At 71.0% G+C, this 227,867-nt stretch carries 202 protein-coding genes, 6 tRNA genes, 1 rRNA gene, 1 other RNA gene and 2 pseudogenes (1 of these 212 running past the window's edge); 91 read left to right on the top strand and 121 right to left on the bottom strand.

Going from position 1 to position 227,867, the window contains the following annotated elements; translation table 11 throughout:
* The 11 genes from ACIPK3_RS01060 to ACIPK3_RS01010 all read left to right on the top strand — a co-directional run.
* A protein-coding gene (locus ACIPK3_RS01060; RefSeq protein ID WP_402565435.1) for an acetyl/propionyl/methylcrotonyl-CoA carboxylase subunit alpha crosses the window boundary here: on the top strand, positions 1-742 show its final stretch. The gene continues 1,199 nt to the left of window position 1, outside the view; the window shows 742 of its 1,941 coding nt (coding positions 1,200-1,941); the start codon falls outside the window, past its left edge; its stop codon occupies positions 740-742.
* Complete coding sequence (locus ACIPK3_RS01055; protein WP_402565433.1) at positions 739-1,680, top strand: hydroxymethylglutaryl-CoA lyase; 942 nt, start codon at positions 739-741, stop codon at positions 1,678-1,680. The genes ACIPK3_RS01060 and ACIPK3_RS01055 overlap by 4 nt, the downstream gene beginning before the upstream one ends.
* A gap of 5 nt (positions 1,681-1,685) precedes the next feature.
* The gene (locus ACIPK3_RS01050) at positions 1,686-2,846 is read left to right on the top strand and encodes an acyl-CoA dehydrogenase family protein (protein WP_402565431.1); all 1,161 of its coding nucleotides are present in this window, start codon (positions 1,686-1,688) and stop codon (positions 2,844-2,846) included.
* Between the two features lie 205 nt (positions 2,847-3,051).
* Positions 3,052-3,477, top strand: a complete 426-nt coding sequence (locus tag ACIPK3_RS01045) for a hypothetical protein (protein WP_402565429.1) — start codon at positions 3,052-3,054, stop codon at positions 3,475-3,477.
* Positions 3,478-3,596: 119 nt separating this feature from the next.
* The gene (locus ACIPK3_RS01040) at positions 3,597-4,028 is read left to right on the top strand and encodes a hypothetical protein (protein WP_402565428.1); all 432 of its coding nucleotides are present in this window, start codon (positions 3,597-3,599) and stop codon (positions 4,026-4,028) included.
* A 109-nt stretch (positions 4,029-4,137) separates the two neighbouring features.
* Entirely contained in the window at positions 4,138-5,178 is a 1,041-nt protein-coding gene (locus ACIPK3_RS01035; RefSeq protein ID WP_402565427.1) for an ABC transporter substrate-binding protein, read from the top strand.
* A gap of 30 nt (positions 5,179-5,208) precedes the next feature.
* Entirely contained in the window at positions 5,209-6,066 is an 858-nt protein-coding gene (locus ACIPK3_RS01030) for a siderophore-interacting protein (protein WP_402565425.1), read from the top strand.
* Between the two features lie 136 nt (positions 6,067-6,202).
* The gene (gene desA / locus ACIPK3_RS01025) at positions 6,203-7,645 is read left to right on the top strand and encodes a lysine decarboxylase DesA (RefSeq protein WP_402565423.1); all 1,443 of its coding nucleotides are present in this window, start codon (positions 6,203-6,205) and stop codon (positions 7,643-7,645) included.
* Entirely contained in the window at positions 7,629-8,912 is a 1,284-nt protein-coding gene (locus tag ACIPK3_RS01020; protein WP_402565421.1) for a lysine N(6)-hydroxylase/L-ornithine N(5)-oxygenase family protein, read from the top strand. The genes desA and ACIPK3_RS01020 overlap by 17 nt, the downstream gene beginning before the upstream one ends.
* Positions 8,909-9,448: a GNAT family N-acetyltransferase gene (locus tag ACIPK3_RS01015; protein ID WP_402565420.1), complete on the top strand. Its 540-nt coding sequence runs from the start codon at positions 8,909-8,911 to the stop codon at positions 9,446-9,448. The genes ACIPK3_RS01020 and ACIPK3_RS01015 overlap by 4 nt, the downstream gene beginning before the upstream one ends.
* Positions 9,445-11,214: an IucA/IucC family protein gene (locus tag ACIPK3_RS01010; protein WP_402565418.1), complete on the top strand. Its 1,770-nt coding sequence runs from the start codon at positions 9,445-9,447 to the stop codon at positions 11,212-11,214. Before ACIPK3_RS01015 ends, ACIPK3_RS01010 begins: the two co-directional genes overlap by 4 nt.
* Before the next feature lie 86 nt (positions 11,215-11,300).
* On the opposite strand, the gene ACIPK3_RS01005 is transcribed toward ACIPK3_RS01010, so the two are convergent.
* Entirely contained in the window at positions 11,301-12,875 is a 1,575-nt protein-coding gene (locus tag ACIPK3_RS01005) for a purple acid phosphatase family protein (RefSeq protein ID WP_402565417.1), read from the bottom strand.
* Positions 12,876-13,062: 187 nt separating this feature from the next.
* Here ACIPK3_RS01005 and ACIPK3_RS01000 point away from each other — a divergent pair, with 187 nt between their 5' ends.
* Positions 13,063-13,320, top strand: a complete 258-nt coding sequence (locus tag ACIPK3_RS01000; RefSeq protein ID WP_402565415.1) for a hypothetical protein — start codon at positions 13,063-13,065, stop codon at positions 13,318-13,320.
* A 43-nt stretch (positions 13,321-13,363) separates the two neighbouring features.
* Positions 13,364-15,181: a glutamine--fructose-6-phosphate transaminase (isomerizing) gene (gene glmS / locus ACIPK3_RS00995; protein WP_402565413.1), complete on the top strand. Its 1,818-nt coding sequence runs from the start codon at positions 13,364-13,366 to the stop codon at positions 15,179-15,181.
* A gap of 126 nt (positions 15,182-15,307) precedes the next feature.
* Here glmS and ACIPK3_RS00990 read toward each other — a convergent pair whose 3' ends face one another.
* Together ACIPK3_RS00990 and ACIPK3_RS00985 are read right to left on the bottom strand one after the other, a co-directional pair.
* Positions 15,308-15,874 carry a GPR1/FUN34/YaaH family transporter gene (locus ACIPK3_RS00990; RefSeq protein WP_402565411.1) on the bottom strand — a complete coding sequence of 189 codons (567 nt, stop codon included), beginning with the start codon at positions 15,872-15,874 and terminating at the stop codon, positions 15,308-15,310.
* A 163-nt stretch (positions 15,875-16,037) separates the two neighbouring features.
* A complete protein-coding gene (locus ACIPK3_RS00985) occupies positions 16,038-16,565 on the bottom strand; it encodes a universal stress protein (RefSeq protein ID WP_402565409.1) in 528 nt (175 codons plus the stop codon).
* Positions 16,566-16,902: 337 nt separating this feature from the next.
* Between ACIPK3_RS00985 and ACIPK3_RS00980 the strand changes: the two genes are divergently transcribed.
* The 4 genes from ACIPK3_RS00980 to ACIPK3_RS00965 all read left to right on the top strand — a co-directional run bounded on the left by ACIPK3_RS00980 (position 16,903) and on the right by ACIPK3_RS00965 (position 19,749).
* The gene (locus tag ACIPK3_RS00980) at positions 16,903-17,157 is read left to right on the top strand and encodes a hypothetical protein (protein ID WP_402565407.1); all 255 of its coding nucleotides are present in this window, start codon (positions 16,903-16,905) and stop codon (positions 17,155-17,157) included.
* A 393-nt stretch (positions 17,158-17,550) separates the two neighbouring features.
* Positions 17,551-18,789, top strand: coding sequence for a helix-turn-helix domain-containing protein (locus ACIPK3_RS00975; RefSeq protein ID WP_402565405.1), 1,239 nt, complete (start codon positions 17,551-17,553; stop codon positions 18,787-18,789).
* Positions 18,790-18,959: 170 nt separating this feature from the next.
* Positions 18,960-19,562 (top strand): oligoribonuclease, encoded by a 603-nt coding sequence (gene orn / locus ACIPK3_RS00970; RefSeq protein ID WP_402565403.1) that lies wholly within the window; start codon positions 18,960-18,962, stop codon positions 19,560-19,562.
* Positions 19,563-19,676: 114 nt separating this feature from the next.
* Positions 19,677-19,749, top strand: a tRNA-His gene (locus ACIPK3_RS00965).
* A 300-nt stretch (positions 19,750-20,049) separates the two neighbouring features.
* Here ACIPK3_RS00965 and ACIPK3_RS00960 read toward each other — a convergent pair.
* Together ACIPK3_RS00960 and ACIPK3_RS00955 are read right to left on the bottom strand one after the other, a co-directional pair.
* On the bottom strand, positions 20,050-20,559 hold the full coding sequence (locus tag ACIPK3_RS00960) for a hypothetical protein (RefSeq protein ID WP_402565401.1): 510 nt from the start codon (positions 20,557-20,559) through the stop codon (positions 20,050-20,052).
* A gap of 226 nt (positions 20,560-20,785) precedes the next feature.
* The gene (locus tag ACIPK3_RS00955; protein ID WP_402565399.1) at positions 20,786-21,340 is read right to left on the bottom strand and encodes a flavoprotein; all 555 of its coding nucleotides are present in this window, start codon (positions 21,338-21,340) and stop codon (positions 20,786-20,788) included.
* Between the two features lie 107 nt (positions 21,341-21,447).
* Here ACIPK3_RS00955 and ACIPK3_RS00950 point away from each other — a divergent pair, with 107 nt between their 5' ends.
* Positions 21,448-22,632 (top strand): helix-turn-helix domain-containing protein, encoded by a 1,185-nt coding sequence (locus ACIPK3_RS00950; protein WP_402565397.1) that lies wholly within the window; start codon positions 21,448-21,450, stop codon positions 22,630-22,632.
* A gap of 65 nt (positions 22,633-22,697) precedes the next feature.
* Positions 22,698-23,072, top strand: a complete 375-nt coding sequence (locus ACIPK3_RS00945) for a hypothetical protein (RefSeq protein WP_402565395.1) — start codon at positions 22,698-22,700, stop codon at positions 23,070-23,072.
* Between the two features lie 233 nt (positions 23,073-23,305).
* On the opposite strand, the gene ACIPK3_RS00940 is transcribed toward ACIPK3_RS00945, so the two are convergent.
* Complete coding sequence (locus tag ACIPK3_RS00940; protein WP_402565393.1) at positions 23,306-24,361, bottom strand: LacI family DNA-binding transcriptional regulator; 1,056 nt, start codon at positions 24,359-24,361, stop codon at positions 23,306-23,308.
* Positions 24,362-24,578: 217 nt separating this feature from the next.
* Here ACIPK3_RS00940 and ACIPK3_RS00935 point away from each other — a divergent pair, with 217 nt between their 5' ends.
* Genes ACIPK3_RS00935 through ACIPK3_RS00920 form a run of 4 tightly spaced genes read left to right on the top strand, consistent with a single transcriptional unit; the run spans position 24,579 to position 29,300 of the window.
* Entirely contained in the window at positions 24,579-25,907 is a 1,329-nt protein-coding gene (locus tag ACIPK3_RS00935; RefSeq protein WP_402565391.1) for an ABC transporter substrate-binding protein, read from the top strand.
* The gene (locus tag ACIPK3_RS00930) at positions 25,904-26,866 is read left to right on the top strand and encodes a carbohydrate ABC transporter permease (RefSeq protein WP_402565389.1); all 963 of its coding nucleotides are present in this window, start codon (positions 25,904-25,906) and stop codon (positions 26,864-26,866) included. The genes ACIPK3_RS00935 and ACIPK3_RS00930 overlap by 4 nt, the downstream gene beginning before the upstream one ends.
* The gene (locus ACIPK3_RS00925; RefSeq protein ID WP_402565387.1) at positions 26,863-27,786 is read left to right on the top strand and encodes a carbohydrate ABC transporter permease; all 924 of its coding nucleotides are present in this window, start codon (positions 26,863-26,865) and stop codon (positions 27,784-27,786) included. Before ACIPK3_RS00930 ends, ACIPK3_RS00925 begins: the two co-directional genes overlap by 4 nt.
* A 59-nt stretch (positions 27,787-27,845) precedes the next feature.
* Positions 27,846-29,300, top strand: a complete 1,455-nt coding sequence (locus tag ACIPK3_RS00920; RefSeq protein ID WP_402565385.1) for a GH1 family beta-glucosidase — start codon at positions 27,846-27,848, stop codon at positions 29,298-29,300.
* Between the two features lie 54 nt (positions 29,301-29,354).
* Here ACIPK3_RS00920 and ACIPK3_RS00915 read toward each other — a convergent pair whose 3' ends face one another.
* Both ACIPK3_RS00915 and ACIPK3_RS00910 read right to left on the bottom strand, forming a co-directional pair.
* On the bottom strand, positions 29,355-30,773 hold the full coding sequence (locus ACIPK3_RS00915) for a sensor histidine kinase (RefSeq protein WP_402565383.1): 1,419 nt from the start codon (positions 30,771-30,773) through the stop codon (positions 29,355-29,357).
* Positions 30,770-31,477, bottom strand: coding sequence for a response regulator transcription factor (locus ACIPK3_RS00910; protein WP_402565381.1), 708 nt, complete (start codon positions 31,475-31,477; stop codon positions 30,770-30,772). The genes ACIPK3_RS00915 and ACIPK3_RS00910 overlap by 4 nt, the downstream gene beginning before the upstream one ends.
* A 112-nt stretch (positions 31,478-31,589) precedes the next feature.
* On the opposite strand from ACIPK3_RS00910, the gene ACIPK3_RS00905 reads away from it, so the two are divergent.
* The gene (locus ACIPK3_RS00905) at positions 31,590-32,132 is read left to right on the top strand and encodes a hypothetical protein (RefSeq protein ID WP_402565379.1); all 543 of its coding nucleotides are present in this window, start codon (positions 31,590-31,592) and stop codon (positions 32,130-32,132) included.
* An 18-nt stretch (positions 32,133-32,150) separates the two neighbouring features.
* Here ACIPK3_RS00905 and ACIPK3_RS00900 read toward each other — a convergent pair whose 3' ends face one another.
* Together ACIPK3_RS00900 and ACIPK3_RS00895 are read right to left on the bottom strand one after the other, a co-directional pair.
* Positions 32,151-33,044 carry a spermidine synthase gene (locus tag ACIPK3_RS00900; RefSeq protein ID WP_402565377.1) on the bottom strand — a complete coding sequence of 298 codons (894 nt, stop codon included), beginning with the start codon at positions 33,042-33,044 and terminating at the stop codon, positions 32,151-32,153.
* Between the two features lie 58 nt (positions 33,045-33,102).
* Entirely contained in the window at positions 33,103-33,507 is a 405-nt protein-coding gene (locus ACIPK3_RS00895) for a hypothetical protein (protein ID WP_402565376.1), read from the bottom strand.
* Between the two features lie 265 nt (positions 33,508-33,772).
* Between ACIPK3_RS00895 and ACIPK3_RS00890 the strand changes: the two genes are divergently transcribed.
* The gene (locus tag ACIPK3_RS00890) at positions 33,773-35,233 is read left to right on the top strand and encodes a hypothetical protein (RefSeq protein ID WP_402565375.1); all 1,461 of its coding nucleotides are present in this window, start codon (positions 33,773-33,775) and stop codon (positions 35,231-35,233) included.
* 113 nt (positions 35,234-35,346) lie between these two features.
* Positions 35,347-36,435: an LLM class flavin-dependent oxidoreductase gene (locus ACIPK3_RS00885; protein ID WP_402565373.1), complete on the top strand. Its 1,089-nt coding sequence runs from the start codon at positions 35,347-35,349 to the stop codon at positions 36,433-36,435.
* On the opposite strand, the gene ACIPK3_RS00880 is transcribed toward ACIPK3_RS00885, so the two are convergent.
* On the bottom strand, positions 36,414-38,255 hold the full coding sequence (locus tag ACIPK3_RS00880) for a putative bifunctional diguanylate cyclase/phosphodiesterase (RefSeq protein WP_402565371.1): 1,842 nt from the start codon (positions 38,253-38,255) through the stop codon (positions 36,414-36,416). The two genes, ACIPK3_RS00885 and ACIPK3_RS00880, sit on opposite strands and share 22 nt — an antisense overlap.
* A 348-nt stretch (positions 38,256-38,603) precedes the next feature.
* Between ACIPK3_RS00880 and ACIPK3_RS00875 the strand changes: the two genes are divergently transcribed.
* A complete protein-coding gene (locus ACIPK3_RS00875) occupies positions 38,604-39,827 on the top strand; it encodes a M6 family metalloprotease domain-containing protein (RefSeq protein WP_402566830.1) in 1,224 nt (407 codons plus the stop codon).
* 71 nt (positions 39,828-39,898) lie between these two features.
* Here ACIPK3_RS00875 and ACIPK3_RS00870 read toward each other — a convergent pair.
* From ACIPK3_RS00870 to ACIPK3_RS00840, 7 genes are all read right to left on the bottom strand, one after another.
* Positions 39,899-39,972: transfer RNA gene (locus tag ACIPK3_RS00870), tRNA-Lys, on the bottom strand.
* Complete coding sequence (locus ACIPK3_RS00865) at positions 39,963-40,625, bottom strand: bifunctional DNA primase/polymerase (protein WP_402566829.1); 663 nt, start codon at positions 40,623-40,625, stop codon at positions 39,963-39,965. The genes ACIPK3_RS00870 and ACIPK3_RS00865 overlap by 10 nt, the downstream gene beginning before the upstream one ends.
* A 52-nt stretch (positions 40,626-40,677) precedes the next feature.
* A complete protein-coding gene (locus ACIPK3_RS00860; RefSeq protein ID WP_402565369.1) occupies positions 40,678-41,049 on the bottom strand; it encodes a hypothetical protein in 372 nt (123 codons plus the stop codon).
* 224 nt (positions 41,050-41,273) lie between these two features.
* On the bottom strand, positions 41,274-42,623 hold the full coding sequence (locus ACIPK3_RS00855; protein ID WP_402565368.1) for an AAA domain-containing protein: 1,350 nt from the start codon (positions 42,621-42,623) through the stop codon (positions 41,274-41,276).
* Complete coding sequence (locus ACIPK3_RS00850) at positions 42,620-44,209, bottom strand: hypothetical protein (protein WP_402565366.1); 1,590 nt, start codon at positions 44,207-44,209, stop codon at positions 42,620-42,622. Before ACIPK3_RS00850 ends, ACIPK3_RS00855 begins: the two co-directional genes overlap by 4 nt.
* The gene (locus ACIPK3_RS00845; protein ID WP_402565364.1) at positions 44,200-45,423 is read right to left on the bottom strand and encodes a hypothetical protein; all 1,224 of its coding nucleotides are present in this window, start codon (positions 45,421-45,423) and stop codon (positions 44,200-44,202) included. Before ACIPK3_RS00845 ends, ACIPK3_RS00850 begins: the two co-directional genes overlap by 10 nt.
* Positions 45,320-46,282, bottom strand: a complete 963-nt coding sequence (locus ACIPK3_RS00840; protein ID WP_402565363.1) for a phosphatase PAP2 family protein — start codon at positions 46,280-46,282, stop codon at positions 45,320-45,322. Before ACIPK3_RS00840 ends, ACIPK3_RS00845 begins: the two co-directional genes overlap by 104 nt.
* Positions 46,283-46,463: 181 nt before the next feature.
* Between ACIPK3_RS00840 and ACIPK3_RS00835 the strand changes: the two genes are divergently transcribed.
* The gene (locus ACIPK3_RS00835) at positions 46,464-47,063 is read left to right on the top strand and encodes a histidine phosphatase family protein (protein WP_402565361.1); all 600 of its coding nucleotides are present in this window, start codon (positions 46,464-46,466) and stop codon (positions 47,061-47,063) included.
* Positions 47,064-47,078: 15 nt separating this feature from the next.
* On the opposite strand, the gene ACIPK3_RS00830 is transcribed toward ACIPK3_RS00835, so the two are convergent.
* Positions 47,079-47,780 carry a decarboxylase gene (locus ACIPK3_RS00830; RefSeq protein WP_402565359.1) on the bottom strand — a complete coding sequence of 234 codons (702 nt, stop codon included), beginning with the start codon at positions 47,778-47,780 and terminating at the stop codon, positions 47,079-47,081.
* 173 nt (positions 47,781-47,953) lie between these two features.
* On the opposite strand from ACIPK3_RS00830, the gene ACIPK3_RS00825 reads away from it, so the two are divergent.
* The 6 genes from ACIPK3_RS00825 to ACIPK3_RS00800 all read left to right on the top strand — a co-directional run bounded on the left by ACIPK3_RS00825 (position 47,954) and on the right by ACIPK3_RS00800 (position 52,259).
* Positions 47,954-48,940 carry a D-2-hydroxyacid dehydrogenase gene (locus tag ACIPK3_RS00825; protein WP_402565357.1) on the top strand — a complete coding sequence of 329 codons (987 nt, stop codon included), beginning with the start codon at positions 47,954-47,956 and terminating at the stop codon, positions 48,938-48,940.
* A 54-nt stretch (positions 48,941-48,994) separates the two neighbouring features.
* Positions 48,995-49,930: an ectoine/hydroxyectoine ABC transporter substrate-binding protein EhuB gene (ehuB, locus tag ACIPK3_RS00820; RefSeq protein ID WP_402565355.1), complete on the top strand. Its 936-nt coding sequence runs from the start codon at positions 48,995-48,997 to the stop codon at positions 49,928-49,930.
* Positions 49,927-50,673, top strand: coding sequence for an ectoine/hydroxyectoine ABC transporter permease subunit EhuC (gene ehuC, locus ACIPK3_RS00815; protein WP_402565353.1), 747 nt, complete (start codon positions 49,927-49,929; stop codon positions 50,671-50,673). Before ehuB ends, ehuC begins: the two co-directional genes overlap by 4 nt.
* Positions 50,670-51,320, top strand: a complete 651-nt coding sequence (ehuD, locus tag ACIPK3_RS00810; protein ID WP_402565352.1) for an ectoine/hydroxyectoine ABC transporter permease subunit EhuD — start codon at positions 50,670-50,672, stop codon at positions 51,318-51,320. Before ehuC ends, ehuD begins: the two co-directional genes overlap by 4 nt.
* 61 nt (positions 51,321-51,381) lie before the next feature.
* Positions 51,382-52,101, top strand: coding sequence for an ectoine/hydroxyectoine ABC transporter ATP-binding protein EhuA (gene ehuA, locus ACIPK3_RS00805; protein WP_402566828.1), 720 nt, complete (start codon positions 51,382-51,384; stop codon positions 52,099-52,101).
* Between the two features lie 84 nt (positions 52,102-52,185).
* Positions 52,186-52,259, top strand: a tRNA-Lys gene (locus tag ACIPK3_RS00800).
* On the opposite strand, the gene ACIPK3_RS00795 is transcribed toward ACIPK3_RS00800, so the two are convergent.
* From ACIPK3_RS00795 to ACIPK3_RS00780, 4 genes are all read right to left on the bottom strand, one after another.
* On the bottom strand, positions 52,225-53,916 hold the full coding sequence (locus ACIPK3_RS00795; RefSeq protein WP_402565350.1) for an AMP-binding protein: 1,692 nt from the start codon (positions 53,914-53,916) through the stop codon (positions 52,225-52,227). The genes ACIPK3_RS00800 and ACIPK3_RS00795 overlap by 35 nt on opposite strands.
* A 43-nt stretch (positions 53,917-53,959) precedes the next feature.
* Complete coding sequence (locus ACIPK3_RS00790) at positions 53,960-54,448, bottom strand: DUF3592 domain-containing protein (RefSeq protein ID WP_402565348.1); 489 nt, start codon at positions 54,446-54,448, stop codon at positions 53,960-53,962.
* A gap of 95 nt (positions 54,449-54,543) precedes the next feature.
* Entirely contained in the window at positions 54,544-55,668 is a 1,125-nt protein-coding gene (locus ACIPK3_RS00785) for an SPFH domain-containing protein (protein ID WP_402565346.1), read from the bottom strand.
* A 78-nt stretch (positions 55,669-55,746) separates the two neighbouring features.
* Positions 55,747-57,066, bottom strand: a complete 1,320-nt coding sequence (locus ACIPK3_RS00780; RefSeq protein ID WP_402565344.1) for a peptidoglycan-binding protein — start codon at positions 57,064-57,066, stop codon at positions 55,747-55,749.
* Between the two features lie 184 nt (positions 57,067-57,250).
* Here ACIPK3_RS00780 and ACIPK3_RS00775 point away from each other — a divergent pair.
* Positions 57,251-57,324 (top strand) — tRNA-Lys (locus ACIPK3_RS00775).
* Between the two features lie 63 nt (positions 57,325-57,387).
* Here the strand turns inward: ACIPK3_RS00775 and ACIPK3_RS00770 are convergent.
* The 12 genes from ACIPK3_RS00770 to ACIPK3_RS00715 form a co-directional block, all read right to left on the bottom strand.
* Positions 57,388-58,059 carry a class F sortase gene (locus ACIPK3_RS00770; RefSeq protein WP_402565342.1) on the bottom strand — a complete coding sequence of 224 codons (672 nt, stop codon included), beginning with the start codon at positions 58,057-58,059 and terminating at the stop codon, positions 57,388-57,390.
* 13 nt (positions 58,060-58,072) lie between these two features.
* Positions 58,073-58,615: a hypothetical protein gene (locus tag ACIPK3_RS00765; RefSeq protein ID WP_402565340.1), complete on the bottom strand. Its 543-nt coding sequence runs from the start codon at positions 58,613-58,615 to the stop codon at positions 58,073-58,075.
* Positions 58,616-58,742: 127 nt separating this feature from the next.
* Positions 58,743-59,522 (bottom strand): HAD-IIA family hydrolase, encoded by a 780-nt coding sequence (locus ACIPK3_RS00760; RefSeq protein ID WP_402565338.1) that lies wholly within the window; start codon positions 59,520-59,522, stop codon positions 58,743-58,745.
* 77 nt (positions 59,523-59,599) lie between these two features.
* On the bottom strand, positions 59,600-61,093 hold the full coding sequence (locus ACIPK3_RS00755; RefSeq protein ID WP_402565336.1) for an alkaline phosphatase family protein: 1,494 nt from the start codon (positions 61,091-61,093) through the stop codon (positions 59,600-59,602).
* 52 nt (positions 61,094-61,145) lie between these two features.
* On the bottom strand, positions 61,146-62,201 hold the full coding sequence (locus tag ACIPK3_RS00750; RefSeq protein WP_402565334.1) for a 2-aminoethylphosphonate ABC transporter substrate-binding protein: 1,056 nt from the start codon (positions 62,199-62,201) through the stop codon (positions 61,146-61,148).
* Positions 62,202-62,273: 72 nt separating this feature from the next.
* Complete coding sequence (locus ACIPK3_RS00745; RefSeq protein WP_402565332.1) at positions 62,274-63,071, bottom strand: ABC transporter permease; 798 nt, start codon at positions 63,069-63,071, stop codon at positions 62,274-62,276.
* Positions 63,058-63,861: a 2-aminoethylphosphonate ABC transporter permease subunit gene (locus ACIPK3_RS00740; protein WP_402565330.1), complete on the bottom strand. Its 804-nt coding sequence runs from the start codon at positions 63,859-63,861 to the stop codon at positions 63,058-63,060. The genes ACIPK3_RS00745 and ACIPK3_RS00740 overlap by 14 nt, the downstream gene beginning before the upstream one ends.
* Positions 63,851-64,909: an ABC transporter ATP-binding protein gene (locus tag ACIPK3_RS00735; RefSeq protein ID WP_402565328.1), complete on the bottom strand. Its 1,059-nt coding sequence runs from the start codon at positions 64,907-64,909 to the stop codon at positions 63,851-63,853. The genes ACIPK3_RS00740 and ACIPK3_RS00735 overlap by 11 nt, the downstream gene beginning before the upstream one ends.
* Complete coding sequence (locus ACIPK3_RS00730) at positions 64,906-65,610, bottom strand: phosphonatase-like hydrolase (RefSeq protein ID WP_402565327.1); 705 nt, start codon at positions 65,608-65,610, stop codon at positions 64,906-64,908. The genes ACIPK3_RS00735 and ACIPK3_RS00730 overlap by 4 nt, the downstream gene beginning before the upstream one ends.
* A 5-nt stretch (positions 65,611-65,615) precedes the next feature.
* Complete coding sequence (locus ACIPK3_RS00725) at positions 65,616-66,740, bottom strand: TIGR03364 family FAD-dependent oxidoreductase (protein WP_402565325.1); 1,125 nt, start codon at positions 66,738-66,740, stop codon at positions 65,616-65,618.
* Between the two features lie 159 nt (positions 66,741-66,899).
* Entirely contained in the window at positions 66,900-67,655 is a 756-nt protein-coding gene (locus tag ACIPK3_RS00720; RefSeq protein ID WP_402565323.1) for a GntR family transcriptional regulator, read from the bottom strand.
* 55 nt (positions 67,656-67,710) lie between these two features.
* Positions 67,711-68,604, bottom strand: a complete 894-nt coding sequence (locus tag ACIPK3_RS00715) for a hypothetical protein (protein WP_402565321.1) — start codon at positions 68,602-68,604, stop codon at positions 67,711-67,713.
* Between the two features lie 213 nt (positions 68,605-68,817).
* On the opposite strand from ACIPK3_RS00715, the gene ACIPK3_RS00710 reads away from it, so the two are divergent.
* Positions 68,818-69,213, top strand: coding sequence for a nuclear transport factor 2 family protein (locus ACIPK3_RS00710; protein ID WP_402565319.1), 396 nt, complete (start codon positions 68,818-68,820; stop codon positions 69,211-69,213).
* Between the two features lie 45 nt (positions 69,214-69,258).
* Here the strand turns inward: ACIPK3_RS00710 and ACIPK3_RS00705 are convergent, their stop codons facing one another.
* Positions 69,259-70,365 (bottom strand): ROK family protein, encoded by a 1,107-nt coding sequence (locus ACIPK3_RS00705; RefSeq protein WP_402565317.1) that lies wholly within the window; start codon positions 70,363-70,365, stop codon positions 69,259-69,261.
* Positions 70,366-70,421: 56 nt separating this feature from the next.
* Here ACIPK3_RS00705 and ACIPK3_RS00700 point away from each other — a divergent pair, with 56 nt between their 5' ends.
* From ACIPK3_RS00700 to ACIPK3_RS00690, 3 genes are all read left to right on the top strand, one after another.
* Entirely contained in the window at positions 70,422-71,492 is a 1,071-nt protein-coding gene (locus ACIPK3_RS00700; protein ID WP_402565316.1) for a Gfo/Idh/MocA family oxidoreductase, read from the top strand.
* On the top strand, positions 71,489-71,974 hold the full coding sequence (locus tag ACIPK3_RS00695) for a heme-degrading domain-containing protein (RefSeq protein ID WP_402565314.1): 486 nt from the start codon (positions 71,489-71,491) through the stop codon (positions 71,972-71,974). Before ACIPK3_RS00700 ends, ACIPK3_RS00695 begins: the two co-directional genes overlap by 4 nt.
* A gap of 196 nt (positions 71,975-72,170) precedes the next feature.
* A complete protein-coding gene (locus ACIPK3_RS00690) occupies positions 72,171-73,040 on the top strand; it encodes an LLM class F420-dependent oxidoreductase (RefSeq protein WP_402565312.1) in 870 nt (289 codons plus the stop codon).
* Between the two features lie 16 nt (positions 73,041-73,056).
* On the opposite strand, the gene ACIPK3_RS00685 is transcribed toward ACIPK3_RS00690, so the two are convergent.
* The 4 genes from ACIPK3_RS00685 to ACIPK3_RS00670 form a co-directional block, all read right to left on the bottom strand.
* A complete protein-coding gene (locus ACIPK3_RS00685) occupies positions 73,057-73,914 on the bottom strand; it encodes a fumarylacetoacetate hydrolase family protein (protein WP_402565311.1) in 858 nt (285 codons plus the stop codon).
* Positions 73,915-74,072: 158 nt separating this feature from the next.
* Positions 74,073-74,792 (bottom strand): YidC/Oxa1 family membrane protein insertase, encoded by a 720-nt coding sequence (locus ACIPK3_RS00680; RefSeq protein ID WP_402565309.1) that lies wholly within the window; start codon positions 74,790-74,792, stop codon positions 74,073-74,075.
* Positions 74,793-74,902: 110 nt separating this feature from the next.
* On the bottom strand, positions 74,903-75,214 hold the full coding sequence (locus tag ACIPK3_RS00675) for a DUF6412 domain-containing protein (RefSeq protein ID WP_402565307.1): 312 nt from the start codon (positions 75,212-75,214) through the stop codon (positions 74,903-74,905).
* A 62-nt stretch (positions 75,215-75,276) separates the two neighbouring features.
* Positions 75,277-75,804, bottom strand: coding sequence for a winged helix-turn-helix transcriptional regulator (locus tag ACIPK3_RS00670; protein ID WP_402565305.1), 528 nt, complete (start codon positions 75,802-75,804; stop codon positions 75,277-75,279).
* 68 nt (positions 75,805-75,872) lie between these two features.
* Between ACIPK3_RS00670 and ACIPK3_RS00665 the strand changes: the two genes are divergently transcribed.
* Positions 75,873-77,273, top strand: a complete 1,401-nt coding sequence (locus ACIPK3_RS00665) for an MFS transporter (RefSeq protein WP_402565303.1) — start codon at positions 75,873-75,875, stop codon at positions 77,271-77,273.
* Positions 77,274-77,338: 65 nt separating this feature from the next.
* Here the strand turns inward: ACIPK3_RS00665 and ACIPK3_RS00660 are convergent, their stop codons facing one another.
* Positions 77,339-78,133 carry a class E sortase gene (locus ACIPK3_RS00660; protein WP_402565301.1) on the bottom strand — a complete coding sequence of 265 codons (795 nt, stop codon included), beginning with the start codon at positions 78,131-78,133 and terminating at the stop codon, positions 77,339-77,341.
* A gap of 126 nt (positions 78,134-78,259) precedes the next feature.
* Here ACIPK3_RS00660 and ACIPK3_RS00655 point away from each other — a divergent pair, with 126 nt between their 5' ends.
* Both ACIPK3_RS00655 and ACIPK3_RS00650 read left to right on the top strand, forming a co-directional pair.
* Entirely contained in the window at positions 78,260-79,270 is a 1,011-nt protein-coding gene (locus ACIPK3_RS00655; protein ID WP_402565299.1) for an SEC-C metal-binding domain-containing protein, read from the top strand.
* A gap of 231 nt (positions 79,271-79,501) precedes the next feature.
* Positions 79,502-79,906, top strand: coding sequence for a very short patch repair endonuclease (locus ACIPK3_RS00650; RefSeq protein ID WP_402566827.1), 405 nt, complete (start codon positions 79,502-79,504; stop codon positions 79,904-79,906).
* Between the two features lie 179 nt (positions 79,907-80,085).
* Here ACIPK3_RS00650 and ACIPK3_RS00645 read toward each other — a convergent pair whose 3' ends face one another.
* Complete coding sequence (locus ACIPK3_RS00645) at positions 80,086-80,274, bottom strand: hypothetical protein (protein ID WP_402565297.1); 189 nt, start codon at positions 80,272-80,274, stop codon at positions 80,086-80,088.
* Positions 80,275-80,661: 387 nt separating this feature from the next.
* Between ACIPK3_RS00645 and ACIPK3_RS00640 the strand changes: the two genes are divergently transcribed.
* From ACIPK3_RS00640 to ACIPK3_RS00630, 3 genes are read left to right on the top strand one after another with little or no spacing between them, the layout of a single operon-like run.
* The gene (locus tag ACIPK3_RS00640) at positions 80,662-82,737 is read left to right on the top strand and encodes a helix-turn-helix domain-containing protein (protein WP_402565295.1); all 2,076 of its coding nucleotides are present in this window, start codon (positions 80,662-80,664) and stop codon (positions 82,735-82,737) included.
* A complete protein-coding gene (locus tag ACIPK3_RS00635; protein WP_402565293.1) occupies positions 82,734-83,708 on the top strand; it encodes a hypothetical protein in 975 nt (324 codons plus the stop codon). Before ACIPK3_RS00640 ends, ACIPK3_RS00635 begins: the two co-directional genes overlap by 4 nt.
* 2 nt (positions 83,709-83,710) lie before the next feature.
* On the top strand, positions 83,711-84,607 hold the full coding sequence (locus ACIPK3_RS00630) for a DUF6339 family protein (RefSeq protein WP_402566826.1): 897 nt from the start codon (positions 83,711-83,713) through the stop codon (positions 84,605-84,607).
* On the opposite strand, the gene ACIPK3_RS00625 is transcribed toward ACIPK3_RS00630, so the two are convergent.
* Positions 84,597-85,772, bottom strand: coding sequence for a DNA cytosine methyltransferase (locus ACIPK3_RS00625; RefSeq protein ID WP_402565291.1), 1,176 nt, complete (start codon positions 85,770-85,772; stop codon positions 84,597-84,599). The genes ACIPK3_RS00630 and ACIPK3_RS00625 overlap by 11 nt on opposite strands.
* A 26-nt stretch (positions 85,773-85,798) precedes the next feature.
* Entirely contained in the window at positions 85,799-86,800 is a 1,002-nt protein-coding gene (locus ACIPK3_RS00620) for a DNA cytosine methyltransferase (protein ID WP_402565289.1), read from the bottom strand.
* A 501-nt stretch (positions 86,801-87,301) separates the two neighbouring features.
* Between ACIPK3_RS00620 and ACIPK3_RS00615 the strand changes: the two genes are divergently transcribed.
* On the top strand, positions 87,302-87,604 hold the full coding sequence (locus ACIPK3_RS00615; protein WP_402565287.1) for a hypothetical protein: 303 nt from the start codon (positions 87,302-87,304) through the stop codon (positions 87,602-87,604).
* A gap of 276 nt (positions 87,605-87,880) precedes the next feature.
* On the opposite strand, the gene ACIPK3_RS00610 is transcribed toward ACIPK3_RS00615, so the two are convergent.
* Positions 87,881-88,834, bottom strand: a complete 954-nt coding sequence (locus ACIPK3_RS00610) for a GlxA family transcriptional regulator (protein ID WP_402565285.1) — start codon at positions 88,832-88,834, stop codon at positions 87,881-87,883.
* Between the two features lie 99 nt (positions 88,835-88,933).
* On the opposite strand from ACIPK3_RS00610, the gene ACIPK3_RS00605 reads away from it, so the two are divergent.
* Positions 88,934-89,395 carry a hypothetical protein gene (locus tag ACIPK3_RS00605; protein ID WP_402565283.1) on the top strand — a complete coding sequence of 154 codons (462 nt, stop codon included), beginning with the start codon at positions 88,934-88,936 and terminating at the stop codon, positions 89,393-89,395.
* 9 nt (positions 89,396-89,404) lie between these two features.
* On the opposite strand, the gene ACIPK3_RS00600 is transcribed toward ACIPK3_RS00605, so the two are convergent.
* Together ACIPK3_RS00600 and ACIPK3_RS00595 are read right to left on the bottom strand one after the other, a co-directional pair.
* Positions 89,405-90,856 carry an MFS transporter gene (locus ACIPK3_RS00600; RefSeq protein ID WP_402565281.1) on the bottom strand — a complete coding sequence of 484 codons (1,452 nt, stop codon included), beginning with the start codon at positions 90,854-90,856 and terminating at the stop codon, positions 89,405-89,407.
* 60 nt (positions 90,857-90,916) lie between these two features.
* Complete coding sequence (locus ACIPK3_RS00595) at positions 90,917-92,257, bottom strand: DUF445 domain-containing protein (RefSeq protein WP_402565279.1); 1,341 nt, start codon at positions 92,255-92,257, stop codon at positions 90,917-90,919.
* A 206-nt stretch (positions 92,258-92,463) separates the two neighbouring features.
* Here ACIPK3_RS00595 and ACIPK3_RS00590 point away from each other — a divergent pair, with 206 nt between their 5' ends.
* Positions 92,464-93,795, top strand: coding sequence for an SGNH/GDSL hydrolase family protein (locus ACIPK3_RS00590; RefSeq protein WP_402565277.1), 1,332 nt, complete (start codon positions 92,464-92,466; stop codon positions 93,793-93,795).
* A gap of 51 nt (positions 93,796-93,846) precedes the next feature.
* Here ACIPK3_RS00590 and ACIPK3_RS00585 read toward each other — a convergent pair whose 3' ends face one another.
* The 4 genes from ACIPK3_RS00585 to ACIPK3_RS00570 all read right to left on the bottom strand — a co-directional run bounded on the left by ACIPK3_RS00585 (position 93,847) and on the right by ACIPK3_RS00570 (position 97,352).
* Positions 93,847-94,653, bottom strand: coding sequence for a DUF1707 domain-containing protein (locus ACIPK3_RS00585; RefSeq protein ID WP_402565275.1), 807 nt, complete (start codon positions 94,651-94,653; stop codon positions 93,847-93,849).
* A gap of 42 nt (positions 94,654-94,695) precedes the next feature.
* Positions 94,696-95,691 (bottom strand): ATP-binding cassette domain-containing protein, encoded by a 996-nt coding sequence (locus ACIPK3_RS00580; RefSeq protein WP_402565273.1) that lies wholly within the window; start codon positions 95,689-95,691, stop codon positions 94,696-94,698.
* Positions 95,692-95,698: 7 nt separating this feature from the next.
* Positions 95,699-96,463 carry an ABC transporter permease gene (locus ACIPK3_RS00575; protein WP_402566825.1) on the bottom strand — a complete coding sequence of 255 codons (765 nt, stop codon included), beginning with the start codon at positions 96,461-96,463 and terminating at the stop codon, positions 95,699-95,701.
* A gap of 88 nt (positions 96,464-96,551) precedes the next feature.
* Positions 96,552-97,352, bottom strand: a complete 801-nt coding sequence (locus tag ACIPK3_RS00570) for an ABC transporter permease (RefSeq protein WP_402565271.1) — start codon at positions 97,350-97,352, stop codon at positions 96,552-96,554.
* A gap of 986 nt (positions 97,353-98,338) precedes the next feature.
* Here ACIPK3_RS00570 and ACIPK3_RS00565 point away from each other — a divergent pair.
* Positions 98,339-100,807 (top strand): transglycosylase domain-containing protein, encoded by a 2,469-nt coding sequence (locus ACIPK3_RS00565; RefSeq protein WP_402566824.1) that lies wholly within the window; start codon positions 98,339-98,341, stop codon positions 100,805-100,807.
* Positions 100,808-100,893: 86 nt separating this feature from the next.
* Here ACIPK3_RS00565 and ACIPK3_RS00560 read toward each other — a convergent pair whose 3' ends face one another.
* Together ACIPK3_RS00560 and ACIPK3_RS00555 are read right to left on the bottom strand one after the other, a co-directional pair.
* Positions 100,894-101,196 carry a GroES family chaperonin gene (locus ACIPK3_RS00560; RefSeq protein WP_402566823.1) on the bottom strand — a complete coding sequence of 101 codons (303 nt, stop codon included), beginning with the start codon at positions 101,194-101,196 and terminating at the stop codon, positions 100,894-100,896.
* A 95-nt stretch (positions 101,197-101,291) separates the two neighbouring features.
* Positions 101,292-101,621, bottom strand: a complete 330-nt coding sequence (locus tag ACIPK3_RS00555) for a DUF3618 domain-containing protein (RefSeq protein WP_402565270.1) — start codon at positions 101,619-101,621, stop codon at positions 101,292-101,294.
* 93 nt (positions 101,622-101,714) lie between these two features.
* Here ACIPK3_RS00555 and bcp point away from each other — a divergent pair, with 93 nt between their 5' ends.
* From bcp to ACIPK3_RS00535, 4 genes and pseudogenes are all read left to right on the top strand, one after another.
* Complete coding sequence (bcp, locus tag ACIPK3_RS00550) at positions 101,715-102,182, top strand: thioredoxin-dependent thiol peroxidase (protein WP_402565268.1); 468 nt, start codon at positions 101,715-101,717, stop codon at positions 102,180-102,182.
* 135 nt (positions 102,183-102,317) lie between these two features.
* A complete protein-coding gene (locus ACIPK3_RS00545) occupies positions 102,318-102,971 on the top strand; it encodes an HNH endonuclease signature motif containing protein (protein WP_402565267.1) in 654 nt (217 codons plus the stop codon).
* Positions 102,972-102,990: 19 nt separating this feature from the next.
* Positions 102,991-103,188, top strand: a pseudogene (locus tag ACIPK3_RS00540) (HNH endonuclease); the annotation flags it as partial.
* Positions 103,189-103,204: 16 nt separating this feature from the next.
* Positions 103,205-103,278, top strand: a tRNA-Leu gene (locus ACIPK3_RS00535).
* 59 nt (positions 103,279-103,337) lie between these two features.
* On the opposite strand, the gene rdgB is transcribed toward ACIPK3_RS00535, so the two are convergent.
* The 4 genes from rdgB to ACIPK3_RS00515 all read right to left on the bottom strand — a co-directional run bounded on the left by rdgB (position 103,338) and on the right by ACIPK3_RS00515 (position 105,577).
* Positions 103,338-103,940, bottom strand: coding sequence for an RdgB/HAM1 family non-canonical purine NTP pyrophosphatase (gene rdgB / locus ACIPK3_RS00530; protein WP_402565265.1), 603 nt, complete (start codon positions 103,938-103,940; stop codon positions 103,338-103,340).
* 44 nt (positions 103,941-103,984) lie between these two features.
* Positions 103,985-104,392, bottom strand: a complete 408-nt coding sequence (locus ACIPK3_RS00525; RefSeq protein WP_402565263.1) for a hypothetical protein — start codon at positions 104,390-104,392, stop codon at positions 103,985-103,987.
* A 135-nt stretch (positions 104,393-104,527) separates the two neighbouring features.
* Positions 104,528-105,265 (bottom strand): ribonuclease PH, encoded by a 738-nt coding sequence (rph, locus tag ACIPK3_RS00520; protein ID WP_402565261.1) that lies wholly within the window; start codon positions 105,263-105,265, stop codon positions 104,528-104,530.
* Between the two features lie 78 nt (positions 105,266-105,343).
* Entirely contained in the window at positions 105,344-105,577 is a 234-nt protein-coding gene (locus ACIPK3_RS00515; RefSeq protein ID WP_235458450.1) for a glucose PTS transporter subunit EIIB, read from the bottom strand.
* 197 nt (positions 105,578-105,774) lie between these two features.
* Here ACIPK3_RS00515 and ACIPK3_RS00510 point away from each other — a divergent pair, with 197 nt between their 5' ends.
* Positions 105,775-107,073, top strand: a complete 1,299-nt coding sequence (locus tag ACIPK3_RS00510) for a PTS transporter subunit EIIC (RefSeq protein ID WP_402566822.1) — start codon at positions 105,775-105,777, stop codon at positions 107,071-107,073.
* A 142-nt stretch (positions 107,074-107,215) separates the two neighbouring features.
* Positions 107,216-108,484: a PTS transporter subunit EIIC gene (locus tag ACIPK3_RS00505; RefSeq protein WP_402565259.1), complete on the top strand. Its 1,269-nt coding sequence runs from the start codon at positions 107,216-107,218 to the stop codon at positions 108,482-108,484.
* Positions 108,485-108,518: 34 nt separating this feature from the next.
* Here the strand turns inward: ACIPK3_RS00505 and ACIPK3_RS00500 are convergent, their stop codons facing one another.
* Positions 108,519-109,271, bottom strand: a complete 753-nt coding sequence (locus ACIPK3_RS00500; RefSeq protein WP_402565257.1) for an MBL fold metallo-hydrolase — start codon at positions 109,269-109,271, stop codon at positions 108,519-108,521.
* Between the two features lie 271 nt (positions 109,272-109,542).
* Here ACIPK3_RS00500 and ACIPK3_RS00495 point away from each other — a divergent pair, with 271 nt between their 5' ends.
* Positions 109,543-110,010 carry a type II toxin-antitoxin system PemK/MazF family toxin gene (locus tag ACIPK3_RS00495; protein WP_402565256.1) on the top strand — a complete coding sequence of 156 codons (468 nt, stop codon included), beginning with the start codon at positions 109,543-109,545 and terminating at the stop codon, positions 110,008-110,010.
* 4 nt (positions 110,011-110,014) lie between these two features.
* On the opposite strand, the gene ACIPK3_RS00490 is transcribed toward ACIPK3_RS00495, so the two are convergent.
* The 8 genes from ACIPK3_RS00490 to clpS all read right to left on the bottom strand — a co-directional run bounded on the left by ACIPK3_RS00490 (position 110,015) and on the right by clpS (position 115,410).
* The gene (locus ACIPK3_RS00490; protein ID WP_402565254.1) at positions 110,015-110,476 is read right to left on the bottom strand and encodes a hypothetical protein; all 462 of its coding nucleotides are present in this window, start codon (positions 110,474-110,476) and stop codon (positions 110,015-110,017) included.
* An 87-nt stretch (positions 110,477-110,563) separates the two neighbouring features.
* Entirely contained in the window at positions 110,564-111,514 is a 951-nt protein-coding gene (locus ACIPK3_RS00485; RefSeq protein ID WP_402565253.1) for a PLP-dependent cysteine synthase family protein, read from the bottom strand.
* 17 nt (positions 111,515-111,531) lie between these two features.
* Positions 111,532-111,810 (bottom strand): MoaD/ThiS family protein, encoded by a 279-nt coding sequence (locus ACIPK3_RS00480; RefSeq protein WP_402565252.1) that lies wholly within the window; start codon positions 111,808-111,810, stop codon positions 111,532-111,534.
* Positions 111,811-111,925: 115 nt separating this feature from the next.
* The gene (locus ACIPK3_RS00475) at positions 111,926-112,021 is read right to left on the bottom strand and encodes a putative leader peptide (protein ID WP_402565250.1); all 96 of its coding nucleotides are present in this window, start codon (positions 112,019-112,021) and stop codon (positions 111,926-111,928) included.
* 79 nt (positions 112,022-112,100) lie between these two features.
* The gene (locus tag ACIPK3_RS00470) at positions 112,101-112,523 is read right to left on the bottom strand and encodes a Mov34/MPN/PAD-1 family protein (protein ID WP_402565248.1); all 423 of its coding nucleotides are present in this window, start codon (positions 112,521-112,523) and stop codon (positions 112,101-112,103) included.
* 135 nt (positions 112,524-112,658) lie between these two features.
* A complete protein-coding gene (locus ACIPK3_RS00465; protein ID WP_402565246.1) occupies positions 112,659-114,092 on the bottom strand; it encodes an amino acid permease in 1,434 nt (477 codons plus the stop codon).
* Positions 114,093-114,474: 382 nt separating this feature from the next.
* Positions 114,475-115,080: a DUF2017 domain-containing protein gene (locus tag ACIPK3_RS00460; protein ID WP_402565244.1), complete on the bottom strand. Its 606-nt coding sequence runs from the start codon at positions 115,078-115,080 to the stop codon at positions 114,475-114,477.
* 12 nt (positions 115,081-115,092) lie between these two features.
* Positions 115,093-115,410: an ATP-dependent Clp protease adapter ClpS gene (gene clpS, locus ACIPK3_RS00455; protein ID WP_402565242.1), complete on the bottom strand. Its 318-nt coding sequence runs from the start codon at positions 115,408-115,410 to the stop codon at positions 115,093-115,095.
* Positions 115,411-115,467: 57 nt separating this feature from the next.
* Here clpS and ACIPK3_RS00450 point away from each other — a divergent pair, with 57 nt between their 5' ends.
* Positions 115,468-116,814, top strand: coding sequence for a nicotinate phosphoribosyltransferase (locus tag ACIPK3_RS00450; protein WP_402565240.1), 1,347 nt, complete (start codon positions 115,468-115,470; stop codon positions 116,812-116,814).
* Positions 116,815-116,904: 90 nt separating this feature from the next.
* Positions 116,905-117,489, top strand: a complete 585-nt coding sequence (locus ACIPK3_RS00445) for an isochorismatase family protein (RefSeq protein WP_402565239.1) — start codon at positions 116,905-116,907, stop codon at positions 117,487-117,489.
* Positions 117,490-117,511: 22 nt separating this feature from the next.
* On the opposite strand, the gene ACIPK3_RS00440 is transcribed toward ACIPK3_RS00445, so the two are convergent.
* Positions 117,512-117,850, bottom strand: coding sequence for a hypothetical protein (locus ACIPK3_RS00440; protein WP_402565237.1), 339 nt, complete (start codon positions 117,848-117,850; stop codon positions 117,512-117,514).
* Positions 117,851-117,971: 121 nt separating this feature from the next.
* The gene (locus tag ACIPK3_RS00435) at positions 117,972-120,323 is read right to left on the bottom strand and encodes an immune inhibitor A domain-containing protein (protein ID WP_402565235.1); all 2,352 of its coding nucleotides are present in this window, start codon (positions 120,321-120,323) and stop codon (positions 117,972-117,974) included.
* A gap of 402 nt (positions 120,324-120,725) precedes the next feature.
* Between ACIPK3_RS00435 and ACIPK3_RS00430 the strand changes: the two genes are divergently transcribed.
* Complete coding sequence (locus ACIPK3_RS00430) at positions 120,726-120,965, top strand: hypothetical protein (protein ID WP_402565233.1); 240 nt, start codon at positions 120,726-120,728, stop codon at positions 120,963-120,965.
* On the opposite strand, the gene ACIPK3_RS00425 is transcribed toward ACIPK3_RS00430, so the two are convergent.
* Positions 120,952-121,671 carry an RDD family protein gene (locus ACIPK3_RS00425; RefSeq protein WP_402565232.1) on the bottom strand — a complete coding sequence of 240 codons (720 nt, stop codon included), beginning with the start codon at positions 121,669-121,671 and terminating at the stop codon, positions 120,952-120,954. The genes ACIPK3_RS00430 and ACIPK3_RS00425 overlap by 14 nt on opposite strands.
* Before the next feature lie 71 nt (positions 121,672-121,742).
* The gene (locus ACIPK3_RS00420; protein WP_402566821.1) at positions 121,743-122,486 is read right to left on the bottom strand and encodes an RDD family protein; all 744 of its coding nucleotides are present in this window, start codon (positions 122,484-122,486) and stop codon (positions 121,743-121,745) included.
* Positions 122,487-122,976: 490 nt separating this feature from the next.
* Here ACIPK3_RS00420 and ACIPK3_RS00415 point away from each other — a divergent pair, with 490 nt between their 5' ends.
* Positions 122,977-123,339, top strand: coding sequence for a hypothetical protein (locus ACIPK3_RS00415; RefSeq protein ID WP_402566871.1), 363 nt, complete (start codon positions 122,977-122,979; stop codon positions 123,337-123,339).
* Here the strand turns inward: ACIPK3_RS00415 and ACIPK3_RS00410 are convergent.
* Positions 123,297-123,389 (bottom strand): annotated as a pseudogene (locus ACIPK3_RS00410) (DUF2510 domain-containing protein); the annotation flags it as partial. The gene ACIPK3_RS00415 and the pseudogene ACIPK3_RS00410 sit on opposite strands and share 43 nt — an antisense overlap.
* Before the next feature lie 279 nt (positions 123,390-123,668).
* On the opposite strand from ACIPK3_RS00410, the gene ACIPK3_RS00405 reads away from it, so the two are divergent.
* Positions 123,669-124,082, top strand: coding sequence for an SsgA family sporulation/cell division regulator (locus tag ACIPK3_RS00405; RefSeq protein WP_402565230.1), 414 nt, complete (start codon positions 123,669-123,671; stop codon positions 124,080-124,082).
* 3 nt (positions 124,083-124,085) lie between these two features.
* On the opposite strand, the gene ACIPK3_RS00400 is transcribed toward ACIPK3_RS00405, so the two are convergent.
* Positions 124,086-125,492, bottom strand: coding sequence for an FAD-binding oxidoreductase (locus ACIPK3_RS00400; protein ID WP_402565228.1), 1,407 nt, complete (start codon positions 125,490-125,492; stop codon positions 124,086-124,088).
* A gap of 92 nt (positions 125,493-125,584) precedes the next feature.
* Between ACIPK3_RS00400 and ACIPK3_RS00395 the strand changes: the two genes are divergently transcribed.
* Complete coding sequence (locus ACIPK3_RS00395; RefSeq protein WP_402565226.1) at positions 125,585-127,099, top strand: tetratricopeptide repeat protein; 1,515 nt, start codon at positions 125,585-125,587, stop codon at positions 127,097-127,099.
* A gap of 60 nt (positions 127,100-127,159) precedes the next feature.
* Here the strand turns inward: ACIPK3_RS00395 and hppD are convergent, their stop codons facing one another.
* Positions 127,160-128,305, bottom strand: a complete 1,146-nt coding sequence (gene hppD / locus ACIPK3_RS00390) for a 4-hydroxyphenylpyruvate dioxygenase (protein ID WP_402565224.1) — start codon at positions 128,303-128,305, stop codon at positions 127,160-127,162.
* Positions 128,306-128,429: 124 nt separating this feature from the next.
* On the opposite strand from hppD, the gene ACIPK3_RS00385 reads away from it, so the two are divergent.
* The 5 genes from ACIPK3_RS00385 to ACIPK3_RS00365 are packed head-to-tail and all read left to right on the top strand — an operon-like array spanning position 128,430 to position 132,462.
* Entirely contained in the window at positions 128,430-128,909 is a 480-nt protein-coding gene (locus tag ACIPK3_RS00385; RefSeq protein ID WP_402565223.1) for an Lrp/AsnC family transcriptional regulator, read from the top strand.
* Between the two features lie 20 nt (positions 128,910-128,929).
* The gene (locus ACIPK3_RS00380; RefSeq protein WP_402565221.1) at positions 128,930-129,580 is read left to right on the top strand and encodes an ABC transporter permease; all 651 of its coding nucleotides are present in this window, start codon (positions 128,930-128,932) and stop codon (positions 129,578-129,580) included.
* Positions 129,573-130,709 (top strand): ATP-binding cassette domain-containing protein, encoded by a 1,137-nt coding sequence (locus ACIPK3_RS00375; RefSeq protein WP_402565219.1) that lies wholly within the window; start codon positions 129,573-129,575, stop codon positions 130,707-130,709. The genes ACIPK3_RS00380 and ACIPK3_RS00375 overlap by 8 nt, the downstream gene beginning before the upstream one ends.
* A complete protein-coding gene (locus tag ACIPK3_RS00370) occupies positions 130,706-131,503 on the top strand; it encodes an ABC transporter permease (protein WP_402565217.1) in 798 nt (265 codons plus the stop codon). The genes ACIPK3_RS00375 and ACIPK3_RS00370 overlap by 4 nt, the downstream gene beginning before the upstream one ends.
* Positions 131,500-132,462: a glycine betaine ABC transporter substrate-binding protein gene (locus tag ACIPK3_RS00365; protein ID WP_402565215.1), complete on the top strand. Its 963-nt coding sequence runs from the start codon at positions 131,500-131,502 to the stop codon at positions 132,460-132,462. The genes ACIPK3_RS00370 and ACIPK3_RS00365 overlap by 4 nt, the downstream gene beginning before the upstream one ends.
* 19 nt (positions 132,463-132,481) lie before the next feature.
* Here the strand turns inward: ACIPK3_RS00365 and ACIPK3_RS00360 are convergent, their stop codons facing one another.
* From ACIPK3_RS00360 to ACIPK3_RS00310, 11 genes are all read right to left on the bottom strand, one after another.
* Complete coding sequence (locus tag ACIPK3_RS00360) at positions 132,482-133,273, bottom strand: S16 family serine protease (protein ID WP_402565213.1); 792 nt, start codon at positions 133,271-133,273, stop codon at positions 132,482-132,484.
* Positions 133,274-133,297: 24 nt separating this feature from the next.
* Positions 133,298-133,939 carry an IclR family transcriptional regulator gene (locus ACIPK3_RS00355; protein WP_402565211.1) on the bottom strand — a complete coding sequence of 214 codons (642 nt, stop codon included), beginning with the start codon at positions 133,937-133,939 and terminating at the stop codon, positions 133,298-133,300.
* Between the two features lie 308 nt (positions 133,940-134,247).
* Positions 134,248-136,047, bottom strand: coding sequence for a DEAD/DEAH box helicase (locus ACIPK3_RS00350; protein WP_402565210.1), 1,800 nt, complete (start codon positions 136,045-136,047; stop codon positions 134,248-134,250).
* 205 nt (positions 136,048-136,252) lie between these two features.
* Entirely contained in the window at positions 136,253-137,713 is a 1,461-nt protein-coding gene (locus ACIPK3_RS00345; RefSeq protein WP_402565208.1) for an MFS transporter, read from the bottom strand.
* Between the two features lie 89 nt (positions 137,714-137,802).
* Positions 137,803-137,877: transfer RNA gene (locus ACIPK3_RS00340), tRNA-Cys, on the bottom strand.
* Between the two features lie 151 nt (positions 137,878-138,028).
* Positions 138,029-139,201, bottom strand: a complete 1,173-nt coding sequence (locus tag ACIPK3_RS00335; RefSeq protein WP_402565206.1) for an SUKH-4 family immunity protein — start codon at positions 139,199-139,201, stop codon at positions 138,029-138,031.
* Between the two features lie 102 nt (positions 139,202-139,303).
* Entirely contained in the window at positions 139,304-141,598 is a 2,295-nt protein-coding gene (locus ACIPK3_RS00330) for a xanthine dehydrogenase family protein molybdopterin-binding subunit (RefSeq protein WP_402565204.1), read from the bottom strand.
* On the bottom strand, positions 141,595-143,256 hold the full coding sequence (locus tag ACIPK3_RS00325; protein ID WP_402565202.1) for a 2Fe-2S iron-sulfur cluster-binding protein: 1,662 nt from the start codon (positions 143,254-143,256) through the stop codon (positions 141,595-141,597). Before ACIPK3_RS00325 ends, ACIPK3_RS00330 begins: the two co-directional genes overlap by 4 nt.
* The gene (locus ACIPK3_RS00320) at positions 143,253-144,146 is read right to left on the bottom strand and encodes an FAD binding domain-containing protein (RefSeq protein ID WP_402565200.1); all 894 of its coding nucleotides are present in this window, start codon (positions 144,144-144,146) and stop codon (positions 143,253-143,255) included. The genes ACIPK3_RS00325 and ACIPK3_RS00320 overlap by 4 nt, the downstream gene beginning before the upstream one ends.
* Before the next feature lie 458 nt (positions 144,147-144,604).
* On the bottom strand, positions 144,605-144,886 hold the full coding sequence (locus ACIPK3_RS00315) for a DUF3039 domain-containing protein (RefSeq protein ID WP_402565198.1): 282 nt from the start codon (positions 144,884-144,886) through the stop codon (positions 144,605-144,607).
* Positions 144,887-144,915: 29 nt separating this feature from the next.
* The gene (locus ACIPK3_RS00310) at positions 144,916-145,485 is read right to left on the bottom strand and encodes a YqgE/AlgH family protein (protein WP_402565196.1); all 570 of its coding nucleotides are present in this window, start codon (positions 145,483-145,485) and stop codon (positions 144,916-144,918) included.
* Positions 145,486-145,736: 251 nt separating this feature from the next.
* Between ACIPK3_RS00310 and murA the strand changes: the two genes are divergently transcribed.
* On the top strand, positions 145,737-147,077 hold the full coding sequence (murA, locus tag ACIPK3_RS00305) for a UDP-N-acetylglucosamine 1-carboxyvinyltransferase (RefSeq protein WP_402565194.1): 1,341 nt from the start codon (positions 145,737-145,739) through the stop codon (positions 147,075-147,077).
* A 96-nt stretch (positions 147,078-147,173) separates the two neighbouring features.
* Here the strand turns inward: murA and ACIPK3_RS00300 are convergent, their stop codons facing one another.
* The 17 genes from ACIPK3_RS00300 to ftsE all read right to left on the bottom strand — a co-directional run bounded on the left by ACIPK3_RS00300 (position 147,174) and on the right by ftsE (position 166,151).
* Positions 147,174-147,455, bottom strand: a complete 282-nt coding sequence (locus tag ACIPK3_RS00300; RefSeq protein WP_067001509.1) for an HU family DNA-binding protein — start codon at positions 147,453-147,455, stop codon at positions 147,174-147,176.
* Positions 147,456-147,780: 325 nt separating this feature from the next.
* Positions 147,781-149,196 carry an NAD-dependent malic enzyme gene (locus ACIPK3_RS00295; protein WP_402565192.1) on the bottom strand — a complete coding sequence of 472 codons (1,416 nt, stop codon included), beginning with the start codon at positions 149,194-149,196 and terminating at the stop codon, positions 147,781-147,783.
* A gap of 334 nt (positions 149,197-149,530) precedes the next feature.
* Positions 149,531-151,852 carry a HelD family protein gene (locus ACIPK3_RS00290; RefSeq protein ID WP_402565190.1) on the bottom strand — a complete coding sequence of 774 codons (2,322 nt, stop codon included), beginning with the start codon at positions 151,850-151,852 and terminating at the stop codon, positions 149,531-149,533.
* Between the two features lie 71 nt (positions 151,853-151,923).
* A complete protein-coding gene (locus tag ACIPK3_RS00285; RefSeq protein ID WP_402565188.1) occupies positions 151,924-152,700 on the bottom strand; it encodes a zf-HC2 domain-containing protein in 777 nt (258 codons plus the stop codon).
* 50 nt (positions 152,701-152,750) lie between these two features.
* Positions 152,751-153,272, bottom strand: coding sequence for a sigma-70 family RNA polymerase sigma factor (locus ACIPK3_RS00280; RefSeq protein WP_019056398.1), 522 nt, complete (start codon positions 153,270-153,272; stop codon positions 152,751-152,753).
* 350 nt (positions 153,273-153,622) lie between these two features.
* Complete coding sequence (locus tag ACIPK3_RS00275; protein ID WP_402565186.1) at positions 153,623-154,216, bottom strand: CGNR zinc finger domain-containing protein; 594 nt, start codon at positions 154,214-154,216, stop codon at positions 153,623-153,625.
* A gap of 114 nt (positions 154,217-154,330) precedes the next feature.
* The gene (locus tag ACIPK3_RS00270; protein ID WP_402565185.1) at positions 154,331-155,152 is read right to left on the bottom strand and encodes a hypothetical protein; all 822 of its coding nucleotides are present in this window, start codon (positions 155,150-155,152) and stop codon (positions 154,331-154,333) included.
* Positions 155,153-155,191: 39 nt separating this feature from the next.
* On the bottom strand, positions 155,192-156,238 hold the full coding sequence (locus ACIPK3_RS00265; RefSeq protein WP_402565184.1) for a hypothetical protein: 1,047 nt from the start codon (positions 156,236-156,238) through the stop codon (positions 155,192-155,194).
* Positions 156,226-156,888, bottom strand: a complete 663-nt coding sequence (locus ACIPK3_RS00260; protein ID WP_402565182.1) for a hypothetical protein — start codon at positions 156,886-156,888, stop codon at positions 156,226-156,228. Before ACIPK3_RS00260 ends, ACIPK3_RS00265 begins: the two co-directional genes overlap by 13 nt.
* A 195-nt stretch (positions 156,889-157,083) precedes the next feature.
* Positions 157,084-158,406, bottom strand: a complete 1,323-nt coding sequence (locus tag ACIPK3_RS00255; protein ID WP_402565181.1) for an acyltransferase — start codon at positions 158,404-158,406, stop codon at positions 157,084-157,086.
* On the bottom strand, positions 158,403-160,601 hold the full coding sequence (locus tag ACIPK3_RS00250) for a glycosyltransferase (protein ID WP_402565179.1): 2,199 nt from the start codon (positions 160,599-160,601) through the stop codon (positions 158,403-158,405). The genes ACIPK3_RS00255 and ACIPK3_RS00250 overlap by 4 nt, the downstream gene beginning before the upstream one ends.
* The gene (locus ACIPK3_RS00245) at positions 160,601-161,554 is read right to left on the bottom strand and encodes a hypothetical protein (protein WP_402565177.1); all 954 of its coding nucleotides are present in this window, start codon (positions 161,552-161,554) and stop codon (positions 160,601-160,603) included. Before ACIPK3_RS00245 ends, ACIPK3_RS00250 begins: the two co-directional genes overlap by 1 nt.
* Before the next feature lie 585 nt (positions 161,555-162,139).
* Positions 162,140-162,537: a transfer-messenger RNA gene (ssrA, locus tag ACIPK3_RS00240) on the bottom strand.
* Between the two features lie 103 nt (positions 162,538-162,640).
* A complete protein-coding gene (gene smpB, locus ACIPK3_RS00235; protein WP_402565175.1) occupies positions 162,641-163,186 on the bottom strand; it encodes an SsrA-binding protein SmpB in 546 nt (181 codons plus the stop codon).
* Between the two features lie 58 nt (positions 163,187-163,244).
* Positions 163,245-164,426: a S41 family peptidase gene (locus tag ACIPK3_RS00230; protein ID WP_402565174.1), complete on the bottom strand. Its 1,182-nt coding sequence runs from the start codon at positions 164,424-164,426 to the stop codon at positions 163,245-163,247.
* Between the two features lie 67 nt (positions 164,427-164,493).
* The gene (gene ftsX / locus ACIPK3_RS00225) at positions 164,494-165,411 is read right to left on the bottom strand and encodes a permease-like cell division protein FtsX (RefSeq protein WP_402565173.1); all 918 of its coding nucleotides are present in this window, start codon (positions 165,409-165,411) and stop codon (positions 164,494-164,496) included.
* A gap of 50 nt (positions 165,412-165,461) precedes the next feature.
* Positions 165,462-166,151 carry a cell division ATP-binding protein FtsE gene (gene ftsE / locus ACIPK3_RS00220; RefSeq protein WP_402565171.1) on the bottom strand — a complete coding sequence of 230 codons (690 nt, stop codon included), beginning with the start codon at positions 166,149-166,151 and terminating at the stop codon, positions 165,462-165,464.
* A 235-nt stretch (positions 166,152-166,386) separates the two neighbouring features.
* Between ftsE and ACIPK3_RS00215 the strand changes: the two genes are divergently transcribed.
* Positions 166,387-166,578 (top strand): hypothetical protein, encoded by a 192-nt coding sequence (locus ACIPK3_RS00215; RefSeq protein WP_402565169.1) that lies wholly within the window; start codon positions 166,387-166,389, stop codon positions 166,576-166,578.
* 94 nt (positions 166,579-166,672) lie between these two features.
* On the opposite strand, the gene ACIPK3_RS00210 is transcribed toward ACIPK3_RS00215, so the two are convergent.
* The 4 genes from ACIPK3_RS00210 to ACIPK3_RS00195 all read right to left on the bottom strand — a co-directional run bounded on the left by ACIPK3_RS00210 (position 166,673) and on the right by ACIPK3_RS00195 (position 172,075).
* Complete coding sequence (locus tag ACIPK3_RS00210) at positions 166,673-167,527, bottom strand: hypothetical protein (protein WP_402565167.1); 855 nt, start codon at positions 167,525-167,527, stop codon at positions 166,673-166,675.
* Between the two features lie 292 nt (positions 167,528-167,819).
* Positions 167,820-168,926, bottom strand: coding sequence for a peptide chain release factor 2 (prfB, locus tag ACIPK3_RS00205; protein WP_402565165.1), 1,107 nt, complete (start codon positions 168,924-168,926; stop codon positions 167,820-167,822).
* Between the two features lie 63 nt (positions 168,927-168,989).
* Positions 168,990-170,222 (bottom strand): serine/threonine-protein kinase, encoded by a 1,233-nt coding sequence (locus tag ACIPK3_RS00200; protein ID WP_402565163.1) that lies wholly within the window; start codon positions 170,220-170,222, stop codon positions 168,990-168,992.
* Between the two features lie 149 nt (positions 170,223-170,371).
* Complete coding sequence (locus tag ACIPK3_RS00195; protein ID WP_402565162.1) at positions 170,372-172,075, bottom strand: serine/threonine-protein kinase; 1,704 nt, start codon at positions 172,073-172,075, stop codon at positions 170,372-170,374.
* Between the two features lie 361 nt (positions 172,076-172,436).
* Between ACIPK3_RS00195 and ACIPK3_RS00190 the strand changes: the two genes are divergently transcribed.
* From ACIPK3_RS00190 to ACIPK3_RS00155, 8 genes are all read left to right on the top strand, one after another.
* Positions 172,437-175,766: an FHA domain-containing protein gene (locus ACIPK3_RS00190; protein WP_402565160.1), complete on the top strand. Its 3,330-nt coding sequence runs from the start codon at positions 172,437-172,439 to the stop codon at positions 175,764-175,766.
* Between the two features lie 211 nt (positions 175,767-175,977).
* Positions 175,978-177,366, top strand: coding sequence for an ABC transporter substrate-binding protein (locus ACIPK3_RS00185; RefSeq protein WP_402565159.1), 1,389 nt, complete (start codon positions 175,978-175,980; stop codon positions 177,364-177,366).
* Between the two features lie 7 nt (positions 177,367-177,373).
* A complete protein-coding gene (locus ACIPK3_RS00180; RefSeq protein ID WP_402565157.1) occupies positions 177,374-178,717 on the top strand; it encodes a carbohydrate ABC transporter permease in 1,344 nt (447 codons plus the stop codon).
* The gene (locus ACIPK3_RS00175; protein ID WP_402565155.1) at positions 178,714-179,622 is read left to right on the top strand and encodes a carbohydrate ABC transporter permease; all 909 of its coding nucleotides are present in this window, start codon (positions 178,714-178,716) and stop codon (positions 179,620-179,622) included. The genes ACIPK3_RS00180 and ACIPK3_RS00175 overlap by 4 nt, the downstream gene beginning before the upstream one ends.
* A gap of 168 nt (positions 179,623-179,790) precedes the next feature.
* Positions 179,791-182,079: a CDP-glycerol glycerophosphotransferase family protein gene (locus tag ACIPK3_RS00170; protein WP_402565153.1), complete on the top strand. Its 2,289-nt coding sequence runs from the start codon at positions 179,791-179,793 to the stop codon at positions 182,077-182,079.
* Between the two features lie 125 nt (positions 182,080-182,204).
* Positions 182,205-184,445: a bifunctional glycosyltransferase family 2 protein/CDP-glycerol:glycerophosphate glycerophosphotransferase gene (locus ACIPK3_RS00165; RefSeq protein WP_402565151.1), complete on the top strand. Its 2,241-nt coding sequence runs from the start codon at positions 182,205-182,207 to the stop codon at positions 184,443-184,445.
* Positions 184,446-184,452: 7 nt separating this feature from the next.
* Entirely contained in the window at positions 184,453-186,669 is a 2,217-nt protein-coding gene (locus tag ACIPK3_RS00160; RefSeq protein ID WP_402565149.1) for a CDP-glycerol glycerophosphotransferase family protein, read from the top strand.
* Positions 186,666-187,940: a hypothetical protein gene (locus ACIPK3_RS00155; RefSeq protein WP_402565148.1), complete on the top strand. Its 1,275-nt coding sequence runs from the start codon at positions 186,666-186,668 to the stop codon at positions 187,938-187,940. The genes ACIPK3_RS00160 and ACIPK3_RS00155 overlap by 4 nt, the downstream gene beginning before the upstream one ends.
* Before the next feature lie 195 nt (positions 187,941-188,135).
* Here ACIPK3_RS00155 and ACIPK3_RS00150 read toward each other — a convergent pair whose 3' ends face one another.
* Positions 188,136-188,549 (bottom strand): organic hydroperoxide resistance protein, encoded by a 414-nt coding sequence (locus ACIPK3_RS00150; protein WP_402565146.1) that lies wholly within the window; start codon positions 188,547-188,549, stop codon positions 188,136-188,138.
* 131 nt (positions 188,550-188,680) lie between these two features.
* Between ACIPK3_RS00150 and ACIPK3_RS00145 the strand changes: the two genes are divergently transcribed.
* On the top strand, positions 188,681-189,196 hold the full coding sequence (locus tag ACIPK3_RS00145; protein ID WP_402565144.1) for a MarR family winged helix-turn-helix transcriptional regulator: 516 nt from the start codon (positions 188,681-188,683) through the stop codon (positions 189,194-189,196).
* On the opposite strand, the gene ACIPK3_RS00140 is transcribed toward ACIPK3_RS00145, so the two are convergent.
* Positions 189,138-190,655, bottom strand: coding sequence for a glycosyltransferase family 39 protein (locus tag ACIPK3_RS00140; protein ID WP_402566820.1), 1,518 nt, complete (start codon positions 190,653-190,655; stop codon positions 189,138-189,140). The two genes, ACIPK3_RS00145 and ACIPK3_RS00140, sit on opposite strands and share 59 nt — an antisense overlap.
* A 223-nt stretch (positions 190,656-190,878) precedes the next feature.
* Here ACIPK3_RS00140 and ACIPK3_RS00135 point away from each other — a divergent pair, with 223 nt between their 5' ends.
* The gene (locus ACIPK3_RS00135; RefSeq protein WP_402565142.1) at positions 190,879-192,141 is read left to right on the top strand and encodes a glycosyltransferase 87 family protein; all 1,263 of its coding nucleotides are present in this window, start codon (positions 190,879-190,881) and stop codon (positions 192,139-192,141) included.
* 37 nt (positions 192,142-192,178) lie between these two features.
* Here the strand turns inward: ACIPK3_RS00135 and ACIPK3_RS00130 are convergent, their stop codons facing one another.
* On the bottom strand, positions 192,179-192,805 hold the full coding sequence (locus ACIPK3_RS00130; RefSeq protein WP_402565140.1) for a TetR/AcrR family transcriptional regulator: 627 nt from the start codon (positions 192,803-192,805) through the stop codon (positions 192,179-192,181).
* A gap of 122 nt (positions 192,806-192,927) precedes the next feature.
* Between ACIPK3_RS00130 and ACIPK3_RS00125 the strand changes: the two genes are divergently transcribed.
* The 4 genes from ACIPK3_RS00125 (at position 192,928) to ACIPK3_RS00110 (ending at position 198,668) form a co-directional block, all read left to right on the top strand.
* On the top strand, positions 192,928-193,842 hold the full coding sequence (locus ACIPK3_RS00125) for an ABC transporter permease (protein ID WP_402565138.1): 915 nt from the start codon (positions 192,928-192,930) through the stop codon (positions 193,840-193,842).
* Positions 193,835-194,710 carry an ABC transporter ATP-binding protein gene (locus ACIPK3_RS00120; protein ID WP_402565136.1) on the top strand — a complete coding sequence of 292 codons (876 nt, stop codon included), beginning with the start codon at positions 193,835-193,837 and terminating at the stop codon, positions 194,708-194,710. Before ACIPK3_RS00125 ends, ACIPK3_RS00120 begins: the two co-directional genes overlap by 8 nt.
* Positions 194,711-194,802: 92 nt before the next feature.
* The gene (locus ACIPK3_RS00115) at positions 194,803-196,998 is read left to right on the top strand and encodes a CDP-glycerol glycerophosphotransferase family protein (protein WP_402565134.1); all 2,196 of its coding nucleotides are present in this window, start codon (positions 194,803-194,805) and stop codon (positions 196,996-196,998) included.
* Positions 196,995-198,668 carry a glycosyltransferase family 2 protein gene (locus ACIPK3_RS00110; protein WP_402565132.1) on the top strand — a complete coding sequence of 558 codons (1,674 nt, stop codon included), beginning with the start codon at positions 196,995-196,997 and terminating at the stop codon, positions 198,666-198,668. Before ACIPK3_RS00115 ends, ACIPK3_RS00110 begins: the two co-directional genes overlap by 4 nt.
* Before the next feature lie 19 nt (positions 198,669-198,687).
* On the opposite strand, the gene ACIPK3_RS00105 is transcribed toward ACIPK3_RS00110, so the two are convergent.
* The 4 genes from ACIPK3_RS00105 to ACIPK3_RS00090 form a co-directional block, all read right to left on the bottom strand.
* Positions 198,688-200,163: a hypothetical protein gene (locus ACIPK3_RS00105; RefSeq protein ID WP_402565130.1), complete on the bottom strand. Its 1,476-nt coding sequence runs from the start codon at positions 200,161-200,163 to the stop codon at positions 198,688-198,690.
* Positions 200,164-200,281: 118 nt separating this feature from the next.
* Entirely contained in the window at positions 200,282-205,225 is a 4,944-nt protein-coding gene (locus ACIPK3_RS00100; protein WP_402565129.1) for an NAD-glutamate dehydrogenase, read from the bottom strand.
* Positions 205,226-205,753: 528 nt separating this feature from the next.
* A complete protein-coding gene (locus ACIPK3_RS00095; RefSeq protein WP_402565127.1) occupies positions 205,754-206,422 on the bottom strand; it encodes an HAD family hydrolase in 669 nt (222 codons plus the stop codon).
* Between the two features lie 87 nt (positions 206,423-206,509).
* Positions 206,510-207,022, bottom strand: coding sequence for a DUF6912 family protein (locus tag ACIPK3_RS00090; protein ID WP_402565126.1), 513 nt, complete (start codon positions 207,020-207,022; stop codon positions 206,510-206,512).
* Positions 207,023-207,372: 350 nt separating this feature from the next.
* Between ACIPK3_RS00090 and ACIPK3_RS00085 the strand changes: the two genes are divergently transcribed.
* Positions 207,373-207,819, top strand: coding sequence for an Rv3235 family protein (locus ACIPK3_RS00085; protein WP_402565124.1), 447 nt, complete (start codon positions 207,373-207,375; stop codon positions 207,817-207,819).
* Between the two features lie 76 nt (positions 207,820-207,895).
* On the opposite strand, the gene secA is transcribed toward ACIPK3_RS00085, so the two are convergent.
* On the bottom strand, positions 207,896-210,715 hold the full coding sequence (secA, locus tag ACIPK3_RS00080; protein WP_402565122.1) for a preprotein translocase subunit SecA: 2,820 nt from the start codon (positions 210,713-210,715) through the stop codon (positions 207,896-207,898).
* Positions 210,716-211,044: 329 nt separating this feature from the next.
* Here secA and ACIPK3_RS00075 point away from each other — a divergent pair, with 329 nt between their 5' ends.
* On the top strand, positions 211,045-211,623 hold the full coding sequence (locus ACIPK3_RS00075) for a GNAT family N-acetyltransferase (protein WP_402565120.1): 579 nt from the start codon (positions 211,045-211,047) through the stop codon (positions 211,621-211,623).
* Positions 211,624-211,736: 113 nt separating this feature from the next.
* On the top strand, positions 211,737-212,939 hold the full coding sequence (locus ACIPK3_RS00070) for a winged helix-turn-helix domain-containing protein (protein ID WP_402565118.1): 1,203 nt from the start codon (positions 211,737-211,739) through the stop codon (positions 212,937-212,939).
* A gap of 9 nt (positions 212,940-212,948) precedes the next feature.
* Here the strand turns inward: ACIPK3_RS00070 and ACIPK3_RS00065 are convergent, their stop codons facing one another.
* From ACIPK3_RS00065 to mtnA, 7 genes are all read right to left on the bottom strand, one after another.
* On the bottom strand, positions 212,949-213,695 hold the full coding sequence (locus ACIPK3_RS00065; RefSeq protein ID WP_402565116.1) for a response regulator: 747 nt from the start codon (positions 213,693-213,695) through the stop codon (positions 212,949-212,951).
* 202 nt (positions 213,696-213,897) lie between these two features.
* Entirely contained in the window at positions 213,898-214,590 is a 693-nt protein-coding gene (gene hpf, locus ACIPK3_RS00060; protein ID WP_402565114.1) for a ribosome hibernation-promoting factor, HPF/YfiA family, read from the bottom strand.
* A 315-nt stretch (positions 214,591-214,905) separates the two neighbouring features.
* Entirely contained in the window at positions 214,906-215,736 is an 831-nt protein-coding gene (locus ACIPK3_RS00055; RefSeq protein WP_402565113.1) for a ComF family protein, read from the bottom strand.
* 180 nt (positions 215,737-215,916) lie between these two features.
* Entirely contained in the window at positions 215,917-217,770 is a 1,854-nt protein-coding gene (locus ACIPK3_RS00050; protein WP_402565111.1) for an LpqB family beta-propeller domain-containing protein, read from the bottom strand.
* Entirely contained in the window at positions 217,760-219,847 is a 2,088-nt protein-coding gene (mtrB, locus tag ACIPK3_RS00045) for an MtrAB system histidine kinase MtrB (protein ID WP_402565109.1), read from the bottom strand. Before mtrB ends, ACIPK3_RS00050 begins: the two co-directional genes overlap by 11 nt.
* Position 219,848: 1 nt before the next feature.
* Positions 219,849-220,538: a two-component system response regulator MtrA gene (gene mtrA, locus ACIPK3_RS00040; protein ID WP_187283109.1), complete on the bottom strand. Its 690-nt coding sequence runs from the start codon at positions 220,536-220,538 to the stop codon at positions 219,849-219,851.
* A 115-nt stretch (positions 220,539-220,653) separates the two neighbouring features.
* Positions 220,654-221,754 (bottom strand): S-methyl-5-thioribose-1-phosphate isomerase, encoded by a 1,101-nt coding sequence (gene mtnA / locus ACIPK3_RS00035; protein ID WP_402565106.1) that lies wholly within the window; start codon positions 221,752-221,754, stop codon positions 220,654-220,656.
* 140 nt (positions 221,755-221,894) lie between these two features.
* On the opposite strand from mtnA, the gene ACIPK3_RS00030 reads away from it, so the two are divergent.
* The 5 genes from ACIPK3_RS00030 to ACIPK3_RS00010 are packed head-to-tail and all read left to right on the top strand — an operon-like array spanning position 221,895 to position 227,472.
* Complete coding sequence (locus ACIPK3_RS00030) at positions 221,895-223,226, top strand: glycerophosphoryl diester phosphodiesterase membrane domain-containing protein (protein ID WP_402565105.1); 1,332 nt, start codon at positions 221,895-221,897, stop codon at positions 223,224-223,226.
* 4 nt (positions 223,227-223,230) lie between these two features.
* The gene (locus ACIPK3_RS00025) at positions 223,231-223,980 is read left to right on the top strand and encodes a DUF4129 domain-containing protein (RefSeq protein ID WP_402565103.1); all 750 of its coding nucleotides are present in this window, start codon (positions 223,231-223,233) and stop codon (positions 223,978-223,980) included.
* Entirely contained in the window at positions 223,977-225,173 is a 1,197-nt protein-coding gene (locus tag ACIPK3_RS00020) for a DUF4350 domain-containing protein (RefSeq protein WP_402565102.1), read from the top strand. Before ACIPK3_RS00025 ends, ACIPK3_RS00020 begins: the two co-directional genes overlap by 4 nt.
* Positions 225,173-226,162: an AAA family ATPase gene (locus ACIPK3_RS00015; RefSeq protein WP_402565100.1), complete on the top strand. Its 990-nt coding sequence runs from the start codon at positions 225,173-225,175 to the stop codon at positions 226,160-226,162. The genes ACIPK3_RS00020 and ACIPK3_RS00015 overlap by 1 nt, the downstream gene beginning before the upstream one ends.
* A complete protein-coding gene (locus ACIPK3_RS00010) occupies positions 226,162-227,472 on the top strand; it encodes a DUF58 domain-containing protein (RefSeq protein WP_402565098.1) in 1,311 nt (436 codons plus the stop codon). Before ACIPK3_RS00015 ends, ACIPK3_RS00010 begins: the two co-directional genes overlap by 1 nt.
* Positions 227,473-227,592: 120 nt before the next feature.
* Here the strand turns inward: ACIPK3_RS00010 and rrf are convergent.
* Positions 227,593-227,709, bottom strand: a 5S ribosomal RNA gene (gene rrf, locus ACIPK3_RS00005).
* Positions 227,710-227,867: the final 158 nt, after the last annotated feature.

The raw sequence follows: 227,867 nt of genomic DNA, 5'->3' as shown, positions 1-227,867 counted from the left end.
CGCGCTGCGCAAGCTCCGGGCGGCCCTCGCCGGGACGGTCACGCTGGGCGTGCAGACCAACGCGGGCTTCCTGCGCCGGCTGCTCGCCCATCCGGCGGTCGTGGCGGGCGAGCTGGACACCGGCCTGGTGGAGCGGGTGGTGGACGAGCTGGTTCCCACGGACGTGCCGGAGGAGGTGTACGAGGCGGCGGCGGCCGTACGGCAGGAATCCCTCAGGCCGCGGGACGGCGGCTGGACCGACCCGTTCTCGGTGCCGAGCGGCTGGCGGCTCGGCGGCACCCCGAAGCCGGTCGGCTTCCACCTGCGGGTGCAGGACCCGGTGGACTACGTCCCCCGCGGCACCCACTCCGTCTCGCCGGACTCGGTCGCGGTCACCCTCGACGGGGTCCGCCACACCTTCCACCGTGCGGCCGACTGGCTCGGCCGTGACGGCGACGCCTGGCACGTGCGCGACCACGACCCGGTGGCCGCGTCCCTGAGCCGGTCCGCGCACGCGGGCGCCGACTCCCTGACCGCGCCCATGCCCGGCACGGTGACCGTCGTGAAGGTGGCCGTCGGCGACGAGGTGACCGCCGGGCAGAGCCTGCTGGTGGTGGAGGCCATGAAGATGGAGCACGTCATCTCCGCCCCGCACGCCGGCACGGTCGCCGAACTGGACGTGAAGCCCGGCACGACGGTCGCCATGGACCAGGTGCTGGCCGTCATCGCACCGCACGACACGGAAGGGGCGGCGGCGGAGTGACCATCGACGGACTCCCCATGGCCGTACCGGCCCAGGACCTGCCCGCACGGGTGCGGATCCACGAGGTCGGCGCGCGCGACGGGCTGCAGAACGAGAAGTCGGCCGTGCCGACCGAGGTCAAGGCGGAGTTCATCCGCCGGCTGGCCGACGCCGGGCTGACCACGATCGAGGCGACCAGTTTCGTGCACCCGAAGTGGGTGCCCCAACTGGCCGACGCCGAGCAGCTGTTCCCACAGGTCTCCGGTCTGCCGGTGGAGCTGCCGGTGCTGGTGCCGAACCAGCGCGGGCTGGACCGCGCGCTGGCGCTCGGCGCCCGCCGGGTCGCCGTCTTCGCCAGCGCCACCGAGTCCTTCGCCAAGGCCAACCTCAACCGCACGGTGGACGAGTCGCTCGCGGTGTTCGACCCGGTCGTGCGGCAGGCGAAGGACGCGGACGCCCATGTCCGCGGCTATGTCTCGATGTGCTTCGGCGACCCCTGGGAGGGCCCGGTCCCGGTCCACCAGGTGGTGCGTGTCAGCAAGGCGCTGATGGACATGGGCTGCGACGAGCTGAGCCTCGGGGACACCATCGGGGTCGCGACCCCGGGCCATGTCCTCGCGCTCCTCTCGGCCCTCAACGAGGAGGGCGTGCCGACGAACGTCATCGGCGTGCACTTCCACGACACCTACGGCCAGGCGCTCGCCAACACCCACGCGGCGTTGCAGCACGGCGTCAGCACGGTCGACGCCTCGGCAGGGGGCCTCGGTGGCTGCCCTTACGCCAAGTCCGCCACCGGCAACCTCGCCACCGAAGACCTCGTATGGATGCTGCAGGGCCTCGGCATCGAGACCGGGGTCGACCTCGGCCGTCTGACCGCCACCAGTGTGTGGATGGCCGAACAGCTGGGCCGACCCAGCCCGTCCCGTACCGTCCGCGCCCTCTCCCACAAGGACCAGTGATCACCATGGACCACCGTCTCACCCCCGAGCTGGAGGAACTCCGCCGCACGGTCGAGGAGTTCGCGCACGACGTCGTCGCGCCGAAGATCGGTGACTTCTACGAGCGGCACGAGTTCCCCTACGAGATCGTCCGCGAGATGGGCCGCATGGGCCTGTTCGGGCTGCCGTTCCCGGAGGAGTACGGCGGCATGGGCGGCGACTACCTCGCCCTCGGTATCGCCCTGGAGGAACTGGCCCGCGTCGACTCGTCCGTGGCCATCACCCTGGAGGCGGGTGTCTCGCTGGGCGCGATGCCGATCCACCTCTTCGGCACGGACGAGCAGAAGCGCGAATGGCTGCCCCGGCTGTGCGCGGGCGAGATCCTGGGCGCCTTCGGGCTCACCGAGCCGGACGGCGGCAGCGACGCCGGGGCGACCCGTACGACGGCCCGTCTGGACCCGGACACCAACGAATGGGTCATCAACGGCACGAAGTGCTTCATCACCAACTCGGGCACGGACATCACCGGTCTGGTGACGGTCACCGCGGTCACCGGCCGCAAGCCGGACGGCAGGCCGCAGATCTCCGCGATCATCGTTCCGTCGGGCACCCCCGGCTTCACCGTCGCGGCGCCGTACTCGAAGGTCGGCTGGAACGCCTCCGACACGCGTGAACTGTCCTTCCAGGACGTCCGGGTGCCCGCCGCCAACCTGCTCGGCGAGGAGGGCCGCGGGTACGCCCAGTTCCTGCGCATCCTGGACGAGGGCCGCATCGCCATCGCGGCGCTCGCCACCGGCCTCGCGCAGGGCTGTGTGGACGAGTCGGTGAAGTACGCGCACGAGCGGCACGCCTTCGGCCGCCCGATCGGCGCCAACCAGGCCATCCAGTTCAAGATCGCCGACATGGAGATGAAGGCCCACACGGCCCGGCTGGCCTGGCGGGACGCGGCCTACCGGCTGGTCGCGGGCGCGCCGTTCAAGAAGGAGGCGGCGATGGCCAAGCTGTACTCCTCCACCGTCGCCGTCGACAACGCCCGCGACGCCACGCAGGTCCACGGCGGCTACGGCTTCATGAACGAGTACCCGGTGGCCCGTATGTGGCGCGACTCCAAGATCCTGGAGATCGGCGAGGGCACGAGCGAGGTGCAGCGGATGCTGATCGCGCGGGAGTTGGGACTGCCGGGCTGAGCCCCGTCCGACGGTTCACGCGGGCGCCCGGCCGGGGTCTTCCGGCCGGGCGCTTGCGCGTGGGCGACCGGGTCGGGCAGCCCTGCACGGTCGCCGTCGACAACGCCCGGGACACCGAGATCGGCGAGGCCGCTGCCGGCGTCGTGTCTTCGGCCGGCCGCGAAGCCGATCGAGTGCCAGAACGGGGGGACCGTCGGCGTGTTCGGTGTGGCGCAAGACCGTCGGCACCGGCGGACAGGGCGGCGGGATCTGGACGAACACCAACACCATGAACATCGGCAGCACGTCGACCGTCAGCGCGAACCTGGCCTCCGGGCAGTACTCCCAGGGCGGCGCCCTCTACTCGGCGGGTGGCACCGTCACCATCGACAACTCCGCCCTCACCGCCAACAAGGCCACCGGCACCGGATCGGTCTCCGGCGGCATCTACAACTCCGGCGGCAGCTACACCATCACCAACAGCACGATCACCGGAAACCGTTCCCCCACCGCACCGGCGCCGGGCGGCGTCTACACCACCGTCGCCATCAACCCCACCGTCGCCATCAACCCCACCGGCACCACCATCACCGGTAACACCCCCACCAACTGCCTCCTCAGCCCTGCCGCCGTCACCCCCTGCACCAACTAGGCCCGCACCGACCGAGCCTCAGCAGACACCCCAGTCGTACCGGCACCCGCGAACGGGCGCCGGTACGTTGGCATTTACCGTTTGATCACCTCTTACTCACACATTCGATGGAGACCCTCGTGAAGCGCATCCCCCACGTCGTCGCCGCTCTCGCCCTCGGCACCCTGCTCGCGGCCGGCACCGCCGCCTGCACCGAGAGCACCGCGAAGGCGGACGGGACCGGGGTGACGGAGAAGCTTCCGGCCGACACGGACAAGGCGCGGTCGAAGCAGAACGCCCAGGAGTTCCGGTCCTGGGTCAAGGAGCACGGGACCCCGCAGCAGAAGGACGCCGCGGCCCTGGTGGAGCGGATCATCGGCGAGTGGGACACCAAGACGGGCAACGCGTACATATCGACCGACATCAACGGCGGCGAGTCCTCGATGGCGGACCCGCAGTCAACGGCCGCGGCGATCGCCAAGGCCTTCGACTCATGGAAGGACTCGAAGGAAGGGCACGCGTCCGTCTACGACGTCTACGGCAACGCGGTCGTCACCGACTACGAGTTCTGAACCCCGCGGTTTCCGGAGCGACCCCACCCCTGGACAACGAGTGAGGTTAGGCTAACCTATCTTCGAACTGTCCAGCGGGCGCTCCGCCCCGTTCGAAAGCAGCACTGCCATGCGCAACGCCCGTGCCACCCACCTCACTCGCCGCGGCATCCTCGCCGCGGGCAGCGCCGTCGGACTCGGCGCCGCCCTCGCCGCCTGCGGGGACGACAAGGGCAAAGACGCGGGCTCCGGCAAGGACACGAAGGCCGCGAAGTCCGGCCCCTGGTCCTTCAAGGACGACCTCGGCAAGACGGTGAAGCTCGACAAGGTCCCGTCGAACATCGTCGCCTACCTCGGCGTCGGCGCGGCCCTGCACGACTACGGCATCCCGGTCAAGGGCGTCTTCGGTGAGATTGCGGCCGCGGCCGGCAAGACCAACAGCCTGGCCGGTGACCTGGACCTCGGCAAGCTGACCGTCATCGGCAAGACCTGGGGCCAGTTCAGCGTGGAGAAGTACGCGTCCCTCGCCCCGGACGTACTGATCTCCACCACCCTCGACGGCACCCTCTGGTACGTCCCGACGGAGTCCGCGAAGAAGATCGCGCAGGTGGCGCCCGGCGTCGCCATCTCCGTCTACGACCGCCAGCTGCCCGTCTCGCTCCAGCGCATGGCTGAGCTGGCCCAGTCGCTCGGCGCCGACATGAAGGCCGCGAAGGTGACGGAGGCCAAGAAGCGCTTCGAGGCCGCCGCCGCCCGGCTGCGCGCCGCGGCCAAGGCCAAGCCCGAGATCAAGGTGCTGGCCGGCTCGGCGAGCGACCAGCTCTTCTACGTCTCGGGCACGAACCTCTCCGTCGACCTGGAGTACTTCAAGTCCCTCGGCGTGAACTTCGTGGAGCCGCCGGAGAGCGCCAAGAAGCAGGGCGGCGGCTGGTTCGAGAGCCTCAGCTGGGAGAACGTCGACAAGTACAAGGCCGACATCATCATGATGGACGACCGCGCCCAGGGCCTCCAGCCGGCCGACATCACCAAGCCCACCTGGAAGAAGCTCCCCGCGGTGAAGGCCGGACAGGTCATCCCCCGCTCCCCCGAGCCGATCCTGTCCTACGACAAGTGCGTGCCGCTGCTCACCAACCTCGCCGAGGCGCTGGAGAAGGCGAAGAAGGTCAGCTGATCACTTCCTGACTTCCCGGGAGCACCACCCATGAAGACGGCCGCAGCCGCCCCGTTCCGTTTCTTCGCCCTCCGGGTCGCACGGACGAGGCGGCTCGGCCCGTCTCTGGTCCGGGTCACCTTCGCCGGGGACGACCTGCACGCGTTCCACTCCCACGGGCGCGACCAGTCCCTGTCGCTGTTCCTGCCGCACCCGGGGCAGACCGAGCCCGTGGTGCCCGTCGAACTGGGCGACCACTGGTGGCAGGGCTGGCGTGAACTGCCCGACGACGTGCGCGCGGTGATGCGCTCGTACACGCTGCGCGCGCTGCGCCGCGACGGTCTCGGCCGTACGAGCGAGATCGACATCGACTTCGCCCTGCACGGCGCCGGACCCGCCGCCTCCGCCGCCCCCGCGGGCCCCGCCTCCCGCTGGGCCGCCCGCGCCACCGCGGGTGACCAGGTGCTGCTGCTCGGCCCCGCGGTCGCCGAGAACCGCGCGATCCGCTTCCGCCCGCCCGAGGGCACCGATCTCGTCGTCGCCTGGGGCGACGAGACCGCCCTGCCCGCCGCCTCGGCCATCCTCGAGTCCCTGCCCGCCCGTACGCGTGCCCGCGTCTGGCTGGAGGTGCCACACGCCGGGGACATCCAGGATCTGGGCACCGCGGCGGACGCGGAGATCACCTGGCTGGTGCGCGACGCGGGCGCCCCCACGGCCGCCGAGGCCGTCCGGGCATCCCGACTGCCCGCCGCCGAGCGGCCGTACGCCTGGATCGCCGGTGAGTCCGGCCGGGTGAAGGAGCTGCGCCGGCACCTGGTCCGCGAGCGCGGCTTCGACCGCCGTCAGGTCACCTTCGTCGGCTACTGGCGGCGGGGTATGACGGAGGAGCAGTTCCGCGAGGCGGAGTAACTCCGCACGACGTGACGGTAGTCACGGGAGGACCGGATTCCCAACTTCTACTCAGGTTAGGCTAACCTAAGTGGAGCGGAAAGGACCGTCCCCTTCCCCTTTCCGCACGTCACGCCATCCCCCGGAGGGTTCCCTCATGCGCTCGCACCTGCTCAATGACGCCACCGCGGAGCACTACCGCCGCTCCGTGACCGAAGGAGTCGAGCGGGTGGCGGCCAAACTCGCCACCACCACCAGTCCGTTCAGCGGAGTCACGGTCGACGCCCTCACCCCCGTCGTCGACCGGATCGACCTCGACCGCCCGCTGCGCGACACCGCCGCCGTGCTCGACGAGCTGGAGGACGTCTACCTCCGCGACGCGGTCTACTTTCACCACCCCCGCTACCTCGCCCACCTCAACTGCCCCGTGGTCATCCCGGCGGTGCTCGGCGAGGTGGTGCTCTCCGCGGTCAACTCCTCCCTCGACACCTGGGACCAGTCGGCCGGCGCCACCCTCATCGAGCGGAAGCTGGTCGACTGGACGACGGCCCGTCTCGGCCTCGGGCCGGCCGCCGACGGCGTGTTCACCTCCGGAGGCAGCCAGTCCAACCTCCAGGCGCTGCTGCTGGCCCGCGAGGAGACCAAGCCGGACGACCTCGGCAAACTGCGCGTCTTCGCCTCCGAGGTCAGCCACTTCAGCGTGAAGAAGTCCGCGAAACTCCTCGGCCTCGGCCCGGACGCGGTCGTCTCGGTCCCGGTCGACCACGACAAGCGCATGCAGACCGTCGCACTCGCCCGTGAGCTGGAGCGCTGCACCCGGGACGGCCTCGTGCCCATGGCCGTCGTCGCCACCGCCGGAACCACCGACTTCGGCTCCATCGATCCGCTGCCCGAGATCGCCGAACTCTGCGCCCAGTACGGCACCTGGATGCACGTCGACGCCGCCTACGGCTGCGGACTGCTCGCCTCCCTGCAGCACCGGGACCGGATCGACGGCATCGAGCGCGCCGACTCGGTCACCGTCGACTACCACAAGTCCTTCTTCCAGCCGGTGAGTTCCTCGGCCCTCCTGGTCCGCGACACCGCGACCCTGCGGCACGCGACATACCACGCCGAGTACCTCAACCCGCGCCGCAGCGTGCAGGAACGCATCCCCAACCAGGTCGACAAGTCGCTCCAGACCACCCGCCGCTTCGACGCGCTCAAGCTGTGGATGACCCTGCGCGTCATGGGCGCCGACGGCATCGGCGAGCTGTTCGACGAGGTGTGCGACCTGGCCGCCGAGGGCTGGGAACTGCTCGCCGCCGACCCGCGTTTCGACGTCGTGGTACGGCCGTCGCTGTCCACCCTCGTCTTCCGCTACATCCCGGCGTCCGTCACCGACCCGGCCGAGATCGACCGGGCCAACCTGTACGCCCGCAAGGCCCTGTTCGCCTCCGGCGACGCCGTGGTCGCGGGCACCAAGGTCGGCAGCCGCCACTACCTGAAGTTCACCCTGCTCAATCCCGAGACGACGGCGGCCGACATCGCCGCCGTCCTCGACCTGATCGCCGGCCACGCCGAGCAGTACCTGGGAGAGTCCCTTGACCGCGCGTCCTGAAACCACGCACCACACCCACGACTTCGTGGGAATCGGGCTCGGCCCCTTCAACCTCGGCCTCGCCTGCCTCACCGAGCCGATCGCCGAACTCGACGGTGTCTTCCTGGAGTCGAAGCCAGACTTCGAGTGGCACGCCGGCATGTTCCTCGACGGCGCCCACCTCCAGACCCCGTTCATGTCGGACCTGGTCACGCTGGCCGACCCCACCTCGCCCTACTCCTTCCTCAACTACCTGAAGGAGAAGGGTCGGCTGTACCCGTTCTACATCCGCGAGAACTTCTATCCGCTGCGGGTCGAGTACGACGACTACTGCCGCTGGGCCGCCAACAGGCTGAGCAACGTCCGTTTCCGCACCACGGTGACGGAGGTGACGTACGACGAGAAGGACGGGCTCTACCTGGTGCGCACCGACGCCGGTGACGTGTACCGGGCCCGTCACCTGGTTCTCGGCACCGGCACCTCGCCGTACGTCCCCGAGACGTGCCGGGAACTGGGCGGCGACTTCATCCACAACTCCCGCTACATGCAGAGCCGGGCGGAGTTGCAGAAGAAGGAGTCGATCACCCTCGTCGGATCCGGCCAGTCCGCCGCCGAGATCTACTACGACCTGCTCGGCGAGATCGACGTCCACGGCTACCGGCTGAACTGGGTGACCCGCTCCCCGCGCTTCTTCCCGCTGGAGTACACCAAGCTCACGCTGGAGATGACCTCCCCGGAGTACATCGACTACTTCCACGCGCTGCCGGAGCGGACCCGCCACCGTCTCGTGACCGAACAGAAGGGCCTGTTCAAGGGCATCGACGGCGACCTGATCAACGAGATCTTCGACCTGCTCTACCAGAAGAACCTCGGCGGTTCGGTGCCCACCCGGCTGCTCACCAACTCCACGCTGACCGGCGCGACGTACGAGAACGGCACGTACACCCTCGGCTTCCGCCAGGAGGAGCAGGAGAAGGACTACGCGATCGACTCCCAGGGCCTGATCCTGGCCACCGGTTACGCGTACACCGAGCCGGAGTTCCTCGCACCCGTCCGGGACCGGCTGCGCTACGACACGCACGGCGCCTTCGACATCGCCCGCAACTACGCGATCGACGTGACCGGCCGGGGCGTCTTCCTCCAGAACGCCGGCGTCCACACGCACAGCATCACCAGCCCCGACCTGGGCATGGGCGCCTACCGCAACAGCTCCATCATCCGCGAGCTGCTCGGCACCGAGTACTACCCGGTCGAGAAGACCATCGCGTTCCAGGAGTTCGCCATATGAGCCGCACGACGTTCACCTTCCGCCCCCTCGACCCGCTCAGCGACGCCGAGTTGGTGCACGCCTGGGTCACCCATCCGAAGGCGGCGTTCTGGATGATGCAGGACGCGCGACTGGAGGACGTCGAGCGCGCCTACATGGAGATCGCGGCCGACGAGCACCACCACGCGCTGCTCGGTCTCGCCGACGGCGTGCCCGCCTTCCTGATGGAGCGATACGACCCGGCCCAACGCGAACTCGTCGGCCTCTACGAGCCGCGGCCGGGCGACGTCGGCATGCACTTCCTCACGCCCGCCACCGACACCCCCGTGCACGGGTTCACCCGGTCCGTCATCACCGCCGTGATGGCGCACCTCTTCGAGGATCCGGCGGTGGCCCGTGTCGTCGTGGAGCCGGACGTCTCCAACACGGCCGTGCACCGGCTGAACGAGGCCGTGGGCTTCGTGCCCGAGCGCGAGATCCAGAAGCCGGAGAAGAAGGCGCTGTTGAGCTTCTGCACCCGGGAACAGTTCCTGGCGGCCGCGGGGGTGACCGCGTGAACCTCGCCGACTCCGTGGCTCATCTCTCCCCCGAACGCTGGGAGACGGCCAACCGTCTGCTGGTCCGCAAGGCCCTCGCCGAGTTCGCGCACGAGCGGCTGATCACGCCCGAGGCGGACCGGGAGGGTTACGTCGTCCTCAGCGACGACGGGCTGACCCGGTACCGCTTCACCGCCGTACGCCGTGCCCTGGACCACTGGCAGGTGGACGCCGGTTCCGTCACCCGGATACGCGAGGGTGCCGAACTGCCCGTCACGGCGCTCGACTTCTTCGTCGAGCTGAAGGAGACGCTGGGGCTGAGCGACGAGATCCTGCCGGTCTATCTGGAGGAGATCTCCTCCACCCTGTCCAGCACCTGCTACAAGCTCGCCAAGCCCGAGGTCACCTCGGCCGAACTGGCCCGGTCCGGTTTCCAGGAGATCGAGACCGGCATGACCGAGGGCCACCCCTGCTTCGTCGCCAACAACGGGCGGCTCGGGTTCGGCGTCCACGAGTACCTGTCGTACGCCCCGGAGACCGCCAGCCCGGTGCGGCTGGTGTGGCTCGCCGCGCACCGCTCGCGGGCCGCGTTCACGGCCGGGGCCGGTGTCGAGTACGAGTCCTTCGTGCGGGCGGAGTTGGGCGCGGAGACCGTCGAGCGGTTCGACGAGGTCCTGCGCGAACAGGACCTCGACCCCGACGACTACCTGCTCATACCCGTGCACCCCTGGCAGTGGTGGAACAAGCTCTCCGTCACCTTCGCCGCCGAGGTCGCCCGCCGGCACCTCGTCTGTCTGGGCGAGGGCGACGACGAGTACCTGGCCCAGCAGTCGATCCGCACCTTCTTCAACCGGTCGAACCCCGGGAAGCACTATGTGAAGACGGCCCTGTCCGTCCTCAACATGGGCTTCATGAGGGGCCTTTCCGCCGCCTACATGGAGGCGACCCCGGCGATCAACGACTGGCTGGCCCAGCTGATCGAGAACGACCCGGTGCTCACGTCGACCGGGTTGTCGATCATCCGGGAGCGGGCGGCCGTCGGCTACCGGCACCTGGAGTACGAGGCGGCGACGGACCGCTACTCGCCGTACCGCAAGATGCTGGCCGCGCTGTGGCGGGAGAGCCCCGTCGCGGGCCTGAAGGAGGGCGAGTCGCTCGCCACGATGGCGTCCCTGGTCCACACGGACCACGAGGGTGCGTCGTTCGCGGCCGCGCTGATCGAGCGTTCCGGGCTGACGCCGGCCGAGTGGCTGCGCGGCTACCTGCACGCGTACTACACACCGCTGCTGCACAGCTTCTACGCCTACGACCTGGTGTTCATGCCGCACGGCGAGAACGTGATCCTGGTCCTGGAGGACGGCGTGGTGCGGCGCGCGGTCTACAAGGACATCGCCGAGGAGATCGTCGTCATGGACCCGGACGCGGTGCTGCCGCCCGAGGTGCGGCGCATCCGGGCCGAAGTCCCCGACGACATGAAGCTGCTGTCCGTCTTCACGGACGTGTTCGACTGCTTCTTCCGCTTCCTCGCGGCCGGGCTCGCCGCCGAGGGGGTCCTCACGGAGGACGACTTCTGGCGCACGGTCGCGGAGGTCACCCGGGAGTACCAGGAGTCGATGCCCGAACTCGCCGACCGCTTCCGGCAGTACGACATGTTCGCGCCCGAGTTCGCCCTGTCCTGCCTCAACCGGCTCCAGCTGCGCGACAACCGGCAGATGGTGGACCTGGCGGACCCTTCCGGCGCGCTCCAGCTGGTCGGCACCCTGCGGAACCCGATCGCCGGGTTCTGACCCCTGGGCCGTGTCCGGCCCGGACGGGCGGGCACCCCGGAGTACGGTCCTCCGGGGTGCCCGTCGCTCTTCCGTGGGCTCGTCGGCTACTTGGCCCGGCGGGCCACCGTGAAGTGGTCGATACGCTCGCCCGTCTCGGCGATGCCCGAGACCTTCAGGGTGGCGTGGCGGCCGCGCGGCGCGGGCTGGACGTCCACACGCAGGAACGAGTAGTTGAGGTAGCGCACCCGGGACCAGGCCACGGTCTCGTTCTGTTTGCCATCCTTGAGGTTGACGAAGGAGGCCACCGACTCGACCTCGTTCTCGTGGCCCTCGTAGGAGTCGGGAGCGGTGAACGCGTACAGGCTGCGGCCGGCCGCGCCCGCGGTGACGTACACGACGCCCTCGGTCTCGGGGTAGGCGGTGCCGCCGATCGGGAGCTTCTTGGTGACCTGGTTGCCCTTGATCACGTCGGTGCGCTCGTACTGGTGGTTGTGGCCGTTGATGACCAGATCCACCTGGTACTTGTCGAACAGCGGCACCCACTCCTGGCGGACACCGCCCTCCGAGGCGTGCGCGGTGGAGGTGCAGTAGGCGCAGTGGTGGAAGAACACGATGATGAAGTCGACGTCCCGGGACGCCCGGAACCTCTTCAGCTGCGCCTCGAACCACTTCGTCTGGGTGCCGCCGGAGATGCCGAGGTTGGCCGGGATCTCGAAGGAGACGTCGTTGGGGTCCAGCGAGATGACCGCGGTGTTGCCGTAGACGAAGGAGTAGACGCCCGGCAGGTTCTTCTTGTCGGGGCCGTTGTCCGGCAGCGTGAAGCGGGCCTCCTCGCCGCCGTAGCCGTTGGGCGAGTACCAGGCCTCCATGTCGTGGTTGCCGTAGGAGACCATCCACGGCACCGACTTGGCGACCGACTCGGTCTGGTACAGGAACTGGTCCCACACGCGCGAGTCGTATCCGGTGTCGGACGTCTTGCCGGCGCCGGACGGGTCGGCGTAGGCGATGTCACCCGCGTGCAGGTGGAAGGCGGGGTTCTGGCCGAGGATCAGGCTGTCGTTGGCCAGGCCGTGGTAGCTGACGCCCTGGTCGCCGAAGGCCGTGAAGGTGAACGGCTGCCCCCGGTCGGGGGCGGTGGTGAAGGTGCCGAGGGTGCCGGCGAGGTGCCCCTCGGCCGGGTCGAAGCCGTGGTGGCCGACGCCGTAGTAATAGGTCCGGCCGGGCCGCAGGTGGGTGAGCTTGGCGTGCAGGTAGTACTGCGTGCGGTCGCCGCTCGCGCCGACTCCGGCCGGCGTGTACAGGGTGCGGACCTCGGCCTCGATCTTGCGGGAGAGGTCCCAGGGGTGGGCGCCGATGCGGACGAACGGCCGCCGCACGGCGACCGGGACCTGCCACGAGATCGTCATCTCGGTGCTCGGGTCGTTGCCGAAGGCGAGGTGGCGTCCGAAGGGGGCCACATAGGCGCCGTCGACCGCCTCGACGGCCGGGGCGGTGGACCGGGTGGGAACGGCGGCGGGGGCCGCCTGGGCGGTTCCGCCGGAGACGAAGGCGCCACCGGTGACGGCGCCCAGCGTGACCGCGCCGCCTCTGATCATCGTGCGCCGTGAGAATCTGGCGCGCAGGTACTCGTGCTGCTCGGCCATGCTCATGCGCTCGGCGAGCTTCTCGGGTACGCCCATACGAGGAATGTCCATGGCGACTGAAACTCGTCCCCGTGGGCGACCGGACGCAAGACGCAGGATGGACAGATCACGAACACGGATCCATGAGAGATTCAACCTTCTGCCAAGTTCGTTTCAACACCCTGCTGCCCGAAATCGGGCAGGTTTCTTGCGTAACCGGCGCCCTTGCCCCATGATCTAGCGGGTGCACGATGAACTCGTTGATCATCTGACGCGGTCCACTCCCCTGAACAGGGGCGAGGCGCTGCGGGTGATACAGGACGTGCTCGCCTACTTCGACGAGACCACCGAGGACTATGTCCGCCGCCGCCACCGGGAGCTACAGGCCCAGGGGCTGGTGAACGCGACGATCTTCGACCGGATCGAGTCGGACCTGAAATACCGGGCGGTGGCACCGCCGGAGCTCACGCTCCGGCAGCTGCGCCGCATGGTCTACGGCTGATAACCGCCGGACGACCGGAACCACAGGCTGGGGATACCTATACATGTGTGGAATTGTCGGATACATCGGGAAGCGTGACGTCGCCCCTCTGCTCCTGGAAGGCCTGCAGCGCCTGGAGTACCGCGGCTACGACTCCGCGGGCATCGTCGTCAGCTCCCCGAAGGCAGCCGGACTGAAGATGGTCAAGGCCAAGGGTCGCGTGCGCGACCTGGAGGTCAAGGTCCCGGCCCGCTTCAAGGGCACCACCGGTATCGCCCACACCCGCTGGGCCACCCACGGCGCCCCGTCCGACGTGAACGCCCACCCGCACATGTCGGGCGACCAGAAGGTCGCCGTCGTGCACAACGGCATCATCGACAACGCCTCCGACCTGCGCCGCAAGCTTGAGGCGGACGGCATCGAGTTCCTCTCCGAGACCGACACCGAGGTGCTCACCCACCTGATCGCCCGCGCCCAGGCGGAGACCCTGGAAGAGAAGGTCCGCCAGGCGCTGCGCGTGGTCGAGGGCACCTACGGCATCGCCGTGATGCACGCCGACTTCCCGGACCGCATCGTCGTGGCGCGAAACGGTTCTCCGGTGGTCCTCGGCATCGGTGAGAAGGAGATGTTCGTCGCATCGGACATCGCCGCGCTGGTCACCCACACCCGTCAGATAGTCACTCTGGACGACGGCGAGATGGCCACCCTCAAGGCCGACGACTTCCGCACCTACACCACCGAGGGCACCCGCACCACGGCCGAGCCGACGACCGTGGAGTGGGAGGCCGCCTCCTACGACATGGGCGGCCACGACACCTACATGCACAAGGAGATCCACGAGCAGGCCGACGCCGTGGACCGCGTGCTGCGCGGCCGCATCGACGACCGCTTCTCCACCGTGCACCTCGGCGGCCTCAACCTGGACGCCCGCGAGGCGCGCCGGATCCGCCGCGTGAAGATCCTCGGCTGCGGCACCTCGTACCACGCGGGCATGATCGGCGCCCAGATGATCGAGGAGCTGGCCCGCATCCCCGCGGACGCCGAGCCCGCCTCCGAGTTCCGCTACCGCAACGCCGTCGTGGACCCCGACACGCTGTACATCGCGGTCTCGCAGTCCGGTGAGACCTACGACGTGCTGGCCGCCGTCCAGGAGCTGAAGCGCAAGGGCGCCCGGGTCCTCGGTGTGGTCAACGTGGTCGGCTCGGCGATCGCCCGCGAGGCCGACGGCGGCATCTACGTGCACGCCGGCCCCGAGGTGTGCGTGGTCTCCACCAAGTGCTTCACCAACACCACGGTCGCCTTCGCGCTGCTCGCCCTGCACCTCGGCCGCACCCGTGACCTCTCGGTCCGCGACGGCAAGCGGATCATCGCGGGTCTGCGGAAGCTGCCCGAGCAGATCACCGAGATCCTCAAGCAGGAGGACGAGGTGAAGGCGCTGGCGAAGGAGTACGCCGAGGCCCGCTCGATGCTCTTCATCGGCCGTGTCCGGGGCTACCCGGTGGCCCGCGAGGCCTCCCTGAAGCTCAAGGAGATCACCTACATCCACGCCGAGGCCTACCCGGCCTCCGAGCTGAAGCACGGTCCGCTGGCCCTGATCGAGCCCGCCCTGCCGACGGTCGCGATCGTCCCCGACGACGACCTGCTGGAGAAGAACCGCGCCGCCCTGGAGGAGATCAAGGCCCGCAGCGGCAAGATCCTCGCGGTGGCCCACCACAGCCAGGAGAAGGCCGACCAGACCATCGTCGTCCCGAAGAACGAGGACGAGCTGGACCCGATCCTGATGGGCATCCCGCTCCAGCTCCTCGCCTACCACACGGCGAAGGTCATGGGCCGGGACATCGACAAGCCGAGGAACCTCGCCAAGTCGGTCACGGTCGAATAACCCCGACCCGCAACCCCCACGGCCCTCAGCGACCGGACACAACGAAAACGGACCCCCACGTGATGCCACCATCACGCGGGGGTCCGTTCCGGTTGCCGGGGAGCCGCCCACCCCCCGGCCGCGCGGCTAGCCGGTGGCCGTCACCCCCCGGCCGGCAGCACGACCCGGAAGCGCGGTCGGCCAGTGGGCCAGGGCCGCCGTCGCCGCGTACCACGCGACCGCCCCCGCCGCGACGGCCACCCAGCCGCCGGCCTTGGTGAGTGCGGAGCTGTCGGCGAAGCCGGCCACCGCAAGCACGAGCATCGAGACGCTCAGCAGGCCGTACATGCCCTGGCCCAGCACGTCCCCGCCCGCCAGGGTCAGGGAGAGCGCCACCAGGGCGAACAGGAGCAGGAACAGGCCGGCCGCGTTCTCGGACATCTGGCTTCCGGCGGAGACCGCCCAGGTGAACCAGAGGGCGCCGAGCGCCGAGAACGCCGTACCGGAGGCGGTGTCGTGGTCACGGAGTGCCAGCAGGCCGGCGACGAACAGGGCGACGCCGCCCACGTAGTGGGCCAGTGCGACGGCGTCGGCGGCCGAAACGCCGTCGATCACGCCGGTGTAGCCGATTCCGAATGCCAACAGGGTTATTCCCAGGGCGAGTCGACCCACGACGGTCGTCGTGGTGTTCCCCGCGGAGAGGTCTCTGTCCACGGAGGGCTCCCTTCTTGCCATGTGCGGGTTGCGCGGTGACCGATATATGCCCTTCACAAGGGCACAAACACCTCTACGCGCAAGTAGGTTCAAGAAGAAAGCATGAGGAAAGCACAGGGACGCACAGGGAACTGACGATGCGTGAGGTGCTGGGGAACGACCGCTAGGGGATGACCACGACGGGCCGCCTGGCCCGCTTGGCGAGCCGCCCGGCGACGGACCCGAAGATACGGCCGACGATGCCGTGCGTGGACCCGACGACGATCGCGTCCGCCTCGTACTCCCGTCCGACCTCTTCGAGTTCGTGACAGATGTCCCCGCCGCGCTCGACCAGGATCCAGGGCACCTCGGACAGATACTCCGCGCAGGCGAGTTCCAGCCCCAGCACCTCGGTGCGGTGGTCCGGCACGTCCACGAAGACGGGCGGCTCGCACCCCGCCCACACGGTGGTGGGCAGCCGGTTCGCGACATGGACGATGATCAGACCCGAGCGGGAGCGGTGGGCCATGCCGATCGCGTAGGCGAGCGCCCGCTCGCTCGACGTGGAGCCGTCGAAGCCGACGACCACGCCGTGCTTGAAGGCGGGATCGCAGGACTGGCGCAGCTCTTCCGCCGCCAGGGGCTCGGCCGCCGTGGAGTCGGCGACGGGCCGCTGGCGGTCCGCGGGTTCGAAGAATTCGTGACCGGCCATGAGTGTCTCGGCGTCTAGATCCTCGTGGGTGCGACGACAGTGTGCGGCAAAGCCCTGTCCGGGAAACATCTTCCCAACCCCATACCCCCAAGAGTACGGCGGCACGCCTGCTTGGCCCAGAGTCCGCACACGCTCCGTAGGGGATCGGTCGAAACCCGGTAGGGGTTCACCGGAGCATGCACGAGCCGCGCCCGTAACGCAATGGTTGCTGCCCCGTACAGGCGGTTCACCCCGAATTCGATCAAGAGCACCAAGGGGGACATATGAGTGCGCACAGTGACCGGCGGGGTCGAACCCGCGTTGATACCGGTGAGCCGCCAGTCACAGGGAGAGCGACATGTCCGGACCGCCCCCCACCCCCGAGCCGCGCCGCACCCCGGACCCCGTCGGCGAGCTGGTCCGCTGGGCCGCATTCAGCTGCGTCCTGGTGCCGGTGGTACTCCTTTGGTACGGCACCTCGCTCGCCGGCGCCGCCGGAACCGCGGTCGGTCTCGCGGCCGTCACCGGTGCCTGCCGGGTCCTGCTGCGCCGCTCCGAGCGCTGCGCGTCGCGAAGAGGCGGACGTCACACCCGGAACCGCCGGGCGGGCTAGACCGGTCGACTGACCGGTTTCCGCGCACGGCAACGAACCTTTTCAGCCAACTTCTCGGCCGGTGGCAAGACTTGCCCCCACCACCCCCCAACCCCCGTTCCACCTGCACGGAAAGGGTCTCGGGGACCCTGCGCACCCTACGCGGTTTGGCCACCGCGACAAGGCGCACTTCCCTGCACGGCCCACGAGTGCAACGCTTCGTGATCGAATGCTTCACGCCAAGTTGTCATGTCGACAATGTTCGGCGTGTCGATCCGGGTCACCGCCACTCCGCGGGACCCAGTAGATTCGATCTTGACTTTCTTTACGGCGGGGGACTCGTGCAGGACCAAGGGGAAACGTGCAGGAGCGACACAACCGAGGAGCCGCGACCACCGAGGGGGGCTTAGCAGTATGAGCCACGACTCCACTGCCGCACCGGAGACCGCGGTCCGGAAGCTGTCCGGGCGACGCCGCAAGGAGATCGTCGCGGTGCTGCTGTTCAGCGGCGGCCCCATTTTCGAGAGTTCCATACCACTCTCGGTGTTCGGCATCGACCGCCAGGACGCCGGAGTGCCTCGCTACAGACTGCTGGTCTGCGGCGGCGAGGAAGGCCCCCTGCGGACCACAGGGGGCCTGGAACTCACCGCGCCGCACGGCCTGGAGGCGATCTCGCGGGCGGGCACCGTCGTCGTGCCCGCCTGGCGCTCGATCACCTCCCCGCCACCGGAGGACGCGCTCGACGCGCTGCGCCGGGCGCACGAGGAGGGGGCCCGCATCGTGGGGCTGTGCACGGGCGCGTTCGTGCTGGCCGCCGCGGGACTGCTGGACGGCCGTCCGGCCACCACGCACTGGATGTACGCGCCGACGCTGGCCAAGCGCTATCCGTCGGTGCATGTCGACCCGCGTGAGCTGTTCGTCGACGACGGTGACGTACTGACGTCGGCGGGCACCGCGGCCGGAATCGACCTGTGTCTGCACATCGTGCGGACGGACCACGGCAACGAGGCGGCCGGCGCGCTGGCCCGTCGGCTGGTGGTCCCGCCGCGCCGGAGCGGCGGTCAGGAGCGCTACCTCGACAGGTCTTTACCAGAGGAGATCGGCGCCGACCCGCTCGCGGAGGTCGTCGCCTGGGCGCTGGAACACCTGCACGAGCAGTTCGACGTGGAGACGCTCGCGGCGCGCGCGTACATGAGCCGCCGCACGTTCGACCGCCGTTTCCGCTCGCTGACCGGCAGTGCCCCGTTGCAGTGGCTGATCACCCAGCGGGTGCTCCAGGCGCAGCGGCTGCTGGAGACGTCGGACTACTCGGTGGACGAGGTCGCGGGCCGCTGCGGCTTCCGCTCACCGGTGGCGCTGCGCGGCCACTTCCGCCGTCAGCTCGGCTCGTCCCCGGCCGCGTACCGTGCCGCGTACCGCGCGCGGCGGCCGCAGAGTGAGCGGCCGATCGACCCGGAGTCCGTGATGGCTCCGGGTGGTCCGATCCCGGCACTGCCGCCCGGACCGCTCGGGCCGCCCCCCCTGCTGCACCCGGAGAACCCGGTACCGCTGCAGACCAGGCGCACAGCCGCGCTGGGCCTGTCGGCCGACCACGCCCGCGAGCCGTACGCGGCTTCCCGGCCCAGCCTCCCGGGGCCACGCACCGGCAGCTGACCGGGCGGGGCGGAACAGCTCGGAGCGCGTGTGGGCCACCACCGTGCCGTCACCACGGCGCGTGTGGTGGCCCACACGCGTGTGGTGGCCAGCATCCGCCCCTCACCCGACCCGACAAGGTCACCGCAGAGTCGGTCCGGTACGGGGCGGCGCGGCTTAGGGTTGGACACATGAACGATCGCATGGTGTGGATCGACTGCGAGATGACAGGTCTCTCGCTGTCCGACGACGCGCTCATCGAGGTGGCCGCGCTGGTCACCGACTCCGAACTGAACGTACTCGGCGAAGGGGTGGACATCGTGATCCGCCCGCCCGCCGAGGCCCTGGAGACCATGCCGGACGTGGTGCGCGAGATGCACACCGCCTCCGGCCTGCTCGACGAACTGGCCGGCGGTACGACGCTGGCCGAGGCCGAGGAGCGTGTCCTGGCCTACGTACGCGAGCACGTCAAGGATCCGGGCAAGGCTCCGCTGTGCGGCAACTCCGTCGGCACGGACCGCGGCTTCCTGCTGCGGGACATGTCCACGCTGGAGGACTACCTCCACTACCGGATCGTCGACGTGTCCAGCATCAAGGAGCTGGCCCGCCGCTGGTACCCGCGCGCCTACTTCAACAGCCCCCCGAAGAACGGCAACCACCGCGCCCTCGCCGACATCCGCGAGTCCATCGCGGAGCTGCGGTACTACCGGGAGGCCATCTTCGTACCGCAGCCCGGACCGGACTCGGAGACCGCGAAGTCGATCGCCGGCAAGCACGTCCTGCCCGCGACCTGACCCGCTCGGGGGCCCGGGGAAGGGGCGCCGCGAAAGCCGTGCGCGAGCACCCCTTCGGACCCTGTACACTTTTTCTCGGCCGGTCGGAGAAACCAAAAATCGCCGCCGGGCATGGTGGGTGTAGCTCAGTTGGTAGAGCACCTGGTTGTGGTCCAGGATGCCGCGGGTTCGAGTCCCGTCACTCACCCCGAGTAATCAGCCGGTGACCCGGTCGTCAGAACGACGAGGTCACCGGCTGATTCGTTTTCGGCACGGAGGCGAGCATCGCTGCGGCGGTGGCGTGATCGCCGTCGGCCGCAGCCGTGGAAACGTGCCCGAGGTGGATGGCAGTACTGGCGGCGAAAAAGCGGTGATCACGAAGGCGGCGTGATGAATCCCCGGGCTGAGGTGGGGCTTCGGTCTGCCCTGGTTCGGGTTGGCGCGGCTCAGAAGCTGCCGGCCGTCAGCGGCCACGAGCGGGCCCCGAGACGGCCGACGTCGCTCACCGTTACAAGGCGTTGTCGGAAGCTCCGCTCTGGTGCCAGGCGTAGACGCGGACGGGGTCGAGATGGAGTTCATTGGGGCCCAGGCAGTCGGCGGCCCAGGTGGCCAGGCGCGAGCCGCAGGCGCAGGCCAGGTTGGGTCCGTATGCGCCGGTGGGACCGCAGCACCCCGTCCAGTTGTCCCCTCGCGTGAAGGAAACCAGGCGGGGCATGACGTCGTCCGGGTGGACGACGACGCTGTCGCGCCGACCCGCGGAGACGGTGTCCCGGGTCCCAACCCGCAGCAGCTCGCGGCCCGTGCGGCGAGGGAGCTTGCCGAGTACCTCGGCCGACACGAAGGGCGCTCCCCACGGGTCGGGGTCGATGGCGTAGTGCCCGCGTGCGATGGTGGAGCGGGCTCGTCCGGTGTTCTTGTCCCGGCCGTCGTCCGGGTCGCCGACTTCTGGGACAGCGGGCAGAGCCACCAGGTCCCCGGTGAGAGCGATCGCGCACCTGGCGCAGTAGAAGGCGGTCACATGTCGGGTTCTACCGCGAGGCGGTTCGGCCCTCACACGGAATATCGACTGGCGACGGCGACGACGTCAAAGCATTAGTGTCCCTGCCACACCAGGCAAGCTGCGGGTGGTCGACGCCCAGGGCCCGCGAATATCCACTTTCGCAGCCGCACCGGACCGCACGGGACCACAGGCCGGTGAGGTGGGGGGACGCGGATCCACCGTTTCGGCCCCTACCGTTGCACGCTCAGGACAAGCTTGTCGAGCTTCCGCCAGATGCCCGTTCGACCGCATCCAGTACCAGCTGCCACGGATACTCCTCCGGCTTCCCCTGACCTGGTTGGTTGGGCACGAACCCGCCCTCGCCGTACAGCACGTTCACACCCATTGCCCTCAGATCGGCAACGCTCCGCTCGAACTGGAGATGCTGCACGTAGGCGGCGTTCACGCAGGGCATCGTCACCATCGGGATCCCCTTTCCGATCCCCTCGGCCACGACACCGACCACGAAGTCCCGCGTGATTCCCTGTGCCCACGCGTTGACCGTGTTGAAGGTGGCAGGCGCGACCGCGATCACGTCGGCCTTCGGCCACACGTCCGGATCACGCGGCAACTTGTACTCCGAGCGGACGGGGTGCCCGGTCAGTTCCTCAAGCGCCGGAAGTTGATCGCCGAGCCATCGGTTCGCGGTGGGGGTCAGCCCGAGACAGACATCGAAGCCTCGCCCTTGAGCATCCCGAATGACGGCGCCGACGTCGAAGACGGGCGGCGCGGCGGAACCGAACAGGTACAGGGTCGTCATGCGAGGTAGTGGATCACACGCAATCGCCGCCGCTCCATACGGATTCGGGGGCAGACGCACGGACCCGCGGGTACCGTTCCAAGTGGCTGATCAGAGCGGAGGCCGCTGTGCCCTCACTGGACGAAGACCACACGGGCGCTCGCATTCGCGAGCAACGGAGACTCTCCGGGCTCACCCAACGCAGTCTTGCCGACCGCATCCCCTACTCGTACAGCCTGTTGAACCAGGTGGAGTGCGGGGCCAGGCCCGCCACCCCGGACTTCGTGGCTGCCGTGGCGCGCGCGCTGAAGATCGACGTCACTACTCTCACAGGCCAGCCCTACGTCACGGAACTCCAACGCGACCGGCTGGCCGAGCTGGTGCGTCCTGTCCGCGAGGCCCTTGACCTGTACGACCTTGGCGCGGACCCATGTCTTCACGCACGCTCGTCGGCTGCACTCGTCGTCGAGGCGGACCGGCTGTGTGCCGAGGTTCGGGCTACTCACCTGCGCAATGCGGCCCGTGCTCTGCCGGGCGTGATTGCCGAGCTCACTCATCATGCCTGGGCAACGCCGTCGACCGAGCTGTGGCAGGCGCTCGGCTCCACCTATCGGACGGCTCACGACGTCACCGTGAAACTCGGCTACTACGACTTGGCCACGGTGGCCCTGGACCGGATGGCGTGGGCCGCAGAGCGTGCCTCGGACCCGTGTCTGGGTGCGGTCCGCCAGTACATGCGCGCTCTGGTGTACTTCCGAGAAGGCGAGTACACGATCGGGCAGCGGCTCATCACATCGGGGCACGGCATCGTCGGCCAGGCCGACGTGGGTCGTGAAGCGCTCGCGGTCGCCGGGCAGTTGCATCTCGGCGGGTCCGTCATCGCTGCGCGCGCGTCAGACGTGGCCTCTGTTGTGGAACACATCGGCGAGGCCCGGAAGATCGCGAAGCGGATCGGGGACGCGTCTGACGTGCACTGGTTGTCGTTCAGCCCGACGAACGTGGCAATGCACCGCATGTCGGCCGCGATGGAGATGGGCCAGTACGACAACGCGTTGACGCAGGCCCGCAGGATCCGGTTGCCCGCCTCGGTCGCGACATCGCGACGGGCCCACCATCTCATCGAACGAGCTCGAACCGAGATGGAGACAGGGCATACGAACGCAGCGCTGGACCATCTCGTGCAGGCCCGGCGTGTGGCACCCGAGCAGACTCGATACCACCCGGGCGCGCGGGAGACGATCCGCAGTCTTGTACACCTGGCACGCAGGACGCCGGACACGCTGAATCACATGGCGGCCTGGGTCGGTTTGTAGCGATGCCCGCGACGCTCACAGATCTGTGAGCGTTCCGGCCCTGCTTCGCTTCTACGGTCATGAGCGTGAGACGGATCACCATGACAGTGGAGGCCTGGCCCATGTCCAGCGAGACCGCACCCGCGAGCGCCGCAGCGCTTGCCCTCCTACCAGTCCCTTTCGCTGTCGGCCTGTCGGAGCAGCAGGTTCGCGGCATCACCTGCGTGTGGGACGGCATCGCGCTCAGCCCCGCCACGGCCATGGACCTGGGAGCGCGGACCGTGTACCGGCTCGGTGAGGCCCGGCAGTGGTACCCCCGCGCATGCCGCCGCTGCGCCGCGAAGTACGCGATGGAGGCCCTCCGACTGCACAGCCCCGGCTGCGAGGAGTGTGTCGGTGACTACGCCCAGTGTGAGACCGGGCTGGATCTGGTCCGGCTGACGGCCGAGGCCCGCCGATGATCTGCGCCCGCTGCGACCGGCCGATCGAGGGCGAGCCCAGGGAGGTCGTCATGGAGTCCGGGACCGGTATGGCCGGCCCGACGTACATATGCCCCGTCCCGTGTGCCTCCGCCCCCGTGCAGAGGTATCCCGTCCGGCGCCTGATCACGCGCGGCGCACCACGCTCCGGCGCCATCAGGCGCCGACCGTCGGCCGGGTGACGCTGAACGACAAGCGCGTCCATGTGTCGGCGGTCAGGACGACGCCCGCGCCACCAGTTCCGTCGGCAGCACCACATGCCGGCGCTCCAGTCTCCGCGTGGCGGCCGGGCGGCGGTCGGCGATCTCCGTCAGGAGCAGGTGCAGCATCGTGCGGCCCATCTCCTCGATGGGCTGGCGGACGCTGGTGAGCGGTGGATCCATGTGGCGGGCGATGGCCGAGTCGTCGTAGCCGACCAGGGCGACGTCGTCGGGGATGCGGCGGCCCGCCCCGCGCAGTACCTGGCGGGCCCCGGACGCCATCACGTCCGAACCCGCGAACACCGCGTCCAGACCGGGGCTGCGGTCGAGCAGTGCGGCCATCGCCCGCCTGCCGCCCTCCTCGGTGAAGTCGCCGGGCTCGATGAGTAGTTCGTCGCCGTCGTGGCCCGCGTCGCGCAGGGCGTCCCGGTAGCCGTCGACGCGCCGCTGCGCGCCGTACACGTCCGGTCGGCCGGTGATGTGGGCGATGCGGTGGCGGCCGCGGGCCAGCAGGTGTTCCACGGCCGAGCGGCCGCCGCCGTAGTTGTCGGAGTCGACCGATGTCAGTGTCTCCGCCGCCGAGCGCGGGCCGCTGATCACCGCCGGGATCTCCAGCTGGGCCAGCAGGTCGGGCAACGGGTCGTCCGCGTGGACCGAGACCAGCAGGACGCCGTCCACCCGGTGCGCGGCCAGATACTGTGCGAGCCTGCGGCGCTCCCGGTCACTGCCCGCGAAGGTCAGCAGCAGCTGCATCTCGGTGTCCGCCAGCCCGGCGCCGACCCCGCGCAGCATGTCGGAGAAGTACGGCTCGGCGAAGAACCGGGTCTCCGGCTCGGGCACCACCAGGGCGATGGAGTCCGTGCGGTTGGCGGCCAGGGCGCGGGCCGCGGTGTTCGGGACATAGCCGAGTTCCGCCACCGCCGCCTCGACGGCCGCGCGGGTCTCCTCACTGACCCGGGGTGAGCCGTTGATCACCCGGGAGACCGTGCCGCGGCCCACACCGGCCCGGGCCGCGACCTGTTCGAGGGTGGGCCTGCCGCCGCCGCGTCCCCGCGTTCCGTGAGTTGCCATGGGCCCCGCCTCCCTCGGCCGCGCCCGCACCGGCCGTTCACACCGGCCTGGAATCTAACAGGGCGGACAACTGGGCACGGTTGGCCGCGTCCGCTCCCTTGACACCCCCGCCGGAACCGACGACTCTTCAACCCATCACTCATGGGAGCGCTCCCACAGTACCTGACACCTACACGTCCCGCACATTCACCACCCCGTCAGGCAACAGGAGGACGCAATGCGCACGAGTACCCGCCGGTCCCGCGGATGGGTCGCCCTCGCGGCCGTCGCCGCACTGGCTTCGGGAGTGCTGGCCGGATGTGCCGACGACTCGGACGACGGCTCGCCCGGCTCGAACGGCGGCGGCAACGACGGCAAGGGAAGGACCACGCTGACCGTCGGAACCTTCGGTGTCTTCGGCTACCAGCAGGCCGGTCTCTACGACGAGTACATGAAGCTCCACCCGGACATCCGCATCAAGGAGAACGTCACCACCCGGACCGACGTCTACTGGCCGAAGGTCCTCACCCGCCTCCAGGCCGGTTCCGGCACGGACGACCTCCAGGCCATCGAGGTCGGCAACATCACCGAGGCCGTGCAGACGCAGGCCGACAAGTTCGTGGACCTCGGCAAGGAGGCCGACACGAGCCAGTGGCTGGACTGGAAGCTGGCCCAGGCCACCACCAAGGACGGCAGGACGATCGCACTGGGCACGGACATCGGCCCGATGGCCATCTGCTACCGCCGGGACCTGTTCGCCAAGGCCGGTCTGGAGACCGACCGCACCAAGCTCGCCGAGCGGTGGAAGGGCGACTGGGCCAAGTACGTCGACCTGGGCAAGGAGTACATGCGGAAGGCGCCCAAGGGCACCAGGTTCGTGGACTCCGCCGCCTCCGTCTACAACGCCGCGATCAACGGCGCGGACCAGCGGTACTACGACAAGGACGGCAACGTCGTCTGGGACAGCTCCCCGGGCGTCAAGTCCGCCTGGAACGTGGCGATGTCCGTGGCGCGAAGCGACATGTCCGCGAAACTGAAGCAGTTCGACAAGCCCTGGGACCAGGGCTTCGCGAACGGCACCTTCGCCACGGTGGCCTGCCCGGCCTGGATGATCGGCTACATCGAGCAGAAGTCCGGTGACTCCGGCAAGGGCAACTGGGACGTGGCCGAGGCGCCGACGGGCGCCAACTGGGGCGGCTCCTTCCTCGGCGTACCGACGGCGGGCAAGCACCGCAAGGAGGCCGTCGCCCTGGCGAAGTGGCTCACCGCGCCCGAACAGCAGGCGAAGGTCTTCGCCAAGCAGGCCAGCTTCCCGTCGACCCCGTCCGCGTACCCGGGCCTCAAGCCGGCCGCCGACACCACCGCGTACTTCTCCGGGGCGCCGATCACGCAGATCTTCTCCGACTCGGCGAAGGCGATCCCGACGCAGTACTTCGGCGTCAAGGACCAGCCGATCAACACCGCGATCACCGACATCGGCATCCTCCAGGTGGAGCAGAGGGGCAAGAGCCCCGCTCAGGGCTGGAGCGCGGCCACCGCGGAGATCAAGGACGTGCTGGGCCAGTGAGCGGACCGACGCAGGCTCTCGCGCGGTCCGCGCCGCGGGCCCGCGCCGGCAACTGGCGCGCCCGGCTGTACCGCTGGGACACGAAGGCGTCGCCGTACGCCTTCGTCGCCCCCTTCTTCGTCCTCTTCGGGGCCTTCTCCCTGGTCCCGCTGCTGTACACGGCCTGGTACTCGCTGCACCACGTCCAGCTGTCCTCGCTGGACCGGCAGAGCTGGGCGGGCCTGGACAACTACCGGAATCTGCTGTCCTCGGACTTCTTCTGGAACGCCCTCGCGAACACCTTCAGCATCGGGCTGATCTCCACCGTGCCGCAACTGCTGGCCGCGCTCTGGCTGGCGCACCTGCTCAACTACAGGCTGCGGCGGCCGACCGTGTGGCGGGTCGTGATGCTCACCCCGTACGCCACCTCGGTCGCGGCGGCGACGCTGGTGTTCACACTGCTCTACTCCTGGGACGGCGGCATGGTCAACTGGCTGCTGCACTTCGTGGGGGTGGACCCGGTCAACTGGCGCGAGTCGGACTGGGGTTCCCGGTTCGCCGTGTCGTCGATCGTGATCTGGCGGTGGACCGGCTACAACGCGCTGATCTACCTCGCGGCCATGCAGGCGATCCCGGCCGATCTGTACGAGTCGGCGGCGATCGACGGCGCGAACCGCTGGCAGCAGTTCCGGCACGTCACCGTTCCACAACTGCGGCCGACGATCCTGTTCACGGTGGTCGTCTCCACCATCGGGGCGACCCAGCTCTTCGGTGAGCCGCTGCTGTTCGGCGGGGTCAGCGGCTCCAAGGGCGGCTCCGAGCACCAGTACCAGACGCTCGGTCTGTACATGTACGACCAGGGCTGGATCATCGGCAATCTCGGCAAGGCGTCCGCGATCGCCTGGTCGATGTTCCTGATCCTGCTGGTCGTCGCCGGAATCAGTCTGCTGTTCACCCGACGCCCGAGGAAGTCTCCATGACGACGACCGGTGAACTGCCCCTGGCCTCCGCGAAGACGAAGCAGACGAAGAAGGCGAAGAAGACAGAGAAGGCGAAGCGGCGCCTGGTGCTGGGCGCGGGGCGGCAGCTGCACGCGGGGCCGGTCACCTACGCCGTGCTGACGGTGTTCGCGCTCGCCTCCGTCGCCCCGCTGGTGTGGACGGCCGTGGCCGCCTCCCGCACCGACCGCCGACTGGCCCAGACCCCGCCGCCGTTGTGGTTCGGCGGCAACCTGCCCAGGAACCTGCGGGCCGCCTGGGAGCAGGCCGGACTCGGCACCGCGATGTTCAACTCCACGCTGGTCGCGGGCACCATCACGGTCAGTACGGTGCTCTTCGCCACGCTCGCCGGGTTCGCCTTCGCCAAACTGCGGTTCCGGTTCTCGGGCGTACTGCTGCTGCTGACCATCGGCACCATGATGATCCCGCCGCAGCTCGCCGTCGTACCGCTGTACCTGTGGATGGCGGACCTCGGCTGGTCGAACCAGTTGCAGACGGTCGTCCTGCCGAGTCTGGTGACCGCGTTCGGCACCTTCTTCATGCGGCAGTACCTGGTACGGGCGCTGCCCTCGGAACTGATCGAGGCGGCCCGGGTGGACGGGGCGAGCAGTCTCCGGATCGTCTGGCACGTCGTCTTCCCCGCGGCACGGCCCGCGATGGCTGTACTCGGGCTGCTGACGTTCGTGTTCGCCTGGAACGACTTCCTGTGGCCGATCATCGCCCTGAACCAGCAGAACCCGACCGTTCAGGTCGCGCTCAACTCGCTGGGCACCGGCTATGTCCCGGACCAGGCGGTCATCATGGCGGGCGCGCTGCTCGGCACCCTGCCGCTGCTCGTCGCCTTCCTTCTGTTCGGCAGGCAGATCGTCGGCGGAATCATGCAGGGCGCGATCAAGGGCTGACTCCCTCCCGCCCCGCGCACACCCGCCGACCCCATACGACCTCTCATGGGAGCGCTTCCATGTCCGAGCCCGTCCCCTCCGTTTCCACCGCGGGCCCCGGGGCCCCTGTGACCTTCCCGCCCGCGTTCCTGTGGGGCGCCGCCACCTCCGCCTACCAGATCGAGGGGGCCGTCCGGGAGGGCGGCCGCACCCCCTCCATCTGGGACACCTTCAGTCATACGCCCGGCAGGACGGCCGGCGGCGAGACCGGTGACATCGCCGTCGACCACTACCACCGCTACCGCGACGACGTGGCACTGATGGCCGAACTCGGCCTCAACGCCTACCGGTTCTCGGTTTCCTGGCCCCGGGTGCAACCGACCGGCCGGGGCCCGGCGGTCCAGGCCGGCCTCGACTTCTACCGGCGTCTGGTGGACGAGCTGCTCGCCCACGGAATCCGCCCGGCACTCACCCTCTACCACTGGGACCTGCCGCAGGAGTTGGAGGAGGCGGGAGGCTGGCCGGAGCGGGACACCGCGCACCGCTTCGCCGAGTACGCACGGCTCGTCGGCGAGGCGCTCGGCGACCGGGTGGAGCAGTGGATCACCCTCAACGAGCCCTGGTGCAGCGCCTTCCTCGGCTACGGCTCCGGTGTGCACGCCCCCGGCCGTACCGATCCGGTGGCCGCGCTCCGAGCCGCCCATCACCTCAACCTGGCACATGGGCTCGGCACTTCGGCGCTGCGCTCGGCGATGCCGGCCCGCAACTCGGTGGCGATCAGCCTCAACTCGGCGGTGGTGCGTCCGCTCACCCGGGACCCGGCGGACCTCGCGGCCGCCCGCACCATCGACGACCTGTCCAACGGTGTCTTCCACGGCCCGATGCTGCACGGCGCCTACCCGGGGACCCTGTTCGACGCCACGGCCCCGCTCACCGACTGGTCGTACGTGCACGACGGCGACCTGCGCACGGCCAACCAGCCGCTGGACGCGCTGGGCCTGAACTACTACACCCCGGCGCTGGTCTCGGCCGCCGGGCCGGGCCGTCCGGGCCCCCGGGCGGACGGACACGGCGTGAGCGCGCACTCTCCCTGGCCCGGCGCGGACGGCGTCGCCTTCCACCGGACGCCGGGCGAACGCACCGAGATGGGCTGGCCCGTCGACCCGACGGGGCTGCACGAACTGCTCATGCGGTACACGAGGGAGGCGCCCGGGCTGCCGCTGTACGTCACCGAGAACGGCGCGGCCTACGACGACCGGCCCGGCCCGGACGGCCGTGTGCACGACCCCGAACGCATCGCCTATCTGCACGCCCATCTGTCCGAGGTCCGCCGCGCGATCGGCGAGGGCGCGGACGTGCGCGGCTACTTCCTGTGGTCCCTGCTGGACAACTTCGAATGGTCCTACGGCTACGGCAAGCGGTTCGGCATGGTGTACGTCGACTACCCGACCCTGGCCAGGATCCCGAAGTCGAGCGCCCGCTGGTACGCGCGAGCGGCCCGCACCGGTTCGCTCCCGTCGCCGCACACTCCCTGACGGCAACGGCCGTACGGCACGCGGGGTCCGCGCCGGCTCACGTGCTCACGTGCCTCACGGCAGGGAACGCGGCCCGGGCCGGGCGCCGCCGGTCAGGGCGGCGACCAGCCGGGCGGTCCGGCGCCGCCGCACGGCGCCCCGGTGCCCGCGCCGCACCGGGGCGCGCCCGTCCAGCTGGATCCGGATCCGGACCTCGGTGCCACCGAGGACGGACGGGCCGATCAGCACGTCGCCGCCGGTGGACTCGGCGAGCCGGCGCACGATGTCTAGGCCGAGGCCGGTGGAGCCGTCGTGGCCCGAGCCCCGGCCGCGGGCCATGGCCGACTCGGGGTCGGGTATGCCGGGGCCCGCGTCCGAGACCAGCACGATCACCGCGTCGTCCGCGTGGTGCACGTCCACCGCGAAGGCCGTGCCCTCGGCGGTGTGCCGGAAGACGTTGCCGAGCAGCGCGTCGAGCGCGGCGGCCAGGTCGGTCCGGGCCACGGGCAGGCGCACCGGCCGCTCGGCCCCGGCGAGCCGCCACTCGCGGCCCTCGTCCTCGGCGAGCGCGGACCAGAACCCCATCCGCTCCCGCACCACCTCGGCCGCGTCGCATCCAGCGCCGGGCCCGGCCACGGCCGTCTGCGGCTTGGCCTCCCGGGCCGTGCGGATGATGGTGTCGACCTCGCGTTCCAGCTGGGCGACGGCGGATCTGGTCTGCTCGGCGGCGGTGCCGTCACCGAGCGAGGCCGCGTTCAGCCGGAGCACGGTGAGCGGGGTGCGCAGCCGGTGCGACAGGTCCGCCGCCAGTTCCCGCTCGTTGGCGAGGAGTTGGACGACCTGGTCGGCCATGGAGTTGAACGCGACCGCCGCCAGCCGCAGTTCGTCCGGCCCCTGCTCGGGCACCCTGGCGCCGAGTCTCCCCTCCCCCAGTTCCCGCGCGCCCTCGACCAGCCGCCGCGCGGGCCGCACCATGCGGACGCCCAGCCGGTCGGCGACCGCGACGGAGCCGACGGTCAGCGTGGCGCCGACGGCGGCGAGGACGGCCCAGGCGGTGCCGACGCCGTTGCTGACGGCGGACTCGGGGACGTACACCTCGACCACGGCGATCGCGCCGGAGCTCAGCGCGACCGGCTGGAGTAGTGCGGAGCCGCCGGGCACCCCGGCGGTGGAGGCGCGGCCCAGCCGGCGCACGGTGGTGATGTCCCGGTCGGCGGCGCGCTGTCTGCCGATGTCGACGGCCTGCGCGGTGTCCACGGCCGGCAGGTGCACGGCCATCCCGGAGTCCGCGCCCGCCGAGGCGACGACCCGCTCCAGCTTGTCCCGGTCGGTGGTGATGGACAGTGCCGGGGCGACGGCCGCGGCCTCCCGCTCGGCGTTGGAGAAGGCGCGGTCCCGGGCCATCTCCTTGATGACGAGCCCGAGCGGTACGGCGAAGGCGACCACGACCATCGTGGTGACCGCCAGGCAGACCTTGACCAGTGCCCATCTCATGGCAGGGGCTCCGCTTCTCCGGGCGGCTCCAGCTTCACGCCGACACCGCGCAGGGTGTGCAGATAGCGCGGCCGGGCCGCCGTCTCGCCCAGTTTGCGGCGCAGCCAGGACAGATGGACGTCGATGGTCTGGTCGTCGCCGTAGGCCTGCTGCCAGACCTCGGCGAGGAGTTCCCTGCGCGGCACGACGACACCGGGGCGGCCGGCCAGGAAGGCGAGCAGGTCGAACTCGCGGCGGGTGAGGTCGAGCCGTACGCCGTCCAGTTCGGCCTGCCTGCGCAGCGGGTCGACGGTCAGGCCGCCGACCCGGACGGCGGTGGACGGCGGGCCGTCGGCGGCGACCGCTCGGGTGCGGCGCAGCACGGCGGCGATACGGGCCGAAAGGTGTGCCACGGAGAACGGCTTGATGAGATAGTCGTCCGCCCCTGCGTTCAGCAGCCGGACGATCTCGCTCTCGTCGTCGCGGGCGGTGGCGATGATGACCGGCACGTCGGTGATGCCGCGCAGCATCTTCAGCGCCTCGGAGCCGTCCAGATCGGGCAGGCCCAGATCCAGGACGACCACGTCGAAGCGGACATGGGCGACCTCGCGCAGCGCCTCCAGCGCGGTGCCGACGCTGCGCACGGTGTGCGCGGCGTCGGTCAGATGCCGGATGAGCGCCGAGCGTACGAACTGGTCGTCCTCGACCACGAGCACACTTGCCATGCGCCGCACCGTACGCCATCGGGCCGACGCCGGTGCGGCCCTGTGGACAACCGCCTGTGGATAACTCCGGGCGGCTGCGACTCCCGTGACGGGTGGGGCAGTATGGCTCACGATGCTCAGAGGACTCGCACACGTACTCGCTTGGTCGCTCGCCACCGGCGCGGCGGTCACACTGTCGTGGTGGGGTGTCCACACGGTGATGGCGGGGACGGCCTACGACCCGCCGCGCGCACTGCCCATCACGGCGGACGACGCGCCGGCCCGGAGTCCGAAGCCGTCGGATCCGGCCGTGTCCGGGCCCCCGGCCGCCTCGCGCGGCCCGTCCGGTGAACCGTCGGCGTCCCGCACTGCGTCGCGCGCCCCGGCCCCGGCCGCCTCCGGCCAGAACCGGAGCCGGAATCAGAGTGAGAGCCAGGACCAGGGCCGGAGTCAGGGCCAGGTCAGGAGTTACGACACCGACGGCGGCCGGGCGGTCTTCGAGCTGGGCCGGACCAGCGCGACGCTCGTCTCCGCGACACCCGGCACCGGCTGGTCGATGCAGGTGTGGAAGACGGAGTCGTGGATCCGGGTGGATTTCGCCCGGAGCACGGACCGGGTCACGGTGTTCTGCACCTGGCACGACGGGCCGCCGCACGTGACCGTCAACACCTACTGACGGCGTCCGGCGCGGTGTTCACCGGAACACCGAGGGCGGCGGAGCCGGAGAGGCGATCGCCGCCGCGTCCGTCACGGGTACGGCACCGCCGGTGAAGTCGGTGAGGGTGCGGGCGTGTTCGAGGCGGCCGGGGTGCGGGTCGGAGGCGGCCCGGCGGGTCAGTTCGGCGATCGGGAGCGGGCGGTCGGAGGCGACCAGTATCGCGTTGCCGAACCGCTTGCCGCGCAGCACGGCCGGGTCGGCGATGAGCGCGAGTTCGGTGAACCGGGCGGCCACGGTGGCGATCTGGCCGCGCAGATGGGCGAGCGGCGGTCCGTCGGCGATGTTCGCGGCGTAGACGCCGGCCGGGCCGAGAGCCCGGCGGACCTCGTCCAGGAACTCGGTGGAGGTGAGGTGGGCGGGGGTGCGGGCCCCGCTGAACACATCGGCGACGATCAGGTCGGCCCAGCCGTCCGGCACCTTGGCCAGGCCCTCGCGGGCGTCCGCCGACCGCACCCGGATCCGCGCGTTCTGATCCAAGGGGAGTTCCCGGCGTACCAGTTGGACGAGGGCGGCGTCCCGCTCGACGACCTGCTGGGTGGAGCGGGGGCGGGTGGCGGCGATGTACCGGGCGAGGGTGAACGCGCCGCCGCCGAGGTGCACGGCGTGTACGGGCCTGCCGGGTGGGGCGGCCAGGTCGATGACGTGACCGAGGCGCCGCTGGTACTCGAAGGAGAGGTACGACGGGTCGTCCAGGTCGACATGGGACTGCGGGGCGCCGTCGATCAGCAGCGTCCAGGCCCGGCTGCGGTCGGGGTCGGGTACCAGTTGGGCGAGTCCGCCGTCGACGGTCTCCGTGACGGCCTGTGCGCCGCCCGACCCGCGTCGCCGGCCTCCGGCTCGCTCCCGCTCCTGGTTTCTCGACTTCCCCACTCCACCATTTTCGCAGGTGGCGGGTGGCCCTGCCGCACAGAGCCCACACGCAGCCGCGTCAGCGGCGGCTGTCCGCGGCCTCGATCAGCCGCGCAGCCTCGCCCAGGGCCCGGCGCAGCATGGCTGGGTCCGTCGCGAGGTCGGCGTCGCCGGGGGGCAGCAGCCAGTCCGAGCCCTTCACCGGCGGCTGCGGATCCAGTCTCATGCCACGGCCGTTGGTCTCGGTGCAGGTGCTCCCGGGGACGTCCCACGCGGCGGCGGTCCCGGGCGGCACGAGGAAGCCGAGGGTGTCGCACTCGTCGTCGTGCAGTACCGGCCCCACCGCGTCCCCGGCTCCCCGCCGCAGGATGTCGACCGCCTCCAGCCCCTGCCGGGCCGGCACCGTCACGAGATCACATCCCGGCTCCGGCAGCACGGAGGAGTCGTCGTACGTACAGGGATCGTTGCTCTGGCTGGTCGCCATCCCGGCCTCCACACACTGCCCTTTTACGGTCCATGAGTCTCAACGCGCCAACCGCGTCAACAGCAACGCCGGAAGTCAGCCGCAAAGGATGGCAGTTCATGGCAGATCGTGGATGAGATATCCGGTTTGTAGCCAAACACTGCGTGGCGGGTCGGATACACCAGGTACTTTCATGCCGCCGGAAGCCGGGAGTCGCTCGGGCTGGTTGTCCCGTTTTCACCCGGGTCCGGCACGGTTCGACGGTTCGCACGAGAGGAACCCGGCCATGACGTCGTCAACCGTGACCTCGTCACAGCCCGATCGGCCACCACGGCCGAACCTCGCCTTCCGGCGACTGCGCGGCCGGCGGTCACCCGCCGAGTTCGCAGCGCTGGTACGGCGGGCCGCCCGCGAGATCGGCGAGCGGGTCAGCTGTGACGCGCGTTACATCGGCCGGGTCGAGGCGGGTGAGATCCGCTGCCCGAACTACGCGTACGAACGGGTGTTCCTGCACATGTATCCCGGCCGCACGCTCGCCGACCTCGGCTTCGCCCCCCGCTCCGCCGTACGCGGACGCGGGCCACGGCCACCGGGGGAGGTGGCTCGACCGACCGTGGCCCCCATGGCCCTCACGAGTCCCGCGTACGACGCGAGTGAGACGTCCGGGGACCACGAGCCGTATGAGCCGTATGACACGCAGGACCCGTACGACACGCACGAGAACCACGAGGAGAGCGACGTGCTGCGTCGCGCATTCATGACGGGTGGCGCCACCGTGGCCGCCGCTCTGGGCCCCTTCGGGCTCACCTTCGACGCCGCGGCCGCCGACCGGCCGGTCCGCCGCGCCGGGTCCGCGCAGGCCGCGGCCCTCGAGGAAGCCGTCCGCGAGATCCGGCTGCTCGACGACCGGCACGGCGCGGACGGGCTCTACCGACGTGCCGCGGGTCCGCTGCGCGCCGCCTACGCGCTGCTGGACGCGGGCGCGACCAGGCAGGCGACGGCCGACCGGCTGCACTCGGGCGCCGGTGAGCTCGCCATCTCGGTGGGCTGGCTGGCCCATGACTCCGGGCGTTTCGACGACGCCCGCTCGCACTACGCGGAGGCCCTCGCCACCGCCCGGATGACCGGGGACGACGCGCTGGAGGCCCACGCCTTCTGCAATACGGCGTTCCTCGCCCGGGACGCGGGCCGGCCCCGGGAGGCCGTGCGGGCGGCGCAGGCCGCGCAGCGGGTGGGGCGCTCGCTGGGCTCGGCGCGGCTGATGTCCCTGCTCGCGCTGCGCGAGGCCGGCGGCTGGGCGGGCCTCGCCGACCGCACCGCCTGCGAACAGGCGCTGGCCCGGGCGCTGGCCCTCCACCAGCGGGGCGTCTCGGACGCCGACCCCGAGTGGATGAGTTTCTACGGGGAGGCCGAGCTGGAGGGGCTGGAGGCGCAGTGCTGGTCGACCCTGGGCGACTGGCGGCGCGCGGCCCGGCACGCGCGGCGGGCCGCACAGCTCCAGGATCCGCACTTCAGCCGCAACATCGCCCTCTACACCGCCGAACTCGCCGACGACCTGGCGCGCGGCGGGCGGCCGGACGAGGCGGCGTCGGCCGGAATGAAGGTCCTCGATCTGCTGGACCAGGTCCAGTCGTCCCGCATCCAGGCGATGCTCGCGGGCACGGCCCGCGTCCTGCTCCCGCACCGGCGCGCCTCGGGCGTCCCGGAGTTCCTGGAACGCCACGCCTCGCTGCCGCGCCAGGGGTGAGACCGGGCTGCGGGGGTGAGCCCGTGCGGGAAGCCCGCCGGGAATAAGCGGAGAGTGCCTCCTGTTGTCTGTCGGCAGTTCACCGTACGGCCGAGAAGCAGGAGGCACCCACCGTGTCGGCAGACGAGATCCGGGGAACGACGCGGGGCACGGCCCCGGTCCCCCTCTCCGTACTGGACCTGGTGACCGTCGGCGCGGGGAGTACCGCCACCGACGCGCTGCGGACGAGTGTGGCGCTGTCCCGGTTCGCCGAGGGGCGCGGTTTCCACCGGTACTGGGTCGCCGAGCACCACTCGATGCCCGGGGTGGCGTCGTCCTCGCCCGCGGTGATCCTGGCCCACCTGGCCGCGCACACCGAGCGGATCAGGCTCGGCTCGGGCGGGGTCATGCTGCCCAACCACGCGCCCCTGGTCGTCGCGGAGCAGTTCGGCACCCTGGAGGCCATGGCCCCGGGCAGGATCGACCTGGGCCTGGGGCGCGCCCCGGGCACCGACGGGGCCACCGCCGCCGCGCTGCGCCGTACGGACACATTGAACGAGGGCGCGGACGACTTCCCGGAGCAGCTCGCCGAGCTGACCCGGTTCCTGGACGACGACTTCCCGGACGGCCACCCCTACGCGCGCATTCACGCGATTCCCGGACCGGTGCAGGGGACCACTCCCGGCGGCGTCCAGTCGCCGCACCGCCCGCCGGTCTGGCTGCTCGGCTCCTCCGGCTTCAGCGCCCGGCTGGCCGGTCTGCTCGGCCTGCCGTTCGCCTTCGCCCACCACTTCTCGGCGCGGAACACCGTCCCGGCGCTCGACCTGTACCGCGAGTCCTTCCGCCCGTCCGGCGTCCTGGACGCGCCCTACGCCCTCATCGGGGTCTCGGCGCTCGCCACGGACGAGGAGGGGGAAGCCCGCCGTCAGGTGCGGGCCGCCGCGCTGAACATGCTCCGGCTGCGCACCGGCCGACCGGGGCTCTTCCCCGATCCGGACGAGGCGGCCGGGCATGAATTCGGTGCGCACGAGGAGGAGTTCCTCCAGTCCTGGGCCGCCAACGTCGTGCACGGCACGGCCGACGAGGTCCGTCTGGGCCTGGACGCGCTGCAGAAGCGCACCGGCGCCGACGAGTTGATGCTCACCTCACACGCCCACCGGGGTGAGCTGCGGTTGCGCTCGTACGAACTGATCGCCGACGCCTACGAGTTGCCGACCGCGTAGGCCCGCGCCCCCAGCAGCTCGGAGATGCGGTCCGGTGACACCGGCCGGGAGTACAGCCAGCCCTGGCCGGTGTCGCAGCCGATGTGCCGCAGCCGGTCCGCCTGGACGGACGTCTCCACGCACTCGGCGGTGACGGTCAGGCCCAGCCGGTGGGCGAGCTGGATCATCGCCTCCACGACGACCTCGTCGGCCGGGTTGGGCCGGTCGCCGGGTTCGTCGTACTGGAATCCCCGCACGAACGAGCCGTCCAGCTTGAGTACCGACACCGGAAGCCGGCTCAGGTAGGCCAGGTTCGAGTAGCCGGTGCCGAAGTCGTCGATGGCGATGCGCACGCCCATGTCGCTGAGCGCCTGGAGGGCCTGGAGCGGCCGGCCCGCCGAGCCCATCACCGCGGACTCGGTCAGCTCCAGTTGCAGCAGACGGGGTTCCAGACCCGTCTCCGCGAGGATCTGCGCCACGTCCGTCACCAGGTCCGAGTCCCACACCTGGCGGACGGCCACGTTGACGCTCACGAAGATCGGCGGATCGTCCGGGCGGTCCAGCTGCCAGCGGCGGGCCTGGCGGCAGGCGGTGGCCAGCGCCCAGCGGCCGAGCGGCACGATCGCCCCGTCCTCCTCGGCCAGTCCGATGAACCGATTCGGCGTCAACATGCCGAACTGCGGGTGATGCCAGCGCACCAACGCCTCGACCCCACGCAGCCGGCCGTCCTCCATGCCGACCAACGGCTGGTACTCCAGGGCGAATTCCCCGCGGTCGATGGCGGGACGGAGCGTCGAGGACAGAGCCTGACGTGTCATCAGGTGGGCGTTGCGCTCCGGGTCGAACAGAGTCCAGCGGGCCTTTCCGTCGGCCTTCGCCCAGTACAGCGTGGTGTCGGCGGCCTGCATCAGCCCGGTGGCCGTCGTCCCGGCCGCGTGCCGCTCCACGACGCCGATCGACGCCGACAGCGACAACCGCTGACCCGCCAGGTCGAAGGGCCGCTGAATGGCCTCCAGGGCCGCCTCGGCCAGGTCGGCCAGCTGCTCGGTGCCCGTCGAGTCCTCGACCAGCAGGGCGAATTCGTCGCCGCCGAGCCGGGCGACCAGGGGCGCGCCGGTTCGCGCGAACCCGGCCGCGTCGGCGACCAGGTTCAGGCGGTCGGCGACGGCGGCGAGCAGCCGGTCGCCGACGCGGTGGCCGAGGGTGTCGTTGACCGCCTTGAAGCCGTCGAGGTCGAGATAGCACAGCCCGATCCGGCCGGTCCCGCTCTGCTCGTACGACTCCGTCTCCAGCGCGGCCGAGAGGCGTTCGAAGAACAGGGTGCGGTTGGGCAGCCGGGTCACCGGGTCGTGCATCTGCAAGTGCCGCAGTCTGGCCTGGAGTTCACGCCGGGCGCTGATGTCGGTGACCGACATCAGCACGCGGGGCTCCGGCCCCTCCAGCGGGGTGACCGTGACCTGCGCCCAGACCACGCGCCCGTCGGGGTGCTTCAGCCGTCGGGTGCAGCGCAGCTTCGCCTGCCGGCCGCGCAGCACCTCGCGGTAGGCGTGCCAGGTGCGCGCGTCCGAGGCCAGGTCCACCAGGTCGGCGGCCGGGCGGCCGGCGATCGCGTCGGGGGCCGGTCCGAGCAACGCGCCGAACGCGTCGTTGGCATGGGTGACCAGGCCCTCGCCGTCCACGACGGCCATGGCGAGCGGCGCGGCGGCGAAGACGGCCCGGTACGCGTGCGGCGTGGGGTCGTGGCGGGACTCGGTACGAGGAGACGTACTGATGTCACTCTCTGTGACGGCCGACCGGTCGAGGTCTGCCGCGGGCGTCGGCCCTTCGGACGTTCCGCTCACCGCTCGCTCCCGCAGTGCACTCGATGTCTGTCCGTGCAGGAAAGTGTGCCGATCATAGGGGCTGGCCCGGAGGCCTTCCAGCCACTCTCCAGTGTCCCCGACGAACCGGCCGTTCTGACAGATCGTTTCTGCCCGCACCTGGACGGGTTCTTAAGGCCCTCGACCACTTGTGACGTTCCGTGAGTACTTCGGGGTGTCGCCCACTCGGCCGCATTCACAGTCCCTCACCCTTCTGGTGCAGACAAACTGGGCGTACGCCATCAAACTCCCACAGGCTGGGTGCGGTGTCGCCCGAACCGCATCCGGAGGTCCTTCGTGCCGCGTCCCCAGTTGCGCAGCACCGCCGCAATGTTCACCGCGATGTCGGCGCTCGCCGCGACCTCGATCCTCAGCAGTCCGTCGGTCGCCGAACCGTTCTCCGCGACACCGTGCGCGCTGCACCGCACCGACGCGCACCATTCGGAGGGCCTGGACACCTGGAACGCCTCCTACGCCCGCCCGGCCCGCCCGCTCTCCGCGGTACTGGTCTTCCTGGCCTTCCCGGACGCCACCCCGCGCACCACCCCCGCGGAACTGACCGCCGACCACTTCCCGGCCACCAGCCGCTTCTTCGAGCAGTCGTCCTACGGGAAGTTCACGCTGCGCCCGCATCCGCTGGGCCACTGGCTGCGCATGCCGTCGCCGTCGACTTCGTACGCGATAAAGCGCGACTGGAGCGCGGCGCGGCGGGCCGCCTATCTGCACGACGCGTTCGCCGTGGCCGACAAGGAGGTGGACTTCTCGCGCTACGACATCGTCTACTTCGTGGCCGACCCGGACGCGCCGGGCGTGGACTCCGACGCGACGAAGGTCGTCAACCTGGACAGTCCGGAGCACGCCGACGGCACCGACGTACGGCGGGTGGTGACCGTCTTCGAGCGGCATCCGCCCGACCGGCTGGTCCTCGCACACGAGACGGGTCACCTGTTCGACCTGCCGGACCTGTACCACCGCCCGTCGGACGGGAAGGGCGACTGGGACACCTACGTCGGCGACTGGGACCTGATGGGCAGCCAGTTCGGGCTGTCCCCCGACCTGTTCGCCTGGCACAAGTGGAAGCTGGGCTGGCTCGACCCCCGGCAGGTGACGTGCGTACGGGGCACCCGGCCCACCCGGCTGACCCTGGAGCCCCTCGCCGCCGGGCCGGGCACCCTCGTCGCGGGCGCCTTCGGAGCGCGGGCGTTCGGACTGGGCGACGGCACGAAGCTGGCCGTCGTACGCACCGGCACCGACAGCGCGCTGGCCTTCGAGGCGCGCGGCTCGGCCGGAAACGACGAGACGGCCTGCCGGCAGGGCGTACTGGTGTACCGGGTGCACGGCGGGGCGGCCTCCGGCGGCGGACCGATCGAGGTGGTGGACGCCCACCCGCGCACCGAGGCGTGCTGGGAGGACTCGGTGTACCCGCCGCTGGCCGACGCGCCGGTCGCCCTCGGGGAGAGCTTCACCGTGCCCGGGGACGGCGTGAAGGTGGAGGTGGAGGGGCGCACGGCGTCCGGGGCGTGGACGGTGCAGATCACACCGGCGGTGAGCTGAGCGACCGACCGGCATACACCGAAAGGCATGCGAAGAGGCCCCTCGCGCGTGCGAGGGGCCTCTTCGGTCGGTGCGCCGCCAGGGACTCGAACCCCGGACCCGCTGATTAAGAGTCAGCTGCTCTAACCAACTGAGCTAGCGGCGCCTGCTGACGTCGTAGACCTTAGCATCCTGATCGGCGGGAGGAAAAATCGATATCCGTACGACCGTGCGGGCCGCCCGTACGGCCGCCCAGAGCAGGACCTCGGGGCCCGGCAGCCAGGGATGCCGGGTGTCGGGCGCCACCAGCCAGTGGGAACCACCCGGGGCGGGGGACTCCGCCAGGGCGAGGGCCGGGACGGTCACCGCGTCCCCGGCGCCGTGGCACAGCAGCGGCGGTACGTCCTCCGCGCGCCCGCGCTCACCGTCCCCCGACCCCCATTCCTCCCAGGTCAGCAGGGAGGGCAGCCGCTGCGCCGTACCCGGGGCGGCGAACAGCAGCATCCGGCCCCGGAACACCGCGACCGGCCCGGATCCCGGCCCCTCGACCCACAGCCGGTCCAGCATGCGGCGGCCGAAGATCGCGGGCACGCTCACCACGTCGAAGGCGGTGCCGCACGGCAGCACCACCGGCGCGTCGGGACGCTCCGCCCAGAGCGCGAGGGTGCTGCGCGGATAGGTTCCGGCGGAGGCGAGCCAAGCGGCGCCGTCCGAGGTCACAGTACGTGTGCTGCTCATGGAACATACATTTACCGCCCGTGAGCGGCCCGTTCCGGAGGGTTGCGGAAAACGGGGACGCGGATGGCGGGCTCGGGGTATCTTGCCCGCCTGGCATATGCCGTACGGGTGACGCGGCTGCGGGCGCGGCGACTCACACGGGGTCGGCGGTGCCCCGGTCCTCCGCGCCGACGCCCCGCATCAGGTCACGTCCGAACTCGATCATCTTCTTGGCGTAGTCCTCGGTCCACTCCGCGCGCTCCGCGATGTCCGCGGCCGTCAGCCGGTCGAACCGCCGGGGGTCGGCCAGCTGTGCCGCGGCGACGGCCTGGAACTCCATCGCCCGGTCGGCGGCCGCCCGGAACGCCTGCGTCAGCTCCGTGGCGCGGGCCAGCAGCGCACGGGGGTCGTCGATCGACTCCAGGGCGAAGAAGTGCTCGGGATCGGAGACCGCCTCCACGGGCTCGAAGAGCAGCGGCGCGGGGCGTAGCCGCGGTTCGTTCCGACGCGGCGTGGGCTCCGCCATGTCTTTTCTCCTCGGGTGATACGGGTGGGCCACCGTCCATTGTGGCGCGGTGACGCAAGAGCGCCGGGTCGGTGTGACGCGGGAGCGCCGGTTCACGGACGCCAAGACACCCGATGCTCCCCCAACCGCCCCAGCACCGCATGGTTCGCCTCCCAGCCGTCGGGGGCTGCAACCATCGGCCGCCTCCAGCGGCGCGCCGGACCCCGTCCGGCCGGTCACAGCGATCACGCACGCCAAGACACCCGATGCTCCCCCAACCGCCCCAGCACCGCATGGTTCGCCTCCCAGCCGTCGGGGAACTTCACCAGCGTTCCCAGCTGGACCGGTTCCGTGGACGGGTAGTCGTCGAGGAGGTCGGTCACGCCGGCTCGGCAGATCACGATGCAGGCCTGGCGGTGGCGGGAGGCGAGGACGCAGAGGCGGCCCGTTTCGAGGTGGAAGGCGGTGGCGTCGGGGCGGCCGGAGAGGGGGTGGAGGACCACGGTCACGTCGAACTCGCGGCCCTGGAGGCGGTTCGCGGTGTCGACCGTGACGTCCGGTACGCCGAGGTCCGCCAGTGCCGCGCGGACCGCCGCGGCCTGGTCGCGGTGGGCGGTGCCGACCGCGATGCGGTCCGCCGTGAGGGGGGCCGGGTCGGGTGAGCGCTCCGAGAGGGCCGCGCCGCCTCGGTCCAGCAGGCGTCGTACGACCCTCGCCACCGCCCGCACCGCCTCCGGGTCGGTGCGCGGGGTGTGCCGGGCGGGGAGTTCCAGCAGGCCCCAGCCGGATTCAGCCGCCTCGTCGATGACCCGGTCGGGGGGCGAGCCGTCCGACGGGACCGCGAAGGTGAGGCGGCGGTCGCCGTGGTCGGTACCGCTGCGGAAGGGGGTGTACGGGTAGAAGGCGTCCGAGACCAGCTGGGCCGCCGACGCGGGCAGCCGCCAGGACACCGGGAGCCGGTGCTGCCGCAGCTTCGGGTTGTGGGCCAGGAGTGTGGTCACCGCCGACGCGGAGGGGTCGTAGGACAGGCCCGCCCACTGTTCCGCTCCGACCATCGCGAACGGGTCCAGCTGGCCGGGGTCGCCCACGAACAGCGCCCGTTCGAACAGGCCCGCCACGGCCAGCAGCGCGTCCGAACGCATCTGGTAGGCCTCGTCGACGATCGCGTGCCGCCACGGCTCGTCCACTTTGACGTGCGCCCATTTGGCGGCGGTGGACAGGACGACCGGAGTGCCGGTCAGGTCGGCCGCCTTCGCCGACTTCCGTACGTTGGGCAGGTCGTCCAGCGCCTTGTCGTACGGCTCGGCGTCGCTGCTGTGCAGGCGGCCGACCGGCAGGTCCGGGCTCTGCTCGGCGAGCCGGACGACCAGGTCGTCCACCTGGGCGTTGGTCTGCGCGACCACCATGAGTGGGCGTCCGGCCCCGGCGAGTTCGAGTGCCGCGCGGACCACGAGCGTGGACTTGCCCGCGCCGGGCGGGGAGTCCACGACCACGCCCCGCTCGGTGCCGTGCAGGGTGTCGTGGAGGATCTCGGCGGTGACCCGGGCGGCCGCCGTGGCGGGGTCGAAGGACGGTGCGGTCGGTGCGGTCGTCACAGGATGTCCTCCTCGGTCACCGCGTCGGCGGCCTCCGCGACCGCCTCGCCGGGCGGGCCGCCGTGTGTCCACGGGGTCTGTTCCGGGTCGGGCAGCTTGGCCCCGCCGCGCTGTTCGTGCTCGAACAGCGTGAAGCAGACCCGGTCCCCCTTCTCCGGCACCGACCCCTCCTCGGGCTCCTTGCCGCGGCCCATCTTGTCGAGGATCCGCAGCACGAACACCCCCTCGGCCTCGCGGCCGGCGAACTCGGCCGACTGGGGCCTGCCGTCCAGCGAGCGGTACACCTTCGCCCGGTCGGCCAGGTAGGGGCGGTCGTCGGTGCGGACCGTGACCAGCGGACGCGGGCTGGGCCGTTTGCCCTCGCTGTACGCCATGACGACCTCCACGACCTCGCCCGCGAACGCCTCCCCGGACAGCCGCCGTCCGGCCATCACCAGCGGGTCGTCCAGCGCCTCCTGGGCGTCCAGGCGGGCCTGTTCGCGCTCGCGCGTGGCCAGCTTGTTCGCGGCGGTGACCGCGTCGTCGCGGCGCGGCTGCGGGGGCTCCCCGGCCAGCACCCGGTCGCGGTGGGCGGTGAACGACCAGCGGTCGCGGGTCCACCGCTGCTCGACATGGGCGCCCTCGGGCAGCGCCCGCAGCAGGTCGATGCCGCGCCACACGGCGTCCCAGGTGGGCCGGGTACGGCTGGCGACCAGGTCCCGGATCTCCCGCTCCGCGGCGGTGAGCGCGGCGAGGCGGTCGTCGGCCTCCAGGCCGTCCGCGGCGGCCGCGAGCACGAGGCGGGCACGGTCGTAGCGCTCGATGGCGGGGGCGAGCAGCTTGTTGTCGAACGCCGGGTCGGTGGCCGGGCCCGCGGGCGGGCACAGCAGTTGGTCGTCGGCGTCCCGCCCGTGTCCGGCGCGCAGGGCCGCCTCCGCGCCGCTCTCGCCCTCGGGTGGGTCGATCCAGGCGAGGAGTGCACCCAGGTGCTGGTCCTCCAGGGCTGACTGGCCGGTGGACCAGTGCCGGGTCAGTACCTCCGTCGCGGCCAGGAGCAGGCAGGAGCCGGGCACCCGGGCCCGCTCGGCCAGGTGGGTGAGCCACCGCCCGAGCAGCGGCACCCGGGGCGGCGCCGGGTGAGGTGCCTCGGGCTCCTGTTCGGCGGTGCGGCGGAATCGCGTGGAGCGGCCGAGCAGCCGTACGTACTCGATGCCCGCGCGACCCGGGACGATCAGCTGCGGGGCGTCCGCGCACAGTTCGGCGGCCACCTTGACCCGCTTGCCGGTCTCCGGGTCGGTCTCGGTGCGCTCGGTGGCCTCCACGGCTTCGGCGTGGGCGTCGATGTGGGGCAGGACGATGTCGGCCAGCTCGGCGAGGAACGCGAACCGCAGGTCACGGTCGCGCGGCTGCGGTACGACGAGCAGCCGCGGGGCGTCCCGGTCGGTGCCGACGAGCGCTCCGAGCGGGGCACCGGCCTCACCGGAGGTGGTCAGCGGCACGAACACCAGCGGGCGCTCGGACAGGTGGCGGTGCCGGACGGTGGCGGCGGGTCGGGCGCGGCCGGTGCTGCCGGCCTCCAGCCGGGCCAGGGTGGCGATCAGCGACAACGCGCCACCTCCTGGGCGGACCGGGCGCCGGGCAGCTCCGGCCGTGCGGCCTCCGCCAGGGCCTCGGCCCGCAGGGCGGCCGCCCGGCGCAGCGCGGCCACCGCCGGGTCGTCCGGGTCGCCGGTCTCGCCGCGGGCCGCCGACAGTACGTCCTCGACCGTGGCGAGGCCGCCGAGTTCGGCGCGGACCGGGCGGCCGAGGGTGGTGACGGCGCCGGCCGCGCGGGAGCGTTCCCGGCAGTGGAAGGCCAGTTCGCAGGCGGCCAGGCATTCGGGCGCGTAGGCCGCCGGGACCGAGTCGACGGCGGCGGTGAGCCGGTCGGCGGGCAGGTCGGGGTCGAAGCAGGTGCCCTCGGGCAGCGCGTCGGCGATGTCCTGGATGCCGGTGAGGCGGGTCAGCTGGCGGGCGGTGACCGACCGCTGTTTGCGCACGTCGACGGCGGAGGCGGTGGGCAGGTTGGAGAAGTCCTTCGGGCAGACCAGGAGGATCTCGTGGCGCACCTGCGGGGCGGGGTCGAGGCGGGCCGCCAGTTCCTCCAGCGCCAGCACGTACACCGCCGCCTGCCGCGCGGCGGCGCCGACCTTGGCCGGGTCGGCGGCGCCGTCGAGCATCGGGAAGGACTTGATCTCCACGACCGTCCAGCCGCCGTCCGGGTGCACCACCACCGCGTCCGGCTCCAGGAAGGCGGGTGAACCCGCCACGTCGAGGGCGAGCATCGGGTGGTCGAGCAGCGTCCAGGTGCCGGGCGCCCCGGCGGCCTCGCGCAGCGCCAGCGCCGTACGCGCCGTGCGCCCCTCGGGGCCGATCGCGGAGAGGTCGGGCCGCGCGGCCTCGCCCGGCGGTTCGGCGCCGGGGTCCAGTACGGCGTGGGCGAGCCGCAGCAGTTCGGCGCCGCCGTCGGCCTTCACCCGGGCCTCGAACGCGTTGCCTCTGGTGAGGGCGAACTGCGACTGTCCGAAGGCGGACGGGGCGCCCAGCGCGCCGGCCAGCGCCACCTTGTCCACTCCGGCGCCGTCCAGGATGGCGCGCCGCCGGCAGCCGGGGTTGGCGGCGAGCGCCGCGAGGGCGCGCGCGTCCAGTGCCTTGGCCGGTACCTCCGGTCCGCGCAGCTCAGCGAGTAGCTGCCGGAGTGCCGTCGCCCGCTTCGGCGGGAGCGGCGTCCGGCTCGGCCGCGGATCCGGTCCGCTCCTGGCGCTGCCGTGGAATTCGCTCACCCGCGGAAGTCTGGCATCCGCCACTGACAATCACGGAAACCGCGTCGCCGGAGCCCGTCTCCAGGACCGGCGCACGCCGGGCCAGCCGGGCCACGACCAGGTCGGCGGCGCGCATCACGCGCGGCGCGAGCAGCAGGCCGACGCCCATCACGGCGACGCCCGCGGCCGCGTCCAGGAAGTAGTGGTTGGCGGTGCCCATGACCACGATCGCGGTCAGCAGCGGGTAGGCGACGCCGAGGACCTTCGCGAGGCGGGTGCCGCCGTGGCGCCACAGCAGCACGCCGCACCACAGCGCCCAGCCCACGTGCAGGCTCGGCATGGCCGCGTACTGGTTCGTCATGCCGCCCATGCCGCGCGGGGCGCTGGCCTCGCTGCCCCACCAGCCGTACGAGCTGTACTGGGCCATCGTGTCCACGAACCCGTGGTCCGCCGAGAGCAGCCGGGGCGGGCAGGTGGGCATCAGGGTGAAGCCGATCAGGCCGATGAGCGTGGACGTCATCAGCCAGGTGCGGGCCGCGCGGTAGACCTCGGAGCGGTTGCGGAACAGCCACACCAGGATGACGGGGGTGACCAGGTAGTGCAGCGAGGCGTACCAGAAGTCGGCCGGCACGCCTATCCACGCCTGGTGGGTGAACAGCCGGTTGAGCGGGCGCTCGAAGTCGAGGTGCAGGGCCTTCTCGATGCGCAGGAGGTCCAGGCCGTGGCCGACGGCCGTGGAGACGTCGCCCCGCGCCAGCAGGCGGCCGGCCGTGTAGCAGCCGTAGACCAGGAGGATCAGCGGCAGCTCGGTCCACCACCGCGGCCGGGTCCGTACGGACACCCTGGTGCGCGGTGTCCCCGGCGTCTCGGTCTGCGGCATCCGATCGCCCTCCCCCTTCTGTCGCGCGGCGCCCGGCGGGCCGACCGTGACACTTTACGGTGTGCGTCCGCGCCCGCTGCGGGCACTCCAGCCCTCAAAGACGCCGGGACCGCCCGCCGGGTTGCCCGGGACGGGGTGCGCGATGATGAAGGGGTCCCGCTTCCCGGAAAGGCCCCCTCCCATGGCACCGCGCATTCTGCTGGCCCGGCACGGACAGACGGCGTGGTCACTGTCCGGCAAACACACCGGCAGGACGGACGTTCCCCTCCTGGACGAGGGGCGGCGGGGTGCCGAACTGCTCGGCGAGCGGCTGCGCCGGGCGCCGTACGACGGGCTGCCCGGCGTCGAGGTGCGCACCAGCCCGCTGGCCCGCGCGCGTGAGACATGCGACATCGCCGGGTACGGCGTTCGCGCGCGGACCTGGGACACGCTGCTGGAGTGGGACTACGGCGCCTACGAGGGCATGACCCCCGCCGAGATCCAGGACGTCCGGCCCGGCTGGCTGATCTGGCGCGACGGTGTGCCCGGGGGCGAGACCCTCGCCGAGGTGACGGCGAGGGCGGACGAGGTGGTGGCCTGGGCCCGCTCCGCCGACCGTGACGTCCTGGTCTTCGCCCACGGGCACATCCTGCGCTCCATAGGTGCCAGATGGCTGGGCGAGCCGCTGGCCTTCGGCGCCCGCATCCGCCTGAACCCCACGTCCCTGTCGGTCCTGGGCTGGGCCTACGGCGAACCGGCGATCGAGAGCTGGAACGACGTGGGGCATCTGGCGGTGGCGTAGCCGCGTCCCGGTGTGTCAGACCTGCACGATCGGCTGCCGGGTGAAGAGGGCGCCCAGTTCCGGGGCGTTCACACGGCGGTCGGTCAGGCGCAGCGCCTCCCAGACGGTGACCTGGCTGGCGGTCAGGACGGGCTTGCCGACGGCCTTCTCCAGCAGGGGGACGAACGCGGCCGTGTGGAGGGCGGTGTCCGGGAGGACGACGGCCTGCGCGTCCGGCTCGTCCGCCGCCCGCGCGAGTGCCAGCACCTGCTCCTCCCCCCACCCGGCGGCCTCCGCCGCGCTCACCGGTCCGGCCGACCGCAGCCCGGTCACGGTGACGCCGCCCGCTCGCAGGAAGTCGGTGAACAGGGTGGCCTCCTCCGGTGGGCAGGTCACCCCGACCGACACCCGGCCGGCCTCGATCTCCCGCAGCGCGTTGACGAAGGCCAGGGACGTCGAGGAGGCCGGGGTGCCCGCCAGCCGGGCCAGGGAGCGCACCTGGTCGTGGGCGCCGTCCCAGCCGTATCCGCTGCTGCCGGTGACGGACGCCCACACCACCGTCTCCGTGCCCGCGAGCCGCAGCTCGTCCACGCCCGCCGTCAGCTGTTGCGGTGTGCCGTCCTCGCCGGGGTCGGTGTGGACCAGGTCCACCCGGATGTCGCCGCCGAGCAGCTGCTCGATGCGCGGGTAGTCGTCCTCGGCGAAGTGGCCCGGGTAGAGGATCCCGAGTGCGGTCATGTCCAGTCCTCCTGTGGTGTCGGTCCGGCGACGCCTGATGCGGTCCCCACGGCTCGGGTACCCAGTCGTCGCGCCGCTGCCCCGGGGCGTTACCTGGTTGGCGGACACAACGGCTGTCGGGTGCGGCTGTGTTGACGTGGCCGGGCCAGGCTGCGAGCGTGGTCAATCCGCGCATGTCAGACACCCGTCTCCCTCGGAGGAACGGTTTGCCGACGCCCGCCCCCACCCTCCTCGTGCTGGACGCGGAGCCGCTCCCCCGGCTCGGCCGGCTCACCGGCCGGGCCCGGGTCGTGCACACGGACGCGGCCGGTCTCGCCGGGCGGCTGCCCTCGGCCGATGTCGTGCTGGTCTGGGACTTCACCTCGCCCGCGGTGCGCGAGGCGTGGCCGGGCGAGGGACCGCGCCCACGCTGGGTGCACACGGCGAGTGCGGGCGTCGACCATGTGATGTGCCCGGAGCTGGCCGCCTCCGGCACGGTGGTGACCAACGCGCGCGGGATCTTCGAGCAGCCGGTCGCCGAGTACGTCGCCGCGCTGGTCCTGGCGATCGCCAAGGACCTGCCGCGGACGCTGGACCTCCAGCGGGAGCGGACCTGGCGGCACCGTGAGACCCGGCGACTGGCGGGCACCCGCGCGTGTGTGGTCGGCTCGGGGCCCGTCGGCCGGGCCATCGCCCGGAAGCTGAAGGCTCTCGACGTGACCACCGCGCTGGTCGGGCGGGTCCCGCGCACCGGGATCCACGGACCCGCCGACCTGGACCGGCTGATGGCCCGCGCGGACTGGGTGATCGCGGCGGCCCCGCTGACCGGGCAGACGTACGGCATGTTCGACGCCCGCCGGTTCGGGGTGATGCTGCCCTCGGCGCACTTCGTCAACGTCGGCCGGGGTGCGCTGGTGGTGGAGGACGCGCTCATCGAGGCGCTGTCCCGCCGGTGGATCGCGGGGGCGGCCCTGGACGTGTTCGCCGCCGAGCCCCTCCCGCCGGACAGTCCCCTGTGGGGTGTTCCCGGCCTGCTCGTGTCGCCGCACCTGGCCGGGGACACCGTCGGCCGGCTGGACGAACTGGGCGCCCAGTTCGTAGAGCTGTTCGAGCGCTGGAGCGTGGGGCGGTCGCTGGTGAACGTGGTCGACAAGAAGCGCGGGTACGTGCCGGGGCACTGAGGAGCCGTTCAGACAAGACGAATATCCGCCGTGTTCTCGGGTAGCCGCGCCGCCATGGCTCCACGACTTGGCAGACGGGAACGCACAGCGGCCGGGCCCCCGCCCGGCTCCGGACACTCACGGCGGACGGTGCTCGCCTCGCTCGGCGCGATCGGCGGGCTGGGCGCCCTGGGTGCCGCCGGCTGCACCCGGGTGGCCACCGCGGCCGGCGAGAACGGCGGCGAGCTGCTCGACCGGCTCCGGGCGACGGGCGTGGTCCGGCTCGGGATCGCGGGCGAGGTGCCCTTCGGGTACATCGACAAGGACGGCGGGCTGACCGGCGAGGCGCCGGAGCTGGCGCGGGCCGTGTTCAAACGGCTCGGGGTGGACCGGGTGCAGCCGGTGCCGACGGAGTTCGGCTCGCTCATACCCGGGCTGAACTCCCAGCAGTTCGACGTCGTGGCCGCCGGGATGTACGTCAACCCGGAGCGCTGCGAGCAGGTCATCTTCGCCGACCCCGACTACCAGATGCTCGACGCCTTCATCGTGCGCAAGGGCAATCCGCTGGGCCTGCACAACTACAAGGACGTCGTGGCGAAGAAGGCGAAGTTCGCCACCGGGACCGGGTACGCCGAGATCCAGTACGCCGTGGAGGCGGGGTACGAGGAGGGCGACATCCTGATCGTCCCCGACCAGGTCGCCGGGCTGAACGCGGTGGAGGCCGGACGTGTGGACGTCTTCGCCGGTACGGCCCTGACCGCCCGCGAGGTCGTGAAGAAGTCGGCCAAGGCCGAGGCCACCAAGCCGTTCACCCCGCTCGTCGGCGGCAAGCCGCATGTCGACGGCGGCGCCTTCGCGTTCCGGCAGGGAGAGACGAAACTGCGGGACGCCTTCAACGTGCAGCTGCGCGAGCTGAAGAAGAGCGGCGAGCTGTTCCGGATCCTCAGGCCATTCGGCTTCACCAAGGCCGAGATGACCGACCTCACCGCGAAGGAGCTGTGCGGCGGATGACCTCGGGCCTGTGGAAACTCGTACTCGAAGGGGTCTGGACGACCCTCCAGCTGCTGGTCCTCAGCGGCCTGCTGGCCACGGTGGTCTCCTTCGCCGTGGGCATCGCCCGTACCCACCGGCTGTGGGTCGTGCGCTTCCTCGCCGGCTTCTACACCGAGGTGTTCCGCGGCACCTCGGCGCTGGTGATGATCTTCTGGGTGTTCTTCGTGCTGCCGGTCGCCTTCGGCTGGCAGCTGGTGCCCCTGTGGGCGGGCACGCTGGCGCTCGGACTGACCTACGGCGCGTACGGCACGGAGATCGTGCGCGGCGCGCTGAGCGCGGTCGACCCGGCGCAGCAGGAGGGCGGAGTCGCGCTGAGCTTCACCCCGTGGCAGCGGCTGCGTCTGGTGCTGCTGCCGCAGGCGGTGCCGGAGATGATCCCGTCGTTCTGCAACCTGCTGGTCGAACTGCTGAAGGGCACCGCGCTGGTGTCCATCACCGGCATGGGCGACCTGGCGTTCAGCGGCAACCTGGTGCGGCTCGCCCTGCAGGAGAGCGCGCACATATACACGTATCTGCTGCTGATCTACTTCGTGATCGCCTTCGCGATCACCCGGCTGATGCGCGGTCTGGAGAAGCGGTTGAAGGCCGGAATCGGCAAGGACCCCGGAACGGATTCCTCGGCACGTGAGCTGAAGCGCGCGCAGACCACCGGTGTCGGCGCGGCGGGCGGTGTCGGTACGGCGGGCGGTGGTGTCGGATGAAGTGGGACTGGAACGCCGTGAGCGAGTTCATGCCGTACTTCTGGGACGGGCTGCTCGTCACCCTCCAGATACTGGCCGTCGGCTCGCTGATCTCGTTCACCCTGGGGCTGGTCTGGGCGCTGCTGATGCGGACGCCGAGCCGGTTCGTGCGCTGGCCGGTGGGGGCGGTGACGGAGTTCATCCGCAACACCCCGCTGCTGGTGCAGCTGTTCTTCCTCTTCTATGTGCTGCCGGAGTGGGGGCTGACCTTCTCGGCGCTGACCACCGGTCTGGTGGGGCTCGGGCTGCACTACTCGACGTACACGATGCAGGTGTACCGGGCGGGTATCGAGGCGGTGCCCGCCGGACAGTGGGAGGCGGCGACCGCGCTGAGCCTGCCGGTGCGGCGGACCTGGACGGCGGTGATCCTGCCGCAGGCGCTGCGCCGGGTCGTGCCGCCGCTCGGCAACTACGTCATCGCGATGCTCAAGGACTCGCCCATCCTGATGTCGATCACCGTGCTGGAGATGCTGGGCCGGGCCCGGCTCTTCTCCCAGCAGCACTTCCAGTTCACCGAGCCGGTGACGGTGATCGGCGTGGCCTTCATCGTCATCTCCGCCCTGGCCTCCCTTCTCCTGCGCACCCTGGAGCGTCGCCTTGTCCGTTGAAACCAGCAAGCACCCCGTGACCACTCCCGCCGACAAGGCCGGCCGGGCCGAGCTGATCCGCATGGAAGGGGTGACGAAACGGTTCGGCGACAACACCGTCCTCGACGGGCTCGACCTGTCCGTGGACGCGGGCCGGCACGTCACCCTGATCGGCCCCTCGGGCTCCGGCAAGACCACGATCCTGCGGATGCTGATGACCCTCACCAAGCCGGACGAGGGCACCATCACCGTCGACGGACAGCACCTCTTCCCGGCGCCCGAGAAGCAGGTCCGGGAGGTGCGCAAGCAGATCGGAATGGTGTTCCAGCAGTTCAACCTGTTCCCGAACATGAGCGTGCTGCGCAACATCACCGAGGCCCCGGTCACCGTCCTCGGCCTGTCCAGGGACGAGGCGGAGGAGCGCGCCCGCGAGCTGCTCGACCTGGTGGGGCTGGCCGACAAGTGCGACGCCCGGCCGACCCGGCTGTCCGGCGGCCAGCAGCAGCGGGTGGCGATCGCGCGGGCCCTGGCGATGCGGCCGAAGGTGCTGCTCCTGGACGAGGTGACCTCCGCGCTCGACCCCGAGCTGGTCGCCGGTGTCCTCGACCTGCTCAGGGACATCGCCCGCAGCACCGACATCACGATGCTCTGCGTGACCCACGAGATGAGTTTCGCCCGCGACATCTCCGACCAGGTCCTGATGTTCGACGCCGGCCGGATCGTGGAGGCGGGCTCCCCGGAGCAGATCTTCAGCGACCCGGAGCAGGAGCGGACCCGGGAGTTCCTCAGCGCGGTGCTGTGACCGCCATGGCTGTCACGAGCACCCCTCCGGGCCAGGTATTATTTTCTTCGTCGTCGGCCGCGGAGAGCGGACGGCGGGAGTCATGCGCCGCTAGCTCAGTTGGTTAGAGCAGCTGACTCTTAATCAGCGGGTCCGGGGTTCGAGTCCCTGGCGGCGCACCGACGAAGGGCCTCTCGTGGACACGAGGGGCCCTTTCGCGTCCGCCTCGGTCAGCCTCCGGTAGGCACGCTCGCCGGGCGGCCGCCACCACACGGGATCCGCACAGTGGACGCCCTCCCGTCTGAGCCCGGCCCGCTGGATCTTGTTCGTGGCGGTGACCGGCATCCGCTCCGGCACCCGGACGAACCGGGGTGCCATCTTCGTGCCGAGGTCGGGCTGGGCGAGCAGGAACGCGGCGAAGGTGTCCGGGTCGAAGTCGCCGGTGACCGCCGCCATCACCTGGTCCCCGGTCACCGGGTCCGGGACGGCGTACACGGCGACGGCGGTCGCCCCTTGGTAGCGGGACAGGATGTTCTCGATCACCGCGGCGGCCAGGTTCTCGCCGTCGACGCGCAGCCTGTCGTCGGTACGGCCCGCGAAGTAGAGGTAGCCATCCGTGTCCCGGTAGAAGAGGTCCCCGGTCCAGTACCAGGCTTCCCCGCTCCCGGCCTCGCCCGGGCGGGGAGTCGCCTTTCGGCGCCGTTCGGCCTCCGCCGCCGGGTTGCGCCAGTAGCCCTCGAAGGGGTTGGGGGCGCGGTTGACCAGTTCACCGATGGCGTCGTCGGCGTTCAGCAGCCGTCCGGCGGGGTCGAATCGGGCGGGCGGGCACTCCTCCAGGGTCTCGGGGTCCAGGACGGCCAGTCCGGGCGCCGCCCGCCCCACGGCGCCGGCGGGTGTGCCCGGCGACCACGGGATCGCCGCCCCGCCCTCCGAGGAGCCGTAGCCCTCCACCAGCCGTACCCCGAAACGCCGTTCGAAGGCCGCCGCGTCCACCGCGCCCGCCTCCGTGCCGAAGCCCAGTCGCAGCGGGTTGTCCCGGTCGTCCGGACCCGGCTCGGTGGCCAGGATGTACTGGACGGCCCGGCCCACGTAGGTGAAGTACGTCGCCCGGTAGCGGCGCACGTCCGCGAGGAAGGCGGACGCCGAGAAGCGCCGCCGTAACGCCACACCCGCTCCGGCGGTCAGCGCGGGCGCCCAGTCGGCGATCACCGCGTTGCCGTGGAACATCGGCATGCAGACGTAGTGCACGTCGTCCGGGCCGACCCCGAACTGCCCGGCGAGGGAGGCTCCGGCGGCGGCGAGACGGCCCTGGGAGCAGATCGCGGCCTTGGGGGCGCCGGTGGACCCGGAGGTGAAGTAGAGCAGGAGGCGGTCGGCCGGGGTGGCCCGGGACGGGTCCGGTACGGCACCGGCGTACGGGGCGAGCAGGTCGCCGAAGGCCTCGGAGTCGGTGACCAGGAGCCTCACTCCGGGCAGGCCGAGGCCGTCGAGCAGCGGCAGCAGGGCCTTCTCGGTGACCAGGAGGCGGCACTCGGTGTGCAGGATGTCCCGGGCGAGTTCCGGGCCCCGGTGCGTCGGGTTGATCCCGGCGACCGCCGCCCCGGCGAGGGCCGCGGCGCTCAGCCACAGCGGGAACTCGGGGGTGTTGCCGAGCAGCACACCGATGTGCGGCGGGACCGCGGGCGGCAGCAGGTCCGTCAGGAGCGCCGCCCGTGCGGCCGCGCCCGCGGCCGTCTCGTGGTGGGTCAGCACCTGGTCCTCGCACCACAGCCCCGGACGGTGGTCCCCCCATCGTGCCGCCACCAGCTCGGCGACCGTGCGCCTCGTGGAGTCCATGGGGGCGCACGGTAGCTGACATCCCGTCACATGGGGAGGGGTGTCAGGGCAGCTGGTCGGCGGTCTGCGAGAAGAACATGGCGAGGGCGACCACGATGAAACCGACGCACCCGGCGACGAACACCCCGAAGAAGGCGAGCGCACAGCCCAGGTTCGCGTTGAGCCTGCCCCGGGCGGGCGGCCGGGCCGTGGCGTTCTCCGGGCGGTCCGGGTGGTAGTACACGGTGACGTGGTCGCCCTGGAGGACGGTCCCCGGGCCGTCCTCCTCCTCGAACCGGATGACGTACCCGTCGCGGGCGGTGAACTCGTAGACGTGGTGCATGGTGGTGGTGACCGAGGTGTCGCCCCCGCCCCCACTGGTCGTGGTGTACGTGCGCAGGCAGCGCCCCTCGGCCGTGTGGCCGCTGCTCCAGGCCGCCCTGAGCCGACGGCTCCGGCCGACGGCCCTGAAGGCCATGAGGGACACACCGGTGATCATGAGGAGCGGTATGCCGATGATGAAGACAGGTACGACGTAGGTCAGAGCTTCCATGAGGTCCCCCGTGCTCCCGTGCGCCGGTCGGTCGAACGGCGTGGCGGGAACCTACCCGGGGCGCCCGCCCGGGTGTCTCAGGGGAAGCTCAGAAATCAGGACGCGGGCTCACCTCGTCCCGAGCAGAACGCCACGGTCAGGTCCCGTACCAGCACCTTGCGCTCGTAGTCGTCCAGTTCGACCAGTCCGCGCATGGTGAGCCGGGTGACCGTGTCCTCCACCGAGTCGACGACCGAGGTGAGCATGCTGGCCCGCTGCTGGGCGTCGAGCACCGCGATCCGGCGGCGGTGTATGGCGGCGGCGACCTCGGGGGCGTACTCCACCCGGACGGGCTGCACGGAGAACACCTCGAGGCCGACCGGTGCCGCGTCCTCCCCGACCATCCGGGTCAACGCGTCCCCGGCCGCCTCCAGTCCGCCCCTCGGGCCGCCCGGCGGCTCCACCGGCACCCGGGCCAGGGCGGCCTCGACACACTCGCGCAGATAGGTCTCGTGGTCCTCGACCCCGAGCGCCGCCCGCGCGGTGTCCCGCACCCGCCACACCACCAGCACCACCACCCGGAGCGCGACCCCGCCGGCGTCCGCCGCGGGCATCGGCTCACTGCGCCAGTGCCGCAGCCGCACATCGACCCGGCGGCGGCGCAGCAGCGGGTTGACCCAGAGCAGTCCGGTGCGCCGGACCGTGCCCCGGTAGCGCCCGAACAGGCCCAGTACCCAGGCCCGTCCGGTGCTGCCGCGGGCGAGCCCGCCGAAGCCGAACAGGCCGAACGCCCCGGCTCCCGCGTACGCGGCCCATTGGGCCGGGCCGAGTCCGGCGCCGGCGGCGGCCGACGGAAGCCCGAGCGCCTCCACCGCCGCCGCGGGCAGCACCCCGGCCCACCAGGAGGCGGCCGCGCACCCGGCCACCCCGCTCACCCCGGCGAGCACCCCGGCGAGCCCGGGCAGCGCCCGGCCCGGCCGCTCCACCAGGCCGGGGTCGGCCTCCGGCACCGGCCGGGCGCGGGCGGGAGCGGGGCGGCGCAGCCGCGGCTGCTCCCCCGTGCCCTGTCTTCGGCTGACCACGGCCGGCCGCAGTGTCACCGGCGCCGGATCGGGGTCGTCCCGGAACAGCAGGTGGACGGGGATCTCCGTGGTCGACTCGTTGTGGATCAGCCGGATGGGACGGAACGACCCCTCGGGTGGTCCCTCCGGCTCGGGCGGGTGAGAAGTGGTCGTACTCATGCGTGCCTCCAGCCTCCGCGCCAGATGCGTCACAAAAGGTGGTACGGACGGTTCACCGCGGGCGGTCCCCGCGGGCCGTCACGAGAAGAGCCGCCGCCAGGTCTCCGGCCCCGGGTAGCCGTCCGCCGCGCCGCCCCGCCAGCCCTGGGCGCGCTGGAAGGCTTCCACGGCCCTGCGGTCCGCCTCGCTCCAGCTCGGGCCCGGGCCGGTGGTGTAGAACGCGCCGAACCCCTTCTTCACCAGCTGCTTCCCGAGTTGGGTGACATAGGTGTTGTTCGCGCCCGGCTGGAACAGGTTCCGGCCGGGGTAGCCGGGCACGCCGTGCGAGGCGGGTGCGCCGGGGGTGCCGGTCTTCGAGGGTGTCGCGGGGATGTCCTTGCCGGCCCCGGTGACCAGCAGGTCCCAGGTGAACGGTCCGGGCAGGCCGTCCGCGTCCGCGCCGCTCCAGCCCTGGGCCTTCTGGAAGGCCTGGGTCGCCTTGAGGTCCGCGTCCGACCAGCGGGGCCCGGCGCCGGTCTTGTAGTAGGCACCGGCGCCGCGGGCGATCAGCATCCGGCCGAGCTGGGTGACGTAGGCGTTGTCGGCTCCGGGGCCGAAGTACTTGGCTCCCGGGAACTCCCCCGCCTTGGTGCCGCCGTTCTCCTCGGAGCCCGAGGTGCCCGAGGTGGTCTCGGTGAGCGACTTGTACCGGTAGGGGACGTACTTGCTGGAGTTGTTCCAGTAGGCGTAAGGCGTCGACTGCTTACGGGCGTTCGGCGGGGTCTGCTCGTAGGCGGTGTAGGAGGTGTGGGTGTGGTCCGTCCAGCCCCCGAAGATCACGACGTGCGAACCCTTCTCGGGGTTGTCGGGGTTGTGGAAGAGCAGGATGTCGCCGGGCTGGAGGTCCTCCTTGCCGATCTTGACCCCGAAGGAACCGAGGCTGCCGGTCCACTCGTTGTTCGGCAGTCCCCAGGCCATCGAGACGTATCCCGAGCAGTCCTGCCGGTATCCGTCGGTCCAGTAGCGGTCCATGCTGTACGGCACCTTGGCGGCGACCCAGGTCTTGGCGCGGTTGATGATCTCGGTTCGGGTGGTCTTGGGTGCGTCGTCCCCGTTGGCGTCCTTGGCCGGATTCCCGTGGCCGTGCAGCGGGGACCTGGCGCCCTGCGGGGTGTCGGGCGTGTCGACGGAGGGGCCGGGGCGCTGGGGGGCGTGGTGGGCGGTGAGGGCGGCGGCCGGCTGGTACCCGCCGATGACGGCGGACACGGCGGCGGCCGCCGCGACCAGGGCCCGCCGGGCGGCGGGGTGCCCACCGAGCCGGGCACCCGGGGCGTGCGGGTTCACCCGCCTCCAGTGGACGCAGCCCTGGCACGCGCAGTCGCTCTCGGGATCGAATTCCTCGAAAACCGGAGTCGCCATGCGCTGCCCCTCACATTCATGGTGGAAATGTCCGCGATTGTGCACATTGGTTACTTTCCCAACTGTGCGCGGGACGCGCATGCTGACAGTCCGAATGATGTACGGCCACCCGGTGGACCTCGCCCCGCGCGACCCGTGGTCGGGAGCAGCCCTGGAGGTCGGGTAGAGTTCTCGTCGTCAGCAGGCGCCGCTAGCTCAGTTGGTTAGAGCAGCTGACTCTTAATCAGCGGGTCCGGGGTTCGAGTCCCTGGCGGCGCACAGACCGGAAGGCCCCCCTCGTCTCGCGAGGGGGGCCTTCCGCTGTCGTGACCTGCGGCCCGGCTACGGCCCGGTGCCGGTGAGGTAGGCGGAGACGACCACGTTCGCCGTGTAGCTGCGGGTCGCGCGGTCGAAGGTGCCGCCGCAGGTGATCAGCCGCAGCTCCGCGCGGCCGGGTTGGCGGGGTCCGTAGGCCTGCCGGGCGTCGAAGTCGTCGCGGGGCAGGACCCGTACGTCGTCGACGGTGAAGTGGGCGACCTTGCCGTCGTCGCGGACCACCCGGATGGTCTCGCCCGGTTGCATGGTGCTGACCTTGTAGAAGACGGCGGGCCGGGTCTCGGTGTCCACATGGCCCACCATCAGCGCGGTTCCGGCCGCCCCGGGCCGGGTCCCGTTCTGGTACCACCCGACCACCCCCGGCTGGTCGTAGGGCGGCGGGTCGACCGCCCCCTGCCGGTTCAGACCGCGGCCGACGACCGGCGCCTGCACACCCAGCTCCGGGATGTCGACGCGCAGCGGCCGCGCGTTCCCGAGGGGGGCGGCCGCGGGCGGCAGCTCCGCTCCGGCGGGGCGTCCCACGGCGGCCACGTCGCCGGCCGCCGCGCCGTACGGCCCCGGCGGTACGGCGGTCAGCTCACGACCCCACAGCCACAGCCCGAGCAGCAGCACCCCCCATGCCGCGACCGTCATCAGCCGTCCGGAGCCCGGTCCCGTGCCGTCCGCGTCGTCGGACATGGCGGGCGGCGCCTCAGTCGCTGCCGCGGCTGCGGCGGGCGCTGCGCAGCCCGACGGTGACCGCGGCGAGTCCGGCGAGGACGAGACCGACGACCGCCTGAGCGGTGCCCGGCCCGTCCGCGTGGGCGTCGACCGAGGCGAAGTGGGTCGCCATACCGCCGCCGCCGGCCGGCACGGGCGCGACCGGGGAGGCCGCGTCGGCATCGGGGCCCACGGCACCGGCGCCGCCCGCGGTCACCGTGAGGGTGCCCTTCACCTGCGTGGCGCCGCAGGAGACCCGCACGTCGTAGCGGCCCGGGGTGGCCGAGGAGCGGACCTTGCTCTCGCCGCCGAGCGAGCCGCCCGAGCCGGTGAGGGTGCTGTCCGAGACGAACACGTCGGAAACCGCGGTGCCGGTCCGCGCGCCGCAGCCGGTGACCCGCAGCGCCACGTCACCGCCCGGCGCGGCGGAGGACGGGGTCACCGAGACACTGCCGCCGTCGGCCGCGTACGCCGTCGGGGTGAGTGCGACGGCGGCGAGGATTCCTGTACAGAGAGTGAGGCGTACTGAGCCCATCGTGAAACCTCCAGACAACTGGAGACTCCCCCGCGCGACGGGCCCCCGCATCCTCTGCGGGGGCCCGACTGCTCCAAACGGGTCACAAAGGGCGGCGGGACGGGTTCGGAACGGGGGACAGCGGGTTTCAGATCAGGTCGACGAGATCAGCGATCGAGTCCACGATCCGGGACGGCCGGTACGGGAAGTCCTCGACCTGTTCGGGCCGGGTCAGGCCGGTGAGCACCAGGAACGTCCGCATCCCGGCCTCCATGCCGGCCAGTACGTCGGTGTCCATGCGGTCGCCGATCATCGCGCTGGTCTCGGAGTGGGCGCCGATGGCGTTCAGGCCGGTACGCATCATGAGCGGGTTCGGCTTGCCGGCGAAGTACGGCTTGCGGCCGGTGGCCTTGGTGATGAGCGCGGCGACGGCGCCGGTGGCGGGCAGCGGGCCCTCGGTGGAGGGGCCGGTCTCGTCGGGGTTGGTGCAGATGAAGCGGGCGCCGCCGAGGATGAGCCGTACCGCCTTGGTCATGGCCTCGAAGGAGTAGGTGCGGGTCTCGCCGAGCACCACGTAGTCCGGCTCGTGGTCGGTGAGGACGTACCCGATGTCGTGCAGCGCGGTGGTCAGGCCCGCCTCGCCGATGACATAGGCGGTGCCGCCGGGCCGCTGGTCGTCCAGGAACTTCGCGGTGGCCAGCGCGGAGGTCCAGATGTTGTCCACCGGCACCTCCAGGCCCATGCGGCGCAGCCTGGCGTGCAGGTCGCGCGGGGTGTAGATGGAGTTGTTGGTCAGCACCAGGAAGGGCCGGCCCGAGTCGCGGAGCTTCTTGATGAACGCGTCCGCGCCGGGGATCGGGACGCCCTCGTGGATGAGTACGCCGTCCATGTCGGTGAGCCACGAGTCGATGGGCTTGCGGTCTGCCATGTGTTCGTCTCCTGGCATGCGTGCGGGGGTGAGCTGAGGGCGCCGGAACCACGCCGTACCGACGCCCCCCAGACTAGTCAGGGCTGTGTCAGGCGGACCCCGTCGATCACCCAGTACCAGTTGTTGCCGCCGGTGTAGCGGAAGCGGACGCGGGCCGTGGTGGCTCCGGCCGGGACCTGGAGGGTGACGGTCTCGGTGCGGGAGGGCACGTCGGCCGTGTAGGTGCGCACGGGGACGGGGGCGGCGTCGTCGTAGGAGACGAGGACCTCGCCCTTCTGCGGGGACTCCTGCCGGTAGTAGGTGGTGTAGGTGAGGGTGGCGGTGCGGCCGCCGGTGACCGGGAGGGCGGGGCCGACCAGGGTGGAGTCGAAGGTGCCGGTGAGCGCCTTGTCGCTCCACTCGTCGCCGTCCGCGACCGCGAAGACGTTCCGGGCGCGGACGTTGCACTCGCGGTTCTGGTCGCGCTGGCTCTGGGTCCAGAACTCGTCGGTGGTGAAGGACCAGCCGCGCCACTCGGTGACCCCGCCGCCGCCCATCGCGGAGTTGTCGACCGACCAGCCTGCGGGCGGGCTGTGGGTGAAGCCGGTGACGGTCGCGGGGATGCCGGTCTCGTCCGCCCGGGTCCGCAACTGGCCGCGCAGGGCGTCGAAGTCGTCGGGTGCGGGCTGCTGGAGCGGGCGTCCGTCCAGGCCCCAGGCCGGGTCGATCGCGATGCCGAGGTGGGCGAGCGCGGAGGCGGCGACGTCCGGCATCTTCACGTCGTACCGGACCGAACCGGCCGCGATGGCGGGCCCGGTGGCTATGAGGAAGGTCTGGCGTTCCTGGAGGCTGGAGCCGCCGTGGCCGCCGGCGTCGGTGTGGCCGTGGTCGGCGGTGACCATGATCAGCCAGTCCTCGTCGGCGTACCCGGGCCGGGCCCTGACCGCGTCGACCAGCTGGCCGACCTGGGCGTCGGCGCCGTGGATGGCGTCCAGGTACTGCTGGGAGGCGGCGCCGCTGCTGTGTCCGGCGTGGTCGATGTTGTCGAGGTGTACGAAGACCGCGTCCGGGTTGCCGTCACGGAGCTGGGCGACCGCGCGGGAGGTGGTGCCGGTGTCGTACTCGGCGCCCGGTGTGGAGACCCGGGTGTCGACCCTGGCGGAGAACACGGTGTCGGTGATCGGGTTCCAGGAGGCGACGGCGTAGGTGCGCAGGGCGGGCTTCGCCGTCTCGGCGCGGGTCAGGAAGTCGGGGTACTGGGTGAACCTGGCGCCGATGAACGCGTTGCCCTTGACGTTGTGCTTGTCGGGCCAGACGCCGGTGATGATCGTGGACCAGCCGGGGCCGGACAGGGTCGGGGCGAGCGGGTTGGCGTAGATGCTGCTGGGCGCGGTGAGCCCGGCCGCCATCAGGGCGTCGAGGCGGGGGGCGTCGGCGTCCTTGATACGGCTGAGCAGTGCGCCGTCCAGCCCGATGACCAGGACCTTGGGAGCCCTGGCCGCGGCGCGGGCGGCGGCGGTGAGGGGGCCCGCCGACACGGCGAGCGCGACGGCGGAGACGAGGAGCGTACGGCGGGACGGGCGGAACGACACGGAGACCTCCGGAGATGAGGGGTGACGTACGCGGGGAAGGTGCGGGCGGCGGTCAGCTGCCGGTGGCGGACTTCCAGTCGTCGACGTACTTCGTGAGGTTCTTGTCGACGTCGTTCCAGTCCGGCTGGAAGATCTCCACGCCGTCCATCAGCTTGGTGAGCGCGATGGCGTTGGCGTCGACGGCCTTGACGTCGGAGCGGGCGCTGAAGCCGCCGCCGATCTCGCTGACCTGCTGCTGGGCCTTCTGGCCGAGCATGAAGTCGAGCAGCTTCCTGCCGTTCTCGCTGTGCGGGGCCTTGGTGACCAGGCCGGCCGCGTAGGGCAGCGCGAACGTGGTGGGCTTGCCGCCCTGCTTCGCCGGGAACCAGATGCCGAGGTTGGGCATGGTCTTGGACTGGGCGAAGTTCATCTGCACATCGCCGTTGGCGACCAGCAGTTCGCCCTTGTCGACCTTCGGGGCGAGCTTGCCGGTGGACGCGGACGGGCCGACGTTGTTGTCCTGGAGCTTCTTCAGGTAGGCGAGGGCGGCGTCCTTGCCGCCGAAGTCGTGCAGCGCCTTGATCAGGACGGCTGTTCCGTCACCGGCGACACCCGGGGTGGAGTACTGGAGCTTGTTCTTGTACCTGCCGTCGAGCAGTTCGTCCCAGGTGGTGGGGGCCTGCTTCAGTTCCTTCTTGTTGTAGACGAAGCCGAAGTAGTTGTTGACGACGGAGGTCCAGGTGCCGTCCGCGGCCTTGTCGCCGCCGCTGACCTGCGCGGAGTCCTTCGGCTCGTACTTCTCCAGCAGCCCCTTGCTGTCGGCCTGCTGGATGAACGGCGGGAGGGTGACCAGCACGTCGGCCTGCGGGTTGCTCTTCTCACGGACGGCGCGCTGCACCATCTCGCCGGAGCCGCCCTCGACGTACTTGACCTTGATGCCGGTCTGCTTCTCGAAGTCCTTGAAGACCTGGTCGTACCAGCCGTCGCCGTTCTCCCCCTTGAGGCCGTCGGCGCTGTAGACGGTGACCACCTTGTCGTCGGAGGCGGCGGAGGAGCCGCCGCAGGCGGACAGCGCCGGGGTGGCGACGAGCGCGACGGCGATGGCGAGCTTGAGGCTGCTTCTGGGCATGGCGAGGTCAACTCCTTGCGGTGAAAGGGGTTTTGATGGAAGAGAGGTGTTGCAGGGGGTGGGGTTCGCGGGTCAGCGGTAGGAGGCTTTGGTGCGGACCCGGGAGACGGCGAACAGGACGAGCAGTGTCGCCGCCATGAGGACCACGGCGACGGCGGAGCCGGTGAACAGAGCGCCGCGGTCGGTGGCCGCGTAGATCAGGACGGGCAGGGGGGTCCAGTCTGGCGGGTAGAGCATCATCGTGGCGCTCAACTCGCCCATGGAGAGGGCGAAGCAGAGGCCGGCCGCGGCGGTGAGCGAGGGCAGCAGCAGCGGCAGCCGCACCCGCCGCAGCACGTATCCGGGGCGGGCGCCGAGCGAGGCGGCGGCCTGCTCGTACGCCGGGTCGAGCCGGGTGACCGCAGCCGAGACCGACTGGTGGGCGAAGGCGGTGACCAGCACGGTGTGGGCGAGGATCACGATCCACCGGGTGCCGTTGAGCAGCATCGGCGGCTTGGAGAAGGCCACCAGGACCGACAGTCCGACCACCACCGACGGCACGGCGATCGGCAGCACGAACAGGGCGTCCAGGAACCGGCGCCCGCGTTTCCGCAGGGCGGCCCCCGCCAGCGCGGCCCAGGTGCCGACGACCAGCGCCAGCAGACTCGCGGTGAGCGCGGTGAGCAGGCTGGTGGTGAGCGCCTGGAGGGCCTCGCCTCGGGTGGCGGACCGGTAGTTGGCGATGGTCGGGTCGGAGGGCAGGACGCCGGACCAGTGCGTGGCGAACGAGGCGCCGAACACGACCAGGAGGGGAAGGGCGAAGAGAGGAAGGAAGAGGATCAGAAACACGGTCCACACGGCCCACCTGGCCTTGCGGCTATGCACCAGCACGACGGCTCACCACCCGGTAGAGGCTGTACAGCCCCACGGAGATCAGGACGTTGACGACGGCGACCACACACGCGCCCGGATAGTCGGACTCCAGGATCGCCTTGCTGTAGACGAGCATCGGCAGGGTGGTGACCCCTTTCGCGCCGGTGAACAGCACGATCCCGAACTCGTTGAGACACAGCACCAGGACCAGGCTTCCGCCGGCCGCGAGCGCGGGCAGCGCCTCCGGCAGGATCACCCGCCGCACGATGCGCGGAGCGCGGGCGCCGAGCGAACTGGCCGCCTCCAGCTGGGCGGTGTCCAGCTGCGAGAAGGCGGCGAGCAGCGGCCGTATCACGAACGGCGTGAAGTAGGTGACCTCCGCGAGCAGCACGCCCCACGGTGTGGTCAGGAACTGGAAGGAGCCGACGATGCCCGTGGTGCCGTAGATGAACAGCAGCGCCAGCGTGATGAGGAAGGACGGGAAGGACAGGTACACGTCGATGAAGCGGGCGACCGCCTTCGCCCCCGGGAACGGCACGAAGGCGATGACCAGCGCCAGCAGGAACCCGAGGACCAGGCACCCGGCCGTCGAGGCCAGAGCCAGCCACACCGTGGTCCACAGCGCGTGCCGGAAGGACTGCGAGGCGAAGACGTCCGTGTACGGCTGGAGGGAGGTCCCGCCGGTGTCGGGGTGCACGGACTGCTGGACGACCAGGGCGAGCGGGTAGAGGAAGAAGAGGGCGAGGAGCGCGGTGGGCGGCAGGGCCCAGAGGAGTCTCCTCAGCTGCTGGGGACGGTCACCGGTCATCGCCGACCACCCCTGCGGGCAGCAGCACCGCGTCGTCCGGGGCGAAGTGCAGCACCACCGGATCCCCGAGTCCGGGCGGGTTCCTCAGCTCACGCAGATCCGCCAGCACCGTGTGCCCGCCGACCTCGACGTACAGCCGGTGGGTGGCTCCCCGCCACTGGATCTCGCGTATGACACCGGTGAGCTGGTTGGGGCCCGGTCCCAGACCGATCAGGTGCGGCCGGACGCACAGCGTGGCCCGCGCCCCGGCTACCGCGCCGCCCGTGTCGACCTTCACCTCCGCCCCCGCGAGGGAGACGCTGCCTGCTCCCACGGTGACCGGCACCAGGTTCGCCCCGCCCACGAAGGACGCCGTGAACTCGTCGGAGGGCGCCCGGTACAGCTCCCTCGGTGTCCCGCACGCACGCAGCCTCGCCCTGTCCATCACCGCGATCCGGTCGGCCAGGGTCAGCGCCTCGACCTGGTCGTGGGTGACGTACAGGATCGACACGTCGGGCAGCTCGCGGTGCAGTCTGGCGAGTTCGGTGAGCATCCCGGACCGCAGCTGGGCGTCGAGGGCGGACAGCGGCTCGTCGAGCAGGAGCACGTCCGGCCGGATGGCGAGCGCGCGGGCGATGGCGACGCGCTGCTGCTGGCCGCCGGACAGCTCGCGGGGGTGGCGGCGGGCGTAGGCCGCCATCCCCGTCATCTCCAGTGCGTCGGCGACCCGTTGGCGGATCTCCGCCTTGGGTGTCCTGCGGGCCTTGAGCCCGAAGGCCACGTTGGCGTCGACCCGCATGTGCGGGAAGAGCGCGTACTGCTGGACGACCATGCCGATGCCCCGCCGGTACGGCGGCAGGTCGGTCACGTCCCGGTCGCCGAGGAACACCCGCCCAGAGGCGGGCCGTACGAATCCGGCGACCGCCCGCAGCGCGGTGGTCTTGCCGGAGCCGGACGGCCCGAGCAGCGCCATCACCTCGCCGGTCCCGACGGTGAGGTCGAGGGAGTCGAGGACGACGTTGCCGTCGTAGGCGACCGTGACGGAGTCGAACCGGATGCCGCCGCTCATGCGAGCAGGTCCGGCAACTGGGCCACGGAGTCCAGTACCCGGCCCGCCCCGGCGGTGCGCAGCGCGTCCGCGTCGTGCGCCCCGGTCAGCACACCGGCGACCAGGCCAGCGCCGGCGCGGACGCCGCTGAGCATGTCGTACGAGGTGTCGCCCACGACGGCGATCTGCCGTACGTCGTCGGCGGCCGCCGTACGCAGGAACGCGGTGAGGACCATGTCGGGGTACGGGCGTCCCCGGCCTCCGGCGTCGGCGGGGCACAGGGTGAGCGGCACCAGGTCCTGCCAGCCGAGCGCGGCCAGGATCGCGTCCTGCGTGGTGCGGGCGAAGCCGGTGGTCAGCACGACCGCGAGGCCCCGCCCCCGGAGTTCCTCGATGGTCTCGCGGGCGCCGGGCAGGGCCTCGACCCTGCCGCCGTCGACCAGTTCCGCGTACGCCGCCTCGAAGGCCTTGTTGGCCGCCTGGGCCTTCGTCTCCTCCCCGAACAGGTGCCGGAAGACGGAGATCTTGGACTCGCCCATGGTGGCGCGGACGTAGTCGAGCATCCCGTCGGGTTCGGCGCCGAGGTGCCGCGCGGCCGCCGCGAAGGCCTCCTCGACCAGGCCGCCGTCGGCCACGGTGGTACCGGCCATGTCCAGGACGACCAGCCGGATGCCGGTGCCGACGTCGGTGTTGTCGTTGGTGTGGTCGTTCTGTGTGGTCAACTCTCTCACCAGCCCAGTTCGTTCGCGGTCTGCTCGGCTATCGCGGGCGAGCAGGTCATGCCGCGCCCACCGGGCCCGGTGACCAGCCACGCGCTGTCGCGCACCTGCTGCCGGTGCACGACCCGGCTGGTGTCGGTGCACTGCGCGTACACCCCGGCCCAGCGGCGCCGGATCTTCGGCAGCGGACGGCCCAGGAGGGACTCGACCACCGTGGTGAGGTGGTCGTAGGGGTCCTCAAGGGTGTCGAACGCGAAGGGGTGTTCGTACTCGTGGGTGTCGCCGATGGTCAGTCCGCCGTCGGCACGCTGCACCATGAGCAGCTGCATACGGTGCTCGGCGGCGGTCCGCGGCTGCGGCCGGCGGGCGTTGAGCTCGTCCAGCGCGGCGGAGGCGTACGCGGGGTAGTAGCGGAAGCTGTCGGCGTCCGCGACCGAGGTGGGCAGCGGCTCGCCGAGCGGGTCGGTCTGCATCATCTGGAGCCGCACCCGGCGCACCGGCAGTCCGGGACCGGCCAGTTCGCGGACCAGACCGCCGAGCCAGGCACCCGTGCACAGGACGACCACGTCGCCGCGGTGCATGTCGCCGTGGTCGTCGCGGACCGCTCCCTCACCGACGACCTCGCGGACCTCGCGACCCGGCAGGAAGGTGTAGCCCGGGGACTTCAGCAGTTCGGCGCGCAGGGCGAGCTGGGCGATGCGCGGTTCGACGGCGGCGTCCCGCTCGCAGTGGAGGGCCGCGTCGAAGGCACCGCGCAGCGCGGGGTTGACGGACCTCGCCTCGTCGGCGGTGAGCAGCTTGTAGCCCCGGGCGGCGGCGTCCTCACGGGCCACCGCGGCCTCGGCGACGGCCAGTTCCAGCTCACCGCGGACGGGGGTGAGGGAGCCGTTGGGCCGGAAGCCCAGGGCGGGGACCCGGCCGCCCATCTCCTCCCACAGCTCTCTCGCCCGCAGGGCGGTGTCCAGTTCCGCCCCGCCCGCGCGGCCGCTGACCCAGATCTGCCCGAAGTTGCGCAACGAGGCGCCGCGGGCCTCGGCCTCACGCTCGATCTGTACGACCTCGTGGCCGCGTTCCACTGCTTGCCAGGCGTGCATGGTGCCCACCACGCCGGCTCCGACGACTATCACTCTCACGCCCCACACGCTCCTCGTGGCCGGGTAACCGGAAAGGACCGGACGACAACGAGAGCGTGAACGACCCATCACGTTTGGGCTAGACCCGTTATCTTTTTGTGATATCCCCGAGTCGGGAAACGCGCATTCTCGGCCATATCAGGCCGTGCCCGACCGTCCTCAGCCGCTCAGGTGCGCGCTGAACGAGAACCGGTCACCCCGGTACAGGCCCCGCACCCGCTCCAGGGGACGGCCCTCGGTGTCCCTCGACACCCGGTGGATCAGCAGCATCGGCAGCGCCGGCGGGGTCCCTACGAGCAGCGCCTCGCGCGGGGTGGCGAGCACGGTCTCGATGCGCTCGTCGGCGTCGCCGAAGCCGATGCCCTGGGCGTCCAGGTAGAGGTAGAACGACGAGTCCGGATCGAACTCGGTGTCCAGGCGCGGCACCCGGGCGACCGCGACATAGGTGCTCTCCAGGCCGACCCGCTCCTCGTCGGCGAGCAGCACCCGCTCCAGGTGCCAGACGGGTTCACCGGGATCGAGGCCGATCTCGGCGGCGAGGGCGGGCGAACACGGGAAGCGGTCGAGGGAGACGAGCGTACGACCGGGGGTACGGCCCTGCCGCCGTACGCCCTCGGTGTAGCTGGCGAGGGACAGCGGCTGCTCCAGCTTGGGCCCGGCCACGACCGTGCCGCGCCCCTGCCGCCTGAGCCGTCCCTCCAGCACCAGCTCGCGGACCGCCTGCCGCACGGTCTCGCGGGCGACGTCGTACCGCTCGGCGAGATCGCGCTCGGTGGGGATGGTGCTGCCGTGCCCCAACTCCTCCAGCAGCCCGGCGATCCGTGTCTTCACCGCGTAGTACTTGGGGATGCGCCCGTGCTCGGGGATTCCGGAGCGGACTGGGGCGCCGGGGGCTTGATCGTTCGGGTATTCCACGCAGGGATCGTCGCAGACGGAGCGACCGGGCCGGGTGGCGGATCCGGTGAGTTCCTCAGCGGCAGCGGCGTGCCCGGGCAAGGAGGAAGACTCCCGCGCCGACGAGCGCCAGCAGGGTGACGGCCGCGATGATCACGGGCGCGGAGCCGAGGCCGGTGCCCGCGAGTTCCCCGAACGCGGGTGCGTCGCGGTCGCCCGCCTCGAAGACGTCGCCGTCGGGATCGCGGGTCGCGCCGGCCGAGGGCAGTCCGGTGCCGGGGGACGCGGAGCCGGACGCGGAGGCGGAGATGGAGGGCGCGCCGGAGGGGGCTCCGGGAGTGGCGGGAGTGGAGGGCGTGGCCTTGGGCGCCGCGCTGGGGCGGGGCAGGTCTCCTCCGTCGCCGCCCTCCCCCGCGATCCCGAACCGGTAGTCGTTCGACTGGCCGATCCAGTCCCCGTCGTCGTTGTGCCGCTGCACGACGGCCGCGTTCGCGGTGACTTCGTTGGCCACGGCGTCGGAGGTGAGGGAGAGCCTCACCTTGACCGTGACGGTCTTGCCCGGAGCCACGCTGAACCCGGCGAAGCCGGTCCCGTCGAGGACGCCGACGAGCTCGTTCCGGTCGGTGCTCTCGAACCGTACGGGCCTGGCGAGCGAGCCGTCGTAGAAGTCCAGTTGGGGCTGCGACGCCTGGAGGGCCCGTTTGTCGTCCACCAGTACGACGACCGGGTGCAGGCCGGCGCAGGTGCGGCTGGTGGTGTTGGTGAGGTCGACGTACCAGACGCCGAAGCCGCCGCCCGCCTCGTAGGAGGCGGGTCCGCCGTGGATCCTGGTGGTGACCGGGAACGCCGGGTCGTCCGCGCCACCACAGCTCGGGTCGGCACTCGTGCGGGCGGCCGCCGAGGGGTCGGCGCCGGGGAAGAGTACGGCGGCCGCGGCAAGACAGAAGGACAAGGGCGTACGCAGTCGCATAAGCACATATCCATCCCGCCCGGACCGTCAAACACCCGTCGCCATCCCGGCCACCGCCCCCGAACGGCGCCGCGAATCCGCCCGATCGGCGCACTGCCGGGTACCAGGAGCACCAGGCACACGGCCCCGCCCACCGAGGTGCGCCGCCTAGGGTCGAGGGGCCGGACGAACACGGCCGAAACACTGATGAGACGCCGATGAGCAGGGAGAACCATGTCCACGAACGCCGCCGACCACCCCGCCCTCGCCGCCCGCTTCCTCACCGCCTTCCAGGCGCGGGACTGGGCCGCCCTGCGTGAGCTGCTGGCGGACGACATCACCTGGACCATGCCGGGAACCGGCACCATCTCGGGCACCGCCGACGGCGCCGACGCGGCCGTGGAGCGGGCTCGGCACATTGCGGGGCAGGGACTGCGCACCGAGCTGCTGCACGTGCTCGTCGGCGCGCGCGGCGCCGCCCTCTCCCTCCGCAACACCGCGGCCGCACCCGACGGTCGCGAGCTGGACGAACATCTCGCGACCGTACTGACGATGCGCGACGGCCGTATCACCGCGATCGACAGCTACCTGTCGGACGTCGACGGAATGAGCGCGTTCTTCACGACCTGACGGCCGCCCCCGGCTTCACGGCCTGACCGTCCCCGGACGCGGGCCTCAGCCGTCCGCCCGCCCGAACACCGGGGCGAGCATCAGCTGCGCGGCGCCCTCCGCGACCCCGCCGGAGGCCACCCGCACCGGCACCGCTCCGCCGAGGGCGCCCTCGCGACGGGCGCGTTCCGCGAGGACCTCGGTGACCCCGCGCACGAAGACCTCCGGCGCCGCGGCCACCGTACGGCCGCCCAGCAGCACGAGGTCGATGTCGAGCAGCCCGACCAGGTTCGCCGCGCCCGCGCCGAGCACCCTTGCCGCCTCCCCGGGCTCACCCCGCCCGACGGCGGCCAGACACAGCGCCTCGATGCACCCGCGCCCGCCGCACCCGCACACCGGTCCGTCGAGCTGGATGACCTGGTGCCCGAACTCCCCCGCGCCGGTGCGCGCGCCCCGGTGCACGTTCCCGTCGATCACGAGACCGGCCCCGAGCCCCGTACCGAGGTGCAGATACGCGAACGAGCCGTGCTCACCCCCGACGGCGAGCCCGAGCGCGGCCGCGTTGGTGTCCTTGTCCACCACGACCGGCAGTCCGAGCCGCCCGGCGAGCGCGTCCCGCAGCGGAAAGCCGTCCCACTCCGGGAATCCGGTGACCCGGTGCAGCACACCGTTCGCGTGGTCCAGCGGACCGGGCAGTGCGGCACCGAGACCGAGCAGACCGCCGGACGCCAGCCCCTCGACCTGTCGTTCGACCTGCCGTGCCGCCGCCTCGACGACCGCCGCGGCCCCGGCCCCCAGGTCCAGGGGGCCGCGGGTCTCGGCCACCACCTCTCCGGTGAGGTCGCAGAGCACCGTCCGCAGCTCGTCCCGGTCGAGCTGCACCCCGACCGCGTGTCCCGCCTCCGGCACCAGCCGCAGCACGGTCCGCGGTTTGCCCCCGGTGGACGCGCGCCGGCCCGCCTCCGCCACGAAGCCCTCCGCCCGGAGCCGCCCGGTGATCTTGCTGACGGCCTGCGGGGTCAGCCCGGTCCGCTCGGCGAGTTCGAGCCGGCTGATGCCCTGCGGACCGGCCGTGCGCAGCAGGTCCAGCACCAGCGCGGTGTTGTGACTGCGCACGGCGAGCAGATTGGCACCCGCCGGCCCGCCGTCCGGGGTACTCCTCGTCCTGTTCACGCCACCATTCTCCTCACCACTTGCACTTTGGCAACAGCGTTGCGAAAGTGGGGGGCATGAGTGCTGGCACCCCCTTCCGCGTGGGCCTGATCGGCTACGGCCTCGCGGGCTCCGTCTTCCACGCCCCGTTGATCACCGCCGCCGAGGGCCTCGCCCTGGACACGGTGGTGACCTCGAACCCCGAGCGGCAGGAGCAGGCGCGCGCCGAGTTCCCCGGCGTCCGGCTCGCCGCCACCCCGGACGAGCTGTTCGACCGCGCCGACGAGCTGGACCTGGTCGTCATCGCGTCCCCGAACCGGACGCACGTCCCGCTCGCCACCGCCGCCCTGAAGGCGGGCCTCCCGGCCGTGGTCGACAAGCCGGTCGCCGGTACGGCGGCCGAGGCCCGTGCTCTCGCGGCGCTCGCCGAGGAGCGCGGCCTGCTGCTTTCGGTCTTCCAGAACCGCCGCTGGGACAACGACTTCCTGACCCTGCGCGCGCTGATCGCCGACGGCGAGCTGGGCGACGTATGGCGGTTCGAGTCCCGTTTCGAGCGGTGGCGGCCGCAGCCCAAGGGCGGCTGGCGCGAGTCCGGCGACCCGGCGGACATCGGCGGCCTGCTGTACGACCTCGGCAGCCATGTGGTCGACCAGGCCCTGGTCCTCTTCGGCCCCGCCACCCAGGTCTACGCGGAGGCCGACGTCCGCCGTCCCGGCGCCGAGACCGACGACGACACCTTCATCGCCGTGACCCACGCGAGCGGCGTCCGCTCCCATCTGTACGTCTCCGCGACGGCCGCCCAGCTCGGACCGCGCTTCCGGGTGCTCGGTTCACGCGCCGGCTATGTGAAGTACGGCCTGGACCCGCAGGAGGCCGACCTGCGCGAGGGGCTGCGGCCCGGCCCGCGGTGGGGCGCGGAGCCCGAGCCGCTGTGGGGCCGCCTCGGCTCCGGGGAGTCCCCGCTCACCGGCGGCGGCGAGCCCGTGCCGACCCGTCCCGGCGACTACCCCGCCTACTACACGGCCGTGGCCGCGGCCCTCACCGGCGCCGGCCCCAACCCGGTGACCGCACTGGAGGCGGCCGCGGCGCTCGACGTACTGGAGGCGGCCCGGCGTTCCGCCCGCGACGCGGTGGCGGTGACGCTGTGACGCCCCGGTTCGCCCCCGAGGTCACCCTGTCCGTGGAGGAGCTGGAGGCACAGGAACGGCGCCTGGTCTTCCGGCAGTTCACCCACGACGACGCCTGGGCCCTCGGTTCGCTCCTCGTCGAGCTGGCCAGGGAGCGCCAGGCGCCGGTGGCCATCGACATCCACCGCGCCGGCCAGCAGCTCTTCCACGCCGCGCTGCCCGGTTCCACCCCGGACAACGACGCCTGGATCGGCCGCAAGCGCCGCGTGGTGGAGCGCTACGGCGCCTCCTCCTACCTCGTCGGCGCCCGCTGCCGCGCCAAGGGCACCACGTTCGAGGAGTCGTCCCGCCTGGACCCCGACGTGTACGCGGCGCACGGCGGCTCCTTCCCGGTGCACGTGGCGAACGTGGGTGTCATCGGCACGGTCACCGTCTCCGGCCTGCCCCAGATCCAGGACCACCGTCTCGTGGTGGAGGCGTTGGAGCGGTTCCTGCGCGTCTAGGGTCTGGCGTTTGGATCACGCCGCGGACACGGGGTCCGGCACGCACACCCCCGCCGACAACGCACCGCCGGCATCCTGCGACCTGATCCACGACAGACCCTAGGTGCCGTCGACCCCGGCGGGATTAAATCCGAGGCCCCCTCCGGTTGGAACCGACCAGTTGATCATCCGCCTGGCACCGGAGGGAACGGAACCGATGAGCGGCACCCTGAAGGAGAAGGTCGGCCGGTACGGCGTCTGGAGTGTCGGGCTCCGCTCGGAGGACCCGGCATGCCGTACCGAAGTCGCCGAAGCGGCAGCCGAGTTGGAGGAACTCGGCTACGGCGCAGCCTGGTTGGGCGGCAGCAGCACCGCCCGGCATGCCGCACCCGTGCTGGAGGCCACCTCCCGGCTCGCCGTCGGGACCAGCATCCAGAGCATCTGGCAGTACGACGCCGAGGCGAGCGCCGGCGCGTTCGCGGAGCTGGAGGGGGCCCACCCCGGCCGATTCGTGCTCGGCCTCGGGGTGAGCCACGCCCAGCGTGCCGAGCAGTACCGCCGCCCCTACTCGGCCCTGGTCTCCTACCTCGACGCACTGGACGCGGCCGAAGTCCCCGCCGGACGCCGGGTGCTGGCGGCCCTCGGTCCGAAGAACCTGGAGCTGAGCCGTGACCGGGCGGCGGGCGCGATCCCGTACCTGGTCACCCCGGAGCACACCGCCGAGGCCCGCGAGATCCTCGGCGAAGACCCGCTGCTGGCGCCCGAGTTGACGGTCGTCCTGGAGACCGACCCGGCCCGCGCCCGCGCACGGGCCCGCGAGAGCCTCGCCATGTATCTCGCGCTCCCCAACTACACCAACAGCTTCCTCCGCCTGGGCTTCACGGAGGACGACCTGACCGACGGCGGCAGCGACCGCCTGATCGACGCCCTGTACGCGTGGGGCGACGAGGACCGGATCGGCAGGCGCACGGCCGCCTTCTTCGAGGCGGGCGCGGACCATGTGGCCCTCCAGGTGGTCGACGACGGCCCGCGGGACGGCCTGCCGCGGGAGGCGTGGCGCAGGCTGGCCGGGCTGATCGCCGGCTGAGCGGACCCGCCGACGGTCAGGCCTGCCCGAACACCTGCCGCTGCCGCCCGAGGCCCTCGACCTCCAACTCCACGACGTCCCCGGCCCGAAGGTACGGCTTCGGGTCGGGCCGCCCGAGCGCGACCCCCGACGGCGTACCGGTGTTGATGACGTCACCCGGGTAGAGGGTCATGAACCGGCTGACGTACCGCACGACTTCCCCCACCGGGAAGATCTGCTCGGCGGTCGTCCCGTCCTGCTTCAGCTCCCCGTTGACCCACAGCCGCAGCGGCAGGGCCTGGGGTTCGGGCACCTCGTCGGCGGTCACCAGCCATGGCCCGAGCGGGTTGAACGTCTCGCAGTTCTTGCCCTTGTCCCAGGTCCCGCCCCGCTCGTTCTGGAACTCCCGCTCGGAGACGTCGTGCGCCACCGTGTACCCCGCGACATGCGCGAGCGCGGCCTCGGCCGACTCCAGGCAGCGGGCGGTGCGCCCGATCACGACCGCCAACTCCACCTCCCAGTCGGTCTTCCGTGAGCCGCGCGGCACGAGCACGGTGTCGTACGGCCCGACGACCGTGTCCGGTGCCTTGAGGAAGACGACGGGCTCGGTGGGCGTCTCGGCTCCCGTTTCACGGGCGTGGTCGTGGTAGTTGAGCCCGATGCACACGATCTTCCCGATCCGGGCGAGCGGCGGCCCGACCCGATACCCCGCCGCGTCCAGCGCGGGCAGCGCACCGGACTCGGCCGCCGCCCGTACCCGCCCGAGCGCGGCACCGTCGGCGAGCAGCGTCCCGTCGATGTCGTCCACCACCCCCGACAGGTCCCGCAGGATCCCCTCGGTGTCGAGCAGCGCGGGACGCTCCGCTCCGGCCGTACCCACACGCAGCAGCTTCATGGTCACCATCTCCCTCGATCGCGACGCCCGGCCGATGGGTGCGGCCATCGGAGGGCTGGACGATCCTCCAAGGGGGAGGTCCGGTCGGCAATACCCGGTTCACGTACTGGACCGTAACCGGGCCGCGCCCGGGTGCTCGGCGCTGTCGGCGGCGATCCTCAGCGGTGGAGCACCGCCCGCTCCACCGCGCTCCAGGCCGTACTGGTGACGACGTACAGCGCCGCGGCCAGCGGCACCACGGCCACGGTGAAGAGGGTCAGGTACGACGAGAAGGGCATGAGCCTGCTGACGGCGGCGAGCCCGGGAACAGTCGCGTCGGCCGCCGACACCGGCATCGCGCCGCCCTCGTCGGCGGTCATCCGCTTCGTACGGCGGTAGCTGAACGTCGCGACGGCGCCGACGACGACGAACAGCACGAGGTACACGAGTCCCGCCTGTCCGAAGAGCCCGCCGTGGGCCAGTGCGTCGGCCCAACGCCCGCCGAGCGGCGCGGAGAACAGCTCGTGCGACAGCGGTCCGTCGCCCCCCACGCCGCCGTCCGTGCTGGAGAACAGGTGGTAGAGGAGAAAGAAGACAGGCATCTGGAGAAGGCTGGGCAGGCATCCGGACAGCGGCGCGACCTTGTGCTCCGCGTGCAGTTCCAGGATCGCCTTCCGGAGCCTCTCCGGATCCTTGGCGTGCTTCTTCCGCAGCTCGGCGACCTTGGGCTGGAGCGCGGCACGGGCGCGCTGCCCACGGGCGGCGGCCCGGGACAGCGGATGCACGAGCAGTCGTACGAACGCGGTGAACAGGACGATCGCGGCGGCGGCCGCGGAGGCGTGGAAGAGCGGCTGGAGCAGGTCGGCGAGCCGCTCTACCAGGTTGGCGAAAACGGACATGGGTGAGCCCTCCGTGGGTCTCGTCGTGCCGGAGCGAGTGATGCGTGACGCGGCATGACGACCCGCGCGGGGTCACGTGTGTGCGCTGTGGTGCGCGTGCGCTGTGTGCCCTACGCGGTGGTCGCCGGGAGGGCGTGTCCGGGTGCTCGGGGCCGCTGCCGCCCCGAGGCGTCGGGATCGCGTTGCGGCAGGAAGGCCGTACGGCGGTCGCGGTCACGGATGGCCGTGCGCACCCGGGTGCGCGGGACGACCGGCGCGCAGCGCGCGGCGATGACGGAGCAGACGGCGAGCGCGGCCGAGGCCGTGGCGGTCGCGGCCAGGGCGACGGTGGCGGAGAGGGTGCCGGTGTCGAGCAGAGCGACACTGAGCAGGAGAGGAAGCAGCACGGCGAAGGAACGCGCGCCGACCTGTCGGCGGATCATCGACTCCCCCTCCCCAACCGGCCCTGCACCGCAGCCTTTTGCACCGGTTGCACCGGAGCCATTTATACCGGATCGATCTCCAGCGGCTCCAGGAGCCGCCGGGGCCCCAGCAGCGCCCGGCTGATCGGATCGGCCGGGTCGGGGTCCAGTCCGGGGCCCGGCTCCATGAGGACGTCCGCGACCGGTACGACGGTTGCGCAGGCGGGGCATTCGCCGTACGGGCCGAGTTCGGTGCCGCAGTCGGCGTGGCGGAAGTAGCGCAGCCGGGGGCCGGAGAAGTGCTCGCGCCCCCACAGGCCGAGCGAGCGCAGCACCGGCCACAGGGTGATGCCCCGGTCGGTGATGACGTACTCGTCGCGCGGCGGCGACTCCTGGTACCGGCGCTTCTCCAGGATCCCCTGCTCGGTGAGCGTCTTCAGCCGGCCGGAGAGCACGGCGCGCGGGATGCCGAGGTGGACGAGGAAGTCGTTGTAGCGCCGGACGCCGTAGAGCGCGTCGCGGACGATCAGGAGCGTCCAGCGCTCGCCGACGATCTCCAGTGCCCGGGCGATCGAGCACTCCTGAGTCGCGTAGTCCTTGCCCAGTGCCATGGCGCCCACCTTAGCCACTTTCCGACGCTTGGGTTCAATCACCGAACCAACAGTGTTACGGTACACCCATGCCTAAGTTCAATGAACGCACCTTGGAGCGGACGAAGGCCGCCGCACCCGCGGCCACGACGGGGACGCCGCCGCACGCCCGGGCCACCCTCGCCCTGACCAGCGCCGCGACGGCGGTGGCACTGATGACGTACACAGCCCCGGCGGTCACGCTGCCGGACACCGCGGCGGCCCTGCACACCCCGCTCTCCGCGCAGGCGTGGCTGCTGAACGGCACACCCCTCGGCCTCGCCGCCCTGCTCCTGGTGGCCGGCAGCCTCGCCGACGACTACGGCCGCCGCCGCGTCTTCCTGTCCGGTGCCGTGGCGCTGGGCCTGACCACGGCCCTGGGCGGCCTGGCCACGTCGACCTGGGCCTTCACCCTGGCCCGTGTCGCGCAGGGCGCGGCGAGCGCGGCGATCCTGGCGAGCAGTCTGGGCCTGCTGGTGGCGGCCTTCCCGACCCCGCGCGGCCGACTGCACGCGACCGGCGTGTGGGGCGCCTTCGTGAGCGGCGGCATCGCGGTCGGCCCGCTGGTCGCCGCGTCACTGCCGAGCTGGCGGACGGCGTACCTCCTCCTGGGCGCGGCGACGCTGGTGGTGGCCGGACTTGGCGTGGGCCGGCTGCCGGAGTCCCGGGCACCGAGGGGCGGCCGGCCGGACACCGCCGGAGCCCTCACCTTCGGACTGGCACTGGTCGCGCTGGTCGCCGCGCTGACCCTGGGCCGGGACGGCTGGCTGCGGGCGCCGATCATGCTGCTGCTGGCCGCGTCGGTGCTGCTGTTCGGTGCGTTCGCGCTGGTGGAACGGCGAGTCCGCACCCCCATGATCGACCTGCGCCTGCTGCGCAGCCGCCGCTTCCTGGCATCCTCCGCGGGCGGCCTGTTCACCGGCCTGACGGTGATCGGCCTGTTCAGCTACGTCCCGGCCCTGATGCAGCGGACGCTGGGCCTGTCGCCCCTGGACACGGCGTGGCTGGTGCTGCTGTGGTCCGGCCTCTCCTTCGCGGTGGCCCTCCAGGCGAAGCGCCTGGCAGGCCGGGTGGCACCCCGCTGGCAGCTGGCGACGGGCTTCCTGCTGCACGCGGCGGGCGCGCTGACCATGCTGGGCGGCCTGGACGCGGGTTCCTGGACCCGCCTGCTGCCGGGCTTCGTCCTGGGCGGCATCGGTAGCGGCCTGCTGAACGCGGCCCTGCCCCTGCTTGCGGTCGAGTCGGTCCCGCTGGAGCGGGCGGCGATGGGATCGGGCGCCCAGCAGACCCTCCGCTACATCGGGTCCTGCGCGGGCGTGGCCCTGACCATCGCCCTCGCCACCTCCTCCTCCGGCGGCCTCGGCCAGGGCACGAACGTGGCGATCGTGGTGTCGGCGGCGCTGGCCGTGGTGGGTGCGGTGAGCGTGGTGGCGTTGCGGGAGCGGGCGTGACGGGAGACTCGCACAGGCACGGAGACACCCATGGGCACGGAGACTCCCGCAGGCGCGGAAAGCACCTACGCCCGAGGCCGCACGGAGGCCAGCTTCCCCCACACCACCAGCCGGTACTTGGACGTGAACTCCGGGGTGCAGGTGGTGAGGGTGAGGTAGTGGCCGGGGCTCCTGTACCCGTAGCCGGGTTTGACGAGCGATCGCGGCACGGCGCGTACGACCCCGGAGTCGCGTGACGAAGTCTGCGGCAGAACCTGGTCGACGACATACGTGTACGTCGCCGCCCCGGTCTCGACCTCGACGGTGTCCTTCACCCGCAGCCGAGGCAGGTACCGGAAGGGCTCGCCGTGGGTGTTCCGATGCCCCGCGACCGCGAAGTTACCGGCCTGGCCCGGCTGTTGGGTGCCGGGGTAATGACCGACGTACCCCTTGTTGAGAACGTCCCGCTTACCGACCCCCTCGGCGACCGGCACACGCAGCCCGAGACGCGGGACGACGAGGACGGCGTAGGCGCGGGAGGTACCGGGATCACCCTCGTACGACCGCGCCGAGCCGCCGACTCCCGTACGGGGCAGGGAAGACGAAGAGGAGGTCGAGGAAGAGGAGGAAGAAGAGCCCGAAGAATCAAGGCCCCCGGAAGCAGGGCTCCCGGAGGAACCGGAGCCACCGCCCCTCCACTTCCACTCCCGCTCCAGCGCCTCCACCTTTCGCTCGGCCCCCCGCCTGGCCTGCAAGTTGGTCCACCACAACTGGTGCACGACGAGCAGCAGGAGTACGACACCGACGGTGACGAGGACCTCACCCCCGGTCCACACCACCCGCAGCCGCCGGGCACGCCTCCGCCGAATACCGTGATGCACCACACGAACGCCGGAAGCGCGCACAGGAACACCCCCTCACAGGCCGACCGCACGATAGAACCCGCGACGCCAAGTCACCAGAGCCAGGCACCCACGTCGAGGCCGGTCGGCAGTACGGTGTCCCCCATGCGCCCCGACACGCCTGCCGAGAACGTCGACCACACCGCCGAAGCGGCACGCCTGGAGCGGACCGCCGGCCTGTATCCCGAGGACGCCGAGGCCCTGTTGCTCCAGTCCGCGGCCCACCTGGAACTGTCCGGTGACCGCCCCGCCGCGACCGCGCTCTACGACCGTCTGCTCTCCTCCCCCGACGGCCTGGAGAACCCCCACCTGGTACGGGCCCTGAAGGCCTCGAACCTCTGGGAGTACGGCCACGAGGCCGAGGCCCGCGCGATCATCGACGGAGTCCGCGCGTCCGCCCCCCGGGACCCCGCCCCCTGGGTGATCGTGGCCGAGGCCCTGGAGTCCCACGACGAACTGGAGGCGGCACAGGAGACGTTCACGGAGGCGGCGACCCTGCTCCTCACCGACGCCCCGGAAACCCCCTTCGCCACCCACCCCGTCCTCTTCGGCCGCCACCGCGTCCGCCGCATGCTGGGCCTGCCGCACGACGCCTGGGACACCCTGGCGGACACCCTGCACGCCTCACCGGTACCGCTGGACGAACTGCACGACCCCAAGCGGGTGTGGTCCCTCGGCTCGGACAACCCGGCCGAACTGAAGGCCGAGATCTCCCGCCTCCGAGCGGAACTCGGCACCTACCGCACGGCCCTCTCCCGCCCCTTCCCGGTCGCCGTCCTGCACTGGTCGGAAACCGAACTGACCGAACTGACCGGTTCGTACCCCTCGCTCGCGGCCGAGTACCCCTCCCACGAGCAACACCTGTCGACCATAGAGACCTCCCTGCGCGAACTGGCCTCCTCAGGCACCCCCAACCTCGGCATCGTGACCGGCACAGTCCCCTCCTACGAAGCCTTCGCCGCCTCAGAAGGCTCGTCCCCCCAGGACACCTCCCTGCTCCCGCAGTACGCGACAACACTGGCGGCCCGGGGGCGGGCTGCGGCTTGGCCGCCGCAGCGGGGGGCGGGGTGTTGGTGCGGGTCGGGGCGGGTCTACGAAGAGTGCCACGGCGGGTGACGAGCAGGCAGCGCTCCGCCCGCCCCAGCAACAAGTGATTCTGCCCTGCTTCAGCTTGGTCAGCGGCGGCACGCCCGCCGCTGACACTTCTACGAGTGAGTGCGGCGCCGACCGAATGCCTCAGGCCCAGGACTCCAGGTGAATACCGCCCGCCCACCACAATTTCGAGCACGCCGGCAGAATGCTCCTGTGTCGGATGCCATCCCCTCCTCCCCCGCCGTGTCCGCCCGCATGAGTCGACAAGGCTCCCGTGACACGGCACCCGAGATCGCAGTCCGTCGCCTCCTGCACGCTGCCGGCCTGCGCTACCGAGTGAACATGCGCGTCCCCGGCATGTCCCGCCGCACGATCGACATCGCCTTCACCAAGACCAAGATCGCCGTCTTCCTGGATGGCTGCTTCTGGCACGGCTGCCCCGAACACGCGACCCGACCCAAGGCGAACGCCGAATGGTGGCGCACCAAGCTGGACAGGAACATGGCTCGCGACCGCGAGACGACCGCACACCTAACAGCCGAGGGGTGGACCGTCCTGCGATTCTGGGAGCACGAGCCTGCGGAACGGATCGCCCTGTCCGTGGCTCAAGCCAGGAGGGACGCCGGAAACCACAAGCGCCAAGACCCCAGCCGGACTTGAAGCCACATGCCATCCGATTCACCGAACGCGTCGCTCGACGATTCGACGTTTGCCAGACGGCGACGAACGTAGCCAGTCGCCAGCCCCACCCAAGGTGGCAAATTAGCACAAGCAAACAATCTTCCATCGAATCACCTCACCCGGCAATATCGATGGAAGACAGGCATTGCTACAGCAAATCAGGAGTGCTCACCTGAAGCGGAACCCTCGTCGTCGAAACCGTCGGGAACGTCGCTGACGCCAAGGCTGATCTCGTCCGAACCCGACGCGACCCGCGCGATGGTGGCCGATCCGCTGATGATGAACTCCACCGAGAAGGACTTGCCCGCAGGGAACTCCGCAAAGATCTGACGGCGCTTCGGATGCACGGAACCTCCATGATTCCAGGGTCGGTCGGGCGACCGAGGGATTGAACTGTGAGGACGGAGCCGTCGCGGCACTGACGGGCAACCCCGACACGGGGTGCGGAAAGCAGCCGCGCGACCCGCGTGACACTGACGCGCTGAACTGTAGGAGGGACACCTCGAGACCCGCGGGGTGACGATTTTGCATCGTAGCAGCCCAACCGGCCTTGCGTAGAACAGAAATGCGAGAACAAGGGCCTGCACGGCCGTCGTTGACCCATGCTAGGGTGCCACACCGCACCCGATTACTCCACTCGGGTGACTCCAATATGCACCATATGTCCGATACACCTTAAGGGAAGTTAACTCGATCAGCATCGATTAACTTTCACCTTGGCGGGGAGGGGGATCATGAAGGACTTCAACGAGTGGCTCGGTGACATGCTGGTCCAGCGGGGCATGAGCCAGAAGAGGCTCGCCGAACTCACTGGAGTCACGGGGGCCGCCGTGAACGGATGGGTCAACGGTCGATCCGAGCCGCGCTACGAGAAGATCGCGGCCATCGCCGCGGCCCTGGACGTCGACATAGAGGACGCGGTCAGCCGTCGGACGCCGCTGGCTGCGTCCAACGACGTCAAGTGGGTCTTCAGGGTGGCACCCGAGGATGGCGGTCGTGAGGGTGGGAACGCGGCTACATTCGCCTTCTCACCGAGCCTGGACGTGCTGGCGCGCGAGGCGACCCAGAACAGTCTGGACGAGCAACTTCCCGGCTCCGCACCCGTAATCGTCCGATACACACTGCACGAGCTGACCGGTCGCCACCTCCAGGACTTCATGACGGCCCTCGACTGGGATTCGATCGAGAGGCACATTTCTGCGGCCGCAGACGTACGGCAAAAAGTGGGGCGGGTGCTGCGCGACGGACTTCAGGAACTGGAGCGGACGGAGCGACTCGTCCTGCTCAGGGTGGACGACTACAACGCGACCGGGCTGACCGGGCCAGAATTCGACGACGGGCGATTCGCGCGTGTCGTCCGCCGAACCCTGGACAGCGGGAAGGCAGGTTCACAGGGTGGTTCGTACGGCCTCGGAAAGGCCGCGCTGTGGGCCACCAGTAGGTTCGGCCTGGTCCTGGTGAACAGCACCTTGTCGGTGGCCGAAGGCGGACGAACGCAGCGCCGCATGGCCGGACGGCTCGAACTCCCTTGGCACACGCTCGACAACGTCGAATACGCCGGGCCGGGTTGGTTCGGCATTGTCGCCCCCGAACGTCAGAACACGGCACAGTCCTGGTGGGGCGACGAACAGGCAGCGGTGTCCCTCCATCTGGAACGCTACGACCAGGCTCCCGGTACGAGCTTCCTGGTCGTCGGCGCCTACGACGGATCGGGTGAGACCGAGGACCTCGAGGACATGCACGAGCGCTTGGTGTCCAGCCTCGCGCGGAACTTCTGGGCCTCGATGGTCGGCGGTAGGCAGGAAGAGGCCAAGTTGCGTGCCTCGGTGGCGGCCTACCGGAACGGACAGGCCGTGAGAGCTGAGGAGTTCATCGACCCGCATGCCCACCAGCCCGCACGCTCACGAGCAGTTCAAGCATTCCTCGACGGAGAGACGGTCGAGGAACTGACCGAACGCAACCAGGTGTTGCAGACCACGGTTCCTCTGGAGCTGCGCCGGCGCAAGGACGATCTCAGGGCCGGGGACCCTGGAGTCCACGACGCCGTGCTACTCATCACTCCGTCCGACGACGACGACAAAGACGAACAACCCGACAGTATCGCCTACATGCGCGCAACCCGCATGGTGGTGAAGTACAAAAGAGTCGGTGACCTCCCGCTCGGGCACCGCCCTTTCCAGGCCGTGCTGCTCGCTGGAACAGCAACACGCAGCGGGACACCGGACGCCGAAGCCGCCGAGCAACTTCTGCGCACCGCCGAACCGCCGGATCACAACGACTGGGAAGGCACCGAAGACCTCACGGCGACATACGAACGCGGCGCTCGCCAGAGGATCATAGATTTCAAGAGGACTGCGGAACAGCGGATTCGAGAGCTTCTCCGCAGTCAGACCGACGAGGCATCTCAGGAGGAAGGGCCGGAAGTTCTCCGCGAGTTGCTCCGGCTTGATCCGCCCAAGGTGGGACGCACGCAGGGTTTTCCCACCGTGAAGGCCATCAGCGGAAGCATCGATGGTACCGGGGCATGGGATGTCACGGTCACGGTGAGGCTGCCCGGCCGAGATGAGCCATGGGTGCTCGCGGCCGTCCCTCGATTCCTCACACGTTCCTCCGGCCCTGTCAGTGTCGCGTGGCAGAAGCTAGTTCCGCTGGATGGCTGTGAGTTGACACCGCACGGAAATCTTGCTTTTCGCGATGGAGCGACTCAAGGCAAATTTCGCGGAGTGACCGACAGCTCCAGTCACCCAGTGTCTGCAGCCATGTCGCAGGTGATGGTCGACATACGCCGAGCAAAGGAGGAACTCTCGTGAAGTCGGTCTTCCCGTATCAAGTACTCGGCAGTGACGTAACTCTCCGTATCGAGAGGCTTTTTGTCGACAACAAGCCGATCAGGCTGGAGAGAATCAATGATCGCGCTCAAGTCGTGGCTCTCGACGACCTCGACGAAACCACCCAGAAGTGGGCCGAGGTAAGGCTCAGCGTCACCGTTGGCACCGACGGCGCAGAGCTAGTGGCCGGCCCATGGGAGAACCTCAAATGCGTTGCCATCCTGACCAACCGGCGGACCAACGTCTACCAGGCTTTCCCCTTGCTCCCAAAGGGTGACGGAAAATGGGGTGGCGATGTCGAGTTGAGGCGCGACGAACACGTGGGGCGCAGTCAGGTGACAGCCGGCATCGTGGCCACGGTCGAGGACGTTGAAGGGCGGATCATCGGTGTCCCGGAAGCAGCATGGGACATTGACTTCGAAACCAAGGTGCCCGCTTCTGAGCGCTCCATGAAGATTCGGTGGATCGACTTCACGGAGCACGATCACCTCAAGGAGTACCGCGACGACCCCTGGCTGGTCGATTCGGAAGCAGGGGAACCCGTGCTCCTCCTCAACTCCTCGGTGGACGGGCTTCGCGGCGTGCTGGAAAACGCATCGACCGCCGAGCAGAAGCTCGTACGCGAAATCATGGCCTCCCAAGTCGCTTCTGAGGCGTGGAGCGCCATGTTCAATGCTGCAATCTACGCCTGTGACATGGCCGAGGGCGAACCTCAGTGGCCTGGCGGGTGGCACGAGGATGTACTCCGACGCATGGTCCCGGATCTGTACCCGGAGCTCTCGCCCGACGAGGCGCTGATCGCTTTGGTTCAGGCCCGTGCCGAGGGCGAGAACGGTACTGACCTGCAACGGCGCTTGATGCATGGCTCCGGAGTGCAGTCCCGCAAACCCAGAAAGGTATCAACCGCTCTGCGCGACCTGCGCCGCATGGCGAACAAGAGGGAGGCTCTGTGACCATGGGTAGCAGGATCGAAGTTCCCGAGAAAATGGGGAGGATCCCCGATTCCGTTGCCAACAAGGTGCTGACCCCAAGCGTCGTCAACGGTGCCCCACTGCCGCAGGCGACGCTGATCAGCAACTCCGTTGATCCTCTTGACGATTCGCCCCGTTGGAGCACCGACGAGCTGCGCTCGCTCGTGGATGAGGCGATGGAGCGATTCGCATCCGAGCGTCCAACGGTGTCGGATGCATGGCTCGCCCCCCGCCTCCACTACACCCTGCGGTTGACTCGCGCCGAAGCCGCCGACTCGAGCCTGTGGAACTTCATCGCGCTTCGAGTCGCCCCGGACTACGTGCGTTGGCGATGGGGCCAGGAGAAGAACGGTCGAGTCGCGGTGGGACAGGCTGCACGGTTCAGCGGCCGATGGGACATTCAGTGCTTCTCTCGCCTCTGGTGGGCCGCCGAACTCTTTCGCGACGGTGAGGACTATCGTCCAGTGGTCACCGCCTGCAGCAACCAGGACGTACTCAACACGGCTCTTCGCCTGGACATGAACAACCACCGCCCGACTGCCCAGGCCCTGATCGAACTTCTTGAGAAAGGCATGGTGAGGACCGGACGGGACGTCAACGGTCTCGTGAAGGCGGCCGGGTCCGCCGGCAGCACATTGGTCTACGAAGTGATCGCACCGGACGAGCCCAGGGACTACGAAGCTCTGAGGCAGTGGATTGAATCCGTGGAATCAGATCCCGTCTGGAACCCGACAAGTCTTCCTCAAGGACCCGTTGACGGCAGTGTTCCATTTCGTTCCGTGCAACGACTGACCGACTGGTTCGAGCGACTCTTCGAGACGGCGCCGGTGCGCGGCAAAGAACCGGGGGAAGAGGATGACGAGAGGTCCATCAGCCCCTGAGTGCCCTGTACACCATTCCTGCCAGGGCTCTGGACAGGCCGACTGGCACCGCGTTCCCGATCTGCCTACCGATTTGAATCTTGCTGCCACTCCATTTGAAGCCGGGCGGGAATCCCTGGATGAGGGCTGCCTCATAGTGAGTGATCGGACGATGCTCTCGCGGGTGGAGATACCGCCCCTTTTCGGGCTTGTAGAATTCGGTCCTGATTGTCACTGAAGGCCGATCCCAATACATCCGCCCCATCACATCGTGAGAGCCCGTCCTGTGGGCCAACCACTTCTCCGTGGAAAGTTCCGGAGGGAGGTCGTGACGATTTCCGCCCTCCGGAATTGCCCTGTAACGCATCTTCGACAGCTCAGTCGGGTTCCGACCGAAGTGCAGGTCCGTCGTAAGAAAGGCTCCGGGAAGAGTGGTCTTCAGCGGATCACAGGTCCTGCCTTCGGGAAGTTCCGTCGTGAGTGTCTCTCCAGGTGTACGGTCAAAGATCTCCGGACCCACTGCAACCCACTTCTCCGGCCCTGCTCCGGGAAGAAACTCGCCGGCTTTCTTGACATGGGTCGGCGCAGGATAGTCCAAGGTGGCCAAGTCCTTGAGATCGCGACGCACAGCCACAACAATGGCGCGGCGTCTGGCCTGCGGCACTCCGTAGTCTGCTGCATTCAGAACGGAATGCCGTACCACCATGTAGTCCCGCAGCATCCCGTCGGGCTTTTCGGTCGCGGCATGCAGCAGAGCAAACTCAGGCGATCGCAGAAAGCGATCGACATTCTCGACAATAAAAAGCTTCGGCTTGATCTCATTTACGACTCGCGCATACTCCTGCCACAACTTGTTACGCGGATCACTCTCATCCTCCTTCCCGAGCCCGGAAAATCCTTGGCAAGGTGGTCCGCCGAGGATCACCTCCGCTTGAACTTCATGCGCATCGGGCTGCCAGTCCTCGATGTCCTTCGCATGGATATGACCGACACCACCCGCCTCGTCCGCAAAATTCAGAGCGTAAGTACTGGCGGCGGCAACGTCATGCTCCACGGCTGCCACGGTGCGGAAAACAGACGAATCGATACCATTCGGTCGAAATTCGTGGAATCCTTGAGTGAAGCCACCGCAACCAGCAAAAAGATCAACGATGTTGATGGGGGCTGTGTGTTGGGTGGCGTTCATGTGGCCAGATCTTAGCCACCGGTCAGCTACTGAGGCGAGCCGGAGCCGGAGCCCCGGAGTGCTGCCGCGATCCGGCTGCCGACCGCTGCAGCGAGCGGCGGAGGAACCGCTTGTCCGACCTGGCGGTAGCCTCGCGTCTTCCTGCCGGCGATCTGCCAGTCGGTGGGGAAACCCTGGAGCAGCGCGGTCTGGGCCAAGGTCAATGCCGGCAGATCATTCCTCTCGCCTCCCCACGCCCACCCGTCCTGCGGTCCCGGCAGCTCGTCGGCAAGAGTGCCACCGTTGATGCCGATCTTCTCCCAGACAGCCTTGGCGCGTTCAGGACCGAGATCCGGGCCCCCTCTCTTGTCCGAGCCGCCGACGAGCGTCGGCGCCACGATCTCGGCCTGCTGAGCCCATTCCCGGGCATGCGGCCAACCGCGACTCGCCATCGACGGATAAAGAACGCCGCCGACGTGCAACGAGGGCTCGGACGGCGGCGTCGGCCAAGCGAAACCTTCGGCGTACGGCTCGCGCAACGCGACGAAGAACCCGTGCGGTCGGTTCTGCGGAACACCGAAGTCCTTGGCGTTCAAAACAGCGGCGAAGAGGCGGAACCCGAGATGCGCCAACTCATCCTCGATCTCGGACCGGACCTCGGCAAACTCTTCCTTGTTCACCAGGCCAGGCACATTCTCGAGGAGCACGGCACGCGGCCGGACCACTCCCACCAAATAGAGTGCGGCCTTGACAAGATCCCTCTCGGGGTGGTCATCCCTGCGGTTGATCGTGGCCATCGACTTCACTCGGGGTGTACCGGCGGACAGCAGGTCGACGTCGTAGGTCTCGGGGTATCGATCCGGGTCGAAGTTCTTCAGGTCCTCCTCCACCAGATTCCACTCGGGACGATTGGCGAAAAGTGTCGCGAGAGCCTTCTCGTCCGTGTCCAGAAGCGCAACGGGCGAAAACCCTGCAGACTCCAGACCGAGAGCGAGCCCTCCGGCGCCAGCACAGATCTCGAGCGAAGTGAAAGAGGCAGAGGGCAACATTCGGCTCCTTTGTCAGGGACACTCAATCCCAATGTACGCCAAGTCGCGCCGGCGGATGAGGAATCAGCGCCACACGGCGGGCCCGAGCGATCCAACCCTCCTGCCGACCCGTCCCGGTTGTTGCCGCGGACTGTTCACGTCGAGCCGGCATCGCTGCGCCGCCACAGCGCCCGTACAGGTCTGGCCAGTCAAGTCCTCCGGCCCAGTGCCGAGCTCACGAGAACTGAGTGGATGTCCGCCAGGGCTGCGCCCACCTCGTCCTCGTCGGCCAGGGCCTCCACCCTCTGGAAGCGTCTCGTCGATCTCGGGCACGCGGACGAGAGCGGCGAGTGTCTCGAACTCGCTGTTTGGGCAGTACTTTTCGAACGAGATCGACTCTCGCACGGCGAGGGACGAGTGCGTAGCGTCCTCGTTTGCACTGATCACCAAAGCCCTCGCTTTCTGGAGCGGCGCTCAGGAATGAGGTTTGATACGACCCGACCAAGACACAAGGAGGCACACATGGCCCGCATCCCCAGTTCGGCGATCGCCGCGAGCGGACTCGTGGGTGGTTATGGGGTTGCCCGGTGGAGCAAGAAGCGGCCGCTGGGCGGAGTTGTGCTGGCTGCCGCCGGGGTCGCGGCGGGGCGGCGGTGGCGGGAGGAGGCCGGGGGGAAGGCCGCGGGGGCGCTCGGGGTGGCGTACGTCGCCGCCTTCGCCGGGTCGCATCCGCTGGCCAGGAAGGTCGGTGCCTGGCCGGCCGTGTTCGGGGTGGCCGGGGCGGTGGCTCTGGCTTCCTGGGCTGTTGTCGACCGTAAGAGTTAGTGAGCGCTACTGAGTGCCCCCGCCGACGGTAAGCGTCAGGGGGCGCTTTTGAATGCCCTCCGCCGACCGCAAGCGTCAGTGAGCGCCCGAACGCCCTACGCCAACCGCAAGCGTTAGTGCGTGCCTCCGAACGCCCTCCCCCGACCGCACGCGTCATCAGTGGGCGCCTCCGAACGCCCTCCCCCGACCGCACGCGTCAGTGGGCGCCTCCGAACGCCCTCCCCCGACCGCACGCGTCAGTGGGCGCCTCCGAACGCCCTCCCCCGACCGCACGCGTCAGTGGGCGCCTCTGAACGCCCTCCGGTAGGCCTGGGGGCTTGTTCCCACGACCTTTCGGAAGCGGTCGCGGAAGGCGGTCGGGGAGCCGAAGCCTGTTCGGGTGGCGATGTGTTCCACGGGGTGAGTGGTGTTCTCCAGCAGGTACTGCGCCCTGCGCACCCGCGTCCGGTGCAGCCACTGGAGGGGTGTCGTGCCGGTCTGTTCGCGAAAGCGGCGGTTCAGGGTGCGGGTGCTCATGCCCGCGCGGGACGCGATCTCGTCCAGGGTGAGGTCCCGCGCGCACTGGTCCTCCAGCCAGGCCAGGAGCGGCTCCAGGGTCGCGCCGGCCGGGGCCGCTGGCAGGGCGTGCGGGATGAACTGGGCCTGGCCGCCCTCGCGTTCCAGGGGCATGACGCACATCCGGGCCGTCTGCGCGGCGACCGCCGAGCCGTGGTCGCGGCGGATCATGTGCAGGCACATGTCCATCGCGGCGGCCGCGCCCGCCGAGGTGAGGAACTGGCCGTTGTCGACGTAGAGGACGTTCGGGTCGACCGCCACCTCGGGGTACGTCTCCGCCAGGGCCCGCGCCGCCGTCCAGTGTGTCGTCGCCCGCAGGCCGTTCAGCAGGCCCGTCGCCGCCAGCGCGAACGCGCCGACGCAGATCGACGCGATACGTGTGCCGTTCGCCGCCGCCGTGCGCAGCGCCCGGGTGACCTCGGGGGCCGGGGGGATCCTGGGGTCGGCCACGCCCGGGACGATGACCGTACCGGCCTCCGTCAGGGCGTCCAGTCCGTGGTGCGCCCGTACCGTGAACGCCCCGGCCGCCGCCGTCACCTCCGCCGTCGGCGCGCAGACCCGTACCCGGTACGGCTCGCTGCCGTCGGGCAGTCTGGTCCAGCCGAAGGTGTCGATCGCCGCCGTGAGGTCGAAGGGGATCACCTGGTCCAGCGCCAGTACCGCAACCGTGTGCATGCGCCGAAGGTAGAGCATCGCGGTGCCGTGGCGAGAATCCGTTGCCTCATGGCAGTCCTGCCACTTCTGGCTTGATCCACGGCCGCCTACCGTCACCCCGTGACCAAGTTCCTCCTCGCCGTCCACGTCCTCGCCGCGATCGTCGCCATCGGGCCCGTCACGGTCGCCGCCAGCATGTTTCCGCCCGCCGCCCGGCGGGCCCTGGCCGAGCCCGGTGATCCCCGGGCGGCGGAGGCCCTCGGTGTGCTGTACCGGATATGCCGGGTCTACGGCGTGGTCGGCGTCGTCGTTCCCGCCTTCGGGTTCGCCACCGCGAGCGGGATGGGGGTGCTCGGCAGCGCCTGGCTGATCGTGTCGATCGTGCTCACGGCGCTTGCCGCGGTCGTCCTGGCCGCGCTGGTGCTGCCCCGGCAGAGTGCTCTCGTGGACGGTCTCGCCGACGGCGGCGGCACACGGGAGGCCACCGCACGGCTCGCCATGTTCACCGGACTGTTCAACCTGCTGTGGGCCGCGGTGACCGTCCTGATGATCGTGCGGCCCGGGTCCACCACCGGGGCATGACGTCGGTTTCTAGGCCGCCGACAGCGGCGTTGCGATGTCCTCCAGGGAGCGCCGCTCCGCCTTCACCGCCAGGAACGCCGCCACCAGGCCCGCCGCGCACATCAGGGCCGCGCCGATCTGGAAGGCGAGGACCGTGTCGCCGACCTTGCCGGTCTCGGTGAGGTCGGCGAACAGCAGGGGGCCGCTGATGCCGCCGGCGGCGGTGCCGAGGGCGTAGAAGAAGGCGATGGACATGGCCCTGGTCTCCATCGGGAAGATCTCGGAGACGGTCAGGTAGGCGCTGGACGCGCCCGCCGAGGCGAAGAAGAGGACCACGCACCAGCAGGCGGTCAGGGTGACCGCGTTCAGCGAGCCCCGGCCGAACAGCCACGCCGTGCCGAACAGGAGCACGCCCGAGAGGATGTACGTTCCCGAGATCATCACCCGCCGGCCCACCGTGTCGAACAGCTTGCCCAGCAGCAGCGGGCCGAAGAAGTTGCCGACCGCGATGACCGCGAAGTAGTAGCCGGTGTGGCCCGCGGGAATGTCGAAGAACTTGGTCAGGATGGCGCCGAAGCCGAAGGTGATCGCGTTGTAGAGGAAGGCCTGGCCGATGAAGAGCGAGAAGCCGAGGACGGCCCGTCGGCGGTAGTCGGAGAACACGGTGCGGGCGATCTCCAGGAAGCTCACGCTTCCCCGCTGGTGGATGACGAGTTCCCGGTCGGGCACCGGGAGCGGCTTGCCCGTCTGCGACTCGATGCGCTGTTCGATCGAGGCGACGATCTCCTCCGCCTCCCGCTCCCTGCCGTGGATCAGCAGCCAGCGTGGGCTTTCCGGGACGCTGCGCCGTACGAGGAGGATCACCAGGCCGAGGACGACGCCCAGGGCGAACGTCAGCCGCCAGCCGACGTTCGCGGGCAGGAAGTCCGTGTTCAGCGCCACGACCGACAGGAGCGAGCCGCCGACCGCGCCCACCCAGAAGCTGCCGTTGATGATCAGGTCGACGCGGCCGCGGTGGTAGGCAGGGATCAGTTCGTCGATGGCGGAGTTGATGGCCGCGTACTCGCCGCCGATGCCGAAGCCGGTCAGGAAGCGGAAGACGAGGAACCACCACGGTGCGAAGGAGACCGCGGTCAGGGCGGTGGCGGCGAGGTAGACCGCGAGGGTGATCATGAAGAGGTTCTTGCGGCCGTAGCGGTCGGTGAGGCGGCCCCAGAAGAGGGCTCCGATACAGGCGCCCGCCACGTACAGCGCGGCCGCCAGGCCGGTGACCTGGGCCGATGAGATCGACAGCCCGCTGCCCGGTTCGGACAGCCGGCCCGCGATGTTGCCGACGACCGTGACTTCGAGGCCGTCCAGGATCCAGACCGTGCCGAGGCCGATCACGATCGACCAGTGCCAGCGCGACCAGGGCAGCCGGTCGAGCCGGGCGGGGATGCTGGTGGTGATGGTCCGGCCGGTCGCGGCCTCCGCTGTGGCCATGGGCCCCCTCCTCGTCGAGGTGTCCCCCGTCGAGTCGTCAAGTGCCCCGGTCCGGCGTGGCTATGCCCCGAGCCCCCGCGAGACAGCGTAGATCAACAGGCCCGCCAGCGAGCCGACGACCGTGCCGTTGATCCGGATGAATTGCAGGTCGCGGCCGATGTGGGCCTCGATCTTGCGGGTGGTGTGCTCGGCGTCCCAGCCGGCCACGGTGTCGGTGATCAGGGAAGTGATCTCGGCGCGGTACGTCGTCACGACGTGCACGGCCGCACCCTCGACCCAGCTGTCGACCTTGTTCTGCACCTTCGGCTCGGTGGCCATCCGGGTGCCGAGCGAGAGCAGCGAGGCGCGGACCCGCATGCGCAGCTCGCTGTGCTCGTCCTCGGCGGCCGAGACGATCATGGACCGTACGGCGGTCCAGGCGGACGCGATCAGGTCCTGGACCTCGCCGCGGCCCAGCACGTCCGCCTTCAGGCGCTCGACCCGGGCGCGGGTGTCCGTGTCGGACTGGAGGTCGGTGGCGAAGTCGGTGAGGAAGCGGTCGAGGGCGCCGCGGGCCGGGTGGGAGGGCATGTCGCGGATCTCGGTGCAGAAGCGCAGCAGTTCCTTGTAGACGCGCTCGCCGACCTTTCTGTCGACGAAGCGCGGGGTCCAGCCGGGGGCGCCGCCCTGTACGGCGTCCATGACCTGGTCGTCGTGCAGCACGAGCCAGTCGTGGGCGCGGCCGACGACGAGGTCGACGACCCGTTTGTGGCCGCTGTCGGCGACGATCCGCTCCAGCAGTTTGCCGAGGCCGGGGGCGATCTCGCGGGTGTTGGCCCGGCGGGTGATCGCCTCGCCGACCACCGCCTGGACGTCGGAGTCCCGCATGACGGTGAGGGCGCCGCGCAGGGCCGTGGCCAGCTCGGCGGTGACCCGGTCCGCGTGTTCCGGTTCGGCCAGCCAGGTTCCCAGGCGGCTGCCGATGCCGACGGCGCGCAGTCGCTGCCGTACGACGTCCTCGGAGAGGAAGTTCTCGCCGACGAACTCGCCGAGCGAGACACCGAGCTGGTCCTTCTTGGTGGGGATGATCGCGGTGTGCGGGATGGGCAGGCCGAGGGGGTGGCGGAAGAGGGCGGTGACCGCGAACCAGTCGGCCAGGGCACCGACCATGCCGGCCTCGGCGGCCGCGGCCACGTAGTCCGCCCAGCCGCCCGCGCCCTGCCCGGAGGCCCACTTGGCCAGGACGTACACCAGCGCCACGAGGAGCAGCAGGCCGGTCGCGGTGAGTTTCATGCGCCGTACGCCGCGCTGCCGCTCCTGGTCGGCGGGCGTGAAGGCGGTCATGGTCCGGTAGGACGCGGCACCGCCGCCCCGGGGTGCCGCCGCCGGATCCGCTGCCTTTTCGGCTTCCGTACGTTCCATTCGCTCCACCCGTTTTGCTCCACCCGGTCGGTGATCCCGCACACATTGTCCCTTCCTGACCGACTCCCGGAACGGAACAGGAGTTCCCGGCGTCTCATGGAAAGGAGCTTTTCGGCAGGGTCCTGTCAGGCGTCCCGCATCCATGGCGCATCATGGACACAACAGGTTGGAGCCCGAGCTCCCCTTCCGAGGAGAACTGAACAAGCATGACCAGGCGTCGCGGTTACGCCCTGCTCAGCGCGCTCGTCGCGCTGGTGGTGGCCCTGTCCGCCGGCATCTACGGCGCGGTGGCGGCCGACAACGGCACACCGCCCTACATCACGGCCCAGAGCCGTACCCACCATGGTTCCGCCGCTCCCGCCTCCGCGGGCGACTGGGTGAGCGCCTGGTCCGCCTCCCCGGCGGGCGCCGAACCCGGCACCGAGACGAACGGCCTGGCGGGCCAGTCGATCCGCAACGTGGTGCACGTGGCCGTGGGCGGTACGAGCGCCCGCATCACACTGTCCAATCTCTACGGCCAGTCGCCGCTGACCATCACCCACGCCTCGATCGCGGTCGCGGCCGGCGACAACACGGCGGTGGCCGAGGCCCGGACCATGCGCCGGCTCAGCTTCGGCGGCGCCGCCGGAGTGGTCGTACCGGCCGGCGGCCAGATGGTGAGCGACGCCGTCCGCGTCACCGTCCGGCGCGACTCGGACATCCTCGTCACCACCTACTCCCCCACCCCGTCCGGACCCGTCACCTACCACCCGCGCGCACGGCAGGTGTCGTACATCGCGCAGGGCGACCACACCGAGGACGTGGCGGGCGGTCCGTACACCACGCGGACGCCGTACTGGCGCTATGTCACGGCCCTCGACCTGATGAGCGACGAATCGGACGGCACGGTCGTCGTGCTCGGCGACTCGATAACCGACGGAATCACCTCGACCACGGGCGCCAACCACCGCTGGACGGACGTCCTCTCGCAGCGGCTGCACAGCGCGCTCGCGGACGGCGCGGACCTGCCCCGCTACACCGTCGTCAACCAGGGCATCAGCGGCAACCAGATCCTCCGGGACGGCCTGGGCAGGCCCGCCGACAACCAGAGCGGCCTCGGCCGCTTCGGCCGGGACGTGCTCTCCCGCACGAACGTCAGGGCCGTCGTCATCGACCTCGGCATCAACGACGTCATCCGGGCGCCGCGGCTCCCCGACGCCGACCGCATCACCGACGGCCTGCGCACCCTGGTACGCCAGGCGCACGCCCGCGGCCTCAAGGTCGTCGGCGCCACCCTGATGCCCTTCGAGGGGCGCTCCCGCTGGACCCCCGCCCGCGAGGCGGTACGGCAGGAGATCAACGCCCGGATCCGCGCCGGAGAGGTCTACGACGCGGTGGCCGACTTCGACCGCGCCCTGCGCGACCCGTACGACCCGCGCAGGCTCAGCCCCGAGTACGACTCCGGCGACCACCTCCACCCCAGCGACGCCGGCTACCGCAAGATGGCCGAGGTCTTCGACCTGCGGACCCTGAAGGGTGCGGGGCAGGCAGACCTGTAGCGGACGGCGTGCCCGGCCGCGCGGCCGAGCACGCCGGGTCGTCGCGTACGGTCAGCGGCCGCGGCGTTCGTGGCGGTGCTCGCGGCGCTGCTCCCGGCGGTCGTGGCGGCGGTCCCGGTGGTTCTCCAGCATGTGGGGGCGGCCGTCGTGCGACCCGGTCCCCTCGTCCAGGGACTTCGCCGCCTTGCGCTCCAGCTTCTGCGCGCGGCGCTCCTCCTTCAGGCGCTGGCGCTCCGCCCGGGTGAGCTTGCGGTCGACGCCGACCCCGCCCCAGAAGGCGAAGCCCGTCACGATCACCCGGGGGCCGCCCGGCTCGCCCGGCACGCCCTCCTCGCGGTGGTCGAAGCCGCCCATCACGCCTATGCCGCGCACCACCACCTCGACACCGGGCGGCACGATCACCTGCATTCCGCCCATGATCGCAACGCAGTTGATCTCGACCTCACGGTCCGCGAAGTACGCCTCCCGCAGGTCGATCTCGCCGCCGCCCCAGAAGGCAAAGCAGTTGAACCGCTTCGGCACGGTCCAACGGCCCTTGCGCTCGAAGCCGGACATGACGGCGACCGCCCAGGAGGACGACCCTTCGCCACCGATGATCCGGTCGGCCCAACTGCCCTGCTCCACAGGCTCCTTGTGCAGCGAGACGGTGGGCAGGGCCACCCCGCCCGCCCCCGGCAGGTCCCGGGTGATCGGAGTCAACTCGCCGTAGGTCCGTGCCTTGTAGGTGGCCTCCAGCCGCTCCTCGAACTCCTCCATGTCGAGCCGCCCCTCCGCGAGGGCGTCCCGCAGTACCTCGGTGACTCGCTCACGGTCGGCGTCGGAGGCGCGCAGCTCCGGAGCACGGGCATCGTCGGTCATACGAATCAGCCTACGAGTTCCCGCCCCGGGGGACTACGAGGACTACGCGGTGGCCTTGTCCGCGTACATCTTCGCGATCACCGCCTCGATGTCGGGCTCCCGCACCGACAGGTCCATCAGCGGATACTCCGCCGCGATACGTGCCACCAGCGGCGCCGCCGACGCGGCCGCGGGGAAGGCCAGATACTGCCGGGGTCCTTCCACCCTGACCACCCGGGCCCCGGGCAACTCGATGGGCGGCAGCTCCCGTTCCAGGTCCACCACCAGGGTGCGTTCGCTGTCGCCCGCCTCGTGCAGCCCGGCGAGCGGACCGTCGTACATCAGCCGGCCGTGGTCGATCACCATCACCCGGGAGCACAACTGCTCGATGTCCTGGAGGTCGTGCGTGGTCAGCAGGACGGTGGTGCCCCGCTCGGTGTTCAGGTCCTTCAGGAAGCCGCGCACCTTCGCCTTGGAGATCACGTCCAGGCCGATCGTCGGCTCGTCCAGGTACAGGATCTCCGGGTCGTGCAGCAGGGCGGCCGCGATGTCACCCCGCATCCGCTGGCCGAGCGAGAGTTGCCGTACCGGCACGTCCAGCAGCTCGGCCAGCTCAAGCAGTTCGACACACCGGTCCAGGTTCTCGCGGTAACGCCGGTCCGGGATCCGGTACATGCGGTGCACCAGCCGGTACGAGTCGATCAGCGGCAGGTCCCACCACAGCGTGGTGCGCTGCCCGAACACCACACCGATCCGCTGCGCGAGGCGCACCCGCTCGCGGGACGGGTCGATCCCGGCCACGCGCAGCCGGCCGCCGCTCGGGGTCAGGATCCCCGTCAGCATCTTGATCGTCGTGGACTTGCCCGCGCCGTTCGGCCCGATGTAGCCGACCATCTCACCGCGCGCCACCCGGAAGGAGAGCCCGTCCACGGCCCGCACCTGCCGCCGCTCCCGCTTCAGGAACCCGGTCCTCCTGCGCACGTCGAAGACCTTCTCGACGCCGTCCAGCGCGATGAAGTCCGTGACGTCCGTGGCGCCCGTGACATCCGTGAGTTCCAAGAGTTCCTCAGCTCCCCGTACTCCGATAGGACCGCAGCCCGGCCCGCCAGGCCGCTCCGGACAGGGCACAGCACGCCACGGCCACCAGCGGCGGCAGGAACGCCGTCCACTCCGGCAGGCCGAGCGGACAGGGCCGCCCCAGCACATAGGACGCGGGCAGCCAGTTGACGAAGGCCAGCGGCAGCACGAACGTCACCCCGCGCACCAGGTCCGCCGCGAACACGGTGGGTGGGTACTGCAACAGCGTCGTACCGCCGTAGGTGAACGCGTTCTGCACCTCGGACGCGTCCTGCGCCACGAACTGGAAGGCCGCGCCCGCCACGAACACCGCGCAGAAGATCCCGGCGCCGCTGACCAGCATCACCGGCATCAGCAGCAGTTTGAGCGGGGTCCAGTCGACGTCCAGGACGGTGAGCGCGTAGCCGAGCACCAGCGCCCCCTGCGACACCCGGCCCAGACGGCGCAGCGCGAACCGGTCCGCCGCCATCTGGGCCAGTACCGGTGCGGGCCGGACGAGGAGGACGTCGAGGGTGCCGTCGCGCACCCGGCGGCCCAGCCGCTCCATCGAGCCGATCGCCAGGTCGGCCAGCCCGAAGGCGGTACTGGACAGCCCGTACAGGAAGGCGACCTCGGGCAGCCCGTAGCCGCCGAGCGCGTCCACCCGGGAGAACATCAGCAGGATCGTCACGAAGTCGAGGCCGGTCGCGAGGAAGCTGGCGATCGTGGTCACCACGAAGGAGGTGCGGTACGCCATCGTCGAGCGGATCCACATGGCGGCGATCAGCCGGTAGGCGCGCAGACCGTCCGCGACCCGGGCCGCCGCCCGGGTCACCGTGCCCGTGTCGGTCACCGTGCCCGTGTCAGCCACCCTGCACCACCACCCGTCGCGTCGCCGCCGACTGCATGAGTCTGCCCAGTGCCAGCAGCGCCACGGCCCACACCGCCTGGAAGGCGAAGACGCCCCACGGGTCGGCCCGGCCGAGCAGCACGTCCGCGGGGCCCTGGAGCAGCGACGACCAGGGCAGGGCCCGTACGATCTCGCCGATCGCGCCCGGGAAGACGTTCAGCGGGAGCACCATCCCGGAGCAGAAGTAGCCGGTGATCCAGGTGGCCTGCGCCACACCGCTGCCGTCCAGCAGCCAGAACGCGCTCAGCGCCACCAGGAAGCGGATGCCGAAGCCGACCAGCATCGCCAGCAGTACGGCGGCGAGGAAGGCGGCCCAGGTCGCCACGTCCGAGGGCAGCGCCACCGGGAAGAACAGGGCGCCGAACGTGAAGGGGGCCAGGCCACGGCCCAGCAGTTGGAACAGCGCCCTGCCCAAGTCGGCCGACATCCACCACAGTTGCAGATCGGCGGGACGGTAGAGGTCGATGGCGATGTCACCCGTGCGGATACGTTCCATGAGCTCGTCCTCGACACCACCGCCACCGATGGCGAGGGTGGACAGGAGGGCCTGTCCGATCCACACGTAGGTCACCGCCTGCGCCTGGTCGTATCCGCCGAGGTGCGGTTTCTCGTCCCACAGCGCCAGATACGTGTACACCAGGATCAGTCCGAACACGGTGTTGGTGAACACCCCTGCCGCGGTGGCCGTCCGATACGTGGCGTAACGTCGGAAACCCCCTGCGGCGACGGCCCCGTACAACCGGCCCGCACCCATGCCAGCCAACCTCCCGAACCGCCCGACACCGAAGCGCAGGAGCCTAGTCCGGGAACGAGGCGGCGGGCCACGCATTTTCCGCCCCGGACGCGCGGCGGAATCCGGGAACGGAACGCTTGGTGCGAGAGTCTTCATCAGGGGGCCCGGATGGCGTACGGGGACGTACGGGAACGTAAGAGGCGAAACAGGAGTCCGTGCAAGACATGAGCGACGAGCCGCAGCCGCAGCAGCCGAACCAGGGCGGCGAGCCGCCGACGGCCGGCGAGTCCGCCGCCGGATCCATGCCCGCCCAGCGCACTCCCCGGAGCCCCGGCTCCGACGACGCGAAGGCCACGGCGCCGGACGCGGACACCCCGGCCGACGCCAAAGGCCTGGTGAGGCAGCGCGAAGCCCAGGACACCGGCGCCGACGCGGCCGAGCCGGGGGCAGCCACCCCGGCGACCGCACGGGCCGCGGGAGGCCGTCAGGCCAAGGGAGCCGTGAACACCCCGGCCCGCACCGGCCGCGGCACCCCGGCCACCGACACCGACGGACCCGAGGCAGCCACCCCGGCGACCGCAGGGACCTCGGGAGGCCGTCAGGCCAAGGGAGCCGTGAACACCCCGGCCCGCACGGACCGCGGCACCCCGGCCACCGACACCGACGGACCCGAGGCAGCCACCCCGGCGACCGCGGGGACCTCGGAAGGCCGTCAGGCCAAGGGAGCCGTGAACACCCCGGCCCGCACGGACCGCAGCACCCCGGCCACCGACGACACCACCCGGCTGTCCCCCGTCAAGGAGACCCCCGGCGCCGCGGACACCACCCGGCTCGCCCCGGTCAAGGCAGCCCCCGGCGCCGCGGACACCACCCGGCTCGCCCCGGTCAAGGCAGCCCCCGGCGCCGCCGACACCACCCGGCTCGCCCCGGTCAAGGCAGCCCCCGGCGCCGCCGACACCACCCGGCTCGCCCCGGTCAAGGCAGCCCCCGGCGCCGACACCACCCGGCTGACCCCGGTCAAGTCGGCCCCCTCGGGCCCGGCCGCCCCGTCGGCCCCGGCCGGCAAGACGGACACCACCGCGACCGCCGCAGCCACCGCCGCCACCTCTGCCTCCGTTTCCGCTTCCGGCAAGAAGCCCAAGCGCCCCAAACGCACCGGCTGGCGCCGCCTCGTGCCGACCTGGCGGATGGTCCTCGGCACCTTCGTCATCGGCGTCATGCTGCTCATCGGGCTGTTCTTCCTCGGCTACTCACTGGTGCAGATCCCGTCGGCCAACGCGATGGCGGTCAAGCAGAGCAACGTCTACCTGTACGCGGACGGCTCGCAGTTGGCCCGTGACGGTGAGATCAACAGGGAGATCGTCTCCCTCGCGCAGATCTCCAAGGACGCGCAGCACGCCGTACTGGCCGCCGAGGACCGCGACTTCTACACGGAGTCGGCCATCGATCCGAAGGCGATGATCCGCGCGGGCTGGAACACCGCCACCGGCAAGGGCAAGCAGTCCGGCTCGACGATCACCCAGCAGTACGTGAAGAACTACTACCTGGCCCAGGAACAGACCGTCACCCGCAAGGTGAAGGAGTTCTTCATCTCGATCAAGCTGGACCGCACCGAGTCCAAGGACAAGATCCTGGAGGGCTACCTCAACACCAGCTACTTCGGCCGCAACGCCTACGGCATCCAGGCCGCCGCCCAGGCCTACTACGGCGTGGACGCCACCAACCTGGACCCGGCCCGCGCCGCCTACCTCGCCGCGCTGGTCAACGCGCCCAGCGAGTACGACGTCATCGCGCACCCGGAGAACAAGGCCGCGGCCGAGGCCCGCTGGAACTACGTCCTGGACGGCATGGTCAAGAAGGGCTGGCTGGGCCAGTCGGAGCGGGCCGGACTGAAGTTCCCGATGCCGAAGGAGCAGACCGTCTCCACGGGCCTGTCCGGGCAGCGCGGCTACATCGTCGAAGCGGTCAAGCACTACCTGGTCAAGAACGAGATCATCGACGCGGACGACCTGGCGGCCGGTGGCTACCGCATCACCACCACCCTCCAGAAGGGCAAGCAGAACGCCTTCGTCAAGGCGGTGAACGACCAGCTGATCGACAAACTGGACAAGAAGAACCGCAAGGTCGACAACTACGTCCGCGCGGGCGGCGCCTCGGTCGACCCGAAGACCGGCGAGGTCGTCGCGATGTACGGCGGCATCGACTACGTGAAGCAGTACACGAACGGCGCGACCCGCGGCGACTTCCAGGTCGGCTCCACCTTCAAGCCGTTCGTGTTCACCTCGGCCGTGGAGAACAGCTCCGTCACGCAGGACAGCGATCCCATCACACCGAACACCTACTACGACGGCACCAACAAGCGCCCGGTGCGCGGCTGGTCGGGCGGCCCCTACGCCCCCGAGAACGAGGACGGAAGGTCGTACGGCGAGATCACCGTGCGCGAGGCCACCGACAAGTCGGTGAACTCGGTGTACGCGCAGATGGCCGTCGACGTGGGCCCGGCGAAGGTCAAGCAGACCGCGATCAAACTGGGCATCCCGGCGAGCACCAAGGACCTCCAGCCCTATCCGTCCATCGCCCTCGGCACCGCCACCGCCAGCGTCCTCGACATGGCGGAGGCCTACGCGACCCTCGCCAACCACGGCAAGCACGGCACGTACACGATGATCAAACGGATCACCAGGAACGGCACCCAGGAGATCGAGCTTCCCTCGAAGGGGACCCGGCAGGCCGTCAGCCGTGAGGCCGCGGACACCACGACCTCGATCCTGCAGAGCGTCGTACAGACCGGTACCGCGACCGCGGCCAAGAACGCGGGCCGTCCGGCGGCGGGCAAGACCGGTACCGCCGAGGAGGACACGGCGGCCTGGTTCGCGGGCTACACCCCGGACCTGGCCACGGTGGTCTCGGTGATGGGCCAGGACCCGGACACCGCCGCCCACAAGTCGCTGTACCACGTCATGGGCCTGGACCGCATCAACGGCGGCGGGGCGCCCACCGAGATCTGGGCGCAGTACACCAGGAACGCGCTGAAGGGTAAGCCGGTCTCCGACTTCGACCTCGAACTCCAGCCGGGCGCCGAGGTCCAGGCCCCGGCGAGCCAGCGGCCGACCCGGCCCGGCACCACCGGCGACGAGGACAACGGCGGCACCACCGGTGACGAGGACGACGGCGGCACCACCGGTGACGAGGACCGGGGGCGGACCCAGGGACAGACCGCGGGCGAGGACAACGGCGGAACAGGGACGACGGAAGGCACCACCGACGGGAACGCCGACGGCGGCCCGACCCAGGGCACCGACGACGGCGGCCTGACCCAGGGCACCGGCGACGCGGGCGGCGCGGCGGGCACCACCGACGGGACCACCGCGGGCACGACCGACGGCACGACCACGGGCACGGGCACCACGGACGGCACCACGACCGGGACCACCGCGGGTCCCGGCGGCCCGCCCACCCCACCACGCCGGAGGTAACGGCCGGCCGCACGGCAGGCCGGAACGCGACGAGAGGGCCGGTGACCACAGTCACCGGCCCTCTCGTGCGCAGGTCGTACAGAGGTTCAGAGATACAGACCGGTGGAGTCCTCCGACCCCTCGAACCGGTCCGCCGCCACGGCGTGCAGATCCCGCTCGCGCATGAGCACGTACGCGGTACCGCGCACCTCCACCTCGGCCCGGTCCTCCGGGTCGTACAGGACGCGGTCGCCGGGCTCGACGGTACGCACGTTCTGTCCGACCGCGACGACCACGGCCCAGGCCAGCCGCCGCCCGACCGCCGCCGTGGCGGGGATCAGAATGCCCCCGCCCGACCGCCGCTCGCCCTCGCTGGTGTCCTGCCGCACGAGCACACGGTCGTGCAGCATGCGGATGGGCAGCTTGTCGTGCTGGCTGCTGTGCTCATTTCTGTTGACGCTCACGCCTCGAACCTACCTGCCTTTGACATGTCCGTTCGACCAGGTCAGCGCTTGCGGCGGCGGGAGCCCAGCGTGAGCAGCCCGACCACCCCGACGGCGAGGAGCGCGACCGGCACGATGCGCTCCACGCGGGGCGCGCCGTCCTCGTCCGTGAACTGGGCGCGCACCTCGCTCACCGCGCGGTTGACCTTCACGTACGCCTGCCCGAGGGTGTGGTCGATGCCGGCGGCGACCTTCGCCTTGGCATCCCCGACGATGGTCTTCGGGTGCACCCGCACCCCGATCTCGTCCAGCGTCTCGGCCAGCACCTCGCGACGGCGCTTGATGTCCGCCTCGATCTGCGCCGGGGTTCTCGTGTCCGACGTCTCCGCCACCGTACGGCCTCCGAAGTCTCCTGATGCTGTTCCGGACAGTCTGTCAGCTTCGCGGGGCGCCGCACTCTCAGGACCCCCCGTTACTCTGGTCCGATGAGCGAGCGACTCCAGCCCGGGGATGTGGCCCCGGACTTCACCCTGCCGGACGCCGACGGGAACGAGGTGTCCCTGGCCGACCGCAAGGGCCGCAAGGTCATCGTCTACTTCTACCCCGCCGCCCTCACTCCAGGCTGCACCAAGCAGGCCTGTGACTTCACGGACAACCTGGACGTCCTGGCCGGCGCGGGCTACGACGTGATCGGCATCTCCCCCGACAAGCCCGAGAAACTGGCGAAGTTCCGCGAGAAGGAGTCCCTGAAGGTCACCCTGCTCGCCGACCCGGACAAGAAGGTGCTGGAGGCGTACGGCGCCTTCGGCGAGAAGAAGCTCTACGGCAAGACGGTCGTCGGCGTCATCCGCTCCACGATGGTCGTGGACGAGGAGGGCAGGATCGAACGCGCCCTCTACAACGTCAAGGCGACCGGTCACGTGGCGAAGATCATCAAGGACCTCGGCGTCTGACGCCCCCCTCCCCGCCACCGCGGCCCGCACCGGCACCCCCGGTACGGGCCGCTTCGCGTTCCGCGTGACCGCCCGACAACCGGTTCGCTACTCCGTACGGGCCACGAACGTGTGACCGGAGACGGAGGGGAACCGATGGGGGCAAGCGCCTACACCAAGGAACGCCTGGAGGAGGCGGCTCGGGGGGCTCGGGCGTTGTCGGAGGCGCTGGAGCGGCTGGGGGTGGATCCGAAGAGTTCCACGCGTCGATACATCTGGGAGCGGATGAAGAAGCTGGGCGTGGACACGACCCATTTCGAGCGTGCGGGAGTCAGGTGGACCGAGGAGGTCCTCCAGGCGGCGGTGTCTGCCTCGACGAACATGTGCGAGTTTCTGCGTCGGCTCGGACTTGAGGTGGTCGGCGGACACCACACGCACATCAGCCGAAGGATCAAGGCGTACGGCATCGACACCTCGCACTTCCGGAGGCCGACCCGGCGGGACAGGCCGTGGCGTCCACGGACACCCGAAGCCCTGCTCGTCGAGCAGCCGCCCGACCGGGCCCGCCGCATCCAGGGCGACCGGCTCAAGCGGGCGAGGACGGCCTCGGGGATGCAGGAGCGGTGTGCCCTGTGCGGCACTGCGGCGATCCGGCAGGGCTGCCCCCTGCCGCTGGAGGTCGACCACATCGACGGCGACTGGCGCGACAACCGCATCGAGAACCTGCGGTTCCTGTGCCCCAACTGCCACTCCACGACGGACAGTTACCGAGGACGGGGCAAGCGGCGCGCCAGCGGTGGCGTCGCGTGAGCAACGGTCGGCGGTAGCAGGAGTGGCAGAGGAGTGTGCCGAATGCGGTGTCGGTCCCGAGTGGCTCGGCAGGCCCATGACGTTGGAGATCGACCACGTCAACGGGGACTGGAGCGATGACCGGCGCGAGAACCTTCGGCTACTGTGCCCGAACTGCCATGCGGTCACCACAACCTGGTGCCGAGGCGGTCAGCGACGGCATACTCTCTCCCGGTAATGTGGGACCGTGCCCAGCGTCCGTACGCCAATTGGCCGAGCGGCGACTTTTAGGTGGTCGTGTTTGTCGGTTCGAGTCCGACCGGGCGCACACAAATGAACAGAGCCCCACACCCCCTCGATGCGCGGGTGTGGGGTTCTTTCGTCAGGTCAGCCCACCAACTCCCGCACCACCGCCACCAGCCCCCGAAACGCCTCCCCCCGATGGCTGATGGCGTTCTTCTCCTCCGCGCTCAGTTCCGCGCACGTCCGTGACTCGCCCAGTGGCTGGAGGATCGGGTCGTAGCCGAAGCCGCCCGTGCCGGACGGGGTGTGGCGGAGGGTGCCGCGCAGGCGGCCTTCCACGACGCGTTCGGTGCCGTCGGGCAGGGCGAGGGCGGCGGCGCAGGCGAAGTGGGCGCCGCGGTGTTCGTCGGCGATGTCCCCGATCTGAGCGAGGAGCAGGTCCAGGTTGGCCTTGTCGTCGCCGTGCCGGCCCGCCCAGCGGGCGGAGAAGATGCCGGGGGCCCCGTTCAGGACGTCCACGCACAGGCCGGAGTCGTCGGCGACGGCGGGCAGGCCGGTGGCCTGGGCGAGGGCGTGGGCCTTGAGGAGGGCGTTCTCGGCGAAGGTGACGCCGGTTTCCCGGACATCGGGGATGTCGGGGTAGGCGTCCGCGCCGACGAGTTCATGGGACAGTCCCGCGTCGGCGAGGATCGCGTGCAGCTCGGTGAGCTTTCCGGCATTGCGGGTGGCGAGGATCAGGCGGGTCATGGCGCCAGTATCCCCCGGCCGTCTCGGCCACCCCTCGCCGGGAGTTACGGGGTGCAGACCTTGGTCAGCTCGCCCGCCGCGTCGGTGACCGGGCTGATGTCCGGGGTCTTGTCCCCGTTCTTGATCGCCGTACGGACGTTGGCGACGGCCGTGCGGAGGTGGTCGACCGCCTTGTCTATGTCGGCGTTGTCCGTCTGGTCGTCGATCTTGTCCAGGTTCTGCTGGATCGAGTTCAGGGACGCGTCGGCCTGGGTGGGGTCGTTCACCGTGTTCTCCACCGCCTGCTGGAGGTCGGTGACGCTGTCGGCGATGGAGTCGGCGGTCCGGACGCAGTCCAGGGCCTTGTTGACGCTGTCGCAGCCGGCGACGAGGCCGGTGGTCAGTGCGACGGCCGCCACGGCGGTGGCAACGGCGGTGATACGGGCGCGACGTGGTCGCCGGCTCGCGGCCATGGTGATGGTCCTCCCCCTGGGTCGGTCGGGCGCACGGCGGTGTGCCGCGCGCCCGTACCCATGGGGACGCGCGAAGGGGCGGCCGGGTTGCCGTCCACCGCCGCCTCTTTTGGAGTTCCCTTTACTTCTCCGGGACTACTTCTCGAGGGTCTTCTCCAGGGCGGCCCGCTGGAGCCCGGTGAGTTCGGCGCAGCCGCCCACGGCGAGGTCGAGCAGGGAGTTCAGCTCGTCGCGGGCGAAGGGTGCGGCCTCGGCGGTGCCCTGGACCTCGACGAAGCGGCCGTCGCCGGTGCAGACGACGTTCATGTCGGTCTCGGCCCGGACGTCCTCCTCGTAGCAGAGGTCGAGGAGCGGCACTCCGCCGACGATGCCGACCGAGACGGCGCCGACGGTGCCGGTGAGCGGCTGGCGGCCGGCCTTGATCAGCTTGCGGCCCTGGGCCCAGGCGACGGCGTCGGCGAGGGCCACGTAGGCGCCGGTGATGGCCGCCGTGCGGGTGCCGCCGTCGGCCTGGAGGACGTCGCAGTCGAGGACGATGGTGTTCTCGCCGAGGGCCTTGTAGTCGATGACCGCGCGCAGGGAGCGGCCGATGAGACGGGAGATCTCGTGGGTGCGGCCGCCGATCTTGCCCCTGACGGACTCGCGGTCGCCGCGGGTGTTGGTGGCGCGGGGGAGCATGGAGTATTCGGCGGTGACCCAGCCTTCGCCGCTGCCCTTGCGCCAGCGGGGGACGCCTTCGGTGACGGAGGCGGTGCAGAAGACCTTGGTGTCTCCGAAGGAGATGAGGACGGAGCCCTCGGCGTGCTTGCTCCAACCGCGTTCGATGGTGACCGGGCGGAGCTGATCGGGCGTACGGCCGTCGATTCGAGACATGGCGACGAGCCTAGCCGGACATGGCGAGGGGGCTCCTCCCGCGTCGGGAAGAGCCCCTTTCAGGTGAGTCTTCGCGGTTCACATCATGTCTTCGATCTCCGCGGCGATCGGGTCGGCGTCGGTGCCGATGACGACCTGGATGGCGGTGCCCATCTTGACGACGCCGTGGGCGCCGGCGGCCTTCAGGGCGGTCTCGTCGACCAGTGAGGGGTCGGAGACCTCGGTGCGCAGCCGGGTGATGCAGCCCTCGATCTCCTCGATGTTGTCGATGCCGCCGAGCCCGGCGACGATCTTCTCAGCCTTGGTGGCCATGATCCTTCTCCCTGATCCGTACTGATCCGTACCTGATCCGAACCGCTCTGATCCACAGTTGGCCCAGCTTCGCGAGCACCCGGCGATGACGTGTCGAATGATGGCGTTCACGAATGCGAGCCGTCCGCCGACTGGTCTACACCACCCGGCGCGCGGTCGCCAACCCGCCTCGCAAGCCGAGCGGCCCGGAGGACGCCATGAGCGCCGACAGCAGTGCGGACGGCACGGTCAGTCCCGCGCGCGCCCGCTGGAACTCCCTGTTCCAGGGCTTGCAGAAGATGGGCCGCAGTCTTCAGCTGCCGATCGCGGTACTGCCGGCCGCGGGCCTGCTCATCGCGCTGAGCCAGCCGGGGGTGCTGGGCGAGAAAGGGCTCGGCTGGACGCCGGTCGCGAAGGTGATGAGCGGTGCGGGCGGCGCGCTGCTCGACGGCTCCCTGGGTCTGCCGCTGCTGTTCTGCGTGGGCGTGTCGATCGGTATGGCCAAGAAGGCGGACGGGTCGACGGCGCTGGCGGCGGTGGCCGGCTTCCTCGTCTACTACGGCGTGCTGCGCCAGTTCCCCGAGGACTGCGCCGAGGGCTCGCGGGCGGTGGCGACCGGCTGTCTGGTGAAGGACGGGACGGTGGCCGCCTTCACGTACCAGAATCCGGGTGTCTTCGGGGGCATCGTCATCGGGCTGATGGCGGCCTTCCTGTGGGTGCGTTTCCATCGCACCCGGCTGGCGGACTGGCTCGGCTTCTTCAACGGCCGTCGGCTGGTGCCGATCCTGATGGCCTTCGCCTCGCTCGTCTTCGCGGTGCTGTGTCTGTGGGTCTGGCCGCCGGTCGGTGGTGCGCTGGAGAGTTTCAGCGACTGGCTGAGCGGGCTGGGCGCGTGGGGTGCGGGCGCCTTCGGTCTGACCAACCGGGCGCTACTGGTGATCGGGCTGCACCAGTTCCTGAACGTGCCCATCTGGTTCCAGTTCGGCAGCTACACCAAGCCGGACGGCCAGGTGGTGCACGGCGACATCAACATGTTCCTGGCGGGCGACCCGAACGCGGGCCAGTTCACCTCGGGCTTCTTCCCCATCATGATGTTCGCGCTGCCGGCGGCCGCGCTGGCCATCACCCACTGCGCGAGGCCGCACCGCCGCAAGGAGGTCGGCGGTCTGATGCTGTCGGTGGCGCTGACGTCGTTCGTCACCGGTATCACCGAGCCGCTGGAGTACTCGTTCCTGTTCGTCGCCCCCGCGCTGTACGCGGTGCACGCGCTGCTCACCGGTGTGTCGATGGCGGTGACCTGGGGGCTCGGGGTGCACGACGGCTTCACCTTCTCCGCGGGTCTCATCGACTACGTCATCAACTGGCATCTCGCGACCAGGCCGTGGGCGGTCATCCCGATCGGTCTGTGTTTCGCCGCGGTCTACTACGCGGTGTTCCGCTTCGCGATCACGCGGTTCGATCTGCCGACGCCGGGGCGGGAGCGCGAGGACGAGGTCGAGGACACCACGAAGGCGTGAAACCCGTGGGAATCGTGGGTTCCTCATGCGGTGGTCAGCGTGCTAGAAACAGGTCTACACCACTCAGTGGTTTAGACCAGCGACGCCGCCGTCCCCTTCCCCTTTCCTGTCCCGGGCGGCGCCATGCCCCCAGGAGGAAGTTGTGACCACGGCCAGCGCCGCTCCCGCGGCCGACACGAAGAAGAAGGGCTCCGGCGCGATGGCTGTCATGCAGCGCATCGGCCGCAGCCTGATGCTGCCGGTGGCGGTCCTGCCCGCCGCGGCCCTCCTGGTCCGCCTCGGCAACCCGGACATGCTGGGGCGCCCGTCGTTCCCGGCGTTCCTGACGAAGATCGCGACCTTCATGGCGGCCGGCGGCAACGCGATCCTGGACAACATGGCGCTGCTGTTCGCCGTGGGCATCGCGATCGGCTTCGCCAAGAAGTCGGACGGCTCGACCGCGCTGGCCGCGGTGGTCGGCTACCTGGTCTTCAAGAGCGTCCTGGGCACGTTCACCGACAAGAACCTGCCGAAGGTCGCGACAGCCGTGGACGGCAAGGTCGTCATGGTTGACGCCCCGGTGGACGCCAAGGTGCTCGGCGGTGTGGTGATGGGCATCGTGGTCGCCCTGCTCTACCAGCGCTTCCACCGCACCAAGCTGCCGGACTGGGCGGGCTTCTTCGGCGGCCGCCGGCTCGTCCCGATCGTGTCCGCCCTCGCGGGCCTGGTCATCGGCATAGTCTTCGGCTACATCTGGCCGGTCCTCGGCTCCGGTCTGCACAGCTTCGGTGAGAAGCTCGTCGGCTCGGGAGCCGTCGGCGCCGGCATCTTCGGTGTCGCCAACCGGGCGCTGATCCCGGTCGGCATGCACCACCTGCTGAACTCGTTCCCCTGGTTCCAGGCGGGCGACTACCACGGCAAGAGCGGCGACATCGGCCGCTTCCTGGCCGGCGACCCCACCGCGGGCCAGTTCATGACCGGCTTCTTCCCGATCATGATGTTCGGTCTTCCCGCGGCCTGTCTGGCGATGGTGCACTGCGCCCGCCCGGAGCGCCGCAAGGTGGTCGGCGGCATGATGCTCTCGATCGCGCTGACCTCGTTCGTCACGGGTGTGACCGAGCCGATCGAGTTCACCTTCATGTTCATCGCCCCGGTGCTGTACGCGATCCACGCGGTGCTGACCGGTGTCTCGCTGGCGCTGACCTGGGCGCTCGGCATGAAGGACGGCTTCGGTTTCTCGGCCGGCGCGATCGACTTCGGACTGAACCTCGGCATCGCGTCCAACCCGTGGGGACTGGCCCTGGTGGGCCTGTGCTTCGGGGCGGTCTACTACGCGGTGTTCCGGTTCGCGATCGTCAGGTTCAACCTGCCGACACCGGGCCGCGAGTCCGACGAGGAACTGGCCGAGTTGCAGAAGGCCGAGGCCAAGTAGAAGGCCCCGGCCCGCGCGGCGGTCGACGCGGCGGTCAGATCTCGTACGTCGCCCTCGGCGCCGCCAGCTCCACCGGGCCGTCGAAGACCTCGCGCGCGTCGGCGAGGTTCACCTGGGGGTCGGTCCACGGCGGGATGTGGGTGAGGACGAGACGGCGGGCGCCCGCGCGGGCCGCCGTCTCGCCCGCCTCGCGGCCGTTGAGGTGCAGGTCGGGGATGCTCTCCTTGCCGTACGTGAACGCGGCTTCGCACAGGAACAGATCCGCGTCCCGGGCCAGGATGTCGAGCGCCTCGGTGACTCCCGTGTCGCCGGAGTACGTAAGGGATTTCCCGCCGTGCTCGATGCGGATGGCGTACGCCTCGACCGGGTGGCGGACCTTCTCGGTGTGCACCGTGAACGGGCCGATCTCGAACGTGGACGGCTTGACCGTGTGGAAGTCGAAGACCTCGCTCATGGACGACGCCGTGGGGGTGTCCGCGTAGGCGGTGGTCAGCCGGTGTTCCGTGCCTTCGGGGCCGTAGACGGGGATCGGCTCCGCCCGTCCGCCGTCGTGCCGGTAGTAGCGCGCCACGAAGTAGGCGCACATGTCGATGCAGTGATCGGCGTGCAGATGGCTGAGGAAGATCGCGTCGAGGTCGTAGAGACCGCAGTGGCGCTGCAACTCGCCCAGGGCGCCGTTGCCCATGTCGAGCAGCAGCCGGAAGCCGTCGGCCTCGACGAGGTAGCTCGAACAGGCCGAATCCGCGGACGGAAACGACCCCGAGCAGCCGACGACGGTGAGCTTCATGAAGCGGGAACCTCCGTTGGCGACATCCGGAAGTCCGGTGGGACCGGAAGGAGACGGAAGGAGACTGAAGGGGGACGGGCGAAGACGGAGCAGGGTACGGAGAGGGGTCGTGCGGTCCGTCGAGCGTAAGGCGCAAAAGGGCCGGTCGCTCCTCCGCCAGGGGCCGTTGTGGGCGAACTCACCTGTGCTGTCACCGGTTCGGCTGGACTGGGGGTGAAACAGGATTGAGAGAGGGCGCGCGATGCTGATCGCGCGCCGGTAACGTCGTCGTATGGACACGTCCTGGTGGCTGGCGCTCGCGGCGGTGGTACTGCTCGCGCTGGTCGCCACGCTCGTCGACGGCTGGGGGCGCGGGCACCGCCCGGCGCGGCGCAGGACACGGCCGCCGGGCCGCCGGGAGCGGGGCCCGGGCAAGGCCGCAGGTCCGCATCCCGGGGACATCTGGTGGGCGAACGTGCCGTACGAGGAGCGAACGGAGCGGGCCGGGTCCAAGGACCGGCCGTGCCTGGTCCTCGCCGTGCGCGGCAACCGGGCGACGGTCGCGAAGATCACCAGCAAGTACCACGACGAGCGCTCCGGAGTGATCCCGATGCCGCCGGGCTCGGTCGGCGACGCCCTCGGTCGGCCGAGCTTCCTGGAGACCGACGAACTGCGCCAGGTCCCGGTGCGGGACTTCCGGCGCCGGGTGGGCGTGGTCGACCCGGTCCTGTGGGACCAGGTCCGTCACCTGGCCCACTGACCCCCTAGCGCACCACGACGGTGACCGCCCACTGTGCGGCGCCCTCGGACGGCGGGCGGGACGAGGTGAGCCGGACGGTTCCCGGGGTCATCGCGTCGTAGGCGGCGACTGCGTCGCCGGGGAGGACGACGAAGCCAGGGTTGGCGGCCTTCAGCACGTGGCCTCCGGCCGCGACCGGCTTCCAGGGCCGTTCCCTGGTGCCGTCCAGGGTCAGCCTGATCCGACCGCCCTTGACCACGCAGACGGTGCGGCCGTTGTCGGCGACGGCCAGCTGGGCGTTGCGCACACAGTCCGCCGCGTTTCCGGACGCGCCCCCGGACCTGCTCGGGGACGCGTCGCCGGACGGTGACACCTTGTCGCCGCTGCCCGCGCCCGATGCCCCGTCCTGCGAGCCGCAGCCCGTCAGAAGGAGCGCTGCCGCCGCGAGAGCGGTGGCCGTCGTGCCGTGGAGCGTCGTACGACGCATGGTGACCGCCTTTCCACCGGGTCCGCGTCCGGATCCTGTCCGGACGCCTGTACGGCTATGACGTTCCCCGTGCGTATCCGGATCCCCTCAGGCCCAGAGCTGTCCCTGGAGTGTCTCGATGGCCTCCTCCGTGGTGGCGGCCGTGTAGACGCCCGTGGAGAGGTACTTCCAGCCGCCGTCGGCCACGACGAAGACGATGTCGGCGCTCTCGCCCGCCGTGACCGCCTTGCGGCCGACGCCGATCGCCGCGTGCAGGGCGGCGCCCGTCGAGACCCCCGCGAAGATGCCCTCCTGCTGCAGGAGTTCACGGGTGCGGGTGACCGCGTCGGCCGAGCCGACGGAGAAGCGGGTGGTGAGCACGGAGGCGTCGTACAGCTCCGGTACGAAGCCCTCGTCGAGGTTGCGCAGGCCGTAGACCAGGTCGTCGTAGCGCGGTTCGGCGGCGACGATCTTCACGTCGGGCTTGTGCTCGCGCAGATAGCGGCCGACGCCCATCAGGGTGCCGGTGGTGCCGAGACCGGCCACGAAGTGGGTGACCGACGGCAGGTCGGCGAGGATCTCCGGGCCGGTCGTCGCGTAGTGCGCACCCGCGTTGTCCGGGTTGCCGTACTGGTAGAGCATCACCCAGTCGGGGTGCTCGGCGGCCAGCTCCTTGGCCATGCGTACGGCGGTGTTGGAGCCGCCCGCGGCCGGGCTGGGGATGATCTCGGCGCCCCACATGGCGAGCAGGTCCCGGCGTTCCTGCGAGGTGTTCTCGGGCATCACGCACACCATGCGGTAGCCCTTGAGCCTGGCCGCCATGGCCAGCGAGATGCCGGTGTTGCCGGACGTCGGCTCCAGGATCGTGCAGCCCGGGGTCAGCCTGCCGTCCTTCTCCGCCTGCTCGATCATGTGCAGGGCCGGGCGGTCCTTGACCGAGCCGGTCGGGTTGCGGTCCTCCAGCTTGGCCCAGATCCGGACCTCGGGGGACGGCGAGAGCCGCAGCAGGCGCACCAGGGGGGTGTTGCCCACCGCGGCCAGCGGGGAGTCGTAACGCATCGCTGGTCAGCGGCCGATCAGACCATGCCGCCGGCGACGGCGGGCAGGATCGTCACCGTGTCGCCGTCGCCGAGCTTGGTGTCGATGTTGTCGAGGAAGCGGACGTCCTCGTCGTTGAGGTAGACGTTGACGAAGCGGCGCAGCTTGCCCTCGTCGACGATCCGGGCCTGGATGCCCGCGTGCCGGGTCTCGAGGTCGGCGAACAGCTCGGCGAGGGTCTCCCCGGCGCCCTCGACGGCCTTCTGGCCGTCGGTGTACTGGCGGAGGATGGTGGGGATGCGGACCTCGATGGCCATGGTTGCGGGCTCCTGTCGGAAAAAGGGGTTCGTCGATTCGGGGTGCGTCGGGGTGCGCGCCGCTCGGATGCGCGGCGGCACGCCGCGGCTCACGGCCGTGCGGTGGAGCGGTACGTCAACAGATGGCGCTGTTCAGTCTGCACAGGTCGACGTGCAGCCGCGCCACGAGCAGAGCGCCCGGCGTCTTGTCGCACACGTCGTTCAGAACCATGGGCTCATCGTATCGATTCCCGGTCCGGGTCCCGGAATGTGATCCCACATGACGGACGGCTACCGACCGAGGGCTGAGATCAGTGGGCGGCGACGACCGTGACCTCTTCCTCCGTGACCTCGCCGTCGACGATCCGGAAGGAGCGGAACTGGAAGTCCCCGAGGCCGTCGGTGTCCGCCGTGGAGACCAGAACGTAGTGGGCGCCGGGCTCGTTGGCGTAGGAGATGTCGGTGCGGGACGGGTAGGCCTCGGTCGCGGTGTGGGAGTGGTAGATGATCACCGGCTCCTCGTCCCGGTCGTCCAGGTCGCGGTAGAGCCGGAGCAGATCGCCCGAGTCGAACTCGTAGAACGTGGGTGACATGGCCGCGTTCAGCATGGGGACGAACCGCTCGGGGCGGTCCGTGCCCGCGGGGCCCGCGACGACACCGCACGCCTCGTCGGGGTGGTCCTTGCGGGCGTGGGCGACGATCTGGTCGTGCAGGTCCTGGGTGATGGTCAGCATGCGGGCCAGGATAAGCAAAGGGGCCGTCCCGTACCGGTGTGTGGTACGGGACGGCCCACATGGTGGACGTCCTGAGCGGCGGCCGCGAAGGGTGCCACGAGTACTCTCCGCGGCCGGACGTCCTGGGGCGGGTGGTCAGCCCACGTTTTCCAGCTCCGTCTCGCGGCGCTCGGTGACCTGCGGGTTCCTGGCCTTGAGGATCATCCAGCCGATGCCCAGGGCGGCGGCCCATCCTGCCATCACGTACAGGCAGACGCGGGAGTCGGCGTCGTAGGCGATCAGGCCGGTGACGAAGAGCAGGAACACGATGGCGATCCAGCTGCACACCGAGCCGCCGGGCGCCGGGAAGGACGAGGCGGGCAGCCGGCCCGCGACGACCGCGCGGCGGTAGAGGACGTGGCTGATCAGGATCATCAGCCAGGTCCAGATGCCGGCCGCGGTGGCGACGGAGGTGACGTAGCCGAAGGCCTTCTCCGGGACCAGGTAGTTCAGGACCACACCGATGCCCATGAAGAGGACGGAGATGGTGACGCCGAAGGCGGGCGTCTTGGTGGACGACAGCCTGCTGAAGACTCGGGGGGCCTCGCCGTTGTCGGCCAGGTTGCGCAGCATGCGGCCGGTGGAGTACATGCCCGAGTTGCAGGACGACAGGGCGGCGGTGAGCACGACGAAGTTGACGATGCCCGCTCCGGCCGGGATGCCGATCATGGCGAACGCCTTCACGAAGGGGCTGACGCCCTCCGCGAACTCGGTCCACTTCACGACGCACAGGATGACGGTGAGGGCACCGACGTAGAACAGGGCGATGCGCCAGGGCAGCGTGTTGATCGCCTTGGGGAGCGTCTTCTCCGGGTTCTCGGACTCACCGGCGGTGACGCCGACGAGCTCGACGGCGAGGTAGGCGAACATGACGCCCTGGAGGGTCATCAGGGACGAGCCGACACCCTTGGGGAAGAAGCCGTCGAAGGCCCACAGGTTGGAGACCGCGGCGGTGTCGCCGGCCTGGCTGAAGCCGAAGGTCAGCACGCCGAGGCCGATCACGATCATGCCGATGAGGGCGGTCACCTTGACCATGGAGAACCAGAACTCCAGCTCACCGAAGAGCTTCACGGAGATCAGGTTGACCCCGAACAGGATCACCAGGAAGACCAGCGCCGTCACCCACTGCGGGACGGACGGGAACCAGTAGTGGACGTAGATCGCGGCGGCCGTCAGTTCGGCCATGCCGGTCACGACCCACATCAGCCAGTACGTCCAGCCGGTGAAGTATCCGAAGAACGGGCCGAGGAACTCCCGCGAGTACTCCGCGAAGGAGCCCGAGACCGGGCGGTACAGCAGCAGCTCGCCGAGCGCGCGCATGATGAAGAAGACGATGGCGCCGGCGAGGGCGTACATCAGGATGAGGCTGGGACCGGCCTTGGCGATGTTCGCGCCGGCGCCCAGGAAGAGCCCGACGCCGATGGCGCCGCCGATCGCGATCATCTGTACCTGGCGGCTGCCGAGTCCACGCTCGTAGCCCTCTTCGGGGGTACCGGAGGACTTCTCCGTGTCGACCTGAGCGGAGGTCATGTGTCGTGTGCGCCTTTCTCCATGCCGAACCGTGCCGTTCGTCGGCCTCGGATCGGGTTTCGATCCCCCCGGATTGCTGGAGCTGGACCGGCTTGGCGAGTCGGCCCGTGCCTGGCCGACGGTCGCCGGCTCGGTGGCGCACCCGGCCGAACGTGGGTGGTGTTCGCCGGGCGGTCGTGAAGATTTATCACGGCGGCACCATTGATCGACTGGGCCGCTTGTGGCGCACGACACAGGAAGAAGCGGACAAAGAGCACTCGTTGGGTGTATATCCGGCCGGATTGGTGACGGGATCGTTATCCGGATTTGAGCGTCCTCTGAGCGAACGCACCATGCGGACGAAACCGGATATAAGGGGATGGGTCGGTCGCGAATCAGGACATCAGGTCATGAGTGTGGCGACGAGGGTCTCCTGAAGGCCGCCCAACCACAGATAGGCCATCACCATCGGCTTGCGCTCGTCCTCGTCCGGCAGCCGGTAGAGCAGGTCCGTGTCGTCCTCGTCCGTGATGCTCAGCCGGGAGCCGATCGCGAGGCGCAGGTCGTTGAGCGCACCGAGCCACTGCCGGGACTCCCCGGGGGTGAGCTTGAGGACGGCACCCTCCTCGCCCACCGGGGACAACGCGTCCAGGGTGCCGATCACCGCGAGGGCGTTCTCCCGCTTGCCGGCCCGCAGGTCGTTCTCGGTGTAGCGGCGGAACTCGGCGGAGTGCGCCTCCCGCTCCGCGGCTTCCTGCGGCGAGTCCGGGACCAGCCGGGGATCGCAGTAGGCGTCCGGGAAGAGGCGGCGCAGCACCGGGTCACTGGGCGGCTCGCTCGGCCCCTCGGCGAACAGCTCGGCGAGTGGGTCGTCCGGGGCGTCCTCGGCGGGTCCCGGCCCGATCAGCTCCAGGAGCTGGACGGCCAGCGACCGGATGATGGAGATCTCGACGTCGTCGAGGGCGACGGCCGCGCCGCCGCCGGGGGTCGGTTCGAAGGTTCCGGGCATGAAGGAGATTCGCTACTTCCGGTCCTGCTGGAGGGTGGCCCACAGTCCGTATCCGTGCATGGCCTGCACGTCGCGTTCCATCTCCTCGCGACTTCCGCTGGATACGACCGCGCGGCCCTTGTGGTGGACGTCGAGCATGAGCTTGGTGGCCTTGTCCTTGCTGTAGCCGAAGTACGACTGGAAGACGTAGGTCACGTAGCTCATGAGGTTGACCGGGTCGTTGTGGACGAGCGTGATCCACGGGACGTCGGGTTCGGGTACGGCGAAGACCTCCTCCGCCGACTCGGTGCGTTCGATCTCTGCGGGCGCGGGTGACGTCACATGGCCCATGCTGCCACGCTCCGCAGAAATCGTCACACTGACGAAATGGGAGTACGATTCCTTGCCATGAACACAGCGGACCTTGGGCTGCCGGTGGACGTCCCCTCGACAGCGCTCTTCACGGACCAGTACGAGCTGACGATGCTTCGGGCCGCCCTCAAAGCGGGTACCGCCGAACGGCGCAGCGTGTTCGAGGTCTTCACCCGGCGACTGCCGGACGGCCGCCGTTACGGCGTGGTGGCGGGCACCGGGCGGGTGCTGGACGCCGTCCAGAACCTCCGCTTCGACGCGGACGTCCTCGGCTTCCTGCGCGAGCGGCAGATCGTCGACCAGGAGACCCTCGAATGGCTGGCCGACTACCGGTTCGGCGGGGACATCTGGGGCTACCCGGAGGGCGAGGTGTACTTCCCGGGCTCGCCCATCCTGCGGGTGGAGGGCTCCTTCGCCGAGTGCGTGCTCCTGGAGACGGTGGTCCTCTCCATCCTCAACCACGACTCCGCCATCGCCGCCGCGGCCTCCCGGATGTCGTCCGCGGCGGGCGGCCGGCCGCTGATCGAGATGGGCGCCCGACGCACCCACGAGCTGGCCGCGGTGGCCGCCGCGCGGGCCGCCTACGTGGGCGGCTTCGCGACCACCTCGGACCTGGCGGCGGGGTTCCGGTACGGCATTCCGACCGTCGGCACCTCCGCGCACGCCTTCACCCTGCTGCACGACCGTGAGCGGGACGCCTTCCGGGCCCAGGTGGACTCGCTGGGCCGGGGCACCACGCTGCTCGTGGACACGTACGACGTCGCCGAGGCGGTGCGTACGGCCGTGGAGGTGGCGGGTCCCGAGCTGGGCGCGGTGCGGATCGACTCCGGGGACCTGCTGCTGGTCGCTCACCGTGTGCGGCACCAGCTGGACTCGCTGGGCGCCACCGGTACGAAGATCGTCGTCACCTCGGACCTGGACGAGTACGCCATCGCCTCGCTGGCGGCGGCGCCGGTGGACGCGTACGGCGTCGGCACCCAGCTGGTGACCGGTTCCGGGCATCCGACCTGCGCGATGGTCTACAAGCTGGTGGCCCGCGCGGAGTCCGCCGACCCGGCGGCGCCACTGGTGCCGGTGGCGAAGCGGTCGAGCGGCGGCAAGACCTCCGTCGGCGGCCGCAAGTGGGCCGCGCGGCGGCTGGACGCGGACGGGGTGGCCGAGGCCGAGGTGGTCGGCACCGGTCCGGTGCCGGACGCGCTGGTGGACCGGCAGCTGCTCGTGGAGCTGGTGAAGGGCGGTGAGGTCGTGGCGCGTGAGCCGCTGGACGCGGCGCGTGACCGGCACACGGCCGCGCTCGCGGGGCTGCCGCTGTCCGCCACGCAGCTCTCCCGAGGGGAACCCGTGCTTCCGACGGAGTACGTGCACGAGGGCTCGGGTAGCTAGAGCAGGTGCCCGCTCTCCCTCTCCCCCTCCCCTACCGCCGCGGAAGTCTCTACGCTCGTAAGTTCACACTCAGTCGAATGGACACCGACCATGCGCCGCGCCTTGATCGTCGTTGACGTGCAGAACGACTTCTGTGAGGGGGGCAGCCTCGCGGTGGCCGGAGGCGCCGATGTGGCCGCCGCGATCACCGAGCTGATCGGGCAGGCCCCCGCCGGGTACCGGCATGTCGTGGCCACCCGGGACCACCACATCGCACCCGGCGGACACTTCGCCGACGACCCCGACTACGTCCGCTCCTGGCCCGCGCACTGTGTCGCCGGCACCGAGGGGGTGGGCTTCCACCCGAACTTCGCCCCCGCCGTCGCCTCCGGCGCGGTCGACGCCGTCTTCGACAAGGGGTCCTACGCGGCCGCCTACAGCGGCTTCGAGGGCGTCGACGAGAACGGCGTACAGCTCGGCGACTGGCTGCGCGACCGCCGGATCGGCGAGGTGGACGTGGTCGGCATCGCCACGGACCACTGCGTACGGGCGACGGCCCTGGACGCCATACGCGAGGGCTTCCGCACCAACGTCCTGCTCGACCTCACGGCCGGAGTGGCCGAGGAGACCACCGAGCGTGCGCTGGAGGAGCTGCGGGAGGCGGGCGTGGAACTCTCGGGCAAGCCGGTGGTCTGACACCGACAGCGGAGACCGGGACCTACGCCCGGGCCACCGGAGGCCTGAGCAGGCTTCGGATCGGGCGCCACAGCTCCATGGGCTCCAGGGCCGGTAGCTCGTCGCAGGGCGCCGTACGCCATATCAGGCCGTCGGGGTGGTGCAGGACGGCGGTGATCTCGTCCGGGGTCGGTGGGGCGGCGTTGCCGCGCAGGTACACCGCGCGCATGCCGAGGTTGCGCAGCCTGGTCAGGGCGCGCGCCCGGTTGTGGGCGTGCACGATCACGCGCACGCTTCCTGAGCCTGCGGCGGTCGGGCGGGGCAGGTTGAGTGCCACCACCACCTTGCCGTTCGGCAGTCTGCTGAAGCCTCCTGCGGCCATACGGTCACACCCCCGTGTGCATCGGTGTCAATAAGAGAACCACAGGACGCACCTAAACACGATCGGCGGCGACCCGCCAAGGGGCCGCCGCCGATACGCTTCTGACCTGCGGAAATGCTATTTACTTGACCGCTGGACCAACCTGGATGTTGATCGTGGAGCCGTTCTTGGCCTCCTTGACGATCTTGATCTTGGTGTTGGTGTCAGTGATCTTGACGCCGCCGGTCGGGTTCGACTCGTCGTAGTAGGTGCTCGTGTGGTCGTTGAAGACCGAGACACCCTTCGACGACTTGATCTTGGTCGCGGCGTCCGCGTTGTGCAGCGTCATGCCGTCCGTGCAGTACAGGCTGAACGGCGAGTCGTAGGCCTGGATGCGGTTGCGCATCAGCGTGCCGTCGGACCACTTCATCGCCGTCGGGTGCGAGTCCACCGGCAGGACCAGGCCGACACCCGGGTGCTGGCTGGTGTTGTTGTCCGCCTGGGAGGTGTCCCACTTCCAGATCAGCAGGCCGTTCTGGTACGGGTAGTGCTCCACCCAGCTCGGACGGGTCTTCGAGAAGCCGAAGTTGTACGGGCCGACCGCGAGGGTCTTGTCGTACGACACGTACTGGCGGTTCTCCGCGATGTAGTACTGCGCGTAGTCCTTGGTGAAGGACGCGCCGATGCGGGAGAAGCCGGTCGCCGTCCAGGCGGCGTCCGCGGACTCGGCGTTGTCGGAGAACACGGTCGCGCCGTCGGCGGTCAGCGTGATCTCGTCGGCCGCGAAGCCCTTCTGGGCCACGCCACCGTCGGTCGCGTAGCGGAAGCGGACGTCGATCTTCTTGCCCGCGTAGGCGTCCAGCGAGTACGACAGCTTCTTGTAGGCGTCGACCGTACCGGTCAGCGCCGGGGCGCCGCTGGCGTCGCGCGGGATGGCCTGGCCGTCCACCGTGCCGTCGATCGCGGTCCAGTTGGCGCCGCCGTCGGTCGACACCTCGGTGTAGAGGTAGTCGTAGTTGGCCTCGATGTCGTACCAGCCGTCCAGGGACAGCGCGGCCGAGGACTTGCCGGTGAGGTCGATGGACCGGGTCAGGGTGTTCTTGAGGTTGTCACCGCTGCCGCTCCACCACTGGTTCGCACCCTGGGCCGGGGCCACGATGGTCGTGGTGACCGCCTTGTCCGGCAGGTTGACCACGAGGGCCTGCTTGTCCCAGGTGTTGTACTCGGCGACACCCAGCTTGTGCGTGGACTGCTTGCCGGCCTTGGCCGTGTCGTAGTTCAGCCAGCCCAGCTGGAGCTTGTCCCAGGCGCTGAAGTCGCCCGGCAGGTCACCGATGTTGTCCTTGCCCCGGCCGAGCCAGGAACCGGACGACATCAGCGTCCAGAAGCCGGTGGAGTTGTCGCCGCCGGCCGTGTCGTAGTGGTCCGGCAGACCGAGGTCGTGGCCGTACTCGTGGGCGAAGACACCGAGGCCGCCGTTCTCCGGCTGGATGGTGTAGTCGCCGACCCAGATGCCGGTGCTGCCGATCTGCGCGCCGCCCAGCTTGTTGCCCGTGGGGCCGGTGGCGCCGGCGTCGGTGCCGAAGGCGTACCAGCGGTGGGCCCAGATCGCGTCCTTGCCCTGGGCGCCGCCGCCCGCGGACTCGTCCTCACCGGCGTGGACGATCTGGAAGTGGTCGATGTAGCCGTCGGGCTCGTTGAAGTTGCCGTCGCCGTCGAAGTCGTAGCGGTCCCACTGGTCGAACTTCGCGACGTCCGCCTTGACCTGCGCGTCGGTGCGGCCGGCCTTCTTCTGCCCGGCGACCCAGGAGTTCAGACCGTCGCTGACGACGTTCCACACGCTCGGGCAGTTGGTGGAGCCACAGGCGTTGTTGCCGTAGCGGGCCTCGTTGTACGGGACCTTGACCCAGTCGGCGACCTCGCCGTCGACCGAGTAACGGCCGGAGGACTCCTTCTCGTAGAACTTCTTCATCGACTCGACGTTCTTGCCGGTGCCGAAGTAGAGGTCCTGGAAGTGCTTCTGGTTGTAGTCCTTCTGCCAGGCCGTGCTGTTGTCCTTCTTGCGGTCCGGCGCGGCGATCTTGTTGTGCAGCGGACCCGCGGTGCCGCCGAACTTCGGATCGGTCTGGTCGCCGAACTCGACGAGGATCGTGAAGATCTTGTCCGTCTTCTCGCGGCCGAGCTCGACATACTTGCCGGCGCCCTTGCGGCTCTTGAGCTGGACGACCTTCGAACCGTCACGGTCCTTGACCTGGGCCGCGCCGGATATGACCTGGTCCAGGGCCTCCTGACGCTGAGCGTCCTGGGTCTTGCTGAGCGGACCGTCCAGGTCGTGGTCGGTCTGCTTCACCGGCGCCGGGTCATGCCGGTTGGCGGCGGCGGAGTGGGGGGCCGTACCGGCCTCTGCCACGGCGAAGGTAGAGAACGTGGCGGTGGCCGCCGCGAGCGCCACACCTATCGCGGCTGCTCTGAACGTCCAGGGTCTGCTGGTCACTTGCTTCCTCCCCAGCGTCCGGGCACACGGAAGGGGGGTCCCTGGTCATGGAAGTCCGTGCGCGCCTGGTCAACGCGTGTAGTCAAGTGACGACATTTGACTAGAGGTTTAGAAGAAAAGACAGACCTTGACTTGAGCAGGTCAACTGCACTATGCGGAAGTGACGTCCGCTTTACGAACGTGCTCGCATACGACTTGACAGGCGCGTGAACCGTCCACCTGCCGGACACCGTGCGTCCGTGCGCCCCTCGTGCACCTGTACCGTGGGTTAGGTCACGCTTACCGGTCGTCCCGTTCGGGCATGCACGCGGAGAGAGTCCGATGGTGGAACGCCCGGAAGTCGGCGGAAAGCCAGGCCGGTTACCCGTCTCGCACCCAACATCATCCGAGGACACGATTGCCATGCCTCGTCCGACTGCCGCACAGCTCGCCTACGGTTCGTGCACCGTGATCTTCTCGACGCTCGCCATGCTGCTGCTGTCTCAGACGAGTTCGGGCGTCGGGATCGCGGTGATCGCGCTCGCCGCACTCGCCCTGGGGCTGCTGGTCGCCATGACCGTGCCCCTGCCCCGTAACCGCACGGCCGGCGAACCGGCCGCCACTGTGGCGGCCGAGGAGCGGGTGCCCGTCACCCGGTACTGACCACCACCGTCTTGGCCGCCTTGTCGTGCAGGCCCTGCTTGTACGGCCGGTCGAAGTAGCTCCAGCCGCCGGCGATCGCGGTCCAGATGCAGGCGCAGCAGAAGGCGAACGGGATCCACAGGACCAGCGCGCGGACCAGGGAGGTCTGGCCGCTGGGCGTGGAGCCGTCGTGGAGGTTGGCGACCCGCATGTGCAGCCACCTCATGGCGAGGGTCTGCCCCGAGCGGGCGATCAGCACGGCGTCGTAGGCGACGTAGCAGACCGCCGCGATGAGCGACTGCACGAACGACTTGCCGGCCTCGAACCTGTCACCGCTGATCTCGTACTCGCGCACCCCGAAGGCCAGGGTGAGCAGATAGACGACGATGCCCACCAGGATCATGTCGATGATGCGGGCGAGCGTGCGCTTGCCGCTGTCGGCGAGCGGGGGCATACCCGCGAGCGGGTCGGTGGAGTAGTCGCCGCCGCCACCGCCGTAGGGCGGCATACCGCCACCGTGCGGTCCGCCGCCGTAGGGGCCGCCGCCACCGTGCGGCCCACCGCCGTAGGGGCCACCACCACCCTGCGGTCCGCCGCCGTACGGCCCGCCGCCGCCGGGCGGGGCGTCGTACGGCGAGCCCGAACCCGACCCCGACGGGGGCGGCTTCCTGAACGGGTCGTCGTCCGGTGGCTGCTGTCCGGAGCCGGGGGGCGGTTCGGTGCTCATGGCCCGAGTCGATCGCGAGCGGACCGGGTTCGCATCCGGCGGGCGGCCGTCCGGGCGACGGGCCCCGTGGTTCAGCCCGCGACGAAGGTGTGCGCCGCCTTGTCGTGCCAGCACTGACGCCACGGCCGGTCGAACAGGCACCAGAGGACGCCGAGGACGCCGATGCCCAGCAGGCCGGGAAGGACGTAGACCAGCCAGCGGCGCAGCGCCGCCCCGAACTCCGGGGGCTCGTGGGCCTCGATGTCCCGGACCTCCAGACCGCACAGCCGCTTGCCCAGGGTGCGGCCCCACTTGGCGGTGGGCAGCACCTCGTACAGGATCCCGGCGACGAGCAGCACGCCCAGGACGATGCCGAGGTAGGCCCCCGTCGTCCCGTCGAGCAGCCAGACGGTGACCGTGCGGCCGGACTGCTCGGCCGCGTCGACCTTCTGCTGGATGTGGTCGGCCGCCCTGACGCCGAGCGGTACGGCGGCCGCGGCCGTCAGCGCGCCGACGACCAGGGTGTCGAACAGCCGCGCCGCGAGCCGCCTGCCCAGTCCGGCGGGGCGCGCCGCCGACTGCCGCCGGGCCGCCGCCAGGAACGGGTCCTCCACCGGCGGCTTCCACGGCGCCACGGGCTGTTCACCGCCCGCGCCCGCGAGTTGGTGCACCTGCTGCGCCCAGGAGGACTGGCCACCACCGGTTCCGCTCGCCATGGGCGCGCCGGAGCCCTGCTGCTGGGGCAGGGAGGGCGCGGCGGCAACGGGCGGCTGGGCGCCCCCGGCGGACGGCTGCGCGACGGCCCCGGCCGACTGCGCCGACGCCGCTTGGCTCATCCCCGGGCGCCCGGACACTGCCTGGCCAATCCCCGCATGCCCCGGGCCTGCTTGGCCCAGCCCTGCTTGACCCGTGCCTGCGTGACCCGTGCCTGCGTGGCCCGCGCCTGCTTGACCCAGCCCCGCTTGGCCCGACCCCGCGTGCCCCGGCCCTGCTTGGCCAAGCCCTGCCTGACCCATGTCTGCTTGGCCCGTTCCTGCCTGACCCATGCCTGCCTGACCCGGCCCGGCTTGGCCCAGCCCCGCTTGGCCCGACCCGGCGTGACCCATACCCGCCTGACCCGACCCGGCGTGACCCATGCCTGCCTGACCCGACCCCGCGTGACCCAGCCCCGCCTGACCCGGCCCCGTCTGCGCCTGACCCGGTCCCGTCTGTGCCGCGGCGGCGCGCGCTGCCGCGGCTTTTCCGGCGCCGAAGCCGGGGCGGCCGGAGCCGCTCTCGGCGGGTCCGGCGCCGCCGGTGCCCGGAGCCGAGGTGGGCCTGCGGAGCGTGAACGTGCCCTCCGGCGGCCCGTCGGACCGGTCCGCCGGGCCGTCGGCAGGTGCGGGCGCGCTGTCCTGCCACACCGGGGTGTCCGCGGGCATCCCCGGGTCGGCGCCCCAGGTGACCCGGCGGTCCTGCTCGCCGCCGAACCCGGACTGCTGGGCCGGGTCGGCTCCCCACGCGGGCGTGGGCTGCGGGTCCTCGTCGAAGAAGTGCGGGCCGGTCTCCTCCACGGCGGGCGGCGCCGGGAGCACGCCGCGTGGCGCGATGAGCGGTTCGCCGTCCCGCGGCGCCGGCCGGCTGGTGCCGGGCACCCAGGCCGCGCCGTTCCAGTACCGGACATATCCAGGAATGGACGGGTCCGGGTAATACCCTTCGCGGGGCCTGTCGTCGCCGGGGCCCGGAGTTGGGGCGCTCATGTCCGTCGTCCCGTATCTGCTCGGGGGTCGTATGGAGCCTCCACGCCTAGACACGGAAACTCCTGTATGGAGGCTCCACATCTATCAGACGCGCGCAGCGCCCACCGCGAGTCCCGCCGGACCCACCCCCATCCGGGCAACACCGGGCGCCCGCTTCACGGGTTCGGAGGAAAATTATCCGGTACCCGCGTAATGGCCGTGCCCGCTCTTCCTCTCCCGTGGTACGGGGCGGACACAAGGCCCCGGGCACCGCCCGCGACCCTAGAGAGGAACGCCGCCATGCACTGCACCGTGGTGGAACGCGAACTGGAGGTCAGGCTCGTCCTGTCGCCCGAGCACAGCGTCCCGGTCCCGGCCCGGCTCGGCTACCGCACCGCCGACCCGTACGCCGTACAGGTCACCTTTCACGTCAACTCCGCGCAACCGGTGAACTGGACGTTCGCGCGCGAGCTCCTGGTGGAGGGGGTGTTCCGGGAGTGCGGTCAGGGGGACGTCCGGGTGTGGCCGGCGAGGGTGGCGGGCCGGGGCGTCATAGTGATGGCGCTCAGCTCCCCGGACGGCGAGGCCCTGCTGGAGGCGCCCTCCGCTCAGGTGTCCGCGTGGCTGGAACGGACGCTGCGCGTGGTGCCGCCGGGCACGGAGGGCGAGCGGCTGGGGATGGACGACGCCCTCGACCAGCTGCTCGCCCCGTAGACGTCAGAACACCTTGCCCGGGTTGAGGATGCCCAGCGGGTCGAAGACCTGTTTCACCGCCCGCTGCATCTCCAGCCCGACCGGGCCGATCTCCCGGGCCAGCCACTCCTTCTTCAGCACGCCCACGCCGTGCTCGCCGGTGATGGTGCCGCCGAGTTCCAGCCCGAGCGCCATGATCTCGTCGAAGGACTCGCGCGCCCGACGGGACTCGTCGGCGTCCTGGGCGTCGAAGCAGACGGTGGGATGGGTGTTGCCGTCCCCGGCGTGGGCGCAGAGGCCGATCGTCAGGCCGTACTTCGCGGCGATCCGCTCGACTCCTTCGAGCATCTCGCCGAGTCTGGACCGGGGCACGCACACGTCGTCGATCATCGTCGTGCCCTTGACCGCCTCGAGCGCGGTGAGGGACAGCCGGCGTGCCTGGAGCAGGAGTTCGGACTCGGCGGCGTCCTCGGCGGGGACCACCTGGGTGGCTCCGGCGGCCTCGCACAGCGCGCCGACGGCGGCCAGGTCGGGGGCCGGGTCCGGGGTGTCGAAGGCGGCCAGGAGCAGGGCCTCGGTGGTCTCCGGCAGGCCCATGTTCGCGAAGGCGTTGACCGCCTTGACGGTCGTGCGGTCCATGAGTTCCAGCAGGGACGGCACATGGCCGCCGGTCATGATCCGGCACACCGCGTCGCAGGCGTCGGCCGCGGAGGCGAACTCGGCGGCCAGTACCAGCTGGCGGGGCGGCTTGGGCCGTAGCGCGAGGACGGCTCGTACGACGATGCCGAGCGAGCCCTCGGAGCCGACGAAGAGCCGGGTCAGGTCGTATCCGGCCACGCCCTTCGCGGTGCGGCGGCCGGTGGACATCAGGCGGCCGTCGGCCAGGACGACGTCGAGGCCGAGGACGTACTCGGCCGTCACGCCGTACTTGACGCAGCACAGCCCGCCGGAGGCGGTGCCGATGTTGCCGCCGATGGTGCACGTCTCCCAGCTGGAGGGGTCCGGCGGGTAGTAGAGGCCGTGTTCCTCGACCGCGCGGGAGAGGGCGGCGTTGACGACGCCCGGTTCGACCACGGCGACACGGTCGACGGGGTTGATCTCCAGGATGTGGTTCATCCGGGTGAGGGACAGTACGACGCAGCCCTCGGAGGCGTTGGCGCCGCCGGACAGGCCGGTGCGGGCGCCCTGCGGAACGACGGGGACGCGCAGTTCGGTGGCGACGCGCATGACGTGCTGGACTTCCGCGACGGTGCGCGGCAGGACCACGGCGGCGGGGATTCCCGCCGGGCAGAAGCTCGCCATGTCGTTGGCGTAGGCCGCCGTCACGTCGGGGTCGAGGAGGACCGCGTCGGCCGGCAGGCCCGCGCGGAGCCGGTCGCCGAGGTCGCCGTGGACGGGGTCGGGTGCGGCTTGGATACGGCTCATGATCACAGCGTCGCACCCGGGGCCATCGGTGTGAACCCCGTCCGGCACGCGCCGGAGGCTCACCAGTATGACCGTCATATTGACGCACAGTGAGCGACATGGAGAACGCACAGTCCGGCCCTGGTACGCCCCCGGTCCCGGAGCAGCCGCCGCGCCGTCGGCGGCTGTGGCGCGCGCTGGCCATCTCCCTCGTGGCGGGAGTGGTGGCCGGGGCCGCGGTCGGCGGGGCACTGACACTGCTGCCGTCGGTCGAGCACCACCTCAAGCCACCCGCGCGCGGCGCCGGGCCGCAGGCACTGACCGAGGTCAGGGCCGGGGTACCGGCCGCGCTGCCCGCGCTCACGGCGCTGATCGGGGACCGGGAACGGTATCTGCGGGCTCATCCGCAGGACGCGCGGGCGTGGGCGGTACTGGGCACGGCCTATGTGGAACAGGGCCGCAGGAGCGCCGACGCCGCCGTGTACCCGAAGGCCGAAGAGGCACTGCGCACCTCGCTGCGCCGGGTGGAGGAGAAGACGAGCGCCGGGAGCGCGCCGGAAACGGTCGCCACGGCGAACGCGGCGGCCCTGGACGGGCTGGCCGCGCTGGCCTCGGCGCGCCGTGACTTCGCCGAGGCCAAGCGGTGGGCGGAGCAGGCGGTACAGGCGGAGCCGCAGCGTTGGAGCGCATACCCGCAGCTGATCGACGCGTACAACGGGCTCGGCGACTACAAGGCGGCCCGCAGCACCCTGGAGAAACTGACGGCGCTGAAGGCGCAGGGCGCCGCCCGGCCTGCCGTGATGGCGCAGGCGGCCGCCGTCTACCGGGACCGGGGCTGGCGCGAGGACGCGGCGGCGCAGCTGGCGGACGCCGCGGCGGCCGCGCGCACGCCCGCCGAGCAGGCGCTCTACCTGGAGCGCACGGGTCAGCTGTCCTGGGAGCGCGGGGACCGGGAGGACGCGTTGCGTCACTACGAAGAGGCTCTGCTCCTGGATCCCGGGCAGCCGGCGGCGCTGGCCGGGAAGGGGAGGGCGCTGGCCGCGCTGGGCCGCACCGACGAGGCCCTGACCGCCTATCAGGACGCGCTGGCCGCGCAGCCGAGCCCGCAGTACATGCTGGAGCTGGGCGAGTTGCACGAGGCGCTGGGACAGCGGTCGGAGGCGCGCACGCAGTACGACCTGCTGCGGGTGCGGGTGGCCCAGGACACGGCGGGCGGGGTGGACGACGAGCTGGTGCTCGGCCAGTTCGAGGCGGACCACGGGGACGCCCGGGACGCCGTGGCCCGGCTGACGGCGGAGTGGGAGCGGCAGCCGGGGATCGAGGTGGCCGACGCGCTGGGCTGGGCGCTGCACCGGGCGGGCGACAACGAGGGGGCGCTGAAGTACGCGAAGACCGCCACCGACAAGGAGCACGGGGGCGGGGTGCGCAGCGCGCTGTACATGTACCACCTGGGCGTGATCGAGCAGGCGCTGGACGACACCGGGCCCGCCCGGCGTCATCTGGAGGAGGCCCTGCGGATCAACCCGTACTTCTCACCGACGCGGGTGACCCAGGCGCGGGAGGCGCTGCGGACGCTGGGGGCACCGGCCGACGCGGACACGCCAGCGGACATCGAGCTCGCGAAGGTGCGGTGAGCCGAGGCCGGTGAACGGAGGAGCCGGTGAGCCGACGGGACGCCGGCTCACCGGGTGGCCTCAGAGGTTGCCGCGCTTGTCCTGCTCCCGCTCGATCGCCTCGAACAGGGCCTTGAAGTTGCCCTTGCCGAAGCCCATCGAGCCGTGCCGCTCGATGATCTCGAAGAAGACGGTCGGCCGGTCCTGGACCGGCTTGGTGAAGATCTGCAGCAGATAGCCGTCCTCGTCACGGTCGGCGAGGATCTTCAGCTCCCGCAGGGTGTCGATCGGGACACGGGTGTCGCCGACCCACTCGCCGAGCGTGTCGTAGTACGAGTCCGGGGTGTTCAGGAACTCGACGCCGGCCGCGCGCATGGCACGCACCGTGGCGACGATGTCGTTGCTGTTGAGCGCGATGTGCTGGACGCCCGCGCCGCCGTAGAACTCCAGGTACTCGTCGATCTGGGACTTCTTCTTGGCGACGGCGGGCTCGTTGATCGGGAACTTGACCTTCAGGGTCCCGTCGGCCACCACCTTCGACATCAGTGCGCTGTACTCGGTCGCGATGTCGTCGCCCACGAACTCCTTCATGTTCGTGAAGCCCATGACCTTGTTGTAGAAGCCGACCCACTCGTTCATCCGGCCGAGTTCGACGTTGCCGACGCAGTGGTCGATGGCCTGGAAGGTGCGCTGGGCGGGCGGCTCCACGATCGGGGCGGCCGCGGCGTAGCCGGGCAGGTAGGGGCCGTCGTAGCCGGAGCGGTCGACCAGGGTGTGGCGGGTCTCGCCGTAGGTGGCGATGGCGGCGAGGACGACCGTGCCGTGCTCGTCCTTCAGCTCGTACGGCTCGGCCACCGAAGTGGCGCCCTGCTCGATCGCGTAGGCGTAGGCACGGCGGGCGTCCGGGACCTCGATGGCCAGGTCGATGACGCCGTCGCCGTGCTCGGCCACGTGCCGGTCGAGGAACTGGCCCCAGGGGGTGGCGGCCTTGACGACCGAGGTGAACACGAACCGGGCGGAGCCGTTCTCCAGGACATAGCTCGCGGTCTCACGGCTGCCGGTCTCCGGACCCGAGTAGGCGACCAGCTTCATACCGAAGGCGGTGGAGTAGAAGTGCGCCGCCTGCTTGGCGTTGCCCACGGCGAAGACGACCGCGTCCATTCCCTTGACCGGGAAGGGGTCGGCCTGCCGCGCGGTGTCGGGGGTGTGGTGTGTGGTCTGCGTCATGGCGGAAGCCTGGCCCCGCTCCACAAGGTGCGCAATAGTTTGCGTGTCCGCTGGGCAATCTGCTCACCGATATGGCCGTACCGGCGGACTTTCTGTACAGGATGACCACCTTGGGAGGCACGGCATGGCGATCGACCGGCTGGACGGACGGATCATCGTGCTGCTGGCCCGGGAGCCGCGTGTCGGCGTGCTGGAGATGTCCCGGCGGCTCGGCGTGGCGCGGGGCACGGTGCAGGCGCGGCTCGACCGGCTTCAGTCGAACGGAGTCATCCGCGGGTTCGGCCCCCAGGTGGATCCGGCGGCGCTCGGCTACCCGGTCACCGCGTTCGCCACGCTCCAGATCCGGCAGGGCCAAGGAACCGACGTGCGGGCGCACTTGGCGACCGTGCCGGAGGTGCTGGAGCTGCTCACCACCACCGGCAGCGGGGACATGCTGTGCCGTCTGGTGGCCCGCTCGAACGCGGATCTCCAGCGGGTGATCGACCGGGTCGTCGGTTTTGATGGGATCGTCCGGGCCTCCACGGCGATCGTCATGGAGAACCCCGTCCCGCTGCGGATCATCCCGCTGGTGGAACAGGCGGCGGAGGATCCGGAAGGAACCTGACCGACCAGGGGTGAGTGCGCGTGGGCTTCTGGGAGTACGTGGGCGAACGCCATCAGCAGCTGCTCACGGACGCCTGGCAGCACGCCAGTGTCGTCTTCCAGTGCATGGTCGTGGCTAGCCTGCTCGGGGTGCTGACCGGGATCGTCACCTACCGCCGCGGCTGGGCGGGCGACCTCGCCACCACGGTCACCGCCACCCTGCTCACCGTGCCGTCGCTGGCCCTGCTCGGTCTGCTGATCCCGGCCGTGGGTCTCGGCGTGCCGCCGACGGTGATCGCGCTGACGCTGTACGGGCTGCTGCCGGTCGTACGGAACGCGGTGGTGGGGCTGCGCGGGGTCGATCCGGACCTGGTGGACGCGGCGCGCGGCATCGGTATGTCCCGGTCGGCGCTGCTGCTGCGGGTGGAGCTGCCGCTCGCCTGGCCGCCGATCCTGACCGGCATCCGGATCTCCACCCAGATGCTGATGGGGATCGCGGCCGTGGCCGCCTTCGCCTCCGGGCCCGGCCTCGGCAACGAGATCTTCCGCGGGATCGCCTCGCTGGGAAGCCACAACGCGCTCAACCAGGTGCTCGCGGGCACGCTCGGGATCATCGTCCTGGCCCTGCTGTTCGACGCCGCGTACGTGCTGCTCGGGCGGCTGACGATCTCCAGCGGGATCCGTGGTGGCTGACGGCGGGGACGGGCACGACAGGGCCGGGCACGGCGCCTCGATCGAGCTGGAGAACCTGAGCAAGCGCTACCCCGGCAGCGCGGAGGCCGCCGTGGACGGCGTGAACATGAGCATCCGGGCCGGCGAGACGGTGGTCCTTGTCGGTCCCTCCGGGTGCGGCAAGTCGACCACACTGAAGATGATCAACCGGCTGATCGAGCCGACCGGCGGGCGCATCCGGATCGACGGCGAGGACGTCACGGGCATCAACCCGGTACGGCTGCGCCGCGAGGTGGGGTACGCGATCCAGTCCTCGGGGCTGTTCCCGCACATGACCGTCGCCCAGAACATCGGCCTCGTACCGAGGATGCTCGGCTGGTCCAGGGCGCGGACCGGGGAACGAGTGGAGGAGATGCTCCACCTGGTCGGTCTGGACCCCGGCGAGTTCCGCGGCCGCTATCCGCGCCGGCTCTCCGGCGGCCAGCAGCAGCGGGTGGGCGTGGCGCGGGCGCTGGCGGCGGATCCGCCGGTGCTGCTGATGGACGAGCCCTTCGGCGCGGTGGATCCGATCACCCGGGAACGGCTCCAGGACGAGTTGCTGCGGCTCCAGAGGGAACTGCGCAAGACGATCGTCTTCGTCACCCATGACTTCGACGAGGCGGTGAAACTCGGCGACCGGATCGCGGTACTGCGCGAGCGCTCGCACATCGCCCAGTTCGACACCCCGGAGGCGATCCTCACCGGCCCGGCCGACGGCTTCGTGTCCGGGTTCGTCGGGGCGGGCGCCGCGCTGAAGCGGCTGAACCTGACCCAGGTGCGGGACATCCGGCTCGGCGCGTGTCCCACGGTCGCCGAGGACGCTCCACGACACGAGATCCTGGACCGGCTGCGGGACAGCGGCGCGCGCGAGGTCCTGCTCCTCGACGCACACCGCCGTCCCGTCGGCTGGCTGCGCGAGGGGGACCTTGCCCGGTCGCCGGTGCGCCGCACGGTGCGCGCGGACGCGACGCTGCGGGACGCGCTGGAGGCGGTGCTGGCGGACCGTGCGGGGCGGGTCCCGGTGACCGGGCCCGACGGGGCGTACGCGGGGGTCGTGGACGTGGGGACCCTGATGGACTCCGCGCACGCACTGCTGGCGGACCGGACATGACCGCGGCCGGGCCGGCGGTGAACCAGGCGGCGAGGAGTACGGCTCCCGCGCCACCGCGCCGGCTGACCTGGCGGCGGCTGACCGTACTGCCCGCCGTCCTCGCGCTGGTCCTGCTGCTGACCTGGCTGTGGCTGCGCCACGCCGACCTGGACGAGGTCTCCCGCAACGCGCTGTCCGGCGGCCAGGTGTCCAAGGCGCTGCGGCAGCATGTCGAACTCACCGTGTTCTCCGCCTTCTTCGTGGTGGTCATCGCGATCCCGCTGGGCGTTCTGCTGACCCGCGCGCCGTTGCGCAGGACGACCGGCGCGGTCATGGCGGTCGCCAACGCGGGCCAGGCGACCCCGGCCATCGGCCTGCTCGCCCTGCTGGTGATCTGGCTCGGCACCGGTATGCGGGCGGCGCTGATCGGCATCACCGCGTACGCCGTACTTCCGGTGCTGTCCAACACCGTGGCGGGCCTGCGGGCGAACGACCCGACCCTGCTTGAGGCGGCCCGCGGCATCGGCATGTCACCGGCGGGCGTACTGGCCCGCGTGGAACTCCCCCTGGCCGTGCCGCTCATCCTGGCGGGCGTCCGCACGGCTCTGGTCCTGTGCGTCGGCACGGCGACGCTGGCCGCGTTCGGCGGGGGCGGCGGTCTGGGCGTCCTGATCACGGCGGGCATCACCAACCAGCGCATGCCGGTGCTGATCCTGGGTTCCGTCCTCACCGTGGTCCTGGCCCTCCTGATCGACTGGCTGGCCTCCCTGGCGGAACTGCTGCTGCGGCCCCGGGGGCTGGAGGCGGGCCCATGACCGCCGCGCCCCGGGCCGTCGTCGCGGCGGCGCTGGTCCTGGTCGCGGCCGGATGCGGGCTGCGCAGCGGGTCCCCGATGGCCGACGACGTCAAGCCCGGATCGATCGGTCGGGGGGAACCACTCAAGGGCGCTCATCTGACCGTGACGTCCAAGGCGGACACGGAGAGTCTCATCCTCGGCGCGATGATGGGCATCGTCTTCCAGGCGGCCGGAGCCGACGTGATCGACCGGACCGGCATCCAGGGGTCCATCGGGTCACGGGAGGCGGTCAGGAGCGGGGAGGCGGACGCCATGTACGAGTACACGGGCACCGCCTGGATCACCTACCTGGGCCACAGCACCCCGATCCCCGACCCGCACCGGCAGTGGCAGGCCGTGCGGGACGCCGATCTGCGGAACGGGCTGACCTGGCTGCCGCCGTCACGGCTGAACAACACCTACGCCCTGGCCATGAACCGGGCCAATCTCAGGAAGTACGGCACCCGAACCCTGTCGCAGGTGGCCGCGCTCAGCAAGTCCGACCCCGGGGCGGTGACGCTGTGCGTGGAGGGCGAGTTCGCCAACCGGGCCGACGGGCTGCGCGGGATGGAGAAGGCGTACGGGATGAGGATCCCCGCCGCGCATGTCACCCAGATGGACACCGGGATCGTCTACACCGAGACGGCCAAGGGCAGTTGCACCTACGGCGAGGTGTACACCACCGACGGGCGGATCACGTCCATGGACCTGACGGTGATGGCGGACGACCGTAAGTTCTTCCCCGACTACAATGCCGCCCCCGAGATCAACTCCAGGACCTTCAAGAAGTGGCCGGCCATCGCCTCCGTACTCGACCCCGTCACGGCGAAGCTCGACAACTCCGTGGCACAGACCCTCAACGCGAAGGTGGATGTCGACGGGGAGGACCCGCACCAGGTGGCGCTGGACTGGATGCGGCAGCAGGGCTTCGTGAAGTAGGGCCGCGGCAGGTGACCGCCTAGCAGCTCGGGACGGTTCCCTTGCCCGTCTGCAGGGCCGCCAGGGAGTCCACCGCCCCCTTCAGGGTGGTCACGGGGATCAGCCGCAGCCCCTTGGGGAGCTCCGACTTCGCCTCGCCGCACTCGGCCTTCGGCACCAGGAAGACGGTGGCGCCGTCCCGCCGCGCGGCCTGCGTCTTCAGGCCCACTCCCCCGACCGCGCCGACCGTTCCGACGCCGTCGATGGTCCCCGTGCCGGCGATCGTGCGGCCGCCGGTGAGGTCGCCGCCGCGGCCGTCGCCGTCGAGCTTGTCGACGATGCCGAGGGAGAACAGCAGTCCGGCGCTCGGCCCGCCGACGTCGGCCAGCCTCAGGGTGACCTTGACGTCCTTGTCGCTCAGGCCCAGGTACTTCAGCGCCGCCTCGGCCGCCGCGTCCTGGGACTGCTCCATCTGCTCGGTGTTGTGCCGCTCGATCTCCTTGAGGTCGTCGCCGCTCGGGTACACCGCGTCGCGCGGCATCACCGCGCGGTCCGAGCGGAACCAGTTGCCGATCACGTCGCCGAGCGACACCTGCGCGTCCGGTCCGGTCGCCTCGATGGTCGTCATCCGCAGCTGGCCGCTGGTCGGGCGGGTCGGCGCCCCGGCCACCGTGATCACCTCGGTGCCCCGGTTCTTCCCGAGCACGTTGGCCGTCATCCCGGGCTGCGCCACCGAGAACGGCAGCGGCACGAGGACCGCCGTGGCGATCAGGGCCACGACGGGCAGGGCACAGACGGCGATGGCCCGGGGGCGCGAGAGACGAGAGAGCACAAGGCAAATCTAACGTGGCGGAAACTACCGCAACGCGTCGGCGACCTCCCGTGCCGCGTCCACCACCCGGGGTCCCACGCGCTCCGGTACCGCGTCCGTCAGCATCACCACGCCCACGCTGCCCTCCACTCCGGTGACCCCGAGCAGCGGGGCCGCCGCTCCGCTGGTGCCGGTCTCCAGTTCGCCGTGGGTGAGGGTGTACCCGGGTTCCGCCGACGGGGACTGCCGGGCCGCGAGGATCGCCCGGCCCGCGGCTCCCCGGTCCAGCGGATGGCGCAGTCCCGCCCGGTACGCCACGTGGTAGTCCGTCCACGTGGGCTCGACCACCGCCACGGCCAGCGCCTCCGTGCCGTCCACGAGGGTGAGATGGGCCGTCGCGCCTATGTCCTCGGCCAGCGACCTGAGTGCGGGCAGCGCCGCCTCCCGTACCAGCGGGTGCACCTGCCGGCCCAGCCGCAGCACCCCGAGCCCGACCCGGGCCCGCCCGCCCAGATCACGCCGCACGAGCGCGTGCTGTTCGAGCGTGGCGAGCAGCCGGTACACGACGGTCCGGTTCACGCCCAGCTTGCCGGCGAGCTCGGTGACGGTCAGCCCGTGGTCCGTGTCGGCCAGCAGTTTGAGGACGCGCAGTCCCCGGTCGAGCGTCTGAGAGGTCTCCGCGGTCACGACGCCCACACTCCTTCGGTGGCGAGGTCGGCGCCCCCTTGGCAGCGGTCGCGTCACCGAGTCCCGTCGGCGACGCGCCTTTCAGAGGCCGCCGGTCGGCATGACGGCCCGGCGGCTCCGGACCCAACGCTTCACGGCTGCGCTCCGCGGCGGCGCTGCCACGGGGCGTGTGCGTAACCGGACAGTAGCGGCGTGGGTTCGCTCAGCGGAAGTCTTCGTCCAGAATCCGGGCAGCACCGGTCCCGGCCTGGCATCATTCGTCCGGATACGCGCGCCCGGGGAATGTGCACGGGAAGTTCAGGCCCGCGTCACTTCATGCGGGTGGCCCATTCCCGTACCTTGTCGATCCGCTGCCGCAGCTGCCCGGCCGTCGCCTCGGCGCTCGGCGGGCCGCCGCACACCCGTCGCAGTTCGGTGTGGATCACACCGTGCGGTTTGCCGCTCTGGTGGACGTAGGCACTCACCAGGGTGTTGAGCTGCTTGCGCAGCTCCATCATCTCCTTGTGGGAGACCACCGGCCGCCGCTCGGCGGGCAGTTCCAGCAGGTCGGCCTCGGTGTCCGGTTTCTTGCGGCTGTGCGCGATCTGCCTGGCCTGACGCTTCTGGAGCAGCAGCTGCACCTGGTCGGGTTCGAGGAGACCCGGGATGCCGAGGTAGTCCTGCTCCTCCTCGCTGCCGGGGTGGGCCTGCATGCCGAACTCGGCGCCGTCGTAGAGCACCCGGTCGAAGACCGCGTCGGACTCCAGCGCCTCGAAGGGCAGCGTGTCCTGCTCGCCGGTGTCCTCGTCCTGCTCCTTGTTCGCCTCCTCCATCTCCTTCTCGGACTCGGCGTACGGGTCCTCCTCGCCCTCCTTCTTCGGCTTGTCGAGGGCGTGGTCCCGTTCCACCTCCATCTCGTTGGCGAAGGTGAGCAGGTCGGGGACGGTGGGCAGGAACACGGAGGCGGTCTCGCCGCGCCGCCGGGAACGCACGAAACGGCCGACGGCCTGAGCGAAGAAGAGCGGGGTGGAGATCGTGGTGGCGTACACGCCGACGGCGAGCCGGGGCACGTCGACGCCTTCGGACACCATGCGGACCGCGACCATCCAGCGGTCGGTGCTGCTGCTGAACTCGTCGATCCGCTTCGAGGCGCCGACGTCGTCGGACAGCACCAGCGTGGCCCTGGTCCCGGTGATCTCCCGGATCAGCTTGGCGTAGGCGCGTGCCGACTCCTGGTCGGAGGCGATGACGAGCGCGCCCGCGTCCGGGATGGCCTTCCTGACCTCGGTGAGCCGCTGGTCGGCGGCGCGCAGCACGCTCGGCATCCACTCGCCGCGCGCGTCCAGCGCGGTGCGCCAGGCCTGGCTGACGGCGTCCTTCGTCATGGGCTCGCCGAGCCTGGCGGCGATCTCGTCGCCGGCCTTGGTGCGCCAGCGCATGTTGCCGCTGTAGGAGAGGAAGATGACCGGTCGCACGACACCGTCGGACAGGGCGGAGCCGTAGCCGTAGGTGTAGTCGGCGGAGGACCGGCGGATGCCGTCGGGTCCTTCCTCGTAGGTGACGAAGGGGATGGGGTTGGTGTCGGACCGGAACGGCGTACCGGTGAGCGTCAGCCGTCGGGTGGCCGGTTCGAAGGCCTCCAGGCAGGCCTCGCCCCAGGACTTGGAGTCACCCGCGTGATGGATCTCGTCCAGGATGACGAGGGTCTTGCGCTGCTCGACCCGGTTGCGGTGCAGCATCGGGCGCACGCCGACTCCGGCGTAGGTCACGGCGACACCGTGGTAGTCCTTGCCGAGCGGTCCGGCGCTGTACTCGGGGTCGAGCTTGATCCCTATCCGTGCGGCCGCGTCCGCCCACTGCTTCTTGAGGTGCTCCGTGGGCGCGACCACGGTCACCTGCTGCACGACGTGGTGGTGCAGCAGCCAGGAGGCGAGGGTGAGGGCGAAGGTCGTCTTGCCGGCGCCGGGGGTGGCGACCGCCAGGAAGTCGCGTGGCTGCTCCTGGACGTACTTCTCCATCGCCCCCTGCTGCCAGGCACGCAGCTTGCCCGCGGTGCCCCAGGGAGCGCGGCCGGGGAAGGCCGGGGAGAGGTGATGGGAGTGGGACGTGGAAGCGGCGGTGGTAGTCACGGTCTCCGTGGAGGGGTCGGGCTGCGTCGGGCTGCTCGGCTGGGTATGACAACCGGGCCACCCTACCGGCGGCCCGGCGCCGTGATGCCCCGGACGAGGCGGGCCCACCCGAGGGTGGGACCCACGTCACAACTCGCGCAACCGCCGCGCGATCACCTCGACATCGCCCTCCGCACCGGAGGCCGCGTCGATGACCGGCCGGTCGTCATCCGGCCGCCGGGCTTCGCTCGCCCAGTCGCGTCGTCACCCAGGCGCCCAGCAGCGCCACGGCCGCCATCGGCAGGAACACGGCGGCGAAAGCCGTCGGATGGGCCGCGCCCTGCCCGGCCGATGTGGTGACGTGTCCCGCCATGCCGCCGCCCAGGGTGGCGAAGGCCGCGCCCGCGGCCGCGAGGAGGACCACGTTGGAGAGGGCGTCGGAGATCTGGAGGGCGGCGGAGTTGGTCCCGGCCTCCTCGGGGGCGGACAGGTGCAGCAGGAGCACGCTGGTCGAGGCGATCACCAGTCCCATGCCGAAGCAGCCGAAGCCCCAGGCGACGGCGACAATCCACACCGGCACGGCGTCGAGCAGCACGCTGGGCGCCACCAGGATGGCGAGCGCGACCAGCACCATGCCCGCGGTCATCAGCCGCTCCCGGTACGGCCTCACCCGCGGCCGGGACTGCACCCAGGATCCCAGCGCCCAGGTCGCCCCGCCCGCCGCCAGCGAGAACCCGGCCAGCGTCGGCGTGAGGCCGCGCTGGGTCACCAGCATCAGCGGGACGAACGACTCCGCGGCGACGAAGGACCCGGCGGCCACCCCGCGCAGCAGGACCACGGACGGCAGCCCGCGCGCGGCCCGGTAGGTCCCGTGCGGCAGCAGCCCGCGCGCGGCGGGCACCAGCAGCGCGGCGCCCGCGAGCCCGGGCAGCACGGACACCCAGCGCAGATCCTGCGCCGCGTACTGGAGCAGCCCGGCGCCCAGGGAGATGCCGAGGGCGAGCCGGATGCGCCGCCGGTCGGGGGGTGCCGTCGCCTCGTCCTCGCGCACGGGGCCCGCCGCCCGCCGCCGTATCTGGGGGAGGGCCAGTGCCAGCGGGAACACCACCAGTACCGGGATCCCGAGGAACACCCAGCGCCAGCCGAGGTGCTCGGTCACCGCCCCGGCCGCGAGCGGCCCGACGACGGACGGCAGGACCCATCCGGCCGCGAACCCCGCCATGATCGCCGGGCGCAGCCGTTCCGGGTAGGCCCGGCCCACGACGACGTACAGCGCGACGATCACCAGTCCGCCGCCGAACCCCTGGACGGCCCGCCCGGCGATGAACACCCACATCGCCCCGGCGGTCCCGGACACCACCAGCCCCGCCGCGAACGCGCCGATCCCGCAGGTCAGCGCCCCGAGTGGACCGCGTCGGTCCGACCACTGCCCGGCGAGCACCATCCCGGACAGGCTGGTGGTGAAGTACCCGGAGAAGGCGAACGCGTACAGCGCCACCCCGTCCAGTTCGCGGGCCGCGACCGGCATGGCCGTGCCCACCGCGGTCGCCTCGAAGGCGATGAGGAGCACGACGGAGACGATGCCGACGCTCAGCGCCCGGTAGGACCGCCCGAGTACCGTCTCGTCGGCGCTGTCGGCGGATGTGTCCGCGACGTCGGGGGCGTCGCGCGGCTCAAGGGCGGTCATGCTCGCCAGCGTAGGTCGCGGCCCGCGCTTCGGCCCCTGTCCGAGGTCGCCTCCCGGCTGCGACCTTGGTCGTAGGCCGGGAGGGACGGTGGAGACCGTGGCGGGATTCGAACCCACGTACCTCGCTTTGCAGGCGAGTCCCTGAACCGCTCGGGCACACGGTCTTGATTCGTGTACGAACGTACGGCCGGGCGGCGAGGGGGTTCAAGGAATTCGGGGAGGCCGAAACAGGACTGCCATACGGCGTTCATGAACGGCCGGTGTCAGAGCACGGGGCCAGAGCGCGGTGTCAGAGCACGGTGTCAGAGCACGGTGTCAGAGCGTCCCGCCCGCCTCGTCCCGGAAGACCTCCGTCCAGTAGTGCCAACCGGTGCCCGGCGCCGTGCCCGTCGTGTCGTACGACGCGAGGACCTGGAGCATCGTCGCGGCCAGCTGGTCGTAGACGCTGGTGAGTTCGCCGCCGAGGTCCGAGTCGAGCGCGCGCTCCCGGTGCAGGAGCCAGAGGGTGAAGGCGAGGGTGGAGACGTCCGTGTTGAGGGCCTCCAGGGTTCCCTCGGGCTCGCTGAAGGTCAGGACCGCGCCTGTCGTGCCGTCCACCACCAGGCTGTTGTCCTCGACCAGACGGCCGAGGCGTATCAGGCGGTCGGAGTGGGCCGGGAGCGCGTCCCCCGGCTCCAGGGGGTGCTCTCCCGCGCGCTCGACGGTGCGGTGGTCCCTCAGCGTCGGCAGGGGCACGTCCGTGTCGAAGTCGAAGTGGAAGACGTCCGCGTCCTCCGGCAGTCCCGTCTCGCGCAGGAAGCGGCGGGTCGGCTCGTGGGTGAGCGCGGCGGGGAAGTCGACCTCCTCGAAGCGGACCATCCGGCCCGGGCCGAACTCCTCGTTCATGAGGCGCGCGGGAACGTCCAGGGTGAGCCCGCTGTCGGTGCCGGGACCCGCCGTCAGTGCCAGGGGGCGGATCAGCGCGGCCACCTTCCAGTACGGCGGGACACGACCGTCGGTGTCCTCCTCGAACAGGCGGAGGAGCCGGCGGGACGCCTCGGTGGCCGTCCTCACGCCGTGCCGGCCCGCGAGGGAGGCGAAGCGGCCGCGGAGGGCGGCCAGTTCCTCGGTGGCCGCGGCGAACCGCAGCAGGACGGTGAGGGAGGGGGCGAGCGGGCGGCAGCCCCCCGGAGCACGGAGGTGGGTGGTGGTGATCTCGCCCGTCCGGCCGTCGAGCAGGATCGACTCCCGCAGACCGCTCGCCGGGCCGAGCAACTCCCCTATCACCAGCCGGTCCCGCAGCTCCTCGGCGAGCCGGGCGGGGCGCTCGGCGGCGTCCGCGAGGGTGCGCAGGCCCGCCGTGCGGAGCGGCTCGAAGGTGAACAGGGCGCCGTCGGCCGGCAGTCCGGAGCCGGTGAGCAGGACACGGGTCGGCGCGTGTGTGACGTGGGACCCCAGATCGTCCTCGGTCAGGGTGATCGCCGTGACACCGGCGTCGATCGTGCTCATCGCTCCCCCGCGACTTCAGGCGTACATCAAGCTGCCCCGAACACTACGCGGCACCACTGACAACGCCCCGTGAGCGGCGAAGGCCCCGGGGGTGCTTGGGGACTACTGGCCGGTCACGACCGCCGCCTGCGGGCGGATCGGCAGCCGGTTGACCGGGCGGCCGGTCGCCGCGCGCACCGCGGAGGCGACCGCCGCCGGGGACGTCACGACCGGTACCGCGCTGGCCGCCTTGGCGCCGAACGGGGCGACCACGTCCCGCTCCTCCACGAGCTTGACGATCCGGATGTCCGGCGCGTCCAGGGCGGTGGGCAGGGCGTACCCGGTGAGGTCGGGGTGGCGGACGAGACCGCGCGGGGCGCGCAGGTTCTCGGTGAGGGCGATACCGACGCCCTGGGTGACGCCCGCCTCGATGCGCGCGGCGAGCTGCGCCGGGTTGAGGATCCGGCCGACGTCCTGGGCGACGGCGAGCTCCACGACCCGTACCGAGCCGAGTTCGATGTCGACGTCCACCACCGCGCGGACCGCACAGAAGGCGAGGCCGACAAAGGCGTCGCCCTGTCCCTCGGCGTCCAGCGGCTCGGTGGGGTGCGGGCGGCACTGGGCGGTGGCCCACAGCTCCTTGCCGTCCATCGCCTCGGTGACGGTGGTCGACAGGACGCCGTCGTACGACGTGATCCTGCCGTCGTTGATCTGCAGCAGCTCGGTGGACATACCGAACTTGTGCGCGAGGGGCTGGAGCAGCTGGGTGCGGACCATCTTGGCCGCCCGCTCCACCGCGCCACCGGAGACCCAGGTGTGGCGGCCGTGGCAGCTCGCCCCGGCCGAGGGCTGGTCGGTGTCGACGGGCGCGACGTGCACCTCGTCGATCCCGAGGGTCTCCTGGACGATCTGGCGGGCGAGCGTGGTGAAGCCCTGGCCGGTCTCCACGGCCGCGCACAGCACGGTGGCGATGCCGTCGTGGACCTTGACGGTCGCGGTGGAGACCTCGTCGGTGCCCTCCGCGCCGAGCATGTGCACCATGCCGAGGCCGTAGCCGACGCCTCTTCGCACGGCGCCCGGCTCACCCGCGCCCTCGGGGCCGCCGGGCAGCAGCCACTCGTCCTCGGGGGTGTCCTTGGGCAGCTCCGGCAGCGGGAAGTCCCGCACCGCCTGGAGGAGTTCGGCGACCGGCGCCGGGCAGGTCACGGTCTGGCCGATGGGCAGGACGTCCCCGGTGGCCAGCGCATTGCGCAGCCGCAGTTCGGCCGGGTCCTGGCCGAGCTTCTTGGCGAGCTTGTCCATCTGCGCCTCGTAGGCGGCGCACACCTGCATGGCGCCCTCGCCGCGCACATGGCCGGAGGGCGGGTTGTTGGTGCGTACCGCCCAGCCCTCGATGAAGGCGTTCGGGACGACGTACGGGCCGCAGGCGAAGGAGACCGCGGCGGCCAGCGCCTCGGCGGAGGAGTCGGCGTAGGGGCCCGCGTCGAGCAGGATCTGCGCCTCGACCTTGACCAGGTTGCCCTCGGCGTCCGCGTGGTGGCGGTAGCGCAGCAGGGTGGGGTGGCGGTGGGTGTGGCCGAGGAAGGACTCCTCGCGGGTCGCGGTCAGCTTCACCGGGCAGCCGGTCTTGAGCGCGAGCAGGCCGAGCGGGAGCTGGAAGCCCTGGTCCTCGCGGTCGGCGGTGGCGCCCGGGACGCCGGTGACGACGATCTTCACCCGGTCGGTGTCCAGCCCGTAGACGGCCGCCGCGGTGTTGCGGTCGGTGTGCGGGTCGGTGGACGCGAGGTACAGCTCCACGCCGCCGTCGGGGCGCGGCACGGCGAGCCCGGCCTCGGCGCCGATGGGCGCGGGGTCCTGGCGGCCGATGCGGTAGAGGCCCTCCACGACGATCTCGCCGGCCGCGTCGGGGTCGCCGTGGCGCAGCGGGATGTGCCGGATCAGGTTGCCGTCGGGGTGCAGCGGTTCGGCCTCGAAGGCGTGCTCCGGGTCGGTCACCGGGTCGAGCGTCTCGTACTCGACGATCACGGCGGCCGCGGCCAGCCGCGCGGTGTCCGGGTGGTCGGCGGCGACGGCCGCGATGGGCTCTCCGTGGTGCCGTACCACCTCGGAGGCGAAGACCGGGCGGTCGGGCGTGCCGCGGCCGTAGCGGGGGGTGCCGGGCACGTCCTCGTGGGTGATGACGGCCCGTACGCCGGGCATGTCGCGCGCGTGGGAGGTGTCGATCGAGACGATGCGCGCGTGCGGGTGCGGGGAGCGCAGCACGGCCGCCCAGAGCAGGCCCTCGGCCCACAGGTCGGCCGCGTACGGGAAGGTGCCCTCGGTCTTGGCGTGGGCGTCGGACGGCAGCAGGGAGACGCCGAGGCCGCGCGGCGGCTGATCGGGAGCGGGCTCCGCGGGTGCGGCTGCTTCGATGCTCACGCCTGGCCTCCGTCCTGCCCGTACGGCTGCTCGTACGGCTGCTCGTACGGCGGCTGGGGGTCGCGCGGGATCTGTGGGCCGGGCGCCTCGAAGCCGGAGGCCTCGAACAGCGACGGGCTGACCCCGCCCGCTCCCGGGCCCGCCTGGTGCGGGATGCGCACCTCGCCCGTGTCCGTCCCGCCCTCGGCCTCGGCCTCGGCGTGCGCCTCGCGTTCGGCCACGACGTCCTTGACGGCCTCCAGGACACCCCGGTAGCCGGTGCAGCGGCACAGGTTGCCGCACAGCGCCTGGCGCGTCTCGATCTCGGTCGGCGCCGGATTGCCCTCCAGCAGGTCGTGCACGGTCATCGCCATGCCGGGCACGCAGAAGCCGCACTGCACGGCACCGCACCGGGCGAGCGCCCGCTGCACGTCGGAGGGCTGTCCGTCGGCGGCGAGTCCCTCGACCGTGCGGACCTCGCTGCCGGCCGAAGTGACCGCGGGCACCAGGCAGGAGGCGACGAGCCGGCCGTCCACCTGGACGTTGCAGGCCCCGCACTCGCCCTGGGAGCAGCCGTCCTTGGCACCGGCCAGACCGAGGCGCTCACGCAGGACGTACAGCAGGGACTCGCCGATCCAGGCGTCGGTGACCGGGCGGTCGGCGCCGTTGACGCGCAGGACGTAGGAGGCGAGGGGGTGTTCCTCGTGCGGCGGGAGCGGTGCCTGCTCCTCCGGAGTGTCCGGGGTGTCGTCCGCCTCGCCCTGGTCGTCCGGGCCCGGGGCCGCCTCGTCCGGCGCCTCGTCCGCCATCTCTTCCGGGGCAGCCGGGCCGTCGGACTCGTCGTCCACGGCTGTTCCGGCGGCCGTCTCCGGGCGGGTGTCTTCGGCGTCGGTGCCGCCGGTGTGGTCCGTGTCGCCGGTGCCGTCCGTGTCGTCGGCGTCGGGCCGCGCGAGGTGCTCGGCGGGACCCTCGAAGGCCGCATCGGCCGGCTCGGGCGCCGCCGGGGCGTGCTCCTCGGCGGGCCGGTACGGCGGGGCGGCGTCCGGGTGGGCGGGCGCGCCCTCCTCCGGGTGCCCGGCGTCGGCCCGGGGGCCGTCGGCACGCGGATCGGTGGCCTGCTGCCCCCACGTGGCCCCGGCGCCCTCCGTCGCCCAGGGCGCGGGCGCGCCGCCGGGGAGGGTGGCGGGCGGGGTGCCGCCCCAGTGCTCGATCAGGGCGGACGTGGTGAACTCGCCCGATTCGTCCGGCAGGTCGCCGCCCGCGACGGGGATGGACCACTCGCCGGTCACGTCATGGCCGGGTGCGGCGGCCTCGGCGGGCTCTTCGAAGGTCCACTGCTGGGTGGCCCCGGGGTGGTACGCGAACCGGTCGTCGTGGCCGGGCTCGTGGCGTACGGCGTTGGGGTCGGGCCAGCGCGTGCCGTCGTCGGCCGGGATCGCCCAGCTGCCGGTGGCGGCGGGGTCGGTCACGCCGTTCGCGCCGGGCACCACCGCTATCTGCGGCGGCACATAGCCGTGACCGGGCGCGGCGAGCGGACTGTCGGCGGCGAGGAGCGCGTCGATGCCCCCTTCGGGGAGCTTGACGAACGCGGTGGCCCCGTCGTCGTAGTCGCCCTGGGGCAGCGGGTCCCAGCGGCCGCCGCCCTGGGAGCTGCCTTCCGCGTGCTGGTCGTCGGTCACGACAGCGCCCTCCCCAGTGCTCGTCGGGCCAGCGCGGCGACGGTGCGCCGCAGGTGCAGTACGGCGGGCGGGAGCGGCGGCAGGGAGCCGTCGCTCTCCGGGACCGGGTCCGGGATGCAGGCCGCGGCCACGTACTCGCCGAAGGCGTTGAGCGCCTCGGGGACGATCGCGCGGTCGTTGTCCCAGTCGATGAGCCGCGCGACCCACTGCTCGGCCTCCAGGGGCCTGAGCGGCATCGGCGCGATGGCGCCGACGGCGCACCGCACCGCGCGCCGCGCGGGGTCGAGGACGAGGGCCACGGAGGCGGCCGCACGTCCCGGGCCGGTCCGTCCGGTCGCCTTCAGGAACACCTGCGGGGCATGCAGCAGGGGCACGCGCACAAAGCCGATCAGCTCGCCGCCGCGGAGCATCTCCATGCCCGCCAGCAGGTGCGAGACCGGGATCTCCCGCCGGGAGCCGCCGGGGCCCGCGACGATCACCGCGGCCTCCAGGGCGGCGAGGACCGGAAGCGCGTCCCCGGTGGGCGCGGCCGAGGCGATGTTGCCGCCCAGGGTGCCCGCGTTGCGGATGTGCGGCGGTCCCGCGGCGCGCGCGGCCGCGGCCAGGGCCGGGATCAGGGCGGCGAAGTCGGGGCGGCCCATCCGCGCGTGGGTGAGTCCGGCGCCGAGCAGCGCGTGGCCGTCCTGGTACTGCCAGCCGCGGATCTCGCTGATCCGGCCGAGGCCGACCAGGGCGGCGGGCCTGAGCTGTCCGGAGTTGACGGCGGCCATAAGGTCGGTGCCGCCCGCGACGGGAACGGCGGTGGGCATGGCTGCGAGCGCCGCCACGGCCTCGTCCAGGCTCGTGGGCAGCGTGACGGTCTGCGCCGCCTGCGGTGCGTGCGTGGTCAAACCGGCTGCCCCTTCCACTGCCCCACCTGGTCCCACCTGTGTTGCCGTACGGTACGTGCTCACAGGGCGGACGTGGCAACTCTGGCACATCATCGCAACACTCGAACGCGAGGGTCCGCTACAAGGCATTCACGCACCTTGCTGCGGAGATGGTCCGTTTTCCCACCTCATCGCCGATGAGGGCCGACGAGGCGGGAATGACACTCTTCGGTGACCCCTGGGCTCTTTTTCCGCCGTCTGTTCGAACCCGGACTTCCCGCCTGCTTCCCGCGCGCGGGGCACCGGCCGCCAAGTCACCGGCGGCGGAGGCCCGTCCGGCCCCGGCCCGCGGAAGTCCCGCGCCACGGCGGGACTCTGAGGCGGCGAAACACATCCCCTTCGGGGCCTGCAAACCGGCCCCGCCCCGGGTCGGGTTGACACGGCTTCAGCACCCCCGGCACCGGCGGGGGCGCCGGCTGCTACTTGTCGCCGCCCTTGCCCTCGTCGCCGCCGCTGCCCATGGAGTCGAAGATCTCCTTGCACATGGGGCACACCGGGTACTTCTTCGGGTCACGCCCCGGCACCCACACCTTGCCGCACAGCGCCACGACGGGCGTGCCGTCGAGCGCGCTCGCCATGATCTTGTCCTTCTGGACGTAGTGGGCGTAGCGCTCGTGGTCGCCGTCGCCGTGGGACACCTGCGGCGTCGGCTCTACGAGGGTCCCGGTACCAGTCCCGCGCTCGGGCTCAAGAGTGCTCATATCGCCAAGGGTACTGAAGGCCGCCCGTATCAGTTGAGCGACGGGTCGTCCGGATACGTGGCCACCATCGCCAGCTCACTGCGCTGCCGGCGCAGCACTTCGCGCCACAGTCTCTCGGGCGCCGGGGAGGACACGTCGCCCGGTTCCGACTCGACGACGTACCAGGCACCCTCCACCAGCTCGTCCTCCAGCTGACCGGGCCCCCAGCCCGCGTAGCCGGCGAAGATCCTGAGGGATCCGAGGGCGGAGGCGAGCAGTTCGGGCGGGGTCTCCAGGTCCACCAGGCCGATCGCACCGTGCACCCGGCGCCAGCCGAGCGGGGCCCCGTCGCCCGCGCCGCCGGGGATGACCGCGACGCCGAGCGCGGAGTCCAGGGAGACGGGACCGCCCTGGAATACGACACCGGGCTCACCGGCGAGCTCCGCCCAGCCCTCCAGGATGTCGCCCACGCCCACCGGGGTCGGACGGTTGAGGACGACGCCGAGGGAGCCCTCCTCGTCGTGGTCGAGAAGCAGCACCACCGCACGGTCGAAGTTCGGGTCCGCCAGGGCGGGCGTTGCCACGAGCAGCCGCCCTGTGAGCGAGGACACCTCCGTCATGCCAGACATGATCCCGCATCTTCCCTTCGCTCGGGGAGCCAACGCGGGTACGCGGGTGAACGCAGCTCAGGGCGCATCGATGCGCCCTGAGCGCACGCCCGCGACGGTGACCCCTCGTACCCGATCGCGAACGGTTCGTGTTGTGACACACCTGTGGCGTTCCCGGGCGGCCCTCGGGCTTACGGGAGGGGGGCGGTGGGCGATTACCCTGTCTCTCCGGCCCCTGCCCCACTCCACGGAACGCGAGATTCATGACCGTCAACGACGATGTCCTCCTTGTCCACGGCGGAACCCCGCTGGAGGGCGAGATCCGTGTCCGCGGTGCGAAGAACCTCGTGCCGAAGGCGATGGTCGCCGCCCTGCTGGGCAGTGCGCCGAGCAGGCTGCGCAACGTTCCGGACATTCGTGACGTGCGTGTCGTGCGCGGCCTGTTGCAACTGCACGGGGTGACGGTCCGGCCGGGCGACGAGCCCGGCGAGCTGGTGCTGGACCCGACGTACGTGGAGAGCGCGAACGTCGCCGACATCGACGCCCACGCGGGTTCCTCGCGCATCCCGATCCTCTTCTGCGGCCCGCTGCTGCACCGGCTCGGCCACGCCTTCATCCCGGGGCTGGGCGGCTGCGACATCGGCGGCCGGCCGATCGACTTCCACTTCGACGTGCTGCGGCAGTTCGGCGCCACCATCGAGAAGCGTGCCGACGGCCAGTACCTGGAGGCGCCGCAGCGGCTGCGCGGCACGAAGATCCGGCTGCCGTACCCGTCCGTCGGCGCGACCGAGCAGGTGCTGCTGACGGCCGTACTGGCCGAGGGCGTCACCGAGTTGTCCAACGCGGCCGTCGAGCCGGAGATCGAGGACCTCATCTGCGTGCTGCAGAAGATGGGCGCGATCATCGCGATGGACACCGACCGCACGATCCGCATCACCGGTGTGGACAAACTCGGCGGTTACAACCACCACGCCCTGTCGGACCGTCTGGAGGCCGCGTCCTGGGCGTCGGCGGCGCTGGCGACCGAGGGCAACATCTATGTGCGCGGGGCGCAGCAGCGCTCGATGATGACGTTCCTGAACACCTACCGGAAGGTGGGGGGTGCCTTCGAGATCGACGACGAGGGCATCCGCTTCTGGCACCCGGGTGGCCAGCTGAAGTCCATCGCGCTGGAGACGGACGTGCACCCCGGCTTCCAGACCGACTGGCAGCAGCCCCTGGTGGTGGCGCTGACCCAGGCGACGGGTCTGTCGATCGTGCACGAGACGGTGTACGAGTCCCGGCTGGGCTTCACCTCCGCGCTGAACCAGATGGGTGCCCACATCCAGCTGTACCGCGAGTGCCTGGGCGGTTCCGTCTGCCGTTTCGGCCAGCGCAACTTCCTGCACTCGGCGGTCGTCTCGGGCCCCACCAGGCTCCAGGGCGCCGATCTGGTCATCCCCGACCTGCGCGGTGGCTTCTCGTACCTGATCGCCGCGCTGGCCGCCCAGGGCACGTCCCGGGTGCACGGCATCGACCTGATCAACCGCGGCTACGAGAACTTCATGGAGAAGCTCATGGAGCTGGGCGCGAAGGTGGAGCTGCCCGGCAAGGCGCTCGGCTGATCCACGGCGGCAACGCGATGGGGCGGCACCCGGAGTCCGGGGCCGCCCCATCGGCGTGTTACGAGCCGCGCGCCGTCCCGCGGCGCGCGGACAAGGTCACTTGCCCTTGGCCGCTTCCTTGAGCTTCGAGCCCGCGGAGACCTTCACGCTGTAGCCGGCCGGGATGTTGATGGGCTCACCGGTCTGCGGGTTGCGCGCGGTGCGAGCGGCACGGTGGGTGCGCTCGAAGGTCAGGAAGCCGGGGATGGTGACCTTCTCGTCGCCCTTGGAGACGATGTCGCCGACGACCTCGGCGAACGCGGCCAGCACGGCGTCGGCGTCCTTGCGGGTCACCTCGGCGCGGTCGGCCAGCGCGGCCACCAGCTCACTGCGGTTCATAGTTGTTACTCCCGTGTTCTTCTTGCCGTTGGGGTGTGCCACGCGGCGGTGCCGCACATGGCACAGCGAAGCCGATGCGCTCGCGCCCAGGGACGCATCCTGCCCCTACCTGCGGCGGGAAAGCCAATCCGGCACCCGCAGGAGTCGTGAGAACACCCTGAGGAGTCACACGAAAAGCGCCTGCTCGGCGTCACCCTAGAGGGACGCCGAGGTCCGCCGGTTCCACGACGCGCCGGTTCGGGCACGACCGTGCGGATCGTCACAGATCCCCACCGCGCCCGCGCGCCCTCGCACGCGCGCCCTCGCGCATCTCCGTGCGCGGTGGCTACGCGCCCGCGCCTGCCGCCCTCGCGGCCTCCCGCACCGCGCCCGCCACCGCGCCCGCGACCTTGTCGTTGAAGACGCTCGGGATGATGTAGTTCGGGTTCAGCTCGTCCTCGCTCACCACGTCCGCGAGGGCCTTCGCGGCAGCGAGCATCATGTCGGTGTTGACCGTGCGGGACTGCGCGTCCAGCAGACCGCGGAAGACACCCGGGAAGACCAGCACGTTGTTGATCTGGTTCGGGAAGTCGGAGCGGCCGGTGGCCACAACTGCGGCCGTCTGGCGAGCGATTGCCGGGTCGACCTCGGGGTCGGGGTTCGCGAGCGCGAACACGATCGCGTCGTCGGCCATGGCGGCCACGTCGTCGCCGTCGAGGACGTTGGGGGCGGAGACACCGATGAAGACGTCGGCGCCGCGCGCCGCCTCCTTCAGTGTGCCGGTCAGGCCCTCGTGGTTGGTGTTGTCGGCGATCCAGCGCAGCGGCGAGTCCGGCGCGGCGGCCACCAGGTCCGCGCGGGCGGAGTGCACGACGCCGTGGATGTCGGCGACGACGGCACTCTTCACGCCCGCCGCGAGCAGCAGTTTGAGGATGGCCGTACCGGCCGCTCCGGCGCCCGACATGACGACGCGGATGTTCTCGATCGACTTGCCGGTGACGCGGAGTGCGTTGGTGAGGGCGGCGAGGACCACGATCGCCGTTCCGTGCTGGTCGTCGTGGAAGACGGGGATGTCGAGCGCCTCGCGCAGCCGGGCCTCGATCTCGAAGCAGCGGGGCGCGGAGATGTCCTCGAGGTTGATGCCGGCGAATCCCGGGGCGATCGCCTTGACGATCTCGACGATCGCATCGGTGTCCTGGGTGTCCAGGCAGATCGGCCAGGCGTCGATGCCGGCGAAGCGCTTGAAGAGGGCCGCCTTGCCCTCCATGACGGGCAGCGCGGCCTTGGGGCCGATGTTGCCGAGGCCCAGCACGGCGGAGCCGTCCGTCACAACCGCAACGGAGTTGCGCTTGATGGTGAGGCGGCGGGCGTCCTCGGGGTTCTCGGCGATCGCCATGCAGACGCGGGCCACGCCCGGCGTGTAGATCATGGAGAGGTCGTCGCGGTTGCGAATGGGGTGCTTGGACGCCATCTCGATCTTGCCGCCGAGGTGCATCAGGAACGTACGGTCGGAGACCTTGCCGAGGGTGACGCCCTCGATGCCGCGCAGCTGCTGCACGATCTGGTCGGCGTGCGCGGTGGAGCTGGCCGCGATGGTGACGTCGATGCGGAGCTTCTCGTGGCCGGACGCGGTGACGTCGAGGCCGGTGACCGAGCCTCCGGAAGCCTCCACGGCGGTGGTGAGCTGCGAGACGGCCGTTCCGCTCGCGGGCACCTCCAGCCGGATGGTCATCGAGTAGGAGACGCTGGGCGCCGTTGCCATGGCCGACTTCCTCTGCTTTCACCGTGTCGCGTACGTGCTGTCCGATCGTCGCACCTACCGCCGAGTAGGCGTTAGCCGGTCCTTGATTGCGGACGTAGTGTTCACGGCCGTAGGCGCGAAAAGAGACCCACGTCACGGATGACGTGGGTCTCCTTCTCGTTCATGACACCGACCCGCCATGCTCGCCTCGCGGCAAGTGGTCGCTCGTAGCGACGAAGGTTGGGCCCGGGGGCTTGGATCGAGCCGGTGTCACTTGCCAGGCTAACAAACGGATCGCCCGGAACCATTCCCGTGCGCAGAGTTCAGAGCCCGCTTTGAGGATTCCGTGGACGGGTCAGTCCCGGAGCAGGTCCGGCACCCCGTCCGCATCCGGCTCGTCCCGTTCGCCCGAGACGATGCTGAGCTGCTGGGTGGCCCTGGTCAGCGCCACGTAGAGCACTCTGAGGCCGGCCGGGGACTCGTCGGCGATCTCCGCGGGCGAGACGACCACCGTGGCGTCGTACTCCAGTCCCTTGGCCTCCAGACTGCCGAGCGCCACCACCCGTTCGCCGAGTCCGTCGAGCCAGCGCGCGGCCTCCGCGCGGCGGTTCATGGCGACGACCACGCCGACCGTTCCGTCGACCTGGTCGAGCAGCCGTTCGGCCTCCGCACGCACGGTCTGCTCCAGCGACGGGCCGGCCACGGCGAAGCGCGGACGTACGCCGGTGGAGCGCACCGCCGACGGGGACACGGAGCCGGGCATGGCGAGGGCCAGCACCTTGGCCGCCAGCTCGGCGATCTCGGCCGGGTTGCGGTAGTTCACGGTGAGCTGGAAGCGGCGGCGGGGCCGGGTGCCGAGGGCCTCGTCGCGGGCCTCGGCCGCCTCGTCGGGGTCGGACCAGGAGGACTGGGCGGGGTCGCCGACGACCGTCCAGGTGGCGTGCCGGCCGCGCCTGCCGACCATCCGCCACTGCATCGGCGTGAGGTCCTGGGCCTCGTCCACGATGACGTGGGCGTACTCGGTGCGTTCCTGCGCGAGCCGCTCGGCGCGCTCCCGCTGTGTCTCCTCGCGTACGGGCATCAGCTCCTCCAGTCCGGTGAGCTGGTCCAGCGGGTCCAGTTCGCGCCGCTTCCTGGGGCGGGCCGGGGCGCCGAGGATCGACTGGAGCTCGTCCAGCATGGCGATGTCGTGCACGGAGTGGCCGTCGCGTCTGAGCGAGCGGGCGACCCTGCGCACCTCGCCGGGGTTGAGGATCCGGCGGGCCCAGCGGCCGAGCCGGCGCTCGTCGGCCATGGCCGCGAGGACGGCCCCTGGGGTCAGCTCGGGCCACCACGCGTCGAGGAAGGCGATGAAGCTGTCCTCCTCGATCACGTCCTCGTCGAAGGACGACCGCAGCTCGGCGGCCAGCTCCGGGTCGGTGTGCCGGCCGGCGGCGCCGGACTTGGCCCACAGGGCGTCCAGGAGCAGCTTGCGGGCGCGCGGGCGGAGCAGGTTGACCGGGGCGGTGCCGCCCAGGGCGGCGTGGCGGACGCGTTCCAGCTCGGCGCCCTCCAGCTCCAGCCGCCGCCCGAAGGCGACGACCCGCAGCCGGCCGGGCGGGTCGGCGGGCGCGCCCGCCGGTCCCAGTTCCAGCGCGCCCCGGGCCACCCTCCGCAGCACCTTGACCATGCGGTACGACCCCTTGGCCCGGGCCACGGACGGGGAGTCGTACAGGGTGGCCTCGGCGCCGTCGACCAGTGAGCCGATCGCCCGGATGGCGACCTGGCCCTCCTCGCCGAGCGAGGGCAGCACGCCCTCGGTGTACGCCACGAGCAGCGGGGTGGGCGAGACGATCAGGATGCCGCCCGCGTACCGGCGCCGGTCCTGGTAGAGCAGGTAGGCGGCCCGGTGCAGCGCGACGGCGGTCTTGCCGGTGCCGGGTCCGCCCTCGACGTAGGTCACGGAGGCGGCGGGGGCCCGGATGACGAGGTCCTGCTCGGCCTGGATGGAGGCGACGATGTCCCGCATGGTGTGGCCGCGGGCCTGGCCGAGGGCGGCCATCAGGGCGCCGTCGCCGATGACGGGCAGCTGCTCACCGTCCAGGTGTGCCTTCAGCTCGGGGCGCATGAGGTCGTCCTCGACGCCGAGCACCTGGCGGCCCTTGGAGCGGATGACCCTGCGTCGTACCACCCGTCCCGGGTCGACCGGGGTGGAGCGGTAGAAGGGGGCCGCGGCGGGCGCCCGCCAGTCGATGACCAGCGGGGCGTAGTCCTGGTCCAGGACGCCGATGCGGCCGATGTGCAGGGTCTCGGCGATGTCGGCGGTGCTGTCGGGGCGTACGGCGCCTTCGGCGGGTTCCACGGCGGTGTAGGCGCCGTCGGGTCCCTTCTTGCCGTCCTTGCCGAGCAGCAGGTCGATCCGTCCGAAGAGGAAGTCCTCGAACTCGTTGTTGAGCCGGTTGAGGTGGACGCCGGCCCGGAAGACCTGGGCGTCCCGCTCGGCCAGCGCGCCGGGCGTGCCGACGTGGCCGCGCTGGGCGGCGTCGTGCATCAGGAACTCCGCCTCGTGGATCTTCTCCTCCAGGCGGCGGTACACCCGGTCGAGGTGCGCCTGTTCGACACTGATTTCTCGGTCCCGTACGGAGTCTTGCGCACCGTGAACCGAGCCGACCGCGGATTGTTGTGCCTGAGCGGCCACCGGGCCCCCTTCTGACGTGCTGGGCAGCCGTCAACCGTACGCGAAGGGGGGCCCGGGAAGCTATGCGTCGACTACGCGTCGATGCCTACGAGTTTCTTTCCGTCGAAGGTCATGACCTCGAAGTGGTCGATCTGGTTGGGGTCGAAGGCGGCGCCACCGTGCACGTAGAGGGGGTTCTTGGCCTCTTCGGTCTTGGCGTTCGGGATGCCGTATCCCCAGTTCGGGACGGACCAGGAGGTCACCGTCTCGCGTTCGCCGTTCTTGCCGACGGCGATCAGCGAGCACTTCTGCGGGCCGGTGACATTGCTCAGCTGGAGGACCGCGTGGGTGCCCCAGGCCTTCTTCTCGAGCGCGACGGTCGCGGTGACATGGGTGGCCGGGTCGGTGGCCGTCTTCTTGTCCCCCATGGTCTGGAAGGCCGCCTGGGCGGGTCCCATCGCCATGTTGTCCTTGCCGCCGCCGTCCGAGGAGCCGCCGGTCGCCGCCAGTACCGCCAGCGGGCCGCCGACGATCAGCGCGACCGAGGCCGCGAGCATGAACATGGTGCGGCGGCGCTTGACGGTGCGCTGCTCCGAGACCTCCACGACCAGCTTCTCCGCGAGCCGCGGGCTGGGCCTGGCGGACAGCGAATCGCCGATCACCGGGGTGCTGCCGGCACCGGGCAGGTCCGCGAGGGCGGCCAGCATCGGTTCCATCCCGGCCAGCTCGTCCAGTTGCTGGGCGCACCACTCGCACCCGGCGAGGTGCATCTCGAAAGCGGTTGCTTCGGCGTCGTCGAGAAGCCCGAGGGCGTACGCGCCGACGGTCTCGTGTTCGTTGGGTTCCTGAGATCCCTGGTTCGGGCTCATGGGTCCAGACATACCCGGACCGCCCGTGCTGAATCCCCCGTATCCGCTCATCACGCCGTCACCCCCCGCTCCTCCAGCGCCAGCTTCATCGACCGCAGGGCGTAGAACACCCGGGAACGGACGGTGCCGCTGGGTATACCCAGGGTCTCGGCCGCCTCGTTGACGGTACGCCCCTTGAAGTACGTCTCGACAAGTACCTCCCGGTGAGCCGGGGTCAGGTCGTCGAGCGCGTCGGACAGCGTCATCAGCCACAGCGCCTTGTCGATCTCGTCCTCCGCGGGGATGACCTCCAGCGGCGACGGATCGACCTCTTGCGGCCGGGCCTGCCGGCTGCGGTGGCCGTCGATGACGATGCGGCGTGCGACCGTCACCAGCCAGGGGCGTACCGATCCGGTCGCCCGATTGAGCTGACCGGCGTTCTTCCAGGCACGGATAAGCGTCTCCTGCACAACGTCCTCTGCTCGCTGCCGGTCACCGGCGACCAGCCGCAGGACATACGCAAGGAGAGGTCCGGCGTGCTCTCGATACAGAGCACGCATCAGCTCCTCATCAGGCTCCGAGGACTGGGACATGCGATGTCGGGCCCTCGATCCACGTTCATTGGCCACGACGGAATCCTTGCGCACGCCCACCTCCGATGTCCGGGGGTTCCCCCGTCCGGTCGCTCGTGCACAGGTACGGAAGCGGGATCCGGCGCGTTCAAGGCCGCGTGACATTTCCTCGGGAGTGCCGTGACGAGAGGGACATGGCCACACATTCCCACCGGCTGTTTTTTACATATCCGACACATCACCTCCGGCGCGCCGGATTGTCGAACCGAAGTTGACTAAAAATCAATGTTGCCGAAATCACGTCGAAGACGATAAGGAACCTATCGAACACACCACACAAACCACACATCCACGCCTGCCGGACCGCCCTTTCAGGCGCGCGCGAGCGCCGCCCGCCGCCGGTGCCGGGCCACCCTCTCCCGGTTCCCGCAGACCTCGCTGGAGCACCAGCGCCTTCGGCGCCCGCGTGAGGTATCCAGGTACAAAAGGGGGCAGTTGTCCCCTTCGCACTCCCGCACGGCCGCCCGCGCCGACGGGTCGGTGAGCAGTTCCAGGGCGTCCCGGGCGACCGCAGCGAGCAGCGCCGCACACCCGGGCGGGCCGTCCAACTGCCTGGTCAGCGTGCCGTCGTCGGCGCGTGTGACACACGGTGCGGGCGGTGCGGGCCGGGCGAGCTCGTTGACGCGGCCGAGCGCGAGGTCGTACGGCCGCTCCTGCGCCGTCGTCCCGGCCCGCAACAACAGCCCCAGCTGCCCCCGTAGTTCACGGAAGCCGACCAGCCAGGCGGCATCGGCGTGCGCCAGCGGGGTGGCCGCCGGGACGAGCCCGGAACCGACGATCCACGCGCGCAGTGGTTCGACCGCGTCCAGCAGTTCCTCGGGGTGGGTTGTCGAGAGGAGATCAAGACATATCCGCCCGGCGCCGAACCGCAGTTCGTACGGGGCCGTGGCCGTACCCAGTGCCATGTGACTGTCACCGCCTAGGGCAGGGGAACCGTTCCCTCGTCCCACAGTGCCTGCCCGCGCGCGGCTCCGGAAGTGCGCCGTACGGCCGTTTCTCGGACCTGGCCGTGGACGCGGTCAGTGCCGCGGGGGCTGGGGCGGCTGTTGCCAGTAAGGCTGCTGGGGTGCGTAGGGCCCGGGAGCGCCGGTCGGAGCGCCGGTCTGTCCGTGGCCGCCAGGGCCGCCGTGGCCGCCGTACTGGCCGCCGGGGTGAGCCCCAGCGGGCTGGGGCCGCTGGTACGGCTGCGGCTGTGGCGGATGCTGCCATTGCGGCTGAGCCTGCTGCCATTGCGGTGGTCCCGGAACCTGCGAGCCGGGCGGCAGATGGCGCAGCCGCCCGCTCTCATCGGTGACGGGCATGAACCCGGCGGCCTGGAGCCGCCCGGCGAACTTGGCGTTGCGACGCCGGTTGACGAGGACCCCGATGCCCAGGACGCCCATGAGGATCACCCACACGGCACCGGCGACGAGGAACGCGAAGGCGTCACCGCCCTTCCGCACGGCGAGGATCAGCAGCCCGAGGGTGATACCGCCCGCGGCGTACAGCATCCGCTTCTCGGCGTGCCGGCCGGTGAGGTCGAACTGGATACGCGCCTTGAGGAGCTCGACCGCATCGGGCACGGCGGGCGGCAGCGACGCCCCGTCCGCCGCGTTGGGGTACTGCGCCCAGTTCTGCGCCGCACGGCTCCGGGCCTCCGGCCGGTGGTCCGGCACGATGACCATCTTCAGCACGTTGTTCCGCGACCCGGTGTATCCCACGTCGGCGTACTCGTACCCGAACTGCTGCGCGACGAAGGCCAGCCGGGCGAGCTTCTTCACCGAAGCCATCGGACTGGTGACCTCGACGGGCTCACCACCGGCCATCAACCGCAGCATGTTCCGCACCTGCCGCTTGCTCAACGCGTCCGCTCCCCGTGCTCGATCGGTCTGCTCCGTCGGTCACCTGACGACGGACTGGATCTCCTGGACCTTGACGTCCTGGGGCCCGCCGAAGGTGCCGTCGGGCAGGTCGTCGCCCGCACCGCCGCTGCCCGTCCAGTGGATCTTCCAGGTGACCGTCGCCCTCAACTGGTACGAGCCGTTGCCGGACGAGCGCAGGTACTTCACCCCACAGGGCGGCGTCCGGTCGGCCTTGCCCTTGGCGAACTCCTCGCCGATGTGGCCGTTCCTGATCTCGCAGACGCCCGACGCGGGATACAGCTGCGCGTCCGACGTACCCGGATCGATCCTGAGGCTGACCGGCTCCGCGGTGGTCGTCGCCGAAATACCCAGGAGCGGTACGGAGGCGGTGACCGACACGGGCTTGAAGGTCGAGTCGTCCAGCCAGGCCCAGGTGGCGAGGTTGACCTTTGTGGTGTTCGCGGGGGCGAGGGACGCGTCGCTGGTCGGGACCCGGATCTCGTTGTACGCGATCCCGGCGAGAATCTCCGGAGTGACGGCGTTCGCTACGTTGGCCGGCGGGGGGTCACCCTTGTCCACCCAGAAGGTTTCCTCCGTGCACTTGTCCCAGCCGGGCGGGAAACTCTCGTTGACGAACGAGTCCCACCAGTAGCCCTTGTCGGCCTTGTCCTTGTTGAAGTCCTTGTACGGCTTGCCGTTGACGTAGCGGTCACGCTCCAGGGCGTCCCACTGGTAGCCGGTGGAGTCGGCCTCCCAGACCGGCTCCTTCACCTTCTGGAGCTGGTCGGGGGTGTACTTGGGGGCGTACCAGCAGGCCGGCGGGGTCCAGGACGTGGTGGAGGCCACGGGCCCCACCGAAGCACCCGTGCCGTTCCTGGACCGGTCGATCTCCACTCCTGAGGCGCCGGCCGCGATCGTGCCCTCGGGCGTGCTGCTGCCGCTCGGTCCGGGCTTCGTGTTCTGGGAGCCGCCGCCGGGAATCTCGTCACCGGCGTGGGCCGTGCCCGAATAGGAGAGAAGCGACAGGCATGTTCCCGCGGCGACGAGCAGCGGGGATATCTTGAGTTGGCGTGTCAGGGCCGGCACTGGGCACTCCCCATCTGAGAAACGACTTCCTGGATCACCCAGACGCCCTTGCTGTTCTTCTTGAGCGTCGTGTGGTAAATGACGTAACTCTTCGCGGTCACCTTGGTCTTCGCGATCCTCACGGGCTTGAGGTACTTGACGTATGCCTTGCCCTGGTCCTCGCAGTAGGTGAGAGAGGCCGTTCCGTCCTTGGACACGGCCACCACCGGAGAATAGAAGCGGTAGGCGCCGGTGATGGCCGCCTTGTGGTCCACGTAGTTCTGAATGAACTTCTGTGTTCCCGCCGCGCCTTGACCCTCGTAATAGTAGAGATAGCCCTTGTCGAGCGCGTTCTGATGCACGATCGCGAGGTCGACGGCCCTGATGGACTGTTCGCTGTCGGTCAAGACGGCGTCCTTGTCCTTGTCGCCCGTCTTCGGCCAGTCGAACGTGTAGGAGAGGTCGGACGGCGCCACCAGCTTGGGACGGTCGTCCGGCCCGGACGCCGACGCGCTCGGCGAAGCCGAGGCCGAATCCGAACCACCCTCGTCCGCACCCGCGATGCCGTGCCCCTTCTTCCCCCCGCCCCCGCCGCCACCACAACCGGCAAGCAGGAGCAGGACCGTCGCCCCGGCGGCGGCAGTCATGAGCGGGCGGGATCGGCGGATCACTGTGGGCTCCTGGTGGGGCTGTTGAGGTTGAGAAACAGCCACACACGCTATCGGGAACGCTCGTTGGCGCACCAGAGCAAATTACTCTGCCCCCGCGCCCCTATAAGGGACAGACGGGGGCAGAGGGTGGGGAACCAGCGGTTCGCATGCCGCGATTGACCCTTGCAAAGGTTCTGTGAATTGTCGCGCCCAGCACTATGCCCTTCTGCGTGCCCGCTTCCCGGTACTCGTGCTCACGCCGTTGGGCCAGAGCCGCGGGCCCCGCTTCGCCGCGATGTCCTCGATCCAGCCGAACGCGAGGATGGCGAGCCCGATCAGGGGCCAGACCAGGAGGAACGTCAGGACGGGGTAGCTGGAGTCCAGGTCCGAGGCGGCCCGGTCGCTCTGCAGGAACGGGAGGCTGTAGGCCTGGTCGAGGATCGGGACCGTGGCCATGATCAGCATGTTGTGCCACAGATAGATCGTCACCGCGCGGTTGTTGGACAGCGTCACCAGTTTGTCCCAGCGGCGCAGCCGGCCCGGAAGTTCCTGCCAGGACGGGGAGTACTGGAGGAGGATCACCACGAAACCGAAGGACCAGGTCGCCTGGGCCAGCGGGATGTCGTTCAGGTCCCAGCCCTCCGGGCCGTGATGGGACGACGCCCACCACAGACCGAAGGCCATCACCAACGTCGAGCAGGAGATGGCCACATAGCGGGGAACGCGGGCGAGCAGGCCCTCGTGGTGGGCGAGGCCCAGCACCCAGCAGCCGCCGAACACCGCGAAGTCCGTGACCGCGTTGCCCGTTTCACCCGGAAGCGTCACCAGGCCGGTGCCGACTACCGCGGTCAGGGCGAGGGGGGCGAGGAGCGTCGGCCAGGGTGCCTTGCGCAGCGCCCGCAGCAGCAGCGGGGACGCCACCACGAACCAGAGGTAGGCACGCAGGTACCAGAGCGGTCCCGCGGCCTGTTCCGCCCACGTGGGATCCAGGAGGCCGGACGCGGAGCCGATGCTCTCGGGGTAGGGCGGGGCGCCGACCGGGATCACGTAGTCGATCAGCTTCAGCAGGCCCCAGGTGCCGCCGTTGTCCGGGTCCTTCACCGGATTCCAGCCGCCCGCGAACAGCAGCGTCAGCACCATGGCGCTGAACGCCCACAACGGCGGCAGCAGCCGTCGCACCCTGCCCCGGATCACCCTCGGCGCGGGGCGGTCGAGGGAGCGGGCCATCAGGGAGCCGGCCAGGGCGAACATCACGCCCATGGAGGGGAACAGGATCGTCAGCCATGCCCAGCCGAACAGGTGGTAGACCACGACCCTGACCAGTGCCAGCGAGCGCAGGAGGTCCAGATAGCGGTCCCGGCCGGACCGGCCGCCCCCGCCGGACGTGCCGGACGTGCCGGACGTGCCGGACGTGCCGGACGTGCCGGACGTGCCGGACGTGCCGGACGGGTTCGGCTCGGCGGCCTCGGCCGGGGCTTCGGTGGCCGGTCCCGGGGGTGTACCCGTCGTATCCCCGTAGGCCTGTCCGTAGGTCGTCATGCCACCGGCCTCCGCTCGCTGTCACCGCGCGCCCGCCCGCTCGGTACCGGACCGCCCGGCGCCTCCACGACGCCCGTGCGGCGCAGCTTCTGCCACCGCAGCCGGCCGCCGGTGAGTGCGGTGATCCAGGACTGGAGCAGTACGACGTACATGAGTTGGCGGTACAGCATCTGCTGGAGGGGCAGCGAGATCAGGTGAACCATGCGTTCGCGGTCGAGGCGGAAGGCGTAGGCCGCGCACACGGCCTGGATCGCCAGGACGCCCAGCCAGGCGACGATGGTCTTCTCGGTCGGGCCGAAGACGACGCCGTAGAGGAGGAACACGTCGATCAGGGGGGCCAGCAGGGGCGCCACCACCATGAACAGGGAGACCAGCGGCAGGCCCACGCGGCCGAAGCGGCCGGAGGGGCCCTTGTCCAGAAGTGCGCCGCGGTGCTTCCAGATCGCCTGCATGGTGCCGTACGACCAGCGGTAGCGCTGGGACCACAGCTGCTGGACGGACTCCGGGGCCTCGGTCCAGGCGCGGGCCTTCTCGGCGTAGACCACCCGCCAGCCGTCCCGGTGCATGGCCATCGTGATGTCGGTGTCCTCGGCCAGGGTGTCCTCGCTCATGCCGCCGACCCGTTCCAGGGCCGTGCGGCGGAAGGCGCCCACCGCTCCGGGGATGGTGGGCATGCAGCGCAGGATGTCGTACATACGGCGGTCGAGGTTGAAGCCCATCACGTACTCGATGTGCTGCCAGGCGCCGATCAGCGAGTCGCGGTTGCCGACCTTGGCGTTGCCGGCGACGGCGCCCACCCTCGGGTCGCCGAAGGGCTGCACCAGCTCACCCACGGTGGAGGGCTCGAAGACCGTGTCGCCGTCCATCATCACGATCAGGTCGTGGGCGGCGTTGGCGATACCCCGGTTGAGCGCGGCGGGTTTGCCCGCGTTGACCTGGCGTACGACGCGGACGCCCGGCAGGTTCAGGTCCTCCACGATCCTGGCGGTGCCGTCCGAGGAGCCGTCGTCGATGACGAGGATCTCGATCGGGTGCTCGCTCGCGATGAGGGAACGCACCGTGTTCTCGATGCACTTGGCCTCGTTGTAGGCGGGGACCAGCACCGTCGCCGGTTCGGTGACCCGGGGCCCCCAGCGGAAGCCCCTGCGGCGCACCCGGCGGGCGTGGATGCCGGAGAGCAGGAACATGAGGACGAAGCGGGAGATGACGAGGACGCCGATCACGGCCAGGCCGGCCGCCGTGACGTTCGTGATGTCGTCCGAGGCCCGGACCAGGAGGATCCACGCCCTGCCCTTCCACAGGTCGGACCCGGTGACCGGGGTGTGCGCGCTGGGCGCGTTCAGGGCCTCGGTGAGGTTGTCGAAGGTGTAGCCCTGCCGCTGGAGCGTGGGCAGGAACCGGTCCAGGGCCTGCACCGTCTGGTGGCGGTCGCCGCCGGAGTCGTGCATCAGGACGACGGCGCCTTTGCCGCCGCGCGGGGTGGCGTTGCGGATGATCTGGTCGGCGCCGGGCTTGCGCCAGTCCTCGCTGTCGGTGTTGTTGACGACGGTGATGTAGCCGCGGCTGCCGATGTACTGGGTCACCGGCCAGGACCGGTTGTCCATGGCGTCGGCGAACGAGGAGTACGGCGGCCGGAACAGGGAGGTGCGGATGCCTGCCGCACCGGTGATCGCGAGCTGGTTCTGGGACAGCTCCCAGTCGATGCGGCTCCTGGACTGGTAGGAGAGGTCGGGGTGGTTGAAGGTGTGCAGGCCGACCTCGTGGCCCTCGGCGACGATGCGCCTGACCAGCTCCGGGTAGCGGGAGGTCATGGTGCCGGTGACGAAGAAGACCGCGTGCGCGTGGTGCTTCTTGAGGACGTCGAGGACCTTCGGGGTCCAGGTCGGGTCGGGGCCGTCGTCGAAGGTGAGCACGATCCGGTGGGCGGGCACGCGCAGACTGGTGACGCGGCCGCCGCGGGTGTCGATGACCGGGCCGCCGTCGAGGATCTTCTCGGGCACCTTGTCGGTGCCGGACTCGGGCCGGATGCGGTGGTCGGCGAGGATCTCGCTGTGGACGTAGCCGCGCAGCATCAGCATCGCCGACAGGGCGACCAGGACGAGCAGCGGCAGTAACAGGCGCATGCGCAGGCGGCGGCGGGCGGAGCCGTCACGGGCTCCGTGCGCGGCACCGTGACGGCGGGTGCGGGAAGCCATCAGAGGGTGTGCTCCGGGGACAGGGCGGTCTGGGGCGGGGACTGGGCCCCGGCGCCGGACTCGGCGGCGAGGGGCGACGGGTTCGCCGGGCCGCCCGCGACCGCGCCGCCGCCGGTACCCGGACCGGTGCCCGGGCCGGGGTCGGGCTCGCCGCCGCCCGGGGCCGGGGACTGGGCAGGAGCGGTGGGGCTTTCGGCCGGGCTGCTCTGGGCGGGCGGGTCGGAACTCGCCGGGACGGACGGTTCCGGGACGGTGGTCGGCGCGGCCGCGCCGCTGCCCGGACCGGGGGCGGTGCCGCTCTCCGTCGGGCGCGGGGCGGTGCTCGTGCCCGGCGCGGCGGAGGTCTTGCCGGTGCCGGGCGCGGTGGTGCGGGCGCCGGGCGACGGGGTCGTGCCGGGCTCGCCGGCCTTCGGTGTCCTGCCTCCGGAGGAGCCGCGGCCGTGACCGCCGGACGGGCGGCCCGAGTCGGCGGGCCGCGGGGACGTGTCGACCTTGCCGGACGGCTTGTCGTGGTGCTGGCCGGGGACGGGCAGCCAGGGTGCGTCGGAGCTGCCGGACAGCAGGGTGACGACGATGACGACGGCGTACACCGCGCAGGCGATGCCGACGGCCATGCCGAGCCGCCGGACCCTGCGGCCGCGGCGGCCGCTCTCGTCGACGAACACCGGTCCGTCGGAAGGCTCCTGGCCGCCGCCCGTGGGGCTCTTGTCCGGGCTCAGCCGTACCTCGCCCAGTTCGTGTTCCTGGACGCTGTCGAGCTGGACCGTCACCTCCTGCGGGTCGTGGCCCTGGACCGCCACTTGGGCGAGGGGGCCGGTGACGGCCCTGGCCGCCCCGGCATCGAACTCGGGGAACTCCGAGAGCTCGGGGATCTCGCTCCAGGGGTCGGAGACGAGACCGGCGGGGCCCGTCCTTCCGCCTTGCGGGAACACCTGCGTGTCTCTGGCCGCCACCGGTATGGTCCGGTTGGCCGTTGAAACCTGAGGCCATTCTGGTTGGGCGTTTTCTCGCCACTTCTTCACGTGCGCACATCCCCCCACGGGATCTTTCCGGGTGCGCTGACGACTCCGAGCACACGTCGCCGGAACCAAGCCCCCACCTGGCCCTGAGCGCCCCCTTTACCACATCGTGCTCAGGCCCCGAATGTAGCGCACCCCATGGAGCCGACGTTCGCCATATGTCATATGTGCGTATTCATGGGAGTGCCGTAAACGGCTGGAATCAATCGCACACAGGGCCGGAAACTCGCCCTTCGTGGGCGATGATCTCCACCCGGCCTGCGCGACCATGTCGAACACGGGATAGAACAGCCTCTTTCGTCACCGTTCCGGGCATGGCCGGAAAGTCCACCTCGGCAGGAGCCGACTTACGGCTCAACCCCGCTCCCGCCCGCATCCGACCCGTCCGACCCGTCTTCGCCCCGCCTCCGAGGCCAGCGGAACGAGTGACACGACCCCGGCAGCCCGTCCCTCGAAGAGGTGATGGCATGACAAAGGCCCCGCCGCTCGTAAGCGACGGGGCCTCTGCCCACATGGGATGAGTGGAGATGGCGGGAATCGAACCCGCGTCCAACGGTGCAGAACCAGGGCTTCTCCGTGTGCAGTCCGCTTCGATTTTCTCGGCCCCGGAGATCACGCAGACAAGTCTCCGACGGGCCCAGTCACTGTTTGGTTTCCCTCTTCACCCCGTGACCGGGATCAAGGTTTAGTCCCCTAGCTGATGCCAGGATCCGGGTCGGGAACACCCCCGGGCTGACACTCCCTTTGAAGAGAGTTTCGCGAGTCGCTACTTAATCAGGCAGCGAGGGCGAAACGCTCAGGAGAATCGCTCTTAACAGTGGCGATTATTTTTTTCGGCCTGTGGTTTACGAGATCATGGCCGCTTTCTCGACACGCTTCCCCTGCCTCGACATCCGCTGTCGAAACCGATCATCCCCATGTTGATTTTTCAATGCGCACACCGGGCTTTCGTCCGGTGTTGGTGCCATCGTACGTGACCAACGCACGCCGATGCCACCGTATTCCCCGCGTCCTTGCGCGTCAGGCGCCGCGCTGCCGGCGTTTCGCCGCCGCGATGGCGCGTCCCGACTCCCGGCGGTCCTGCTGCTCGCGCAGGGTCTGCCGCTTGTCGTACTCCTTCTTGCCGCGGGCGAGGGCGATCTCGGCCTTGGCTCGGCCGTCCTTGAAGTACAGCGCGAGCGGCACGATCGTGTGACCCGTCTCCTGCGCCTTGACCTCCAGCTTGTCGATCTCCTCCCGGTGCAGCAGCAGCTTGCGCTTGCGGCGCACCGAGTGGTTGGTCCAGGTGCCCTGGCTGTACTCCGGGATGTGGGCGTTGTGCAGCCATGCCTCGTTGCCGTCGATCTGCACGAAGCCGTCGACCAGCGAGGCCCTGCCCTGCCGCAGCGACTTGACCTCGGTGCCGCTCAGGACGAGACCCGCCTCGTAGGTGTCGATGATCGCGTAGTCGTGGCGTGCCTTCTTGTTCTGCGCGACGATCTTGCGCTTGCCGCCCTTCTCGCCATCCCTGGCTTTGGCGGCGGCCGTCCCCTGCTGCTTCTGCTGGGACTCTTTCGGTACGTACATTCCCTTGGCCATAGTGCCGTCCATTTTCGCACTACGGAGGGGGCCGGAGGAAAGCCGATTACCGAGTGGCCCGCGAGCGGTCGCCGAGACCGCCCAGGACCGTCTCCGCCCGCTCCAGCGGCCGTGCGCCGGCATCCAGGTCCGGGGTGATGCCGCGACCGTCCACGGCGCGCCCGCAGGGCGTTCGGTAGTGGCCGACGGTCAGTTCGGCGACGGAGCCGTCCGGGAGGCGGGTCGGCATCTGCACGGAGCCCTTGCCGAAGGTGCGGGAGCCCACGACGACCGCGCGGCCACGGTCCTGGAGGGCACCGGTGAGCATCTCGGCGGCGCTCATCGTGCCGCCGTCGACCAGGGCGACCAGGGGCCGGGCGGTGTCGCCGCCGGAGTCGGCGTGCAGGGCGCGCTGCTCGCCGTCGACGTCGTAGGTGGCGACCAGGCCGCCGTCCAGGAAGGCGGAGGCGGCGGTGACGGCCTCGGTGACCAGGCCGCCGGAGCTGCCGCGCAGGTCCAGGATGATCCCGCCGCCGGCCGGGGCCCGCCGTACGGCGGTGCGCACCAGGTCGCCGGAGCCCTTGGTGAAGGCGGCGATCCTGATGACGGTGGCGTCGCCGCCGGGGAGCCTGCTGACGGCGACGGAGTCGGTGGACAGCCGGGCCCGGCGCAGGGTCTCGGTCCACGCGCGGGTGCCGCGTCGCAGACCGAGGCGGACGGTGGTGCCCGCGGGGGCGTCGTGCGCGTCCCCGCGCAGTAAGGAGACGACCTCGGTGACGGGGCGCCCGTCCACGCTCTCGCCGTCGACGCTGCGCAGCCGGTCGCCGCCACGAATCCCGGCGGCGGCCGCGGGTGACCCGGGCCGTACCCCGGTCACCTCGATACGCCCGTCGCGCTCGCGCCGCGCCGACAGCCCGACGCCGGTGTACTCGCCGTCGAGCGCTTCCTCGAACTCCTGGTACTCGCCCTCGGAGTAGACGGCGCTCCAGCGGTCCCCGCTGCGGCTCACGGCCCGCTGGGCCGCCTCCATGGGGGACTTGCCGTCGGCCAGGGCGTCGGCGGCGGCCTTCTCGACGGCTTCGTGCCGGGTCGCACCGGCGGTGTCCTGGGCGGTCCGGCGCCCGGGGTGCCCGGAGTCCGGGAAGGAGCCGGTGGCCGCGCCGGCGACGAGGACACCGGCGAAGACCAATGTCAGAGCCGCCCCGCGGCCTGCGCGGCGGGGTTTGCAGAACAGGTCACGGCCTGACATGCGGGTGAGTCTAGGACAACGCGGAGGGCCGCACGGTCCGTTGACCGTGCGGCCCTCTTGGTATGTGTCACACCTTCAGGTACTTGCGCAACGCGAAGAACGCGGCAAGCGCGGGCATCAGCACACTGGTGGCGAGGATCAGCGGGAGCTTGGTGAGTACGGCGTCCCAGCCCACGAAGTTGATCAGGTCGAGCTTGGTGGACAGCGCCATGCCGTGGTCGACCGTGAAGTACCGCCCGACGACGAGGAAGACACAGGCCAGGCCACCGCCGATCAGACCGGCGACGGCGGCTTCCATGATGAACGGCGCCTGGATGTAGAAGCCGGAGGCACCGACCAGACGCATGATCCCGGTTTCGCGCCTGCGGCTGAACGCGGAGACCCGCACCGTGTTGACGATCAGCAGCAGCGCGACGGTGAGCATGAGCGCCATCACACCGAGTGCCGCCCGGTTCATCAGATTGAGCAGCCCGAAGAGGTTGTCCAGGATGCCCTTCTGGTCCTGCACCGACTGCACGCCGTCCCGCCCGTCGAAGGCGGTGGCGATCACCTGGTACTTCTCCGGGTCCTTGAGCTTGATCCGGTACGACTCCGGCATCTGGTCCGGCGTCAGGGAGCCGGCCAGCGGGGAGTTGCCGAACTGCTCCTTGTAGTGCTTGTACGCCTGGTCCTGCGACTCGTAGGTGACCGTGTCGACGACCGTCATCTTCTTGAGGTCGGTCAGGATCTGCTTCTTCTGCTCCTCGGTCACCGCACCCTTGGCGCAGGTGGGGTCCGTCGAGGCGTCGTTCTTGTTGCAGAGGAAGATCGAGACGTTGACCTTGTCGTACCAGTAGCCCTTCATGGTGCTGACCTGGTCGCTCATCAGCAGCGAACCGCCGAACAGGGCCAGTGACAGGGCGACGGAGACGATGACGGCGAAGGTCATCGTCAAGTTGCGGCGGAGACCGACACCGATCTCCGACAGAACGAACTGGGCGCGCATGGCGTCTGGTTAAACCTTTCCGTCGTGGAGCGCGTGGAGCTTCGGTGCGGTCAGTGCTGGTAGCCGTAAACGCCGCGTGCCTGGTCGCGGACGAGGCGGCCCTTCTCCAGCTCGATGACGCGCTTGCGCATCTGGTCCACGATGTTCTGGTCGTGCGTCGCCATCACCACGGTGGTGCCCGTCCGGTTGATGCGGTCGAGCAGTTTCATGATGCCGACGGACGTCTGCGGGTCGAGGTTTCCGGTGGGCTCGTCGGCGATCAGCAGCTTCGGCCGGTTGACGAAGGCCCGCGCGATGGCGACGCGCTGCTGCTCACCACCGGACAGTTCGCCCGGTCTGCGCTCCTCCTTGCCGCCGAGCCCGACGAGGTCGAGCACCTGGGGTACGGACTTGCGGATCTCACCGCGGGACTTGCCGATCACCTCCTGCGCGAAGGCCACGTTCTCCGCGACCGTCTTGTTGGGCAGGAGCCGGAAGTCCTGGAACACGGTCCCCAGCTGGCGGCGCATCTGCGGCACCTTCCAGTTGGAGAGGCGTGCGAGGTCCTTGCCGAGCACGTGCACCTGGCCGTGGCTGCACCGCTCCTCGCGGAGGATCAGCCGCAGGAAGGTGGACTTTCCGGAGCCGGAGGACCCCACGAGGAAGACGAACTCGCCCTTCTCCACTTCCAGGGAGACATCCCTGAGCGCGGGGTGGGTCTGCTTGGGGTAGACCTTGGAGACGTTGTCGAATCGGATCACGGATGCACCACGGGTCGCCGGGGGTAGATGAGCGTGACCATACGCGAAGCGGGTACGCAAGCGCAGGTGGCGGTCACGGTTGGGGGAGACTTGCGTTGTTTTGTGTCGGGGAGTTCTCCCGGGACGGTATCGGGACGGCCGCGCCCTTTCCAGTGGAACCTGGCACAGTGGAGGGGAACGTTCTCGCGTCCGGAGGCGTTCTGTATGTGAAGGCCGGTGCAAGGAGGGCGAGCGCATGACGTACGACCGTTTGGTGTGCGCGAACTGCGCGGCGCCCGTGAACGAGGGCCGGTGCCCGGTGTGCCGCGCCAGTCGCGAGCGGTTGCAGCACGAAAGCTTCCTTTCGGGGCTGACCCCGATGGCGCTGGTCGCGCTGGTCGTGGTGCTGATCGCCGCGGTCGCACTGCTGGCGCACCAGACCGTGTGAGAAGACCGCGGGAACCACGGAAAGGGCCCGGAGCGTGACGCTCCAGGCCCTTTCGGCTATGCGTTGACTACAGCGCGTGACAGTGCTGCCGCGGTCAGGCGGCCGTACCGCCCCGGCCGTTCGCCAGACGCGGCAGCACGCGGAAGCCGATGCCGCCGGCGATCATCGTCGCGGCGCCGATGAGCAGGAACGCGGTCTGACCGGCACCGGTCTCGGCGAGCTGCTTGTCGCCACCCTGGGCCTTGGTGTCCGAGCCGGTGTCGGTGAGCGCAGAGGAGCCCGCCTCCTGGGACACGTTGCCGTTGCCGCCACCGTCGGGGACGGTGCCGTCGGTGGAGGTGCCACCGTTGTTGCCGGTGCCACCGTTGTCGCCCGTGCCACCGTTGTTGCCGGTACCACCGTTGTCGCCGGTACCACCGTTGTCGCCCGTGCCACCGTTGTCGCCCGTGCCACCGTTGTCACCGGTACCACCGTTGTCGCCCGTGCCACCGTTGTCGCCCGTGCCACCGTTGTCGCCCGTGCCACCGTTGTCGCCCGTGCCACCGTTGTCGCCCGTGCCACCGTTGTCACCGGTACCACCGTTGTCACCCGTGCCACCGTTGTCACCCGTGCCACCGTTGTCACCCGTGCCACCGTTGTCACCGGTACCACCGTTGTCACCCGTGCCACCGTTGTCACCCGTGCCACCGTTGTCACCGGTACCACCGTTGTCACCCGTGCCACCGTTGTCGCCGGTACCACCGTCGGTGCAGATGCCGACGGGGCAGCCGTCGCCACCGCTGTCGCCACCGTTTGCGTTGCCTTCGGTGGTCGCGCCGATGCTGACCGGACCGGCCTGGACATCCAGGTCGAGGGCCGAGGCGGCGCCGGCGGCGGTCAGCGACGCACCGGCCGCGATCACGGCACCGGCGGCTATCCGCGCGACCCGGATCCGCGTCTTCTTCGTCATTTGGTTGCTACCCCCAGTAGCTGTTCGTCAATGAGGCGGCGTGCGGGGTTTGCCGTGATCGACGGAGGCAGCTGTGACGAGATACGCGTCAATTCCCCCCGGTTCACATGCGCCCCAGAAATACGCATGCCACCGTGCACCTTTCCCATTTTTCAAAGCAACGTCAAGGTCGTTGCGCGCGCAATGTCCGATGGGGTGACGTTTGCGGGGAGTTGAAGCCTGTGAGTGTGATGTAAAACCCAGACATATGACAACTGCCGCCACTCGGGCGGCAGTTGTCATATCGACAAAGTTACTTCTCCTGCTGCTTGCGCCAGCGAATGCCGGCCTCCAGGAAGCCGTCGATCTCGCCGTTGAACACGGCCTCGGGGTTGCCGACCTCGTGCTCCGTCCGCAGATCCTTGACCATCTGGTACGGGTGCAGCACGTAGGAACGCATCTGGTTGCCCCAGGAGTTGCCGCCGTCGCCCTTGAGGGCGTCCATCTTGGCCTGCTCCTCCTGGCGGCGCCGCTCAAGGAGCTTGGCCTGGAGGACGTTCATCGCGGTGGCCTTGTTCTGGATCTGCGACCGCTCGTTCTGGCAGGACACGACGATGCCGGTGGGAAGGTGGGTCAGGCGCACCGCGGAGTCGGTGGTGTTCACCCCCTGGCCGCCGGGACCGGACGACCGGTAGACGTCCACCCGCAGCTCGGACTCGTCGATCTCGATGTGGTCGGTCTGCTCGACCACGGGGAGCACCTCGACACCGGCGAAGGAGGTCTGCCGGCGGCCCTGGTTGTCGTAGGGCGAGATGCGCACGAGACGGTGGGTGCCCTGCTCGACGGAGAGGGTGCCGTAGGCGTACGGGACCTGCACGGCGAAGGTGGTGGACTTGATGCCCGCCTCTTCGGCGTACGACGTCTCGTAGACCTCGGTCTTGTAGCCGCGCTGCTCGGCCCACCGCAGATACATGCGCTGGAGCTTCTCGGCGAAGTCGGCGGCGTCGACGCCACCGGCCTCGGCGCGGATGTTGACGAGCGCCTCGCGGGAGTCGTACTCGCCGCTGAGCAGCGTCCGGACCTCCATCTCGTCCAGCGCCTTGCGGACGGCCCCGAGCTCGGACTCGGCCTCGGCACGGGTGTCCGGGTCGTCCTCCTCCTCGGCCATCTCGAAGAGCACCGCGAGATCATCGATCCGCCCGCGCAGCGCCTCGGCCTTCCTGACCTCGGCCTGGAGGTGGCTCAGCTTGCTGGTGACCTTCTGCGCCTCGTCCGGGTTGTCCCACAGAGACGGCGCGGCCGCCTGCTCCTCTAGCACAGCGATGTCTGCCCTCATCTTGTCGAGGTCCAGAACGGCCTCGATCGACTCCATGGTCGAGGAGAGGGACTTGAGCTCTTCGGATACGTCGACGACTGCCACGCCTCCAGCGTAACGGCTCCACCGCCGGACCCCGCCCGGCGGTGGCCGTTGCCCCCTGGACGATCAGGGGGTCGAGGAGCTGTGCGTGTCGCCGCGCGGGGCTTCCGGGCCGTCCCCCGAGGTCGCCAGCCACGCACCGACCCCGATCGCCGCGGCCAGGGCCACGCCCACCGCGCCGAGGGTCAGTCTGCGGCGGCGGGCCGCGGCGCGGTGGCGGGCGGAACCGGGGCGGGGTGCGCCGGAGGCGCGGGGTGCACGGGCGGTGCCGCGGGCGCCGCCGGCCAGTTCGTCGGGGCCCGGCACCCTCATCGACGTATGGGTGTCACGGTTGGAGTCCGGCCGGGCGCCGGGTACCAGCGACACCGCCCCACGTCGTGGGGCCCGCTCCCCCGCCCGGTCGGGACGCTCGGGCGCCGGTTCGCCGGCCGCGGGCGGCTCCGTGTCCGGCTCGTCCACCTCCAGCGGCGGCATCCCCGCCACCACCGGCAACTGCTCCCGCAGCCGTGCCGCCAGCTCGGACGCCCGCAGCCGCGACGCGGGGGCCTTCGCCAGGCACTGCACGATCAGCTGCCACAGCTCGTCGGGGATGCCCGGCAGCGGTACGACCGTCTCGGTCACATGGCGCCGCAGTACCGCCCCCGGGTGTCCGCCGCCGAACGGCGTGAACCCGGCGAGCAGCTCGTACAGCACGGTCGCCAGGGCGTAGATGTCCACCGCCGCCCTCGGCGGCAGCCCCTCCACGATCTCCGGTGCCAGATAGTCCGGAGTTCCGATGATCTTCGTGGCCCGGGTCCGCTTCGGCGAGTCGATCAGCTTCGCGACGCCGAAGTCGGTCAGCAGGGCGGGGTGCGCGCCTCCCGGGCCCAGCGGGCCCCGCATGTCGAGCAGCACGTTCTCCGGCTTCACGTCCCGGTGCACCACCCCGGCCGCGTGGGCCGCCGCGAGGCCGTCGGCCACGTCGGCGACGATCGCCACCGCCGCCTCGGGCGCCAGTCGCCGCTCACGCTCCAGGCGGGTGCGCAGGTCCGTGCCGCGGACCAGGTCCATGACGAGCGCCAGGTCGTTGCCGTCCACGACGAGGTCGCGCACCGACACGACATGGGGATGGTCGAGCCCGAGCAGCGCCGTGCGCTCCTGCACGAAGCGTCCGACGAGTTCCTGGTCGGACGCGAGATCCTCGCGCAGCAGCTTGATGGCGACGGGGCCCTCGGGCCCCTCCCCCAGCCACACCGTGCCGGCGCTGCCCCGCCCCAGGATCTGGTTCGCGGTGTACCGGCTGCCGATCTTCCGTGCCAAGACTGCTCCTACGGACGCGTGTTGCGGTTAAAAGTACGCGTCCGAGGAGCCGGGCTTCACCACGGAGACCGAAATCACCCGCCCGATGTCGACAAATCCACAGCCTGGGTTCGCGGACCGGGTTCGCCACCCGGCCCACGGAGCACCGGTCAGTTGCCGCCCGACGCGCTCCCCAGGTCCTTGACCCAGTCCGAGACCGAGTTGCCCCAGTCCTTCAGCTGGTGCCAGTAGCCCCGGCCCTCGCCGACCCAGGTGTGCAGCGGGGTCAGATCCCAGATCAGCCAGGCCGCGACGAACAGGATGACGATCGTGAACAGGCAGCCCTTCAGGCAGCCGAGCCCGGGGATCTTCATCGGGTTGGCGCCGCGCTGCCGCGGCTGCCGAGGCTCGGGCGCCGGCCGCTGCGGCTGCACCGGCTGCTGCGGAGGCGCGTACTGCTGAGGCTGGTGCTGCTGCGGGGCGTACTGCTGAGGCTGGTGCTGCTGCGGGTATCCGTAGCCGGGCGGCGGTCCCTGCTGCTGTCGGCCGCGGGGCTGCGGCCGCGCCTGCGGCGCCTGCCGGGGCTGCTGCTGCTGCGGCTGCGGCTGCGGCGGCCGGGCCGTCTGCCGCTGGGGTCGGCGGCGCAGCGGGTCCTCGCCCGGATCGAGGTACTGGATCTGGGTCTGCTCGTTGCGGTCGCGGGCCGCGCGCAGCTGGGTCTGCCAGGGGTGCGGCTGTTCGGGCTGCTGCCCGCCGCCCGGGTGGTGCTGCGGGACCGGCGGCAGGACGGCGGTCGGGTCGGCCGCGCCCGTCGGACCGCCGGTAGCGCCCGGACCGCCGGTGTGCGGCAGGACGCTGGTGGCGGCGTTCGGGTCGTGCGGGTCGTGGGCCCCGCGCGCCGCACTGGTGGGCAGCACCTGGGTCGGGTCGGCCGCCCCGGGCACGCCGGGCACCGCGGCCGGCGCCGGATCGGGCGCCAGCAGCGCCCCGACGCCTTCCGCGGCGGCGATCTGCGCGGAGTTCGCGTGTACGCCGACGCCCTCGGCGACGACACGCAGGCCGCGCGCGAGGTTCTCCGCGCTGGGCCGTTCGTCCGGGTTCTTGCGCAGGCAGCGCTCTATGACCGTCCACAGCGGGTCGGGCACGGTGGAGGGGCGGCGCGGTTCGGCGCTGAGGTGCTGGTGGAGCACTTCGAGGGCGCTGCCGCCGGAGAACGGGGGGTGCCCGGTGACCAGTTCGTACAGCAGGATGCCGGCACCGTAGATGTCCACGGCGGAGGTCTGCGGGCGGCCCTCGGCCGACTCGGGCGCGACATACGCGGGCGTGCCGACGAACTCGTGGGTGCGGGTCAGGCCCGGCGAGTCGGCGAGTCGGGCGATACCGAAGTCGGTGAGCAACGGGTGCATCTGGCCGTCGTGCTGCTTGAGCAGCACGTTGGCGGGCTTCAGGTCGCGGTGGACGACACCGTCGGCGTGGCTGGCCGCGAGCGCGTCGGCGACCTGGGCGGTCAGCAGGGCCGCGGCGACGGGGCTGAAGGGGCCGTTCTCGCGCAGGTAGCGGTGCAGGTCGGGGCCCTCGACGAGGTCCATGACGAGCGCCAGCAGGTCGCCCTCGACGACCAGGTCGCGGACCCGGACGATGTTGGGGTGGGTCAGCCGGAGCAGGACGGACCGCTCCCTGAGGAACCGCATGACGATGTCGGCGTCGCTGGCCAGCTCCTCCTTGAGGACCTTGATCGCGACGGTCTCACCGGGCTGCCCGGGGACGGCCGCCTCGGCGCCCGCGGTCTCACGCTGGCGGGCTCGCCAGACGGTCCCGGTGGCGCCGCGCCCGAGCGGCTCCTCCAGGAGGTACTTGCTGCCTACCGGCCGCACGTCATGCGCTCCCTGTTGCTTGCTGATGTTCCGAACCCACTGCCCGACCCACTGTAGTGCCGCCCCCAAAGGCACTACGTAAGCGTTCCGGTGCATGTTCGAAGGGAAGACGCTCGCCTCGCCCTCCTGGTTGCCGGACCCGGGGCGTGACCGATCTCAACTGATCGTCGTCCGATCGTCCTGGCGGCACTGGTCAGGCACTTTTGTGGGCAGAGCTGACCAATCAAGATCACTTGTTACCGGGTGGCGGGCGCGTTGTCAGCGGCAGGTGCGAGGATGCGTGCAGTACTGGCCGACGTGCTCGTGTGGGGTGGGGGGTAGTCCGCGCCCGCGTGAAGGGCAGAAGGGACCGCTGACGTCGATGCAGATCCGGCTGACCGTCGTAGACCCGCTCGGCGCGGACCCCCGGCGGGGCCGTGCCACGAGCCGCGACGTGCTGGTCACGGCGCCCACGGGCACGGATCTGGCGGCGGTCGCGGCGGCACTGGCCTCGGCGGTCACCGGGGACGCCACCCCTGGCCGCGAGTCGAGCGGCTCCTCGGTCGTGCTGTACGCGGGAGCGGAGCGGCTGGACGCCCGCGGCAGCGCGCTCGGCGAACCCCCGCTGCTCGACGGCGCGGTGCTGACCCTGGGCGCGCCCGCCGAGCCGGAGGCACATCCCGAGCTGGACGACGCCCCGGCCCAGCTGCACGTGGTCGCGGGCCCGGACGCGGGCGGGGTGCACCTGCTGCACGGCGGCCGGATCACCATCGGCCGCTCCGACGGCGCCGACGTCCCGCTCGACGACCCGGACGTCTCCCGCCTGCACTGTTCGGTGACGGTGGGCACCGACGGCCGGGTCTCGGTCACCGACCTCGACTCCACCAACGGCACGGCCCTGGACGGCACCCGGGTGGGTTCCCGTCCGGTGCGCTTCCCGCCCGGGGCCCTGCTCCGGGTCGGCGAGTCCGCGCTGCGGCTGGCTCCGCCCGGCGGGCCGGGAGCCCGGGTGCGGACCGTGCCGGACGGAGAGGGCTGTGTACGACTCGCCCCGGCGGACCCGGACTCCGCGGCGGACGGCGGGAGCCCGCAGACGCCGGGTCACACCCCCGCCGGAAGCGCGGAGACGCCGGGTCGCGCACCCGCCGGGACAGTGCACCACGCGTACGGCGCGGCGGGCTGGGGTGCCTCGGAGGGCGCCCCGGAGGCCCGTGAGCACCATTCCGCGGCACCGCCCACCGTGCCGGGACAGGGCACCGCGCCCGGGATCGAGTACCGGGTCGGGGACACCCACGCGGCCGACGCCCTCGGGGCCCTGCTCCCCGGCCAGGCCGCGGAGCCGTTCGCCGGAACCGGCGGCGGCCGCAAGGGCACACCGCTGCGCGGCACGGACGTCCCCCAGGGCCTGCGCAGGCGTACCGGCATAAGCGCGTGGGCACGCCGGCTGGCCGGCGGACGCGGCGAGCAGCCGGGCGCCGGACCGCAGGTGTACGACGCGGAGGACGCCGTGGCGGTCGCCGCGCCCGGGACCGGTGTGTCGCAGCAGCCGGAGACCTGGCCGGACCCGGCGGCGCTGCTGCTGACCGCGCTGGGCCCCGGCCCGCGCCTGTGGGAGCGCGGCCCGGGACACCCGGAGACGCTCACGGTCCGGCTCGGCACGGCCGACCGTTCGGCGCCGGACGGCTCGGGCCTGCTGCCCGCCGTGCCGGTGACCGCCGATCTGCGCGAGGCGGGCGCGCTGGGCCTGGCCGGACCGCGCGCGCGGCTGTCCGGACTGGCCCGCGCGGTGCTGGCGCAGCTCGCCGCGCTGCACTCGCCCGACGTGCTGGAGATCGTCCTGATCAGCGTCGACCGGGCGCGCACCCTGGAGGAGCGCACCGCCGAATGGTCCTGGCTCGGCTGGCTGCCGCACGTGCGCCCCGGCCACGGCCAGGACTGCCGGCTGCTCCTCGCCCACGACCGCGAACAGGCCGCGGCCCGCACCGAGGAACTGCTCCGCCGGCTGGACGACCATGTGGCGGCCGGGACGGCGGCGCGCGCCCCCTCCCGGACCGCCCCCGGCGACGACGAGCGACCTTCGGCCCGGCGCCCGTCCTGGGCGCGGGACGAGACCGGTGCCCAGGAGCCGGACGGCTTCCCGGGTCCGTACACCGTGGTCGTGGTGGACGGCGACCCTGGCGGCGCCGGGCTGCGCGAGTCGGTCGCCCGCCTCGCGCTGGACGGCCCGCGGGCCGGGATACACGTGGTGTGCCTGGCCGAGACGCCCCCGGCCTCGCCCGCCTCGCCGGTCGCCGTGACGTTCGAGGCGGCGTGCGCGGCGGTGCCGACGTTCCGTGGTTGCGGTGCCGTGGCGCTGCTCGGCGGTGACGTGGCCACGGCACTTCATCTGGTGCGGGTGGCGCCGATGGACGTCCACGGCACCTCGGCCGCCCCCGTCGGCCGGGGCACCGTCGGCGCCGTGGACGCGGTCTCGCCTGCCTGGGCCGAGCGGTTCGCGCGGGCGCTCGCGCCGCTGCGCACCGACGGCACGGCCACCCAGCGGCAGACGCGCGCTGCGGCGCCGCTGCCGCTGACCGCGCGGCTCCTCGACGAACTGGGCCTCGCGCGGGCCACGCCCGCGTCGCTGATGGCGCGCTGGGCCGACGCTGCCGACGACACGGAGTCGCTGGGCGGCCGGGCCCGCGCCGTGCTCGGCGCCGGTCCACGCGGTCCGCTCGGCGCCGACCTGGTGGCCGACGGACCACATCTGCTGGTCGAGGGGCCGTCCGGCAGCGGCCGTACGGAACTGCTGCGCGCGATCGTCGCCTCGCTCGCGGCCGCCGAGCGGCCCGACCGGCTGGGCGTGGTCCTGATCGACGGCCGGGACGGCGTCGGCACGGCGGCCGGGCACGGCGAGGGCCTTCGGGTGTGTACGGAGATACGGCATGTGACGACCCATCTCGGCGCCCACGACCCGGTGCGCATGCGGGAGTTCGCCCAGTCGCTGAGCGCCGAGCTGAAGCGGCGGGCCGAACTGCTCGGGCGGGAGGACTTCGCCGCGTGGCACGCGCGCCGCGAGGTGTCGGGCCGTATGGTCGCGCAGCGCACGACGGACGGGCGGGCCACCCCGGCGGGGGCCGCGGACCTGGACTCGCCGCCCAGCTCGACGATACGGCTGCGGCCCGCGGCGACGGCCCGTCAGCGGACCGAGGCCGCCCCGCCGCTGCCGCGGCTGGTGGTCGTCGTGGACGACCTGGACGCGCTGGTCTCCCCCGCGCTGGGTTCGCCCGGCCGGCCCGCCGCGGGTTCGGTCGTCAGGGCGTTGGAGGCGGTGGCCAAGGAGGGCGAGCGGCTCGGCGTCCATCTGGTGGCGGCGGCCGGCCCCGGCGGCCGCACGGCGGAGACGGAGCCGGCCCGCCGGGCCACGCTGCGGGTGACGCTGGACGCGGTCACCACCGGACCGGACGAACCGGCGCCGGGACGCGGGCGTCTGGCGTCCGGTGACGGGCGGCCGACCGCGTTCCAGGGGGGACGGGTGACGGGCCGTATCCCGCGTACCGCGACCCAGCGCCCCACGGTCGTCGCGCTGGAGTGGCAGCGCATGGGCGATCCGCCGACCAGACGTCCCGTGCGCGAACTGGGCAACGGGCCCACCGACCTGGCGCTGCTCGCGAGCGCGGTGGAGCGGGCGGCGCGGGAGGTCTCGGCGGTGGAGATACCTTCGCTTCTGTGACGCGGCCCTTGACGCGTGCTGTGACGCCTGTTCCCGCATCACCCCTGTCTCCCGCAGCCGTGGGCGCATCACCCCGGCATGGATCACGAGGCGGTCACGATCGCCCACTTGACAGCGTCGGCGCTCTTGCCGCCTTCGAGTGGCCGGGCGTAGACCGGACCGCACGGGACAGTGCTCACACGTTCAACGGAGAACGAAGAACGGGGCAGTGATGCGGAGCAGAAGCAACACCATCCGGGTAAACAGGGCCGTCACCGCACTCGCCGCGCTGCTGGCGGGTGCCCTCGCGCTCACCGCCTGCGGCGGCGACAGTGACAGCAACAAGATCGACAAGGGCACGAAGAGCGGCGGCGCCACCGGTTCCGGCACCGCCGTCCGTCTGCCGAAGCTGGACGGTGTGAGTCTGGAGGTCGCCGCCGTCTGGACCGGCACCGAGCAGGCCAACTTCAAGAAGGTGCTGGCGGAGTTCGAGAAGCGCACGGGCGCCAAGGTCACCTTCGTACCGGCCCAGGACCCGATCATCAACTTCCTCGGTTCGAAGATCGCCGGCGGTCAGCCGCCGGACGTGGCGCTGCTCCCGCAGCCCGGCGCGATCAAGCAGGCCGTGGAGAAGAAGTGGGCCAAGCCGCTGGGCGCCGAGGCGCAGGCGGAACTGGCCAGGAACTACTCGCAGGGCTGGCAGGACATCGGCAAGGTCGACGGCAAGCAGTACGGCGTCTACTACAAGGCCGCCAACAAGTCGCTGATCTGGTACAACGCCAAGGCCTTCGAGAACGCGGGCGCCAAGGAGCCGAAGACCTGGCAGGAGCTGCTGACGTCCGCTCAGGCGGTGTACGACTCGGGGGTCACCCCGTTCTCGGTCGGCGGCGCCGACGGCTGGACGCTCACCGACTGGTTCGAGAACGTGTACCTCTCCCAGGCGGGCCCGGAGAAGTACGACCAGCTCGCCCAGCACAGGATCAAGTGGACGGATCCGTCGGTGAAGCAGGCGCTCACCACGCTCGCCCAGATCTGGGGCAAGAAGGACTATGTGGCGGGCGGCGCGGACGGGGCGCTCCAGACGGAGTTCCCGGCGTCGGTCACCCAGGCCTTCAACGGCGGCGACCAGCCGAAGGCGGCGATGGTCTACGAGGGTGACTTCGCGCAGGTCAACATCGGTGAGACCAAGGCGAAGGTGGGCACGGACGCGAAGGTGTTCCCGTTCCCGTCGGTCGGGTCCACCGCGCCCGTGGTGTCCGGCGGTGACGCGGCGGTGATCCTGAAGGACTCCAAGGGGGCGCAGGCGCTGGCCACCTTCCTCGCCTCCCCTGACGCGGCGACGATCCAGGCGAAGCTGGGCGGCTATCTGTCCCCGAACAAGAACGTGGCCGCCTCGGCCTACCCGAACGAGGTACAGCGGAAGATCGCGCAGGCGCTGGTCGCGTCGGGCGACGACTTCCGCTTCGACATGTCCGACCAGGCGCCGCAGGCGTTCGGCGGCACACCCGGCAAGGGCGAGTGGAAGGACCTCCAGGACTTCCTGAAGAACCCGACGGACATCGCGGGCACGCAGGCACGGCTGGAGAAGGACGCGGCGGCGGCGTACGGCGGCGGGAGCTGATCCGGCGATGCCGTCGGCCACGGCGGCGGGTGCCTCGAAGGTGCCCGCCGCGCCTCGCAAACGCAAGAGCGTGACCGGCACCCGCAGGACGGTGGCAGTTCTGTTCCTGCTGCCCGCCCTGGTGCTGCTCGGCGCGCTCGTGGTCTACCCCATCGGGTACTCGGTCGTCCGCAGCTTCTGCACCTCCTCGGGCGACGGTTTCGCCGGCACCGACAACTACAAGGCGCTGTTCACCGACGACAGCATCCGCACGGCCCTGAAGAACAACGTCATCTGGGTGGTGTTCGCGCCCACCGTCTCCACCGCCCTCGGTCTGATATTCGCGGTGCTGACCGAACGGGTGCGCTGGGGAACGGCGTTCAAACTGGTCGTCTTCATGCCGATGGCGATCTCGATGCTGGCCGCCGGGATCATCTTCCGGCTGGTGTACGACCAGGACCCGGACAAGGGGGTCGCCAACGCGGTCTGGGTCGGCGTCCATGACACGTTCGCCGAGTCGTCGGCGTTCCCGAAGGCGCACCCGGGGCGCGAGTCACCCCTCGTCGCGCGGGACGGCGGCTTCGTCACCAGGGCTCCGGTCCACACGGGCGAGCCGGTGACCCTGCCCCTGGTGGGCGTGGCCCCCGACCAGTTGCCCGACGGCGCCAAGCGGGCGGCGGCGGCGCGGCCCGAGCCGGGGAAGGTCACCGGCAGCACCTGGCAGGACTTCACCCGGGGCAAGGGCGTCGGCAGGCTCGGCGCCCCCGACCCGTCCGAGTCGGGCTACTCCGGCATGCGGATCGAGGCGGTCAAGGACGGCAGGGTGGTGGCCTCGGCGAAAGCGTCCGCCGACGGCACCTTCACCCTGCCGGGCGAGGCCGACGGTGCCCTGCTGCGGCTTCCGGCGAGCAACTTCAAGGAGCCGTACAACGGCGTCGACTGGCTGGGCCCCACCCTGGTAACCCCGGCGATCATCGGATCGTACGTGTGGATGTGGGCGGGCTTCGCGATGGTCCTGATCGCCGCCGGGCTCGCGGGCGTGCCCCGGGAACTGCTGGAGGCCGCGCGGGTCGACGGCGCGACCGAGTGGCAGGTGTTCCGCAAGGTCACGGTGCCCCTGCTCGCCCCCGTCCTCGCGGTGGTCACCGTCACCCTGATGATCAACGTACTGAAGGTCTTCGACCTGGTCTTCATCATCGCCCCGGGCTCCTCCCAGGACGACGCGAACGTCCTCGCCCTGGAGCTCTACCGCAAGGGCTTCGCGGAGAGCCAACCCGGCGTCGCGAGCGCCATCGCGGTGTTCCTGCTGCTCCTGGTGATCCCGGTGATGGCGTTCAACATCCGCAGGCTGCGACGGGAGGGCAGGCGATGACGACGCACGCGGGAAGTGTCGGCAAGGTGGCGGACACCGGGGCGGTGCGGGGGCGGCCGTCGGTCGCGGGGCGGATCGCCGGGAAGCTCGGCGGAGGGCTGGTCCGGGCCTTCCTGCTGGTCGTCGGGCTGTTCTGGCTGGTGCCCACGATCGGTCTGCTGATCTCCTCGCTGCGGTCGCCCGAGGACATGAGCGCGAGCGGCTGGTGGAAGGTGTTCGGCGAGCCGTCCCGGCTCACCGTGGACAGCTATCAGAAGCTGCTGGAGAACGGCGACATCACGAGCTCGCTGTGGAACACCGTCCTGATCACCGTCCCGGCGACCGTGCTGGTCGTCGTGATCGGGTCGCTCGCGGGCTACGCGTTCGCCTGGATGGAGTTCCCGGGCCGCGACTGGTGGTTCCTGGCCGTGGTCAGCCTGCTCGTCGTGCCGGTGCAGGTGGCGCTGATCCCGATCGCCGAACTGTTCGGGAACATAGGCCTGTTCGGGACGATCACCGGGGTCGTCCTGTTCCACGTCGGCTTCGGCCTGCCGTTCGCGGTGTTCCTGCTGCGGAACTTCTTCGCGGAGATCCCCCGGGAGCTGCTGGAGGCCGCCCGGCTGGACGGCGCCGGTGAACTGCGGCTGTTCGCCAGGGTGGTGATGCCGCTCGGCGGCCCCGCGATCGCCAGCCTGGGCATCTTCCAGTTCCTCTGGGTGTGGAACGACATGCTGGTGGCACTGGTGTTCACCAAGTCGGGCACCCAGCCGATCACGGTGGCCCTCCAGACCCAGGTACGCCAGTTCGGCAACAACATCGACGTACTGGCGCCCGGGGCGTTCATCTCCATGGTCGTCCCGCTGGCTGTGTTCTTCGCGTTCCAGCGCCAGTTCGTGACCGGCGTGATGGCGGGCGCGGTCAAGTAGCGCTCAGGCGCGCGCAATTGGGGCGGGTATCACGCGGGGCGGGCCGGACACCGGGCCGCCCCGCGCCGTCCGCCCGGTGTCCCCCGTATGCCGCACGAACCGTGACCGATTCGGCCCATCGGCCGTTCCCGGGCAGAACGCCCGCGCCGACCGACCGATGGATGTCCAGTGCCCAGGTTCAGTGTCATTGTCCCCGCGTACAAGGTTCAGGCGTATCTGCGCGAGTGCCTGGACTCGGTGCTCTCGCAGTCGTATCCCGATCTCGAACTGATCGCCGTGGACGACCACTCGCCGGACGCCTGCGGCACGATCCTCGACGAGTACGCGGCCCGCGACACCCGCGTACGAGCCGTGCACCTGCCCCGGAACCAGGGGCTCGGCCCCGCCCGCAACGCCGGCCTGCGCCTGGCCAGGGGCGACTACCTGGTGTTCCTCGACAGCGACGACACCCTCACCCCGCACGCGCTGCGCTCGATCGCCGACCGGATCAAGGAGACCGGCGAACCGGACGTGCTGCTCTACGACCACGCCCGCACCGACTGGACGGGCGAGGCCGTCCGCGACCGGCCGGCGCTCCACCCGTCCGGGACGGGCCCGCTGTCCGAGGAGGGCCCGGCGCCGTTCCGGCTGGACGACCGTCCGGAACTGCTGCGCGTCCTGATGGTGGCCTGGAACAAGGCCTGCCGGAGGGAGTTCGTGGAGGCGAACGGACTCCGCTTCCCGCCGGGCTACTACGAGGACACCCCCTGGACCTACCCGGCCCTGATGGCCGCGCAGTCGATCGCGACGCTCGACCGGGTGTGCGTGCACTACCGGCAGCGCCGCCAGGGCAGCATCCTCGGCACCACGACCCGCGCGCACTTCGACGTCTTCGAGCAGTACGACCGGGTGTTCGCGTTCGTCGAGGAGCGGCCCGCGCTCGCGCACTGGCGGCCGGTGCTGTTCCGCCGCATGCTCGACCACTTCTCGACCGTGTTCACCCGCCCCGACCGGCTGCCGGAGGGCTCCCACGCCGAGTTCCTGCGTACGGCCCGCCTGTACCACCGGCGCCACCGCGCCTCCGGCATCCCCGTTCCGCTCCGCACCCGGCTGCGGCACTCCCTGGTCCGCTTCGCACTGCACCGCACCTACCGCGCCCTCAAACGGACCGTGTCCGCGCGCCACCGCACGGCCGGGCTCGTCGGCGGGCTCACCCGCGCGGTCCGGGCGGGCGCCCTCCAGCTGCACTACCGCGTCCAGCTGCGCCTGCCGCTGCGGGCCGACCGCGCCGTGTTCGCCGCCTACTGGGGGCGCGGCCACGGCTGCAACCCGGGCGCGCTGGAGGCCGCGTTCCGCACGCACGCCCCGCACATCCGCACCGCCTGGATCGCCCGCCCCGAGCACCAGCACACGATCCCGCCGGGCACGCTCGCGCTGCGCCCCGGCACGGCCGCGTACTGGACGGCGCTGGCCCGCTCCAAGTACCTGGTCAACAACGTCAACTTCGACCGCAGGCTGCGCAAGCGCCCCGGCCAGGTGTTCGTGCAGACCCAGCACGGCACCCCGCTCAAGCACATGGGCCTGGACCTCCAGGAGCGCCCGGCGGCCGCCCGCGGCATGGACTTCGCGCAGCTGCTGCGCGGCGTCGACAAGTGGGACTACGTGCTGTCCGCCAACCGCCACACCACCCTGACCTGGGAGCGTGTCTACCCCGGCGACTACACCACGCTGGAGTACGGCTATCCGCGCAACGACGTCTTCCAGCGGGCCACCACGGCGGACGTGACCCGGCTGCGCGAGGAACTCGGCATCCCGGACGGGTCGGTGGCGATCCTCTACGCCCCCACCCGCCGGGACCACCGCCGCACCCAGCGCCCCGCCCTCGACCTGGACCACATCGCACGCTGCCTGGGCCCCCGGTTCGTGATCCTGGCCCGCGCCCACTACGGGCAGGACGGGCCGCTCGCCGAGGCGGCCGAGTGCGGCCGGGTCATCGACGTGAGCGGCCACCCGAGTGTGGAGTCCCTGTGCCTGGCCTCGGACGCGCTGGTCACGGACTACTCGTCGATCATGTTCGACTACGCCAACCTGGACCGGCCGATCGTGGTGCACACCGCCGACTGGGAGGTGTACGACGCGGCCCGGGGCACCTACTTCGACCTGCACGCCTTCCCGCCGGGCGCGGTGGCGCGCAGCGAGGACGAGCTGATCGACATCTTCGCGTCGGGCCACTGGCGCGGTACGACCTCGGCGCGGCTGCGCCGGGCGTTCCGGGAGCGGTTCTGCCCGCACGACGACGGCCGTGCCGCCAAGCGGGTCGTCCAGCATGTCGTGCTGGGCCGGACGGACGCGCCCGCACCGGTCATTCCGCTGGACGAGCGCCGCCCGGTTCCCTCGGCGGCCGCGGCCCTCGCGCACTCCCCCCTGGCCACCGTTCCGCAACCTTCCCGTCCCCTGCCCGTCACCGACGGCCGCTGAACAGCGTTGCTTCTACCGGGAGTCCCCATGCCCACCAGCACGTCGCGGCCCACCCCGAGCCGTCCGTCCACCTGGCGGCCGGCTGGGCGGCCCGGTCGCGTCCGCACCACGGAAGAAAGAACGCAATGCCCCGCTTCAGCATCATCGTCCCGTCCCACGGGGTCGCGGGCCGGCTGTCCCAGGCACTGGACTCGGTCCTCGCACAGTCCTTCGAAGACCTGGAGCTGATCCCGGTCTGCGACGGGGATGCCCCCTGTCCGGGCGAAGCCGGGAACTCGGGGGAGTCCGAGTCCCCGGCGGCCGCCGTCGCCGCCGAGTACGCCGGACAGGATCCCCGGGTGAGCCCGGTGTACTCGCCGCCGTCCGCCGGGCTGGGCGCCGCGCGCAACACCGGGGTGCGGGCGGCGAAGGGGACGTATCTGCTGTTCCTCGACGGTGACGACATACTGCTGCCCGGAGCGCTGGCGGCCCTGGACGCGCGGCTCGCCGAGACCGGTGACGTCGACGTGCTGTACTTCGAGCACGAGCGGACGCCGTGGTGGGAGGGCGAGCCCGGCAACCCGGCGAAACCGGTGCTGGCGGGAGCCCCGGACGGCGCGTTCTCCCCCGCTGCGGTCCCCCGGCTGACCGGGGTGCGGCTTCCGGCGTGGAGCGCCGCCTACCGCCGCTCCTTCGTGGCGGCGAACCGGCTCACCTTTCCGGAGGGGCACTTCACGGACGTCGGCTGGGGCGGACTGGTCTCGGTGACCGCGGAGCGGCTGGCGGTGCTGCGCTCGGTGCTGGTCCGGCACCGGCTGCGACGGCAGGGCAGCCGGCTCAACGTGCCCGGCGCACAGCAGCACCAGCTGCTGGACCAGGTGGAGCTGGTGCTGTCCCGGGCCGGCGGCCAGGGACTCTCCGGCGACCGCACCGGGCCGCTGTTCGACCAGCTCTTCGCCCTGGTGCTGAGGACGGCGGCCCGCCCCGAGCGGCTGTCCACCGGGCGCCGGGCCTTCTTCCGCCGGGCCGGCCGGCTCTACCGGCGGCACCGCCCGGCCGGTTTCCGGGTGCCGGGGGGCAGCCCGGGGCTCCAGCACCGGCTGCTCGCCGCGGGCGCGTACACCGCGTTCGCCGCGCTGCGCGCCGCCAACCGGTCGGCGGCCAAGGCCGCCGCGGGCGTCCCGCGTCCCCGCGCGGCCCGCACCCGGCTGCTCTACCGGGCCCAGCTGCGCCGCCCCCTCGACGCCGGCCTCGCGGTGTACTGCGCCTACTGGGGCCGCGGCTATGTCTGCAACCCGGCCGCGATCCACGCCAAGGCCCGTGAACTCGCCCCGCACATCCGCTCGGTCTTCCTGGTCGAGGCCGGCCAGGAGCACACCGTGCCCGAGGGCGTCGAGCACGCGGTGATCGGCAGCCGTCGCTACTGGCAGGTGCTGGCGCGCGCCAAGTACCTGGTGAACAACGCCAACTTCGCCGAGGGAGTCGTCAAACGGCCGGGCAGCGTGCACCTCCAGACGCAGCACGGCACCCCGCTGAAGAAGATGGGCGTGGACCAGTCGACGTACCCGGTCGTCGCCGCACGGACCGGCAGCTTCACCAAGCTGCTCGGCAGGGTCGACCGCTGGGACTTCAACCTCTCCTCCAACCGGCACTCCACCCGGACGTGGGAGCGCGCCTTCCCCGGCTCCTACGAGATGCTGGAGTACGGCTATCCGCGCAACGACGTCTACTACCGGGCGACCGCCGACGACGTGGCGCGTGTCCGCCGGGAGCTGGGCGTCCCGGAGGGCAGAACCGCCGTGCTGTACGCCCCCACCCACCGCGACCACCACACCGGCTTCGAGACCGGTCTGGACCTCGCAGCCTTCTGCGAGGCGGCCGGGGACGACGTCGTCGTGCTGCTGCGCGCCCACTACTTCTACGACCGGGGGCGCGGCGGGAGCGACGGCCGGATCATCGACGTCACCGCGCACCGCTCCGCGGAGGACGTCTGCCTGGCCGCGGACGCGCTGGTCACGGACTACTCGTCGATCATGTTCGACTACGCCAACCTGGACCGGCCGATCGTCGTGTACGCCGACGACTGGGACGTCTACCGGGAGACCCGGGGCGTCTGCTTCGACCTGATGGAGGCACCGCCCGGCCCGGTCGCCCGTACGCCGGAGGAACTCGCCCGCGTCTTCCGGGACGGCGGCTACGCGGGACCGGAGTCCGCGGCGCTGCGGGCCGCGTTCCGGGAGCGGTTCTGCGAGTTCGACGACGGGCTGGCCGCCGAGCGCGTGGTACGGCGGGTGCTGCTCGGCCAGCCGCCCGAGGCGGTCCCGCCCGTGATCCCGCTCGCGGAGCGCGTTCCCGCCCCCGCCGCCGCGACCCTCGTGAGGAGCTGACCGAGCCGTGCCCCGATTCAGTGTGATCGTGCCCTGTTTCAAGGTGCAGGGCTTCCTGCACGAGTGTCTCGACTCGGTGCTGGAGCAGTCGTTCGGCGACTTCGAGCTGATCGCCGTGGACGACTGCTCACCGGACGGCTGCGGTGCGATCCTCGACGAGTACGCGGCCCGCGACCCGCGGGTGAAGGTGCTGCACCTGCCGGAGAACGTCGGGCTCGGCCGGGCCCGCAACGCCGGACTGCCGCACGCCACCGGCGACTTCCTGTTCTTCATGGACAGCGACGACACCCTCACCCCGGGCGCGCTGCGCGCCGTCGCCGACCGGCTGGCGGAGACCGGCGACCCGGATGTGCTGGTCTTCGACTACGCCCGCACCTACTGGTGGGGCGGCACCCGCCGCAACGTCCTGGCGCCGGTGCTGGCCGAGGCGGGCGACGGCACCTTCACGGCGGCCGAGCACCCGCGGATCCTGGACCTGCTGATGGTGGTGTGGAACAAGGTCTACAGCCGGGAGTTCGTGGAAGGCGGCGGCTTCCGCTTCCCGCCCGGCTACTACGAGGACACGCCGTGGACGTTCCCGGTGATGCTGAGCGCCGGGCGGATCGCCGCCCTCGACCGGATCTGCCTGAACTACCGGCAGCGCAGGCAGGGCAACATCCTGTCCACCACCAGCCGCAAGCACTTCGACGTCCACGACCAGTACGCGCGGGTCTTCGCGTTCGTCGACGAGCACCCCGAACTGTGGTCCTGGCGGCCGTATCTGCACCGCAAGATGGGCGAGCACTGTCTCGACATCCTCGCGAAGCCGGACCGGCTGCCGCCCGCCGACCGGGCCGAGTTCTTCCGGCGGACGGCGCGGATGTTCCGTGACCACAGGCCCGAGGGCGCCCCGGTGGACGGTGAGGTCGCCGTGCTGGCCGGGACCTACCCGGCCTACCTGCTGAAACGGCAGGCCACCCGGGCCGCGCGGGAGGCCGGGCGGCGCGGGCAGCTGGTCCGCAGGGCGGCGGCCGGGCGGGCCAAGCGGGGCTGGTCCCAGCTGTACTCCCGCCGCCCGGCCGATCCCGGGCTCGCCCTGTACTCGGCGTTCTCGCACACGAGTGCGGCCGGTGACCCGGCGGCCGTGTACCGCAAGGCGCGGGAGATCGCCCCGCACATCCGGGGGGTGTGGGTGGTGCGGGACGCCGAACAGGCCGCCCGGCTGCCCGCGGACATGGAGCACGTGCTGCTCGACACCCCGCGCTACTTCGCGCTCGCCGCGCGGGCGACGTACTTCGTCAACAACGTCAACTGGCCCGGCACGCTGGTCAAGCGGCCCGGCAGCGTGCACATCCACACCCACCAGGGCACCCCGCTCAAGTTCATGGGCGCGGATCTGCTGGACAAGCCGGGCGCCCGGTACGGCTTCGACGTGCCGCAGATGCTGCGCCGCGCCGACCGCTGGGACCACAGCCTGGTCGCCAACCTGCACTCCGAACTGGTGTGGGAGCGGGCCTACCCCTGCCACTTCGCCTCGGCGCGCACCGGCAGCCCGCGCAACGACGCCCTCGTGCGTCCGGCCGGGGACGCGGGGGCCGGCTTCCGCCTGCGGTACGGCATCCCGGACGACCACCGGGTCGTGCTGTACGCGCCGACCCGCCGCGACTACCGCCGGGGCGGCCACGTGGACCGGGTGGACCTGGCCCGGCTGGCCGCGGACCTGGGTGAGGGCCACACCCTCGTGGTACGGCTGCATCCGGTGCTCGCGGCCGGACCCGCGCGGGGCCTGGGTCTGGCCGAGCTGCACCGGCGGGGGGTGCTGGTCGACGCGACGGACGAGCCGCATGTGGAGGAGGTGATGCTCGCCTCCGACGCGCTGATCACCGACTACTCGGCCCTGATGTTCGACTACGCCAACCTGGACCGGCCGATCGTCGTCCACGCCGACGACTGGGCCGCGTACACCGCGAGCCGGGGCGCCTACTTCGACATCACCGCCGAGGCGCCCGGCCATGTGTCCCGCTCCGGGCCGGAACTCGCGCGGCTGTTCTCCTCCGGGGCGTGGCAGGACGCGGAGTCGGCGCGGCTGCGGGCCCGGTTCCGGGAGCGGTTCTGCGCGTTCGACGACGGCCGGGCGGCCGAGCGGGTGGTACGGACCCTGATGCTCGGCGAGAGCATGCCCGGCCCGGAGGCCGCCCGGGTGCCGGGTCCGGCGGCCGGACATGACCTGGTCGCCTCGCCGTGAGGCCGCGCACCTGGGTGCTGGTGCTGGCCGCCGTCTTCGCGCTGCTCCAGCTCGGCAACGTCACCGGCCGGGACACGCCCGACTCCAAGAACTACGTGTCGTACGCGCTCGTCCTGGGCGGCGAGAGCAGGCGGGCGGCGGCGGCCGCCACCATCGACTGGGTCTGCGCGGGTCGGTCGTCCCTCGCCCGCCGCGCGCAGAGCGTGGACGTGCTGCGCTTCCACCGGCCGAGTCCCGCCGGGCGGGTGCGCGCGAAGTGCCGGGCCGACGAGGGCAGGGTCGTGGAGCGGCGGCTGCGGGCCGGGCAGACCGACGGACACGTCGTGCCGTTCGTCGGCCCGAGGCTGCGGCGGATCTTCGAGGTGCGGCCCGGCTATCCGCTGTTCCTGACGCCGTTCGTGACGGTGCTCGGCGTGACCTGGGGGGTGTGGCTGGCGAGCGTGCTGGTGACGGTCGCGGGCGGGATCCTCGCCTTCCTGATCCTGCGCACCCTGGCCGTGACGGTGCCGCTCGCGCTGGCCGGTCAGGCGCTGTACTACGTCCTGCCGTGCGGCACCACGGCGATGCGCCCGATGGCCGAGGGCCTGATGCTGGCCCTGACCCTCACCGCCGTGTGGGGCTGCGCGCTGGCCCTGAACCGCCGCCCCCGGGCCGGTACGGCGCTGGTGGCCGCGTCCCTGGCCGCGCTGTTCGCCGTGAAGCACTCGCAGTCCCTGTTTCTGGGGCTGTGCCTGGCCGTGGCGGGTACGGCGGTCGCCCTGCGGCGACGGCTCGGCGGACGGCGCCCGGGTCGCGGGGTGGTGGCCGTCGGGGCGCTGGGCTGCGGAGCGGTGCTGGGCACGATGCTCCTCGCCCGGCTGCTGCACTACCCGTCCGAGTCCGAAAGCCTCCAGGACCTGCTCACCGCCCACTTCCGCCGGCCCGACCGGGCCCACCCGTGGCGGGAGTTCCTGCATCTGGAGGCGGACTTCTGGATCGAGTGGACGCGCAGGCAGTGCCTCGACCCGCTGTTCGTGACGGCACTGGCCGCGGGGGTGTGGGGCGCGCTGCGGCGCCCCGCCTTCGGCTGTTTCCTGGCGGGGGCCGCGTTCACCGGCGTTCTCACCCAGGCCGGGCACCCGGACATCACCATCTACGGCGGGCGCCTGATCGTGCTGGCCTGGCTGCTCCCGGTACTCGGCGCGCCGCTGCTGCTGCCCGCGTTCCCGCGCCCGCCGGTCGTGCTGCCCGCGCAGGGGCAGGGGCGACGGCGGGTGCAGTCGGTGGGGTGACAGCCCGCACCGCAACCGAAGGCGGCGGCGACCGGAGCTACTCGCGTCCGGTCGCCGCCGCCGTTGCTGACCCGCGCCGGTTGCCCTGCGTCCGCGTCTCCAGGGGCTCCGGCGGCCGCTCAACGCACCGGGGCGGGGGAACCTGGAACCGACGGACAGGGGAGGCTGCGGCGCGGGTCGTTCAGGGGGTGGGGGTCACTCGACGACGAGGGTGACCTCTATGTTGCCGCGGGTGGCGTTGGAGTAGGGGCAGACCTGGTGCGCGGTCTCGACGAGCTTGCGGCCGGTGGCCTGGTCCACGGTGTCGGGCAGTTCCACGCGCAGCGTGACCTTCAGGCCGAAGCCCTCGCCCTGCTTGCCGATGCCGACCTCGGCGGTCACCGCGGCGTCGCTGACGTCCACCTTCTCCGCGCGGCCGACGAGACCGAGGGCGCTGCCGAAGCAGGCGGCGTAACCGGCGGCGAAGAGCTGCTCCGGGTTGGTGCCCTGGCCGTTGCCGCCCAGCTCCACCGGCATGGCCAGCGCGAGGTCGATCTTGCCGTCGGAGGAGACGGCGCGGCCCTCGCGGCCGTGAGTGGCGGTGGCGACAGCGGTGTAGAGCGCGTCCATGGAAGACCATCCCTCTCGGAGTTGATGTTTGTCGTTCCGGCGGCCCGGTCCGGCCGCCCTCACGACGACAAGTAGAGCACACAATTCAATTGCACACAACTAAATGACTTGCAGGGGATTATCCTGGTCTCATGAGCGCCACGCAGCACCCGGACACGCAGTCCCCGGACACCCAGCCACCCGACGCGGACTGGCTCCACCTGGACGGCCAGATCTGCTTCTCCCTGCACGCCGCGTCCCGCGCCTTCAACGGCGTCTACCGCGTGCTCCTCAAGGACCTCGGCCTCACCTACCCCCAGTACCTGGTGATGCTGGTGCTGTGGGAGCGGGGCGACCTGCCGGTCAAACAGCTCGGCGAGCATCTGCGCCTGGACTCCGGCACGCTGTCACCGCTGGTCAAGCGGCTGGAGGCGGCCGGTCTCGTGCGCCGGGAGCGCAGCGTCCGCGACGAGCGGTCGGTGGAGGTTCAGCTGACCGAGGAGGGCGCCGCGCTGCGCGAACGGGCCCTCGAGGTGCCCCGCCGCATCACCGCCGCGACCGGCTTCGGCCTCGACGACATTCGCGATCTGCGGGAGCGCGTCGACCGGCTCACCGCTGCCCTGGACTCGGCGGTACTGACACTGGAGGAGACGCCGGAGCGGCGGTAGCGGGAGTGCCGGTGGCGGGAGTACGGCGGACGTAGAGCCGGATGACCTCCCGGTGCCGCACCACCTGCGCCCCGGGCACGAACCGCTTGCCCAGCACGTCGAGCTTGGCCAGCTCCGTGGGGTCGTGCGCCGGACGGGACAGGTCCAGCGTGCGCCGCTCGGCGACCACCCACACCCGGTCCAGCCGGTCCAGCCTGCGCCGCAGCGCGTCCGGACCCGCCTCGACGCCGTACAGCGTCCCCGACTCGGGCGCCCCCACGGCCAGCGCCACGTCCCGCGTCCCCCGGAACGCTCCCGGGTACGCCAGTGCCGTGCCGCGCATGGACGAGGGCAGGAACAGCACCGGGTCACCCGGCCGCAGATGCCGTCCGGCGGCCCTGGACACGGCGGCCAGGTCGTCGGGGCGGTGACTCGCGAGGCGGTCCTGGCGCAGAAGGGGGAGCTGGTGGACGAAGGCCAGGGCGACGGCGAGCACACCGGCGAGGGCGAGGAGGGCGGAACCCGGCCGACCCACCCGCAGCCCCGCCCACGGCCGGAACCGCCCGAGAGCTCCCACCACCCGGTCCGCCCCGGCCGCGACCAGCAGCGGCGCTCCCGAGAGCGCGTAGAGCACATAGCGGTCGACATACAGCGGCGAGAACTGCGAGGCGAGCATCAGCACCACCGGCGGCAGCACCGCGAGCGGCAGCGCGACACCCGTGCAGGTCACCTTCCCCCGCGGCCCGGCCCGCCGGACCAGGCCCGCCCCGGCCAGCGCCAGGCACGTCCAGTACACCGTCGGCGCGGTCCCCGCGAACGAACTCAGCAGCCGCTGCGCGGTCGCCACCGTCGGCGCGGTGAGCCAGGCGAGCTGGGCCGACTGGGCGTGCGACACGGCCACCAGGGGAAGCAGCGCGAGGACGACGGCGCCCGCAGCGAAGCCCCACGACCGCCACACCCGGGCGGGCACCCGGGCCGCGGCCAGCGTGACCGCGTGCGCGAGGAGCAGCAGGACCGCGAACTCGTGCAGCCAGCAGGTGACGCCGAGCAGGACGCCGTACGCCCGCCAGGCCCGGCCGGTGTCCACGGCGTGGACCAGGAGCAGCGTCGCGCCGGTGGCGCCGGCCGCGACCAGGGCGTAGGAACGGCCCTCCTGCGCGTAGTGACCGGCCATCGGCGTGACCGCGTACAGCAGCCCGGCCCACAGTCCGACACGCGGCCGGACCAGCCGGGTGCCGAGCGCCGCGACCAGACCGGCGGTCGCCGCCGCACCGCACACCGACGGCAGCCGCAGGACGACCTCGCCGGGGTGGAGGGCGAGGACCTCGTGCATGAGCAGGTAGTAGAGGCCGTGCACCGCGTCGATACCGTGCAGCAGCCGCCAGATCTGCGGCACCGTGCGCCGTGCGACCTGGACCGTGACGGCCTCGTCGCGCCACATGCCGCCGCGGTCGAGCCCCCAGAGCCCGAGCGCGAGCATCACGGCGACCGGAACGGCCACGGCGAGGACCTCGGCGCGGCGCGACGCACTCGACGACGGACTCGACGGACTCGACGACGAATTCACTGCCCGCGACGGTGTCGGTTTCAGCAGGGGCTCCATGTTCACCACGCCCCGATTTTTTGCGATTAGACAATATTTGTTCGGCATTGACGGTGTATCAGCACCATTACACCATCCACGCGGCTTACGCTCCGTTGTGATGAAGCATCGTCAGCTCCCCCTGGTGTCCCTCGCCGCCGCGTGGATCGTCAGCCGCGCCCTGATGCTGTGGCTGCTCGCCCACAACACCGAACGCCTGCTGGGTCACGGCTCGGTGGCACGCGAGGTGTGGCGGCTGTACTTCCACTGGTACGGCATCCTGTCCAACGGCTCGTTCCCCACGCAGGACACGCTGTGGCAGTACCCGCCGGGTGCCGGCGCGGTACTGATGTCGCCGGGACTGCTGCCGGGACTGACGTACTTCCAGGCGTTCGTGACTCTCACGCTGGCCACGGACGCGCTGGTCACGGCGGTGCTGGCCCATGCGGGCAGGCGGCCGGGACGCAGCCTGATGGGGGCGGCGCTGTGGACCGGCGGGCTGCCGCTGCTGCTGCACATCCCGCTCGCCCGGTACGACGTGCAGGTCACCTCCTTCGCGGTCATCGCCCTGTTGACGCTGTCGCGCTCCAGGCGGGCGTGCGGGGTGTTCGCGGCGCTGGGCGCCCTGGTGAAGGTGTGGCCGGTGCTGGTACTGCTCGGCCTGACACGGGGCCGGGCCACCCGGTCCGCGTGGACCTGGGCCGCACTGACCGGGGCGGTGGGTCTCGGGCTCTTCGCGGCGCTGTTCGAGCATCCGCTGGCCTTTCTGGAGCAGCAGGGCGGCCGGGGTGTCCAGATCGAGTCGCTGGGCGGTACGGCGCTCAGCCTGGCGCGGCACGCGGGCTGGCCGGGGCGGTCCCGCTACCGGTACGGCGCGATCGAGCTGGTCGGCCCCCACGTCTCGGCCGTGGCGACCGCATCCCTCGTGCTCACGGCGGTGGCCTTCGGGCTACTGCTCCTGTGGCGTGTGCGGGCGCGGCGCTGGAACGAGGCGACGCCGTTCGACACGGCACTGTGCGCGGTCCTGCTGTTCACGGTCACCAGCCGGGTGATCAGCCCGCAGTACATGATCTGGCTGCTCGGCCTGGCCGCCGTCTGCCTCACCTCCCGGCACACCGTCCAGCGACCGGTGGCCGCACTGGTGGTCGCGGCCACCGCGGTGAGCGCAGTGGCCTACCCCGCTTTCTACGGCGAGGTGACGGCCTGCACCTGGACCGGCGTCGCCCTGATGCTCACCCGCAACGGCCTGCTGGCCACAGCCGCCGTACTCTCCTACACCCGCCTCTGGCACTCGACCCGCCCGACCCCGACCACCCCCACCACCACGGGCAGACCCCACCCGACCCCCCACCACACCCCCCAGGACGCACTGACCACCTCCTGACGCACCGGATCGGCGCCGGTGGCGCGAAGGTCCGGGCTCACAGTGCCTTGAGTGCCTCTGCCGTCGCCCGGGTCAGTGTCTCCAGGTAGGCCTTGGGGAGTTTCGGGCCGCGGATGACGACCGAGCGCCAGTACAGGGGGCCGGAGATCAGGTCGAGGGCCAGGTCGGCGTCGATGCCGTGGCGGAGCTCACCGCGTTGTTCGGCCGCCGCGAGGATCTTGCTGGCGACGCCTTCCTGCCCTTCGCGCAGGGTTCTGCGCATGGCGTCGGCGATCTCGGGATTGCGGGCCGCCTCGGCCTGGAGGTCGGGGATGATCTGCGAGGCGACGGGGTGGCGCAGGGCGCGGGACGTGAACTCGTACAGGAGCCGCAGGTCGCCCTCCAGCGTGCCGGTGTCGGGCACGGGCAGGCCCAGCACCGCGAGGGCCGACACCACGTCGAGCACGAGGTGCAGTTTGGAACGCCAACGGCGGTACACCGCGGTCTTGCCGACCCCGGCGCGGCGCGCGATGCCCTCGATGGACATCCGGGCGTAGCCGACGGAGGCGAGTTCCTCGAAGACGGCGGACCGGATGGCCTCGGTCACGTCCTCGCGAAGGACGGCCGCCCCGGCGGGGGGCCGGCGGCGCGGACGCGTCTGGGGTCCCTCGGCGTTCGTCGTCATGAAGTCCAGCATAGGGCGTTACGACGATACGGTTGCGTTCCGACGTGGATTGGTTCTACTCTCCGATGCGACGATACGGACCCGTTCCGACGCAGGACACCCCCCGAGTGAAAGCAGCGGATGTGAGCCAGGTACTCCACACACCGCCCACGACACCGGCCCCGGCCGAGAACGACCTCGCGGCGCTCGCCGCGCGCCACGGGCTGACGGTCAGCGGCGCGCGTCCCACCCTGCCCGAGTACGTCAGGCAGCTGTGGGACCGGCGTCACTTCATCGCCGCCTTCGCCACCGCCAAGCTGACCGCCCAGTACAGCCAGGCGAAGCTCGGCCAGGTCTGGCAGGTCATGACCCCGCTGCTCAACGCGGCGGTCTACTACTTCATCTTCGGCGTGCTGCTGAACACCAAGCACAACGTGCCGGACTACGTCCCGTTCCTGGTGACGGGCGTGTTCATCTGGACGTTCACCCAGACCTCGATCATGTCCGGCACCCGGGCCATCTCCAGCAACATCGGCCTCGTCCGGGCGCTGCACTTCCCCCGGGCCGCGCTGCCGATCTCGTTCGCGCTCCAGCAGCTCCAGCAGCTGCTGTTCTCGATGGCCGCCCTGGTCGTCATCCTGCTCTGCTTCGGCGTCCCGATCGCCGTCTCCTGGCTGCTGGCGATCCCGGTCCTGATGCTCCAGTTCACGTTCAACGCCGGCATGTCGATGATCATGGCCCGGATGGGCGCGAAGACCCCGGACATCGCCCAGCTGATGCCGTTCGTGCTGCGTACCTGGATGTACGTCTCCGGCGTCATGTGGAGCATCGACAAGCTGACCAAGGCGAACCACTACCCGCACCTGCTGACGGTCGCCCTGGAGACCAACCCGGCCGCTGTCTACATCGACCTCATGCGCTACGCGCTGATCGACAGCTTCCACGGCAGCCAGCTCCCCCCGCACGTGTGGGCGGCGGCGGTCGGCTGGGCCCTGATCGCCGGGGTCGGCGGCTTCATCTACTTCTGGAAGGCTGAGGAGACGTACGGCCGTGGCTGAGAACACGAACGACCGCATCCCCGACCAGTCCGGCCCCTCCGGCAGCCGGGTCCCCACCGTCGTGGTGGAGAACGTCGACATCATCTACCGGGTCAACGGCACCGGCGGCGGACGTGGCGCCGCCACTGTCGCCCTCAACCGCATGCTGCGCCGCAAGCAGGCCGAGAAGGCAGCCGGCGTGCGCACCGTGCACGCGGTGAAGAAGGTGTCCTTCGTCGCCTACAAGGGCGAGGCGATCGGACTGATCGGCACCAACGGCTCCGGCAAGTCGACCCTGCTCAAGGCGGTGGCCGGCCTGCTCCCGGTGGAGAACGGCCGCATCTACACCGACGGCCAGCCCTCCCTGCTCGGTGTCAACGCGGCACTGATGGGCGACCTGACCGGCGAGCGCAACGTCTACCTGGGCGGCCTCGCCATGGGCATGTCCCGGGAGGAGATCAAGTCCCGCTACCAGGAGATCGTGGACTTCTCCGGCATCAACGAGAAGGGCGACTTCATCACCCTTCCGATGCGGACCTACTCCTCCGGCATGGGCGCCCGGCTGCGCTTCTCCATCGCCGCCGCCAAGGACCACGACGTCCTGCTCATCGACGAGGCCCTGGCCACCGGCGACCGCTCCTTCCAGAAGCGCTCGGAACAGCGGATCCGCGAACTGCGCAAGCACGCGGGCACCGTGTTCCTGGTCAGCCACAACGCCAGCTCGATCCGGGACACCTGCGACCGGGTGCTGTGGCTGGAGCGCGGGGAGCTGCGCATGGACGGGCCGACGGACGCCGTGCTCAAGGAGTACGACGCGTTCACCAGCGACAAGTCGCCCAAGAAGGCTCCGCCGAAGCAGGCGGCGCCGAAGGTCCCGCAGCCCTCCTGACGGCGCAAGAACATTTACCCCTTCAGTCCGCCAAGTGACAATATGACCTGAAAGGTCGCGTCCCATTCGGCGAGGCGAAGGAGTCCACCGCGATGCCCGAACTCAGCATCGTCGTCCACGGGGCGAACACCCAGGGACATCTGAACGGACTCCTCGACTCGCTGGCCGCCCGTCCCCTCCCGGACGCCGAGGTGATCGTGGCCGCGGTCGGCGACTGGGCCCGCGAGACGGCCGAGGGGCACACCCCGGAGACGGTGGTGCTGCCCCTGCCCGACGGCACCGGCGAGGCGGCGGCCCGGGCGGCGGGCGCGGCCCGGGCCAGTGGCCGCTGGCTGCACTTCGTCCACGCCAAGGACGGCCTGCCCGCCGGCGCCGCCCGCACGGTCGCCGAACGCGCCGCGGAACTGCCCGCCTCGGTGGACGTCCTCCTCTTCGACCACGTCACCACCACCTGGCGGACCTCCGCCAGACCCTCGGCCGACGGTCCGGTCCTGGCTCGCGCGGGCCGCGCCGACCTCGCCCTCGACGAGGCCCCCGGCCTGCTGAACCTCACCCCGCTGCTCGGCAACCGAGCCCTGCGCACCACCTTCTGGCGGGCACACGAGCACCTGCTGGGCCGCGACGACGAGCCGTACGCCGCCCATGCCGCCCTGCTGCTCGCCGACCGTGTCGCCTGCCTCGGGCAGGTGGCGTACGACGACCGCAGGCTGCGCCCCGAGAGCCTCCCGCCGCCCACCCCCGAACAGCGCTACGCGCTCGTGGACCGCTACGAGGACCTCCTGTCCCGGCTTCAGGGCCGCCCCGCCGCCCACGCCGTCCTCTACGACGTCATGGTCCGCGACCTGCTGCGCGTCTTCACCCGCGAGGAGCTGCCCGATCCGGTGGCCCGCGAGTTCTTCCACCGCGCCGCCCGGGCCGCGGTACGCCTGCGGCCACCCGGACACCAGCGCCCGGCGGGCCTCGAAGGCGTCCGGCGGGCACTGCTCGAGGAGGACGCCTACACCCGGTACCGCGCCTTCCAGGCCGCCAACCGCACCCGCCGTGCCGCGAAGACGGCCCTGCGCACCCACAAACGCCGGCTGGGCGCGAAGGTCCGCGACCACCAGTACCGCCGGGCCCTGGACCGCCCCGTCGATCCCCGGCTGGCCGTCTTCGCCGCCTACTGGTACCGCGGCGTCGCCTGCAACCCGGCCGCCGTCGCCGCCAAGCTCGCCGAACTCGCCCCGGAGATACACCCGGTGTGGGTGGTCTCGAAGAACAACGCGCCGCTGCTTCCGCCCGGCACCGACCACGTGATCCCCGGTACCCGCCGCTACTGGGAGGTGCTGGCCACCGCCAAGTACCTCACCAACAACGTCAACTTCCCGGACGCGGTGGTCAAACGCCCCGACGCGGTCCACCTCCAGACCCACCACGGCACCCCGCTCAAGCGCATGGGCCTGGACCAGATGCGGCACCCGGCCGCGGCCAAGGGCATGGACTTCGGTGCGCTGCTCGCCCGGATCGACAAGTGGGACTACAGCGTCAGCGCCAACAGTCACTCCACCCGCATGTGGGAGCGCGCCTACCCCACCCGCCACATCTCCCTCGACCACGGCTATCCGCGCAACGACGTCCTCTACTCCGCCACCGCCCACGACATCCGTGCGATCCGCGCCCGCCTCGGCATCGCCCCCGGCACGCGAGCCGTCCTGTACGCCCCCACCCATCGCGACTACGAGACCGGCTGGACCCCCCGCCTGGACCTGGCCGCCCTCGCCGACCGTCTCGGCCCCCACACGGTCCTGCTGGTCCGCGGCCACTACTTCTACGGCGGCGGCGCGTCCCCGCTCGCCGGTCCGCGCCGCGCGGGCCGGATCCTGGACGTCTCCTCGTACGACCCCGTCGAGGAGCTGTGCCTGGCCGCCGACGTCCTGGTCACGGACTACTCGTCGATCATGTTCGACTACGCCAACCTGGACCGGCCGATCGTCGTGTACGCCGACGACTGGGAGACGTACACGACGACCCGGGGTGTCTACTTCGACCTGATGTCCGAGGCGCCGGGCCAGGTGGCCCGCACCCAGGAGGAACTGACGGAGCTGCTCACCACCGGCGCGTGGCGCGACGAGGCCGCCGCGAAGGCGCGGGCGGTGTTCCGGCGCCGGTTCTGCGAGTACGACGACGGACACGCCGCCGAACGTGTCGTACGGCGGGTCTTCCTCGGCGAGAGCGAGAGCGCGCTGCCGCCGGTGGTCCCCGTGGAGCGGCGCACCCCGGCACCCACCCCCGAGGAGGCCGCGTCATGACGCCCGACGCCCCCGACGTCACGGTCACGGTGATCGTCCACAACGACGCGGCGCGGCTGCCCCGCGCGGTCGGCTCGGTACTGCGGCAGACGCACCCCGGCATCGAGATCATCATCAGCGACGACCACTCGACGGACGAGACCCCGGCGGTGGCCAGGGAGCTGGCGGCCCGCGATCCCCGTATCCGCCGGCTCCGCCTGCCGAAGAACAGCGGGGGGTGCAGCGCCCCGCGCAACCGGGCCCTGGAGATCGCGCGAGCGCCGTATCTGATGTTCCTGGACAGCGACGACGAACTGCCCGAGCGCGCGGTCGAACTGCTCCTGGCCGCGCACCGCGAGCGCGAGATCGACTTCGCGATGGGCGCGGTACGGCGAATACGGGCGGACAGCGGCAGCCGCTCGACCTGGATGCCGCACCTGGTGGCACGGCGCCGGACCCTGGAGGGCATAGCGGCGGACCCGCGCCTGCTCTTCGAGCACCTGGCGACCAGCAAGATGTACGCGCGCACCTTCCTGGACCGCCACGGACTGCGCTTCCCGGAGGGCATCCACTACGAGGACCAGTTGTTCTCGGCGCAGGCCTACTGCCTGGCCAGAGCGTTCACGATCATCCCGGACCCGGTGTACCACTGGTACGTCGACCCCCACGCCGCCGGTGACCTGGCGTCGATCTCCAACCAGCGGCACAAGCTCGGCAACGTCCGCGACCGCGTCCATGTGCAGCGCCTGATCGACGGGTTCCTGGCGGAGAGCGGGCACGGGGCGCTGCGCGAGGACAAGGACTACAAGTTCCTCAAGCACGACTTCCGCATGTACGCCGGCGACCTGCCGCACCGCGACGACGCGTGGCTGAGCTCGTTCGCGGACATCCTGAACCCGTATCTGGACACCCTGACCCCCGGCTCGTACGCCCGGCTCCCCCGCCCGGAGCGGGTGGTCCTCCAACTGGTCCGCGACGGCCGCCTGTCCGACGCGCGGCTCGCCGCACGGGGCCTGGGCCACGGCGTGGCACCCCGTCAGGTGACGGCGGACCAGGAGGGCGGTGGAACGTACTGGGGCGACCACGTCCCCGTCTCGGCCCACGCCCGCCGCGAACTGGACGTGACCGACCTGGAGCTGGACAGCCGCCCCTTCCCCGGCGCCCAGTTCCGCCACGAGATCACGGAGCTGGTCCGCGGCCCGGGAGCCTGTCTGGACCTCGCGATCCGCACCTACGACCCCGGCCTCCGCCTCCCGATCGGCCCGACCCGCGCGAGCCTGCTGCTGGCGCCCGGCCGGCGCCGCCTCACGGTCCCGTTCCGCCTCGATCCCGTCCGCCCCGGCGTCTTCGAGGGCCGCGTCCGCCTCGACCTGACGGCGGCGCCCGTGCCCCCGTACGGCTTCGACGGCACCCGTCACCCCCTGCTCCGCCTCCAGCACCAGGGCCTGACCCACACCGGCCTCCTCCTCGCACCCACCGCCTTCCAGCCCCTGAGCACCCGCGTCGGCTACCACTCCGGCACGGCCCCCCACCACCTCACCGTCGAACCCGAGGGCCACGGCCCCGGCCGCCTCCAGATCCGCTGGCGCCCGGCGGGCGTGACGGCGCGGGTGATCCACCCACTGGTACGACGGCTGGCCCGCCCGCGGATACGGCGCCTGGCCCACCTGGCGTCCGCCGCACTGAGGTGACGGGGCGCGGCAGCACGGTTCACCGCCGCACCGCGTACAACACCTGCCCACCCGGCCCCCGGGCCACCTCCCGCAGCCCCGCGCCCCGTGCGGCGACCCCGGTGTCGACCACCCACCGCACCCGGTACGCGCCCACGATCCGCCGCCGCTCGTCCCCCGCGGTCCCCGCGGCGAAGTACCGCCGCACGGCGTCGTCGCGCCGCCGCTCGTCCGGCAGGAACACGTCGGGGTAGCCGGGGGCGACGGTGTAGGGGCCGTAGGCGGGGATCTGCCGGGACACGGACACCCGGGCCATGACGATGTCGCCGTACCGCACCCAGGGCGTGATCCACCGGTACCCGGCCCACGGCGTCCGGTACTTCTCCGCGACCGCCTGCGGCAGCGCACCGCGCGGTACGACGTAGCCGAGCGTCCCGGCCTGTGTCCACGCGCCGACCGCCAGCGCGGCGGCCAGCGCGCACGCCCAGCCGGTGCGCACCGCCCGGGTACGCCCCTCGACCGGCAGCGCCTCCAGCGCGGCGGCCAGCTGGGCCGGGATCAGCGCGGCGGGCAGCGCGCGCCCCCACGCGTAGTGGCCGCTCGCCCCGCCCACGGCGAACACGAGCGCGCCCAGCGCGAAGAACAGCACCAGCGGGTCCCGGTGGTCCCGCCGCCAGCGGGGCACGAGCGCGGCCACGCCGAGCAGCACCAGCCCGAACCGGCCGGAGAGCTGCCGGTACAGCGACCGGTGGACGGCGTCGAGGTCCGCGCCGGCCGTGAGCAGCGCGAAGAAGTCGTAGTACGGCCACGCCCACAGCACCACCAGCCCCAGCAGCAGCCCCGCGCCCAGCCGCGCCACCACCCGACGTCCGGGACGCGCCGCCGCCACCGTGGCGAGGGCGCCCAGGGAGGCCACCACTCCGGAGAACTGGTGGACCAGCAGGATCACCGCCCACAGCGCCCCGAGCCCCGGCCACACCCACCGCTGCGCACCGCCCCGCACCGCCGGCGCCAGCCAGGCCCACAGGTGGAAGGAGAGCCCGAGCGCGCACACGCTCGGATACGACACCGTCAGCGCCAGGGAGTTCAGCCCGAGGAAGCCGCTCCACTCGAACAGCTCCGGTCCCCACAGGAACAGCAGGCACAGCAGGGCGAGCGCCGGGGCGGCCCGGTGCGCGCTCAGGGTGCGGACGTAGCGCCACACCCCCGTGACCAGCAGCGCCAGGCCGGCGACCGCGGCCACCCGTAGCACGGCGAAGACCGGCAGTCCGGTGAGCCGGGCGAGGGCGCCGAGGAGCAGCGTCCACGGCGAGTAGTACGGGCTCGGTGTGTCCGTGTCGACGAGCGGGTTGCCGGGGTTCAGGAGGCTGTGCCGCAGGCGCTGCACCGTCGCCGCGTGCATGCCGAGGTCGCCCGCCCAGGGCAGGCGGACGACCACCAGGAGCAGCAGGGCCAGCACCAGCGCGGCGGCGGCCTGCGGAAGAAACCGCCCGGCGGGGAGGCGGAAGGCGGACACGCGGCCGACTCTAACGAGCTCGTGAGCGGTACGGCGGGCGAAAACGCGGGTGCCCCGGACCGTGACCGGCCCGGGGCACTCCGTCGGCGTACCGCGCTACGGGTGCGGCGTACCCGCTCTACGAGTGCGAGCGCAGCAGCGTCCGCATGGTCCGCATGGCCACCGAGAGGTTCGCCAGGTCGAACGACTCGGAGCTGCGGATCTCCTCCAGGGTGCTGCGCGCCCGGCTCAGGATCGCGCTGTTCTTGTCCTCCCAGGCCTGGTAGCGCTGCTCGGGGGTCGACGTGCCGTTGCCGACGGCGAGGACGTCCCCGGTGAGGCCCGCGTGGGCCGCGTACAGGTCCTCGCGGATGGAGGCACGGGCCATGGACTGCCAGCGGTCGTTGCGGGGCAGTTCGATGATCCGGTCCATGAGCTGGGTGATGCTGAGGCGGTCGCCGAGGTCGTAGTACACCTCGGCGACGTCCAGCGGCTCCCGTTCCATGCGGTCGGCCACCGAGACGATGTCCAGCGCCGGGAAGGCGGAGGAGAAACCGGCCACACGGGTCGCCAGCTCGTCCGGCACGCCGACGGCGGACAGCTCGTCGTACACGTGCTGGTACCACTCCAGGTCGGCGCCGCGCAGCAGCTTCGGCAGCTCCTGCCAGACCTGCTCGACACGGTCCGCGAAGAACTCGACGGTCTCGGCGAGCGCCAGCGGCTGCGGCCGGTTGTTGAGCAGCCAGCGGGTGCCGCGCTCCACCAGTCGGCGCGAGTGCAGCCGGATCCGGGTCTGCACGGCGGCGTCGACCTGGTTGTCGAGCTCCTCGACCGCGTCCCACACGGGCGCCGCGCGGAAGATCACCCGGGCCACGGTCTGGGCGCGGACGATCTCGTCGAGCGAGGCCCCGGTCTCCTCGCGCAGGCGGTGCAGATAGGTCGTACCGCCCGTGTTCACCGTGTCGTTGACGAGGACGGTGGTCGTGATCTCACGGCGCAGCGGGTGGCTGTCGACGTTGTCGCCGAACCGCTCGCGCAGCGCCGTCGGGAAGTACGCGTGCAGCAGACCGCGCAGGTACGGGTCGTCCGGCAGCGAGGTCGCCAGCAGCTCGTCGGCCACCGTGATCTTCGTGTACGCCAGCAGCACGGCCGTCTCCGGGCCGGTCAGGCCCTGGCCCTGGCCGAGCCGCTCGCGGATCTGGCGGTCGGTCGGCAGGAACTCCAGGGCCCGGTCGAGGTGGCCCTCGCGCACCAGGTGGCGGATGAACCGCTGCTGCGCGTGGAGCATGTCCTTGGACTGGGCGAGGGCGTTGGCGATGGCCGTGTTCTGCGCGTAGTTGTTGCGCAGCACCAGCGCGCCGACCTCGTCGGTCATCTCGGCGAGCAGCTTGTTGCGCTGCTTGACGGTCATGTCGCCGTCCGTGACCAGGCCGTTCAGCAGGATCTTGATGTTCACCTCGTGGTCGGAGGTGTCCACGCCGGCGCTGTTGTCGATCGCGTCGGTGTTGATCTTGCCGCCGTGCGTGGCGAACTCGATACGGCCCAGCTGGGTCAGACCCAGGTTGCCGCCCTCGCCGACGACCTTGACCCGGAGGTCTCCGCCGTCGACGCGGATGGCGTCGTTGGCCTTGTCGCCGACGTCCGCGTTCGACTCCGTGGAGGCCTTGACGTAGGTGCCGATGCCGCCGTTCCACAGCAGGTCCACCGGCGCCCTCAGGATCGCCTGCATCAGGTCGGCCGGGGTCATCTTGGTGACACCGGACTCGATACCGAGGGCCTCGCGGATGTGCGCGTTGACCGGGATCGCCTTGGCGCTGCGCGGGAAGATCCCGCCGCCCGCGGAGAGCAGTTCGGTGTTGTAGTCGGCCCAGCTGGAGCGGGGCAGCTCGAACAGGCGGCGACGCTCGGCGAAGGAGGTGGCCGCGTCCGGGACCGGGTCGATGACGATGTGCCGGTGGTCGAAGGCGGCGACCAGGCGGATGTGCTCGCTCAGCAGCATGCCGTTGCCGAACACGTCACCGGACATGTCACCGATGCCGACGACCGTGAAGTCCTCGGTCTGCGTGTCCACGCCCAGCTCGCGGAAGTGCCGCTTGACGGACTCCCAGGCGCCACGGGCGGTGATGCCCATGCCCTTGTGGTCGTAGCCCGCGGAACCGCCGGAGGCGAAGGCGTCACCGAGCCAGAAGTTGTAGGACTCCGCGACCTGGTTGGCGATGTCGGAGAACGTCGCCGTGCCCTTGTCGGCGGCGACCACCAGATAGGTGTCGTCCTCGTCGTGCCGTACGACGTCCGCCGGGGGCACGACCTCGCCGGCCACCATGTTGTCGGTGATGTCCAGCAGCGCCGAGATGAAGGTCTTGTAGCTGGCGATGCCCTCGGCCAGCCACGCGTCCCGGTCGACGCTCGGGTCCGGCAGCTGCTTGGCGACGAAGCCGCCCTTGGCGCCGACCGGCACGATGACGGTGTTCTTCACCATCTGCGCCTTGACCAGGCCGAGGATCTCCGTGCGGAAGTCCTCACGGCGGTCGGACCAGCGCAGGCCACCGCGCGCGACCTTGCCGAAGCGCAGGTGCACGCCTTCGACGCGCGGCGAGTACACCCAGATCTCGTACGCCGGGCGGGGCGCCGGAAGGTCCGGGATCGCCTGCGGGTCGAACTTCATCGACACGTAGTCATGGGGCGCGCCGTCGTGCTTCTCCTGGAAGAAGTTGGTGCGCAGCGTCGCCTTGATGACGGTGAGGAAGGAGCGCAGGATGCGGTCCTCGTCCAGGCTCGCCACCTGGTCGAGGGCGGCGTCCAGCTCCTCCAGCAGGGCGTCGGTGATCTCCAGCCCGGCGCGCTGGCGGTCCGGCGACATCCGCGCCTCGAAGAGGGAGACGAGCAGCCGGGTGGTGTGGACGTTGGTCCGGAGGGTGTCCTCCATGTAGTCCTGGCTGAAGGTGGAACCGGCCTGCCGCAGGTACTTGGCGTAGGCACGCAGCACCACTGCCTGCCGCCAGGTCAGCCCGGCGCCCAGCACGAGGGCGTTGAAGCCGTCGTTCTCGGCCTTGCCGGTCCAGGTGGCGGCGAACGCCTCCTGGAAGCGCTCACGGCCGTCGTCGCCGAGGTAGTCGCCGTTGCCGCCGCCCAGCGACTTGGGAATGCGCAGTCCGAAGTCGTAGATCCAGGCGGTCGTCCGGTCGGAGCAGCGCAGTTCGTAGGGGCGCTCGTCGATCACCTCGACGCCGAGCCGGCTGAGGACCGGCAGCACGGCGGACAGGGAGATGGCCTCGCCCCTGCGGTAGATCTTGAAGCGGCGCTCGTCGGGGGCGGCGCCCACCGGCTCGTACAGGTTGAAGGAGAAGTTGCCGTCCTGCTCGCTGAGCCGCTCCAGGTGGACCAGGTCGGAGACCGCGGCGCGCGGGGTGTGGTCGGCCTTGTAGCCCTCGGGGAAGGCGTTGGAGTAGCGGCGCAGCAGCTCGGCGGCTCGCTCCTCGCCGCACTCTGCGGTGAGCGCCTCGCCGAATCCGTCGGCCCAGGAGCGGGCCGCCTCGACGAGCCGCGCCTCGATGCGCTCCTTGTCGGCGTCGGACAGCTCGGGCAGCTCGGTGCCCTGCGGGACACGGACGACGAAGTGCAGCCGGGACAGGATCGACTCGGTGTTCCAGGCGGTGAAGTCGACGCTGATGCCGCCGAGCTCCTCCTTCAGGATGTCGATGATTCGCAGCCGGACGCCGGTGGTGTAGCGGTCCCGTGGGAGGTAGACGAGGGCCGAGTAGTAGCGGCCGTACTCGTCCTGGCGCAGGTACAGGCGCAGCCGGCGCCGCTCCTGGAGGTAGAGGACGGAAGTGACGATGGAACGCAGTTCGTCCACGGGCGTCTGGAACAGCTCGTCGCGCGGGTACGTCTCCATGATCTGGAGCAGGTCGCGCCCGTCGTGGCTGTTGGGCGAGAAGCCGGCGCCCCTGATCACCTCTTCGACCTTGCGCCGGATGACGGGCACCCGGCGGACCGACTCGGTGTAGGCGGCGGAGGAGAACAGGCCGAGGAAGCGGCGCTCCCCGACGACGTTCCCGTCCTTGTCGAACTTCTTCACACCGACGTAGTCGAGGTACGAGGGGCGGTGCACGGTGGACCGGCTGTTGGCCTTGGTCAGGACGAGGAGCTTGTGCTCGCGGGCCTTGGCGCGGGCGTCGGCCGGGAGCCGCTCGAAGGAGGGGCTGACGGGGTGCTTCTCGTCCTCCCCGTGGTGCGGGTCGGAGCGCAGTATCCCGAGCCCGGTGCCCGCCACCGGCGCGAGCGAGTCGTCCTCGCGCAGCTCGTACTCGCGGTATCCGAGGAAGGTGAAGTGGTCGGCGGACAGCCAGCGCAGCAGCTCACGGGCTTCCTCGACCTCGGCCGCGGGGAGATCCGCGGGGACGGGCTCGCCGTCGAGCTGCTCGCCGATGCGCAGTGCCGCGTCGCGCATCTTCTCCCAGTCCTCGACGGCCTCGCGGGCGTCGGACAGGACGCGCAGCAGGTCGGCGGTGATCTGCTTCAGGTCGGCGCGGTCGGTCTCACGGTCGATCTCGACGTGGATCCAGGACTCGATGTGCGCGTCGTGCGGGAGGTCGCCGTTGCCCGGGCGGGTGATGGGCAGCACCTCGATGAGCTCGCCGGTGACATCACGCCGGACGACGAACTGCGGGTGGATGACGACGTGGATGCCGCGGCCCTGCCGGGTCAGCTCGTTCGTCACGGAGTCCACGAGGAAGGGCATGTCGTCGGTGACGACCTCGACGACGGTGTGGCTGCAGGTCCACCCGTTCTCTTCGACGGTGGGCGTGTGGACCCGCACGTTGGCCGTGCCCTGGGGGCGGCTCTCGGCGAGACGGTAGTGCGAGACCGCGGCTCCGAAGACGTCGACCGGGTCGCGGTCGGCGAGGTCCTCCGGGGCGGTGTGCAGGTAGTAGCGCTGGAGGAACGTGAGCACGGACTCCTGGTCCGGGGTGCCCCCGCCCGTCGTCCCAGTCGGTAGGTGCCCCCCGACCGGGCTGTTCTCAGCTACCCGGGCGGCCCTGTCGAGCAGCTCGGCCTTGGCTTCGTCCAGCTTGGTCTGCATTGTCCTCTGGCTCCTGTCGCGCGCCGTTGCGTGACGTAGAAGGAAGTACGGTCCCTTCCTCTGCGGCCCGACGCCACGGCCCGGGGTGTCCGGTCCGTTCCGACGCTATGCCGCGAGGTGGGATGAGCGGGGGGTATTCGGCCATTCCGGCCACGCCCGACGGGTGTGACGCTGCTCTCGGCAACGCCGTGACCCTGGATGCGTGCGGCGCCCCGGGGGCCCTTGTGCCCCCGCCCCGCCCAAGAAGACCAGCGACCGCCGCCCGGTCACGGATTCGATCCGTGCTCCCCGGGCGCAGGGCAGGGGCAACAGTGCCCCCGCGAACTATCGCGCTGATCACGCCACCAGGCTATCGCTCCTTACCCCGGACCCGTCATGAGCCGTATGTGTACAAAACATGGGGTGGAACTTTGACGTTATGCACAGGGGCGAAAGCGACCGGGACGGCGTATCCGGACGAGCGTCCGGTACCGCTGGACGGGTGACATCGCCGAGCGTGACAGTGCCGGGGCATGGGCAGCGGGTCTGTCAGGCGGCCGCCAGCCGCTCCGCCTCGACGACGGCCTCGGCCAGCGTGTCCACCACCGGCACACCGGCGCCTTCGAGGCTGGACCGGCCGTGCGAACCCCCGGTGTACAGCACTGCCTGGGCGCCCACGTGCAGCGCGGCTACCGCGTCGTCGGCGGCATCGCCGATCACCACCGTGCGCTCCGGGTCCACTCCGGTCATCGCTCTCAGGTGCCGGACCATGTGCTCGGCCTTGCTTCCCCCGGACGGCCCGACCCGGCCCTCGACCCTGATGAAGTGTGTCTCGATCCCGAAGCCTCTCACCAAGGGCACGAGTTCGTCATGGACATACATGCTCAGCAGTGACTGGCTGTGCCCGTCCGACCGCCACCGCGCCAGCAGGTCGATCGCACCCTCCGTGAGCCCGCAGCGCACCCGGTGCTCCGCGTAGTACCGGTGGAAGACCTCGTCCATGATCTCCCACTCGGCGCCGGTGGGCAGCCGGCCCATGAGCCGCTCGTAGAACTTCGGCACCGGCACGCAGTACAGCGCCCGGTACTGCTCCAGCGTGATCGGCTCCAGCCCCAGCTCGGCCGATGCCGCGTTCGTCGCTCCGATGATCGCGTCGTTGTCGTGGAACAGCGTCCCGTTCCAGTCCCAGACGATGTGCGCGCGTCCTTGCTTCCCCATGACCAAAACGTACCCGCCGCCACTGACAATCATGGATGCCACGAAGAGGGCCGGGGCGTGGGCCCGAGGCGTCCTGGACCCGGTGCGTCAGGCGAGTCCCACCAGGTGGGGGATCTCCTGCGTGGCGTACCAGAGCAGTTCGTGGTCCTCGGCCTCGTCCACGACGAAGCGCGCGTCGTCGTCCCCGCCGTCGGCCGCCTCCAGCGCCCCGGCCGCGGCACCCACCGCCGCCTCCGCGTCGTCCGCGTCGACGTGCACCGAGGCCGCCTTCGCCAGCCGCACCGCCCCGGCCACCCGCACCTCGCCGAGCGCCGACGGCTCCGGCCCGCGGTCCGGGTCGGCGGTCGCCGCGCCGTCCGCCACGTCGACCGCGACCACCACGCGACGCCGCGCCGCGTCCGGGTCCACGGCCAGCAGGCGCAGCGAGGCCAGCGCGGCCCGGCCGAGCGCCGCGTACTCCAGTTCCTCGATGTCGTCGGACGAGTACCACTCGCGCAACGCGGGCGTGACGGCGTACGCGACGAACGGGCCGGTCCCCAGCTCACCCGTCTCGTGCGCCTCGGCGAGACCGGGGAGGGTCAGGGGGACGTAGACGCGCATGGCCCGCTCTTTCTTGGTCGTCGTGTTCTTTGCGGCTCTTCGGAGAGCTTCGTGGTGCTCCCGGAGGGCCTTCAGGATACGTGGGAGACACGTGTGGGTGTCCCCTTTCGGGGCTCCCCCGGGGGCCTCGCACACGTCCACCCCGCACCCCGCGGCTCACCCGGTCCGGGCCCGTCCCCGCCCGGTTTCCGCACCCCGCGATCACTCGGATAGGTGAACCTTCCGGACCCCCGGCGCGGGCGCCGACTTCCTTGCCGCAGCCGCCCACTGCCCCGTACAAGATCCCCACAGCAAAGTTACCGCCCGGTACTCACCGGGCCCGCCACACGGGGACCTCCATGAACAAGGTCATGACCAGGACAGCCCGATCACGGCCGGGCACCCACCCACCGAGCCGCCGCGACCCCCGACGCCCCGGCACAGCGGCCCCCAGGACGCCGCTCACGGCGGCCCGGGCGCCCAGACCCACCGACCTCTTCGCGGACCGCCTGCTCGCCGTTCTGAGCGGTCAGCGCCCCGTCCACTGGATGCTCCGGCACACCGCGGGCCGTGCCTACGACGAACTGGCCCGCCTCGCCGAACACGGCCCGCTGCGCACCCGCGGCACCCGCCCCGTCGTCCGCGACATCGGCTACTTCATCCCCCGCACCGGCGCCATCGAGGCCTTCGCCCGCATCAGCGCCGGCGACCGCCTCCGCGCCATGGCCTTCCGCCTGGAACAGGGCCCCGACCTGCGCTGGCGCTGCACAGCGGTCGAACTGGGCGGGCCCCGCACCCGACCGTCGACCGACGACTAGGGCCTGCCTCCCCAGGCACGGCGAAGGGCCGGACCCCCTCGGGTGGCCCGGCCCTTCCCCAACGGCTGTGCCGTGGCTACTTCTTACGGCGCCGACCGGTGGACTTGGCCTGCTTGCGGCGCTCCGCGCGCGTGAGGCCGTCGGACTCGGAGCGCACAGGCTCCTCGTCGTCATAGGTGAAGTCACCCTCGACGATGCCGCCCTCGCCGTCCACCGTCGCCGCGGAGAAGTGCAGGCCCCGCCGCTGCGGAGCGTCGAGCCCCTTGGCACGGATCTCCGGGCGGCCGCCCGCCTGGGCCGGCACCGAGTCCTGGACACCCTCACCGACCGGCTGGGCGTCCTCGACCGGGACCTCCTCGACGTGCTGCTCGACCTGGACCTCCAGGTTGAACAGGTAGCCGACGGACTCCTCCTTGATGCCGTCCATCATCGCGGTGAACATGTCGAAGCCCTCGCGCTGGTACTCGACCAGCGGGTCCTTCTGCGCCATCGCGCGCAGGCCGATGCCCTCCTGGAGGTAGTCCATCTCGTAGAGGTGCTCGCGCCACTTCCGGTCGAGGACCGACAGCACGACCCGGCGCTCCAGCTCACGCATGATCTCGGAGCCGAGCTGCGCCTCGCGCGACGCGTACTGCGCGTGGATGTCCTCCTCGATGGACTCGGAGATGAACTCGGCCGTCAGACCCGCGCGGTCACCGGCCGCCTCCTCCAGCTCTTCGACGGTGATCTTCACCGGGTAGAGCTGCTTGAAGGCGCCCCACAGCCGGTCGAGGTCCCAGTCCTCCGGGAAGCCCTCGGCGGTCTCGGCGCCGACGTAGGCGTCGATCGTGTCGTCCATGAAGTGCTGCACCTGCTCCTGCAGGTCCTCACCCTCCAGGACGCGGCGGCGCTCGCCGTAGATGACCTCACGCTGCCGGTTGAGCACCTCGTCGTACTTCAGGACGTTCTTACGGGTCTCGAAGTTCTGCTGCTCGACCTGGGACTGGGCGGACGCGATCGCGCGCGTCACCATCTTGTTCTCGATCGGCACGTCGTCCGGCACGTTCGCCATGGACATCACGCGCTCGACCATCTGGGCCTTGAACAGCCGCATCAGGTCGTCGCCGAGGGAGAGGTAGAAGCGGGACTCGCCCGGGTCACCCTGACGTCCGGAACGGCCGCGCAGCTGGTTGTCGATGCGCCGCGACTCGTGCCGCTCGGTGCCCAGCACATACAGGCCGCCGAGCTCCTCGACCTCTTCCTTCTCCGCCTTGACGGCGAGCTCCGCGCGCTCCAGGGCCGCGGGCAGGGCCTGGGCCCACTCCTCGATGTGCTCCTCGGGGTCGAGGCCGCGCTGGCGCAGCTCCGCCTCGGCGAGGTCCTCGGGGTTGCCGCCGAGCTTGATGTCCGTGCCACGGCCGGCCATGTTCGTCGCTACCGTGACGGCGCCCTTGCGGCCGGCCTGGGCGACGATCGACGCCTCACGCTCGTGCTGCTTGGCGTTGAGCACCTCGTGCTGGATACCGCGCTTGCTGAGCTGCTGCGAGAGGTACTCGGACTTCTCGACCGAGGTGGTGCCGACCAGGATCGGCTGGCCCTTCTCGTGCTTCTCGGCGATGTCGTCGACGACGGCCTCGAACTTGGCGACCTCGGTGCGGTAGATCAGGTCCGACTGGTCCATGCGGACCATCGGCTTGTTCGTCGGGATCGGGACCACGCCGAGCTTGTAGATCTGGTGGAACTCGGCGGCCTCGGTCATCGCCGTACCGGTCATGCCGGAGAGCTTGCCGTAGAGGCGGAAGAAGTTCTGCAGGGTGATCGTGGCGAGCGTCTGGTTCTCGTCCTTGATGTCCACCCCTTCCTTCGCCTCGATCGCCTGGTGCATGCCCTCGTTGTAGCGGCGGCCGGCGAGGATACGGCCGGTGTGCTCGTCGACGATCATGACCTCGCCGTCGATGACGACGTAGTCCTTGTCCTTCTTGAACAGTTCCTTGGCCTTGATGGCGTTGTTCAGGTAACCGACGAGCGGGGTGTTCACCGACTCGTAGAGGTTGTCGATGCCCAGCCAGTCCTCGACCCGGCCGACGCCGGACTCGTGGATGGCGACCGTGCGCTTCTTCTCGTCGACGTCGTAGTCGCCGGTCTCCTCGAGGCCCTTGAGCGGGTTGCCGGCCTCGCCCTTCTTCAGGCGCGTGACCAGCTTGGCGAAGTCGCCGTACCACTTGGTGGCCTGGTCGGCCGGGCCGGAGATGATCAGCGGCGTACGGGCCTCGTCGACCAGGATGGAGTCGACCTCGTCGACGATCGCGAAGTTGTGGCCGCGCTGGACGAGCTCGTCCTGGGACCACGCCATGTTGTCGCGCAGGTAGTCGAAGCCGAACTCGTTGTTGGTGCCGTAGGTGATGTCGCACAGGTACTGCTCGCGGCGCTGGGCCGGCGTCATGTTGGCCAGGATGCAGCCGACGCTCAGGCCCAGGAAACGGTGGACACGGCCCATCATCTCGGAGTCGCGCTCGGCCAGGTAGTCGTTGACCGTGATGAGGTGGACGCCGTCTCCCGAGAGGGCGTTCAGGTAGGCGGGCAGCGTGCCGACGAGGGTCTTGCCCTCACCGGTCTTCATCTCGGCGACGTAGCCGAGGTGGAGGGCGGCGCCGCCCATCATCTGCACGTCGTAGTGCCGCTGGCCGAGGACGCGCTTGGCGGCCTCGCGGACGGTGGCGAAGGCCTCGGGGAGCAGGTCGTCCAGGCTCTCACCGTCTGCGTAACGCTGCTTGTACTCGTCGGTGAGGGCCCGCAGCTCGGCGTCGGAGAGGTCGACGAAGTCCTCTTCGATGGACTTGACCTGGTCCGCGATGCGGTGCAGCTTGCGCAGGATCTTGCCTTCGCCTGCACGCATGATCTTCGAGAGGACGGACACGGGGGCGGGTCTCCTTGCCGATCGGGCCTGGGACGGTCGGTTTTCGTCTGACGTACTGAGCAACGGCCATCGTATGCGAGGACCCTGCCGGGCCGGGAGGCCCGGCAGGCCCACGGCCACGCATCTGCCGCTCGCTTCACCGGGGACAACGGACGAGATGCACGGATAGTGCCGGATCGCCCCGATGAATTGCGCGAAACGTGACCGCGCGCTCACACGCGGCTCATCGCTGTCCTCCTGGCGGACGAGCGGGAGACTGAGGTGCCGACGGGTGCCGACGGGCGGCAAAACGCTGGCGCCGCCGGTGGCCGCCGTCGCAGAATCGGGCGATGGAACCGGTCACGCTCAACACCCGCCGCCTCTTCCTGCGCCCGGTCGGCGCGCGGGACACCGACGCGGTGTACGACGCCGTGCAGGATCCGGACATCCAGCGCTGGACCACCATCCCGTCCCCGTATCTGCCCGAGCACGCGCGGAGCTTCACCGAACACCTCGTTCCGGACGGCTGGGCCGACGGATCGATGTTCACCTTCGGTGTCTTCCTCCCCCAGGGCGACCTGGTGGGAATGCTCGCGATCACGATGCGCTCGCCGGGCGTGGGCGAGATCGGCTTCTGGGCCGCCAAGACCCACCGGGGCAACGGTTACATCGGGGAGGCCGTCCTCACCGCGGCCCGCTGGGCCTTCACGGTGACCCGCGTGGACCGTCTGGAGTGGCGTGCCGAGGTGGGCAACGCCGCCTCCCGAGCGGTCGCGGAACGCGCCGGCTTCACCCTGGAGGGCACACTGCGCTCCGGCCTCTGCAACAAGGGCGTACGGCGCGACTGCTGGGTGGGCTCCCTGCTGCCCTCCGACCTCGGCCTGCCCTCGACGGCGCCCTATCTGCCGGCGCCCGCACCGCGGACGTAGGCGGAAGCGGACGTGGGCGGGTGCGCCCGAGGCGGATGCGGCCGGGGGCGTAAGCCGTCCGGAATCCGGCGCCCAGGGCGGGCTGTCAGTGCCACCGTCTATCGTCCGAACGCATGACGACCCTTCCGCGTCCCGTGACCGACCTCTCCGCGGACGAAGCCCGCCGCATCGCCCTGCGGGCCCAGGGCTTCCTCGGCAGCCCCGACCGGCGGGCGGGCGTCCGGGGCGTCCTGCGCCATCTCGGGGCGGTGCAGCTCGACACCATCTCGGTCCTCGCCCGCTCCCACGAGCTGATCCCGTACGCCCGCCTGGGCGCCGTGGGCCGCGGGGTGGTGGAGGACGCCTACTGGAAGCCCACGTCCCCGGGCACGGCTGCGGCCCGGCCGCACGCCTTCGAGTACTGGTCGCACGCCGCGTGCATCCTCCCCGTGGAGGAGTGGCCGCACTTCGCCTTCCGCCGCCGCGCCTACCGCGACCGCCCGCACTGGGGCCACGAACTCCCCGAGGGCGCCTACGACCAGGTGATCAAACAGCTGCGCGCCGAGGGTCCGCTCACGGCCACCGAGCTGGGCGGTGCGAAGCGCACCAGTGAGTGGTGGGACTGGTCCGGCGCGAAGGTCGCGGTCGAGCGCGCACTGATGTACGGGGAGGTGGTCTGCGTGGAGCGCCGCGGCTGGAAGCGCGTGTACGACCTCGCCGAGCGCGCGATCCCGGACGACCTGCTGCACGACGAACTGGACGACGCCGAGTGCCTGCGGCGGCTGGTCCGGCTGGCCGGCCAGTCGCTGGGCGTCGGCACGCGCGCGGACATCGCCGACTACCACCGGCTCAAGGCCGAGCAGGTCGACGCGGTGATCGCGGACTCGGGTCTGGTCCCGGTCACGGTGGAGGGCTGGGGCAAACCGGCCTGGGCCGACCCCGAGGCCCTGACGACGCCGCCGCGCGGCCGTCACCGCACCACGCTGCTGTCGCCGTTCGACTCGCTGATCTGGGAGCGGGCCCGCACCGAGCGCATCTTCGGCTTCACCCACCGGCTGGAGGCCTATGTGCCGAAGCCGAAGCGGGTGTATGGCTACTTCGCGATGCCGGTCCTGTCCGGCGGCCATCTGGTCGGCCGTGTCGACCCGGCGCGCGAGGGCCGCACACTGGTGGCCAGGCAGGTCACTCTGGACGGCCCGAAGGCGGTCCCGGCGGTCGCGCAGGCCCTGGTCGAGGCGGCGAGCTGGGTGGGCAGCACGGACGTCCGGGTGGAGCGGGTGGACACACCTGACCTGCACGCCCCCCTGACCGGTGAGCTCGCCCGGCTTCTCGCCTGACGAGGGGCCCTAGCGGATCTCGAGGATCTTCTCCCGCATCGCGTACACCACCGCCTCCATCCTGGAGTGCAGTTGCAGTTTCTCCAGGATGTTGCGGACGTGGTTCTTCACGGTGTTCTCGGAGATGAACAGCTCCTTCGCGATGTCGCGGTTGTTCATCCCCGTGGCCACGAGCTTGAGGACCTCCAGCTCACGGTCCGTCAGCCGGGGCGCGGGCACCAGCCTGCGCTCGTCCGTCCGCTGGATCATCGACTTGAACTCGGTGAGCAGCTTCGACGCCATGGAGGGGCTGATCTGCGACTGCCCGTCGGCCACCGCGCGAATGGCGGTGGCCACCTCGTCCGTCGAGATCTCCTTGAGGAGATACCCGGTCGCGCCCGCCTTGATCGCTTCGTAGAGGTCGGCCTCCTCGTCGCTGATCGTCAGCATGATGATCTTGGCGCTGGGCGCGACCTCCTTGATGGAGGTGCACGCCTCGATCCCGCCGCGCTTGGGCATCCGCACGTCCATCAGCACGATGTCGGGCAGCAGATCGGCCGCCTTGTCGACGGCCTCGGCCCCGTCACCCGCCTCGCCGACGACCTGGATGTCCTCCTCGGCGGCGAGCACGATCTCCAGCCCACGACGGAAGAGCGCGTGATCGTCCACGACCAGGACCCTGATCGGCTCCTTGCGTGGAGTATCCGTGTCCGGGCCCACGTCGGGCACGTCGCGTTCGGCTCCTTCGTCCCGCATCGGTCCGAAGCTGTCCGCCATCGTTCCTCCCCCTGAGGCTGTGGCCTGTGGTCCTGTGCCATCGCCAACCCAAGGCACCGGCCCACCGGTTGGGCCGGTGCGGTCATGATTCCATGCCTGGACGACAACGCGGGGACAGATCGGGGCGCGAAGTGGTCGCACAACGGTGCCCCGGGGGCGCACAGGCGCTCCAGGGGCACCGGTCAGTCGTCGTCGCGGCGTGTCAGCCGCCGAGCGTGCCGCCCGCCGCGGCGGTCTGCACCTCGGCGACCATCGGGTCCGTGCTCAGGTGGATCACACCGTAGTCGTAGGCGTGCCGCCGGTAGACGACACTCGGCTCCTTGGTCTCGGAGTCGATGAACAGATAGAAGTCGTGTCCGACCAGCTCCATCTCGTAGAGAGCCTGGTCGAGCGTCATCGGGGACGCGACGTGGGTCTTCTCGCGGACGATGAGCGGGCCCTCACCCGTCACCTCCAGCGAACCGATCTTCTTGGTGGGCACTCCGCCCGTCTCTTCGTCGTGGACGGGGTGGCCGTTCCCGTTGAGCGTCGCCGCACCCTGGACGTGGTCGGGGACCTCCGCGGCCGAAATCCGGCGCGCTCCGCGCCGTGAGAAGCGCTTGTCGTGCTGCTTGCGCAGCCGGGCGTCCAGCTTCTCCGCCGCCAGGTCGAGTGCCGCGTAAGGATCGCTGGCCGATGCCTCCGCCCGAATCACCGGACCGCGGGAGCGGAGCGTGATCTCCACTCGGTCGCAGCGGTCGGCCTGTCGGGGGTTCGGCTCCTTGGACACCTCGACGTCGAGGCTGATCACCTTGCCATCGAGCTTCTGGATCTTCTCCAGCTTCAGCTTCTCGGCCACGTGCTTGCGGAACCGCTCGGGCACCTCGGTCTTGCGGCCCTTGACGACGATGTCCACGCAGAACTCCGTTCCCGGATCGCTCCGCACCCAGTGGCGGAGCATCTCCCTTTTGCACCAGGTCCCGGTGAGTCCCGGAACCTCGGACTCGGTGACTTCACCTCCTCCTCCCCCGCGGGCAAGATCTCCACCCCATGGCCGCGGGTGATTACGGAAAAACCGCGGCACGGCATTCGGATTTGCGAGGCATGGCCTGCGCCTTTCCCTCACAACCGAACATATCTCGCCCGGACGGATGTCGTCACCCTCTACTGCCGCGTACCTCCATTCCGGTGAATTAGCCCTCTCACTACCTGCAACGATGTGGGTCAGCGGTCAGTTCCGGTTTATTTCGAAGGAATCCGGAGGCGCCGCGACCACTGCCGCGCGGACCCACTGCCCAGTCCTCTCCTCCCGTGATTCCCGTGAGCCGGCCGTCCGTTCCTCCCTTCCTTCCCGAGTTGCGCGCGCATACACGGGCGTTGTTCCGCCGTCGTGCCCGGCTGTCACCCGTACGGCCCTCGCCGCCTCCGCCAGCGAGGCCCCCGTCGTCATCAGATCGTCGACGAGCACCACCCGGCCACGAAGCAGCCGTGCGCTCCCCACGGCCGTCCGCAGCGCGCCCGCGAGATTGTCCAGCCGCTGCCCCGAGTCGAGTCCCGACTGGTCGGCCACGCTCCGCCGCTGGCGCAGTACGGCGGTCACACGGGCGGGCGTGCCGCTCCGGCGCAGCGCGTCGGCGGCGGCGAGCGCGATCCGCCGCACCGGATCGTGCCCCCGGGACCGCAGGGCCCACCGTGCGGACGGCACGGGGACGAGCAGCACCGGGAGGTCACCGCGTCCGGACCGCCCACCGCCGGTCTCCGTGCGGGCCTGCCGGAGTCCCGCGCGCACGGCTCCCGCCAGGGCCGCGCCCAGTGGGCCCGCGAGCGCCAGGGCACCGCGTTCCTTGTGGGCGAGGAGAGTGGCCCGCACCTCGTCCGAGTAGGGCGCCGCGGCGTACACCACCGGCAGTCCGGGCGGCTCCGGCACCGGTCTCACCCGGCACGGTGCGGCTTCGTCCAGAGCCGCACGGCACTTCCGGCAGAGCTCCGTGCGAGGCGCCCCGCAGCCTCCGCACTCGGCCGGAAGCACCAGATCAGACAGGTCCCGCCACCACCCGCGCATGTCCCCACTGTGCCAACACCTGGGCCGGCCGACCACCCCTGTGGATAACTCTCTGTGGATGACAGGCGGTGGATTGTTGCGCTCCGTCACTCACACGAGTGCCGGAGCATGTCATACGGCCGTCACGGCGGTCGTTGGGTGACCGCAGCGGTCGCAGCGGTCAGCAGCGGTCAGCAGCGGTCACCCCGGATAGACCGGGGCCGACCCCTCCTTGACCACGGTCTGCCACTGTGCCCCCGCCGACAGCCGCACGATCCCGTCGTCCGAGTACGCCATGAGCGGCACCTGGTCGCTCTCAGCGGCCGCGACCGCCCTGACTCCCGGCAGGGCCGCGGGCGCCGGCCCGTCGGGCGTGGCGCCGTCGACCTGGACGTACCGCATCTGCAGCACGCCCCCCTCCTCGCGTCCGCCCACCACGATGCGGCTGTCCCCGGCCCACGCCATGGCGGTGACCACCTCCATCCGCGGGATCGCGGAACGCAGTTCCACGACCGAGACCACGGGCGGTTCACCGGCCTTCTCGTCCCGCTCGATGCGCCCGATGAGCAGGGACTGCTTGCCGTCCTTCTCCACGACCAGGGCTATCCGCACGCCGTCGGCGGCCGCCCGGACTTCCTTGATCCGTCCGGGCAGCTCGGAGGTCCGCACCTCCACCGGCCGTCCCGCGCCCTGCGGCAGCAGAAGCAGCCGGGGCGCGCCGGGGTCACGGTCGGCCACCCACAGATCGCCGTGGGCGTCCCAGCTGGGCGTCGTCAGCCGGTCGTCCGCCGTGGCCCCCCGGCTCTGGACGACGGGATCCCCGAGCGAACTGCCCGAGGCGAGCGACGTCACGTACAGGTACCTGCCGTCGAGGCCGACTCCGGCCGCGGTGTGCTCGTCGCGCGAGACGGCCACCGACCGCAGCTGCGTACCGTCCTCCCCCATCGCGCCGGGCACCTGCACGGCACTGGTGCTGCTGGAGTTGCCGGCGGCCATCCGCACCAGCCGGTGCTTGCCGTCCAGGAAGTAGACGTAGTCGGGGCGCTTCTCGGAGCCGTGCCGGGCCTCGACGTCGGCCCGGTCCTCGGTGAGGACACACAGGTTCCGGCCGCTGGGAGCCCGCAGTTCGACCGAGTCCACCGTGGGCGTCAGGTTCCGCAGGGTGAACAGCAGCTGGGTCGCCATCTCGGCGCACTTGGCCGACCCGGCCCGGGATGCCTTGGCGTTCAACGGCACCGTGACTCTGTTGTGATCGTCCGGCGCCAGCCCGCTGACGCCCTCCTTCAGTGCCGAACCGGTCGGGAAACTCGACCTGACGACGGGCCCGAGCCAGCGAGTGGGCCCGCCGATCAGGGAGCGCACCATCTGCGTCATCGGATCCACGAACTTGCGCACGAAGACCGGGTCGGCGACGGCCAACGCCTGACCGGTCGCCCCGGCCGAGGTGTTCGAAGCGAAGTAGTACTTATTGACGGACGCGTAGTTGCGCTGGAAGTCGGACTTGCCCATCACGATTCCCTGCGGCAGCCGGTCGATCCGCCACTGGCCGGTCTTGACGTCCTGCCCGAGATGCACCTGCTGGCTGTACTGCCCCTCGGCGGGCGAGTACGCCTGCTGGGCGTCGACGGTGGCGACCCTGCTTCCGACCAGCGCGTAGGTCACGTCGCCACGGTCCTCGCCACGGTCCGCCCGGCCACCCGCCGGGGTGATCACATCGGTGCTCGGCCCGTTGGCCAGCACGGTGGTCGACTGTTCGGGCCGCCACTTCCGCGCCACCTCGGTCGTCAGGTACTTGCGCGCCGTGTCGTAGTTCTGGTCGTCACTGGTCAGCGCCTCCAGAAAGCCCTGCACGATCTCCCCGGGCGCGGCGTCCTCACGGGGCGGCATGGCGAAGACACGCACCTGTGTGTCCTGGCGCGGCGTGGACTCGACGTCCCGCAGATCCCCGGTGTCGGGCATCGAGGCGCACCCGGCCAGCAGTACGACACCGCAGGCGGCCAACGCCACCGCGCGCACCGGCCGACGCCGCGTGCCCCGCTCGCGGTCACCGACCACGAAATGCCTCCCCTGGCTTGTTCGAGCCGCCCGCGTCCGCGGCCGGGTCGGTCCGGTTCGCGCCGGACTCCTCGCACGTCTCGCCGACGGCCGGCGCCTCGTCCTGGCGCCGGGACTCACCGGCGGGCCGGGGCACGACGCGCGATCCGCTGCCCGGCAGTGCGGTCGGGTCGGCGGTCGGCGCCGCGGCAGGTTGTCGGGGCGCGATCGCGCCGCCCGACGGCAGCAGCGGCCGACTGCCCGATGCCTGCATCGGTACGGTGGCCCGTTTGTCCTCGCCGCCACGCGGCAGACCGGCGTCGTCGAGCCCCCTGTTGCGCCGTGAGTCGGCCGGCTCCAGCGGTATGGGCGACCCCCTCAGCGGCTCGTCCGCGGTCCGCGGCAGCGTCAGCCGGAACTGCGACCCGCCGCCCGGCTCGCCCCATGTCTGGAGCCAGCCGCCGTGCAGCCGCGCGTCCTCGAGGGCGATGGACAGCCCCAGACCCGTGCCACCGGTGGTACGGGCACGGGCCGGGTCCGCCCGCCAGAAGCGGCTGAAGACACGGGTCGCCTCCCCCGGCTTGAGCCCGACGCCGTAGTCACGCACCGCGATCGCGACCGCACCGCCCGCGGAGGCCAGCTTGACGACCACGTCCTTGCCCTCACCGTGCTCCACGGCGTTGACCACGAGATTGCGCAGCACCCGCTCCACACGGCGGGCATCCGCCTCGGCCACGACGGGCTGCTGGTCGCCCACGACACGAATCCGCGTGCCCTTGCGCTCCGCCAGCGGTTCGGCCCCGCTGACCACCCGCCGAACGACCTCACGGAGGTCTATCGGCTCGGCCTCCAGCGCCGCCGCGCCCGCGTCGAAGCGGCTGATCTCCAGCAGGTCCGCGAGCAGCGACTCGAACCGGTCCAGCTGGTCGGCGAGCAGCTCGGCGGACCGCGCCGTCACCGGGTCGAAGTCCTCGCGGGCCTCGTGGATGACGTCGGCGGCCATGCGTACGGTGGTCAGAGGCGTGCGCAGCTCGTGCGACACGTCGGACACGAACCTCCGCTGCATCCGCGACAGGTCCTCCAGCTGCTGGATCTTCAGCTGCAGGTTCTGCGCCATCTTGTTGAAGGCCTCGCCGAGCCGTGCGATGTCGTCCTCGCCGGTGACCTTCATCCGCTCCTGAAGACGCCCCGCCGACAGGCGCTCCGCGATTCCGGCCGCCATCCGCACGGGCGTGACAACCTGCCGCACCACGAGCCACGCGATGGCCCCGAGGAGTACGACGACGAAGAGCCCGGCGGTCGCCAGCGTGCCCTTGACCAGGCTGAGGGACTTCTCCTCCTGCGTGAGCGGGAAGAGGTAGTACAGCTCGTACGGATTGCCGTTCGGGTCGTTGACCTGCTTGCCGATGACCAGGGCGGGCTGCGACTCCTTGTCGCTGTCCCGGTAGATGATGCGGGTGTAGCTCTGGGCGGCCACCGCTCCGCTGTTGATCCGCGTGCGCAGGCCCTCCGGCACACTCGCCGTCGGGTCCACCTGGCCGGAGCCGCGCGGGCTGCGTACGCCGCTGCTCTCGTCGCCCACGGGGAGTGTCGCCACGTCGAAGGCACCCTGACCACCGCTGGAGAGCGCCTCCACGAGGTCGCTCATCCACGGGATGACGTTGTGCGAGGGCCGTCCGTCGGTCGACGACGTGCCGCTACCGGTGCCGGTCGCCGCCTCGTCGGCCTTCTGCTTGGCCACCGCGAACCCGCCGGTGGCCTGGCTCTGCGACGCCTTCACCTTGGCGTCGAGCAGGCCGTTGCGCACCTGGCCGATCACCACGAAGCCGAGGAGCAGGACGACGCCCAGCGACATCAGCAGCGTCGTGGCGACGACCTTGAGCTGGATGTTGCGCCGCCACAGCCGCATGACCGGCAGCAGCGGCCTGCGCACCCAGCGGATGAACAGGCGAAGGATCGGGCTGCCGTGGACTCCGCCCTGCAGCAGCCCGCCCGCCAGGAAGCGTCCCCGGCGCGAGCCCGACGCGTTCCCGCCGACAGGCCGCCCCGGCCGTTCCCCGGGCCGGCCGGGAGCCGAAGCGGCACTGTCTCCGGACATGTCAGCTCGGTCCTGCCTTGTAACCGACACCGCGGACGGTCACCACGATCTCCGGCCGCTCCGGGTCCTTCTCGACCTTGGAGCGCAGCCGCTGTACATGCACGTTGACCAGCCGGGTGTCGGCCGCGTGCCGGTAGCCCCAGACCTGTTCCAGGAGCACCTCACGCGTGAACACCTGCCACGGCTTGCGGGCGAGCGCGACCAGCAGGTCGAACTCCAGGGGCGTCAGCGCGATCGACTGGCCGTCCCGCTTCACCGAGTGACCGGCCACATCGATGACGAGGTCACCTATGGCGAGCTGCTCCGGCGCGGGCTCCTCCGACCTGCGCAGCCGCGCCCGGATACGGGCGACCAGCTCCTTCGGCTTGAACGGCTTGACGATGTAGTCGTCAGCCCCGGACTCCAGGCCCACGACGACGTCCACGGTGTCGCTCTTCGCAGTGAGCATCACGATCGGCACACCCGACTCCGCCCTGATCAGGCGGCACACCTCGATGCCGTCCCGGCCGGGCAGCATCAGGTCGAGCAGCACCAGATCGGGCTTGGCCTCCCGGAACGCGGCCAGCGCCTTGTCACCGTCGGCAACGAAAGACGGCTCAAAACCTTCACCACGCAGCACGATTCCGAGCATCTCGGCCAGTGCGGTGTCGTCGTCGACGACAAGGACTCGTCCCTTCATAAACGACATCATCCCATTCTCGTAACGACTACAGAGGCCCAGGTGAGACACCTCACGGGCCTGTGACGATAGTCGTAGGAGACGGTCACTGTCTGCCCATGAGGTCCGTCCCGGTGTCTCAGGCGGGCTAACCGCGGGTTCGTGTGTGCAGGTCGGCGAGTGCCTGCGCGGTGACCGGTGACACGACACCCACCTCGGTGACGATCGCGGTCACCAGCTCGGGCGGCGTGATGTCGAACGCCGGGTTGTACGCCTGCGTCCCCAGCGGTGCCACCGGGGTCCCGCCGCCCGCTCCCGTCACCGGCGCCTGAGGTGCGGTGGCCTCGGTGACCTCGTGCCCGGGGCGCTGTTCCACCTCGATGGACGCTCCGTCGGGGGTCCGCGGATCCATCGTGGTCATCGGCGCCACCACGACGAACGGCACATGGTGGTAGCGGGCGAGCACGGCGAGCGGATAGCTGCCCACCTTGTTCGCCACCGATCCGTCGGCCGCGATGCGGTCCGCTCCGATCAGCACCGCGTCCACCTCTCCCGCGGCGAACAGCGAACCTGCCGCGCTGTCGGTGAGCAGGGTGTAGGCCATTCCGTGACGGGCCGCCTCGTACGCCGTGAGGCGGGCGCCCTGCAGCAGCGGACGGGTCTCGTCCACCCACAGGCGCCGCAGTCGCCCGGCCCGGTGCGCGGCGAGCGCCACCGCGAACGCCGTGCCCTCACCTCCCGACACCAGCGATCCGGTGTTGCAGTGCGTCAGGATCCGGTGCCCGCCGCCGGGGAGCAGTTCATCGAGCAGCGCCAGGCCGTGCCCGGCCATCCGTGTGCTGGCCTCGGCGTCCTCCCGGTGCAGCGCCCGCGCCGCGGCCAGCGCCGCCGCGGCCGCCTGCCCGGCGTCCCCGCTCCCGGCCAGTGCGGCACGGTGGGCGGCTCTGGCCCTGTCCACACCGACGGTGAGGTTCACCGCGGTGGGCCGGGCAGCCTGGAGCGCCTGGGCGGCCTCGTCCACGTCGAAGCCCCGCGCGGCGGCGAGCGCGACGCCGTACGCCCCCGCGATGCCGAGCAGCGGTGCCCCGCGCACGGCGAGCGAACGGATCGCGTCGACCAGGGCCGAGGCGTCCGTGCACGCCAACTCGACTTCCTCGGCGGGCAGTCTCGTCTGGTCGAGAAGGACGAGCACAGGTCCTTCGGGCGGCTCCTCCCAGCGGAGCGCCGGTATCGCGTACTGATCAGCCATGCGGTCAGTCTGCCCCCGATCCGGAGGACAATTGAAGGTGTGCAGCCCATACCTCGGCCGCTGTCACGCCAACCGCCCCATGACACGATGGCTGCCGACCTGCCGCCGCGACCGCGGACGGGCATCGTGAAGGAGCTTCGATGAACGACACTCCGGGCTGGGCCTCGCCCGGATCCGCCGCGTCCGACGGGCAGGAACCCGGCGCGACGGGTCCCGCCGAGCCCGCCGCCCGGCCCGGCCCCGCGGAACAGCCGGGCGCAGGCCCGCAGGACAGCGACTCGAAGTGGTCCAAGGAACAGCCGCCACCGGGCCAGTGGTCGGCGCCAACCGGCCCCCCGGCTCCGGGCCAGGCACCTCCGCCACCGCCGCCCGGATCCGGCTGGGGCGGCCGGCACCCCGGCGGCCACGGGGGTCCAGGCGGCTACGGGGGCGTCCCCGGCGGCTACCAGCCGTGGGGTGGCGGCTGGGGAGGGCCGCCGACCGCGGCCAAGCCCGGTGTGATCCCGCTCCGTCCACTGGGTGTGGGCGAGATCCTCGACGGCGCCGTCTCCACCATGCGCACCTACTGGCGCACGGTCCTCGGCATCTCCCTGGCCGTCGCCGTGGTCACGCAGGTCATCATCGTGCTGTTGCAGGGCCTCGTCCTGGACGACCGCGAAAGCACGGACGTCCTCTCCGACCCGAGCGCCTCGGTCAGCGAGGTCACCCACGCCATGGGCCAGACCCTGGCCGGCACGGGCGCGGTCCTCCTGGTCTCGCTGGTCGGCACCGTCATCGCCACCGCCCTGCTGACCACCGTCACCAGCCGCGCCGTGCTCGGCAGACCGGTGACCACCCGTGAGGCCTGGCATGACGCCCGCCCGCAGATCCCGCGGCTGTTCGGCCTGATCCTCCTGCTGCTCGCCATCGGTGTCGGCGCGGTCCTCTGCGGCGCGCTGCCCGGCATCCTGGTGGCGGTGGCCGGCGACGGCGGCGGTGCTGCCGCGGCCCTCACCGCCCTGGGCCTTCTCGGTGGCGCCATCATCGCGCTCTGGCTCGTGATCCGGTTCTCCCTCGCCTCGCCCACCCTCATGCTGGAGAAGCAGGGCGTCGTCAAGGCGATGAGCCGCTCCGCGAAACTGGTGCGCGGCTCCTGGTGGCGGGTCTTCGGCATCCAGCTGCTGGCCACGATCATCGCGAACATCGTCGCGTCGATCATCGTCATCCCCTTCACCGCGATCGCCGCCGCCCTCAGCGGGGAGCAGGTCGCGAACCTCCTCAACGGCAGCAACGGCAACCCCGGCTGGACGTTCCTCGTCATCAGCGGCATCGGCGCGGTGATCGGATCCATGATCACGTTCCCGATCACGGCCGGAGTCACCGTGCTTCTCTACATCGACCAGCGCATCCGCCGCGAAGCCCTCGACCTCGAACTGGCCCGAGCCGCCGGGGTCCAGGGTTACGGCGGTGCCAACACCGCACCGGGGAGCTGACGGGGTGAGTCCGGCGGGGGGAGTTCTCACAGCCGTAAGGGGCCTGCCGCGCCTCGGCGACACCGCCGCGCTGTCGCTGGCCCGCTCGGGCGACGAGCCGCCGGTGACCATCCCTCGCGATCCCGCGCGTGAGGCGGCACGGCGTGAGCTGGCCAAGCGGATGTACCACGAGAACGACCCCAGCCCGCTCACGCGGGCCCTGGACGCCTTCTGGGACTGGCTCGACCGCCTGTTCGGCGCCGCCTCGGCGGCGACGCCCGGCGGGGCGGCCGGCCTCCTCACGGTGCTCCTGGTCGTCGTCGCGGTCCTGGCCGCCCTGTGGTGGCGGCTGGGCACCCCGCGCCGCCGGCCCGCCTCCGCACCCGCTCTGTTCGACGACCGCCCCCGCAGCGCCGCCCAACACCGCGCGGCCGCCGAGGCACACGCGGCCCAGGGCCACTGGAACCAGGCCGTCCAGGAACGCATGCGGGCGATCGTGCGCGCCCTCGAGGAGCGCGCCCTGCTCGATGTCCGCCCCGGCCGCACCGCCGACGAGGCGGCCGCGGAAGCCGGCCGGGTCCTGCCCTCCCACTCCGAGGGACTGCGGGCCGCCGCCCGGGAGTTCGACGACGTGACGTATGGCGGGCGCAGGGCGGGCGAACAGGCGTACCGTCGCATCGCCGGACTCGACCGCGACCTGGAAGGCACCAAACCGGTCCTGATGAGCAGCGCCCACAACACGGACCAGAGCACCCGCCAGGGGGCCGCCGAATGACCACCGGGGCCACCACGCTCCCGTCCGCCTCTGCCTCTCCCCCCGCCCGCCTGTGGACCCGCGCGCGGGGCGTCGCGCTCGCCCTCGCGGTGCTGCTGGCCGGGGCCGTGGCGATCGCCGTCGTCCGTTCCGACACCCGGCACGGCTCGCTCGACCCGCGCTCGGTCGACTCCCACGGCAGCCGCGCCGTCGCGGAGCTCCTCGCGCAACGCGGCGTGTCCACACGCGTGGTCACCACCCTGGACGAGGCCCGTGCCGCGGCCGCCCCTGACACGACCCTGCTGGTCGCCGTCCCGGACCTGCTGACTCACCGGCAACAGACGGCTCTGCACTCCGCGGTCGCCCGCGCCGCAGGACGCACCGTCCTCGTGGCCGCCGGCGGTCCGTCCGTCGAGCGGCTCGCGCCCGGCGTCGCCGCCGACCCGGCCACCAGCTACGACTCCGTGCTCTCCCCCGACTGCGCCCTGCCTGCCGCGCGCCGCGCGGGCTCCGCCGACACGGGTGGCATCCGCTACACCACCACCCGCCTCGACGCCGACTCGTGCTACCCCAGCGACGGTCTGGCCACCCTGCTTCGTATCCCCGCGCCGTCCGGGGGCGGCGACACCGTCGTACTCGGCGCGCCCGACATCCTCTACAACGAGCGCCTCGACGAGCAGGGCAACGCCTCGCTCGCACTCCAGCTTCTCGGCTCCCGCCCTCATCTGGTCTGGTACCTCCCCTCGTTCTCCGACAGTTCGGCCACGGCAGCGGACGACCGCCAAGGCTTCCTCGACCTGCTGCCCTCGGGCTGGCTCTGGGGCACGCTCCAGCTCTTCATCGCCGCCGCGCTGGCCGCTCTCTGGCGAGCGCGCCGCCTCGGCCCGCTTGTGCCCGAAAGGCTCCCCGTAACGATCCGGGCCTCCGAGACCGTCGAAGGACGCGCCCGCCTCTATCGCAGGGCCAACGCCCGCGACCGAGCGGCCGCCGCCCTGCGCTCCACCACCCGCACCCGTCTGGCTCCCCTGGTGGGTGTGCCTGTCTCTCAGGCTCACGCGCCGGAGGCGCTGCTCCCCGCGCTGTCCACTCACCTCCACGGAGACGGACAGTCCCTGCCCACCCTCCTCTTCGGTCCACCACCCGGCGACGACAAAGCCCTCGTCGCACTCACCGACCAACTCGACGCCCTCGAAAGAGAGGTACGCCGTTCATGATGGCCCCGACCACTGACAACGCCGGGTCCACCGGGGACGCGGGCAGTGCCCGTGCCTCCCTGGAGGCCCTGCGCGCCGAGATCGCCAAAGCCGTGGTCGGCCAGGACCCCGCCGTGACCGGCCTTGTCGTCGCCCTCCTCTGCCGCGGACACGTTCTCCTTGAAGGAGTCCCCGGAGTCGCCAAGACGTTGCTCGTCCGCACCCTCGCCTCCGCGCTCGAACTGAACACCAAGCGTGTGCAGTTCACCCCTGACCTCATGCCCAGCGACGTGACGGGCTCCCTGGTGTACGACACACGCACCGCGGAGTTCTCCTTCCAGCCCGGCCCCGTCTTCACCAACCTCCTCCTCGCCGACGAGATCAACCGGACCCCGCCGAAGACCCAGTCGTCGCTCCTGGAGGCCATGGAGGAACACCAGGTCACAGTCGACGGCACCCCTCGGCCGCTCCCCGAGCCGTTCCTCGTCGCCGCGACCCAGAACCCCGTGGAGTACGAGGGCACCTACCCCCTCCCGGAAGCCCAACTGGACCGCTTCCTGCTCAAGCTGACGATCCCTCTGCCGTCACGGCAGGACGAGATCGACGTCCTCACCCGCCATGCGGAGGGCTTCAACCCGCGCGACCTGGAGGCCGCCGGCGTACGCCCGGTCGCGGGCCCGGCGGATCTGGAAACCGCCCGCGCCGCGGTCGCGAAGACCGCGATCTCTCCCGAGATCACCGCCTACGTCGTGGACATCTGCCGCGCCACCCGCGAGTCGCCGTCCCTCACACTCGGCGTCTCACCACGCGGCGCCACCGCCCTGCTCTCGACCTCACGTGCGTGGGCCTGGCTGACCGGCCGCGACTATGTCATCCCCGACGACGTGAAGGCGCTGGCACTGCCCACCCTGCGACACCGCGTGCAACTGCGCCCCGAGGCCGAGATGGAGGGCGTGACGGCCGATGCCGTCATCAACTCGATCCTGGCTCACGTCCCGGTACCCCGCTGATGGCACTCACCGGACGCGCCGCTCTCCTCGCGGCCCTCGGCTCGATCCCCATCGGTATCTGGGAACCGGGCTGGGCGGGCATCCTCGCGGTGAACACCCCGCTCGCCGTGGCCTGTGCCTGCGACTTCGCGCTCGCGGCGCCGGTACGACGTCTTGTGCTGACCCGGTCCGGTGACACCTCCACACGTCTGGGCGAGCCCGCCGACATCACGCTCACGGTCTCCAATCCTTCCCGTCGTCTGCTCCGGGCCCGGCTCAGGGATGCCTGGCCGCCCAGCAGTTGGCAGCCAGGAACCGAGTTCGAGGGGTCCCGGCACCGCCTCACCGTGCCGGCGGGCGAGCGCCGTCGCGTGACGACCCGTCTGCGACCCACGCGCCGCGGCGACCGACAGGCCGACCGCGTGACCATTCGCTCCTACGGCCCGCTCAGGCTGTTCTCCCGCCAGGGCTCGCACAGGGTTCCGTGGACTGTACGGGTTCTGCCCCCGTTCACCAGCCGCAAGCACCTTCCGTCGAAACTCGCCCGTTTGCGTGAACTCGACGGTCGCACCAGCGTGCTCACCCGCGGCGAAGGCACCGAGTTCGACAGCTTGCGCGAGTACGTACCGGGCGACGACACCCGCTCCATCGACTGGCGTGCCACCGCCCGCCAGTCCAGCGTCGCCGTACGCACCTGGCGACCCGAGCGAGACCGGCACATCCTCCTCGTCCTCGACACGGGCCGCACCTCCGCCGGCCGTGTCGGTGACGCCCCCCGCCTGGACGCCTCCATGGACGCGGCCCTGCTGCTGGGGGCGCTCGCGTCCCGCGCGGGCGACCGCGTCGATCTCCTCGCGTACGACCGTCGCGTGCGCGCCCTGGTTCAGGGCCGCTCGGCAGGTGATGTGCTTCCCGCTCTGGTCACCGCCATGGCGACGCTCGAACCCGAACTCGTCGAGACGGACGCACGCGGCCTGACGGCCACGGCCCTGCGTACGGCTTCCAGGCGCTCGCTGATCGTCCTGCTGACGACGCTCGATGCCGCCCCGGTCGAGGAGGGCCTGTTGCCGGTGCTCTCGCGGCTCACCCAGCGGCACACGGTTCTGCTGGCGTCGGTGGCTGATCCGAACATCGCGCGCATGGCGACGGCTCGTGGAACCGCGGAAGCGGTGTACGAGGCCGCGGCGGCCGCGCAGGCCCAGTCGGAACGTGAGCGCACCGCCGAACAGCTCCGTCGGCACGGAGTGACCGTCGTCGACGCGACGCCGAACGACCTGGCTCCGGCTCTGGCAGATGCGTATCTGGCGCTGAAATCGGCCGGTCGGCTCTGAAAGCCTCTCTCCCGCCCCATTGCTTGGCGGAGCAGGAAAGAGGCGCCAGGCAGCTTTAAAAATGCACCCTAAACGCAGAAATCCCCCGCACCGTAAGGTGCGGGGGATTTCCCAATATTTGTTCGGCGGCGTCCTACTCTCCCACAGGGTCCCCCCTGCAGTACCATCGGCGCTGTGAGGCTTAGCTTCCGGGTTCGGTATGTAACCGGGCGTTTCCCTCACGCTATGACCACCGAAACACTATGAAACAGACAACCAAACCATGTGTGGCACATGGGGCTGTTCGTGGTTTCAGAACCAACACAGTGGACGCGAGCAACTGAGGACAAGCCCTCGGCCTATTAGTACCGGTCAACTCCACCAGTTACCTGGCTTCCATATCCGGCCTATCAACC

Origin of the sequence: Streptomyces sp. NPDC086787, assembly GCF_044745865.1 — a bacterium.
Taxonomy (GTDB): domain Bacteria; phylum Actinomycetota; class Actinomycetes; order Streptomycetales; family Streptomycetaceae; genus Streptomyces.
This window is presented reverse-complemented; position numbering and strand designations above follow the sequence as displayed.

Excerpts from the sequence above, each read along its gene's own strand:
- ACIPK3_RS01050 (WP_402565431.1), top strand. The coding sequence starts at position 1,686 with ATGGACCACCGTCTCACCCCCGAGCTGGAGGAACTCCGCCGCACGGTC.
- ACIPK3_RS01035 (WP_402565427.1), top strand. The coding sequence starts at position 4,138 with ATGCGCAACGCCCGTGCCACCCACCTCACTCGCCGCGGCATCCTCGCC.
- ACIPK3_RS01030 (WP_402565425.1), top strand. The coding sequence starts at position 5,209 with ATGAAGACGGCCGCAGCCGCCCCGTTCCGTTTCTTCGCCCTCCGGGTC.
- desA (WP_402565423.1), top strand. The coding sequence starts at position 6,203 with ATGCGCTCGCACCTGCTCAATGACGCCACCGCGGAGCACTACCGCCGC.
- ACIPK3_RS01015 (WP_402565420.1), top strand. The coding sequence starts at position 8,909 with ATGAGCCGCACGACGTTCACCTTCCGCCCCCTCGACCCGCTCAGCGAC.
- ACIPK3_RS01005 (WP_402565417.1), bottom strand. The coding sequence starts at position 12,875 with ATGGGCGTACCCGAGAAGCTCGCCGAGCGCATGAGCATGGCCGAGCAG.
- glmS (WP_402565413.1), top strand. The coding sequence starts at position 13,364 with ATGTGTGGAATTGTCGGATACATCGGGAAGCGTGACGTCGCCCCTCTG.
- ACIPK3_RS00985 (WP_402565409.1), bottom strand. The coding sequence starts at position 16,565 with ATGGCCGGTCACGAATTCTTCGAACCCGCGGACCGCCAGCGGCCCGTC.
- ACIPK3_RS00980 (WP_402565407.1), top strand. The coding sequence starts at position 16,903 with ATGTCCGGACCGCCCCCCACCCCCGAGCCGCGCCGCACCCCGGACCCC.
- ACIPK3_RS00975 (WP_402565405.1), top strand. The coding sequence starts at position 17,551 with ATGAGCCACGACTCCACTGCCGCACCGGAGACCGCGGTCCGGAAGCTG.
- orn (WP_402565403.1), top strand. The coding sequence starts at position 18,960 with ATGAACGATCGCATGGTGTGGATCGACTGCGAGATGACAGGTCTCTCG.
- ACIPK3_RS00955 (WP_402565399.1), bottom strand. The coding sequence starts at position 21,340 with ATGACGACCCTGTACCTGTTCGGTTCCGCCGCGCCGCCCGTCTTCGAC.
- ACIPK3_RS00940 (WP_402565393.1), bottom strand. The coding sequence starts at position 24,361 with ATGGCAACTCACGGAACGCGGGGACGCGGCGGCGGCAGGCCCACCCTC.
- ACIPK3_RS00935 (WP_402565391.1), top strand. The coding sequence starts at position 24,579 with ATGCGCACGAGTACCCGCCGGTCCCGCGGATGGGTCGCCCTCGCGGCC.
- ACIPK3_RS00925 (WP_402565387.1), top strand. The coding sequence starts at position 26,863 with ATGACGACGACCGGTGAACTGCCCCTGGCCTCCGCGAAGACGAAGCAG.
- ACIPK3_RS00920 (WP_402565385.1), top strand. The coding sequence starts at position 27,846 with ATGTCCGAGCCCGTCCCCTCCGTTTCCACCGCGGGCCCCGGGGCCCCT.
- ACIPK3_RS00915 (WP_402565383.1), bottom strand. The coding sequence starts at position 30,773 with ATGAGATGGGCACTGGTCAAGGTCTGCCTGGCGGTCACCACGATGGTC.
- ACIPK3_RS00910 (WP_402565381.1), bottom strand. The coding sequence starts at position 31,477 with ATGGCAAGTGTGCTCGTGGTCGAGGACGACCAGTTCGTACGCTCGGCG.
- ACIPK3_RS00905 (WP_402565379.1), top strand. The coding sequence starts at position 31,590 with ATGCTCAGAGGACTCGCACACGTACTCGCTTGGTCGCTCGCCACCGGC.
- ACIPK3_RS00895 (WP_402565376.1), bottom strand. The coding sequence starts at position 33,507 with ATGGCGACCAGCCAGAGCAACGATCCCTGTACGTACGACGACTCCTCC.
- ACIPK3_RS00890 (WP_402565375.1), top strand. The coding sequence starts at position 33,773 with ATGACGTCGTCAACCGTGACCTCGTCACAGCCCGATCGGCCACCACGG.
- ACIPK3_RS00875 (WP_402566830.1), top strand. The coding sequence starts at position 38,604 with ATGTTCACCGCGATGTCGGCGCTCGCCGCGACCTCGATCCTCAGCAGT.
- ACIPK3_RS00860 (WP_402565369.1), bottom strand. The coding sequence starts at position 41,049 with ATGGCGGAGCCCACGCCGCGTCGGAACGAACCGCGGCTACGCCCCGCG.
- ACIPK3_RS00840 (WP_402565363.1), bottom strand. The coding sequence starts at position 46,282 with ATGCCGCAGACCGAGACGCCGGGGACACCGCGCACCAGGGTGTCCGTA.
- ACIPK3_RS00835 (WP_402565361.1), top strand. The coding sequence starts at position 46,464 with ATGGCACCGCGCATTCTGCTGGCCCGGCACGGACAGACGGCGTGGTCA.
- ACIPK3_RS00830 (WP_402565359.1), bottom strand. The coding sequence starts at position 47,780 with ATGACCGCACTCGGGATCCTCTACCCGGGCCACTTCGCCGAGGACGAC.
- ACIPK3_RS00825 (WP_402565357.1), top strand. The coding sequence starts at position 47,954 with ATGTCAGACACCCGTCTCCCTCGGAGGAACGGTTTGCCGACGCCCGCC.
- ehuB (WP_402565355.1), top strand. The coding sequence starts at position 48,995 with ATGGCTCCACGACTTGGCAGACGGGAACGCACAGCGGCCGGGCCCCCG.
- ehuC (WP_402565353.1), top strand. The coding sequence starts at position 49,927 with ATGACCTCGGGCCTGTGGAAACTCGTACTCGAAGGGGTCTGGACGACC.
- ehuD (WP_402565352.1), top strand. The coding sequence starts at position 50,670 with ATGAAGTGGGACTGGAACGCCGTGAGCGAGTTCATGCCGTACTTCTGG.
- ehuA (WP_402566828.1), top strand. The coding sequence starts at position 51,382 with ATGGAAGGGGTGACGAAACGGTTCGGCGACAACACCGTCCTCGACGGG.
- ACIPK3_RS00795 (WP_402565350.1), bottom strand. The coding sequence starts at position 53,916 with ATGGACTCCACGAGGCGCACGGTCGCCGAGCTGGTGGCGGCACGATGG.
- ACIPK3_RS00790 (WP_402565348.1), bottom strand. The coding sequence starts at position 54,448 with ATGGAAGCTCTGACCTACGTCGTACCTGTCTTCATCATCGGCATACCG.
- ACIPK3_RS00785 (WP_402565346.1), bottom strand. The coding sequence starts at position 55,668 with ATGAGTACGACCACTTCTCACCCGCCCGAGCCGGAGGGACCACCCGAG.
- ACIPK3_RS00780 (WP_402565344.1), bottom strand. The coding sequence starts at position 57,066 with ATGGCGACTCCGGTTTTCGAGGAATTCGATCCCGAGAGCGACTGCGCG.
- ACIPK3_RS00770 (WP_402565342.1), bottom strand. The coding sequence starts at position 58,059 with ATGTCCGACGACGCGGACGGCACGGGACCGGGCTCCGGACGGCTGATG.
- ACIPK3_RS00765 (WP_402565340.1), bottom strand. The coding sequence starts at position 58,615 with ATGGGCTCAGTACGCCTCACTCTCTGTACAGGAATCCTCGCCGCCGTC.
- ACIPK3_RS00760 (WP_402565338.1), bottom strand. The coding sequence starts at position 59,522 with ATGGCAGACCGCAAGCCCATCGACTCGTGGCTCACCGACATGGACGGC.
- ACIPK3_RS00750 (WP_402565334.1), bottom strand. The coding sequence starts at position 62,201 with ATGCCCAGAAGCAGCCTCAAGCTCGCCATCGCCGTCGCGCTCGTCGCC.
- ACIPK3_RS00740 (WP_402565330.1), bottom strand. The coding sequence starts at position 63,861 with ATGACCGGTGACCGTCCCCAGCAGCTGAGGAGACTCCTCTGGGCCCTG.
- ACIPK3_RS00735 (WP_402565328.1), bottom strand. The coding sequence starts at position 64,909 with ATGAGCGGCGGCATCCGGTTCGACTCCGTCACGGTCGCCTACGACGGC.
- ACIPK3_RS00715 (WP_402565321.1), bottom strand. The coding sequence starts at position 68,604 with ATGCGACTGCGTACGCCCTTGTCCTTCTGTCTTGCCGCGGCCGCCGTA.
- ACIPK3_RS00710 (WP_402565319.1), top strand. The coding sequence starts at position 68,818 with ATGTCCACGAACGCCGCCGACCACCCCGCCCTCGCCGCCCGCTTCCTC.
- ACIPK3_RS00700 (WP_402565316.1), top strand. The coding sequence starts at position 70,422 with ATGAGTGCTGGCACCCCCTTCCGCGTGGGCCTGATCGGCTACGGCCTC.
- ACIPK3_RS00690 (WP_402565312.1), top strand. The coding sequence starts at position 72,171 with ATGAGCGGCACCCTGAAGGAGAAGGTCGGCCGGTACGGCGTCTGGAGT.
- ACIPK3_RS00685 (WP_402565311.1), bottom strand. The coding sequence starts at position 73,914 with ATGAAGCTGCTGCGTGTGGGTACGGCCGGAGCGGAGCGTCCCGCGCTG.
- ACIPK3_RS00680 (WP_402565309.1), bottom strand. The coding sequence starts at position 74,792 with ATGTCCGTTTTCGCCAACCTGGTAGAGCGGCTCGCCGACCTGCTCCAG.
- ACIPK3_RS00675 (WP_402565307.1), bottom strand. The coding sequence starts at position 75,214 with ATGATCCGCCGACAGGTCGGCGCGCGTTCCTTCGCCGTGCTGCTTCCT.
- ACIPK3_RS00670 (WP_402565305.1), bottom strand. The coding sequence starts at position 75,804 with ATGGCACTGGGCAAGGACTACGCGACTCAGGAGTGCTCGATCGCCCGG.
- ACIPK3_RS00665 (WP_402565303.1), top strand. The coding sequence starts at position 75,873 with ATGCCTAAGTTCAATGAACGCACCTTGGAGCGGACGAAGGCCGCCGCA.
- ACIPK3_RS00655 (WP_402565299.1), top strand. The coding sequence starts at position 78,260 with ATGCGCCCCGACACGCCTGCCGAGAACGTCGACCACACCGCCGAAGCG.
- ACIPK3_RS00650 (WP_402566827.1), top strand. The coding sequence starts at position 79,502 with ATGAGTCGACAAGGCTCCCGTGACACGGCACCCGAGATCGCAGTCCGT.
- ACIPK3_RS00640 (WP_402565295.1), top strand. The coding sequence starts at position 80,662 with ATGAAGGACTTCAACGAGTGGCTCGGTGACATGCTGGTCCAGCGGGGC.
- ACIPK3_RS00630 (WP_402566826.1), top strand. The coding sequence starts at position 83,711 with ATGGGTAGCAGGATCGAAGTTCCCGAGAAAATGGGGAGGATCCCCGAT.
- ACIPK3_RS00625 (WP_402565291.1), bottom strand. The coding sequence starts at position 85,772 with ATGAACGCCACCCAACACACAGCCCCCATCAACATCGTTGATCTTTTT.
- ACIPK3_RS00620 (WP_402565289.1), bottom strand. The coding sequence starts at position 86,800 with ATGTTGCCCTCTGCCTCTTTCACTTCGCTCGAGATCTGTGCTGGCGCC.
- ACIPK3_RS00615 (WP_402565287.1), top strand. The coding sequence starts at position 87,302 with ATGGCCCGCATCCCCAGTTCGGCGATCGCCGCGAGCGGACTCGTGGGT.
- ACIPK3_RS00610 (WP_402565285.1), bottom strand. The coding sequence starts at position 88,834 with ATGCACACGGTTGCGGTACTGGCGCTGGACCAGGTGATCCCCTTCGAC.
- ACIPK3_RS00600 (WP_402565281.1), bottom strand. The coding sequence starts at position 90,856 with ATGGCCACAGCGGAGGCCGCGACCGGCCGGACCATCACCACCAGCATC.
- ACIPK3_RS00595 (WP_402565279.1), bottom strand. The coding sequence starts at position 92,257 with ATGGAACGTACGGAAGCCGAAAAGGCAGCGGATCCGGCGGCGGCACCC.
- ACIPK3_RS00590 (WP_402565277.1), top strand. The coding sequence starts at position 92,464 with ATGACCAGGCGTCGCGGTTACGCCCTGCTCAGCGCGCTCGTCGCGCTG.
- ACIPK3_RS00585 (WP_402565275.1), bottom strand. The coding sequence starts at position 94,653 with ATGACCGACGATGCCCGTGCTCCGGAGCTGCGCGCCTCCGACGCCGAC.
- ACIPK3_RS00575 (WP_402566825.1), bottom strand. The coding sequence starts at position 96,463 with ATGTGGATCCGCTCGACGATGGCGTACCGCACCTCCTTCGTGGTGACC.
- ACIPK3_RS00570 (WP_402565271.1), bottom strand. The coding sequence starts at position 97,352 with ATGGGTGCGGGCCGGTTGTACGGGGCCGTCGCCGCAGGGGGTTTCCGA.
- ACIPK3_RS00560 (WP_402566823.1), bottom strand. The coding sequence starts at position 101,196 with ATGCTGCACGACCGTGTGCTCGTGCGGCAGGACACCAGCGAGGGCGAG.
- bcp (WP_402565268.1), top strand. The coding sequence starts at position 101,715 with ATGAGCGAGCGACTCCAGCCCGGGGATGTGGCCCCGGACTTCACCCTG.
- ACIPK3_RS00545 (WP_402565267.1), top strand. The coding sequence starts at position 102,318 with ATGGGGGCAAGCGCCTACACCAAGGAACGCCTGGAGGAGGCGGCTCGG.
- rdgB (WP_402565265.1), bottom strand. The coding sequence starts at position 103,940 with ATGACCCGCCTGATCCTCGCCACCCGCAATGCCGGAAAGCTCACCGAG.
- ACIPK3_RS00525 (WP_402565263.1), bottom strand. The coding sequence starts at position 104,392 with ATGGCCGCGAGCCGGCGACCACGTCGCGCCCGTATCACCGCCGTTGCC.
- rph (WP_402565261.1), bottom strand. The coding sequence starts at position 105,265 with ATGTCTCGAATCGACGGCCGTACGCCCGATCAGCTCCGCCCGGTCACC.
- ACIPK3_RS00515 (WP_235458450.1), bottom strand. The coding sequence starts at position 105,577 with ATGGCCACCAAGGCTGAGAAGATCGTCGCCGGGCTCGGCGGCATCGAC.
- ACIPK3_RS00510 (WP_402566822.1), top strand. The coding sequence starts at position 105,775 with ATGAGCGCCGACAGCAGTGCGGACGGCACGGTCAGTCCCGCGCGCGCC.
- ACIPK3_RS00500 (WP_402565257.1), bottom strand. The coding sequence starts at position 109,271 with ATGAAGCTCACCGTCGTCGGCTGCTCGGGGTCGTTTCCGTCCGCGGAT.
- ACIPK3_RS00495 (WP_402565256.1), top strand. The coding sequence starts at position 109,543 with ATGGACACGTCCTGGTGGCTGGCGCTCGCGGCGGTGGTACTGCTCGCG.
- ACIPK3_RS00490 (WP_402565254.1), bottom strand. The coding sequence starts at position 110,476 with ATGCGTCGTACGACGCTCCACGGCACGACGGCCACCGCTCTCGCGGCG.
- ACIPK3_RS00485 (WP_402565253.1), bottom strand. The coding sequence starts at position 111,514 with ATGCGTTACGACTCCCCGCTGGCCGCGGTGGGCAACACCCCCCTGGTG.
- ACIPK3_RS00480 (WP_402565252.1), bottom strand. The coding sequence starts at position 111,810 with ATGGCCATCGAGGTCCGCATCCCCACCATCCTCCGCCAGTACACCGAC.
- ACIPK3_RS00475 (WP_402565250.1), bottom strand. The coding sequence starts at position 112,021 with ATGGTTCTGAACGACGTGTGCGACAAGACGCCGGGCGCTCTGCTCGTG.
- ACIPK3_RS00470 (WP_402565248.1), bottom strand. The coding sequence starts at position 112,523 with ATGCTGACCATCACCCAGGACCTGCACGACCAGATCGTCGCCCACGCC.
- ACIPK3_RS00465 (WP_402565246.1), bottom strand. The coding sequence starts at position 114,092 with ATGACCTCCGCTCAGGTCGACACGGAGAAGTCCTCCGGTACCCCCGAA.
- ACIPK3_RS00460 (WP_402565244.1), bottom strand. The coding sequence starts at position 115,080 with ATGCCCGGAACCTTCGAACCGACCCCCGGCGGCGGCGCGGCCGTCGCC.
- clpS (WP_402565242.1), bottom strand. The coding sequence starts at position 115,410 with ATGGGCCATGTGACGTCACCCGCGCCCGCAGAGATCGAACGCACCGAG.
- ACIPK3_RS00450 (WP_402565240.1), top strand. The coding sequence starts at position 115,468 with ATGAACACAGCGGACCTTGGGCTGCCGGTGGACGTCCCCTCGACAGCG.
- ACIPK3_RS00445 (WP_402565239.1), top strand. The coding sequence starts at position 116,905 with ATGCGCCGCGCCTTGATCGTCGTTGACGTGCAGAACGACTTCTGTGAG.
- ACIPK3_RS00440 (WP_402565237.1), bottom strand. The coding sequence starts at position 117,850 with ATGGCCGCAGGAGGCTTCAGCAGACTGCCGAACGGCAAGGTGGTGGTG.
- ACIPK3_RS00430 (WP_402565233.1), top strand. The coding sequence starts at position 120,726 with ATGCCTCGTCCGACTGCCGCACAGCTCGCCTACGGTTCGTGCACCGTG.
- ACIPK3_RS00425 (WP_402565232.1), bottom strand. The coding sequence starts at position 121,671 with ATGAGCACCGAACCGCCCCCCGGCTCCGGACAGCAGCCACCGGACGAC.
- ACIPK3_RS00420 (WP_402566821.1), bottom strand. The coding sequence starts at position 122,486 with ATGAGCCAAGCGGCGTCGGCGCAGTCGGCCGGGGCCGTCGCGCAGCCG.
- ACIPK3_RS00405 (WP_402565230.1), top strand. The coding sequence starts at position 123,669 with ATGCACTGCACCGTGGTGGAACGCGAACTGGAGGTCAGGCTCGTCCTG.
- ACIPK3_RS00395 (WP_402565226.1), top strand. The coding sequence starts at position 125,585 with ATGGAGAACGCACAGTCCGGCCCTGGTACGCCCCCGGTCCCGGAGCAG.
- hppD (WP_402565224.1), bottom strand. The coding sequence starts at position 128,305 with ATGACGCAGACCACACACCACACCCCCGACACCGCGCGGCAGGCCGAC.
- ACIPK3_RS00385 (WP_402565223.1), top strand. The coding sequence starts at position 128,430 with ATGGCGATCGACCGGCTGGACGGACGGATCATCGTGCTGCTGGCCCGG.
- ACIPK3_RS00370 (WP_402565217.1), top strand. The coding sequence starts at position 130,706 with ATGACCGCGGCCGGGCCGGCGGTGAACCAGGCGGCGAGGAGTACGGCT.
- ACIPK3_RS00365 (WP_402565215.1), top strand. The coding sequence starts at position 131,500 with ATGACCGCCGCGCCCCGGGCCGTCGTCGCGGCGGCGCTGGTCCTGGTC.
- ACIPK3_RS00345 (WP_402565208.1), bottom strand. The coding sequence starts at position 137,713 with ATGACCGCCCTTGAGCCGCGCGACGCCCCCGACGTCGCGGACACATCC.
- ACIPK3_RS00335 (WP_402565206.1), bottom strand. The coding sequence starts at position 139,201 with ATGAGCACGATCGACGCCGGTGTCACGGCGATCACCCTGACCGAGGAC.
- ACIPK3_RS00315 (WP_402565198.1), bottom strand. The coding sequence starts at position 144,886 with ATGAGCACTCTTGAGCCCGAGCGCGGGACTGGTACCGGGACCCTCGTA.
- ACIPK3_RS00310 (WP_402565196.1), bottom strand. The coding sequence starts at position 145,485 with ATGACGGAGGTGTCCTCGCTCACAGGGCGGCTGCTCGTGGCAACGCCC.
- murA (WP_402565194.1), top strand. The coding sequence starts at position 145,737 with ATGACCGTCAACGACGATGTCCTCCTTGTCCACGGCGGAACCCCGCTG.
- ACIPK3_RS00300 (WP_067001509.1), bottom strand. The coding sequence starts at position 147,455 with ATGAACCGCAGTGAGCTGGTGGCCGCGCTGGCCGACCGCGCCGAGGTG.
- ACIPK3_RS00295 (WP_402565192.1), bottom strand. The coding sequence starts at position 149,196 with ATGGCAACGGCGCCCAGCGTCTCCTACTCGATGACCATCCGGCTGGAG.
- ACIPK3_RS00285 (WP_402565188.1), bottom strand. The coding sequence starts at position 152,700 with ATGAGCCCGAACCAGGGATCTCAGGAACCCAACGAACACGAGACCGTC.
- ACIPK3_RS00280 (WP_019056398.1), bottom strand. The coding sequence starts at position 153,272 with ATGTCCCAGTCCTCGGAGCCTGATGAGGAGCTGATGCGTGCTCTGTAT.
- ACIPK3_RS00275 (WP_402565186.1), bottom strand. The coding sequence starts at position 154,216 with ATGGCACTGGGTACGGCCACGGCCCCGTACGAACTGCGGTTCGGCGCC.
- ACIPK3_RS00255 (WP_402565181.1), bottom strand. The coding sequence starts at position 158,406 with ATGACGACCTACGGACAGGCCTACGGGGATACGACGGGTACACCCCCG.
- ACIPK3_RS00250 (WP_402565179.1), bottom strand. The coding sequence starts at position 160,601 with ATGGCTTCCCGCACCCGCCGTCACGGTGCCGCGCACGGAGCCCGTGAC.
- smpB (WP_402565175.1), bottom strand. The coding sequence starts at position 163,186 with ATGTACGTACCGAAAGAGTCCCAGCAGAAGCAGCAGGGGACGGCCGCC.
- ACIPK3_RS00230 (WP_402565174.1), bottom strand. The coding sequence starts at position 164,426 with ATGTCAGGCCGTGACCTGTTCTGCAAACCCCGCCGCGCAGGCCGCGGG.
- ftsX (WP_402565173.1), bottom strand. The coding sequence starts at position 165,411 with ATGCGCGCCCAGTTCGTTCTGTCGGAGATCGGTGTCGGTCTCCGCCGC.
- ACIPK3_RS00215 (WP_402565169.1), top strand. The coding sequence starts at position 166,387 with ATGACGTACGACCGTTTGGTGTGCGCGAACTGCGCGGCGCCCGTGAAC.
- ACIPK3_RS00210 (WP_402565167.1), bottom strand. The coding sequence starts at position 167,527 with ATGACGAAGAAGACGCGGATCCGGGTCGCGCGGATAGCCGCCGGTGCC.
- ACIPK3_RS00190 (WP_402565160.1), top strand. The coding sequence starts at position 172,437 with ATGCAGATCCGGCTGACCGTCGTAGACCCGCTCGGCGCGGACCCCCGG.
- ACIPK3_RS00185 (WP_402565159.1), top strand. The coding sequence starts at position 175,978 with ATGCGGAGCAGAAGCAACACCATCCGGGTAAACAGGGCCGTCACCGCA.
- ACIPK3_RS00180 (WP_402565157.1), top strand. The coding sequence starts at position 177,374 with ATGCCGTCGGCCACGGCGGCGGGTGCCTCGAAGGTGCCCGCCGCGCCT.
- ACIPK3_RS00175 (WP_402565155.1), top strand. The coding sequence starts at position 178,714 with ATGACGACGCACGCGGGAAGTGTCGGCAAGGTGGCGGACACCGGGGCG.
- ACIPK3_RS00165 (WP_402565151.1), top strand. The coding sequence starts at position 182,205 with ATGCCCCGCTTCAGCATCATCGTCCCGTCCCACGGGGTCGCGGGCCGG.
- ACIPK3_RS00150 (WP_402565146.1), bottom strand. The coding sequence starts at position 188,549 with ATGGACGCGCTCTACACCGCTGTCGCCACCGCCACTCACGGCCGCGAG.
- ACIPK3_RS00145 (WP_402565144.1), top strand. The coding sequence starts at position 188,681 with ATGAGCGCCACGCAGCACCCGGACACGCAGTCCCCGGACACCCAGCCA.
- ACIPK3_RS00140 (WP_402566820.1), bottom strand. The coding sequence starts at position 190,655 with ATGCTCGCGCTCGGGCTCTGGGGGCTCGACCGCGGCGGCATGTGGCGC.
- ACIPK3_RS00135 (WP_402565142.1), top strand. The coding sequence starts at position 190,879 with ATGAAGCATCGTCAGCTCCCCCTGGTGTCCCTCGCCGCCGCGTGGATC.
- ACIPK3_RS00130 (WP_402565140.1), bottom strand. The coding sequence starts at position 192,805 with ATGACGACGAACGCCGAGGGACCCCAGACGCGTCCGCGCCGCCGGCCC.
- ACIPK3_RS00115 (WP_402565134.1), top strand. The coding sequence starts at position 194,803 with ATGCCCGAACTCAGCATCGTCGTCCACGGGGCGAACACCCAGGGACAT.
- ACIPK3_RS00110 (WP_402565132.1), top strand. The coding sequence starts at position 196,995 with ATGACGCCCGACGCCCCCGACGTCACGGTCACGGTGATCGTCCACAAC.
- ACIPK3_RS00100 (WP_402565129.1), bottom strand. The coding sequence starts at position 205,225 with ATGCAGACCAAGCTGGACGAAGCCAAGGCCGAGCTGCTCGACAGGGCC.
- ACIPK3_RS00095 (WP_402565127.1), bottom strand. The coding sequence starts at position 206,422 with ATGGGGAAGCAAGGACGCGCGCACATCGTCTGGGACTGGAACGGGACG.
- ACIPK3_RS00090 (WP_402565126.1), bottom strand. The coding sequence starts at position 207,022 with ATGCGCGTCTACGTCCCCCTGACCCTCCCCGGTCTCGCCGAGGCGCAC.
- ACIPK3_RS00085 (WP_402565124.1), top strand. The coding sequence starts at position 207,373 with ATGACCAGGACAGCCCGATCACGGCCGGGCACCCACCCACCGAGCCGC.
- ACIPK3_RS00075 (WP_402565120.1), top strand. The coding sequence starts at position 211,045 with ATGGAACCGGTCACGCTCAACACCCGCCGCCTCTTCCTGCGCCCGGTC.
- ACIPK3_RS00070 (WP_402565118.1), top strand. The coding sequence starts at position 211,737 with ATGACGACCCTTCCGCGTCCCGTGACCGACCTCTCCGCGGACGAAGCC.
- ACIPK3_RS00065 (WP_402565116.1), bottom strand. The coding sequence starts at position 213,695 with ATGGCGGACAGCTTCGGACCGATGCGGGACGAAGGAGCCGAACGCGAC.
- ACIPK3_RS00055 (WP_402565113.1), bottom strand. The coding sequence starts at position 215,736 with ATGCGCGGGTGGTGGCGGGACCTGTCTGATCTGGTGCTTCCGGCCGAG.
- mtrB (WP_402565109.1), bottom strand. The coding sequence starts at position 219,847 with ATGTCCGGAGACAGTGCCGCTTCGGCTCCCGGCCGGCCCGGGGAACGG.
- mtrA (WP_187283109.1), bottom strand. The coding sequence starts at position 220,538 with ATGATGTCGTTTATGAAGGGACGAGTCCTTGTCGTCGACGACGACACC.
- mtnA (WP_402565106.1), bottom strand. The coding sequence starts at position 221,754 with ATGGCTGATCAGTACGCGATACCGGCGCTCCGCTGGGAGGAGCCGCCC.
- ACIPK3_RS00030 (WP_402565105.1), top strand. The coding sequence starts at position 221,895 with ATGAACGACACTCCGGGCTGGGCCTCGCCCGGATCCGCCGCGTCCGAC.
- ACIPK3_RS00020 (WP_402565102.1), top strand. The coding sequence starts at position 223,977 with ATGACCACCGGGGCCACCACGCTCCCGTCCGCCTCTGCCTCTCCCCCC.
- ACIPK3_RS00015 (WP_402565100.1), top strand. The coding sequence starts at position 225,173 with ATGGCCCCGACCACTGACAACGCCGGGTCCACCGGGGACGCGGGCAGT.
- ACIPK3_RS00010 (WP_402565098.1), top strand. The coding sequence starts at position 226,162 with ATGGCACTCACCGGACGCGCCGCTCTCCTCGCGGCCCTCGGCTCGATC.